This window comes from Mycobacteroides sp. CBMA 271 (assembly GCF_009729205.1).
Lineage (GTDB): Bacteria > Actinomycetota > Actinomycetes > Mycobacteriales > Mycobacteriaceae > Mycobacterium.
The window spans coordinates 57,672-288,357 of sequence record NZ_VTHB01000002.1; the positions used below are offsets into that span (position 1 = coordinate 57,672).

Genomic DNA, 230,686 nt, shown 5'->3' on the forward strand with positions numbered 1-230,686 from the left:
CGTGGCCCCCGTCTTCGGCGGCGTCAGATCGACGTACTGCTCACCGATCGCAGAGACGCTCTTGACGGTGGCCTGCACATTGCCGGGCACCTTCACGCTGTCGTTGAGTCGCATGATTGCGGAGACACCATCGGGGGTCAGCTCGACATCGGTCACGCGGCCGATCTGCACACCGCGGAAGGTGACGTTCGCGTTCTGGTACAGGCCACCAGTGGCGATGAAATTCGCTCTCACATCGTGGTTTCCGATGCCCATCGCCGACGGCAAGCGCAGGTAGAAGATGGCCATCAACCCCACGCTGATCACTGTGACCATGGCGAAGATCGCCAACTGAATCTTGATCAGCTTTTCCATCAGCGACCACCTCCCTGAGCGGGTGCCGGCGCCGGCAGATCGAACGGGTTGGTCTCCTTGCCGTTCAGATTGGCCATCGATCCGATGAGCCACTCCGGCGGGTTCACCACCTCGTTGAAATGCTGCATGTTCGGGTCGAAGAACGATGTCGTGAACAAGGTTTCGCCCAAACGTCGCGCGGTCAGGTCGAAGGTCACGAACACGTTCAGGTAGTCACCACGGACAGCTTGACGCATGTATTTGGTGCTGAACGGGAAGGTGGGCAGGAAGTCCAGGGAGTTGATGAAGTCGTCACGATTCTCGGAGACGGCCCGTATCACCGGGTACAGGTTCTTCAGGATGGCGACGAGATCTTCCTTCGACGCCCGCAGGACCCGATCCGTGATCTTCGCCAGGTTACCCACCGAGCGGAAGGCCTCCACAACGTTGGCACGGTTCTCGTTGAGGACCTTCAACGCGGGCTCGATCGAATCTATTGCGCGACCTAGGCTTTCCTTGTGTTCGGCCAGGACTCGGGCGAATTTGTCGATGCCCTCGACTGCCGAGATGATGTCGGCCCGCTGAGCGTTGAGCGAGGAGATCAACGTGGCAACCTTGGGCAGCACCTGCGTCAGATTCCCGGTGCGTCCCTTGAACAAGTTGTAGGTCTCATCGGTGATGTCTTGTATCGCACCGAGATTGCCCTTGTTGACGACCAGGGACAGTGCCGACAGCACCTCTTCGGTGCTCGGATACTTACCGGTCCGATTCAGCGGGATGGTGGCCCCGGGCACCAATCTTCCCACCGCGGGCTCCTCGGTGGGAGCGGACAGTTCGATGTGCTGCGAACCCAGCAGACTGGTCTGGGCAACCTTCGCGACGGCGTTGGCCGGTAACTGAACTTCGGGACCCAACGTCACCTTGACACCGGCATACCAAGAGCCATCAGGTTTTTGGAAGGCGTCGATGCCGGCGATGCTACCCACCGTCACGTCATCCACCATCACCGGAGAGTTCTGCGGCATCGTGGTGACATCGGGCAGCTCGACTGTGATCGTGTACGAGCCCGCGCCATGCCCCGTGGTTCCGGGAAGGTTCAGCGAGTTGAGCCCGTTGAACTGACAGCCGCTCGCGACCACGGCAACGCCGACCCCGATCGCCATGCCACGCAGTGCGTTCTTGCTCATCGCGGCCCTCCCGGAATCGCAGGTTCCGGCGCCTGATCCGCGGCAACCGGGAAGCCCGCCGGCACCGGACCCGGCTCGGCCGGCCGCAGCTCGGTGCCGGGCGGCGGCGGTGCGTTGACCTCGTCGGGACCCAGCATCAACGAGCTGAGGTCCTGCTGTGAAGGCTTCGGTGGCGGGGGGGCACCGTTGGGCCGGACCCACACCAAATCCTCGCGGGGCGCATTCGCCTTCGCCTCGGTTTCGGGTGTGTCGTAGATGACCTGGCCCTTGTAGGCCGAGATCTGGTTGATGGGGTGCAACAGGATTGGCGCGTAATTGAAGGTCGCTCGGCGCAGCACCGGCGCCATGCGCTCACGGCAGATTTCGGCGCGCTTCAGGTATTCGGTCTTGACGCCCGTCTCGAAGACGCCGCCGCAGATGAATTGCGCCGGGTTGGCGAGGTTCGGGATCGAGAGCATGCCGTTCATCGCTCCGGATGCGGGGTTGTAGATGTTGTAGAAGTTGGCCAGGCCGTTGGGCGCGACGTGCAGGATCTGCTCGACGTCATTGCTCTGGTCGGAGAAGACCTTCACCAGATCGCTCAGCTTGTTCACCTGGTCAATCAGCGCAGAGTTGGTGTCTCCCAAGAAACCCCGGACATCACCCAGCGCCTGGTTAAGCGAACCGAGGGTGGGACCTAGGTTCGCGGTGCTCTCCGCGAGCACCTTCGACACGGAAGCCAAATGGGTGCTGAACTGCACGATCTGCTCGTTGGAGTTCGCTAACGCGTCCACCAGCACCTGCAGATTTTTGACCGTGCCGAACAGGTCTGTTCGCGAATCCCCCAGTCGCCCAGCGGCTTGCGATAGTTCGCGCACGGAGTTGCGGAACGAATCACCGGTTCCGTCAAAGGTGGTGGCTGCCTGGTTGATGAAATCGCTTACCGGCCCTTTGGACTCACCCTGCGGGCCGAGGCTGTCGCTGAGCTTGGCCAGCTCGGTCTTGACCTCGTCCCACTCGATCGGGATGGCGGTCTTGTCCAGTCCCAGCGATGCGCCGTCTGCGAGCGCCGGACCCTCGGTGTAGGCGGGAGTCAGCTGAACGAACCTGGCGGTCACCAGGTTCGGCGCCAGGATTATCGCCTGCGCGTTCTGAGGCACCTTGAATTTGTCGGGAATCTCCATGGTGACCTTGACGTCACCTTCACGGGGTTCGACCGCCGCTATGCGGCCAGCCTTCACCCCGAGGATGCGGACGTCGTCGCCCGGGTAGAGCCCAACGGCAGACGCGAAGTGGCCGACGATCGTGTAGGTCCCGCGGCTGGGCCACACCCAGTACAGCAGGCCGCCCACGAGCGCGACGGCCAGCATCGCGAAGGTGCCCTTCTTGATCCAGGGATTCACTTGGTTCGTTGGTGTCGTCACGGCGATTTCGGCCTCATGAGTTGGCGTTCACCGATCAGACCGTTGAGGTAGTCCGAGAGGCTGGCCGGCAACTTGCCGGGCTGGAAGTAGGTGTCGAACATGACGGCGGTCAGCGTGGCGGGCGGGAAGCCGTAAACGTTGACGTGGAAGCCGGGCCCGGAGGACACGACCTCGCCGAGCGCGGTGGCATATCCGGGCAGACGCTTGAGTGCCTCGCTGATGTGTGCCTTGCGCTGCAGCAGATCGTCCAGCACCGCGCTCAGTTTCTCCATGGTGGGGCGGAACTCCTGGCGGTTGTCAGCGACGAATCCGCTGATCTGTTGGGAGAGTCCCTGAATTCGGTTGATCAGCTCACTGATCGCCAGGCGCCGTTCGTCGAGCGCCGCGAACAGCTGATTGCCGTCGGTGACAAGCTTGTTCACCTGGCCGGCACGGTCGGAGAGAATCCCGCTGACCGACTTTGCGTGTGTCAGCAGCTGTTCGAGCGCTGCGTCCCTGGCGTTCAGCGTGCGCGAGAGCGACGCGACGCCGTCGAGGGCACCCTTCAGCTGCGGGGTGGCATCGCGCATGGCCTCGGTGATCACCTGCAGCGACTGGTCCAGCTGAGCCTTGTCGATGCCACGCGCCGAGGCGCCGAGGTCGCTGAGCGCGCTGTTGAGCGTGTACGGCGTCGTGGTGCGGCCCAGTGGAATCTCGTCGATGCGGCCTGACCCCGCCGGGGTGACCGAGATCGACTTCTCCCCCAGCACGGTGGTGGTTCTGATGGCGGCCAGCGACTGGTCACCGAGGTGAATGGAACGGTCCACGGTGAAGTTCACCCGAACCTTGTTGCCGTCCAAGGAAACATCCTTGATCTGACCCACCCTGATACCCGAGACGAAGACGTTGCCACCCGGCTCGATGCCTCCGGAGTCGGCGAAGTACCCGGTGTATTGCTTGCCCTGCGGCCAGAACGGCAGGCCCGTGTAGCCGAATGCCACGAGCACCACCATGGCGACCGCCGCGATCCCGAAAATGCCGGTACGGACGACTTCCTTCTCGCCCGGCTGTCCAGAGTCACTCATTTTTGAAGGCACACCTGCCCTTCGACGGGTCCGGGGGTCCACCGAACGGAATCAACCAGTCGGTGCCCACGGGCCCGTTGACCTTGATCCGGATGGAGCAGTAGTAGATGTTGAAGAACGATCCGTAGGCGCCAAGAGCGTTGAGCCGCAGGTAGTTCTCCGCCAGGTTCTCCACGACAACGTTGATATCGGCCTTGCGCTCGTCCATCCGAGTGGCCAGCTGGCGCGTCTGCTCAATGGTGCCCTTGATGTACGGCCGAGTGTCCTTGAGCACCGACTCCAGCGACGAGGCCGTCGAGGCCAGCGGCGGTAGCGCACCGGCGACCACGTCGCGCTGTTCCGCCAAACCCGAGACAAGCTGCTGCAGCTGGTCGACGCTCGACGAGAACTGACTGCTCTTGGAATCGACGGTGGACAGCACCTCGTTCAGGTGGTTGATCACATCGCCGATCAGCTGATCGCGCTCGGCCAGCCCCGAGGTGAAAGCGGATGTGTCGCCCAGCAATTGGGAGAGCGTCCCACCTTGGCCCTGAAGGATCTGGATGAAGGCGTTGCTGATCTCGTTGACCTTGGTGGCGTCGAATCCCTTGAGCACCGGCCGAAGTCCGCCGAGCAGCGCGTCCAGATCGAGCGCGGGCTGGGTGTGCTCCTTGTCGAGAGTTCCGCCATCGGACAGCTTGCGCAGCTCGCCCGGCCCCGAAGCGACCTCCAGGTACCGATCGCCGACCAGGTTCTCGTAGCGAATGATCGCCCGGCTCGAGGTGTACAGCTGGTACTTCGCGTCGACGTCAAAGGTGACGTTGACGTTGTTGTCGGGCATGAGAGACACGCTCTTCACGCTGCCCACCGGAACTCCGGCGATGCGTACCTTCTGCCCCGACTTCAAATCGGAAGCGGTGGTGAAGATCCCGTGATAGCGCTTACCGGAGCCGAACCGGAACTCACCGAAGGTGATGATCAGCCCCGCCGCCACCAACAACATGACGACGGTGAAGATAACGACCTTGACCCGCGTACCCGTGTTCATTCTAGAAATCACTTCGCTTCGCGAAGGCGCCGCCGTACAGGTACTGCAGTGTGTCGGGTGCGTTGACCTGCAGTTCGGTCAGAGGCTCGTAGGGGATGTAGGCGTTGTCGGTCACCAGGAAGGGTGCCCGGTACCACGACCCGTTCTGTGTCTTAGTCGGAATGTCCGGTAGGCCACGGCAATTGGGGCCGCCGGAGCCGTTCACGACAGGCAGACTCTCGGGATATGTGTAGACCGGTGCGCCCAGCGGGAAGCTGTTACTCAGGAACAGACCCGGGCGAACGCCACCGATGAGCGGCGCGAAGGTCACCAGGGCCTTGGAGATCGCCTTGAACAGACAGGGGAACTCGGGCGAGTACCTGCCGAGCAGCGTGGCGGGCGCGCGCAACCGCTGCAGCGCCGCGGTGAGGTCTTTCTCGGCAGGGGCGAGGGTTTCGTACCCGCTGTTGCCCACCCCAATAGCGGCCAGCAGCGTCGCCTTGAGCTCCTGCTGCTCGTCGACGATCGTGCGGCTCAACGTGGGCACGTTATCGAGGATCCGCACGATGTCTTGAGCGGAGTCTCCGTAGATCTGCCCCACCTGCCCGGCCTTCCGGAAATCCTGTTGCAGAGTCGGAAGTTTCGGGTTGAGCTGATCCAGGTACTGGTCGAGCTCAACCAGGCCCTGCCCAAAATTGTCGCCGTTACCGCGCAACCCCTCGCCGATGGCGGTCAGGGTGGCGTTGAGGTTGACCGGGTCGATCTTGCCGAGCAACCGGGTCAGGTTCTCGAAGACCGTGTTGACCTCCAGGGCCACCGCCTCCGCGGTCACCGTCGCCCCCGGCCGCAGCGACGAGCCCGAGGGCTGCTGCGGTACAAGGAATTCCACGGATTTGGCACCGAAGATCGTGGTACCAGCAATTCGGACCGTGGCGTTCGACGGGATCTGCCGCAGGTCCTTGGCATTGACCGCGAGCTCCAGCTTGGCCTGCTCGCTGGCGTAGGAGATCGACTTGATCTTCCCGATCTGCAACCCGTGGAACTTGACCTTGCCGCCCTCTTCCGTCACCAGGCCGGCCCGCGGCGCGAGAACGGTGATGGTTTTGGTATCGGCGAAGGCATCGTTGTAAGCCAGGTAGGTCAACAGGGTCGCCGCAGCCAAAACGGCGACCAGCACTAAACCGGCTAACCGGACTGATCGGCGCCTGGACCGGGCGCGCGCCTCATTCGTCATCCGCTTCCTCCTAACCTGAAAGGTTGAAGTGGCCGGACCCACCGTAGACGGCGAGCGAGATGAACAGGGTGACAAGCACAACCACGATGAGGGACGTGCGCACGGCCTGACCGACCGCAACGCCCACGCCCACCGGGCCGCCGGAGGCGTTGAAACCGTAGTTGGTGTGCACGAGCATCACAACCACCGACATGACGATCGCTTGCAAGAAGGACCAGAGCAGATCGGTGGGCACCAGGAACGTGTTGAAGTAGTGGTCGTACACGCCCGGGGACTGACCGTTGATCATCACCGTCGTCGCGCGGGAAGCGAAGAAGGCCGCCAGCACCGACAACGAGTACAGCGGGACGATGGCAATCAGCCCGGCCACCAGGCGGGTGGACACCAGGTACGAGACCGCATGCACCGCCATGGTTTCCAGCGCGTCGATCTCTTCGGCGACCCGCATCGCGCCCAGTTGGGCGGTGGTGCCGGCACCGATCGTCGCCGCCATCGCGATACCCGCCACCACCGGAGCGACAATGCGCACGTTGAGGAATGCGGACAGGAACCCGGTGAGTGCCTCGATACCGATATTGCCCAGCGAGGAATAGCCCTGCACCGCGATGACGCCACCCGAGGCCAGCGTTAGGAACACCGCGACACCCACGGTTCCGCCGATCATGACCAAGGCGCCGGTGCCCATGGTGATCTCGGCGAGCACCCGGATCGTTTCCTTGCGGTACTTCGTCAACGCCGCGGGGATGTAACTCAGCGATTGCGCATAGAAGAGGGCCTGCTCACCGAATTTGTCGAACGAGCGTCCCAGACCACGCATATACCGAACGGTATAGGAGGTCACGGTGTGCGTCGAAAGATACGGTCCGGCCATCTAAATCGTCGCTTCTTCGCGTACGCCGCTCATCAGTGCCATCGCTTCTTCGCGTACGCCGCTCATCAGTGCTTCACCAGGACCCGTACACCGATGGCCGTCATCACCACGTTGATGACAAACAGACAGATGAAGGCGTAGACGACGGTCTCGTTGACCGCGTCACCGACACCCTTGGGCCCGCCTTTGACGGTCAGCCCGCGGTAGCAGCCGACCAGACCGGCGAAGATACCGAACAGGAAGGCCTTGACCTCCGAGATCATCAACTCGCCCAGTCCGGTGAGCACCGTCAGGCCGTTGATGAAGGCTCCGGGGTTGACGCCCTGCAGAAAGACCGAGAACACGTAGCCGCCGACCATGCCGATGGCGCACACCAGGCCGTTCAGCAGCAGGGCGACGAACGTAGAGGCCAGCACCCGGGGCACCACAAGACGCTGGATCGGATCGATGCCCAGCACCTGCATCGCGTCGATCTCCTCGCGAATGGTGCGGGCGCCCAGGTCGGCGCAGATCGCGGTGGCGCCCGCGCCCGCGACGACGAGCACCGTGACCACGGGGCCCAGCTGCGTCACTGTTCCGAAGGCCGTCGCCGCACCGGACAGGTCGGCCGCGCCGATCTCACGCAGCAGGATGTTCAGCGTGAAGGCCACCAGCACGGTGAAGGGGATGGCCACCAAAAGCGTGGGCAACAACGAGACCCGGGCGATGAACCAGGTTTGGTCCAGAAATTCCTGCCCCTGGAACGGGCGGCGGAAGATGTTCCGGAACGTGGCCAACGACATGGAGACGAAGCCGCCGACGGCGCGTGCTGGCGCCGCGAGCTGCTGCTTCAACCTTTACTCCTGTCTCACACATCCCGGTACCGCCGGAGTCCCCGCCTACACAATCCGGTTAACGATCGACGTGTACCTACCACGCTGTGAGGCGCATCATATTAACGAGAAAAAATTCTTAGTGTCAATTCATCCCGTGGTCCGCAAATCGCACGACGTGTCCACTTTATGCTGGGATTTTGGTCCATATCTAGAACTGGTTCTAGATATGGACCGCACCATTGTGCTTATTGTTCCTTACTCTTCGACCATCAGCGCTGTCGCCGAGAATGTACGCTTAGGATCATGTCCAGCAAAGAAATCTTCTAGCGTCGAATTGAGCGTTGACGGATCCCACGCGTCAGATTCGGCGGTGAACTTAGCCTCCACAGTAGGCGCCGCCAACAGCGTGACGGTCGGTCCGTACACGATGAACAGCTGACCGTTCACGGCTTCGGCGGCCGGCGAGGCCAAATACCGCACCAAGGTCACCACATGCTCGGGGGAGAGAGGGTCGACAGAATCTTCGGGCGCGTCACCGAAGACGTCGGCCGTCATCGCCGTGCGGGCGCGCGGGGCGATGGCATTGGCCCGCACGCCGTAGCGACCGAGAGCACGCGCGGCCGACAACGTCAGCGCGGTGATACCCGCCTTCGCGGCGCCGTAGTTGGCCTGGCCCTCGGGCCCAAGCAGGCCCGCTTCGGAGGACGTATTGATAAGTCGTCCGTAGACGGGGCCACCGGCGGCCTTGGAGGCGCCGCGCCAGTACGTGGCCGCGTTGCGGGTTAGCAGGAAGTGTCCGCGCAGGTGTACGTGGATGACGGCGTCGAACTCCTCGTCCGACATGTTGAAGAGCATCCGGTCGCGGGTGATCCCCGCGTTGTTGACGACCACATGCAGCCCGCCGAGTGATTCCGCGGTGGAGATCAGCTCGTCGGCGGTGGTGCGCTCACCGATATCGCCCGCGACGGTGACGCCCTTGGCGCCCACCGCCGCGATCTCATCGAGCACGTCGCTCTTCTCCAGAGCGGGCGCGATGTCATTGACGATCACAGTCGCTCCGGATTTGGCCAGACCGATCGCCTCGGCGCGGCCGAGTCCGGCAGCGGCTCCGGTGACGATGGCAACCCGACCGGTCAGATCGGCGTCAGCTATCGCGCTCATACGCGTGTCCCTTCAGTTCCGTGCGTCTCGACGCACTCCATTGCACCGGCTCCGCACGATCGAGGTCGACGGGCCGGTTGGTTTACGAATGCCTCTAGTCTTTGCGAATCAATGCGGCGCGTGGGCACTCCGCGATCGCCTGCTCGACCAGATCCTCCTGATCGGCCGGCACTTCCTCCTGCAGGATGACGACGTAGTCGTCATCATCGACGTCGAACACCTCCGGAGCGATCCCAAGGCACACCAAATTGCCTTCACAACGGTCAGGAATGACACCGACACGCATTGGAAACCTCCTCATTGGGGTTTTCCGGCTACAAGAGCCGACTTCGTCGTCTAGCTGGGCTGTATCGCCAGACTACGACAAGTGACCATCGACACAACCCTGGCGAGGCCAGGATCTCTGGGCTGAGTTTGTGCGGCGGCGTCGCGTCTGGACTCCCTAGACTAGAACGTGTTACAAATCTTGTGTCAACGTGGGTCACACCTCAGAGCCACGGCAGCGGAGGTCACACATGCATATCGCCTATACCCCCGAGCAGGAAGAGCTGCGCCGCGAGCTACGCGCGTACTTCGACAAACTGCTGACCCCGGAACGCCGCGAGGCCCTCGCGTCGAATCAGGGTGAGTACGGCAGCGGCAATGTCTATCGTGAGACCGTCGAACAGATGGGCGCCGACGGCTGGCTGGCCCTGGGCTGGCCCAAGGAGTTCGGCGGCCAGGGCCGTCCCGTGATGGATCAGCTGATCTTCACCGACGAGGCTGCCATCGCCGGCGCTCCGGTGCCGTTCCTGACGATTAACAGCGTCGCGCCGACGATCATGCACTTCGGCTCCGAGGAACAGAAGAAGTTCTTCCTGCCCAAGATCTCTGCGGGAAAGCTGCACTTCTCCATCGGCTACTCCGAGCCCGGCGCGGGCACCGATCTTGCCTCGCTGCGCACCTCGGCGGTCCGCGACGGTGACGACTACGTCGTCAACGGCCAGAAGATGTGGACCAGCCTCATCGAGTACGCCGACTACATCTGGCTGGCCGTGCGTACCAACACCGAGGTAAAGAAGCACCGCGGCATCTCGATGCTCATCGTGCCCACCACCGCCGAGGGTTTCTCGTTCACCAAGGTGCGCACTATGGCGGGTCCCGGCACCAGCGCCACCTACTACCAGGATGTGCGGGTCCCGGTGACGAGCCGGGTCGGCGAGGAGAACGCGGGCTGGAAGCTGGTCACCAATCAGCTGAATCATGAGCGGGTGGCTCTGGTTTCATCGGCGCCGATCATCACGGCGCTGCGCGAGGTGCGCGAGTGGGCGCAAAACACCAAGGGCCCCGGCGGCCGGATCATCGATTCAGAATGGGTTCAACTGAACTTGGCACGCGTGCATGCCAAGGTCGAGTACCTCAAGCTCATCAACTGGGAGCTGGCCTCCACCACCGCCGCCCCCGCCCCCGCCGACGCCTCCGCCACCAAAGTCTTCGGCACTGAGCTGGCCACCGAGGCCTACCGCCTCCTCATGGAGGTTCTCGGGACGGCCGCGACGCTCCGTCAAGACTCTCCTGGCGCGCAGCTGCGCGGTCGCGTCGAGCGAATGCACCGAGCCTGCCTCATCCTCACATTCGGCGGCGGCACCAACGAGGTGCAGCGGGACATCATCGCGATGACCGCCCTCGGCCAACCTGCGGCAAGCCGCTAGAAGGGATTGCAGAACAATGGATTTCTCCCTTACCGAGGCGCAGACCGATCTCGCCGGGCTGACCCGCACCATCGCGTCGGCGATCAGCACCCCTGAGCGCCAACGGGAACTCGACAAGCAGGACAGCCGGTTCGATTGGCAGCTGTGGACCAAGCTGGTCGAAGCCGACATCCTGTCCACCGCGGCCCCCGAGTCAGTGGGCGGCGGCGGTTTCGGTGTTCTCGAACAGTCCTCGATCCTCGTCGAGCTCGGCCGCGAATTGGGTGCCGTGCCGTACCTGGAGTCGGTAGTGCTGGCGGCCGGTGCGCTCACCGCGTTCGGCTCCAAAGCGCTACAGAATGATTGGGCGACACCGGCAGTCGCCGGAAAGAAGGTCCTCACCATCGCGCTCGAGGGTGAGCCGGGCGAGGGCCCGGTGGCCGCGCGCACCGAAGGTGCAGGCTACGTCCTGACCGGCAATCGGGTCTTGGTGCCGTTCGGCGTGGAAGCCGACGCATACCTGGTACCCGCCGAGACCGAAAGCGGTGTCGCAGTCTTCCTCGTGGCCGCAGACGATGCGGGGGTCACCCAGGAGACGTTGCACACCACCGGCAAGGACAGCTCCGCGGAGCTCATCCTGTCCGAGGTCCCCGTACCGGCGGACCGCAAAGTGGGTGGCGTCGAAGTTATCGAGTGGCTGCGGCTGCGGGAATCCTTGGGACACAGTGCCTACCAGCTCGGCGTGCTGGAGCGCGCCCTGGAGCTGACCGCCGACTATGCCCGCACCCGCGAGCAGTTCGGTAAGCCGATCGGCGGCTTCCAGGCGGTGGCCCAGCGGCTGGCGGACGGCTACATCGACGTCAAGGGCCTGCGCCTGACACTGTGGCAAGCCGCCTGGCGCGTGTCCGAGGATCTTCCCGCCGATGTCGACGTGGCGACGGCAAAATTCTGGGCATCCGATGCCGGGCACCGCGTCGCCCACACCGCGGTGCATGTACACGGCGGTGTCGGTATCGACGAGGACCATCCGATACACCGGTACTTCCTGGCCGCCAAGCGGGGCGAATTCGTCTCGGGCAGCGCGACGGAGCAGCTGCGCCGCATCGGGCGCGAGCTCGCCGACACCCCTGCCTAGTATCGAGTGGTGATGCGATGAGCCGCTTGCGCGAAGAGCATGTGGGAAGCCCGGAAGACGCAACGGTCACTCAGCTGCTGCTGGACCTGGCCGATGTCGACGACCGGGGGCTGCACTTTGAGGGATCGTTCACGTCTTGGCGCGAACACGTGGCCGAAAGCCGCCGGCTGGCTTCGGTCCTGCGCTCACGCCTGGATCCCTCGAAGCCGCCGCATATCGGTGTGCTGCTGGAGAACACCCCGACCTTCTCGTATCTGCTGGGCGCCGCGGCGCTGGGTGGTCTGGTGTTGGTGGGGCTCAACCCCACCCGCCGCGGCAGCGCGTTGCAACGGGACGTGGACCTTGCCGACTGCCAATTGATCCTGACCGACTCGGCGAGCGCTTCACTGCTGGACGGCGTCGAGTACATCGACATCGATTCCCTCGCTAGGGAATACCGGGCATCCGTGTCCGAAATCGATGTGCAGCCCGATGGAGTTGAATGTCGCCGGCCCTGCGGCTCCGATCTCTTCATGCTCATCTTCACCTCGGGCACCAGCGGTGATCCCAAGGCCGTCCAGATTACCCACGGCAAGGTGGCCTCGGCCGGGATCATGCTGTCCTCGCGGTTCGGCCTCGACACGGCGGACGTCTGCTATCTGTCCATGCCGATGTTCCATTCGAATGCCGTGCTAGCAGGCTGGTCGGTGGCCGTCGCGTCAGGTGCATCGATTGCGTTGCGGCGCAAGTTCTCCGCGTCCGGCTTCCTCGACGACGTGCGCAAGTACGGCGCGACCTACGCCAACTACGTCGGTAAGCCGATGTCGTACGTGCTCGCGACACCGGAGCAAGCCGACGATGCCGAGAATACGTTGAAGATCATGTACGGCAATGAGGCAGCTGCCGGCGACACCGATCGCTTCGCGAAGCGCTTCGGAGCCTTCGTCGTCGACGGATTCGGATCTACCGAGGGTGGAGTGGCCCTCGGTTGGGCACCCGGCACCCCGTCCGGCGCGATCGGGCCGCTGACGCCGGACGTCCGGATCCTGGACGTCGAGACCGGCGATCCCTGTCCCCCTGCGACTTTCGATGCTAGCGGCAAGGTACTCAATGCCGCCGACGCAACGGGCGAGCTGGTGAACGTCACCGGGCCCGGCCGGTTCACCGGCTACTACAAGAACCCCGAGGCCGATGCCGAACGCATGGCCGGTGGCATGTACCACAGCGGTGACCTCGCCTATGCCGATGAGAACGGCTATGTGTATTTCGCCGGGCGCCTGGGCGATTGGTTGCGGGTCGACGGCGAGAACCTGGGCACCGCACCCATCGAGCGGGCGCTCCTACGTCATCCCGGGATCACCGAGGTCGCGGTCTACGGGATTCCGGATCCGACCGTCGGGGATCGTGTCATGGCGGCAATCGTCGGTGCAGAGTTCGACCCTGCCAGGCTCGGCGAATTCCTGGCCGCGCAAGAGGATCTCGGGCCTAAGCAGTGGCCGTCATTCGTCAGGATCAGCACGGACCTCCCCCGCACCGCCACCTTCAAGGTGATCAAGCGACAGCTGTCCGCCGAGGCACTGGACACCAGCGACCCGCTGTGGGAGCTCTCGGGCGACACCTACCTACCCCGCTAGCCCAGCCTGCCGCCGAGTGTGCGGTTTACGGTGAGGATTCGCCGAAAGCCACCGAAAACCGCACACTCGATGGGCTGTCGGTGATCGGTGCAAGACTCCCGATATGGGGGACACACCGTGGCCATTCATCGGACGTGAAGTGCTCGCCACACGCCGCGTCACCGATCACGCACTCCGGCGCAGATTCCGTCCGCTGTATCCGGGTGTATACGTTCCACTTGAGGCCAAGGTCACCGCACTCAAGCGGGCCGAGGCGGCCTGGCTGTGGTCAAGACGCCAGGGTGTCTTGGCGGGAATGTCCGCTGCCGCCGTCCACGGGACAAAATGGCTACCGGATGAGGCACCCGCCGAACTGATCCATACCAATCGACGTCCTCCACAGGGAATCGCCCTGCGGAGCGACATACTGCGCCTGGACGAACAGACCGTCGTTCAGGGTCTGCCCGTCACCACCCCCGCACGGACGGCCTTCGATATCGGACGCCAGACCACGGTCGACCTAGCGGTGGAACGTCTCGACGCTCTGATGAATGCGACAGGGGTTTCCACCGCCGATATCGAGTCGCTCGTGCAACGACACCGCGGGGCCAGAGGTCTGACGCGACTCGCCCAGGTATTGCCCTTGATCGACGGCGGTGCCGAGTCGCCGTGGGAGACGCGGACGCGGCTCATCGTGGTGCGCGCGGGGTTCCCCGCGCCACAGACCCAGCTCACCGTCCGCGATAGGTTTGGAGACTTCGTCGCCCGCCTCGACATGGGCTGGAGGGACCGCAAGGTTGGCATGGAATTCGACGGTGCCCAGCACTGGACAGATGCCCGCCAGCGGACCCGAGATATCGACCGCGCCAAGGAACTAGCGGATGAGGGATGGCGCATCATCCGGGTGAGCTCGGATATGGTCCGCCACCGGGCGGGGACCCTTGTTTCACGGGTAGCGGAAGCACTCGGTGCTCCCCTGGCTGCGTAGCTCGAGTGTGCGGATTTCGGTGAAAATTGGCCGCAAACCACCGTAAACCGCACGCTCGGTGCGAGACTCAGTCGCGGATCTCGTTCAACCTGTCTACCGTGCTCTCGAAACCCGCCACCAGATCGGCCACGATCTCCGCGGCCGGCCGAATCTCGTTCATCCGCCCCACAATCTGCCCCGCAGGGAAGCACACCGTCTCCGGATCGCTCGCACGATTCATCCGCTCGTGCGCCTCGCTCACGAGGATGTTCTGCAAGGGCATGGGCAGCGGCGTTGGCGCATCCTCGGCGTCCCAGGCCTGCGTCCACTTAGTCTTCAACAGGCGCGCGGGCTTCCCGGTGTAAATCCGGGTGCGCACAGTGTCGCTGGAGGTCGCCTTGAGTAACGCCTGCTGCACGACGGAATCACCACCGGCAGTGACTGTTCCGAGGTCATACTCGGCCGCGGTTAGCCAGATCGAGCCGGTCCACACCCCGGCGGCACCCAGGGCGAGGGCCGCGGCGGCCTGTCGGCCACTTCCGATACCGCCAGCTGCCAGCACCGGGGCGCTGCCGCCCAGTGCGTCGACGATCTCCGGCCACAGCACCATCGACGCCACGTCACCGGTGTGGCCACCGGCCTCATAGCCTTGGGCCACAACGATGTCCACGCCATTTGCGACGTGCCGCTTGGCATGTTCGGCCTTACCCGCCAGTGCCGCGACCGACACCCCATGCTCATGGGCCTGGTCGATCACGTCCTTCGGTGGCGAGCCCAGGGCATTGGCGATCAGCTTGATCGGATGCTTGAGCGCTACCTCGACGTGTGAGCGCGCCACCGAGTGCAGCCAACCCAGCACACCCGCCGACTCACGCTCACCCGGCAACGGCGGCACACCCAGATCGGCAAGCGTCTTGTCAACGAAGTCCTTGTGCCCCTGTGGAATCAGCTTGTCGATGTCGACAGCTGTCCCCTCGGTGGGCACCTTGGCCGGCATGACGATGTCGACGCCGTACGGCTTACCGTCGGTGTTCTCGTCCATCCAGTCCAGGATCGCGTCAAGCTCATCCGGATCGTTGAACCGGACACAACCAAGCACACCCATACCGCCCGCGCGGGTTATCGCGGCGGCGACCTTCTCCGACGGCGTGAATCCGAATATCGGGTATTGGATTCCGAACCGTTCGCAGAGGTCGGTGTGCATGGCTCAGGCTCCGGTGTTGACGTGCTTGGTGTTCACGAGGTCGACCTTCTCGGTTTCCGAGATCTCTTTGGCCCAGCGGTAGTCGGCCTTGCCTGCGGGGTTGCGCTTGACGGTGTCCACGATCCAGACACTGCGCGGCACCTTGTACCCGGCAATTTCCTTGCGCGCGTGGGCATCCAGATCTTCGAAGGTCAGCGGGGCGCCGTCACGCACGGAGACCACGGCGCCCACATGCTGACCCCACTTGTCGTCGGGAACCCCGACGACAATGGCGTCGAACACTGCGGGGTGACCCTTCAGGACGCTCTCGACCTCCTCGGGGAACACCTTCTCGCCACCGGTGTTAATAGACACTGAACCACGGCCGAGCATGGTGACGGTGCCATCGGCCTCGACGGTGGCCCAGTCGCCCGGAATCGCGTACCGCACACCGTTGAACGTCTTGAACGTCTCGGCGGTCTTCTTCTCGTCCTTGAAGTATCCGACCGGGATGTGCCCGCTCTTGGCGATGAGACCGCGCACCCCCGAACCTGGCTGGATCGGGTTACCTTCCTCATCGAGAACCACTGTGGTGGAACTGATTTTGACGGTCGGACCTCCCGGGTGCATCTGCCCCTTCGCCACACTGCTCAGGCCGCCAGTACCCGTCTCCGAGGAACCGATGGCATCGGTGATCATCCGGTTGGGCAGCAGCTCCAGGTACCGCTCCTTGACTGTCTGGGAGAACAACGCGGCGCTGCTGGCGATCACCCACAGCGAGGAAAGGTCGCGCGCGCGGCCAGTCTCGGTGTCCAGGGCGTCGATGAGCGGCCGGGCGATCGCGTCACCGGCGAAGAACAACATGTTGATCTTGTGCTTCTCGATGGTCTCCCAGACCTCGTCCGGGTTGAACTCCGGTGCCAGGACCGTGGTGCGGCCCTGAAACAGGGCCATGAAGGTGGCGGCCTGGGTGGCACCGTGGATCATCGGCGGGATCGGGAACCCGATGAACGGTGCGTTCTGCGCGCCCTCCTTGGCCAGGTCCCATTCGCCCTCGATGACCTCACCGGTCACGTAATTGACCCCACCGAACAGCGAGCGGTAGATGTCCTCATGCCGCCACATGACGCCCTTGGGGAATCCGGTGGTGCCACCGGTGTAGATGAGGAAAATGTCGTCGGGGCTGCGCTCCTCGAAATCGCGCTCGGGGGATCCCTGCGCGAGGGCGTCCGCGAAGGAAATCCCGCCGTACGACGCGTAATCGAGAGCAGACCCGTCCACCCCGTCCTCGACAACAATCGCCGTCTTGACGTTAGGGGTGCTCGGCAGCACGTTCGCAACCTTGTCGCTGTATCGGCGCTCGTGCACCAGCGCCGCCATGTCGGAGTTCTCGAACAGGTAGTGCAGCTCGGCTTCGACGTACCGGTAGTTGACGTTCACCGAGATCGCGCGGATCTTCACAATCGCGACAAGAGCGACGACGATGTCGATACCGTTCCGGCAGTAGAGGCCCACCTTGTCGCCGGGACCCACACCCTGGCTCTGCAGGTAGTGCCCCAGCCGGTTGGACTGCTCCTCAAGCTCGGCGTATGTCAGCTTTCGGTCGCCAGAAATGATGGCAACACGATCGGGCATAGTGTCGATTGCATGCTCAATGAGGTCGGCAATGTTAAGGGCCATGTCCATAAATTAGAACGTGTTACATTTTTAGACAAGTACCGGCCCCGAAGGAACCTCTCAATGACTGAAGCCGACGCTCTTCGCGCAAGCGGCTCATCGCAGACTGTGACCGAGCAAGAAGCCCCCCACGCCCTCGTTGAGCTGCGCGACCACGTACTGATCGTGACGATGAATCGCCCCCACGCGCGCAATGCCCTCTCCGGCGAGATGCTGGAGATCATGACGCAGGCCTGGGATTGTGTCGACAACGATCCCGAGGTTCGGGTGTGCATCCTGACCGGTGCGGGCGGCTACTTCTGCGCCGGTGCCGACCTGAAAGCCATGAACAAGCGCGCCCCCGGCGACCAGTTCTCCGACGGCAGCTACGACCCTTCGGTCATCCCCGGTCTGCTCAAGGGCCGCCGCCTGACGAAGCCGCTGATCGCCGCGGTCGAGGGTCCCGCGATCGCCGGTGGCACCGAGATCCTGCAGGCCACCGACATCCGTGTGGCCGGCGAGAGCGCGAAGTTCGGTGTCTCCGAGGTCAAGTGGAGCCTGTACCCGATGGGCGGGTCGGCGGTGCGTCTCCCCCGCCAGATCCCCTACACCGTCGCCTGCGACATTCTGCTGACCGGACGACACCTCAAGGCGCCAGAGGCCAAGGAAATTGGTCTCATCGGACACGTCGTCCCCGACGGTCAGGCACTGGACAAGGCTCTCGAGCTCGCCGCCATGATCTCCGCCAACGGACCGCTCGCGGTGCAGGCCGTGCTCAAGACCATCCGCGATTCCGAGGGTCTGCACGAGAACGAGGCGTTCAAGGCGGACACCAAGGTCGGCATTGGCGTCTTCACCAGCAATGACGCCAAGGAAGGCCCGCGCGCCTTCGCCGAGAAGCGCGCCCCCAACTTCACCGCTACCTGATCGCCTCGACGGGATCGCTACGTCGGGAGGAAGTACGCGGGGTCGGCCAGCACTACGCCGCCCGGCACATCCCCGGTCCGCGTGATGGTGATCGGCGCCTCCATCTGCATTCGCTGGGTAACACAGTTCCCCAGAAGCTCCATCGTCGACATGCCCGACAGCACACCAGCCGGTTGCTCGTCGATGGACCAACTTCGCTTCAGCGTGAAGGTGCCACTCGAACCGGGAACAAATTTGGCACACGGCTTTTGTTCGTAGGTGGGCTCACCCACCCACCGGCCGTCGAGCAGATGAAAGACGTTGGCCTGGATCGCTTCTCCGTGATTTGTCTCGTCTACCACGACCATCGTCGCGGCGCATCCCGCAGATGAGCACTTGGAACTCGCCGCCCACCAAATCGGCGGCTCCTTCGCACGGGGTGGTTGCGTGGCACCGTTGACCTTTGCATTCGCCATGTCGAAGTCGACACGGAGGAACCCTTGAATCGTGCCCGGCGTGGTCTGCGGGCTACTCGCCACGACAGGGACACCCGCCGGGTCGGGCACCACTCCGGGTGGCGAATCGCCCAACCGCGTCGCGACCAGCGGGATGATCCACACCGACCCCTGACGACTGCAGTCACCTGTCACCCGCAGTATTTGTCATCGTTCCGCGCAATATGCTGTAGGGCTGCGGGGCCAGCTCCCAGGTCCCGACGATCGTGTCTGCATCGTTGATACCGTTGGGCGCCTGCAAACAGCCCGCGAGCGGCTTGTCACGCTTACGCACGGGTAGCCGCCGCCAGCTGCCGTCGATGTATCGCATCTGCGCTGTGTTTCCGGATGGGCCTGCGATCGCGTGGTTGGTCTCATCGAGCACTGCCCCGGTGGCAACACAGCCAGTTGCGTCGCAGGTGGATCGGAACGCCCAGACCGCAGTCATAGTCGGCTGGTCAGGGGCTTCAGTCAGGGGCTTCAGTCAGCGGCGCACCGTTGAGAGTCTGCTGCGCCATGCCCACGTCCAAGCGGTACGTTCCGTCCAGAACTGCCGCCGGGCTGGCCGCAGCAACCGTGGCGTCGGCGCGAGTACGGTTGTTCTGCACCAGGTACCCGCCGATTCCGGCGGCGGCCAGCATTACCGCCGCGACAACAGCCGCTACGGCAATTCGACGACGCTTCGGGATGCTTCCGACTGCTGCAATCGTCTGCTGGCGATGTTGAGTGGCAGCGACGACCGCAGGAGCACTCCCCGACACCCGCAGCTGGGTTGCCTGCAATCCGCCAGATCCCTCTCCCAGCGCCTGCTTCAGCTCATCCGCGAAGTCACGGCACCGGCCGAAGCGGGCTCCCGGCTCCTTCGCCAACGCCTTCGCGAACACCGGATCAAGGCGGACCAGGTCGGGGCGGCGATCGCTGATCGCCGGAGCGGTGGACTTCAAGTGCTGGCTGATCACTGCTACGGGGTTGGAGTCCTCAAACGGGGGCTTACCGGCAAGGAGGTGAAAAGCCGTGGCCGCGAGGGCATATTGATCGGCACGGCCATCAAGTTCGGCCGCCATCAGCTGCTCGGGGGCAGCATAGGCAACGGTTCCGACCGTGAAATTTGTGCCGGTGAGATTTCCCGGCTCGGCGATCTCTCGGACAATGCCGAAGTCGGCCAACAGAATCCGCTGACTTCCCGTAGCCGAAGTCGATATCAGGATGTTCGCCGGCTTGACATCTCGATGAAGGAGGCCGCGCTCGTGTGCGTAATCCAACGCGTCCGCAATCGCGGAAACAATGGCACAGGCATCCGCCTCCGGCAGCCCGTTCGGGTACTTGTCGCGCAACAGATGCGCGGCGTCGGATCCGTCGACATAGTCCATGGCAATCCACAACCGGCCGTCATGTTCGCCTCGGTCATGTACGCCGACGATGTGTGGATGCCACAGGCCCGCCGCCAGTTCGGCCTCACGGTTGAATCGCGTGCGGTACTCATCGTCCTCCGAGGTCTGCGCACGCAGGATCTTCAACGCGTCCTGGCGGGGTAGTCGCGGATGGTCGGCGAGGTAGACCTCGCCCATCCCTCCCGAACCCAGCATCCGGACGATTGTGAAACCGGCGAAAACCTCCCCAACCGCCAACGACATTTCGAGATCGTATAGCTCTCCTTCGGCATCGGTAAGTGCATTGACTTACCCATCTGGTGCAGTGCCGCTAGATGCGGCGAGGGCGCAGACCTAGTGTGGGCGGGATGACGCCGATGTTCCCGCTGCAGTCGGTACTGCTTCCCGGCGAGCCGCTACCGCTACGCATCTTCGAGCCGCGCTACGTCGCGCTCGTGCACGACGTGATGGCTGCCGATCGCACCTTTGGCGTCGTCCTCATTGCCCGCGGTCAGGAGGTCGGCGGCGGAGACGTCCGCCATGACGTCGGGACCGCTGTCCGCATCCTCGAATGCGAGTCGCTTGGGGCGGACCGCTTCGCAGTACGCGGTGAGGGCGCGCATCGGATCCGTATCCGCGCGTGGCTCGACGATGATCCGTATCCGCGTGCCGAGATCGAGCCATGGCCCGATGAACCCGACGAGCGGGTGCTGACACTCAGCGCCCTCAACGAGGTGCAGGCACGCATCGAGAATCTGCTGCGACGAGTGGCGACGGCACAGCAGGTACAGCTCCCGCGTCGTTGGTCGATCGCCACCGCGCTGCCCAGCGGTGCCGAAAAACGCCTGTACGCGTTGGCGTCTCGGGTACCGATGGGTCAGGCAGACCGCTACGCCGTACTTAAAGCGCCTACGCTGGAAGCCCGCGTCGCGGCGCTGAACGAGGCCGTCGACACCGTCAACGCGATGCTCGATTTCAGCGACAGTCGCTAATCGGGCGCCCGGACCTCAGCGACATCAGGAGCGCCCGAGCAACGCGTCGTATCTCCACCCAACGCGGATCCGACAGACCAATCGACGACCACTGTCCGATGTCTGGGGCGTCAGTCATCTCGCGCAGACGCCGGTCAATTTCGCGGGCGGCCTCCTCTTGGTCGTCTGTCAATGACAGCCGGTGTGGGAGTAACAGGTCGCCGAATTCCAACGCCAGCTCATCGACCCCAACGCGCCAGTGCTGCAAGTACTTACGCTGCACTCGCGCCGACTGCCCCAAACGCTCTACGACACACTGGAACTGGTCGCACCATCGATCAGATAACACGCCCTCCGGTGGCACAGGATTCTCGAAACATGCCTCACCCCCATTTTTGGGCACTTTGATAGGCACGTTTCCGGCCAAGGCCGCGGAGGAGTCGCCATGCAAGAGGAAGGCGGCTCCGTTGTACGGGAAGTACCACGCGTCAGCCGTCTCGGTGACGGCGTCCTCGATGATCAAGACGTCGTCGATACGCAGCGTGGCGATATATGCCTCCGCCCGAGACCGCGCATCGGCGAAGCCGATCATGGTCCCTCCCCACCGACTGTCGACCTTCTGCGTGAACCACTCGTACTTTCGCACGAGAAGTCGACGTTCGGCTAGAGGTTTAGGTCAGCGCCGCCAACTGCTTGACGTGCTCGACGCTGCGGCAACCGACCACCAGCATGGTGACCCCGGCGGCCTCCCAAGCCTTGATCTGCTCGCGCACCTCGGTCTCGTTGCCGACGATCGTGGTGTCGAGGACCAGCTCGTCCGGAATCACTTCGGCCGCTTTGTCCTTGCGGTTGGTGCGGAACAGCTCGGTGACCTCGTCGACTACCTCGCCGTACCCCATGCGGCGGTATACCTCGGCATGGAAGTTCAGCTCTACGGCCCCCATGCCGCCGATGTACAAGGCGGAGAACGGCTTCAATTGATCGATCACCGAGCGGCGATCCTCGGTGACGATCACCTGGGCGGTGGCGGCGATCTCGAAATCCTCACGGGTACGCCGCGCACCGGGGCGCGAGAAGCCCTCGTCAAGCCATTCGTTGTACATGTCGGCCAGCCGCGGCGCGTAGAACATGGGCAGCCAGCCGTCGGCGATCTCGGCCGTCATCGCCACGTTCTTGGGGCCCTCGGCGCCGAGGAAGATAGGGATATCGGACCGCAGTGGGTGCGTGATCGGCTTGAGCGGCTTGCCCAGGCCGGTGGCCGTCGGGCCCGTGAACGGCAGCGGATAGTGCGGGCCGTCGCTGCGCACGGGGGCTTCACGAGCCAGCACCTGCCTGATGATGTCGATGTATTCACGGGTGCGGGCCAGCGGTTTCGGGAACGACTGCCCGTACCAGCCCTCGACCACCTGCGGCCCCGAGACACCCAGCCCCAAGATGTGGCGACCACCGGAGAGGTGGTCCAGCGTCAGCGCCGCCATGGCGCACGCCGTCGGTGTCCGCGCCGAAAGCTGAACCACTGAGGTGCCCAACCGGATTCGGCTGGTGTCCGATCCCCACCAGGCCAGCGGGGTGTACGCGTCCGAGCCCCAGGCCTCGGCAGTGAAGACGGCGTCGAATCCGCCTTCCTCGGCGGCGGCCACCAATTCCGGCGCGTTCTCCGGCGGTGAGGCCGCCCAGTACCCCAGCTGCAATCCGAATTTCATGACTGCACAGTAACCGGGCGCATATGCCACGACCACCACCCTTGCGAAAAAAACTAGAACTTGTTCTACTCGGAGGTGTGACACCCAGCCAAAGCAGCACAACGGGGCAATTACCCCTCCTGACGGCTCCCCTCGAACTGTCTTTTGATTACACCCGTTCGGTCGGTCCCACCCTGTCGAAGTTCTTCACCGCCCTGCGCGACCGGCACATCGTCGGTACCCGCGGCAGCGACGGCCGGATCCACGTACCCGCCGCCGAATACGACCCGGTGACCTACGCGCCGCTGACCGACGTGGTGCCGGTATCGAGTGTGGGCACGGTTCAGTCGTGGTCCTGGCAGCCGGAACCTCTTGAGGGGCAGCCCCTGGCCAAGCCGTTCGCCTGGGCGCTGATCAAGCTCGACGGAGCCGACACCTCGCTGCTGCACGCTGTCGATGCGGGATCCGCTGACGCCATCTCGACCGGCGCACGCGTGCACGCGGTGTGGAGTGACGAGACCGTCGGCGCCATCACCGATATCGCCTACTTCGCGCTCGGGGACCGGGACCGAGCCACGCAGTCGGCGACATCCAGCCAGAGCGACGTGTCCGTATCCGCGAACCAGGAGCCCGTGACCATGCAGGTCACCCCGATCCGCCTTGAGGTGCAGCACATCACCTCCCCCGAGGAGAGCGCCTACCTGCGCGCACTGGCAGAGGGCAAGCTGCTCGGTGGACGTACCGGTGCCGGCGGACGGGTCTACTTCCCGGCCCGCGGTGCCGATCCCCTCACCGGGGAGCCCACCTCCGATCTGGTGGAAGTCTCCGACAAGGGCGTCGTCACCACCTTCGCCATCATCAACATCCCGTTCCCCGGGCAGCGCATCAAACCGCCGTACGTGGCCGCCTATGTGCTGCTGGACGGTGCCGATATTCCGTTCCTGCATCTGGTCTACGACATCGACGCCGCCGAAGTCCGCTCCGGCATGCGGGTCGAGGCCGTGTGGAAACCCAAGGAGGAGTGGGGATACGGGATCGACAACATCCAGTACTTCCGCCCAACCGGTGAACCCGACGCCGACTACGAGACCTACAAGGACCGGATGTAATGAGCGACGTTGCTGTTGTGGGTTTTGCCCACGCCCCCCATGTCCGGACCACCGACGCCACCACCAACGGCGTCGAGATGCTGGTCCCCTGTTTCCACCAAATCTACGATGACCTGGGAATAACCAAGTCGGACATCGGTTTCTGGTGCTCGGGCTCGTCGGATTACCTGGCCGGACGCGCCTTCTCGTTTATCTCGGCCATCGACTCGATCGGCGCGGTGCCACCGATCAACGAATCTCACGTCGAGATGGACGCTGCCTGGGCGCTGTATGAGGCCTACATCAAGATCCTGAGCGGGCAGGTCGAGACCGCTCTCGTCTACGGATTCGGCAAGTCTTCCGCCGGCCTGCTCCGCAGAGCCCTTGCCCTGCAGACCGATCCGTACACCGTCGCGCCGCTGTGGCCCGATTCGGTGTCGATGGCGGCGCTGCAGGCACGGCTCGGCCTGGACTCGGGCAAGTGGACCAAGGAGCAGATGGCGCAGATATCCCTCGACGCCTTCGGTCGCGCGAAACGCGTCGACTCCGAGGCGCCGGCATCGAGCGTCGAGGAGCTGCTGGCGCGCGAGTACTTCGCCGACCCACTACACAGGCATGACATTGCGCCCATCTCCGATGGCGCCTCGATCATGGTGCTCGCCTCGGCTGACCGTGCACGTGAACTGCGCGAAAACCCGGCCTGGATTACCGGATTCGAGCATCGCATCGACTCCCCCGCGATCGGCGGCCGGGATATCACGACGTCTCCGTCGACAGCAGCGTCCGCTGCGGCGGCAACCCGCGGCGACACTGGTTCCATCGACATCGCCGAACTGCACGCCCCATTCAGCCATCAACAGCTGATCCTGTCCGAGGCCATCGGCCTCAAGGAATCCACGACGGTCAACCCGTCTGGTGGCGCACTGGTGGCCAACCCGATGTTCTCGGCCGGGCTGGAAAGAATCGGCTTTGCCGCACAACATATCTGGAACGGTTCGGCACAGCGGGTACTGGCCCACGCGACCAGCGGGCCGGTGCTACAGCAGAACCTCGTCGCGGTGCTGGACGGCGAACGATGAGCGCTTGCGCGAAGAGAAGAGGACACTGACGTGGGTACCGCTAAAAATCTCGCTGCCGTCATAGGTACCGGGCAGACCAAGTACGTCGCCAAGCGTCACGACGTTTCCATGAACGGCCTTGTGCGTGAGGCGATCGACCGCGCGATGACCGATGCGGGCGTCGGCTGGGACGATATTGACGCTGTCGTCGTGGGTAAGGCGCCCGACTTCTTCGAGGGCGTCATGATGCCCGAGCTGTTCATGGCGGACGCGATCGGCGCCACCGGCAAGCCGATGATCCGGGTGCACACCGCCGGTTCGGTCGGCGGCTCCACCGGTGTGGTGGCGGCCAGCTTGGTGCAGTCGGGCAAGTACCGCCGCGTCCTGGCACTGGCCTGGGAGAAGCAGTCCGAGTCAAATGCTATGTGGGCGTTGTCCATTCCGGTGCCATTCTCGGTTCCGGTGGGCGCCGGCGCGGGCGGCTACTTCGCGCCGCACGTGCGCGCATACATCGAGCGCTCGCAGGCACCCCTGGATACCGGCGCCATCGTGGCGGTGAAGGACCGGCTCAACGCCGCCAAGAACCCGCTGGCACACCTGCAGCAGCCCGATATCACCGTCGAGAAGGTGATGGCCTCGCCGATGCTGTGGGATCCGATCCGCTTCGACGAGACGTGCCCGTCTTCCGACGGCGCCTGCGCGATCGTCGTTGCCGACGAGGCAACAGCGGATGCCCGTGTTGCCGAGGGCAATACCGTCGCCTGGGTGCATGCCACCGCGCTGCGCACCGAGCCTCTCGACTACGCCGGACGCGACCGGGTGAACCCGCAGGCCGGACGCGATGCCGCGGCGGCGCTATGGAAGGACGCGGGAATCACCAGCCCGATCGACGAGATCGACGCCGCGGAGATCTACGTGCCGTTCTCATGGTTCGAGCCGATGTGGCTGGAGAACCTAGGATTCGCGGCCGAGGGTGAGGGCTGGAAGCTGACCCAGGCCGGCGAGACGGCGATTGGCGGCAAGATCCCTGTCAACGCCTCCGGCGGCGTGCTCTCCTCGAATCCCATTGGAGCCTCGGGTCTCATCCGGTTCGCGGAGGCGGCCATCCAGGTGATGGGCAAGGCCGGCGACCATCAGGTGCCCGGCGCTAAGAAGGCACTGGGCCACGCGTATGGCGGTGGCTCGCAGTACTACTCAATGTGGGTCGTTGGAGCGGATAAGCCCGCAGGGAAGGGAGAGGAGCAAAAGTGAGCCTTGCCAACGAAGCGGGACGGCGTTCACGAGAGGCGGTGGCCGCCCGCGACAAGCAGGCCTGGGTCGACAACTTCGCCGATGACGGCGTCGTACAGGACCCAGTGGGTAAGTCACCGATGGATCCCGAGGGCAACGGGCACCGCGGCAAGGAGGCCATTGCGGCGTTCTGGGACAACGTCATCGCGCCCACCGAGAAGCTGGACTTCATCTTCGACGCCACCTATGACTGCGGTACTCACCAGGCCAACGTCGGGCGGATCGTGACCACCATGAACGGCTACGCGATGACGGCCGAGGGTGTGTTCACCTACCAGGCCAACGACGAGGGCAAGATCGTCCTGCTGCGCGCCTATTGGGAGTTCGACAAGGTCGCCGGGACGGCGCGAAAGGTCTAGACCGAACCAATACAAAAGCCCCCGCGCATGGCGTCGGGGGCTTTTGCATCTTCACGCTAGGAGGCCTGGCGCCCGGCGCTGATCATCTCCTCGCGCGGTACTAACTTGATGCGTTCGCGGCCCTGTTCCGCACCGAGTGCGACCTCGTGGGCGTCGAGCCGTTCCCACTCCTCCCAGGTGGTGTATTCGATCCCGCTGCCCCGCAGATGCGCGAAAATCGCATCGGGGTCCGAGATTTCGGCGGGTTGGATACCCGGGAGGTCAGCAAGCAGACTGGCGATCGTCTCGGCAGCATCGGATTTGGTATGCCCGATCAATCCAACAGGACCGCGCTTGACCCAGCCGGTCACATAGGTGGATTCGATCGGGATGCTGTCGATGTCGAGCACCCGTCCGGCGTCATGTGGGACGACACCGGCGTGATGGTCGAAAGGCAGATCCGCCAGATGCGAAGACACGTATCCGACCGCGCGGTAGACGGCCTGCACCGGCCAGTCGGTGAATTCCCCTGTTCCGCGGACGGTTCCGTCGCCGGTCAGCTCGGTCCGCTCGGTGCGCAACCCCTCCACCTTGCCGGTTCCCAGCACCGCCGCCGGTGATTGGCACAAATGGATGTGGATGCGATGCGGCGCGCCAGTGGGCTCCTGATCCAGGTACTTCATCATGGTGTCGACGACGAGCTTGGTGGCCTTGCTGGAATTGATGGCCTGCTGGCTGCCCTCGTCGATCTCGAATCCCTCCGGATGCACGATGACGTCCACGCTCGGCGAGTGCGAAAGCTCACGAAATTCCATGGGGCTGAACTTGATCTGTGCTGGTCCTCGACGCGCGAAGACGTGCACGTCGGTTGCCTGGTTGAGCGCCAGGCCCTGGTAGACGTTGGCGGGGATCTCGGTGCCGAGCTGCTCGTCCGCGGGCTTGGCCAGCATGCGCGCGATGTCGAGCGCGACGTTTCCCGCGCCCAGCACGGCAACGCTCTGCGCGGTCAGCGGCCAGTCGCGCGGGACGTCGGGGTGGCCGTCGTACCAGGAGACGAAGTCGGCGGCGCCGTAACTTTCCGGCAGGTCGATACCGGGGAGGTCGAGTCCACGGTCGGCGCGTGCACCGGTGGAGAAGATCACCGCGTCGTAGAACCGACGCAGGTCCGAGAGCTTGATATCGGTGCCGTAGTGGACATTTCCGATAAACCGAATCTCGTCGCGCGAGAGCACGCGACGCAGCGCCTTGATGATCTCCTTGATGCGAGGGTGGTCGGGAGCCACGCCGTAGCGCACCAGACCGTACGGTGCGGGCAGCCGGTCGAAAACGTCAACCTGGGCCTGCTCGTACTCCTTGGTGAGGATGTCGGCGGCGTAGATGCCTGCCGGACCTGCGCCGACGACGGCGACTCGGATCTTCCTCATGCCTATCCCCTTTTGCATTGAATCACTTAGGTAAGGCAAGCCTAAAAAAAATTCCCGGGGAAGTGGGACGTACGTCCCGAGATCCCCGTCACACCACGGCCGGATCTCGGTAACCTCACCACGTGATCGCCGCGTTCATCGCTGTCGGTGTTGTTGTGTTGGTGCCGCTTATCTTGTTCGCGCTACTCGTGGCGGGTATCCGTCTGCAGAACCGCCCGATACTCGACGTGGTCCGCCGGTTCAACCACGCGGTGACCAATCCGAAGATCATGGCCACCGCGGGAACTGCCGCCACCTCGACGGCCGTCATCCGCCACACCGGCCGGCGCAGTGGGGGCTCCTATGAGACCCCGGTGGAGGCCTTCGACGCCGCCGGGGACACCGTCCTGATCCTGTTGCCCTACGGTCCGACGGCCGACTGGGTGCGCAACGTCACCGCCCAAGGCGGCGCCGATCTGCTCCGGGCCGGTGAGCTGATGGCCCTCACCGATCCGCGGATCGTCCCCACCGCCGACGTGCGGTCCCAGCTACCGGCCAAGGAACTGCGGATGCAGCGACTGTTCAACGTTCCCGAATGCCTGCAGCTGACTAAGGGGACGCGGGCTACTTGACGCTTATGTATCCAAACCAGCCCGGTAGCGCTCGCCCAACGCTTGGTACGCGGCGGGGACGCCCTTGGTCAGGAACTCCGCGGGCGTTCCTGCGACCGGCCCCTTGACCTTGGCGGGCGAACCCATGACCAGCACGTCCTCCGGAATCTGAGCGCCGCCTAGGACCAGCGATCCCGCGGCCACCATGCTCCGCGCGCCGATGGAGGCGCCGTCGAGCACCGTCGCGTGATTTCCGATCAAGGCGCCGTCACCCACGGTGCAGCTGTGCACCAGACACATGTGCGCCACGGTGGCTCCCGTGCCGATGTCGACCGGCATTCCCGGGTCGCTGTGCAGCACCGACCCGTCCTGAATGTTGGCGCCAGCGCGGATGATGATCGGCGCGTAGTCGGCGCGGATAACCGTGTTGAACCAGATCGACGCGCCGGCTTCCACCGTGACATCTCCGATGAGACAGGCGGTCGGCGCGACGAACGCCTCGGGGTGAACGCTCGGGCTTTTTCCGTCGAGTGAGTACAAGGGCATGCGCAGACCCTAGCGGGGCAGGCTCACCCGACCATCCGGCATCAGCTCGTACAACTCCGTCCCCTCCGACACTCGGGCTGCATCGGCGGCCAGTGACACCGCAATCTTGTTGCAGCCATTACGCATCACGTCAAATGTCAGCTCAACTGCCTGTTCGGTAGAGAAGTGTTTGCTCACTCCGGAGGCGACCTCGGCGGGGATATCCGCCGGGGTCCAGATCAGCGCATCCACGTATCGCAAGGCAGCCTTATGCGAGTCACCCAATCGCGTGGACTCCTCAAAATCGGCGATGTCTCCGTACAAAGACTCCGATCCCCCGGCCTTCAGTGCCGTCGTTTCGCGTAGCGACTTACACAGTCGGCACTGATGCTGCGCCGCTCCACGCAACCGCGCGATCTCGCTGGTGACAGGATCCAGCGCGGACAAGCTCCCGATGGAGGTAAGAAAATTCCCGAGCAACACGACACTCGGGTCGCTGTCGCGGTCCCAGGACGCGGGCTCTGGCCAGGCGGTGACGCCGAGTGCGGTCAGGCCCGACCGCACTCGAGGCAGGAAGTCTGCGATGAACGTCAGCGCCACAACGTGTCCCGAGCCCTTACCGAACGTTTCGAAGAGCGCCGCGCGCTGTGCATCGGTCACTGCCGAGACGTCGACGGCGAACTGCTCAGCGAAGTCGGTCAGCGCCGCAGAACCATCGGGAATGGCGTCTTCCGCGGGCAGAGGTGGCAGGCCGAGAGCGGCGGCGCACACCGTTCGGAGCGTCCGGTTGATGCCCGCATAGTCGGTCGGCGACAGCGAAATCAGCGCTGAGACCCCGAGTTCGTCAAGCCAGCCGCGGTTCACACACACCTCCTACATGCACATTTGCGCTCGTAGTGGCCACATTTCTTGCGCCAGACGACCTCAAAACTGTAACATGTTCTAGTTGGAGATGGCCGTCCGAGCGGCCAGCATCGAAACACTGGAGGCAGCCCCGCCATGAGCACAGATACCGCAGGAATCGGCGTTCGTGAGATCGACGTCGGCGAGCTACCCACGCGCTATGCCCGCGGCTGGCACTGCCTGGGTATCGCCGAGAGCTTCAGGAACGGCGAGCCCCACTCGATCGACGCGTTCGGCACCAAGCTTGTCGTGTTCGCGGATTCCCAGGGCGACATCAAGGTCCTTGATGGGTACTGCCGCCACATGGGCGGCGATCTGTCCCAGGGCACGGTCAAGGGCGACAATGTCGCCTGCCCGTTCCACGATTGGCGCTGGGGCGGGGACGGCAAGTGCAAGCTGGTCCCCTACGCCAAGCGCACCCCGAAGCTAGCCCGCACCCGCAGCTGGACCACCGACGTCAAGAACGGCCTACTGTTCGTCTGGCATGACGCCGAGGGCAACGGCCCCACCGATGACGTTGCCATTCCCGAGATCCCGGAGTTCGCCGACGACGGCTGGACCACCTGGGACTGGAACACCATCGTCATCGACGGTTCCAACTGCCGCGAAATCGTGGACAACGTCACCGATATGGCGCACTTCTATTACATCCACTTTGGCTTCCCGACGTTCTTCAAGAACGTCTTCGAGGGCCACATCGCCTCGCAGTACCTGCGCACCGTCGGTCGTCCCGATGTGCTGCTCGGAGGTTCCTCGCAGTACACCGGTGAGCAGGTCCTGGATTCGGAGGCCTCCTATTTCGGGCCGTCGTTCATGATCAACTGGCTGCACAACAACTATGGCGGCTACAAGGCCGAGTCCATCCTGATCAACTGCCACTACCCGATCGATCAGAACTCGTTCGTGCTGCAGTACGGCGTGATCGTCCAGAAGCCCGAGGGCATGGACGAGAAGATGACCGGCAAGCTCTCGCGCGCCATGACCAAGGGTGTGGGACAAGGCTTCCTGCAGGACGTCGTGATCTGGAAGAACAAGACCCGCATCGACAACCCCTTGCTGGTCGAAGAAGACGGCGCCGTCTATCAAATGCGCCGCTGGTACTCACAGTTCTACGTCGACAAGGCCGACGTCACTCCCGAGATGACGGACCGGTTCGAGCTTGAGATCGACACCTCCAAGGCCAACGAGTTCTGGCATGGCGAGGTCGACGAGAATCTGAAGCGTCAAGCGGAGGAGAAGGCCGCCGAGGCCGAAGCTCCCGCCGAGGCAACGCAAAGCTAGTGCGATGACTGAAGTTTCAGCATCGACTGAGAAAACTACCAGCCCTCCTTCCGTGGAGGAGCTGGCTCAGTCGATGCTGGCACTACATGGCGCCCATGGGGAAGACGGCGACCATGACTCCGCTGAATCCGGGGCCCACAACGGGCAATGGTCGAAGGCGCCCGCCTTCGAGAACGACCCGCAGCGGGCCACCCGGCTGCACGAGGCAACCGAGGGCGACAAGCAGCGTTATCTGACCTCGGGCCTACAAGAAGTGGACTGCAGGTTCTGCCATGGCTCAGTGATGGTGAAGAAGCTAAGCATCAATCACACTGCCGTCCAATGGAACACGGCGGCTGCCGGACGATGCGCCTACTTCGCCCAGATGCGTGAAGAAGGCGCCAACACCGCGCGGGTTCGCGGCTGCCCACGGCTGTCTGACAGCATCGCGCACGCGGTCGCCGAGGGTTGTCTCGACCCGATCTGTACGGCTTCCCCGCCCGGGGACGGCTGAGCTACAGCTCCAGCAGTACGGTCACCGGACCATCATTGATCAGTTCAACGCGCATGTGCGCACCGAACACTCCGGCCTCCACCTGCGCGCCGAGACCCCGCAGACAGTCGGCGAATGCCGTGACGATGGGTTCGGCGACATCCCCGGGAGCCGCCGCGTTCCACGCCGGACGACGCCCCTTCTTCGTGTTGGCGTACAGAGTGAATTGACTGACGACCAGGATCGGGGCACCGAGATCGGCGGCGGACTTTTCGCCGTCGAGAATGCGCAGCTGCCATAGTTTCTCGGCAAGTTGCGCCGCCTTTTCGAGATCATCATCGTGGGTGACACCCACGAGGGCGAGCAGACCCTGACCTTCGGGGCGGATCTCCCCCACCACTTCGCCGTCGACGGACACGCTTGCGGACACCACCCGCTGCACCAGAACCCGCACGCTACGACACTATCAGCGCCGCCAGCTCCCGCGCCTGCGCCCTGATCTCTGCGAATGCCGTTGTTTCCCAGAGATTTCCGCGTCGCAGCGGTCCCAGTGCCCACATCGGCGCATCACCCGGGGAAAGCCTTCCCTCGGAGTCGGTGTCCAGTCCCAGATTGAGCGGCCCGGGACGCACGAGGTCGCCGGCAAGCATCTCGCGCCACAGCGGATCGGTGCTTGCAGTGATGTCATATTGCGGTCCCGTGCAGTTGATCACCGCACGCACATCGAGAACCTCACCCGAGGACAACGTCACCCGAGCGCCGGGGTCAGCGGCCCCTGCATCTACCAGCTCCGCGCGGTGGGTGCGTAACTCACCAACTGCAATGTGCTCGTCGATCCGGGCAGCCGTCTGCGGTGCCATCCGATGCCGATGAATGTCCCATAATCTGCGGTACTTTCGCAGGAACTTCTCATGTTCCTCGACGGTCATCGCGGTCCAGAGGGCGCCGGCACGGGGCCGCAGCGCATCCACAGCCGCGCACGCGTCGCCGCCCGCGGCGATCACTTCCTGGACGTAGCGCACGGCCCGCTCCAGAACTCGGCCGCGTTCCAGGGTGAACGTAGGGGCCACCGGTGGTGATTGTGGTTTCGGGAGATGTGCTCTCGGCAACAGTCCACTGCGGGAGATGGCGTGCAGGACGCGCCCGGGTCGTCGCAGGGTGCATGCGAGATCGGCCATCGTCAGACCGGTCCCGACCAGCAGCAAATCGCCCTCGTCGGGAACGTCCCCGAGCGCACCGGGGCGCCAGGGATCACCCACGAGTACCGCGTTGTCCCGTAACCAGACTGGCGCCCAGGAGGTTCCGGGATTATTGGGGCCTGCGGCCAAGATCACCGCGTCTGCGTACACGTTTTCGCCATTGCACAGAGTGACCGAAATTCCGTCGCCCCGCCGTCGCGCCCCGACGGCTCGGCGATGGATCCGAGTCACGCGATCGTCGCCGGCTCTCTCGAATACGCCCGATAGGTAACGTCCGAACAGTCCCCTGGGGACGTAATCCTCGGGACCAGCGCTCAACGGGCTGTTATCTGCAAGCCAGGCCACGAAGTCCAGGGGCTCACCGATGTCCGCGCTGAGTTTCCCCGCCGGAACGTTGAGCAGGTGCCGGGGGTCTTCCGTGCGGTACGGAAGACCGGGCCCGGTCCGCGCGTCGGGGTCGATCACGCTCAACCGCAGCGTCTTCGAGTCCGTGTGCCGCAGAACGTGCAGTGCCGCCATGGTTCCGGCGGCACCGGCGCCGATGACAGCAACGTGGGTCACGGATGACCCGCTTGCGGCAAGACCCACATCACGGATGGACCGCTTGCGGGAAGACCGACGTCACAGCCCGGAGAAGCGCTCCATCACCGCTTCCTTGCTCAGCCCATAATCGGCAAGCGAGTAGACGTGCTTCGGTGCGCGCGGGCCCTTCTGGCTTTCGTCATTCATCTTCTGCATCTCCACGAGGGCCGAGGCCGAATGCTCTAGCCCGAAGTGGCGATAGATGGATTCAACGGTGCCAATCGGATCGGAGATAAAATCGAAGTAGTCGACATCGCAGAATTGGGCCTCGTCGTACTTGGTGCGTGCGGACTTGAAGGACTCCAATCCGCGTGCCCAGGTGTCCAGCTGATCGGCGCCGAGCGTGGCACCCACGAAGGTCTCCGACCAGCCCGCCGTCGCGTGCTCGTTGAGCGAGCACACGGAGGCGATGATGGTCTCGGCGGGGCGGTGCGTCTGAATGACCAGCGCGTCCGGGTACACCTCCATAAGCGCATCGAGGGCGAAAAGGTGGCTGGGATTCTTAAGCACCCAACGCTTTTCGATGTCGTTGAGCCCGATTAGCTGCAGGTTGGCCCTGTAACGACGGTAGGCGGGCGTCCAATCCTGTTGGGCCAGCCATTGCGCGTAGGACGGCACGTGCGCCAGGCATTCATAGGAGACCGAGTGCACCGACTGCCGCAGCAGCTGCCAGCATTCCTCTACCTCGCTGGCCGACATGTAGTGCAGGCCCATGAATTCCGGGTTCGCGACATGATGCTGGGAGAACTGCGATTCGAGCTGCTGGTACACCGGATTCGCATCCCAGGTGTCCCGGGCCGGCCGCGGCTGCGGGAAATCGGCCAGCCACATTTCCAGGCCCTGGTGCATCGGGTCGGCGTTGAGGAGGCGATGCAACGCGGTGGTGCCGGTGCGCGGCAGGCCAGTGACGAAGATCGGCCGGTCGATGGCCACCTGCGCATAGTCAGGGTGCGCCTTGAAGGCAGCCTCGCTAAGCAGCCGTGCGCCCAGCGCACCCCGCAGGAAGACCCGAGACATCTTGGAACCCAACGGAGTCAGGCCGGCTTCGCTTTGATACGAGTCCAGCAGGACGCCGAGTGCTTCGCGGTAGTTGTCGACAGTTCCGTCTCCGAAATCATCGAGACCGATCAGACGGGTCGCCGACTCATGCAGATCGTCGACCGTGCCGACGCTGGTGCGCTCTGTACTCATCTGTACTCCTTGTGTCTAGGCATGGAACTCGCCGCAGTTGACATCGAGGGCCTGGCCGGTGATCCCGCTCGCCAGGCCGGAGGCAAGGAACAGCACGGCATTGGCCACTTCCTCGCTAGTCGGGAGGCGCTTGAGATCCGAATTCGCCGCCGTGTACTCGTAAATCTGCTCGACGGTACCGCCGTATTTCTTGGCCTGATGCTCGAAGTACCCCTTGAGATTCTCGCCCCACATATACCCGGGAACAACCGAATTCACCCGCACGCCCTGCGGCCCCAGCTCCGTGGCCAGCGATTGGGACATGGCGAGCAGCGCGGCCTTGGCGATCTTGTAACTGCCATACCGAATCTGCGAGTGCCGGATCACCATCGAGTTGATGTTGACCACCGCCCCCTTCGATTGTGCGAGAGAGGAGGCCAACTTCTGCGTCAAACGGAGTGTGCCGACCACCGAGAGTTCGACGCTATCGCGTATGTGCTGATAGTCCGTCTTCTCCAGAGACTTCATGGACGGGATACTGAAAGCATTGTTGACGAGAACATGGACGCCGCCAAAGGTTTCCGTCGCGCGTTCCACAAGGTTCGCGACGCTGGCCTCGTCGGTGATATCCGTGGCCACCGTAAGCGCCTTGCGGCCAAGGGCGGTGACCTGTTCGGCCACCTCGTCAAGCCGCGATTGAGTACGTGCGGCGAGAACCACATCCGCGCCCGCCTCGGCGAACTTGATGGCCAGCGTGGCACCAAGACCGGGTCCGATACCCGATATGACGGCGACCTTGCCATCGAAGTTGAGAAGATTTGTCACTAGCCCAACATCCTTGCGCCGATGGCAGTCTGACGTTCCGCGATGCGACTGCGCCAGCCCTCCGCGCTGATCTGATTGAGCTCATAGTGCGGCAACTTGGTGGCGACTTCCTCGATGCCGACTACCTCGACGGTCGGGCCGTCGGCGGCGGTCAGCTGCCTGTCCGCCCGCTGCCACCGGAACTGCAGATACGCACGCCGGTGGCCCAACGTCTCAATCCAGTTGGTGACACCGGGATTGACGTTGCTCACCACCATCCGGATGTAGCCGTCGGGATCGACCTGCGCCTGGCTGGAGTTCAGTGACGTCTGATGGTTGATGTAGTCGAGCGAGATGTACCAGAGACTGCCCAGCTGGAAACCCTGATACGGCGCATCGGATTTCGGAACGGTGATGATCATCGCCTGATCTTCAGCGAGGTCGTAATGACCCACCGAGGAGAACTGGGTGGCGAGGCCGCCTGGGGTCAGACGAGGCTCGGTCATGGTGTTGACCGGCAGATTGTCGTAGAACCACTTGGGGAACTGTAGCCACGTCTTGACGCGATTCACCAGCTGCTTACCGGCACTGGCATAACGCCTTTCGATCTGCTCCTTGGTAAGCGAGGCGGGCGCGGTGCCGGCAGTGTCCACCCGCGCAATAGCAAGGCTGCCACGCTGCTCACGCCAATCGCTGTACACCTCACGCATGACCAGTTGCGCCGATCCGGGCCCGAGGGTGAAGTAGTTGGGCCGCGTACCGCTGGCTGGCCCGGGGCCAAATCGGACCTCGAAACTGCCGTCGCTCTCGATATGGATCTCACGGTCATCGAACGCAATCGCGCTACCCGGGACGTTCTTGTCGGTGTAGTCACCCCCACCGAGCACTTGAAAGCTCAGATCGGTAGTGCTGCCACGCTTTCCGGTGACCACATACTCGTACTCGCCATTGACGCGAGCACCGAAGTACAGCGTGTCTGGGTTGTCCAACCCCATCTTCGTAAACGGCCCCGTACCGGACAGCAGGAACGGGTGATCACGGTCGGTGTGAAATGCCATGTGGGTACAGGCAGCAATCCCCTGCGCCAAATACTGCAGCCCCTCCAGCAGATCTGCTTCGGTGTCGATGTGCGGTGCCGCGGCGATCAGCTCCTCCGACTCCGCGATCGCAGCGGTGAATGCCTCGCTGTACATGGCGCTCCTGACTGGTACAAATCTGTACCGCAGTGGTAGAATCCCCCCAGACAGTAGAGCGCGATGACCAGGTACGTCAAGAATGCCAGGAACCGCGCAGCGGCACAGGAGGTTTCGTCGTGGCCCCGGGAATGACTGCGGATCGAGGCAGGACGTCGCCCCCTACCGAACGCGTGATGGCGGTGCTCGACTTCATGGCTGGGCACCGCACCGAACGCTTCGGGCTCTCCGAGCTGGCACGGCGCCTTGGCCTGAGCAAGCCGACCTGCCTGGGCATCGTAACCACTCTCGCCGAGTCGGGGTATCTCATCAGGGACGACCGCGATAAGACGTACACCCTGGGCCCGGCGCTGATCCGTATCGGCAGAGCCGCCCAGGAGTCGCTGCGGGCCAAGCCCGCCAGCCGGGACCAATTGCTCTCACTGACACGCGAATTCGGCCACACCGCGGCACTGTCCGCCGTGGTGAGCGATCGGGTGACCGTGCTCGAGGTGGTCAGCGACCCCGAGCACCCCGTGCGCGTGGAGGTCGGCCAGAGCTATCCGTTCACCCCTCCGGTCGGCCTGATGTTCGTGCTCTGGGATACCGACGAGACCATCGCCTCCTGGCTGGCCAAGGACCCCACCGCACCCGGCCGCACCGCGGATGACCGGCTGCGCAAGGTGATCGAGGAATGCCGCAGCGACGGCTATCTTGTCGAGCTGCTGACCCCCGCCGGCCGCCAGCTGTATTCCCTGATGGCAGGGGTGCCCGGTGACATCCCCAACGAGCTGCGCGCGCTACTCGGCGAGATTGTTTCGGGCATCGGCGAACGGGTCTACCTGCGCAGCGAAAACTACACCGTCGGTTCCGGCGCGAAGGTGCGCCACCGGGTGAACGTGATGTCCGCACCGGTCTACGACCACAACCGCAAGCAGGCCATGGTTGCGAGCCTCTACATCGCCGACGATCTCACCGACGCCGAGATCACGGCTCGCGCCCAGGCGCTCGTCCGTACCGCTGACGGAATCACCGAACACATCGGTGGGATCAAGCCCGCCTAGCTCGCCCCCATTCCCCCTCCGCCGAGTGTGAGCGCCAGTGCTCACACTCGGCGGTTTTCGCGCACTGGGGCCCACACTCGACGTCTCGCCCATTGACACCCCACGAGAACGCGTTCTAGTCTGGGCTGGACCGAATACGAACCGATGCGGTACATATTTGGACCATCAAAGGAGTCGAGGATGACGGCAGATACCAACGTTCTTCGCGCGAGCGGCTCATCACCAGCCGATTCGTATGAGTTGTCGCACTTGAACGCCCTAGAAGCCGAGGCGGTGTACATCTTTCGAGAGGTCGCAGCAACCTTCGAGAGGCCCGTGCTGCTGTTCTCCGGGGGCAAGGATTCCGTCGTCATGCTGCACGTCGCGGCCAAGGCGTTCTGGCCGTCGCCGCTGCCCTTCCCCGTCATGCACATCGACACGGGGCACAACTTCGATGAGGTCATCGCCTTCCGCGACGAGACCGTGAGCCGGTACAACCTGCGTCTCGAGGTCGGCAGCGTGCAGGACGATATCGACTCCGGCGCAGTGGTCGAGGAGACCGGACCGGGCGCCACCCGTAACCGCCTGCAGACCGCGACCTTGCTGCGCAGCATCAACGAGCACCGGTTCGACGCGGTGTTCGGCGGCGCCCGTCGCGACGAGGAGAAGGCCCGGGCCAAGGAGCGCGTGTTCAGTTTCCGCGACGAGTTCGGTCAGTGGGACCCTCGTGCGCAGCGCCCGGAGCTCTGGAACATCTACAACGGACGCCACCGCAAGGGTGAGCACATCCGGGTGTTCCCGCTGTCCAACTGGACCGAGCTGGACATCTGGCAGTACATCGAGTCCGAGAACATCACGCTCCCACCGCTGTACTACGCGCACAACCGCCACGTGGTCGAGCGCGACGGAATGCTGTTGGCAGACACCAAGTTCCTCACGCTGCAACCGGGCGAGGAGCTTGTCGAGAAGTCAGTGCGGTTTAGAACCATCGGCGACGCCACCTGCACCGGAGCCGTCGAGTCCGTCGCATCAACTCCGACCGCCGTGGTGGAAGAGGTTGCCGCCACACGTATCACCGAGCGCGGAGCCACTCGCGCCGACGACCGGATCTCCGAGGCCGGCATGGAAGACCGCAAGAAGGAAGGGTATTTCTGATGAGCCGCTTGCGCGAAGAACAAAGGGCAGAGCTGATGAGCACCGTGACCGAAACCGCCGAGCCCGCACAGGAGCTCATCCGCGTCGCCACCGCGGGCAGCGTCGACGACGGCAAGTCCACCCTCATCGGGCGTCTGCTGTACGACTCGAAGTCGATTTTCGCCGACCAGCTTGCGGCGGTGGAGGCCAGCAGCAAGGCCAAGGGCGAGACGCACACCAACCTGGCACTGCTCACCGATGGGCTGCGCGCGGAGCGTGAACAGGGCATCACCATCGATGTCGCCCACCGCTACTTCTCCACGCCCGCACGTAAATTCATCATCGCCGATACCCCCGGACATGAGCAGTACACCCGCAACATGGTGACCGGCGCCTCCACTGCCGACCTGGCCATCATTCTGGTCGATGCCCGCAATGGTCTGACCCAGCAGACCCGGCGACATGCATTCATCACCTCACTGCTCGGTGTCGAACACGTGGTGCTGTGCATCAACAAGATGGATCTGGTCGATTGGTCGCCTCAGCGATTCGATGAAATCAAGGAGGAGTTCCGACGGTTCGCGACCAAGCTGGAGCTGCATGACCTCACCGCCATCCCGGTGTCGGCGCTGCTCGGCGACAACATCGTCACCAGGTCCACCAACACCCCGTGGTACGAGGGCCCCTCGCTGCTGCATCACATTGAGCAGGTGCATATTTCGTCGGACCGCAACCTGATCGACGCGCGCTTCCCCATCCAGTACGTCATCCGCCCTCAGGGCGGTGCGGCGGCGCCGGGGGCCGAGCAGATCACCGACCTGCATGACTTCCGCGCGGTAGCCGGAACCGTCGCGAGCGGTGTCTTCAAGCCCGGTGACGAGATCGTCGCGCTGCCTTCCGGTTTCACCTCGACGGTGTCGGCCATCTGGGGACCGGGCGGATCGGTCGTAGATGAGGCCTTCGCCGGAAGCGCGGTCAGCGTGCAACTCGCCGATCAGCTGGACCTGGGTCGCGGCGACATGCTCTGCCGTCCGAACAACCGGCCGCTTGTCGGCGCACAGATCGATGCCATGGTGTGCTGGTTCACGGACGCATCCGCGCTGTCCGAGGGCTCACGGTTGGTGATGCAGCACGCGAATTCGACGGTGAAGGTGGCCGTCGCCGGGCTGGACTACCGACTCGATGTCAACAGCCTGCACCGCGATCAGGAGGCAAAGGAGCTCAAGCTCAACGAGATCGGCCGGGTGCAGCTGCGGCTGCAGCGGCCGATCATGTTCGACCCGTACCGGCGCAACCGGACCACGGGCGCCTTCATTCTGATCGACGAGGCCACCAACAACACCGTCGCGGCCGGCATGATTTCCGGGCCCACGCTCCATCAGTCCAAGGTTGTCTGGCATTCTTCCGCGATCTCTCGCGAGGAGCGCTCCACGAAGGGCGGAACGATCTGGATCACCGGGCTCTCGGCCTCCGGAAAGTCCACGGTGGCAGTCGAGCTGGAGCGACGTCTGGTGGCGATGGGCATTCCCGCGTATCGGCTCGACGGCGACAACCTGCGGCATGGCCTCAACGCCGACCTAGGATTCTCGGCGGCCGACCGAGCTGAGAACGTGCGTCGTGTCGGGGCCGTCGCCCAGATCCTTTCCGACTCGGGCGTTGTCGCGGTGGCTGCGCTCATTAGCCCCTATCAAGCCGATCGCGACAAGATCCGGAACCAGCACGAAAAGGCCGGGCTGCCGTTCATCGAGGTGTTCGTCGACACCCCGGTCGAGATCTGCGAGCAGCGCGACCCGAAGGGGATGTACGCGAAGGCTCGCGCCGGAGAGATCAGCGACTTCACCGGGGTCAATGCGCCGTATGAGGCCCCTAAGAAGGCCGAGCTGGTGCTGCACCCCAGCGACGACACCGGAGGCAACCCAGAGCAGCAGGCCGCCGTGATTCTGGACTTCTGGCTGTCGGTTTAGGAGCGAATCTATTTGTCGCGCATGATGTTGTGCGCCAGGAGTTCCGCGCGGTTCATTCCTGTATTCCGTTGGTCCGTCACCGGATTGCAGTGCTGTTAGCCAGGTAATGAGTCAAGTTCGTTGACCACGGAGTCAACGACCGCACCCAGGTCGCCGTCGTGCTCTTCGGCAACTCGCCGCTGACGCTGATAGGAGCCGCCGTGCCGGTAGATCTCCTCCACCGCGGCCAGCTCCTTCTCACATTCCAGCAGGCGCGCGATGGGCTGCAGCCGGGTCAGCAGGTCGTCGAGGTCGTCGGTAACCAGTCTCTCGTTGCTGTCCTCATCGAGGATGATGACGGCATCGAGCCCGTATCGCGCACTGCGCCATTTGTTTTCCTGCACATGCCAGGGCGGCATGGTGGGCAGCGACTCCCCCGCTTCCAGCTTGCGATCCAGGTCGACCACCAGGCAGTGGGTCAACGCCACCAGCGCTTCAAGCTCGGCAACATTGGAGATCCCGTCGAATATCCGGACCTCGACAGTGCCCAGCGCCGGTGAAGGCCTGATATCCCACCGGATTTCGTTGAGCTGGTCGATGATCCCGGTCTTCATTTGATCGCCGACGAAGCCCTCGAACTGATCCCACGTCTGGAAATGGAAGGGCAATCCGGCGGTGGGCAGCTGCTGAAACATCATGGCCCGGTTACTGGCGTACCCGGTGTCCTGCCCCTCCCACATGGGCGAAGAGGCCGACAGCGCCAGCAGGTGCGGATAGTAGTTCAGCATCGAGGTGACGATCGGCATCACCTTGTGCTTCGAGGAGACACCGACGTGCACATGCACGCCCCAGATCAACATCTGGCGTCCCCACCATTGGGTGCGGGCGATCAACTCGTCATAGCGCGGCGCCTCGGTAAGCTTCTGCGCCGACCAACGGGCAAAGGGGTGCGTGCCAGCACAGAACAGCTCCATGCCCATCGAACGTACGAGGGGCCGCACGGTCGAGAGCGTCGCCTGCAGATCCTGCATAGCCTCATCGACCGTCGTGCAGATTCCGGTGACGACCTCGATGGTGTTGCGCAGCAGCTCCTTGTGAACGTGCGGGGTGTCACCTATCGCTGCCAGCACCGCGGAGGCCTCGTTCGTGAGGTCCCGGGTCTGCGCATCGACCAGTGCGAACTCCCACTCCACCCCCAAAGTGGGACGCGGCGACCCGTGGTACTCAATCATGCAAGCTCCGTCGCGGAGCCGCGACGAATCGGCCCAGCAAGCGGCTAGCCGGCGTCAATGACACCGCAGGCCACGCGCTTGCCGGCATCGCCCGTCGACTTCGTGGTGTCGTCGGGGCCCGCGGTACCGTTGGCTTGGGTGTACCGCTCGGGCGGGATGTTGGCGAAGTTATCCGACTTCTCGTGAATGATGATCGCCGTACCGGCGCCCGCAGTCAGATCGTCTTTGGTGAATGAGTCGGCGGTGGTGACCAGCTCGCCGGAACCATCCTTGAGGATGTTCAGCGACACCAGGTCGCCGCTGGACGGGTGCCCGGTGTATCCGGGGACATTGAAATGCCCACCCGCGGAGAGGAAGTCACCCGGGGTACCGCCGGCCGGTGCCGTGGAGTTGGGGTCGCACTTCTTGTAGGAGTGGATGTGCAGCCCGTGGAATCCCGGCGTCAGCTTGCCGTTTTCGGTGGTCTTCACCGTGATGGTGGCGTGCCCGTCCTGGAACACGAATACAGCGGAAGCCACCGGAGTGCCGTCGGCCAGCTTGAGCGTGGCGTTGAGTTTCTCGCCGGACGGGATCGTCTGCTCGCCGTTGCCATGACCACCGTGTTCACCCGCGGTCGACGGCGCGGTGGAACCGGTCCACACCGGAGGCGTGGTCCCCGGCGTGGTGCTGGCGTGCTGATCCGGAGAGCATCCGGTCAGGGACAACGCAACAGCGGCAAGGGTTCCGGTCGCAAAGAGCAGAGGCTTGGCTGAGGCACTTGAAACGGCACAGACGCTGGCGCGGGGCTTAACCATGGCCCTCATCATGCCACCTCACCAACGAGGCCCGGCACCCGCAGGGCTAGTCCGTCAGTCCGGTGTCGCTCGATCAGATGGCGACGGCGACGACCACGCCGGGCGGCTGTTCGACCAGCTCGGGCGCCCGCGGTATGGCCTGAACACCGAGCACCTTGGCGATTTCGTGGGCTGCTTCCTCTTCCCCCGCGGTCTTGCCGAAGAACACCGTCGTCACGTTGACTTCGGGCATGGGCAGATTGCCCACTTCGGTGACCTTCCAGCCCGCGCCCGCGACCTGGTCGGCTGCACCCCGCGCCAGGTCTGGGACCGAGGTGGTGTTATAGACGCGGACCTCGGGCTTTGGGGCCGGAGGCGGTGTCGTCGACTTGGGGGCTGCAGCGGCAACCGATGTAGTGGTGGCCGAATCAGACGACGCGGACTTGTCGGATCCGACTGCATTGAACCCCACCAGCAGGAAGATGATACCGAGAAACAGCAGGACCATCACCATGGCGCGTAGCGGCAGACCATGAGAATCGGTTACGCGTTCGTTCATCGTGAATCCACTGTACGGTCCGCGGGCGCCAGCACCTATTTAGCGTGGCTCATGCCGCGCTGTGGCGACACGATCATGTGACCTCGAACCCCAGGCGGCGAGCCGCGCGGGCCTTCTGACGGCTCGCACGCAGTCTGCGCAACCGCTTAACCAGCATCGGGTCCGCTGCCAGGGCCTCTTGACGATCTACCAGGGTGTTCAGCACCTGGTAGTAGCGGGTCGCCGACATGCCGAAGAGCTCCTTGATGGCGTCTTCCTTGGAACCCGCGTACTTCCACCACTGCCGCTCGAAGGCCAGGATGTCGTGCTCGCGCCGGCTCAAACCGGCAGCGATCTCGACTCCGTCCGCGCCGACGGCAGGCGAATCCTGACCAGCATGCGCAGCCTTCGACTGCTCAGCTCGCGCCTGGGCGCCGTCCATAAAAGCTCCTAGACCCAACCGGGGCGGTTTGTTGCTTGTCTCTTTGATCGATCGCGATAACTACAACATTGTGGTTCGGCGATATTTAACCACGCTCAAACCGCAACTGCGGCTAGCCAACCCCGCGCGTCGGCCGCCAATACCGAGCCGATAGCTTGCCTTCCGTGGCTATTGTTCCTATCCGCATCGTTGGCGACCCGGTGCTGCATGCACCCACCGAGCCGGTTCAGGTGGGTGCAGACGGTTCGCTGCCCGCCGATCTGCCCGAGCTGATCTCCAACATGTACGAGACCATGGACGCCGCTAACGGCGTCGGTCTCGCCGCCAACCAGATCGGCGTGCCGCTGCGCCTCTTCGTCTACGACTGCGCCGATACCCGGGGCGGCGGTACCCGTCAACGCGGTGTGGTGATCAACCCGGTCCTGGAAACCTCTGAGATTCCCGAGACGATGCCCGACCCGGATGACGACGAGGAGGGGTGCCTCTCGGTGCCCGGCGAGTCCTTCCCCACCGGCCGTGCGGCGTGGGCGCGGGTCACCGGCCTGGACGCCGACGGTAAGGAAATCACGCTCGAGGGCAACGATCTGTTCGCGCGCATGCTGCAGCACGAGACCGGGCACCTCGACGGATTCCTCTATATAGACAAACTGGTCGGGCGAAACACCCGCGCCGCCAAGCGCGCCGTCAAGTCCAATGGCTGGGGAGTGCCCGGATTGAGTTGGATGCCAGGAGAAGTCGCCGACCCGTTCGGACATTAAGAGGACGGCACGGTGCCCTTTCCTGACCTCGGGACGCGGGTAGCCATCCGCAGTCGACGTCCCGCCGGCTCGGTACCCCCGTTTACCGATACTGTCGGAGAGTTGGTCGCAACACATCCCGTTGTGCAGGTGTTGCACAAATCCGGTGCAGTGGTGGATATTTCGGCTTCCGACATTGTCTCGGTGCGCGTACTGCCGCCGGTTCCGGTGCTGAATCGAGACATCAGATCAGTGGAGCGAGCCGCGGCCTTCGCCTGGCCGGGCATCGAGCACGACTGGTTGGACGGGTGGTTCGTCAGGGCATCGAACGGGCACACACACCGCGGTAATTCCGCTGTACCACTGGAACATTCGGCGTCACCCCGCTCACTTGGCGACGTGGACTCATGGTATTCCGAACGCGGGCTACCTACCCTTTTGTGCCTGCCCGACCGGTTGATCCATCCGCCCGACGAGCTGGCGACCAGCAACGAAACCGTGGTGATGGTGCGCGATCTGAAAGAGGCGCCGTCCGCGCCTCAGTCGACGGCACCATCTGTGCCGTCTTCGGACTGGCTTGCCCTGCATGGAGATAACCACCCGCTGGCCGTTCCCGTCCTCACCGCAGTGGTAGACGGGTCACTGGGATTCGCCTCCATTATCGAGGCGAGCGCCGCCGTCGCCATCGCGCGTGGCGCCATCACCGAAGGCTGGCTCGGTATCTCGGCGGTGCGGGTGGCGGAGGGCCACCGCAGGCGCGGACTGGCCAGGCAGATATGTGACGCGATGCTGCGCTGGGGAGCCGCGCAGGGCGCACGCCGGGCGTATGTACAGGTGCGCGCCGAGAATGAGGCCGCGCTGGCGCTGTACCCGACCATGGGTTTCACCGAGCAGCATCGATACCGGTACGCGGCCATCCGGCCCGTCGGGCACGAAAAGTAGGCTGGCGTCATGCGATTGGCCACCTGGAATGTGAACTCGATCCGTGCCCGCGTCGACCGGGTGATCTCGTGGCTCGAACGGTCGGGTACCGATGTGCTCGCCATGCAGGAGACCAAGTGCTCCGACAAGCAGTTCCCCATGCAGGCCTTCACCGATGCCGGATACGAGGTCGCCCATGTGGGCTTCAGCCAATGGAACGGTGTGGCCATCGCCTCTCGAGTCGGTCTGGAGGATGTGACCGTCGGCTTCGAGGGCCAGCCGACGTGGGCGTCCGGAGATGCCGAGGCCGCCGTCGAGGCTAGGGCATTGGGCGCCACCTGCAATGGGGTGCGAGTGTGGAGCCTGTACGTGCCGAACGGCCGGACCCTGGAGGATCCGCACTACCAGTACAAGCTGCGCTGGCTATCCGCGCTGCGCGACGAGGCGGCCGGCTGGCTCGCCGCCGACCCCGCCCAGCAGGTGGCGCTCGTCGGCGACTGGAACATCGCCCCCACCGACGACGACATTTGGAGCGTCGAATACTTCCAGGACAGCACCCACGTTTCGGAGCCAGAGCGCGCCGCCTTCACCGCGATGAACGATGCCGGATTCGCCGACGTGGTACGGCCTTTCACTCCCGGGCCCGGGGTATACACCTACTGGGACTACACCCAGCTCAGCTTCCCGAAGAAGCGTGGGATGCGCATCGACTTCGTGCTCGGCTCATCGGAGTTCGCGAAGCGCGTGGGCGATGCCCACATCGACCGCGAGGAGCGCAAGGGCAAGGGCGCCAGCGACCACGCACCTGTCGTCGTCGATCTGGACTAGCCCGGCGAGATGAACTTCACGTACGCCCCTAGTCGGCCGACGTGTTCGTGAATGTCATCTCACCGCGAGTGCGCAACCCTGCGCTTATGCTTTGCGCATGGAGGGGGAGGAACCGGGCAATCCGACTGAACCGGAGGAGCCCGCGCAGGCGAAACGGGGACGCTTCGATCGCTTCTCGCTCAGCAGTCTGTGGCAGGTTCTGCTAGTGACGGTGCTCGGGCTGACCGCCGGCTTCGGTGGGCTGGAGACGGTGGAACCCAGAACACCCCTGGCTGTGGGCGAAACCTACGACAGCGGGCCCTTCGAGGTCACGGTGCGGGGTGCGCGCCTGGTGTGCGCCGCCACCGACCTGCCTCCCGAGCTCAAGTTTTCGGTCGAGAGTCTGCTGAAGGACACCGACATGATCGCGCTGACCGCCGACATCGTCAGCACCGAGGACCTTCCCGTGCCGTTCGATTCTGGGTTCTATCCAAAGCGTCCAGGTCAGGAATCATCCCTCACCACCTTCCAGCTGCAGAATCCGTCGTTCTTGTCATACGAGGGTGGGTATCGATACGACAGTCTTGCCGGCCAAGTCGGCATGCTCGGCCCCGGAAAGAAACTCTCGGCAATCATGCTCTGGACCGTGGCACGTGGTTCGGCAAAAGCGGGCATGCGGGCGGTATTTCGGGTGTATCAAACGGCGCAACGCGAAATGTTCATCCAGGCGACGACCACGTGGGGACGGGACGGCAACACCCCGGCGTTCGGCGAGATAGAACTCGAGCTGGGTGGCTGCGCATGAACAAACTTCAGTTGGCGCGGAGGGGACTAACCGGACTGGCCTGCGCCGCATTGCTGGCGACCGCGGTACACCTCTACGGCGGTATCCCCAGCCGCGCCAACACGTCATATCCGCTCGTTATCGAGGGCGCCGTCGGCAATCGCGTGGTGGGCAGAAGCATCGCCGTGACGGTCACGAACGTCTACAGCACCCAGACCATCGTGAATCGCCAGAGCACCTTCAAGCCTCCGAAACATATTGACACCGAGGGGCATTGGGTTGTCATCGACATGGTTTACGAATCGTTTTACCAACAATCCATGCTGCAAGTCGCGCTCGGCACGGGCTCGATCATCGCTGAGATTACGAGCCTCGGTGACTCGTCGCCCATTGCCGGAGCCGGACTGCCGATTCGTGTTACGCGCGTTTTCGATGTCCCCGCGATCCCGGACGAGATGATTCTGATCGCGGAGCACATGCAGAATCAGGAGGCCATCACGATCGGCGCACAGCTGGACTCCCAACTCCAGATCGCCATTCCGCGATCACGTGTTGTCGAACGCCCGAGCGTCGAACTCAACAACGGAGAACTCCCGTGAGAGGCCTGGGTAAGCGCGTCGTTGCGCCGGTCCTGCTGATTGTCACCGCGATCGCGGTGTATGTGCTCGTGGTCGCGTACCCACAGTGGCAGCGTCTTGAAGGCCGATCACGTCCAGTGATCGTCGTCCCATTCGGGTCGACGGTGAAAATCGACGGGGTGCTCTGGAGGCTCCGGACATACGACGTCCCCATCGACAAGTACGAGAAACCGCCCGCACACTCGTCAACGGTCTCGGTGGTATTCGATCGCAGCGCTGACGGTAAACCGGCCGCCCTCGCCCCACCTCACACAACGTGCAGGGCCGCTTTCATCGGTGATCACGGCCGATCATGGAAGTCGACACGGTCCCCGAACAAGCTGCCGTCCCCGTATCAGACGATATGCAGCACACCGGGTCCGTTTGTTGTGAGCATGTTCGTGCCCAAGGACGCCCACGTCACCGCAACCGACATCGACCTGCTGGGTGGACCCGAGACCGAGGTATCCAGCACCGTTGTGCGGTTCATGATGACGTCGCCATAGCGTCGTTGTGACGGGCGCATTCCACACAGTGCCAATACATTGCGGCCAGTAGTGCTACCCGCAGCGGTTCGATCAGCATTCCAACGGCAACTCTGAGGGCCGGACCGTACACCGCCCACCAGGTCCATTCGTGCGGACCGATCAGCCGCACTAAACCACGCCACAGGTGACCATCGGATACGAAGGTGTCGAAGTACGCCCCGGTCGGATAAAGCCACACCAGACCCATGAATGCACAGATGTAGAAGCACACCGTCAACGGACCGGCATGCAAGACAAGGCGAATGGTGTCGGCGAGCTTGTCGATCATTCCCAATAGGTTCCGAAGGAATTCGCGACCCCGGACCTGGAACACCTTGGGCGAGCGAACCAGTTGCGTTCGCAGCTTGTGGAGCGGATCTGCGCCGACGTTGGTCAGCCTGTCGAGTCCCGACTCACCCAGGAACCGTCGGCCGGCACCGACCCACGTTGCGTTCGCGCGCGTGCCAAGGATCACCCCGGCAATCGCAATCCAGGTGAGCGGCAACAGAATCGTGGGAAGAATCAGCCCACCAAACGAGCTGGCCCACTCCCAAAGTCGCGCCAGCGGACCGAGATGCGACAACATCTCGCTCTTCTGTTGGCCGTACCACGCGACGACCCGGCGACTGGACACCCAATCGGGTGAGCCAATCAGCTTCGCACCGGCAGCTGCCGCCAACAGCAAGACCCAGGTCGCCTCGAAGTAGACAGCCACGAGCTGGGTCCACGCCGGCAATTTGTCGCGGAACCGAGTGATGAGAAACCGAAGCAGGAAGGCGATCCCAATCGCCAGGTACAGCGACCGTCCGCCGAAAACCAGGTCGTTACCGCTGGCCAGTGCCTCATCGCTGAGTCTCAACATGTACTCGCGAAGATCTTCCATGATCAGCCGCCACGCGGCGAACAGCACGAAGACCGGCAAAATAATGGACAGCACCGAATCCACCGCGGCACCAAATCCGCCGCCACCCGTTGCCTGCGACTCAACATCCATGCTGGATCGCACGACCCAGAACATCGCCACATACGTCAAGAGACGCAGCAAGATAGCCAACGGCACTAACAGTTCACCCCACAGTTGGCCGACGTGGATCCCCACGTAGACCGCCAACTCCAGGGCCCCGAATCGCGCCAGCCAGCCGATAAGGTAGATGGCGATCAACCACAGGCAATTACGCCACCACAACACGGCGGTTCGTTTGAGGACATCCAGTACGCCGCTCACCCCCGCGCCACCATGGGCAGATAATAACTATTTAACGACCCATACACAGGCCGTCTCGGCCGTTTATGCTTTGCCCATGGGCGGGGACGGGGCAGCAGCAGAGGCCACCCAACAGCGTTGGCAACTGCTCGATCGGTTCTCCCTGACGCATCTGCGGCGCGCAGCCGTCATCGCAGTCCTGGTGGTGACGGCCGCGTTCGGAGGCCTGAACCAGGCCGACATCGGTACGCATATCTCCTTCGGGGCCCCCTATGAGAACGGGCCGCTCGTCATCACGCCGCGCTCTCTGCGCGCGGTGTGCGATCCATCGCAAGTTCCCCGGACCGCCGCTGCCGTGGTCAAGATCGTGAAGACAGGCCAGGTGATCGCCTTGAACGCGAGCATCGAGAACACCTCCATGCGCACCGTGCCGTTCGATGTGCCCCTTCGCAAACCCAACTATCGAAACACTCCCGACAACATCTTCGAGTTGATGAGTCCGCCGACTTCGTCAAACTACGCGGGCGTCTTCGCCGAGCAGGGGCCGCTAACCAACGCCGATGCCATCTCACCGGGCAAGAGCGCGGAGTACACCATCATCTGGACTGTGCCGAAGTCATCATCCGGCAACGAGTTTCACATCCGGATGCACAATACGGAACTGGCGACCACCAAAACTGGCGCACCTGCCTATCTTTGGCGGGTGGCGCCCGACGGCGGCTACGGCGATCTGCGGGCCAGCGCCGAGGGTTGCGACAAGAAATGACTAGGCAGAATATGATTCGCGCGCTCGGCGCGGCCTCGGCGGTCGTGATGCTGATTCTCGCCGCTGCGCTGTACACCCATATTCCCACGCGGTCCGAATCATATGGGCCGTTCCCGGTCAGCGATGTTTCGGCCAATGAATCGACTGGCCGCAATCTCGACGTCCGAGTTCTCAACGTCTATGCGGCACCGACGGTTGCCTACACATATCTGAGGAACGGAACGACGCCCGAGTCCGTAGTCGAGAACACAAAGGGCAGTTGGGTCGTCATCGATCTTGAGTATCAGGCGGTGGTAGGAACCAGTTTGCTCCGGCCATACCTGCTGATGGACGGAAATGTCCTGTCTCCCAAGGCTGCTGCTGGTTCCGAGCTCAATGCACACCCGGGATTCAGAAATCGTAAACAGGTCATCTTCGAGGCGGCAAAGTTGTCCGACTCTATGGCATTGCGTGTTGAGAACTATCACGCGGTGTCCATCGGAAGCCGCGTCGAGTATCACGCAGTGCTCGACTCTCAACTCAACATCCCAGTCCAGGTGGACGACATACAGCACAAGGACTACCTGGCCGTAACGTCTCCGGCGGTGTCAAGATGACGGCCTGGCTGCGCTCCAACTGGTTGGCACTGATCCTCATCGTCGTCGCAAGCAGCGCGCTACTTCCGATTGCCGCACGTGCCCACCGGACCGGCGCCGGCAGCGATCTGATCCCGAAAATCGTTGTTCCCTATGGAAGCTCGGCCAATCTGAATGATGTGGACTGGAGTGCGCTCCGCATAAGACCGCCGGTCACCGAGGCACTTCCCAAGGGCACACGGGTGGAAGCTATCCAGTTCGACCGTACAGCTCACGCCAAATACCAGACCGACACCACCATGCGCCAGTGTTTTTTCACGTTCTGGGACACCAGGGACCGGATGTGGGCCGAAAGCTCGTTCGATTTACCTACTTCCGTGTCCGCATGGATAAAGCGGATGCCGATGGCCAACATCTGCGTCGGAGCTGGCACCTGGGTTGCTGCCATGGTGGTGCCAGACGACGCTCAGATCAACGCCGTCAACATCACCTTCACCAACATCGAAGGAAGTCACACCGTGCGATTCATGGTGCGCTGACGCTCTGCCGCGCCCGCTCCATACAGTGCTGGTACATCGCCACCATCAAACAAAAACGCAACGGGTCCACGACCGCGCCGATCACCGCGCGGATAATGACGTCGTAGTTGATCCAAAAGAACAGATCACGCGGGCCGATGAGGGAAACCACTGCGCGCCAAACCATCCCGTCCGAGATGTTGGTATCGTAGAAGGTGTCACTTGGGAAGAGTAAGACCAGACCCATGAATGCAAGGATGTAGAAGGCAACCGTGGTGACACCCGAGTGAAGCACCAGACGAGCTGTCCCACCAAGTTTTTCCGCAACACCCAGCATGTTTCGGCCGAACTCCGTACCGCGGGACTGTAGTACACCGGGCACACGAATCCACCGGGCCCGTATCTTGCTCGTCGCCTGGGTCGACCGTTCGACGATGCGATTACTCATCGTCTCTCCCACCGCCGCCCGGCTGGCCGTAATCCAGGTGGGACTGACCGTGTTCGGGAGGACCAGCGCCGTGATGGCCAACCAGGTGAGGGGGAGCAGGATCACTGGAAGGAGCGCCAGTACATTGTCGGCCACCCACTCCTGGATGGCGCCAACAACGCCCAGGTGACTTAACGCCGCAGTCTTCTGCTCGTTGTACCAGAAGACGATCTGTCGCTCCGAAATCCATTGTGGCGTACCGAAAAGTTTCACACCCGAGGCGAAGAACAACAACGCGATCCAGGTCACCTCAAGATATGCGGCTATCAACTGCGTCCACGCCGGCAACCAATCTCGCAGTCGTGTTAGCACAAACCTCGCGATAAACGCGATGGCGATGGCCGTGTACATGCGCCAATCCGTGGTGAAGATGAACTTGTAGAGCTCGTCAGCTGACATCAACGCACCCTGCTGAGAAAACGTAGCTGCGTCGATCTTGGCGGACTGATAGCGGTCCATGTCCGCAACGGGCAGTTTCCACGCCGCGAGCAGCGCCAACACCGGAAGAACCGCAGGAGAGAGCCGATTCAGAAACGCCCGCGGGCCGCTCGCGTCGCCGGAGCCGCGCAGGTCCTCCCCATTGAGCACCCAGATCATCAACACACAGGTGCAGACCCGCACAAAGACCGCCACGGGAACCAACAGGTCGCCCCAGAATCCGCCGACATGCACGCTGACCACGATCGCCAGCTGCAAGGCGCCGTACCCCAACAGCCAGCCGACAAGGTAGATGGCGACTAGCCACGGCCACCGCCGCCACCACAGTGCCGCCGTGCGTTTCAGGATGTCCAGCACGGGCCTAGCCCCTGACCGCCTTGACGGCCTTCACCAACAGCGCCTGCAGCGCACTGACATCGGAGTAGCCCACACCCTGCACCTTCAGCCCATGGTGGTCATCGAGATCGATCTCGTACATGATCTGTTCGAAGGAGACCCCTGGACCGGAAGTAAGCGGTTTGATCACCGATCGCGTGCCATGCACTTTCAGCCCGTCGATATCGGGTGTCTCGATAGTCTCGACAGTGCCCTCCACCTTGTCCGGGATGACCATCGTGGAGTTCTCGCAGCCCTCCTTGTAGAAAGACTCCAAGGACACGGGCGTGGGGGATTCCGTCGCGATCACGTTGATCATCTTCGGCAGCGGCAGGCCCGGTGCCACGGCCTCGGTTGTGACACCATTTATCGTTTCCATGGTGGCGCCTACCATCATAGGGATGCGGCCCATCATCGATTCCGCGCATTCCGGCGGATCGAATGTCGCGGCGTCCATGCCACCGTTCATCTGATCAAGCTTGTCCTTGGTCAGCACCGAGCGCGGCAACCGCTGCACCGTGAAGCCTGGGGGAAATTGGTCCTGCAGCTTGCCGACGGCAGCGATGTCGACGGGTCGCGCCGGGCTGGGTGGCGGCGCATCATCGCCGCCCTTCGAACATGACACCACTAGTGCACCAACCGCGATGGCCACAACTATCCACGCTCTTCCGCGATCCATCTAGCGCCCCCCTCTTTCTGGCAAACCTTTTGCCAGAAAGATTCAAGCACGAGTCATTGGTCTTCGTGCACATATCTGCCGCCGGCGCCGAGTGAGGCCAGCGCACCGACCGCCATCATCACTGCCGCGGCGACGAAGACGACCACCAAACCCGCATGGAACGGCTCGGTGATGAGGGTCGGGAAGAAGGTCTGTCCCGTCAGCTCCGCCGCATTGACCCCCGGACGCTCGAGAACTCCTGACGGAGCAAGCAATTCACCGATCGGGTTGAAGCCGAGGAACGCCGCGAACAAGCTCCCCACCGGGGGCAGGCCGGACACCTCGGCGGCCGTCGACGCCGGGACGCCCTGCCCGGTCAATCCCGATTGCATCGCCGCGGGCATAGTGCCCGAGAGGCCAACGATCATGAGGGAGAAGAAGATCCCGATGGATAGCGAGCTGCCGGCGTTGAAGAAGGTGCCGCGCACACCGGAGGCCGCACCGCGCTGGTGAGCCGGCACGCTCGACATGATGGCCGCGGTATTGGGCGCGGTGAAGATCGCCGATCCCAGCCCGTTCAGGAAGATCAGCGCCGCGAACACCCAGTAGTTGAAATTTACTGGGATCGCGATGAGCGCCAAGAACGTCACCGCCGAGAGCACCATGCCACCCGTGGCGAATGGCCGGGCACCGTACTTGTCCGACAGCACGCCGGCGATCGGTCCGGCCAGCAAGAAGCCAATTGTCATGGGAAGCAGAAAAATTCCCGCCCACAGTGGCGTCGACTCATAGCTGTATCCGCGCAGCGGCAGCCAGATGCCCTGCAGCCAGATGATGAGTATGAACTGCAGCCCGCCCCGGCCCACCGAGGCCAGTAGGTTGGCCAGGTTCCCCAGCCCGAAGGCCCGGTTCTTGAACAGCCGGATATCGAGCATGGGGTCGGCGATTCGCGACTCGATGACGCAGAACAGCACCAGTAGCGCGACACCGACGATCAGCGATCCATAGACCAGCGGGTTGCCCCAGCCGGTGCTCGAATTGCCATACGGCTGAATGCCGTACGTGATTCCCGTGAGCAGCACGGTCAGCCCCAGCGCCACCGTCACGGTGCCCGCCCAGTCCAGCTTGCCGGGCACCGGCTCATCAATCTCGACAAGCGACCGATACGACCAGACGGTGCCCAGCAGCCCCAACGGCACCCCCACCCAGAAGATGGCGTGCCAGTCCCATTCGGACAGCACGCCGCCGATGAGCAGCCCTAGGAACGATCCGGCCACCGCCGCGACCTGGTTGATGCCCAGCGCGAGACCGCGCTGGGTGGAGGGGAAGGCATCGGTGAGGATGGCCGACGAATTGGCCATCAGCATGGCGCCGCCAACCCCCTGCACCACCCGCCACGCGATGATCCACACCGCGCCCCCGCCGTAGTGGAAGGGGTCAAAGGACAGCACCACTGCCGAGACGGTGAAGACGACGAAGCCCAGGTTGTAGATCTTGACGCGCCCGTACATATCGCCGAGCCGGCCGAACAGCACCACAAGCACCGCCGAGGCAAGTAGGTAGCCCATAAGCATCCACAGCAGATAGCTCACATTCCCGGCGGCGAGCGGATTGAGGCCGATACCCCGGAAGATGGCCGGCAGCGAGATCAGCACGATGGACGAATTGACGGTCGCCAGCAGCACGCCCAGCGTGGTGTTCGACAGCGCAACCCATTTGTAGCGCGGATGGTCGCGATCCACCCGCACCCGACGCCGCGCGGTCTCGAGATCCGCGGAGGTCTCGTCGGTCCGTGTAATCAAGTCAGTCATCGTCACCCTTGCTGCGCGCTTCTCCCCGACGCGGGCAGCTCCGACCGGCCGTCTGTGGATACCACCGTGTGTAAGTTTAGCAAGAGAAACTATATTCCGGAGAACTTTCGAGCTCCGAGGCCGGGAGTGGCGCCAGCGCGGGAAATCCGTGGAAATCTCGCGATCACGTCACACTCGGCACGGCGGGCCGGGGTAGCGTGGCCACTGGTCCGCCTCCATGGCGGGCTCAAGCCCAAAAAACACACGCGGGAGCGCACACCAGCGCGCTGAGAGGACGGCTAGGGCCGTCGACCGTACGAACCTGACCGGGTAATGCCGGCGTAGGGAGGAAGAAACAAATGTCGACTCAATCGCTCCGTTCTCAGGCCCCGGAGACCGTCACCACCGGCCCCATCCAGGGCAGCGAGAAGATCTACCACGAGCTACCCAACGGCCTGCGCGTTCCGCAGCGCCGGGTCAACCTCACCAACGGCGAGCACCTCGACCTGTACGACACCTCCGGTCCGTACACCGATACCCATGCCGTCATCGATCTGCAGAAGGGGCTCCCCCACCGCCCGGGAATCATCACCGACCGTGGCACGCAGCTGCAGCGTGCACGCAACGGCGAGATCACCGCGGAGATGGAGTTCATCGCCGTCCGCGAGGGTGTGCCCGCCGAACTGGTGCGTACCGAAGTCGCGCTGGGCCGCGCGGTGATCCCCGCCAATCACAAGCACCCGGAGAGCGAGCCGATGATCATCGGCAAGGCCTTCGGCGTGAAAATCAATGCGAATATTGGCAATTCGGCCGTCACCTCCTCAATCGCCGAGGAAGTCGAAAAGATGGTGTGGGCCATCCGCTGGGGTGCCGACAACATCATGGACCTGTCCACCGGTAAGGATATCCACCAGACCCGCGAGTGGATCCTGCGCAACTCCCCCGTCCCCGTCGGCACCGTACCGATCTACCAGGCGCTGGAGAAGACCAATGGCGACCCGGCCGCACTGACGTGGGAGCTGTACCGGGACACCGTAATTGAGCAGGCCGAGCAGGGTGTCGACTACATGACGGTGCATGCCGGCGTGCTGCTGCGCTACGTGCCGTTAACCGCCAAGCGGGTCACCGGCATTGTGTCGCGCGGTGGCTCGATCATGGCGGCATGGTGCCTGGCGCATCACCGGGAGTCATTCCTGTACACCCACTTCGAGGAGCTGTGCGAGATCCTCGCGCGTTACGACGTCACCTTCTCCCTGGGTGACGGCCTGCGTCCCGGGTCGATTGCCGACGCTAATGACGAGGCGCAGTTCGCGGAGCTGCGCACTCTGGGCGAGCTGACGAAGATCGCGAAATCCCATGGCGTGCAGGTGATGATCGAAGGCCCTGGTCACGTGCCGATGCACAAGATCGTCGAGAACGTGAAGCTCGAGGAAGAGCTCTGCGAGGAGGCTCCGTTCTATACCCTCGGACCACTGGCCACCGATATTGCCCCGGCGTATGACCACATCACCTCGGCTATCGGCGCGGCGATCATCGCGCAGGCCGGCACCGCGATGCTGTGCTACGTCACCCCCAAGGAGCACCTTGGGCTGCCGGACCGCAAGGACGTCAAGGACGGCGTGATCGCCTACAAGATCGCGGCGCATGCGGCCGATCTGGCCAAGGGGCATCCTCGCGCCCAGCTACGCGATAACGCATTGTCAAAGGCGCGCTTCGAGTTCCGATGGGACGACCAGTTCAACCTGTCACTGGACCCGGACACCGCACGTGAGTTCCACGATGAAACCCTGCCCGCCGAGCCTGCCAAGACGGCGCACTTCTGCTCGATGTGCGGCCCGAAGTTCTGCTCCATGCGGATCACCGCCGACATCAGGGAGTTCGCCGCCGCTAACGGGCTGGAGACGCAGGAGGACATCGACGCGATGCTGGCGCGCGGTATGGAGGAGAAGTCCGCCGAGTTCGCCGAGCACGGTAATCGGGTGTACCTGCCGATCTCATGAATGAGCCTTCGCCGAGTGTGAGCGCCAGTGCGGCAATTCCGCCGAGTGTGAGCACTGGTGCGCACACTCGACGCGAGGGCACCTTCCTCCCCATCCCGGAGCCGGGTACCACCCCGGTGCGGGCAATGACCATCGCCGGATCAGACTCTGGCGGCGGGGCGGGTATTCAGGCCGATATGCGCACCATGGCACTGCTCGGCGTGCATGGTTGCGTGGCGGTCACGGCAGTGACCGTGCAGAATTCATTGGGCGTCAAGGGTTTTCACGAAATCCCTCCGCACGTCGTGGCGGCACAGATGGAGGTGGTGATCACCGATATCGGCATCCAGGCCGCCAAGACAGGGATGCTGGCGTCAGCTCCGATCATCGAGGCCATCAGTGAATGTTGGCGGAACGTAGCTCCGAGTGTCCCGTTGGTCGTAGACCCCGTGTGTGCGTCCATGCACGGCGACCCGCTGCTGCACCCGAGTGCGCTAGATGCCCTACGCACCCAACTGTTTCCCTTGGCTACGTTGGTGACACCCAATCTGGACGAGGTGCGACTGCTGGTGGACATCGACGTTGTCGACGAGGAGTCGCAACGCGAAGCGGCGCGCAAGCTGCACGCCCTCGGCCCGCAATGGGCCCTGGTGAAGGGCGGGCACCTGCGTTCCAGTGACACCAGCACCGACCTGCTCTTCGACGGCACCGAGTTTCACTACTTCCCCGTCGAACGCGTGCACACCGGACACGATCACGGCGCCGGAGACACACTCGCGGCATCCATCAGTTGCGCCTTGGCACACGGACTCTCCGTCACCGAGGCGGTCACCTTCGGAAAGCTGTGGATTACTGAATGCCTCAAGGCCGCCTATCCACTGGGCCATGGACATGGTCCGGTATCGGCGTTGTTTAGGTTGTACGAGTGAGCACCGATGAGCCGCGTGCGCGAAGCGGATCAAGCACCGATGAGCCGCGTGCGCGAAGAGGATCAAGCACCGAGGAGCTTCCGGATATCGCCGGGATAGCCCACCACCCCGATGGGCACCCACGCGGTGCCGTCGTGCTCACCCACGGCGCCGGCGGCAGCTGTCACTCCCCCATGCTGCGCCTGCTGTGCACGGCGTGGGCCGAACGTGGTTGGTTGGCGATACGTTTCGATATGCCGTTCCGGCGTAACCGGCCCAGCGGCCCGCCGTCGGCCTCGTCGGCCGACAAGGACCGAGCCGGCATCGCCGAGGTGATCAATCAGGCCCGGACCATGGTGGACGGTCCGCTATTGGCGGGTGGTCATTCGTACGGCGGGCGGCAGACCTCGATGCTCGTCGCGGAAAAGGGGCCGATCGTCGACGTCCTCACGCTGTTTTCCTACCCGCTGCATCCGCCGGGCAAGCCCGACCGGCTGCGCACCGAACATCTACCGGGCATCCAGGTTCCAACGGTCTTTACCCACGGCACCTCGGATGCATTCGGCACCATCACAGAGATCAAAGAGGCGTCGACGCTAATCCCGGGCGGGACGACCATCGTGGAGATCACTGGTGCGCGACATGACCTGGGGTCCAAGACAATCGATGTACCTAGAGCCGCCATTGATGCGGCGTTAGCAGCGTTAAGGAACTAGCCGAATATGTGACGTGCGCCACAATTCGCGATCTGATGTCACAGATGCGGCGTCGGCGGGATCTCAAGGGCATCAAACCCCGAGCGAATGGAGCCCGAAATGACTGACCAGCGTCCGCACGTTGTCGTTCTCGGCGGTGGTTATGCCGGAACCATGGCGGCCAACCGACTACAGCAGAACCCCGACATCGACATCACCCTCGTCAACCCGCGCGAGGAGTTCGTCCATCGCCTGCGGCTGCACCAGCTCGCGGCCGGAACCGGCGTCGCCACCGCTGAGTACAACACGGTGCTCGGAGACAGGCTGCGTCTCGTCGTCGACGCCGCCGCTCGCATCGACGCGCCGGCACGGATAGTCCGGATGGAGTCCGGAGACATCCTGGACTACGACTACCTCGTCTATGCGGTCGGCAGCACAGATTCGGTACCGGCCGACGTATCCGGCGCCGCCGAATTCGCCTACTTTCTTTCGGAATTCGAGTCGGCACAACGCCTACGCCTGGCCCTTGAAAACTCCGATCCTGAGGCGCCGATCACCGTAGTTGGTGCCGGCCTGACCGGGATCGAGATGGCCTCCGAACTGGCCGAACGTGGCCGACGCGTCACGCTGGTGTGTGGGCGACGTTTGGCGCCCACGTTCGGGGCGCCCGCGCGGCGGTCGATCGCGAAATGGTTCGCCCGCCATCATGTCGAGGTGCTGGAGATGGCGGTGGTCGCGGGGGTGCGACCCGACGCTGTGGTGCTGACCGACGGTGCGGTGCTGCCCAGCGCGATCACCATCTGGGCAGGCGGGTTCGGGGTACCGGGACTCGCTGCTCGCAGTGGGCTGCGTACCGATGCCAATGGGCGGCTGCGCACCGATGAAACCCTGACCAGCATTGACGACGACCGAATCTTCGGCGCCGGTGATGCCGTGACCACGTCGAGCGTGCCGACACGCATGAGCTGCTACACCGCGAATACCACAGGGGCCGGAGTCGCCGACACGGTGCTGAGCCGTCTCGTGGGTACCGCGCCCACCGCATTCCGTCTCGCGTATGTCGGACAATGCTTAAGCCTGGGTCGACGTGGCGCGGTCCTGCAGTTCACCCGAAAGGATGACAGTGCGGTCGGCTTCCACACCCGCGGCCGGCTGACAGCCTCGTTCAAGGAATTCGTACTCAAGGGCATACCGTGGGGCCTGCGCCGCGAGGGCAACAAGCCCGGCGCAACCATCTGGCGCAAGGGCGATGCCTGGTCCGCACAGGCCCAGCCGGAGGAGGCCACGACCTCGTGACAATGCCCGACGAGCACGCGGAGCGATTCACCCTGCTGCGACCGCTACTGTTCACGATCGCCTACGAAATCCTGGGCTCGGCAACAGAATCCGATGACGTACTGCAGGACGGCTACCTGCGGTGGGCACAAGTCGATCTGACGACGGTGCGGGACACCAAGTCATATTTGGCGCAGCTGGTGACGCGTCAGGCACTGAAAGCACTGCGCGCCAGTGCCCGTCGGCGTGAGGACTACATTGGCCCCTGGTTACCCGAACCGCTACTCATCGACAATCGCGACGGCTCTACCGACGTCGTCCTCGCCGAGTCCGTGTCAATGGCCATGCTGGTGCTGCTCGAAACGCTGACACCGGACGAGCGTGCGGTGTTTGTACTGCGGGAGGTATTCGGGTTCGACTACGACGAAATCGCCGGGGCGGTAAGCAAATCCACTACCGCAGTGCGTCAAGTGGCGCACCGGGCGCGCGAGCACGTGCAGGCGCGGCGCAAGCGGTTCGAACCCGTCGACGCCAAAGAAAGCACGAGGATCGCTGAGCAGTTCCTCGCGGCCACCGAGACCGGAGATGTCAAAGGGCTCATGGCGCTACTGGCTCCGGATGCCACCTGGATCGCCGACGGCAACGGACGGGTCGGTGCCGCGCGCCGCCCGCTCACCGGGGCCGGGAAACTCGCCCGCATCTTCGCCGGACCATTCCGAAAGGGCATGGCGGACAGGCGGACCGAGGTGATCATCGCCAATGCCGCGCCGGCCATCGCGGTGTATTTCGGCGACACGCTAGAGGTCGTCATCACCATCGAAATCGACGGCGGCAAGATCACCCGCTTCTACGCCGTCGCCAACCCGGACAAGCTTGTCACCGCAGCGACGGCGCGGTCAGTCAGCCGCTGACGAATGGCGCGTCGAGCCCCAATCGCTCGTCAACAGCCGCGATGCCCGGCGCAGGTCGGCCTCAGCCTGCGCCACGGTGAGACCACCGTTGAGGCACACCTGCAGGCAGCCGAACCACTGGTGCACCAATAGCCTGATGACGGCCTCATCCTCGTCGGTCGGATCGGTGAGACCGGCAACCTCCGAGATGAGCTCGTGGAATCGCTTCTCGATCTGCATCAGGTCGGGGACCTCGGCCAGCGAGGCCGAGTTCGAGGACCGAATCATCGCGATCGCCAGCATGCGGCGACGCGTCAGCCCACGTAGTGCGCGCACCAACGCCTCGGCCACCCAATCCGCGGGCGCCCGCTCCCCCTCGGGAAGCGGCGGGATACGGCCGACAAGTCGTTCCGACTCCCGAACGAGGGCGGAGACGAACAGATGACGCTTTGTCGGGAAGTACCGGTACAACGTGCCGATGGCAACGTTGGCGTGCTTGGCGACGTCGTGCATCTGGACATGATCGAGCTCGCGCGTCATCGCGAGTTCTTCGGCCGCATCGAGCATGCGCTTGTACTGCTCGTGCTGGCGCCTGGTCGACGGCATGGCGGCGGGCCGCACCGGTAAGGCTTCAACCATGGCGCTCACGATCTTTTCACCTGCATAAATAACCCCGAAACTGGAACCTGTTCTAAATAACGTAGCACCACTGTGGGCCGGTGTGACGTGAATTGGCAGAGCTGATCAGTTCCCGACGGTGGGCGTACCCGCCAGCATTGCCAACAACAGCTCGGCACGCACGCGTGCGATATCAAGGTCGCAGGCCAACAGCGACTGTGTGGTTTCTATACGTTTCCGCAGCGTATGGCGGTGCACACCCACAGCGGTCGCCGCCGATTCCCAATGACCGTTGGCCTCCAGATAGGCCCGCAGGGACGCCATCAGATCCGTGCCATGACTCGCGTCGTGCTCCGCGACGGGGGCCAACGTCGCGTTGGCGACGGCGACCAACACCTCGCGGCTGGCACCGAAGGACAGCAGTGCGCTGCCCGCGAGTGAGGTGAACTCCAGTGGTGTGCCGCCGCGTTCAGCGACCGACGCGGCGAGCTTCGCGTTCTGCGCCGCGTCGACGAGCCGCCCCACCGGGTGGGCTCCGCTCAACCCGACCCGCAGGGCCTTGCGGGTACGCCCGTCGACCTCGGCGAACAGCTGCCGGGCAGAGTCGGCCGTCTCCGACCCCCGCAGCACCACCGTCAGCTGACACTCGGCGATGTGCGCGAAGACCGCGTACCCAGCAGACTCCATGGCCCCGGTGAGGACGGCCTGCACCCGCCGCAACGTCGCCGCAGATCCCGATGCGAGATCCATGTCCACCGCGAGCACCCGAATCTTCCCGCGCCCGTCGGCGGCCTGGCCGAGCTGTGCCCACACCGAATCCAAGTTCCGTTCGTCGCCGAGTAGCAGCCCCAGCGCCTGCCCATTCAACTGGCGCTGCGCTTCCTGCAGCCGTGACGGCTTGTCGAAGTCCAAGGCCAACAAGGAATTTGCGTGACCCAGGAGGACCTGGTCTACAAAGGTCAACGGGGCCTTACTGACGACAGCCAACACGCCGTACGACGTCCCGCCCACACCGATGGTCTGTAGCGAAACAGCGACTCCCGGCTCCAGCAGTTGTACGCCCGCCGATGCGCCCGGACTCAACGCGCCCCGCACCAGATTTACCGTCGCAACATCCAGATTGCGCGGATGACTCGCGACGACCGTGCCGCCGGAGTCCAGAACCACCACACTCGCGCGCAGTGACCGTCCCAATTCGGCGGTAACCGCCTGCACACCACCGTTGACGATCGCCCGGGTGATTCTGGGCTGGGCCCGGGAGGCACGCAGGACCGCGTCGTACTCCAGTTCGGCGATCCGGCTGCTCACTGCCTTGACCACGGCGGCGAACGGGGCGCGCAGAGGCACCTCCAGCAGCGGCATGCCGAGCTCGTCGGCGACCGCTATCAACTCCGGCGGCACCTCGTCAAAAGTCAGTCCGGTGCCGAACCCCAGTGCGGCAACGCCATTTTCGTCGAGCACACGCAGGTAGTTCTGCCGCCCCCGGACACTCGCGGGTAACCCAATTCCGGTGGTGAGCACCAACTCTCCGCCGGATAACCATTGCGCAGGGTCGGCGAGTTCGGTGGTGAGGGCCAGATTGATCTCACGCCCCAGTCCTGCCGCACCGCCCTTTAAGGTCAGTTTCAGATCCGGCTGGTCCAACACCCAGCGCACCGGAACAGTCATCTCACGGGACTGTACAGAATGGCGAAAAACACCGCGAAGATTCCCGAAATTGTCGGATGATCATGTACGTGTCCTAGCGCACACTGATTTTCTGGGCGCTCAAGTGCCCAGCTCTAGGTGCTCAACGGATTCCCTCGACGGATGGACGGTGCCATATGCCGGACGCAGTACTTCAGAACTACATCGACGGCCAGTTCATCGATTCCTCATCCTCGGAGACTATCGACCTGATCAGCCCGGTCGATGAATCGGTGGTGGGCCGCGCCCCAGTCTCCAACGCCCATGATGTGAACGCCGCGGTCGCCGCCGCCGAACGAGCCTTCGTGGCCTGGGGCAGAACCACGCCCAGCGTTCGCCAGCAGGCGCTGCTCAAACTCGCCGATGCCATCGAGGCGCATTCGGATGAGATCGTGGAGGCTCAGAGCCGCAACACGGGTCAACCCAAGGCCGTCATCGCCGTCGAAGAGGTGGCGGTAAGCGCGGATCAGGTTCGATTCTTCGCAGGTGCCGCGCGCCTCGTCGAAGGTAAATCGGCGGGCGAATACATGGAGGGGTTCACCTCCTATGTCCGCCGTGAGCCCATCGGGGTGGTCGGCCAGGTGACCCCGTGGAACTACCCGTTCATGATGGCGATCTGGAAGATCGGGCCGGCATTGGCGGCCGGCAACACCATCGTCCTCAAACCCAGTGATACCACGCCCGAAAGCACTCTTGTGCTCGCCCGATTGACGAAAGGCATCCTGCCCGACGGCGTCTTCAACGTCGTGCTGGGCACGGCGGCCACCGGTTCAGAGTTGGTGAGTCATCCTGCCATCGGCCTAGTTTCGATCACGGGTTCGGTACGTGCTGGCATCGCCGTCGCCGCCTCAGCGGCCGAACAACTCAAGCGCAGCCATCTCGAACTCGGCGGCAAGGCACCGGCAGTGGTGTTCGGCGACGTCGATATTGAGAAGGCCGCCATCGGTATCGCGCAGGCCGCCTTCTTCAACGCGGGCCAGGACTGCACGGCGGCCACCCGGGTCATCGTGCACGAGTCGATTCACGACGATTTCGTGAACGCCCTCAATTCGGCGGCACAAGCTCTGCGCCCCGGCCTGCCCGACGCCCCCGACACCTTCTACGGGCCGATGAACAACGTGAACCACTTCACCGCGGTCACCAAGAAACTGGATAACTTGCCACCGCACGCCACCGTGATAACCGGCGGAAAACGTTGGGGTGACAAGGGTTACTTCATCGAGCCGACGATTGTCACCGGCGTCCGACAGGATGATCCGATTGTGCAGGAAGAGACCTTTGGGCCGATCCTGACGGTGCAGTCCTTCACCGAGGCCGATGAAGCCGTCCGCTTGGCCAACGGGGTGCGTTATGCGCTGGCTTCCAGCGTGTGGACCAAGGACCATGCCATCGCCGAACAGTTCTCCCGCGAACTGGATTTCGGCTGCGTATGGATCAACTGTCATATCCCTCTGGTCGCCGAGATGCCGCACGGCGGGTTCAAATACTCCGGCTACGGCAAGGACCTCTCCGCCTACGGGGTGGAGGATTACACCCGGATTAAGCACGTGATGAGCGCGCACTCGTGATGAGCGTCTCGCCCGAAGGACATCCGACTCCGACAAGCACATTCCACCCCCTCGACCCCCTGACGGCGGACGAATTCACTACGACTACAAAGGTTCTGGCGCAGGCCCAAGGCGTCGGTACGGGCTGGCGTTACACCTCCATCGAGCTGTCCGAGCCCTCCAAGGCCCAGATCGCCGCATTCGACAACGACGGCGTGCAACCCGACCGTCGGGTGCTTGCCACATGTCTGGACACCACGCAGAATGCGACCTACAAGGCGGTCGTCTCGCTGACCTCCGACCAGGTGCTGTCGTGGGACCACATCCCGGGCGTGCAACCCAACTTCACTGTCGACGAATGGGAAGAAGCCGACACGGCACTGCGCCGGCATCCCGATGTGATCGCCGCCTTGGCCGCACGCGGCATCACCAACATGGACCTGGTGTTCATGGATACCTGGACGTACGGCGATGCGGTCATGCCCGAGAAGTACAAGGGCCGGCGCCTCGGATGGTCGGACACCTGGGTGCGTTCCACCGCGGGCGCCAACCCGTATGCGGGCCCCGTCAATGGGTTTCACTGCATCATCGATATGAACTCGATGGAACTACTCGAGATCGAGGACACGTTCACCGTGGAGCGGCCCGAGATGATGGGCGAATACGTGCCCCGCCACATCCCGGAACGCCTCCGTCGGCAGAGCACCCGCGAGCCGCTGCAACCGCTCAACATCACCCAGCCCGACGGGCCATCCTTCACCATCGAGGGCAACAAACTCCAATGGCAGAACTGGTCACTACGGGTCGGCTTCAACTACCGCGAGGGCATGACGCTGCATGCGGTGACCTACAACGACAACGGCCAGGTGCGGTCGGTCGCCAACCGGATGTCCTTCGCGGAGATGATGGTCCCCTACCGCGATCACTGCGAAGACCACTATCGCCGAACGGCATTCGACATCGGCGAGTGGGGCATCGGCTTCATGACAACCTCACTGGAGCTGGGCTGCGACTGCCTCGGAGAGATCCGATACCTAGACGCCGTGCTGCATAACAGCAAGGGCGAGCCGTACACCATCAAGAACGCGATCTGCATCCACGAAGAGGACAACGCCGTGCTCTGGAAGCACGTCGACCACGACCATGGCGCGGAGGTGCGTCGCATGCGTCGGCTCACCGTCTCCTTCCACGTCACCGTTGCCAACTATGAGTACCTCACCTACTGGCGCTTCTACCAGGACGGAAACATCGAATGTGAGGTCCGTGCAACGGGAATCATGGTGGTGAGCAACTTCCCAGAGGGTGCCGCGCATCCGCATGGAACGCTCGTCGACAATCGGACGTACGCGCCGTATCACCAGCATTTCCTTGTCGCACGACTAGACCTGGACATCGACGGCTCCCAAAACACCGTCTACGCTACCGAAACCGAGATCGAGCCGATTGGCCCCGACAATCCGTACGGGCTGTCGCTCCGGCAGCGGAACACTCCACTGCGCACCGAGTCGGAAGGAAAGCAAGACTTCTGCTGGGAAACCCAACGCGCCTGGAAGGTCGTCAACGACAACACCCGCAACGGAATCGGCACCGCGCCGGCCTACAAGCTGGTGCCCGGGGCGGCTATTCCGTCCATGTTCCATCCGTCCTCACCGGTGCTGGCGCGCTGCCGCGCAATCGAGCACACCCTCTGGGTGACTCCCAACTCGCCCGAGGAGCGCTGGCCTGCCGGAGAATTCGTCACTCAGAGCAAGGATGATCACGGCCTGCCCGCCTGGACGGAAGCCAACCGCGCCATCGAGAACACCGATGTGGTGCTGTGGTACGTGTTCGGTATTCACCACATCACCCGGCCCGAGGACTGGCCGATCATGCCCGTGGACACCGTGAACTTCTGGCTCAAACCGGTCGGGTTCTTCGACCGCAACCCCTCGATAGATGTCGCACCCACGCCGCCAAAGAGCTGTCACACGTCCGGACATCAGGAGGCCTAACCATGAACAGTGCCGCCAAGAAGGCCACCATGCGGATAGCCGTTGCATACCTGGCCACTCCGGGCGGCGATGACGCTCTGGCGGTGGGCGCGCAACTCGCCCGCTCGCTGGGCGCGCAACTCGATCTGTGCATGGTGCTTCCCCAGGACCGACCGATCCTCGCCCCGCTGCCGCAGCAAGAGCGTCAGGACATCCTGTCCGAGAATGCCACTCACTGGCTGACGCATGCCGCTGCCACCATTCCCGATGATCTGACGGTCCAGACACACATCAGTTTCCACGAGTCGATCGCCGAAGGGGTTATCGCGCAGTGCGAGACCCTAGGAGCCGAGGCGCTCGTGGTGGGAGGTTCCGGCGGCGGGCTGGTCGGCAGTCTGTCGCTCGGGTCGGTGGTCAACGAACTCGTGCACTCCTCCCCGATACCGCTGGTCATCTCGCCCCGCGGTGCGCGCTATCAGAAGAATCTGCGCATTCGTGAGGTCACCTGCGCCATGGGAACCCGGCCGGGTGCTCGCGTGCTGCTGGACGCTGCATTGGATACCTGCCAGCGTGCCGGCACGCCGCTGCGCCTGGTGTCACTGGTGTCCTTTGATCCGATTCCCGGCGGCGACGATGATCAGTCGGCCCGGGAACGCGCCACCATACATGCGCAACAGTCCCTTGATATCGCCAAACTTGCACTGCCGAAAGACTTCCCGGTAACCTCGCTCGTCGCCGAGGGGCCCACAGTGGAGGCCGCAGTAAACAAGCTCGACTGGCGCGAGGGCGATATCATCATGGTCGGTTCCAGTCGGCTAGCCCAGCCCCGGCGACTCTTCCTCGGGTCGACGGCCGCAAAAATGCTGCGGGTGCTCCAGGTCCCGATGGTCATGATCCCCAGGGAAACAGGCCACGAAGAGGGCGGCGATGACTGAGGACGTCGCGCGTACCGAGCTGCAACGGGTGGAGCAGTCCGAAGGCCTGGTCTCAAAAGGCTTGGCGGCCGGTCGGATCGGTACCTTCACCGGAGCCATTCTCGGCATCTCCACGGTGGCGCCGGGATACACGCTCACCGCAAGCATCGGTCTCATCGTCGCCGCGGTCGGCCTCAAGATGCCGGCGATTCTGATCGCCGGATTCATCCCGATGTTCCTCACCGCCTACGCCTACCGTGAGCTGAACTCGCGCGCACCAGACTGCGGCGCCTCATTCACCTGGTCCACCAAGGCATTCGGCCCCTACGTCGGCTGGATGTGCGGCTGGGGCATGGTGATCGCCACCATCATCGTGTTGTCCAATCTGGCATCTATCGGAGTGCAGTACGGGTACCAGTTCCTCGGCGCCATCTTCCACAGCCAAACACTCGGCGAGCTGTCCAACAATAAGGCCGTCAACATCATCTCGACCGTCGCATTGTTGGCCATCGCGACTTACATCTCCAGCCGTGGCATCACCACAAGCGAACGGGTGCAATACATTCTCGTCGGATTCCAGATGATCGTGCTGGTGCTCTTCGCGATCGTCGCCATCGTGAAAGCGCCCGGCGCCACCGGGCATCTCGATTTCGACTTCGATTGGTTCAACCCACTGAACGGACTGACCCTGAGCGCCTTCGTCATTGGGCTCATCGGGTCGATCTTCGCGTTCTGGGGTTGGGACACCTGCCTGACGCTGGGCGAGGAATGCAAGGACCCGACAAAGGTGCCCGGCCGGGCCGGCGTGCTGTGTGTGCTGTCGATCCTGCTGACCTACCTGCTGGTGGCAGTCGCGGTCATGATGTTCGCCGGCGTCGGCCACACGGATTTGGGACTGGCCAACGAGGAGAACAAGGACAACATCTTTGGCTCCCTTGCCAACCCGGTACTGGGCAGCTGGTTCGGCCCGCTGCTACTGTTGGCGATCTTCGCCTCGGCGGTAGCGAGCCTGCAGACCACCTCGCTGCCTGCCGCGCGCACCATGCTCGCCATGGGGAGCTACGGCGCCTTTCCGAAGCGGTTCGCCAGTGTCAGCCCACGGTTCCTCACGCCAACATTCAGCACGGTGGTGGCGGGCGTAGTCACCGCAGTCTTCTACACCGTCGTCAGCCTGCTGTCCGACAAGACCTTGCTGGACACCATTGCTGCCCTTGGCATCATGATCTGCTGGTACTACGGCATCACGGCGTTCGCCTGCGTGTGGTTTTTCCGTCGGGAGCTGTTCCAGAACGTCCACAACGCCGTGTACAAGTTCCTCTTTCCGCTGCTGGGCGGGCTCATGCTGGCGGCGGTGTTCGTGATCTCGGTGCGCGAGAGCATGGATCCCGAGAAGACCGGCAGCGGTGCTTCGATCGGCGGCATCGGCCTCGTGTTCTATCTGGGCTTCGGCGTCCTGTTCGTCGGTGCGATTCTCATGGTGATCATGCGCGTGCGGAACCCCGACTTCTTCCTGGGACGCACGCTGACCCGGGACAGCGCCCCGCTACCGGAATGAGACCATCCATGCCCACGGCACGCCCCCGCCCCAAACGCAGAGGACCGACACGCCAAAACGGTGTATCCAAGGGCTGGTGATCGACAAACTGTCCATACCCTCCATGGCCCACCGGTAGCAGACTGAAATCGCCGGATCGACGAGAGGGAGAGCCATGCCCGACATCACCTATCGCCTCGCCCAGAAGCGCAACATCGTGACCCCACTGCCCGGGCCGCGATCCAGTGCCCTCGCCGAGCGCCGCCGCGCCGCGGTGGCCGCGGGCGTCGGTTCCACCGCACCCGTCTATGCCGTCGACGCCGATGGCGGCGTGATCATCGATGCCGACGGCAACTCCTTTATCGACCTGGGCTCCGGTATTGCGGTCACCTCCGTGGGCGCCTCGCACCCGGCAGTCTCAGCCGCAATCGCCGATCAGGCATCGCATTTCACCCATACCTGTTTCATGGTGACGCCATACGAGGGCTATGTGCGGGTGGCCGAGCTCCTCAACGACCTGACTCCGGGCGAGCACGAGAAGCGCACCGCGCTGTTCAACTCGGGCGCCGAGGCCGTGGAGAACGCCATCAAGGTGGCGCGGCTGGTCACCGGTAGGTCGGCGGTCGTCGCCTTCGACCACGCCTATCACGGCCGCACCAACCTGACGATGGCGTTGACGGCCAAGTCCATGCCCTACAAATCGCAGTTCGGGCCCTTCGCACCCGAGGTCTACCGGATGCCGGCGTCGTACCCGCTGCGTGACGAGGCGGGCCTGACGGGCGAGGAAGCCGCGCGGCGCGCCATCTCCCGCATCGAAACCCAGATCGGCGCACAATCGCTGGCCGCCATCATCATCGAACCCGTCCAAGGTGAGGGCGGATTCATCGTGCCTGCGCCCGGATTCCTTTCCACGCTCACCGGCTGGGCACGCGACAACGGCGTCGTCTTCATCGCCGACGAGGTGCAGACCGGTTTCGCGCGCACCGGTGTCTGGTTCGCCTCCGAACACGACGGCATCGTCCCGGACATCGTCACCATGGCCAAGGGCATCGCCGGCGGCATGCCGCTGGCCGCCGTCACCGGGCGCGCCGATCTCATGGACACGGTGTACACCGGTGGACTCGGCGGAACCTACGGCGGCAACCCGGTGGCCTGCGCCGCCGCCATCGCGGCACTGGGTGCCATGCGCGACCTCGACCTCCCGGCGCGTGCACGGGCCATCGAAACCTCGGTGGTGCCGCGACTGCGCGCACTGGCCGAGGATGTGCGCGTCATCGGCGAAGTACGCGGCCGTGGCGCCATGCTGGCCATCGAAATCGTCAAGCCCGGTACCGGCAACCCCGGAGCACCTGACCCCGCATTGACCAAAGCCATTGCCGCCGAGGCGCTGTCCCAGGGTGTCCTGATCCTCACCTGCGGCACCTTCGGCAACGTGATCCGCTTGCTGCCCCCACTGGTGATCGGGGACGATCTACTGGACGAGGGCATTACCGTCCTCGCCGACATCATTCGCGAGAAGGCGAGTCACCAGTGACCGACCACACCACGTTGATCGACTCGGTGCCCACCGAGCTGTGGATCGGGGGCAAGCAAGTGCCGTCGTCGACGGGCGCACGCTTCCCCGTGCATAACCCCGCCACGGGCGCCGTGCTGACCACCGTCGCCGACGCCTCAACGGCCGACGGCGCCACCGCCCTCGACGAGGCCGTGGCCGCGCAACCCGCCTGGGCGGCGACCGCACCACGCGAACGCGCCGAAATCCTGCGCCGGGCCTGGGAATTGGTGATGTCGCGGCGCGACGAATTCGCCCTGGCGATGACCCTGGAAATGGGTAAGCCACTGGCGGAGAGCCAGGGCGAGGTCGCCTATGGCGGCGAGTTCCTGCGGTGGTTCTCCGAAGAGGCGGTGCGCATCAACGGCCGGTACACCTCGTCGCCGACGGGTTCCGGCCGGATTTTGGTAACCAAACAGCCGATCGGGCCGGCGCTGGCCATCACTCCCTGGAACTTCCCGCTGGCGATGGGCACCCGCAAAATCGGCCCCGCGTTCGCCGCCGGATGCACCATGATCGTCAAACCAGCCGCCGAGACACCGCTAACCATGCTGCTACTGGGCCAGGTATTCGCCGATGCCGGGCTGCCTCCCGGCGTGCTATCGATCCTTCCCACCACGAGTGCTTCGGGACTCACCGGTCCGTTGATCGACGATCCGCGGTTGCGCAAGCTGACCTTCACCGGCTCCACGGCCATCGGGAAAGTTCTGTTGTCCCAGTGCGCGACAAGAGTATTGCGCTCCTCGATGGAACTCGGCGGCAACGCACCCTTCGTGGTCTTCGACGATGCCGACGTGGATGCCGCCGTCGACGGCGCGATGGCCGCCAAGATGCGCAACATCGGCGAGGCCTGCACCGCGGCCAACCGCTTTCACGTCGACAACGCGGTGCGCGCCGAATTCACCGAGAAACTCACCGCCCGCATGGGTGCACTCACCATCGGCCCCGGGGACGAAAGCGGTGTCCAAGTGGGCCCGCTCATCACCGCCAAGCAGCGCGCCTCCGTCGACGAATTGGTGCAGGACGCGGTCAGCAAGGGCGCCGTTATCACCACGGGCGGCGCCATCTCCGATGGTGAAGGCTACTTCTATCCCCCGACGGTGCTCACCGATGTGCCCTCGGACGCAAGGATTCTCCGCGAAGAGGTGTTCGGCCCCGTCGCCGCCATCACCGGATTCGATGGCGAAGAGGCCGGAGTTGCCGCCGCCAACGACACCGAATACGGCTTGGCCGCCTACGTGTACACCGCCAATCTGGATCGCGCGCTGCGCGTTTCGGAGGCTGTCGAATCGGGAATGATCGGCGTCAACCGCGGCGTCATCTCCGATGTGGCGGCGCCGTTCGGCGGCATCAAAGAATCAGGTATTGGCCGGGAAGCCGGTAGTGAGGGCATCGAGGAATACCTCGAAACGAAATACATAGCGCTGCCATAGATTTAGGATCGCAAGATGGGCCATTCGCACGGCAATCCGGAGTCTGATGCTCTTCGCGCAAGCGGCTCATCGCCCGAAAGAGAACTCACCCCGGGCATGCACGAGCAGCTCGACATCCCTTACTCCGGCATGGTGTCCTTCGGGCAGCGGCCCTTCCTCACCGACGTCGAGCAGCTGGAGAAGTGGCAGCCGGATGTGGCGATCGTCGGCGCCCCCTTCGATATCGGAACAACCAACCGGCCGGGCGCACGGTTCGGTCCGCGCGCGATCCGCTCCACCGCATACGAACCAGGCACCTATCACCTGGATTTGGGGCTGGAGATCTTCGACTGGCTTGAGGTCGTCGATTTCGGTGATGCGTACTGCCCGCACGGCCAAACCGAGGTATCGCACGCCAACATCCGCGAGCGCGTGCATGCCATCGCCTCGCGCGGCATCGTGCCGGTGGTGTTGGGCGGGGATCACTCGATCACCTGGCCGTCGGCCACCGCGGTGGCCGACGTGCACGGCTACGGCAACGTGGGCATCGTGCACTTCGACGCGCACGCCGACACCGCCGACGAAATCGAGGGAAACCTCGCGAGCCACGGCACTCCCATGCGGCGGCTCATCGAGTCCGGCGCGGTGCCTGGCACCCATTTCATCCAGGTAGGGCTGCGCGGATATTGGCCGCCGCAGGACACCTTCGAGTGGATGAAGGAACAGGGCATGGTCTGGCACACCATGCAGGAGATCTGGGACCGCGGCTTCAAGGAGGTGATGGTCGACGCCGTCGGCCAAGCCCTCAGCAAGGCCGACAAGCTGTATCTCTCCGTGGATATCGACGTGCTCGACCCGGCGCATGCCCCCGGCACCGGCACCCCCGAACCCGGCGGTCTCACCAGCGCCGACCTGCTGCGGATGGTGCGCCAACTCTGTTACGAGCACGATGTCGCCGCGGTGGACGTGGTGGAAGTGGCGCCGGCCTATGACCATGCCGAGCTCACCGTGAACGCCGCACACCGCGTGGTGTTCGAGGCGCTATCCGGGATGGCCGCCCGACGGCGCGATCAGGCCGGCGCCAATCCGGGCCCGCCGTCCCCCCAGTCGCGCTGAATCAGGCCGCGAACAGCTCCAACCGCCGCGGCTCCTCGATCACCGAGTAGTGGGTGGCGTCGCCCTTGAGAACCTGGCTCTGTTGGCCGTGAACATCCACCGGTACGTCACCGGCCAGCGTGACTCGATGCAACTCACGCTGCTGCGCACCGAAATCAGCGATCCCGTAATGCTGGGTGGCCCTATTATCCCAGATGGCGACGTCACCCAACCGCCAATTCCACCGGAAGGTGTTCTCCAGCTTGGTGATACGCGCCTGCAGTAGCTGATACAACGCCGCGAACTCGGCGCCGCTCAGCCCACGGAAGCTCTTGACGAACTGCCCCAGCAGCAGGCTGCGTTCACCGGTTTCCGGGTGCACCCGCACCACCGGATGCAGCGTCTCGTACTCCGCGTGGGTGAACTCGCTGTAATACTCGGCCCGCCGCGCGGCGCTGACCCCACCCGATGCCTCGACCTCGGTACCGCCCACGGCGTAGTCGTAGAGGTTGGTGTGCGTCGCCCACAGGTTCTCCGTCAGAGCCCGCAGCGGCGACGGCAATTGCGCATAGGCGGCGACGGTCGATGCCCATGTCGTCGCGCCGCCGTAGGACGGCAGCGTCACCGCACGCAAGATCGACACCTTGGGGATGCGATCCACAAAGGTGACGTCGCTGTGCCAGCCGTTCGCCGCCCCTTCGAGATTCAACAACTCGGTGCCGCGCGAGGTGACCGTCGGATGCGGAAGCGTGGGATCCCCCAGCAGCTTGGCGAAGGCATACTGCCGGTCATCGTCGAGATGCTGCTGCGCGGGAATCACCACCACCTTGTTGATGGCCAATGCGACGCGCAGGGCCTCCACACGTTCGGCGGGGACGTCGCCGCCGAGCTCAATGCCCTCAATACGGGCACCTATATGTTCACCGAGCTTTTCAACGGTGATGCCCGCATCCCGATAGATGCGTCCGGTGCGGTCGTCGCTCATATCCGCATCAGAACAACCCTGGCGCCGTAAGCCCAGGTATAGAGCCACGTCGATTCCAAGTTCGGCGTCGGCCTATGGTCGAGGAGTGATCGCGTACGACGAAGAGTTGCGGGACCGGATTCACGAACATCTCGCTGGCCATCAGCGTCGGACCGTCGAGGACCCCGAAAAGCGCCGCGCAGCGGTGGCCGTGGTGCTGGTTGACTCCGACCTCGGGGAAGACCGGGTGGACCCCGCGCCGGTGGACGATTGGATCGACGGTCGCGAGGCGCTTCTGCACGGGCTGGACGGCCGGATGGTTGACGTGTCGGGGGGTGCCGCGTTTCTGTTGTGCCGCAGAACATCCCGCCTCAACTCTCATGCCGCGCAATGGGCGCTCCCCGGTGGACGACTGGACCCGGGCGAGAATGCCGTCCAGGCCGCGTTGCGTGAGCTCGACGAAGAGCTGGGTGTGGCGCTTCCCGATTCGGCCGTGCTCGGACTCATGGACGACTACCCGACACGGTCGGGGTATGTGATCACTCCGGTGGTGGTGTGGGGCGGTGGCCGCCTTGAGCTGCGCCCCTCCCCCGACGAGGTGGTGGCCGCCTACCGGGTGGGGCTGCATCAGCTACAACGCGAGAATTCACCGCGGTACATCGAGATCCCGGAGAGCCCGCGCCCGGTGGTGCAAATCCCGCTAGGCAATGACCTCATCCACGCCCCGACGGGCGCCGTCTTGCTGCAGGTGCGGTGGCTGTGTCTGGAGGGCCGCGACGACCGCGTCGACGAGCTCGAACAGCCGGTCTTCGCCTGGAAGTAGCGCCTTACTTCGCTCCCGGCGAGTGGCGTCGAACCTTGCGCTCCGGCACCCCGTTGGGTCCGATGGTGGACAGTGCGTAGGTACCAACCGCGAAGGCAACCGCCGATCCGTTGATCGCCAGCGAATCCTTCCCGACGTTCGCGAGGGTGTCCTTGGGGCCGTGGTAGTTCGGATCGAAAGGCTGACCGGCCCGACCCTGCCAATTCTTGGCCTCGGGTCCGCTCATCTTCTCCAACGCGCCCGAGCTGATACCGCCGACCGGGATACCCGCCGACAGAAACGGCCCGTAATCGGACCTGCCGTTGAACTCCAGAGCGGCCGGACGCTTGCCCGCGAGGTTGAGGTATCCAGCGAAGGTTCGCTCGATCCCCGCCGACCCCTCGGGTATGTCGAGTGGGGGGCGGTTCGGGTCAGGCTTGCTGGCCGACTGGTCGCCGTCCAGCACGAAGTACCCGGCGTTGGGCGACCCGAGCATGTCGAAGTTGAGGTACAGCGCGATGTCGTTGAGCTCCTCGGTGTTCCGACCCTTGGTGTACTCCAGTGACCCCGCGAGCCCATCTTCCTCGGCGGCCCAGAATGCGAACCTGACGGCATTATTGACCGCCGGGTTGGGTCCGAGCTGCAACGCGGTCTCCAAGACCGCCGCCACGCCGGTGCCGTTGTCGTTGATGCCGGGCCCTTTCGACACGCTGTCGAGGTGAGCTCCGGCCAACACCACATTCGCCGAATCGCCCGTAGTCGTCTGGGCAATGATGGTGCGTGAGCGCACCTTCATGACATTCATATCGAGCACCAGCGTTACCGGCGCCGAATTGCGGCGCAGCGTGGTATCGACTCCCGAATCGATGATTCCAACCGGAATCGATAGCTGCTCATAGTAATTGGGGGTGAACAGGCCCTCACCGCCACCGGCCTGCATCGCCACCAGTACCGCGGCGGCGCCCTTCTCCTTGGCGACATTGTGCTTCTCGACCACCGAGCATCCGGTGCCGTCCACCACTGCGATCTGCCCGGTGACGTTGAGGCTGCCGTAATCGGCGGCGGCACAACCGCTGGCCTTGCCCGACGGGCGAATGATGCTTGCCTTGAGCCCATCCTTGGGGGTCTGAGCGAAGTACGAGGCCTGATCCACGGCGTAGGGACGGCCACCTACGGCAACAAGCGGCTTGCCCTCCGTCAGCACCTTGAGCCGGGACAGCTCTGGAGCCTGGACCTCGAAACCACGATCCTTCAAAGCCTTTATGACGTAGTCGGCGCTCGCGTCATAACCCGGCGTGCCTTCGGCACGGTTCCCGCCGTTCGCATCCGCCGCCTGCTGCAGCTGTTTCAGGTGCCCCATCATCGCGTCCACGGTGACCGCGCGAGCCAGGTCCGGCGCGAGGTTCACATTGGGTGGCGGCGGTATGGAAGGGCCCGTCGCCCCCGGGTGCGCACAGCAGCTCGCCACCGCCGCGATCACAAGCAGGGAGCAACCGCGCGCTAGCCCCCGGGCGCGAAACAACGCGATCAATAGAACCTCTTTGGAAGCCAAGTGGAATTGTGCGAATCGAGCAATCGCACACGCTACCGCACCAACGTTGGTTCCCAAGGGCTTTCGCAGCGTTGCAATGAACCTGTTACAGCCGATCAGGCGGGCCGGAGTGAATCCGGTACTAGTCCTTCAGCTTGTGACGCGTGCGGTCCTCGTGAACGGGGACACCATTGCGCCCCTCGATGCTCTGCGCGTACAGGCCCACGGTGTAGGCGACGCCACCCGCGTTGATGTTGAGCGCGTCCTTGTTCACGTTGGCCAGGGTGTCCTCGGCCTTGTGATAATTCGGATCGAAGGGCTGGTCGGCCTTGCCTGTCCAGTCCCGCGCCTCCTCCGCCGACATCTTGTCCTCGGCGCCCGAGAAGATGCCACCGGTCGGAACACCTGCCCTGCTAAACGCGTCGTAGTCCGAGCGACCGTCGTACTCGGTGTCGTGTGCCTTCTTGCCCTGCTCGGCGAGGTACGCGACCTCCGTTCGCTCGATCCCTGCCGAACCCTCGGGAATCCGCACCGGGGCCGCGTTGGGATCGGGCTCTTCGGACTGGTCGCCGTCATAGGTCAGGTAGGCGGAGTTCGGCGAGCCCAGCATGTCGTAATTCAGGTACAGGGCAATATCTTTCAGATCCTTTACGTCAAGCGACTTGACGTAGTCGGTAGAGCCGATCAGCCCTTCCTCCTCCGCGCCCCAGAACGCAAACCGCACAGCATTCTTCACGTCCGGGTTCGGCCCCAGCTGCAATGCGGTCTCGAGGACCGCCGCGGTGCCGGTGCCGTTGTCGTTGATACCCGGACCCTCGGGAACGCTATCGAGGTGAGCGCCCGCCATCACGACATTGTTCGTGGAGCCCGTCTTGGTCTGTGCGATCACATTGCGCGCCTTGACGTCCTTGGTCTCGGCATCGACCTTGAGGACCACATGGTCGGGGTGCGCCCGCAGCTCGGCTCCGACGGACTTGGTGACACCCACGACCGGGAGCTTCGGACTGGCATCCTCACCGAGGGTGCCGCCAACGGTGTTCTCGTCAACATTGTCCGCGATGATCACACCCACCGCGCCGCGCTCGGCGGCGGCCTTCTCCTTATCGGCGAAGGGGCACGATCCGCGATCGACCAGGACCACCGCGCCCTTGACGTCCAACCCGTCGTAGTCCTCGGCGGTGCACCCGGGCGATTCTTCGGCCCGGGCCGGAACCAATCGTCCCTCCACCTGGCCGCCCGGCGAGTACGACAGGACTCCGGCTTCCACCTTTTTGGGGCCCACGGTCAACTCTACGGACTTGGCCTGGAAGTACTTGAAGTCGAACTCGGGCGTCTGGACGTCGAATCCCTTGTCCTTCAGCGACTTCACGACGTAGTCAACGCTCTGATCAAAGCCGGGAGTGCCCGCAGCGCGGGTGTTCTTGTTCTTGTCGGCGATATCTTGGAGCGCCGAGAGATGCTTGACGACGTTGTCGATCGTCACCTTCTCGTGCAGCGAGTGCGCGAAGCCGACGGCCTCCGGCGATCCGGCCTGCTGCGCTGGACGCGGCGCTTCGCCGTCGCTGCCCCTGTCACATGCCGTCACAGCCGCCAGTACGCATGCCGCAGACACTGCGACAGCAGACACAACCCGCTTGGACCCCATTGTTCTCCCTTGTCCCGACCTTAAACGTCGCGTCGCTGCACGACAGCCAGTGCCGCAGCGAGCGCTATGACAACCACGGTAGCAAAGTAGACGAGGGAGCCGGTCGTGTTCCAAACAAACTCGACCCCGTCGGCCGTGTACCACGGCACACCGGTAAACCGGATTCCGTTTGCGAAAGGAAGGAAGGGCTGCAACGCCTTTCCAGCGTCGGTAAACCAACCCAACATCAACTCAAGCACCGTTGGCCACAACAGAAGTACCGCAACAGCGCCCGCGGTGTGCTTCAGCAACACTCCGACTGCCACCGCGAGAACCGCACACAAGAATGCATACACCGTTACCGCTCCGATGGTGTTCCACACGCCCGCGCTGTCCAGGTCCAGGTTGGCGCCGGCCACCGAGCCCGCCATGGCACGCACCAACAGGATGGACGTCAGCGTGGTCACTGCGCTGACCGCCGCCACCCAGCATCCAGCCACCAACGACTTGGCGGCGATGACTGCCATTCTGTTGGGGGACGCCTGAAAGGTCGTTCGCACCATGCCGGTTCGATTCTCGTTGGTCACCGTCATGGTCGCCAACACCATCAGCAACGGCACCCCCACGAGGGTCGCCCCGCCCGCGGCATCGCCGGGAGAGATCGACGTGTACACCGAAGCCGAGCCGCCCTGCAGGCCCGCGAGTCCCAATCCGAGCGCCAGCGCGAGCAGGGTGCACCACACTGCCGAACGCGAGGTGCAGACCTTGATCCGTTCAGCCGCGACGACCCCCATCAGTGCGCACCCTCCACGTCGGCCACCGCACTTGTCGCTCTTCGCGGAGACGGCTCATCGGTACCTGATCCTCTTCGCGCAAGCGGCTCATCGACCTGGCTTCGGTACTGCACCGCGTCGTCAGTCAACGAAAGGTACGCATCTTCCAACGAAACCCGTTGCGGAGACAGCTCGTACAGCGTGACGCCAAGACGCGCGGCAAGTTCACCGACCTGTTCAATGAGGGCTCCGCTAACTTCCAGCACACCTCCGTCGCCGCCCTGCACCGAGAAACCGCTCTCCTCGGCGGCCGCGCGCAGCGTGTCGATCTGCGGGCTACGTACCCGCACCACATCGGCACCAGCGCGACTGACGAACTCATGCATGGACGTGGCCGCGATCAGTCGGCCGCGGCCTATGACCACCAATTGATCTGCCGTATTTGCCATTTCGGAGAGCAGGTGACTTGATACCAGCACGGTGCGCCCCTGCGCCGCCAGGCTCTTCATGAGCGTGCGAATCCAGTGGATGCCCTCGGGATCGAGACCATTTACCGGCTCGTCGAACAACAGCACCTGGGGATCGCCGAGCAGCGCCACCGCGATGCCCAGCCGCTGCGACATGCCCAGAGAGAAGGTGCCCGCGTGCCGATTCGCCACATCGGTGAGCCCCACCATCTCAAGCACTTCGTCAATCCTTTGGGAGGGAATGTCATTGGCGGCGGCGATCCAACGTAGGTGGTTGCGCGCCGACCGATTGGGGTGAAACTGCTTGGGATCCAACAACGCACCGACCTCGCGCAGTGGACGGTCGATCTCGTGGTACTGCTTGCCCCCGATTGTCGCGGTCCCCGAAGTGGGGCGCGCCAACCCGACGATCATGCGCAGTGTGGTCGATTTACCTGCCCCGTTGGGGCCAAGGAACCCGGTCACCACGCCCGGCTCGACGGTGACAGAGAGGTCATCGACCGCCGGGGTCTGCCCATAGACCTTGGTCAGCGACCGCAGTTCGATGCTGGCTCCTCTTCGCGCAAGCGGCTCATCGACCATGCGGCCCACTATGCCAGCTATTGCCGGGCGGGTTCGTCCGGCGCCGGGCTGGACGCCTGCGCCCAAAAGCGCCGGGGGATGCGACCGGCGTGCCGGGCGAGGTGTCCGGCGGTCACTGCCGCCGCCATCGCCGCGGCCATCCGCTCGGGATCTGCGGCGCGGGTCACGGCCGTCGCGAGCAGCACCGCATCGCAGCCGAGTTCCATCGCGAGGGCGGCATCGCTGGCGGTGCCGATTCCCGCGTCGAGGATCACCGGAACACCTGCGGCCGCCACAATCATCTCGATGTTATGTGCGTTGGTGATGCCCAACCCGGTGCCGATGGGAGCCCCGAGCGGCATCACTGCCGCGCATCCCACGTCTTCCAATCTGCGGGCCAGCACCGGATCGTCGGTGGTGTAGGGCAGTACCACGAAACCGTCGTCGACGAGCTGCTCGGCCGCGCGCACCAAGTCGATGGCGTCGGGCAGCAGCGTGCGTTCGTCGGCGATGACTTCCAACTTGATCCAGTTGGTTTCCAGCGCCTCACGGGCAAGCTGCGCGGTGAGCACGGCCTCCGCGGCGCCGCGGCAGCCCGCGGTATTGGGCAATACGGTGAGCTTTAGCCTCTTCAAGAGATCGAGCACCCCGGTGCCACCGGCAGCGTCGACACGACGGATCGCGACGGTGGTGAGCTCGGTGCCGGAAGCCGATAGCGCCCTCTCCAGAACCGCAAGATTCGACGCGCCCCCGGTACCCATGATCAGCCGGGAACCGAAGGTCCGGCCGGCAATACAGAGCGACCCGTCAGCGCTGTTACTCACTGTGCTCAACCCCCCTGCACCGCGGTGACGACCTCGACCGTCGCGCCGTCGGAAACCGTGGTGTCCCAATCAGATTTGGGCACCACGGTGTGGTTGATCGCCACGGCGATCCCCCGCTCGGGAAAGCCCAGCTGGTCGAGGAGCTCCCAGATGCTGGCCCCCTCGGCGACCTCCCGAGCGTCACCGTTGACCTGAACATTCATCGAGCCTCCTGGAATCTCTGTGGGTCGGCGGCACTCGACATCCCATTGCCGTCGAGCGCGGCTCCGATCGCCTTCGCGGTCCACGGCGCCAACAGGAAACCGGAGCGGCCGTGACCCGCGGCCACGAGGGTACGGTCGTCGATCCTGCCCACCAGCGGCAGGTTGTCATCGGTCATCGGGCGCAGGCCCGCCGCACATTCGGCGAACTCGTACTCACCCAGACACGGGAGCACCGCGCAGGCGTCGTCGAGCAGGTCCCGCACTCCAGCGACGGCCGGCGCGGTGTCATGACCGTGCTCGTACTGCGTGGCGCCGACGACAACGCCGTCCTCGCGGGGCACCAGGTAGACGTGGCGTCCGTGCACGCGCGCCCGGATGACGTACTTCGGTGGCGGCATTGCGCCGGGGCGCCGTCGCAGCCGCAGCACCTCGCCCTTGACCGGACGGATCGGGAGGCCTGCGAGTGTCGCCGCCCCCACCCCGTTGGCGATGACGACCTGGTCGGCGGACAGCGCGTCGAGGTGGGCTACAGCGGCCTCCCTACGCACGCCGAGGCTCTCGCAGTCGGCGGCGAGCACGTGCAGCACCTCGCGGTTGTCGACGGCGAGTTCCTCGGGTGCGGTGAATCCGCGACGGATGTTCTGCGCCAGTAGCGGCTCGACTTCCCGCGCGTTCGCGGTCTCGGCGACCGAATGTCGGTGTTCTCCCTGCCCGCCCAACCAATCCACCATCGTCCGTAGCTCGCCGATATCGGCGGTGTCGACAGCCACCGTGAGCGACCCCCGTGCGGTGATCACGGTGTTGTCCACCTCATCGGCGATGAATCCGTCACGCCACAAACGCAGCGACTCGACACCCAGGTGCAGCAGCTCTTCCTCCCCCGGCCAGGCCTCGCTATAGGGAGCCAACATCCCGCCGGCCACCCAGGACGGGCCCCTGCCGCCGTCGTCGTGAATGGTGACTTGCCATCCGTTGCGCGCGGCCTCGCGTGCCACGGACAGCCCGATGACACCGCCGCCGATGACGGACACTGATTGCTTCATAGCCCTGCCAACTCCCTTCGCCGGCATGATCCGGATCAGGTCGGACGGTCAGGGCAGGGATCGTTGGCCCACTCTCAGCCCGCTCATCCAGGGGCTCCCGCGTTACTTACCCCCACAACGCTAGCGTCTTGCACTATGCACCCGCGCTCGGCCCGGCTTCAGGCGGCTTACCTCTATCTCTGTACCGATGCACGCCGCGAACGCGGCGACCTCGCCGAATTTGTGGACGCCGCCCTCGCGGGCGGGGTGGACATTGTGCAGCTGCGCGATAAGGGGTCGGTGGGTGAGCAGCAGTTCGGTCGGCTCGAACCCAGTGCGGAACTCGATTACCTGGCAGTTCTCGGTGAGGCAGCGGCACGGCACGGCGCGCTGTTCGCGGTCAATGACCGCGCCGACATCGCCCGCGCTGCGGGAGCCGACATTCTGCACCTCGGCCAGGATGACCTGCCGCTGGCCGTAGCCAGGGAGATCGTCGGGTCGGACGTACTGATCGGCCGCTCGACGCACGATGCGGAACAGGCACGCGAGGCAGCCGAAGACGCGGACGTCGATTACTTCTGCTGCGGACCGTGCTGGCCGACGCCCACGAAGCCGGGGCGGAGCGCGGCCGGGCTGGAGCTGGTGCGGACCGCTGCGTCCTTGGGCACGTCTAAACCTTGGTTCGCCATCGGCGGCATCGACCAGGACCGGCTGCCCGAGGTAGTCGCGGCCGGCGCCTCCCGAGTGGTGGTGGTGCGGGCGATCACCGCGGCGGCCGATCCGCGCGAGTCAGCGGCGTCTCTTCGTCGCCGAGTGTGAAGTTATTGCGGGATTTCGGCCGATTTACCGCAATAACTTCACACTCGGCGAGGTCCTAGCGCGGCTACGGGAGTTGCCAGGCGAAACGCCCGGGCTCGAGTTCGATTGTGCCCTGGCGATCCATCCCGCCTGGCAACGTCTCGACAACCCTCAGCAGTGGCCAAGCCGACTCGAATCCGGGATGCAGCCGCATCCCGTCGATCTTCTCCTCGGGCACCCATCGCAGCTCGGTGCTCTCGTGATTGGCCGCCGTCGGCAACAATTCCGCGGCATCGGCAATCACCGTCGTGTACGTCCAATGCGCTTGACCATCAATGCGTTTCGTGACCACCGAAGAGCGGATGGTCATCGCTCCCGGAGCGATTCCGGCCTCCTCGGCCGCCTCCCGAAGGGCCGCCTCCTCGGGAGACTCGTGACTATCCCGCGCGCCTCCCGGCAACGCCCAGGTACCACCCTGATGACTCCACCACGCGCGGTGTTGCAGCAGGACAGCGGGCTGACCATCGGGCAGCGGCGCGCGCAACAGCAACCCAGCCGCACCGAATCGCCCCCAGAACCGCGCACCCGTGTCAGCGACCACCCAACCGTCACCGTCGCCACGCACAGAGTCCACAGTAGAGCCACCGAAACCTAAACATGCTCTTAGACTTCTCAATAGGTCCGGGGAGAGACTGGGGAGAGGAAGGTCAGAGGTGATTGTCGGGACGACGCGGCTAGCGCACCCGTCGACCGAGCCCGTCGGCGCGGTGACGACGCTTGTCCCCGCGCACCCATGGTGGTGGTTCCTCAGGTCTACCCCCGGCAAGATCCTGCTGCTCGGCGTCGCGCTCGCCACCGCGGGAGTGCTATCCGCGGTCGCCACCTCGGCGAGCGTGCAGAACCGGCAGCTCGCCCTGAGCACCGTGCTCAACCACACCGAACCTTTGGCATATTCGGCCGGACAGCTCTACAGCACGCTGTCCGTGGCCGATGCCGCGGCAGCCACGGCGTTCATCGCTGGAACTGAACCGCAGGGAGTACGGGAACGCTATGAGCAGGCGATCACCGACGCCTCGACCGCGCTCGTCGCCGCGTCGAGCGGACTCACCGACAGGCCGATGCAGGAGCTGTTGAGCCGGATCAACGCTGAACTGTCGGTCTACACCGGATTGGTGGAGACCGCGCGCACCAACAACAGGGCGAGCAACCCCGTCGGCGCCTCGTATCTGAGCGAGGCGTCCGCGCTGATGCAGCGGACCATCCTCCCGGACGCGCAACTCCTCTACCAAGAGACGTCCAACCGCGTCGATCAGGAAGCGAGCGCATCGACGCGCGTGCCGTTCCCGGTGATTCTCATCGTGTTGGGCACCATGATCGGCGGCGTCTTTGCGCATCGCTGGTTGTCCAAGAAGACTCGACGCATGATCAATCCCGGCATGCTGGCCGGCGGGTTGGCCCTGCTGCTTATGGTGGTTTGGGTGGGTATCGCACTGGCCGTCTCCGCCTCGCTGGGCACCGACGCCCGCAATGGCGGCGCCCACTCGCTCAAAACCATCACCCAGCTGGTCATCTCGGCACAGCAGGCCCGGGCGGACGAGACCCTTGCACTCATCCGACGCGGTGACGAAAGCATCCGCAAGGAGTCGTACTACAAACGCATCGACGACATGGAACGCAATATCGGCGAGTACCTGTCGAACCCCGACGCCATCGCCCGCACAGACCTGGAGAAGGCGCAACAGCTGCTGGTCAGATGGCGGCAGGCCGATGATCGGATCAACGCCTACATTGCCGTCGGCAATTACCAGGCTGCGACCCAGGTGGCGCTGGGCAGCAGTGAAACAGATTCGACACCGGCCTTCGACAGTCTCGACGCGGCGCTGCGCTCCGCCGGACAAGACAGCCGACACCAACTTCGGACGGGAGTGCTCAACGCTGAACGTGCCTTGACGCTGTCGTCGGCCGGCGCGTTGATCCTTTCGGTGGGTGGAGCATTGTGCGTCGGAGTCGGGCTGTGGCCGCGTCTGAGCGAGTACCGATGATGAGAACAACGGCACTCAAACTCGGCGCACTGGCGATCACCGCGGTCATGCTGGCCGGATGCTCCACGCCGGAGAATTCCACCCCGCTGCCGCAACTGACGGTGCCGCGGCCCACTCCGGCGGAAATGACCGAGCAGGAACCCAGCCGCGCGCTCCTGGACAAGGTAGACACCTCATGCGGCCCCACGGCGAGCCTGCGACCCACCAATGACAAGGCCGCCAACGACGACGCCGTCGCGGCGATTCGCAAGCGGGGACGACTCATCGTCGGACTGGACATTGGAAGCAATCTGTTCAGTTTCCGCGATCCGATCACCGGCGAGCTGACCGGCTTCGACGTCGACATCGCCGGGGAGATCTCGCGCGACATCTTCGGCACCCCCGAGCGGGTGGAGTACCGGATCCTGTCCTCGGCCGATCGCGTCGCCGCGTTGAAGAACTCGACCGTCGACATTGTCGTCAAGACCATGACCATCACCTGCGCACGCCGTAAGGACGTCAACTTCTCGACGGTGTATCTGATGACGTACCAACGGATTCTGACCTCACGGGATTCAGGTATCACCAATGCGCAGGACCTCTCCGGCAGGCGGGTATGCGCCGCACGGGGCACCACCTCGTTGAACCGGCTCTCGCAGATCACGCCGCCCCCCGTGATCATCTCGGTGGTCACCTGGGCGGATTGCCTTGTGGCACTCCAGCAACGACAGGTCGACGCGGTGAGCACCGACGACTCGATTCTCGCCGGCTTGATGTCCCAGGACCCGTATCTACACATCATCGGGCCCAATATGAGCGATGAGCCCTACGGGATAGGCATCAAGCTCGACAACACCGACCTCGTCCGGTTCGTCAACCGCACCCTTGAACGCATCCGGCGCGATGGAACGTGGAATGCCTTGTACCGTAAGTGGTTAAGCGTTTTGGGCCCCGCACCCGCACCTCCGAGCGCAAGGTACCGGGACTGATGAGCGAAGATCCGGACGAGCTAGAAGAGCCGGCCGAGGACGAGGGGCCGGGCACCCGACCCGCGTCCCTGGCCGACCTGGATGTCGACTCCGCATCCACCATGCGCCCCATGTCGACCCGCGCCGTATTCCGGAGCGCCGAGGCCACCCAGCCGGCGACGCAACCCACCACCCAGCCGGAGGTCCGCGCCACCACCACTCGGGTCCGGCTCTCCCCCATCCGGCGGCTCGGCGGCGGACTGGTCGAGATCCCGCGCGTTCCGGAAATCGATCCGCTGTCTGCGTTGATGACCAATCCGGTTGTCGAGGAATCCAAACGGTTCTGCTGGAACTGCGGGAAACCGGTCGGACGCTCCGAAGACAAGCATGACGAGCACAGTGATCGCCCCGCGCAGAGTGAAGGCACCTGCCCTGCCTGCGGTTCCAGCTTCTCGTTTCTGCCACAACTGAATCCGGGTGATGTGGTCGCCGGACAGTACGCCATCAAGGGCTGCATCGCGCACGGTGGATTGGGCTGGATCTACCTTGCGGTGGACCGGAACGTCAACGACCGGCCGGTGGTACTCAAGGGCCTGGTGCATTCCGGCGACGCCGAGGCCCAGAACATTGCGATGGCCGAGCGGCGATTCCTCTCTGAGGTGGCCCATCCCTCGATCGTGAAGATCTTCAACTTCGTCGAGCACGCCGACCAGCACGGGAACCCTGTCGGCTACATCGTGATGGAGTACGTCGGCGGAACCTCACTCAAGCAGCCCAAGGGCAGCGCCCTTCCGGTCGCACAGGCCATCGCCTACATGTTGGAAATCCTGCCCGCACTGGGTTTTCTGCATTCCGTCGGGCTCACCTACAACGATCTCAAGCCCGAAAACATCATGGTCACCGAGGAGCAGCTCAAGCTCATCGACCTGGGCGCGGTGGCGTCGCTCAACGCCTACGGAAACCTTTACGGCACACCGGGTTACCAGGCGCCCGAGATCACCAAGACCGGGCCCACCGTCGCCTCGGATATCTACACGGTCGGACGGACTCTAGCGGTGCTCACCGTGCGGATGCCCACCCGCAAGGGCCGATACAAGGACGGGCTGCCGAACGACGACCCGGTGCTCACCAAATACGACTCTTTCCACCGATTCTTGCGCCGCGCCATCGATCCCGATCCGACCGCGCGGTTCGGCAGCGCCGAGGAGATGGCCACCCAGCTGGTGGGGGTGCTTCGCGAGGTAGTCGCATTGGACTCGGGCACGCCAAGGCCGGGCATGTCCACCCTGTTCAGTCCGTCACGGTCGACGTTCGGCGTTGATCTATTGGTGGCGCACACCGACGTATATGTCGACGGACTCGCCCACCCGCCCAGCCTGACAGCTCCAGATATCGTGACAGCGCTTCAGGTTCCACTCCTAGATCCCACCGACGTGGGTGCCGCGATCCTGCAGGCGACCGTGCTGAGCCAGCCCATACAGACCCTGGAATCGCTGAAGGCCGCGCGGCTGGGCCGGATCGACGCTGACGGCGTGGATCTAACCGAATCAATGGAACTTCCGCTGATGGAGGCGCGCGCTCTGCTCGATCTCGGCGATGTAGCGAAGGCCAACAGCAAGCTCGATCAGCTCGAAGACCGGGTAGGGACACCGTGGCGGCTCACCTGGTACCGCGGGATGGCGGCTCTCCTCAACGGCGACTATGACCAAGCCACAAAGCATTTCACCGCCGTGCTGGACTTCTTGCCCGGTGAGATCGCCCCGAAGATGGCACTGGCGGCGACCGCCGAACTGGCCGGCGACGAGAAGTATCTGGACCTGTACCGCACCGTCTGGTCCACCGACAACAGCGTCATCTCGGCCGGATACGGGCTGGCCCGCACCCTGGCCGCGAGAGGGGAACGGGCCGAGGCCGTGCGCATGCTCGACAATGTGCCGCCCACCTCACGGCATTTCACCACCGCGCGCCTCACCAGCGCGGTCACGCTGCTTTCCGGTCGAGAACTCTCGGAGGTTACCGAGGACGATATCCGCGAGGCCGCCCGCAGGGTCGAGGCACTACCCGAGACGGAACCCCGTGTGCTGCAGATCAGGGCACTGGTGCTCGGCACCGCGTTGGACTGGATGAAGACCAATCATTCGACGGGACACCACATCCTGGGCGTTCCGTTCACAAAACGCGGGCTGCGTCAGGGAGTTGAGCGGAGCCTGCGGGCATTAGCGCGCCGGGCTACCGAGCGCGCCCACCGTTACGCATTGATCGACCTGGCCAATGCCACCCGCCCGACTTCCTTGTTGTGAACCCCCTTTTCGCCGAGTGTGAGGGTGGTCAGAGAATCGCACCCACCGCCGCACGGGCGATGGCCAGTTCCTCATTGGTAGGCACAACCAACACCGTCACCCGCGATGAGTCGGTAGAGATACGGCGGGCCTCACCGGAGCGCACCAGGTTCCGATCCGGATCGATTTCAATCCCGAATACCTCCAGCCCTGCCATCGCATCGGCCCGCAGGACCGCGTCGTTCTCCCCAACCCCGGCGGTGAACGAAATGACGTCGGCGCCGCCCAGTGTCGCGATGTAGGCACCGATGTACTTGCGCAGCCGGTGTACGTACACGTTGTAGGCCAGCTGTGCAGCGGCGTCTCCGCCCTCGATCAGGCGGTGCACCTCACGAAAGTCGTTGGCGCCGCATAGTCCCAGCATGCCCGAGCGACGGTTGAAGAGGGTGTCGATCTCGTCGATGCTCATACCGTGGCGGGCCAGATGGAACACGATACCGGCGTCGATGTCGCCGGTACGGGTGCCCATCACCAGACCCTCGAGCGGGGTGAGCCCCATCGACGTCTCCACCGCCCGGCCGTGCAGGATCGCCGACGCCGACGCCCCGTTGCCGAGGTGCAGCACGATCTGGTTGATATCGGCGTACCCACGGCCCAGGAAGGCGGCCGCCTGCTGCGACACATACTGATGCGAGGTACCGTGGAAACCGTAGCGCCGCACACCATATCGTTCTGCGACGTCGCGGTCTAGCGCGTAGATGGCTGCCGCTGGCGGCAGGCTATGGAAGAACGCGGTATCGAACACCGCCACCTGCGGTACGTCAGGAAGCAATCGTCGGGCAACCTCGATGCCCTGCACTCCCGCCGGATTGTGCAATGGCGCCAGTGAGGACAGCTCCGCGATCTGCGCCACCACCGCGTCGTCGAGCACCGTCGGCTCATGGAACTTTTGGCCGCCGTGCACCACGCGATGGCCGACTACTTCGACGTCGTCGGTATCGATGGAGTCGAACACCAGCCTGAGCGCCTCTTCGTGGTTGCGGACGGGCTCCTCACCAATCCGCTCGACGAGCCCATGGGCATCGACTCGGCCCGATTCCGGTTCGATGAGTTGATATTTCACCGAGGACGAGCCGCAGTTGAGAACCAGTACTAGGCCTGATCCTCTTCGCGCGAGCTGCTCATCGGCGCTCATCGGGTCAGGTCCTGTGCCTGGATCGCGGTGATCGCCACGGTATTGACGATGTCCTCGACCAATGCCCCACGCGAGAGATCGTTGATGGGCTTGCGCAGCCCCTGCAGGACGGGCCCGATGGCGATGGCGCCGGCACTGCGTTGCACCGCCTTGTAGGTGTTGTTCCCGGTGTTGAGATCAGGGAAGATCAGCACCGTCGCCCGCCCCGCCACCGCGGAGTCGGGCATCTTCGTGGCAGCCACCGAGGGCTCGACCGCCGCGTCATACTGGATCGGCCCTTCGACCAGCAGCTCCGGCTGCCTGCTACGAACCAGTTCCGTGGCGATGCGCACCTTTTCGACATCTGCGCCGCTACCCGAGGATCCGGTGGAGTAGGACAGCATGGCGATCCGCGGATCGATGCCGAACTGTGCGGCGGTGCGCGCCGAAGAGATCGCGATATCGGCCAGCTGCTCGGAGGTGGGATCGGGCACGATGGCGCAATCTCCGTAGGCCAGTACCCGATCAGCCAAGCACATCAGGAAGATGCTGGACACCGTGTTGACATCCGGGTTGGTTTTGATGATCTCGAATGCCGGGCGCACGGTGTGCGCCGTGGTGTGTGCCGCACCCGAGACCATGCCGTCGACGATGCCGTTGTACACCATCATGGTGCCGAAATACGAGACGTTGCGCATGATCTCGCGGGCGCGGTCCCCCGTCATACCCTTGTGCTTGCGCAATTCGAAGTACTGGCCGGCGAACTGCTCGGCCAGCTCGCTGGTTTTCGGACTGACAACAATCGCGTTCGAGATGTCGACGCCAAGTTCGGCAGCCCGCGAACGAATCTCAGCCTCTTCACCCAGAATCGTCAGGTCGGCAACCTGTCGCTGCAACAGTCGCCCCGCTGCTTTGAGTATCCGATCGTCATCGCCCTCGGGCAACACGATGCGTTTGCGATTATCGCGTGCCCGGTCCAGCAGCTGGTACTCGAACATCTGCGGCGTGGTGACCGACGGAATCGGAATAGCCAGCTGGGCAATGAGTTCAGCACCGTCGACGTGCTTGTCCATCAGCGCCAGGGCCGTATCGATCTTGCGGGCCGAGGCGACCGTCACCCGGCCGCGGGCGTGCGCCGCGGCGCTCGCGGTCTCGAAGGTGCCGGAATCTGTCGCTATGATCGGCAGCCGCAGACCGAGCCCATCCACCAGGTCCGCGATCCGGGGGTGCAGCTTGAGCCCTCCGTTCAGAATGATCGCCGATAGGGACGGAAACCCCTCCGCCACATGGGCACTCGCTACAGCCAGCAGCACATCGGAACGGTCCGCGGGGAAGATGATTGCCTGCCCCTCGGTGAGTCGTTCCAGGACATGTTCGGCGGTCATCCCGGCGACCATAAAGCTGGTCGCCTCACGAGACAGCAGCGCTTCATCGCCGCTGACCAGAGAACCCTTGACGGCCTTCATGAGTTCCTCGACCGACGGAGAGACCAGCAGCGGCACCTCGGGCAGCACCCAGGCCGGCTTGCCGAACCGCAACAGCGCCTGGCACACCTCGTCCAATTGATCGGGGTTGCACCGGTTAGCAATGATGGCTGCCGTATGCGCACGCTGCGCCTTGAGCTCCCCCAGACAGACCTCGGCGAGGGCCGCGACCTCTTCGGGAGTTCGACCGAATCCCTTGATGGTCAACAGCACCGGCGCACCGAGGTTGACCGCGATGCGGGCGTTGGTGCTCAACTCGCTGGGGCTGGCGACATCGGTGTAGTCGCTGCCCACGATCACCACCGCATCGCAGCGTTCGGCGACCGCGTGGTACCGGTCGACGATCTCGGCGATGGCAGCGTCCGGGTCCTGGTGCACATCGTGGTACGAGACGCCGAGGCAGTCTTCGTAGGCGAGGTCGGCCGTGCTCTGTTCAAGCAGCAGCTCCAGGATGTAGTCCGCGCTCTCCCCGGCGCGCGCGATGGGGCGGAAGACGCCCACCCGCGCCACAGATGCTGCGAGGCGATGGAGCACACCCAACGCGACAGTGGACTTTCCAGTGTCGCCTTCGGGGGATGCGATGTAAATGCTCGAAGCCTTGGGCTCGGTCATGCGCGCCTTTCTACGCCGATGAATCGCAGCGTCACGATCTTGAACGGTCGCAGGGTCAGCTGAATGTCGTTGCCGTCGAAACTGACTGCCTCGGACTCTCCAATGGAACGCTCCAGCAGGTCGGTGACGACCACCCGTCGGTGATCGAAGTTCGCCACGAGCTTCGCTCCGGCCCGTCCACCATGGGATTCATAGAGCCGCACGATGACGTCTCCCGAGCCATCGAGCGCCAGCTTCACCGACTCCACTGCGATGGCCGGATTATCCACGCTGACAAGGGGTTCGACGCTATCTACCCCGCCCTCGACGATTCTCGGGTCGAGGTTGCGCCGGTAACCCTCCTCCACCGCGTCGCCGATCATCGCGCCGGGTCGCACCGAGAACCTGAGCCGATGCCGCCCCTGATCGCAATCGGGGTCGGGGAAAAGCGGGGCGCGCAACAGCGACATCCGCACCACCGTGGTGGACCCCCGTCGCCCGATATCGTGCCCATAGGTCGAGTCGTTGGCCACCGCCACGCCGTACCCCGGCTCACCCACATGCACCCATCGGTGCGCGCAGATCTCGAACTTGGCCTCGTCCCACGAGGTGTTGGCATGCGTCGGCCGGAACACGTGCCCGAACTGGATTTCCGAAGCGCTGCGATCGGCCTGCACGTCGAAGGGGAAGGCCAGCTTCAGTAGCTTCTCGGATTCGTGCCAGTCAATATCGATATCGATAGCCAGCGACGGCGATCCCTCGCGCAGGATGATCCGTTGCACAAGACGCGAATTCCCGAATGCCCGCTCGATGACCAGCACGTCGTCCTCGACGGCGATCGACTCCGCGGAGGTCAGATTGGTAACGGTGTTTCGGTAGAACCCGTCGATATCCCAGGCGTCCCATTGGTTCGGGGTATCGCGATGCAATTGCAGCAGATTGCCGGGCGCGGCCATCGCCTCCCGCCCTGTCGCGGCGTCGATGAGCGAGACCAAGAGACCGTCCGTATCGAACTCGGCGGCGAGAAGTCCATTGTCCAACCGGAATCCACCCAACACCTTGGTGGGTGTGACCGACCGCGGTTGCTCGGCGACCGCGGCGCCCAACGCGGATACCCCGTCGCGATCGTGTGGGGACGCATTAAAGACGAGTGTCCGATCACCCGTGCCCGCCAGGGCCTGAGTGGCCGCGTCGATGATCACGTCAAGCCGTTTGGCAATCGCCGCATAGTTACGTTCGGCGTCCCGGTGTACCCAGGCGATGGAGCTTCCCGGCAGGATGTCGTGGAACTGCTGCAGCAGCACCAGTTTCCAGATCTCGTCCAGCTCGGCGTGCGGGTACTCAAAACCGGCGCGCACCGCGGCCGTCGCCGCCCACAGCTCGGCTTCACGCAGCAGATGCTCGCTGCGGCGGTTGCCCTGCTTGGTGTTCGCCTGCGACGTGTAGGTGCCGCGGTGCAGCTCCAGGTAGAGCTCGCCGGACCAGCGGGGCGGGTTGGCATATTCGGCCTGCGCGGCCGCGAAGAAATCGGCCGGGGTGCCCAAAGACACCGTCGGCGATCCTTCCAGCGAGCGCTTTCGTGTTGCATAGGCCAGCATTTCGCGGGTGGGGCCGCCGCCGCCGTCCCCATAACCGAAGGGCACCAGCGACATGGTGCCGGCACCGGAGTCGCGATAGTTTCGCTGGGCATGTGCGAGGTCTCCGCCGCCAAGGTCGGAGTTGTAGGTGTCGACCGGCGGGAAATGTGTGAACACCCCGGTGCCGTCGATCCCTTCCCAGATGAACGTGTGGTGCGGCATCCGGTTAACGGAATTCCACGAAATCTTCTGCGTCAGAAAATACTTCGACCCCGAGGCGGCGACGATTTGCGGCATCGCGGCGGAATACCCAAACGAATCGGGTAGCCACACCTCAGGAGTGTCGATTCCGAACTCGTCGAGGAAGAACTGCTTACCGGCCACGAATTGGCGCGCCATTGCCTCGCCGCCGGGCATGTTCGTGTCGGCCTCGACCCACATGCCGCCCACCGGAATGAACTGGCCCGCAGCAACTTTCTCCTTGATGCGAACGAAGAGGGTGGGGTACTTGTCCTTGATCCAGGCGTACTGCTGCGCCGACGAACAGGCGAACCGGAAGTCGGGATTCCGGTCCATCAGGTCGACCATGTTGGAGAAGGTGCGCGCACACTTGCGGACCGTTTCACGGACCGGCCACAGCCAGGCCGAGTCGATGTGGGCGTGCCCGACGGCAGTAATCCGGTGCGCGCTGGCATACGCGGGACGCGAGAGCACCTCGGCGAGCTCGGCACGCCCGTCGGCCGCGGTACCCGCGAGATCGTCGGGATCCACCGTGTCCAGCATGCGCTCCAGGGCGCGCAGAATCTCGTGCCGGCGCGGCAGATCCTCGGGCAGCGTGTGCATCAGCCCGTCGAGGGTCGCGATGTCCTGCAGCAGCCCCCACAGGTTCAGGTCACGCAGCCCGAGGTCGACACCGCCCAGCCGATACAGCAGTTCTTCACCGCTGGTTGCCTTGTCCCCCAAGGGCATTGGCGACCAGAAGTGCTTACCGATGTCGGGGTTCGCGGCGGCTTCGATGTACAGGTCCACCGGCGCGACCGGGTCGTCGATCGGCACGAACGCGTTGCGCGGCGCGATCCCCTTCACCACGGTGCCGTCGGGCCGGTACACCAAACCCTCGGCGTTGAAGCCCGGGCCTCCGGTGAAACCGAGCTCCACCCGCAGCTCGGGTGCACCGTCAGAGCGGTGGCGCCAATGCTCCGGAACAGTTCCCGTCACATGCAGCCACATGGTCGACCAGGGCGCACCCCACGGCGTCCCCGGGGCGATCTCGCTGAAATCGTGCGTCACCGCCTCGGTGAACGGCACCGGCTCCCCTGGCACCACCCACGCGGTCACCGTCAGTGGCGCCGAATCCACGTAGACGGCACAGTTCAGCCGCTTGTCGACGAAACGCCGAATGCGGTCCTCGATAATTCGCCGGTCGTCATGCATAGCCCGACCCTATCGGCTCGCCAACTTAGCTCTGGGCGCTCTCGCCGAGACGCACCGTCACCGTCACACGTCCGTTGTCTTCGCGTTTCGCGATACCGAATCCGGGCACGTCAACCCCATTGAGCCGGAGCTGCAGGGGCCTGCCCTCGCCGAGGAAGTTGCGCCACCACGTCTTGGAGTCGGGAATTCCGACCCAGATCACGATGTCGTCTCCCGAGCGCCAGTAGTTCACCGGAGTACTGAAGATCTGTCCGGATCGCCGCCCGGTGTAGGTGACGACGGTGAAGTATCGCCCCGCCAGACTGCGTAGTCCCGGCACGTTCAGCGCCATGATCGGCACGGTGTTCACCGCGTCCACGAAACGTCGGAGAAGGCTCATGCCAGCTTACGTAGACGAGGTTCCAGATCGTTCTTGAAGAGCTCCAGGAAGCGCTTCTGGTCGTGGCCGGGCGCGTGGAAGACCAGGTGATTCAGTCCCCATCCGACGTAGTCGGCGACCTTGGCGACGGCCTCATCGGGGTCGGAGGCGACGATCCAGCGCTTGGCGACCTGCTCGATGGGCAGCTCGTCGGCGGCGCGCTCCATCTCGATGGGGTCGTGGATGCTGTGCTTCTGCTCGGGCGTCAGCGACAGAGGCGCCCAGAAACGCGTGTTCTCCAGCGCCTTCTCCGGATCCGGGTCGTAGGAGATCTTGATCTCGATCATCCGGTCGATGTCGTCGAAGGACTTCTCCGCCACCGCTGCGCCTTCCTTGACCGCGGGGATGAGCTTGTCCTTGTACAGCTCCTCGCCCTTACCGGAGGTGCAGATGAATCCGTCGCCCGCGCGGCCCGCGTACTTGGCGACGACGGCGCCGCCCGCGGCGATGTACACGGGAATGCCGCCTTCGGGCACGTCATAGATGGCGGCACCCTTGGTGCGGTAGTACTCGCCCTCGAAGTCGACGCGTTCGCCGGTCCACAGCTCGCGCATCAGGCGCACCGACTCCCGCAGCCGCGCAAAACGTTCCTTGAACTCCGGCCATTCACCGATAAAACCGGTGGCGATCTCGTTGAGCGCCTCACCGGTGCCCACACCCAGGAAGATGCGGCCCGGGTAGAGACAACCCATGGTGGCGAACGCCTGCGCGGTCACCGCGGGGTTGTAGCGGAAGGTCGGGGTGAGCACCGAGGTGCCCAACTGCAGACGCTGCGTGCGCTCACCGACGGCGGTCATCCAGGCCAGCGAGTACGGGGCATGGCCACCGTTGTATCGCCACGGCTGGAAGTGGTCGCTCACCGTGGCGCTGTCGAAACCGTGAGACTCGGTGGCGACCGCCAACTCGACGAGCTCACGTGGCGCGAACTGCTCCGCCGACGCCTTGTATCCCAGCTTCAGTTCCCGTGCCATCCGCGCGCTCCTCGCCTCAACCGTCCATGCCGCTCTTCGCGCAAGCGGCTCATCGTCAGAGTTCTCCAACCACCCTAACCACACCCCGGATACGCTCCATTCCATGGTGGAAATCACCCAGGTCAGCGACGCCGTGCACGTGGTCAACGGGGAAGCGGTCAACTGGGTCATCGCATCCGACGAATCCGGTGTCACGCTGTTCGACTCCGGCTACCCGGGCGATCGCGACGATGTGCTGAAATCCATTGCAGCGCTGGGCCATGGGCCGCAGGATGTGCGGGCGATCGTGTTGACGCACGGGCACATCGACCACATGGGCACCGCAATCTGGTGGGCCGCTGAGCACCGGGTCCCCATCTACGCCCACAGCACTGAGCTGGGCAATGTACGGCGCGACTATGTCGACCAGGCAGATCGTCTCCACGTGCTGCTGAATCTGTGGCGCCCGGGATGGCTGCCGTGGGTCATTCACGCGATGCGCCTCGGCGCCGGGGTGCGCGACGGCATTCCTTCGGTTCAGCCCGTCGGCCCCGAGCTCGCGGTACTGCCGGGCGCGCCGGTGCCCATCCCCACCCCCGGGCATACCGGAGGGCACTGCTCGTTCCTGGTCGCCGGTCACGTACTGGTGGTGGGCGACGCCATCATCACTGGGCACCCGATCGCGGCGCGGTCCGGGCCACAGCTGCTGCCCACCCCGTTCACCAAGGACATGGAGCAGGCGCGCCGCAGTGTCGAGGCGCTGGCCGATGTGGACGCCGATGTGTTGGCTCCCGGTCACGGCCCGGCGTGGACGGGCTCACTGCGCGATGCGGTCGAGATCGCCCTGAGTCAGTGAGCCGATGGGGTCGAGCCCCAGATTCTCGCGCAGCGTCTCGTGCTCGTACTCGGCCCGGAATGCGCCACGCTCCTGCAGCAAGGGCACCACGGTGTCCACGAAATCGTCCAGCCCATGCGGTGTCAGGTGCGGGACGAGAATGAATCCGTCGCAGGCATCGGCCTGTATGTAGCGGTCCACCTCGGCGGCCACCTGTGACGGGGTGCCGATGAACTGCTGGCGCGAGGTGACCTCCTTGATCAGCTCGCGGATAGACAAGTCCTTGGCCGCCGCGATCTCACGGTATTTCGCGGCGATCTCCCGCGGGTCGCCGTGCCGCGCCTTGCCGCGGGTGATCGAGGCGTCCCCGGTGGGCTCGACGTCAGGCAGCGGCCCGTCCGGGTCGTACTCGGAAAGGTCACGGCCCCATACCTGTTCGAGATACGCAAGAGCAGTCTGCGGGCCCACCTGCTGATCCCTGATGTATGCCGCCTTCTCGACCGCCTCGCGTTCGGTGTCCCCGAGCACATAGGCGGCCCCCGGAAAGACCTTGAGCTGATCCGGGTTTCGTCCGTGTGCGGCGGCGCGGGCCTTGACGTCGGCGTAGTACCTCTGCCCCGCCGGAATCGAGGAGTGAATAGTGAACAGCGCATCGGCATGCTTGGCGCCGAAGTCGCGCCCGTCCGCGGAATCACCCGCCTGCAGCAGCACGGGATGGCGTTGGGGAGAAACGGGTGCGGTCGCCACTCCACGCACCGTGAACTGGGATCCCTTGTGGTCGACGGGGTGAATCTCCTCGTCCCAGCTGTCCCAGAACTTGCGCGCCACGGTGATGAACTCCTCGGCGCGGTGGTATCGGTCGGCGTGGTCCAGGAATCCACCGCGCCGGAAGTTCTCGCCGGTGAAGGCATCCGAGGAGGTGACCATGTTCCAGCCGGCCCGGCCGTCCGACAGATGATCCAACGTGGCGAATTGCCGTGCAACGTTGAAGGGTTCATTGAAGGTGGTGTTGATGGTGCCCACCAGCCCGAGTCGGTCGGTGACGGCGCCCAGGGCGGCGAGCACGGTGAAGGTATCCGGCCGACCGACGACGTCCAGGTCGTAAATCCGGTCGCGGTGCTCGCGCAGGCGCAGGCCTTCGGCGAGGAAGAAGAAGTCGAACAGCCCTCTTTCGGCGGTGCGCGCGAGATGCACAAAGGAGGCGAAGTCAATCTGGCTGCCCGAGGCGGGATCCGACCACACCGTGGTGTTGTTGACCCCCGGAAAGTGAGCGGCGAGATGAATGGGCTTGCGGTCCTTTCCTTCCCGGATCTCTGTCATATCAGCCCCCATTCCTTCGCGATCAGCTCATAGGAGCGCAGCCGGTCCTCGTGACGATGGGTGATGGAGGTGATGACGAGCTCGTCGGCGCCGGTGACCCGCGCCAAGGCCTCGAGCCGCTCGGCCACCTGACCCGCATCGCCGACGAATTGAGTATCGACACGATCCTGCACCTGTTGGCGTTCTTCAGCCGTGAGTGGTTGCGCATCATCGGGATTGGGATAGGGGATGGCGCCGTGTCCGGATCGGATGGAGTACACCCACTGCCCGAAGGTACTGGCGAGGTGGCGCGCGGTCCGCTCGTCATCGGCGGCGACCGCATCCGCGGAGACGATCACATAGGGCACCGGGCGTGCTTTCGAAGGCTTGAACGCGTCGCGGTATGCCTCGACAGCTTCCAGGGTGGACCATGGGGTGGTGTGATAGCTCGCCACGAAGGGCAGTCCCCTCCGGGCCGCGACCTGTGCCGATTCTCCCTTGCTGGAGCCGAACAGCCAGAGCGGCAGGTCGGCACCCTCACCCGGACGGATATGCAGCGCAACGCCTTCCGGGCTGACGTAGGTGCCGTCGAGGAAGGCCTGGATGTCGGCCACCTGCTGTTCGAAGTCGGGGACCTGCGCACCGGGCTGCTGCAGAGCGGCGACCGTCGCCCGCAGCTTCGGGTTGTCCTTGATCCCGAATTCCGCGGGCGACCGCGGGATCAGTAGACCGTCCACCTCACGTGCGGGCGCGGGTTCGGGCTTCTTCTCGTTTCCGGCGAGTCGGTCCCTGATCCGGTGGCCGGTGCGCCCCAGTCCCAGATCGATGCGTCCCGGGTGCAAGGCGTCGAGGATGCCGAAGCTCTCGACCACCGCCGCCGCCGTGGTGGAGGCGACCTGGACCGCGCCGGCGCCCACCCGGATGCGGCTGGTGGCGGCGGCCACCTGCGCGATGACCAGGGCGGGCGCGGCGCTGGCCACCGCGACGAAATGGTGTTCGGCGAGCCAGTATCGCCGGTATCCCCACGCCTCGGCGCGCTGGGCCAGATCGACCGAATGACGCAGTGCCGTCGCGGCATCCGATCCTTCGCTGACCGGAGACAGGTCGAGAACAGAGAGTGGGACGTTCATGCCGACTTCCTTGCATAGCGGTTGGTGGCAGTGGGCAGGCCGAGCCGTTCGCGCAGCGTTCCGTTTCCATACTCGGCGCGGAACCCGTGGTGCGCCTGAAGAAGGGGCACAAGTTCGTCAACTACGACCGGAATATCGAGCGCATTGACGGCAGGCCGCAGGCGTACACCGTCGATCCCCCACTCGCGCCACTGGGCGATGAGGTCCGCGAGTTCCGCGGCGGACCCGGTGAATATTGCTGCATCCGAACGAAACTCGTCGTCACGCCGGAAGGAGACCACCAGGTCCGCCAGCACCTTGATGGCGCGATGGCCCGCCGTATTGTGCAGTCGCACGGGGATCTCGGCGGCGGAGGCCCCGTCGTGCGGCGTGACAAAGACGAGGTCGGCATTCTTGGCGGCGAATGCCTGCCCGGGCCGGCTGCGCGCGAGGGCCGCTACCACCGATTGGCCCTGCGGGGACCGCGGGGTGATGGAGGGACCCTTCACCGAAAAGAATCGGCCCTCGAAGTCGATATAGTGCAGCTTGTCGCGATCGACGAAGCGACCTGTCGCCACGTCTCTGATCTCGGCGTCGTCCTCCCAACTGTCCCACAGCCGTCGTGTCACCTCGACGGCGTCGGCGGCCTCGTCGAGCAGATCTGGTAGCGGCAGGACTTTGGTGCGGCCGAACACGGCGGCCTCGTCCTCGGTGTCGGCGATGGTCACCTGCCAGCCGGCGCGTCCCCCGGACACGATATCCAGGGTGGCAATCGATTTGGAGATGTGAAACGGCTCGTTATGGGTGGCCGGCGCGGTCGGGATGAGGCCGATGTGGGTGGTCGCTGGGGCCACTCGCGCGGCGGTCAGTATCGCGTCGAGACGCCCAGCGGGGGTACGGGCGAACGAATCTTCGAAGGTCACGAAATCCAGGAGTCCACGCTCGGCGAGTTGGACCTGTTCGGTCCAGTACCTCCCGGTAAACGGACCGGCTGAGTGTTGCTCGGCTCGCGGATGCCATCCGTATCCGTCCAGTGCCAGCCCGAGGAGTGTCGTCACAGTTGGCTCAACGTCCGCGAACCGGGTGATGACGGCGTTAATCTCACCCTGAAGGAAAAGGGCCCTCTGCTACTGAAGATCTAGCCGCCGAACTCCTCTTCCGCGCGTGGCCGGTAGTAGCTCCACGGCTGAAACCTTTGTGGACGTTGCGAAACCATCTCTGACAGCAGATCGAGTTGGTATCGCGCCCTATCCACACGCGGATCGTCGTCGATGGCGTCCAGTGTTGCTTTGATATCGGCGACGGCCTTGCGCACCTGCCGCGGCAGGTTCATGTCCGGATCCATCACAGCTCCTGATCGACTCGAATGTGCGTCCACGCAGAGAATCCGTGCGAATTCTCTGCCTGAGCGCACACTCGCGAGGGGTCTCCCTAGAGGTCCTTCTCGAAGGGATGGATACCGATCTCCTCGGCAGACAAGCTCAGGTCGTAGAGCGGCTGATACCCCGCGGAGAGGTACAGCCCCGTGGCTTCTGGTTGGCGCGGACCGGTGGTGAGGTAGATGCGTCGGTACCCACGGCCACGGATCTCCAGCTCCAACTCGGCCAGGGTGCGGGCCGCCAGCCCCTGGCGACGGTGGGCGCTGGAGGTCCAGATCCGTTTGAGTTCAGCAGTATCCGCGTCGTATCGCTGGAACGCACCGCCGGTGACGGCGACACCGGCCTTCACACCGATCAGCAGTCCGCCGTCGGGTGCCGAGAACTTCTCCGCCGGATAATTGACGAGCAGGTCGCGGTGCTCGTCAAGGGTTCCGCCGTACCGGGTGCTGTACTCCACTGCCAGCTCGGCCAACAGCGGGGCCGCCAAGGGATCGCGCTGATCGACCGTCACGAACCGCAGCAGTTCCTCGCACGCCGTCATGTCATCCTTGCCTGGGTAGTCCGCGGGGATTGATCTGCGACGCGGTAAGCGCCTCGTTCTCCAAGCCCCAGCGCTGCAGCACCTTACGATACGTGCCGTCGGCGATGGCATGGTTGAAGGCATCGGCGACAGCGCGCACCAGGCCGTTGTCCTTCTTGGTGAGGACCGCGATCTCACCCTGCAAGTCCTCCCCCGCACCCGAGAAGGTGCCAACCAACTTCGTCTTCCCAGTTGCCCCCGAGTGGAACACCGCCGTCGGGTTAGGCCCCACATAGGCGTCAATGCGACCGGATGCCAGCGCCAGGTAGTACCCGGTGGTCTGCTGGAAATACTTGAGATCGGCCGGGGGAAGACCCGCCGCAACGTTCTGTTCGTTCCAACGGATCAGCAGCGACTCCTGGTTGGTACCAGAGCCCACACCGATAATCTTTCCCGCAATATCCTTGGCGCCCTGTACCTTCCAGTCCAACGAGGCACGGGACTCGAAGGTGACGTTGTCGAGCCGATAGGTGGCGAAGTCGAACTTCTCCTTGCGTTCCTCGGTCACCGTCACATTGGAGATGAAGGCGTCGACCTCACCCGAGTCGACCTTGACGAAGTTCTGCGCCCAATCGGCCGAGCGCAGATCGACACGCAGACCCAGAATGTCCGCGACCAGATAAGCGATGTCCGTCTCGATCCCGATCATCGTCTTGTCATCGTCGGCGTAGAAACGCAGCGGCGGCGCTGAATTGGCATCGCCCGTAACGATCAGCGTCCCGCGCGTGCGGATCGCGGCGGGCACCTCGGCGGCGATGCCATCCACACTGGGAACCCGCACCCGGTCCTGGTGCGGGCTCAGGTTGAAGGACGACGAAGCGGCCGGGTCGACAGCGGGAACACACCCGCTCAGGGTGAAGATCGCGACAGAAAGCAGGGCGACAAGGACTTTCACGTCAGCACTTTCGACAGGAAACCCGCGGTCCGCGGATGCGTCGGGTTGTCCAGCACCTGTTCGGGTGGCCCTTCCTCCACGACCGCACCGCGATCCATGAAAACCACGGTGTCGGCGATCTCCCGGGCAAGGCCGATCTCGTGGGTCACGATCACCAAGGTGGCACCGTCTCGGGCGAGCTGGCGGATCACATCGAGCACCTCGGTCACCAGCTCGGGATCCAGTGCCGAGGTGGGCTCGTCGAAGAGGATGACCTTGGGCTGCAAGGCCAATGCGCGCGCAATCGCGACCCGCTGCTGCTGCCCACCGGAGAGTCGTCGCGGATACTCCGCGGCCTTGTCGGCGACGCCTACCCGTTCCAGCAGCCGGGTCGCCTGCGCCACCAGCTCGCCGCGCGGGGCTCGCCGCGCGGCCAACGGAGCCTCGATGACGTTTTCCAGCACCGTCAAATGCGGGAACAGATTGAAATTCTGGAACACAAAGCCGACCTGTGCTCGCTGGCGCAGGATGGCTCGCTCGGACAGCTCGTAGAGCACCGAGCCCCGCTGCCGGTATCCGATGAGCTCGCCGTCGATGCGCACCGTCCCGGAATCGACCTTCTCGAGATGGTTCAGGGTGCGCAGCAGGGTCGACTTTCCCGACCCGGACGGCCCGATGATGACAGTCACTTCCCCCTGCCGCACAGTCAGATTCACATCGCGCAGCGCGATCACTTGTCCGTAGGATTTGTGCACCCCGCGCACCTCGATGGCGCTCACCTGCTCGTGCCCCGGGCGTAGTGCCGCTCGATGTAGTGCTGCACCACAGTCAGCGCCGAGGTAATGACGATGTACCAGACCGTCGCCACCATCAGCAGCGGAACCACGCGCCCGTTGCGCCCGAAGATCACCTGCACCTGGTAGAACAGATCGGCGATCGCCATGGTCGACACGATCGACGTCCCCTTGACGAGGCTGATCACCTCGTTGGCGGCATTGGGCATCACAGACCGCATGGCCTGCGGCAACACGATCCGGAAAAACTGGCGATGTCGCGGAATACCCAAGGCGGCAGCCGCTTCCAATTGACCCTCGTCGACGGACAGGATCCCGCCGCGGATGATCTCGGCGAAGTAGGCCCCTTGGTGCAGCGTCAACCCGATCACCGCAGCCGTCAGCCCGCTGAGCAGCTCGTTGGTGTCGATGGTGATCAGGCTGGGCCCAAACGGAATCCCGAAGCTGATCGTGTCGTAGAGGTAGGCGATGTTGAACCAGAACAGCAATTGCACAATCAACGGAATCGACCGGAATATCCACACATACGTCCACGAAATGACCTGTAGGACCGGATTCTTGGATAGGCGCGCCGCCGCCAGCGCGACACCGAGTACAAACCCCAGCACCGTGCCGTACGCGGTCAGCCGGAGCGTCAGCCACAATGCGGCGAGCACCGACTTGGCGGTGAAGTACCGCGCGAAGGTCGGCCAGTCCCATCCAGGGTTACGAACCAGCCCGTGAACGAACATCGCCACGAACAGCAGCGCCACCGCCGAAAGAATCCAGTTGGCCGGACGCGGACGGCGGCGCACCCGCAGCGCCGGCTCTGCAGCATCCGATGACACCCGCGCGCGCTGGAGCGCGGCAGGTACCGATGTCATGCGGTCGAACCTAGGAACACCGTCCAGTCCACAACAGTCTTTGGCTCCCTGCGAATCGAACGGACGGTGTCCGTCATGTCCGGACGGGGAAGCATCCGCGCTACCCGAATGTTCCAATAAGCCATGACGGAAATCCCCGCAGGCTTCGAAGATCTTCTAGAACAGCGGCTCTACGGCCATCTGGCCACGGTGGGCGCGGACGGCTCGGCGCAGTCCAGCCCCATGTGGTTCGACTGGGACGGCGAACGGCTGCGGTTCACCCACACCAAGAAGCGGGCCAAGTTCCGCAACATCCAGACCGAGCCGCGGGTGGCCTTCTCGATCTTGGATCCCGCCAACCCGTACCGGTATCTGGAGGTGCGCGGCACCATCGATCAGATCGACGATGATCCGACGGGATCCTTCATCCAGGAGCTGGCCCAGCTGTATCAGGCGCCGTGGGCAGGAACGAGCACCGGCGACGAGGCCGACCGGGTGATCCTGTACCTGCGGCCCACCAAGTTCGTGAGCCACGGCTAGCCCAGCGGCCCAAGCAGGCGCATGCACATATCGGTGGCCCTAGCCCCCAGTTCTGCTGCACTGCACCTATTTTCATCGGCAAGCCAGTCCTCCATGAGGAGGGTCACGCCGCCGACTCCGAACACGGCTGCCTCGAGCAGCGCCGGCTCCGGCTGGGATACCTCTGGCGCAATGGTCAGGAGAATCCCGCGCGCGATACGGTGCTGAAGGCTTCGGCGCTTGGCGGCCAGCCCAGGAAATCCGGCGACGTCAGAAGTGAGAATCCGCAGTACCGCCGGGTCTCCGATCGAGTGCTCGAGATAGGCCGTAAGGCCTGCCGTCAGCTGTCCATGCGGCTGGTCGCCAGCCACGCGGCCCGCTTCCGTCATGGCCGCGAACAGTTCGGAGAACACGTCGTCCACGATCTGAAGAACCAGATCTCCGATCACCGAGAACTGCTCGTAGAAGTACCGATCGGTCAGCCTCGTCCGGGCGCAGACACCTCGCACGGTGACCGCAGGCAGTCCATTGTCGCCCCATAGCTCGCGGCCCGCCCGCAGCAGAGCCACGCGCCGCTCGTCTTGGCGCTGCTCTCGTGTCTTTCCACCGTACGTGCGGTGGATCTGACCGTTCGTCACGCTGAAACGCCCTTCGTCTTGACATACGCAACCTACTCGCTAATGTTGAGGACACCCGTCATCAGAAACTGCCCGACAATGCGGTCTTGGAGATTTCATGACACTTGCGCCCGAGCATTCAGCCCCCGACACGGACTTCGACGAGCTCATCTCCCGCCCCTTCGAGTCCCAGCTGCACGAGTACGACTACGAGGTCACCGAAATCGACGGCACGCTCCCCGCCGATCTGACCGGGACGCTGTTCCGGATCGGGCCCGGCAAGTTCGAGGTCGGCACGACGGTGCTGCGCACCATGTTCGACGCCGACGGCATGGTGTCGCGTTTCATCCTGGACGGATCCTCGGTGCGCTTTACCAACCGATACGTCCGCACCCCACAGTTCAGGGATGGGCTGCAGCAGGGCCCGATGCGCCGCCGCGGCATCACCACCAACGCGCCTGGGATCTTCGGCAATCTCCGAGCACCGGCCAACACAGCGAACACAAACATTGTGTCGCTGGCCGGGGAAATGCTGGCACTCTGGGAGGGTGGCCCTCCCCACCGGCTGGACCCTGACACCCTGGAAACACTGGGTACCAACGACTTCGAAGGGAAGCTCGGATACGTCGGCGCCTTCTCGGCACACCCGAAATGGGACCCGGTCACCGGAGAGATGTTCAACTTCGGCCTGGATGTATTTCCGACCCCTCGGCTGCGCTGCTACCGCGTGAGCCCCAGCGGCCAACTCACACAAATCAACTCGGTGACACTCTGGGATATGGGATGGAATCATGACTTCGCGCTGACCGAGAAGTATCTCGTCTTCGTGTTAGATCCCATCCGCCCCAATATCGGACAACTCCTGCGCGGCAAGAGGTTCGACGAAAGCCTCGAGTACCAGCTCACCAACGGGAGCACCAAGTTCATCCTGGTACCCCGGGATGGCTCCAAACCCCTGATTTTCGAACATGATCCACAGCTGCATATCCACGTCACCAATGCGTTCCAGGACGGCCCCGACGCCGTCGTGGAATTCGTCAGGTATGAGAGCCTTGACTTCTTGCGACAGTCTCTGACGGCGGCCTTGGATCCCACACCGCACCAAAACCCCCACCACCACCTGGTCATCAGGGAATGGCCCGATAGTCATCTGGTTCGGTTCCGCATCTCGCCGACCGGAAGGATCACCGAGGAAGTGGTATCGCAATCTGCCAAAATTGAATTCCCCCAATATGACTGGCGGCGATCCACGCGCAACCACGACATCACGTACTGCGCGGGTACCCTGGAACGCATCGGGCACTACAACGGCATTTTCAAGTTCGACCATCGCACCGGCGCCATGACCCACTGTGACTTCGGAACGGCATCGGTATGTGAACCCATCTTCGTCCCGCGCGGTGTGGACTCCGCGCAGGACGACGGCTGGTTACTCACCGTGAATCATGACTTGGTCGAAAACCGTTCACAACTGATCGTCCTCGATGCACGTGATGTCGAGCGGGGACCGCTGGCGGTAGCGCACCTGACCCACCATCTGCCCATCGGGTTCCACGGCACCTTTACGCGAAGGGTCGCCGATCCGTTTGCGCCACTACCGCATCCAGATTTGTTGAGCTAGGCCTTCGACGGCCACCAGCTCAACTTGCCGAAGGCCTGCGCCAACGTCGGCACCATCAGGGTCCTGACGACGAAGGTGTCCAGCAAGATGCCCACCCCGATGATGAATCCCATTTGGACCATCTGAGTCACCGAGCCAACCATCATGCCCAGCAGGCTCGCGGCGAACACCAGCCCGGCCGAGGTAATCACCGAACCGGTCTGGCGCACGGTCCGGATGATGCCGAGCCGCATACTGCGGGCACTCTCCTCCCGCAGACGCGAGATGAACAGCATGTTGTAGTCGGCGCCGACGGCGACGACGAGCACAAAGGTCATGGCCGGGACTGCCCAATCCAGTTCTTGCCCAAGGAGAACCTGGAACACCAAGACACCGATGCCCAGCGACGCAACATAGGTCAGAACCACCGTGCCTAGCAGGTAGAGCGGTGCGACGACGGCTCTCAGCAGTAGACACATCACCACGAAGATGATGAGCAGGGTGACCCCGATGATCTCCCGCAAGTCGCTGTCGTAGGCCTTCTTGAGGTCGGCGTTGATGGCCGGGAACCCGCCCACCGACACCTTGGCACCGGCCAGCGAGGTATTGGGCGTGGCCTCAGTGCCGACGCGTTGCATGTCTCGGCTCAGCTGCATCGCCTCTCGCCCATAGGGATTGAGTGGCGACTGAATCAGGTACATCGCGGTGCGCCCGTCATCTTGGAGGAACGCCGCACTCAGATCCTTGAATCCGGGATTTTGCAGCATCGCACCCGGTACAGAAAACCCGGATGCCGCAGGTGAATTGGAGTCTTTGCTGATCCCCTGCAGGGTGACGGCGGCCTCACTCATGGACCGTACCGTGTCCTCCAGCTGGGTGTTCAGATCACGGATCCGCACGCCCATCGTCTTGACCGAGTTCATGTCCACGCCCAGCCCTTGCAGCTGCTGGAAGTATCCCGAGATCCGCTGGAACTTCTGTTCCATTTCGGGAAGTTTTGCCAGCAGCCCGCGAATCTGCTTGAACTGAGCGTTCATATCGCCGAGCAGCTGAGTGATGGTCTTACCACCGGTGACCGCCCGCACCGACTCGCGCAGACTCTCCACCGACGAGAGTGGGCCCTTGTCCCGCAACTCGACAAGCTGATCACGCAGCTTGACGCAGTCGGGTTGCGCCGGGCAGAACGGGGACTCTGCCAACGTCTGAGTCAACGACGCACCGGTGTCGAGCGCAGTGAACGTCGCCTCGACCGAGGGCCCCATCTTGGCCAGCTGGTCCACCAGGCCCGCCACCGAGCCCATCTGGGAGATCAGCGACTGGTACCGATCAAGCTGTCCCTCAAGCTCTTTGGCCATCGATAGCATCTGCGGCATCATCTGCTGCATCCGCGCCAGGTCCCCGTCGCCCAGCTCGTTGGTCATGGCCGACATGACGTCGGCGAGCTTGGACATCCGTTCGAGTTGGGGGCGTAGGTCCGCATTGACTTGACCGCTGGTCTTGTCGATCTGCGTGCCCATGTAGCCGATCTGCCACGCGAGCGTGGCCTGGGTGAGCTTGTTGCCGTCGGGTCTGGTGATACCCACCACCTTCCCGACGCCCTTCAGTTGCGAGATCCGCTCCGCCATCTGGTCGAGGTCGGCCAGGCCCCGAGGGGTGCGCAGATCCGAGTGCGCCTGCACCAAAAGATATTGCGGCATCGTCGAATTGGCAGGAAAGTGCGCATTGAGGGTGCGCATGCCCTGGGTGGACTGAGCCGATTCCGGCAGCACCTTCGCCATATCGAAACTGGGCCGGATGAAGGGCACGAACGCCGCGGCGCCCAGCAGAATCGCGGTGGCGAGGCCGAACACCGGCCACGGATGCCGCACAACGTTAATGCCCATGCGGTGCCAGTACCTGCCGGCGCGGTCGGGCCCCGGCATACCCAGCCCGCGCTTCGCAGCCAGGCTCAGCGTGGCCGGCAGCATCGTGGTGACCACGAAGAAGGCCACGATCACGCCCATCGACACCGCAGGTCCAGATGCTGCGAGGAACGCGAGTTTGGCGGTGAGCTGCGCGACATTCGCGATCGCGACCGTCGCGGCCGTCGCCAGGATGACTCGGGTCATCGACCCGCAGGCATGCGCCAGCGCATCCTCGGGCGTCTCGCCGGCCCGTATCCGCTCGTGATACCGGCTCACCAGGAACACCGTGTAGTTGACGCTGGCCCCCATCAGGACGGCCATCATCAGGGCTGCCGACACCGACGAGATCGGAACCCACCCACGATCGGCAAGGCCTGCGATGACGCCGCGGGCGATGAACAGACTCACCCCCATCACCAACAGTGGGAGCATCGCGGTGAACCACGACCGGAACACCAGCATCAGGATGAGGGCGATCAGGGCGACCGTCACGGCGCCGATCTTGGGCAAGTCACTCATTGCCGTAGTGCTTAAGTCGTTGACGGTCCCGGCGGCACCGGTGATGGTCGCCGTGGTCGCGCCGCCCGCGAACGTCTGTTTCACCAGATCGCCCACCGAGCGGTACGCCCGCTGCGCCAACGGAGTTCCCAGGTCGCCGGCCAGACCCGCCATCGCAAACCAGGTGGTGCCGTCCGCACTGAGCACCTGCTTGCGCGCCACCGGATTGTTGCGCACCCGCGGGTCGCCCAGCTGATCCTGAACGAAGGTGACGTACTCCTTGTTGGCATTCAGGCGGTCGATGAGCGCGGCATACCGGGCCTGCGCGTCGGCATCGAAGCCCCTATCGTTGTGCATCACGACGATGACCGCGTTGTCGATACCGGGACGGCCGAACGCCTTACCCATCTCCTTCATCGACGCCAGCGCCGGGCTCACCTCACCTGTCGGCAACGGGCTCACCGAGTGCTCGTTGGCCACCCGTTCCAGCTGCGGCCAGGCCGTGTTGACCAGGACCCCGACCGCAATCCAGGCCAGGATTACCAGCTTGGCGTGCTTCGCCATGAATCGGCCCGCCCGCTCGAATGCCGGACTGTACTGGTGCGACATCGTCGACTCCTCAGATCATCGGCGGGAAGGTCATGCTGGGCATACTCGGCACACCGGTCATAGGCATCACGGTGTATCGGAGGGTGAAGGTTCCGCCGAGGTCGTCGCCGACCACCATGACGGTGTACTTGGAGCTGAGGTAGGCGTCCTGGCCCATCACCGATTGATGTTCGAACCCGGCGTCCGTGAGCAGCTTGCCCGCCGCTGCCACGGCCGATGCGTCGACGCCGCTGACGGCCAGAGTTCGAGAATCGCCCGCGCCATCTTGGCGATACGTGCCTCTGACCACTGGGATATCGCGCGGAAAGTCTGCGGGAAGAATGCTGGCGCCGGGCGGAGGCGGCGGGATCGGCGTGACCGGCGGATACGTGGTGCGCTCCACGGCGCCCCCCACGAAATCGGACATGGAGCAGGCAGTTACTGCCGTCGTCATGACCACTGCGGCAAACACCAACACCGCGACATGGACGCGTCGTTGCGTCATGACGGGATACTACAAAGGAACTTCCCAGAGTGCTAGCCCCTGCTAACTAAAGCTAGCCCGAGTTAGCTCAGCGCCCGATCCAGGTCCGCAATGAGGTCCTCGGTGGACTCCAACCCGACCGACAACCGCACCACGCCATCGGAGAGCCCGATCGCGGCCCGCCCCTCGGGTCCCATCGCGCGATGGGTCGTGGTGGCCGGATGGGTGATGAGGGACTTGGAATCGCCCAAATTGTTGGAGATGTCGATGAGCGAGGTCCCGTCGAGCACCTCGAAGGCACGCCGCTTACCCGCGTCACCGTCGGCATCGAGTTCGAAGGTGACGACGGTGCCGCCGCCGCTCATCTGCCGCTTCGCCAGTTCGTGCTGTGGATGCGTCTGAAGGAACGGGTACCGCACCCAGCGGACCGCGGGATGCTGCTCCAAGAACTGCGCAATCTGCGCCGCGGATTCGTTCGAATGATTGACCCGAACCGCCAGGGTCTCAAGGCCTTTCACCAGCGTCCAGGCATTGAACGGGCTCAGCGCCGGCCCGGTATGCCGCATCAGCGTCTTGACCGGCCCCTCGATGTACTCGGTTTCGCCCAGGATCGCGCCGCCGAGCACTCGCCCCTGTCCGTCGATGTGCTTGGTGCCCGAGTAGACCACCACGTCGGCACCGAGCGGGATTCCCTGCTGCAGCAATGGGGTGGCAAAGACGTTGTCCAGCACCACCTTTGCGCCAGCGGCGTGTGCAAGCTGACACACCGCCTCGATGTCCACGAGCGATTGCATTGGGTTGGAAGGGGTTTCGAAGAACACGGCCTGCGTCGGAACGGACAGCGCCTCTTCCCACTGGGCGAGGTCTTCCCCGTCAACGAACACGGTCTCCACGCCCCAGCGCGGCAGGATCTCGTTGCAGACCACAAAACAGGAGCCGAACAGGCTGCGGGCGGCGACCAATCGGTCACCGGCGCCCAGCAGCGCACCCAACGCGGTGAAGACCGCCGACATGCCCGTGGACGTCGCAAATGCCGCCTCGGCGCCCTCGATCAGCCGCAGCCGCTCCTCGAACATCGAAACCGTCGGGTTGCCGTATCGCGAGTACACATAGCGGTCCACCTCGCCGGTGAACGCCCGCTCCGCGGCGGTCGCACTCTCGTATACGTAACCCGAGGTCAGGTACATCGCCTCGGCGGTTTCATCGAACTCGGAGCGCAGCAGGCCACCGCGCACGCCGATCGTCGCCTGGCTCACGCCGTCCGGAAGCGCCTTGGGGATCCGAACGGACGGGATGCCGTCGGGAGTCACGCTCATGACTGCCGCCAGGGCAGACCGATGGCACGCCAGCCGACGCCACCACGATGCCCGTGCTCGTCCAGATTGCCCTCGAATCCGTCAAGCACGTTGTAGGACGGGGCGATTCCAGCCTCGGTGGCCAGTTCCGCCGACCCGATCGAGCGGTTCCCGGAGCGGCACAGAAACACCACCGGACGATCCCCTGCCGTCACTCCGGCCGCGGCGAGCTCGTCGAGGAACTGCTCATTGCGTTCACCGTTGGAGCGCACCCACTCGACGTACACGACATCGCGCCCAAGCTCGGTCAGGTCGGGAATCCCGACCCACTTCCACTCGGCCGACGTGCGCACATCGACCAGCACGGCATCCGGGTTGTCCGTCAGCAGCGCCCACGCCGCCTCGGGGGTGATATCTCCTGCGTATCCCACGGAGAGCCAGTCTATTGGTATTGGGTGCACACCCTCCACGAGCCGTCTTCCTTGACGAAGGAGACATCGGCCGTGGGCTTCTTGTCCTCGGATTTCATGTAGTGATAGGTCACCTTCGCGGTAGCGGCATCCCCGCTCACCTTGATGTCCTTGACGTCATCGATATACCGGTTCCCGCGTGATGCCTCGGATTTGTCCTGCGCGGCAATCAGATTCTGTTCCGGCGTGACGACGGCCCGACAGCTGTTCGCCACATAGTCGGCGTACGCGCGTCGCTGCAATGCATCGTTCTGCGCGACGACCGTCCGCCCCACTCTGCCCTCTTCGGTGAGGCCGTCATCCGACCGGAAGATGACCGAAAGGGAGATACCGATCACCACGATCGCAAAGATCACCGCACCGGCGATAAACGGGCCGAGGCTTCCCCTGTCCTCTGGGTCTTCTGCGTCCGGCGCCTGCTGATCGGACGTCACCGCAGGTGCCTGGCGACCTGCTGCGCACGCCCGAGCGCCAGCGCAGTGTTGGGTGCGGTCGCCAGTCCCACCCCGACGCGCCGGCGCCGGTGGGATTCCGAGTGTCCAAAGACCAGAAGATCGCTCTCCGGTACCTGAAGCGCCTCGTCGAGCTGACGCGGCGAGGGGCCCTGCCCGTCGCCGTACACCACCTCGGCAGCTGCCGGCGACACCAAGATGGTGTCGATGGGCACACCCAGGATCGCGCGGGCATGCATGTCGAATTCAGAGAGCCGCTGGGATCGCACCGTCACCAACCCCGAGTCATACGGACGCGCACTCACATCGCAGAAGTACACCTCGTCGCCGCGGACAAACAGTTCGACACCGTAAACACCATGCCCGCCAAGGGCATTGACTGCGCGCGCGGCAATCGACCGGGCCAGCTCCAGGGCCGCCTGACTCAACGGCTGCGGCTGCCACATCTGCATGGCATCGCTTCCGCTTTGCCGGTGCGCGATGGGCTCGCAGAAGTACAGCCTGGTCGCGCCGCCAACCCCGGCCGTCCGGACCGTGAGCAGGGTGATCTCGTGGTCGATCTCTACCGCGGTTTCCACCAGCACCCGCTGAGTTCCCCCGACGCTTGACGCAATGGCCTGCTCCCAGGCGGGCTCGGCGTCGCTGTCCCGCAGCACCACCGACTGGCCCTGGCCGTATGTGGCAGACACCGGGCGCACCACCGCCGGGAAGCCCGAAGTTTCGAGCACCTTGTGCAGTTCCTCGACCGAATTAGCGAACCAGTACGCGGGGGTCGGCAGACCGAGCTCCTCGGCCGCCATCCGGCGCATCGCCTCGCGGTCGCTGGCCAGCCGGACCGCCTTCGCGGTCGGAATCACCTGAGTGACCTTCTTCTCGGCCACCTTGTCCAGCGCGTCACAGGAAGCCGTCTCAACCAGGGGCACCACGAATCGGGGCCGTTCCTTCTCGATGAGCTCGACCAGACGCTCCGACTCACCGATCGGCACGAGCACCGTACGGTCCGCCGCTGCCTGCGCCGGCCCGCCCTGGTGCGAGTCCACCACGACGACCTCCGCGCCCAGTCGTTGGAAGGAGATGGCCAGTTCCCGCGCCAGCTCACCCGAACCGAGCAGCATTACCGTGGTGCGGTTCGACGCCGGAGGCGCCGACTCATCGGCAGGCTGGTGGGCCGATGCGGGTTCCGGATCGGAGGCTTCCTCGACGGCCGGCTTTGCAGCCTTGGCCGCTTTGGACCCCTTGGCGCCATTGGTGGCGCGCACGGTTTCTTCCGTCACCGGCGCCGACGCCGCGGTACCAGACGGGGCGGGCCCGGGCTTGACGGTGTCGGTCGACCCCGCCGTCCCTTGCTCGCTGGGGGGCGAACCCTCCTGCGTCACCACGATGGCCTTCACGCCTTCCGGTCAGTCCTGCGGCCCTATTAGACCGTGCCTAGCGTGCCAGATTGCCACACATCTTCAACCGAGAGTGCTGTGGACGTAACACCAACGCCAGTTCTCCCCCGGCTCGTGCGAACGCATCACCGGATGTCCGGTCGCATGAAAATGTGCGGTGGCGTGCTGGTGGGGGCTGGAATCGCAACAGCCAACCCGGCCACACTCCAGGCACATGCGCAAATGAGCCCACACCTGCTCGCCCAATGCCGCACAGTCCTCGCAGTCACCCGGCGTTCTGGGCAGCGGGTCATGGCCGGCGTCAGCCGCAAGCTCCGGGCAGAGGCCGCCACCCGCCGTCTCGGGTACCCGGGATCCACGCCGAAATAGTCGTCTCATCTCTGCCCACCTCGCTCCCTGCTGCGCACTCCGCACACAATACGAACGTGAACGTTTCACTGCTGGCGGTACTGACTGCCGCCCTGGTCCTGGCCGCGATTTCCCGGCGGTTCGGCCTTCCCGCGCCGTTGGTGCTGGTGGTCGCGGGTCTGGCAGCCACCGCGATCCCGGGCTTACCGCCCATCGAAATGGATCCAGACCTCGTGCTGTTCGTGATCCTGCCGCCACTGCTCTACACGACGGCGCTGGAAAGTTCGTACGTCAATCTGCGCAAGAACATCAGGGCCGTGAGCGGCCTCGCAGTGCTGCTCCCGCTGCTCACCACCGTCGCGGTGGGCTTCGTCGCGTTCTACACCGTTCCCGAGCTGCCGCTGGCCGGCGCGATGGTGCTGGGCGCCATCGTGGCCCCACCCGACGCCGTGTCGGCCACCGCCATCGGCCGACGCCTGGGCCTGCCGCGCAACATCATGACGCTCCTGGGCGGCGAGAGCCTGCTCAACGATGCGACCGCACTCACCGCGTATCGGGTGGCGATCGCCGCGGCGGTCGGGCTCGGTGCCACCGTGACCGACGGCCTCAGGGTGTTCGCACTCGCAGCCGTCGGTGGTGTATTCGTCGGATTCGTCATCGGCAAGGTGGTCAATATCATTCGATGCAAGCTCGACGACCCCCTCGCGGAGAGCGCGATCGGGCTGGTGGTGCCGTTCTTCGCCTATCTGCTCGCCGAGGAGATTCACGGTTCCGGGGTAATCGCCGTGGTGGTGGCCGGCTTAATGCTCGGGCATCGCTCGTCGCGCGCCGGCTACGCCACCCGGCTACAGGACGATGCGGTGTGGAGAGCGGTACAGCTGCTCTTGGAGTCCTTCGCCTTCCTGCTCATCGGATTGCAACTGCCCGCGGTGATTCAGGGACTGCGCGGGCTCTCGTTCCAGACGATTGTGCTGTCGTCCATAGCGGTGCTGATAACGGTGATCGTGGTGCGGATCCTGTTCGTCTTCGCCTTCGCATATCTGCGGCCACCTGGCCAACGCCCCTCGGCACGTGGGGTTTTCGTGGTGGCGTGGGCCGGCATGCGTGGGGTGGTGTCACTGGCGATGGCCTTCGCGGTACCGCTCACCACCCTCAGCGGCGAGCCGCTGCCCGGGCACCCGCACATCGTGTTCCTGACGTTTGTGGTTGTGGTGGGAACCTTGCTGCTGCATGGACTTACGCTGCCTTGGGTAATTCGCGTGCTCGGCGTGCAGAGCGACGACGAGCGCAAGGACGCGCTCGCCGAGGCCGCGGCCCAGGACAAGGCCGCCCGCGCGGCCGCCGACCGTCTCGAAGCGCTGCTCGACGACAACGACGGCATCGAGGACACCAACGTGCGCAGCCGCGCCGCCGAAATACTGCGGCACTGGAACACCCGCCGACGCAACGCGGCATGGGAGCGGCTGGGGCGCAGCGACGAGGACGCCGGCGAGAGTCCCATGGCGGCGTTCCGGAACCTGCGTCTGGAAATGCTCGACACCGAGCGTGAGGTGTTCATCGCCGAACGCGACGCCGGCAATATCGACGACGAGGTGCTGCGCACGGTGCTACGGGGCCTGGACCTCGAGGAGGCCACCATGAAACAGGCTGACCGCTAAGTGGTTACGGCTGACCGGGCAGCAGCTGCACCATGAGTGCGGTGGCATCTGCCAACACCGTTCCGGCGGCGTCGTGCAACTCCGCCGAGACGAACGCCTTGCGGCGATCTACCTCGTCGATGCGACTGCGGGCCGTCAGTGGTACGCCGACGGGGACCACCTGGCGATAGTTGACATGCAGGAACGCCGTGCGGCTGATGGTGCGCCCCGCGATGATGACGGTCATCCCGAAAAGGTGATCGAACAGCAGCGGCAGGATGCCGCCGTGCACGGCGCCGTTACCGCCCAAATAGAACCGCGGGAAGTCGCCGTGAGCCTCGATGCCGTCCGGGCCGGCCTTGTCAATGAACCACGGCGGGAGCAGCAGATGCCCGTTGGCTGGTTCGTCGGCAACCCGGTTCGCGGGGCCGACACCCTCGGGCGCCTCGTACGGGTCCATCAACTCGACGAGTTTCTCGCTGAGGTTCGCCGCCTCATCCCAGCGCGGATCGTCCATATCGGCCGACACCGCGAGATCCTGAAGCCTTCGCATGGCGGTCAGGAATCGACCGAAGCCCGGCCCCACCGACGACGGCGAGTACTGCGGGAAGCCTCCACCACGGATTTCACGGATCGCCCGATTCATCTCCTCGTGCAGCGCGGCGAGTCGGTCTCCATCAGCGGTCATGACCGCGAGAGTATGTCGCGCCGGACGATCGTCTGATCGCGGCCCGGCCCGACACCGATGCACGACATCGGCGCGCCCGAGAGCTCCTCCAACCGCAGCACGTAGTCACGCGCTTTGGCGGGCAGATCATCGAATTCCCGCGCCCCGGAGATATCCTCCCACCAGCCCGGAAGCTCCTCGTAAACCGGTGTAGCGCGGTAGATTTCGCTCTGGGTCATCGGCATCTCGTTGGTGCGCTTGCCGTCCACCTCGTATCCGACGCAGATCGGCACCGTCTCCAGGCTCGACAGCACATCGAGTTTGGTGAGGAAGTAGTCGGTGATGCCGTTGACTCGGGTGGCGTACCGGGCGATGACGGCGTCAAACCATCCGCAACGCCGGGCGCGGCCGGTGGTGACACCCACCTCGCCACCGGTCTTGGCCAGGTACGCGCCATGCTCGTCGAACAGCTCGGTGGGGAAGGGGCCCGAACCCACTCGGGTGGTGTACGCCTTCAAGATCCCCAGCACCGTGGTGATGCGGGTGGGACCGATACCGGAGCCCACCGACGCGCCACCGGCGGTCGGATTCGAGGACGTCACAAAGGGATAAGTGCCGTGATCGACGTCGAGCAGCGTGCCCTGCGATCCCTCCAGTAGGACCGTCTCACCACGCTCCAACGCCTGATTGAGCCGCAGGCGGGCGTCGGCGATGCGGTGCTTGAAGCCCTCGGCCTGCTCCAGCACGCCGTCCACCACCTGGTCCGGGTCGAGCGCCTTGCGGTTGTAGATCTTGACCAGCACCTGGTTCTTGAATTCCAGTGCGGCGTGCACCTTTTGGCGCAGAGATTCCTCGTCGAGAACGTCGGCGACCCGGATCCCGATACGCGCGACCTTGTCCTGATAGCAGGGGCCGATACCGCGGCCGGTGGTGCCAATCTTCTTGGACCCCAAGTACCTTTCGGTCACCTTGTCGATCGCGACGTGGTACGGCATCAACAGATGCGCGTCCGCGGAAAGGATGAGACCCGAGGTGTCGATACCGCGTTGCTCCAGACCTGCAAGCTCGGTCAGCAATACGCCGGGATCGACGACGACTCCGTTGCCGATGACGTTGGTCACTCCCGGGGTGAGGATGCCCGAGGGGATGAGGTGCAGGGCGAAGTTCTCCCCGTTGGGCAACACGACCGTGTGTCCGGCGTTGTTACCGCCTTGGTAGCGGACTACCCATTGAACGGAGCCACCGAGCAGGTCGGTTGCCTTGCCTTTCCCCTCGTCACCCCATTGAGCGCCGATCAGGACTATTGCCGGCATGCGTTTTCTCTGCGCTTCCCTGTTGGCAGGCCCCACCGCGGGCCATCGCGGCGCAGCGCTGCGCGTGCAAAATGTTGTTCAGCCGGTGAGCCACTGTATCGCAGGCCACAGGCTTTCGGTGTATCCGGACAGGTGAAGGAGGTTCCCGTGCTCGTTTTGCTATTCGGTGCGCGCCCGCTGCCCCGTGCTCTCCGAGGTCTCCCCACGGAGCGGGTAGACGGGCCCGATGCACTACGCGCCGTCGTGGATGGACTCCCGGACGGCACCACGCGGCTCATCGTGGTCGGCGCCGACGACGATCTCGGTGCGGTGTTGACCCGGCTGATGCGCGCCGAAAGGCTGGACGTGGAGCTGGGTTTCGTACCGGATCGGCGCTCGCGCGCGAAGCACCTCTACCGGATCAAATTTGGTGCGGCGCGGCGGGCCCGCTACGGCCGAGCCGTTCGACTGCCGCTCATCCGCGATGACACGGGCACCGCGGTCGCCGGCCGCGCCACCTGGCAGAGCGCTGCCGGAAACCGCATCACCGGCGAGGCAACGGTCGACGACACCCTGCTGTTCGGGCCCTCCAACGGCGCCGCCGCCGTCGACGTGGAGCCCACAGAGTCCCAGCCCGGCCTACGCGCCTCGGTGCGGCGCCTACCGCGGCTCCTGCCCCGCCGCTGGGTGACCGGCCGAGCCGTCCAGCTGGGCACCGAGGGAGCCGTTGTCGTCCGCGACGGCGTCGCGGGTCCGCGCACGGTCACCAGGTCCACGTTCTATCGCCACCAGCACGGGTGGCTATTCGTCCGGTAGTTTCGGCGCCGATGAGCCGCTCGCGCGAAGAGGAGACAACTCGGTGAACACCAAGCAGTCCGTCCGTCCCAGCCCCGTCTTTCTGGGGCTCGTCGCGCTGACCATCGCCGGGGCGGTGGTCGCATGGCTCGGCGGCAACTCCACGGAGCCACTGGCACGAGGCGGGGTGTTCGTCTCCGTGCTCGCCGGCTGGGTGGTGTCGCTGTGTCTGCACGAGTTTGGGCATGCTTACACCGCGTGGCGCTTCGGTGACACCGGCGCGCGCGGGTACCTGACGCTCAACCCGCTCAAGTACACCGATCCCGTGCTGTCCCTGGCACTTCCGCTGGTATTCATCGCGCTCGGCGGCATCGGGCTACCGGGCGGCGCGGTCTATGTACACACCGCCGGGATGAGCAATCGGCAGCGCACCCTGGTGAGCCTGGCCGGTCCAACCGCCAACGCAGTGCTGGCCGTTTTGATTCTCGGGGCAACAACACTTTTCGCGAACTGGGCAGAGCACGCGGTGTTCTGGGCGGCGATGGCTTTCCTTGGCTTTCTCCAGGTGACGGCGGTAGTGCTCAACCTCCTGCCGGTACCCGGACTGGACGGATACGGGGCACTGGAACCGCATTTGAGTCCGCGGACGCAGCACTCGCTCGCCAACTTCAAGACGTTCGGCTTCCTGATCTTGTTCGTGCTGTTGATGTCGCCGCCGATCAACCGGGCGTTCTTCGGTGCCGTGTACTGGATCGTCGAATCATTGGGCGTCGACCCCGGTTTCGCCGAACTGGGCGGCGCACTCTTCCGATTCTGGGCCAAGCTGCTCTAACTTCGTCACCAGTTGGCGTGCTCTTCGCAATGCTCCTGCGCCTCAGGCGGTTCCACCTGAATGGTGGCATGCGGCAGACCGCGATCGGTAAGCACGGACCGTGCCGCTGCCAGCACCTGGGCAGCATCTGCCGTGCTAGTCAGATGCACGGTGGCCATGTCCTTACCGGGCACCAGCGTCCACACGTGCAGATCATGCACGCTGGTCACCCCGTCGACGGCGAGCAGTGCCGCCCGTAACTCGTCGACGTCGATGTGCTTGGGCGAGGTCTCGGTCAGGATGCGCAGCGCGGCCCGCGCCAGCGAGAACGCACGCGGCAGAATCCACACCGAGATGAGAACGCCGACAACGATATCGGCGTACTGCCAGCTGGTGGTGAGGGTGATGATGGCGGCCACCAACACCCCGACGCTGCCGACGGCGTCGGCCAGCACCTCCATGTATGCACCGCGCACCGCAAGGCTGCTCTCGGCGTGCGAACGCAGCAGCCAGATCACCACCACGTTGGCGGCCAGGCCCGCCAAGGCCACCACCATCATCGGCAGACCGGGCACCTCCGGGGGTGCACCGCTGGTGAGACGCTCCACCGCCTCGTACATGACGAAGGCCGCGATGCCCGTCAGTAGCGCGGCGTTCACGATCGCGGTGAGCACCTCGGCCCGGTGCCATCCGTACGTCCTTGCCGGAGAGCTACTTCCGCGACGTGCCAGCACGATGGCACTGAGCCCCATGATGAGGCCGACCAGGTCGGTGAGCATATGACCGGCATCCGCCAACAGGGCGAGCGAATTGATCAGCAGGGCGACGACGAGTTCGAGCACAAAGAACGACCCGACAATGCCCAGCGACACCACCATGCGGCCCACCCGGGCATCAGCCGGATTGGCGACCTGCCCGTGATCATGTCCAGCTCCCACCGCGACTCCTCTCGACCACTCGAACTTATATGCAAAAGTTCGCATAGGGCAATGAGTTCCCCTTGCGGGTCAATCTCGCCGACACGCCGTCTCCTGGCGGGCTCGTATCGCACCTTCTCGCCGCAAGACGGCGTGTCGGGGAAAGCGTTTAGAGGCCGAGTGCGGGACGAGCAGCGGGATCGCAGTCGTCGAGCAGATCGCAGCACCGCGCGAACTCGGGGCTCTCCCCGATCAGCTGCGCGGCGCGCGCCAGGGCCGCCACGGCCCGCAGGAAGCCCCGGTTGGGCTCATGCGAGTACGGCACCGGACCGAAGCCCTTCCACCCGTTTCGTCGCAACTGGTCCAGGCCCCGGTGATATCCGGTGCGTGCGAACGCGTAGGCCGTGACGGTGCTCGCAATCGAGCCATCATCGTCTAGCGCGTTCTCGGCCAGTTCGGCCCAGGCGATCGACGCGGCGGGATACGCCGCCGCCACCGCCGCGGGGTCCTGCCCGTTGAGCAGGGCCGATTCGGCGTCGTGGTCTCCGGGTAGCAGCACCGGCTCGGGACCCAGCAGATCATGCATTGGACTCATGGCAGCCATTGTGACGCGAACCGTCTGCCACGATCGCGATAGGGTGGGCCCGGATCGATGAGGCGCTGCGCGAAAAGCGTTAAGCATGGATAGGAACGAAACGCATGGCGAACCCCACCGGTGGAAACCCCGAGGCCACGCCCGACGCACAGGTCGGCACGCCTGAGGACTCCGCCGAGCAGCCGGAAGGCGCCGCCAACACACCGGAGATCTTTGATACCGCCGACACCGGCCCGGTGCCCCCATTGGACGACGCCCAAACCGTCGTGATGCCCTCGGCTAAACCTGAGGTTCCGCGCTACACGGCGCCGGGATTCGATGCCAACAAGACCGAGATGATCGCTCCCGTGGGCGATGATCCGAAAACCGAGCTCATCGCGCCACTGTCGACGCAGGCGCGCCCCAAGGCGGCGGCCCCGGAAACCATCGCGCCCCGCAAGGAAGAGAAGCGCAGCTGGGGTTGGGTGATCGCGCTCGCGCTCGTCGTCGCGGCGTTGGCCGCAGTGATCGTGCTTGCCGCCGTCGTCATCTCACGCAGCAGCACGCCCAAGGCCTCACAAGAAGAGCTGGTGCGCAACAGCATTCAGAGCTACGACAACGCCATCCAGACCGGGAACCTGGCCGCGCTGCGGACCATCACCTGCGGCGAGACCCGCGACGGTTACGTCCGCTACCCCGATGCCGAGTGGTCGCAGACCTATCAGAAGGTGGCGACCGCCAAGCAGTACCCAGTGGTGGCAAGCATCGATGAAGTCGTCGTCAACGGCGAACACGCCGAGGCCAACGTCACCTCGTTCATGGCGTTTGCGCCGCAGACCCGGTCGTCGCGAAGTTTCGATCTGCAGTTCCGCGACAAGGAATGGAAGATCTGCCAGTCGGACTAGGACTCACGCGGTCAGCTGGCGCGTCGCGACGGACTCCGAAATGTGCCTAGCGAGTTCACCGGCCTCTTTGTCCACATCGTGGCATTCCAGGATCGCCAGCCGCGCGGCCTCGCCCATCGCCGTGATGGCCTCGCTCGACGCACTCAGGCAATTCGCCATGGCCGCCACCAGCGCCTCGACATCACCAGCGGGCACCAACCATCCGTGCTCGCCATCGCGGACCAGCTCGGGGATTCCTGCCACGAACGTGCTGAGCACGGGACGCTGCAAAACCATGGCCTCCATGATCACCACCGGAAGCCCCTCCGCGAAGCTAGGCAGAACCATCGCACGCGACTTCAGAATCTCCTCGCGCACCTGGCCGTTACTCAGCCAGCCGGTGATCCGAACAGAGTCGCCAAGCCGATAAGACGAGACCAAGCGTTCGATTTCGCCACGCATGTCCCCGTCGCCGACCAGAACCAGTTCGAAAGTGATGCCCCGCTCCGATAGCCGGCGAGCGGCCTCTACGAGAAGCAGTTGACCCTTCTGCTCACTTAGTCGGCCAACACACACCAGCCGATTGTCAACAATGGGAGTGTCCGCGGGATCCTGGTGAAAACCCTTATCTATCCCGCACCGCACCACCTTGATTTTCGACCAGTACTCGTGCGAGACCTGCCGATAGAGTTGACTCCGGCCAAATGACGAAACCGCAACCGCGAAATCGGATCTACGGATCTTCTCGGGCAGTGCGATTGCCGCCGCGCTGTCGAATTCATCGGGCCCATGGGCGGTGAAACTCCAACCCGGTCCACCGAGCTCATGGGTCAGCATGGCGACTTCGGCCGAGTTAGTACCGAAATGCGCGTGCAGGTGTTCGGAACCGAAATCGTCAACCCATCGGAGAACGAGGCACGCTTCCACCAAGTAGACGAAGTGGACCCACAACGGTCGGGAAGACCTGTAACCCACCCGCCACGCCAACGCCAACGCCTTCGTCAGCCGTACGGGCCTCGTCAACAAGACCCGGAGGAATGCGGCCAGCAGCGGAGCGAAACCACCCTGAAGAACGTATCGGGTCATCGCCCGCTCACGCTGGTCTTCTTCGCCAGGTAGGGGGTAGTCCCAGCCACGAATGGAAACCCGCAAGACCTCATGCCCCTGGCGTTCTAGCGCGAGAATCTCACGCCGGATGAAGCTATGGCTGGCTGCGGGATAACCGTTGACGACATACGCAAGTCGCATAGGTCGGTCCGTCACCTGTCCGACCTCCTGACACGCGCCATCAGTGCTGCCCTCCCGGTCACCCATCGTCGCCACGACAACGAGGTCGTGAACATCATGCCGCCTCGGCGTCGAGCGGACACCCACCGTCGCAAACAAGTACGCTTCACCACGGTCATGACCCTGACGACAGGAGGACGAGCGTGATTTCGCTGATCCTTCTTCTCATCGCGGCAATACCCAGTATTCCGGTGGGCACCTTGCTCATCGAAGCAACTGGTTCGCTGCGAAAGGTCAGGCATCCAGAAAATGATCTTGATTCCGGGGCTCCGCGCACGCTGGCTGTCGTTATCCCCGCCCGCAATGAAAGTACCGGCATTGTCCCAACCCTCCGGGATATCACGCCTCAATTAGTCCCGGGAAATCGCGTCATCGTGGTGGCGGACAATTGCTCTGACGATACGGCGGCAGTCGCTCGGCGCAATGGAGCGGAAGTCATCGAACGTGCGGATCTGGAGAAGATCGGCAAGGGCTACGCGTTAAGTCACGCAATCGAGTATCTCCGCAGCGATCCCCCAGATGTGGTTATCTTCATAGACGCCGATTGCCGGGTCGAAGCATCTTTGGTGCCCACCCTGGCGCGGGTATCCGGGCAACTGCAACGCCCAGTTCAAGCGTGCTTTCTCATGAGAGCTGCAGAGAACTCGCCGGAGGATCACAAGCTTCTGGAGTTCGCGTTTCTCCTCAAGAACTTTATTCGCCCGCTGGGGCTGAGAAATTTGAACTGTGCCGTCCAACTGATGGGTACCGGCATGGCCTTTCCGTGGGAGGTTATTCAGTCAGCGCCACTCGCGACAGGGAACATCGTCGAGGACATGAAGCTTGGCCTCGATCTCGCATCGGTGGGCAAAGCCGCGTACTTTTGGCCATCAGTCGGCGTCACGAGCGTGTTTCCGACCACGGCAGAAGGCGTTCGTGGCCAAAGTGAGCGCTGGAATCAAGGGCACCTCGGCATAATGCTCAAGACCGCACCCAAGTATCTGCTTCGCGGTATTCGGGACCGAAACGTGGATCTACTGGCAGTGGTCCTCGATACGCTGGTACCGCCATTGTTCATCCTCGGCGCCGCCGTTGCCGGAGTCTGGATTCTGGAATTGGTATTCGCAGCGTTCGGATTCGGCTATGCCGGCTTTATCCTGGCAACGACGAACGTGGGCGTCTTTTTGTCCACGATCATCGCGGCCTGGCTCACATTTGGGCGGAAGGTCATGCCTGCCCGCACACTGCTCAGGCTCAGCACCTTTGCACTCCGGAAGCTGCAACTTTTTGGCGGGATGGCCAAGAAGCGCGGCGCCACCGAATGGGTAAGGGCGGATCGCACTGCGTCCGCCCCGCCTCCCAACGATTCCTGACGGTCAGCCGGCGGAGACCGACCGGCTGGCCGACTTCAGATCGTTGCAGGCCTCGATGACACGCTCGGTCATGCTGGCCTCGGCCTTCTTCAGGTAGCTGCGCGGGTCATAGAACTTCTTGTTTCCCACCTCGCCGTCGATCTTGAGCACACCGTCGTAGTTGGCGAACATGTGCCCGGCGACCGGCCGGGTGAAGGCGTACTGGGTGTCGGTGTCGACATTCATCTTGACCACGCCGTACCGCAGTGAGTCCTCGATCTCCGACTTCAGCGAGCCCGATCCACCGTGAAACACGAAGTCGAACGGCTTGGAACCCTCCGCCAGTCCGAGCTTGGCCGCGGCGACGCGCTGCCCCTCGGCCAGCACCTCCGGCTTGAGCTTGACGTTGCCCGGCTTGTACACGCCGTGCACGTTGCCGAACGTCGCGGCCAGCAGGTACCGGCCCTTCTCGCCGACACCAAGCGCGTCGACGGTCTTCTCGAAGTCCTCCGAGGAGGTGTAGAGCTTCTCGTTGATCTCGGCCTCGACGCCGTCCTCCTCGCCGCCGACGACACCGATCTCCACCTCGAGGATGATGTGAGCCTTGGCGGTCGCAGCCAGCAGTTCAGCCGCGATCTGAAGGTTCTCGCCGATCGGCACCGCCGAGCCGTCCCACATGTGCGACTGGAACAGCGGGTTCTGCCCGGCGGCGACCCGCTCCTGCGAGATGGCGATCAGCGGGCGTACGAAGCCGTCCAGCTTGTCCTTGGGGCAGTGGTCGGTGTGCAGAGCGACAGTGATGTCGTACTTGGCGGCGACCACATGCGCGAATTCCGCGAGCGCGACCGATCCGGTCACCATGTCCTTGATGCCCAGACCGGAGCCGAATTCCGCTCCTCCGGTGGAGAACTGGATGATGCCGTCGCTGCCCGCATCGGCGAAGCCCTTGATGGCTGCGTTGATCGTCTCCGACGAGGTGCAGTTGATCGCCGGAAAGGCGAAGGAGTGCTCCTTGGCCCGGTCCAGCATTTCGGCGTAGACCTCAGGCGTCGCGATGGGCACGGGTGACCTCCATGTCGGTGCTCAGTGGGATTCGCCCCTCACCATAAGCCAGCCAAGTTATGTCCACATACCGCCGGTAGGGTTGGCCGCGTGAACTTGCTGGCTGCACCCGAATCCGTCACCAACCTGGCACTCATGCCGGATTTCCTGGATCCGGTCAAACTGCTCGGCCACTTCGGAACCCTGGCGCTGCTCGGGTTGCTGGTGGTGATCTTTGCGGAGTCAGGTGTGCTGTTCCCGGTGCTACCCGGTGACTCGTTGTTGTTCGTGGCTGGGATGTTGGCCGCCGGCACGGCCGCAGCCGCCGCCGATGGTGCACCACAGGCCAATTTTCAGCTCTGGCAGCTGTTGGTCTTCGTTCCTCTCGCCGCCATCCTGGGCGGGCAGGTCGGCTACTGGATCGGCCGCGGAATTGGCACCTCGATGTTCAAGCCCGACGCGCGCTTCCTCAAGCAGCTCTACCTCGACGAGGCGCACGCCTTCTTCGAGAAGCGCGGTCCGTTCGCCATCGTGATCGCCCGGTTCGTGCCGATCGTGCGGACCCTGGCCCCGATCACCGCGGGCGCGGCCAAGATGAGCTACCCGATTTTCGCGCTCTACAACATCTTGGGCGCCGTGGTGTGGGGTGCGGGCCTGACGCTGCTGGGCTACTGGCTGGGCCAGTTCGAGATCATCCAGAAGCTGCTCGAGCCGATCTTCATCCTGATCGTGCTGGTCTCGGTGGCCCCGATGTTCTTCGAATGGATGCGACGCCGCAAGGCCGCAAAGCAGCCGGAGACGCCCACCGAGGCCTAACGGACAGACGGCCCAGGCCGGGGCTACTCGCGCATTCCCTGCAAAAGCGGATCGCGACGTGCGGTTCAGCGGGCTACGGGGTCAACCTCGGTCTTCTCGAATTCGGTGACATTGTCCCGGAACCCATCTGGGAACGGCGCGGACTTGCCGTCGATCGCATGTACGTAGACGGTCTCACCGGTGATCAGGTGTTCACCGCCACGGTGGATTTCGAAGTGACAGGTCATGCTGGCACGGCCCATCCGGGCGATACGCACCCCGATATCTACGAGGTCGTCGAAACGGGCTGGCGAGTGATAGTCGATGACCGACCTCACCACATACATGTGCTCGAAAACCCCGTCGCCGTTGGCGTTGCGTGCACCGGTCAGGACTGCCCAGTACTCGGTGAGCGCGACGTCGAAGAACGCCAGATAGTGGGCATTGAAGACGACACCTTGCGCATCCACCTCGGCCCAACGCACGCGCAAGGGATGGAAAAAGCTGAAATCCTCCCGCGCCATCTCAGGTTCTCCCCTCAGGCGACGACATGCGCGGCCTCAAGGAGCATCCAGCCGGACAGCTGCACCGACAGATCACGCTCGGGCACCTTAGACGGATTGACCGCACCGGCGATGAACTGCGACGCCGCCGAGTGCGTGGTCGGCAGGTCCGCGATCCGGGTCCAGTCCGCACCGAACAACGGAAGATCCTCCACCGTCAGCCGGTTGACCCACGCGGCCTCAGCCGAAGCCAGCAGAATGTCACGGGCGATCGCGCGGGCACCGGTGTCCTGCGCGGAGTTCTCGGGCAGCGCGGTGGCCACCAACGCCAGGTTGCGGGCGAGAATCCCGTTGAACAGCCCACCATCTCCACCGCCGCTGCCCTGAATGACGCCTTCCGTGGTCAAGTGATCACGAACCGCTTGGACGAGCCGATGCACCCGCTCGGCATGACGCGGTTCGCCGGTCCGCACGGCGAGTTCGGTCTCCAGCCCCAACACGACGCCTTGGCAATAGGTGTAGATGGCGCGCTCGAGGGTGCCGTCCTCCTGGATGCCGTCGATCACCAGATGCGATTCGGGGTCGACGAGGGTCTCGTCGATCCAGTCCGACATTACCTCGGCGCGCCACACTCTTCCGGTGCGCGCCAACACGATTGCGGCCGGCCCGTTTGCGGGGGTGTTGAAGAACTTGTCCTGTTTGCGCCACGGGATGCCACCTCCGTACTGCGGCATCCACGCGTCGAGAAACTGCTGTCGCAGCCGATTTAGTGCACGGGGACGCTCCAGGCCCAGCAGTTCGGAGGCTCGCTGCATCGCCAATGCCAACCAGGCCATATCGTCGTAGTACTGGTTGGTCCACATGAAGACATTGCGGAAGCGGTGCGCGCGTTGCATATCCGCGATGTGCTTGAGCCGTTCCGGTCGCGGGTCACGCAACTGCGCATCGATCAGGCAGTCCTGCAGATGCGCCTGCCACCAGTAATGCCAGTTCTTGAACCAGACGGCACCCGGCGCGGGCGGCCACGTGACGATGCCCAGCCGCATGCCCGGTAGATGCCACAGCGACGAGAAGTGCCTGGCGATGATTGCGGCTTCGGCGCTACTGGCGCGGTTGGCCCACAGCACATCCATGCCCTCGATACTAGGCGTGGCTCACCAAGCCTTGTCCATATCGGCATGCTGACGGATCCAAGCGTGCATGGCGATACCCGCGGCCACCCCGGCGTTGACGCTGCGCGTCGACCCGAATTGCGCTATCGAAACCGTCATCACCGCACCGCCTTTCGATGTGTCGGTGACACCCGGGCCCTCTTGACCGAAGACCATCAAGCAGTCCGCGGGCAGCGTGGCCGTCTCCAGCGGCACCGATCCGGGCACATTGTCGACGGCCACCACCGTCAGACCGGTCAGCTTCGCGTACTCGAGAAGCTCGTCGGTGCTGTCGTGGTGCATCAGATGCTGGTAGCGATCGGTGACCATGGCGCCGCGCCGATTCCAGCGGCGCCGTCCGACGATGTGCACGGTGTGCACCGCGAACGCGTTGGCCGTACGTACCACCGTGCCGATATTCGCATCATTCTCGAAATTCTCGATGGCGATGTGTAGCCGGTGCCGCCGCTTGTCTATATCCGCGATGACGGCCTCTCGCCGCCAATAGCGGTAAGCATCAACGACATTGCGGGAATCGCCGTCGCGCAGCAGCTCCGGGTCATAGCGCGGATCCTCCGGTACCGGCAGACCGCGTTCGGTTGCCCAAGGCCCTACGCCATTGCCGGTGGCGCCCCATAGCGACGGATCCGCAGGGTCAGCCCCAACGTGGTCGTCAGCCACGGTTAGTCCACACCGCGGCGTGCGTGCCCACCACCGACAGCGTCCCTCCCAGCACCGCGGCGTTGATCTCGCCCTGCAGGCACAACGACGGCTGCAACTGCACGGCGTCGAGCGCAGCGTCGGGCAGGACCAGCACCGATGCCCCATAGATGGCACAACTACGCGCGAGACCATCACCGGGCAGCGTCGGCGCCACCGTCACCATGAGTGGACCTCCCCGCTCGGCCGATTCGTCACGGTAGCGCGCCGCGATTCCCGATATATTCAGCCCCAGTAGCGCGAATCCATTGCCGTTGAATGCATTTGGGTCACCAAGGTCAGCTTGACTGAGCTGTTGTCCGGATTGATGCCAGGCCTCCATGCTCTTGGTGGTAATGACCAGACCGGAGTCGTTCTGCGGGGTGGGCAGCAGTCCCATCGGGTATGCCACCGGGTAGGCGACGGTGGTTCCGGCGATGCGATCCTTCGCCGAGTACGCGTAGACGCCGCGTACCGCGCTTTGGTTCTGCATGGGTCCCAGACACACCGTGCCGGTGAGCTGTTCAGGCGTCGGCGAGACCAGCGGATGTACCGAAAGGTCAGCGAGATCGCCGCACGATTTCAACGCCGGCACTTCCAACGGATGCGACAACGACCCGTACAGCCCGAATCTCAGATCAGCGGCCGCGGCAGGCTTCTCCCCTGGTTTGGCGGTCGCACCGGTGACGTCGACCAGGACGTACCCATTCTGGAAACGTAAGTTGGCGACGCCGAGATTCCAGCCCAACAGGTTTTGCGTCTCGCCGATCTTGGCGGCCTGCGCACCGTAAACCAGTTGTTTCTCAGGGTCTTTCGAGCAGCCCGCCAAAATCAAGACACCGGCGAGTAGCGCGGCGAGGACCCGCCGGAACGTCACGATCCGGCCAGGCCGAGATCCGCCAGTCCCAGCACATACCGATAGGGAACGCCCTCGGCCCGAATGGCTTCGGCGGCGCCGGTGTCTCGGTCGACGACGGTGGCCACCCCAATAACGTTGCCGCCGGCCTCACGGACCGCACGCACGGCCGTCAGAGCAGATCCGCCCGTCGTGCTGGTGTCCTCGACCACCAAGACCTGCTGACCGGAGACATCGAATCCCTCGATCAACCGTTGCATCCCATGGGCTTTCACTCCCTTGCGCACCACAAATGCGTCAATCGGCCGCCCAGGCGCGTGCATGACCGCCGTCGCGACGGGGTCGGCGCCCAGGGTCAGTCCACCCACTCCGGCGTAGTCCCAGTCGCTCGTCAGTTCACGTACCAGCCGCCCGATAAGCGCACCGGCACGGTGATGCAGCGTCGCCCGCCGCAGGTCGACGTAGTAGTCGGCCTCCTTGCCCGACGACAACGTCACCTTGCCGTGCACCACCGCAATATCGCGGACCAGGGCCGCCAACTCGTCACGGTCCTGCGCTGTCAGATCAGGTTCTCCCACGGCCACGTCCTACCACACTATTGAATTTCCGCACCAAACCCCTTGGTACTACTCGGCTCACCGACGTCATCGCCTTGTACTGGAGGCCCGGAACGCTGAGCACCTTGCCGGCTGCGATGTCCTGCAGGCAGGCGTTCACCACATCATCGACCTGCAGCCACATGAATTCCGGGATGGACCCCATCTCGATTCCGGCTCGCTCGTGAAACTCCGTGCGGATGAACCCCGGGCACAGCACGTGCATGCCAACACCGGTGCCCTGCAAGCCATTTGCTAAGCCCTCGGTGAACGACACCACCCAGGCCTTGGACGCCGAGTAGGTGGATCCCCGCCCCGACACCAAGCCCGCGACACTCGCCACGTTGATGACGGTGCCGCTGCCCGCTTCGATCATCACGGGAAGCGCTGCGCGGGTGAGCCCCATGACCGCGGTGACATTGACATCGAGCTGCGATTTCAGCAGTTCGGGCGCGGCGGTCCAGAACTCGCCGGCGGTGGCGAATCCCGCATTGTTGACCAACACCGACACTCCCGCAGCGATGCGCTTGGCGACCTTCGCACGATCGGCCGACTCGGCGAGGTCGGCGGGCAGCACCTCGGCATTGACGCCGAACCGGCAGGTGAGTTCGTCGGCCAGTGCGCCCAGCCGTTGCTCGTCGCGGGCCACCAGCACCACGTCATACCCCAGGGAGGCGTACTTGCGGGCGAACCCGCCGCCCAGACCCGAAGTGGGACCGGTGATGAGCGCGACCGGACGCGCAGGTGAGCCAGCCGCGGATGAGCCGCTTGCGCGAAGACCATCATCCCCAGATGAGCCGCTTGCGCGAGGACCTTCAACCATGGTTCGTCAGCGTACCGAGGGCAGCGTGCGCGGGACCGGTCAGGAGTACGGGTGGGCAGCGGGCCGCTGACCGGCAGGCGCCACGGAGGCGGGCTCCGGTTCCTTGGCGGGCCCTGACACGCCTACCGGCCGGCTGGGACGCGCCGCGGCCTGAATGGGCGACGGAGCCGATTCACCGGACGGTGGCAGCACCCGCAACAGATCGTTGAACTGGCGCACAGCCTTGAGACCCTCATCCCACTGCTCGCGACCGCTGTTGACGGGCAGCGCGGCCAGCGTCCAATGCTGTTCGTTCCACAACACCTCTGCCGTTTCGGTAGCGGTGTGGGCGAACGTGACCATGCGCCGGTCGCAGGCCCGTCGGGCGGCATCCAGATTGGTGGAATACACCATGCGTGGCCCAATGGCGCCAAGCAGCCAGATATCGGATTCGCGGGGCTCCTGCATGACCTTGAGCCGCAGGTCCACCATGACATTCGTGCCGACCTTGCGGTGCAGCGCGATGATGGTCGCGACATCCTCCAAGTCGAAGACGTAGACGGCCTCGCCGCGAATCTGTCCGAGGACCACATTGCCGGCCGCTGCTGATCCCGCGCTCGACATCACGCCGCGGTTCCAGCGCTTGACGATCTCTTTGTCCTGCGACATGAAATCAAAGCCGTGCGATCGCGCCCACGCCTTGCGGCGGTGTCCGCGGCCACGCCGGCGGCCTATATCCACGTACAGAAGTACGCCCGCACAGACGAAGCAGAGTGCGGACAGCGTGAACCAGAGCAGAGCCATCCGCGACAGCCTAACCGGTACCAGCCCAAGTGCTGCGCAGAGCACTCAGATCGTGACCGAGAGTTACCGGTCCGTGACAACTCGAGCGTGACGTCAGCGCGGGAAACAAGCACAAATTCCGCACTGACGTCACGCTCGGCGCGAATCAGCCCAGGATGAGCGAGTCGCCGTCGGCGCTCACGTTCACCGGAACGACATCGCCATCGTGCACATCACCAGCCAGCAGCTGTCTGGCCAGCTGGTCACCGATGGACTTCTGGACCAAGCGGCGCAGCGGACGGGCTCCGTAGATCGGGTCGAACCCGCGCTGGGCCAGCCACTTCTTGGCTGGCTCGGATACCTCGAGGGAGAGCCGACGCTGCGCCAGCCGCTTCTGCAGCTGTCCTAGCTGGATGTCAACGATATGCACCAACTCCTCGGGGTTGAGCCCCTCGAAGATAAGCACGTCGTCGAGCCGGTTGATGAACTCCGGCTTGAACTTGGCGCGCACCGCCGCCATCACCTGCTCCTCGGAGCCGCCGGCCCCCAGGTTGGAGGTGAGGATCAAGATGGTGTTCCGGAAGTCCACCGTGCGGCCCTGGCCGTCAGTGAGCCGTCCCTCGTCGAGCACCTGCAGCAGCACGTCGAACACGTCCGGGTGCGCCTTTTCGACCTCGTCGAACAGCACCACGGTGTACGGGCGACGTCGCACCGCTTCGGTCAGCTGGCCGCCTTGGTCGTATCCGACGTATCCCGGAGGAGCGCCGACAAGCCTTGCGACCGAATGTTTTTCGCCGTACTCGGACATGTCGATACGCACCATGGCGTGCTCGTCGTCGAACAAGAATTCCGCAAGCGCCTTGGCCAGCTCGGTCTTGCCGACACCGGTGGGTCCCAGGAACAGGAACGAACCGGTGGGCCGGTTCGGGTCGGCGACACCGGCCCGGGTGCGACGCACCGCATCCGATACAGCCTCGACGGCCTTCGTCTGGCCCACGACCCGCGCGCCCAACACGTCTTCCATCCGCAGCAGCTTGGCTGTCTCGCCCTCCATGAGCCGCCCAGTCGGGATGCCGGTCCAGGCCGACACCACATCCGCCACGTCGTCGGGTCCGACCTCTTCCTTGAGCATGACGCTCTCGCGCGCCTGCGCACCCGGAAGTGAGGCCTCCAATTGCTTCTCCAGATCGGGAATCCGCCCGTAGCGCAGCTCCGCGGCCTTACCCAGATCGCCGTCCCGCTCGGCGCGATCGGATTCACCCTTGAGGGTTTCCAACTGCTCCTTGAGATCCCGGACTACGTCGATGGCGTTCTTCTCGTTCTGCCACCGCGCGGTGAGCTCGCTGAGCCGCTCCTTCTTATCGGCCAGTTCCTCGCGCAGCTTCGCCAGTCGCTGCTTTGACGCCTCATCGTTTTCCTTGGTGAGGGCCATTTCTTCGATCTCGAGACGACGAACGACGCGCTCGACCTCGTCGATTTCCACGGGGCGTGAGTCGATTTCCATGCGCAGGCGCGAGGCGGCCTCGTCGACCAGGTCGATGGCCTTATCCGGCAGGAAACGCGAGGTGATGTACCGATCGGACAGCGTCGCGGCGGCCACCAGGGCGGAGTCGGTGATCCGCACCCCATGGTGGATCTCGTAGCGCTCCTTGATGCCACGCAGGATGCCGACGGTGTCCTCCACCGATGGCTCGCCCACCAGCACCTGCTGGAAGCGACGCTCCAACGCGGCGTCCTTCTCGATGTACTTGCGGTACTCGTCGAGGGTCGTGGCGCCGACCAGACGCAGCTCGCCACGCGCCAGCATCGGCTTGATCATGTTGCCGGCGTCCATCGCCGATTCACCGGTCGCACCCGCACCCACGATGGTGTGCAGCTCGTCGATGAACGTAATCAGCTGTCCCGCAGAGTTTTTGATCTCATCCAGGACAGCCTTAAGCCGCTCCTCGAACTCACCGCGGTACTTGGCACCGGCCACCATCGAGCCGAGGTCCAGCGAGACCACTGTCTTGCCGCGCAGGCTCTCGGGCACGTCACCGGCAATGATGCGCTGCGCAAGGCCCTCGACGATGGCAGTTTTGCCGACACCGGGCTCGCCGATCAGCACCGGATTGTTCTTGGTGCGACGGCTCAGTACCTGCACGACGCGGCGGATTTCGGTATCGCGACCGATGACCGGGTCGAGCTTGCCCTCGCGGGCAAGGGCGGTCAGGTCAGTGGAGTACTTCTCCAGCGCCTGGAACGTCGCCTCGGGCTCGGCGCTGGTCACCCGGCCGCTGCCGCGCACCTGGACGAATGCATCGCGCAGCGCCTCCGCGGTGGCTCCATGGTTGACGAGCAGCTTGGCGATATCCGATTCACCGGTGGCCAGGCCGACAAGCAGGTGCTCGGTGGACACGTAATCGTCATTGAGCTCGTTGGCGAGCTGCTGCGCCGTGGTGATCGCGGCGATAGAGTCGCGCGACAGCTGCGGGTTGGCACTGGCGTTGCTGACCTGCGGTAGCCGGTCGGCGATGGCCTGCGCCTCGCCACGCACGGTCGCGGGATCCACACCCACCGCCTGAAGCAACGGCGCAGCGATGCCGTCGGTTTGGCTCAGCAGCGCCACCAACAGGTGGGCGGGGCGGATTTCGGGGTTGCCTGCTGCGGTCGCCGCCTGAAGAGCAGCGGTCAGCGCGGCCTGGGTTTTCGTGGTCGGATTGAACGAGTCCACAACACCTCCGTGGGTTGAGAGAAAAGTTGGTCACTAGTTCTAACGTCAGGAATCTTGAGTCTGTTCCGCTCAACTTTGACGAATTTGACCGACTCCGTCACGGGACCAATCATTCCCGATCGACCGAGCGCTCGGGGCCGAAGCGGGAGAGCGCGACTCAATTGCGGGGGCCGCGCCCCTCAAGCAACTCACCGATCCGAGAAAACACCGGAACGGCCCCTCCGTGCAGAACCGCACGGAGCTGACGATTGAGCTGCGAACGGGGATCGAATCCGCTGAGGGTGAACCACAGTTGCGTTCCGCCATCTTTGGGGCGGAACCGCCACGTGTTGTGCAACACCGTGCGCCCCTCCATGATTGGGATTTCGAAGGTGCACACTATGAGCTCGGGCTCACGTACCTCCAGGAATTCCATCTCGACCTTGCCGGTGAATCCGACGATCGGTATCGGATAGGTGCTGATGGTCAATCGACGACCGGTTTCCACAGAGTGCAGGTCATGTTCGTTCACCACCTCACCGACGAATTCCTTCGAGGTGACAACGCGCCAAACATGTTCGCGCGGGTGCGGATAGAACTCCCCGAGAGTGAACGATGCCGCGTCCTCTGCAGGAGGTTCTTCGGCGGCGGATGACTCCAATACCTCGGAGATCCGAAACGTCACCATGTTCCAAATGTCCCGAACTAAGTCGCGTAGCCGCTCATGGGAAGGCCTGGCCGCATCGAAACCGTTGTGCACCACCAGTAATCGCGTACCGCCCGATTCAGGATGCAGTGTCCACGTGACAAGGAGGTCCCACGCCTTCTCGGGCGTGGTGAACCGGTACGCCATACGTTCGTTGGGCACCAACTCGATGAACTCGCATTCACCGCTACCCGCGAAGCCCACCTCCGGCAGCGGAAAGGTCGCGAGCGTGAACTTCGTGCCGGCCTTGAAGGACTTCGCGTCCTCCCCCGCAGTCCAGTCCGAGACCAAGGTGGCGGACGTTATTGCCTGCCACACCTGCCCGGCCGAATAAGGGTAGAACTGCCCAACCGTTACCGACGTCACGTCATCTTGCGGCACTGTCATACCCCCGGAGTACCGCAGTTCCACGACGAGCGTCGGCGATCACGCGGATACGTCGGTGGCCAAACGTTGCGGCAAGAGATCGGCATGGGCGGGCCCACTATCAATGCATCGCCCGAGTCTGCCCATCGTGCCCGGCCACCCCCGCTCCGAAATCGTTCGATACACCCGCGAGTCGAGATCACTGGGATCAAACCCGACGTGCCGCAGTGTCACCATGGTGCCGCCAGGAACTTCGTGCAGCGTCCAGGTCACCGTCCACACCGTCTGATTCGACGACTTCATATCCCACCAACGGATCGACAGCACCCTGTTCGGAGTTGCCGCGAGCACCTCGCACGAGAGCGCACCTGAGAAGTTGGCCATCGGCAGGGGAAAGGCCTTGAAGCGGAATCGGGTTCCCACCTGCGGCCGAAATCCGACCGGGTCCATTAGCCATTCCTCCATGGCGTCCGGACACGCCATCACGCTCCACACCCGCTCGGGCGAATGCGGATAGAACTGGTCGAACATGATGGCGGTGATGTCGTTCGCGTCGTCGAGCACGGCATTCTCCAGATTCGTGGGGTTATCTTCATACCGCACAAATCTGGGTTACCGCCGTGTTCGGATCTGTTAACCAAGCAAACTCATCCGAATGAGCGCTCGATGTCGCCCTCATCAGCGGGGACAGTCGCTGCCCGATCAATCAACCGTCCGAGCTGTGCCATCGCAGTCGGCCAGAACCGCGCCGACAGGTCAGCCATCCGCCGCAGTGCAGGATCATCGCTGCTAAAGGCAGGCCGGCTCAGCGTCACCATCGTGCCGTTCGGCACCTCGTGCAGATTCCACATGGTTCGCCAAGCGATGGGGACGGGCGACTTCCTATCCCACCAAGCGATGGCCAGCACCTCATTCCGCGTAGCCGCTAGCACCTCGCAGGCGATATCTCCCGAATAATTGGCAATCGGCACCGGAAAATCGACGAGCCGATATCGCGTACCCACCACCGGACGGAAACCGACCTGTTCGACGAACCAGTCGCCCATGACGTCGGGGTCGACCAGCACACCCCACACGCGTGCGGGAGGATGCGGATAGTAGAAATCGGCGACGACATCCGTCGGATCATGCAGATCGTCCAAGGCACATACCCCTCGTCGGTGGTGCCACCTTTCTACTCCGCGAAGCTGGCGATGGCCGCGCCTAAGACCGTTAGCTAGGCAAACCTAGTTCGGAAGCGTCGGCCGTGAGGTACCGATCGACGGTCGGAGCCAGCGCGGCGACCATTTGTTCCCTAGTGAGCGCGACCAGCGGATCGATCTTGAGTGCGTAGCGCAGCAGCGCGGTCCCGACCATCGACGTGGCAGCAAGGGCGAACCGAGTCTGCACCTCGGGACCTCCACCCAGTTCCTCACTCACCGCCGCCAATACGTAATTCAGCATGAACTCGCGGAACGCGCGGTGTGCATCGTCATTGGTAGTCGCCGATTGCAGGATCGCGAGCATGGTGTCGACGGTGCCCGCCTGTTCCCACATCGACAGGTACGCGTTGACAAACCGCTCACCCACCGTGCCCTCGCCATTGCGTATGGCGAGCACCAGTTCACTGGGGTCGATCATCAACCGGATCGACTGACGGAACAGCTCATCCTTCGATCCGAACAGGTACACCACCATTGACGGATCGATGCCGGCCTCGCGGGCGACACCCCGCATGGTCGTCCTTTCGTACCCACGCTCGGCGAATGAGCGCTTCGCCACGTCGAGCACGTGTTCCCGCGACACCGCCTCCCCGCGACGCCTGCCCCGACGAGCGGTATTCGTGCTGGCTGCCATGCTTCACCGTACCAATTTTCCACAAGTGTTGAAAATATCGCCCACCGGATCTACTCTCATCTCATTAATTCAACGCTTAGTGAAATGGAGGCCGCCGTGACCGGCCAACACGAACACCGACCAGGTACTGCCCATCAGGTACCGGACTGGGCCCGGGCCATTGGAGTGGCAGCGCTTCTCACCGTCGCGCTCGGGGTCATATTCATCGCCTTCGCATGGCCGTCGGCGCATTCAGCCCCACGAGATGTGCCGATCGGCATTACCGGCCCCGCAGCCCAGGTCGCCGTGGTCACCGAACGGCTGGACCGGGCATCCCCCGGCGCATTCGCCCTCACCCACTACCCGAGTCAGGCCAAGCTGGAGGAGGCCGCCAAGGGCCGGGTCATCTACGGCGGCTTTGTCCTTTCGCCACCGGCGCCGAGCGTCGTTATCGCCACCGGTGGCAGTCCGGCCGTCGCACAAACTCTTTCGGGAATCGGACAGCAGCTCGGCAAGCAGACCGGATTGAACGTATCTGTCAAAGACCTCGCACCGCTTCCGTCCACGGATCCGCGCGGCGTGGGCCTGGCCGCGGCGGCACTCCCAATGACACTCGGCGGACTACTACCTGCGGCTGCCCTGACCCTACTGTTTCCGGGCCGAACCTGGCTGAAAGCACTTACCGCTACCGGATTTTCGTTCCTCGGGGCGCTCACCATCACCGCCATCCTGGATTGGCTGGGCGCGACCACCGAGAACTTCTGGGGCGTTACGGCGGGGCTGACGCTCGGGATGATGGCGATATCGTTCAGCATCACCGGCCTCGGGGCGATGCTGGGTTTCCCCGGAATCGGGTTGGGTGCCGCAGTGGCGATACTGGTCGGAAACCCACTCTCGGGGTTGACCTCAGCTCCGGAGTTTTTACCCAAAGGCCTTGGCCTGCTTGGCCAATTCCTGCCGCCCGGCGCCAACGGCACGCTGTTGCGGTCGATGGCCTACTTCGACGGAGCCGGTTCGGCCGGGGTGATCCTGATCCTGTGCTGTTGGGTGGGTTTCGGTGCGGCGATGCTGGCGCTCGACGGGGTCAGGCAGCGCGCGGCCCTGCGGAGTGGGGCGGCGGAACGCGACCCGGTTGGAGCGAACGCGTAGCTGCCAATTCACAGATCCGTCGCTCAGGGCCTCAATAGCCACGGAACGCGTCTTTCCAGCGCCTCGATCGCTTCCACCCGCTGCAAAAAGGTCGCGAGCTGCTCGGCGCTCCGCGACTCGAGGCCACAAACGCCGCGCCGGCCGCCGGGTTCGGACCTTCGATGTCGACACGGATGTCGTGACGCCCTATGCCGCGATATTGATCGACGGCAAACCACAGCGAAATGCATTGCACTAATCCTGTAGTCGCAAAAGGATGTCCCGACGCGGTCACCCAGCACACGGATATCCCGTCGACGGTGTGTCCTCACCCAATGTGACATCACGCAGTCCCAGACGGACCGGAGACTTCCCTTCTAGACTGGCGACTCGGTGGGCAGCACCCCGGAAAGGTAAGGCAACGGACGCTCGTGGGGCTTGAGGACATCGAAGCGCTGCGCGATTTGGCCGGCGGGGTGGAGCTATCGGGAGACAGGCTCGTCAGGAGTTTCTATAGCCGCTGGTTCGTCATCGACACCACGGTCGGCGACCTGTTCCCTCCCGACATGTCCGCACAGCGCGGACATTTCCGGCAGGCACTGCAGTACGTGCTCTGGGAAATGGCGGCCTACCGCACCGACGGTCTGGTGAACTTTCTGGCCCAGTTGGGGCGCGATCACCGAAAGTTCGGCGCGACCGACGGGCAGTACGACAGCATGCGCCAGGCGCTACTCGATACCACGCGGGAGACGCTGCAACCGATCTGGGACGAGCGGATGGAGGCCACCGCGACCGAGGTCTACACGGTGATGGTCGAGGTGATGCGCAGTGCCGCCGCCTCCGACAGCGGCCAGCCCTGGTGGGACGGGAAGGTCATCGAATACCACCGCACATCACGGGATCTCGCATTGATCCGACTCAAACTCAACGCGCCCATGGACTACCACTGCGGTCAGTATGTTCACGTCCAGGTGCCGCAGAGCCCCCGGAATTGGCGCTATCTCAGCCTGGCGATTCCACCGGATCCCGAGGGCTACATCGAGTTTCACGTCAAGGCAGTACCCGGCGGACTCGTCAGCGGCGATATGGTCAACGGAACCAAAGTGGGCGACACCTGGCGGATATCGCCTCCACTCGGCGCACTGTCGGTGAACCGCGATGGCGGAGATATCCTGATGGTCGCGGGCAGCACCGGAATCGCACCGCTGCGATGCCTCATCATGGAGCTGTCCCAATGGGCCGAAAACCCAAGGGTTCACCTATTTTACGGGGCGCGCTATCCGCAGGAGCTCTACGATCTGTGGACGCTCTGGCATATCGCATCGACGAATCCATGGCTGTCGGTTACACCGGTCACCGAATACGCCCGAAATCCGGACTGGGCCGACGAGTATCACGATCCGACACCGCCCCGGGGCCTGCATGTGCGCCAGACGGGGCTGCTGTCCGAAGTAGTGACGGCCTACGGCGGCTGGGGTGATCGTCAGATCCTGCTCGGAGGATCATCGGCAATGATCAAGGCCACCACGGAGGCGTTGATCTCCAAGGGAGCCGATCCGTCCAGTATCCAGCACGATCCGCTTTAGCGCTGCTGGTACAGGCTTACGGCCTTCTCGGTCATCGTCCGCACCTCGGAACATCCACCGTCGACCTTGGGTCCCTCAACCTCAACGGTGGCCACGAACTGTCTTCTACTTGTCTCGTCGACGCCGCTGACGGGCGCTTTGTTGCCTACGAAAGCCAAGTAATTGCAATCTGTTTCGTATTCCTTCGTCTTCACCTGCACGCCTTCGATCTGGATGTACCCCGGCTTGATCAGCTTCGGTTGAGGAGCCTGCAGGATCGATGTGTACCGCACAGAAACTCGACGGACGTTGTTGGGAACGGTATTGCCCGGGTCCTCGAAATAGCAGTCGAATGGGTTGCCCCAGCCTTTGATTTCCACCGGCCTGTCACCGAGGGCATCGATAGGTCCGCATGGATCCAATGATCCAAAGTTGTCGGCAGGTACCCTTTTCGAATCCTTCCGAAGTGCGCGCGATCCATTACGTGAAACAGCCCGGCGCGCAATACCTTCTGCCACGCTGCACAGGGACGGAACATCCCTGGGCGCCGCATAGTCCTGAGATACATTCACTTTGAAGACATCCGGCCTGCCATTGGGGTAGATGAACCCCGTGTTCGCCGTGTACCAGCAGTCGGAGTCACCCGGCTTACTGCCCTCCACGCTGTCGCGGCCGGCGTCGCGAAGGCCCAGCCAGATCTTCGCGACACCTGGCTGCCCCTTGGGCACATCGAACCGGACGTCGCAGGTGGTGGCTTCGGTCGTCTGGGCGCCAATAAAGGTGACCTTACCGAGGCGAGACACCTCGGTTGGATCCAGGAATCCACACGGATCCAGCAGCCGAATTTCGTCGTAATGTGCCAGCGCGGCCTGTATCTCTGGGCGCTGGCGGTCACGGTAGAGGCTTCGGGGCTGAGGTGCTCTAGCCGTGGCGCTGCCGGCGGAGGACGGACCGGCATCGTTGTCGCCGCCGGTATCACATCCGCATAGGACAAGAGTCATGGTCAATACCATTGTCCCCCATAGTGATCGCCCCGTCATGGCGCCTCCTGATACATCCGTATGGCCGCCTCGACCGCCTTCATGATCCTTGGGCAACCAATCTGCTCGTCGTGCCCATCGGTGGCGAACATCTCAACCCATTGCGGCAGCGCACTCGTCTCGTCATGTCCAGTAATCGGATTCTCCAGCCCGACGTACGACTCCACCCTGCAATATCTGCCGGACCCACGGGGGCTTGGGTCATCCTTGAAATGGGTCAGCGCGCCGCGAATTCGGGTGTACTCGGGCCCTTCGGTCGCAGGATGGGGTGCATCCTCCAGTTCCGTCAGCCACCACCTGATACCGAGCCGGGTCTCGTCGAGTCGATCCCCTTTGTCCTTGAAATCGCAGTCGAACGGCGCCGACCTGGTGATGAGCTGGATGTCGCGACCGGGCGCGACCGCGTCAATGACATCGCAGGGATCCAGTCGAACGAGTTTGGACGGTGGCAGCCGCTTGGAGTCCGTGCGTAGCGCAGGGCGGCGCACCAGATCTCGTGACGCATCCACGACCGGCTGCAGCTCACCGCATCCGTTCCGCGTCCCTCCGGTGATCCAGATCGTGTACACAACGAGTTCATCCCCATACCCGGCCGGCAATCCTATGGAACACTCACCGCCTGACGGATTTTGAACGTTGGCCCTTCCCGTTTTGCGGTCACCGACAGCGACTCGAGAGACAAAGCCTGGAACGGGTTCCATGACACCGACATCGTGCATGGGCACGTCGAAATCGATACTGCATATCTGGGGTGCGCGATTCGCCCCCACGTACCTGACCTTGCCGAGCGCGCCGGCCGCATCGACGTTGATCATGGAGCACGGGTCGACCGCGCGGATCTGCGCGGCGCGATCTCGGTCCGCCCGATCGTTCCAGTCCAATTTTTCGCGATAGGACGGTGGACGCGGGCCTGTCGAGGCCGCCGAGGTGCCCGCGGAAAGTGCCTCACCATCCGTGGACTGCGTACATCCGGTGAGCAGCAATAGAACTCCCAGGCAGGCCACAATTCTCACTTGGCCTCCTTGTAGAGACGCACAACCTCCGTTGCCGCAGTAACGATCGATTGACAGCCCGGGTCCGTATCCTCGCCGCCCACCATGACGGCAGGCACCCAGGGCTTCTTACTCATGGGGTCCGAGCCGGTGACCGGGTGATCCGGATCCAAGTAGGCGATGACGCGACAGTCTGAGCCGAGATCTGCCGGCATCCCCAGAACCTCGACATACTTGCTCGTAGAGCTACGGCCACTCTTGGCGTAGGCGAGCGCCCGGCGGACGATATCCGGCTCCTCAAACATGAGGGTGACCGATCGTTTTGTCGCGCTTCCGGTGGTGCCCTCAGTACGAAACACACAGCCGAACGGACTGATGGGCCCCGTGACTTCGAGCTTCTGATCACGGCTAAGCACATCGACGACGGCGCACGGATCGATGGTCATCAACTTGGATTGGGCGATCCTCCGCGACTCGGAACGCGTAGTCGGGTGTGCCGTAAGGGAGCGCGATGCGTTGACTACCGACTCCAAATCTTGACACCGAGGCGGCTGATCCTTGGTGCCGCTTGGACCGCTACTCACGGTGAGCGAGTAGGAAATCGTCTCCTTGCCCTCGGCATCCTCGTATCCGGTGAACAGCCCCATGAAGCACATGCTGCCGATGTTGTGGGGAGTCTCGCCGCTATCTCGGTCCGGATACCGCTGGCCGCCGTTCAGTTGATGGGGCAGTCCCGGAACCTCCGAGTAGCTATCGAACGCATCACCCGAAGGTTGTTTGGGTACTTCGTATTCCACTTCACAATTGATCGGCCTGGTATCGGTACCGACGCTTGCGATCGTGGCAAGTCTGCCCGCAGCTTCCAGGTCGATCAGGGAGCAGGGATCGATCTTCTGAATCTCGCGGGCGTGATCCACCTGCTTGCGCAGCTCGGGGCTCAGCTTGTCGCGGTAGGACGGTGGCTGCGACGCAGTCGATGTCGGGGCGGCACCGGATCCGTCGCCCTTCACCGCCCGACCCTCGACGGTTCCCGAACAACCGCTCACCACCAGCATCGCGATGGCCAGCGTCCCTAGAAATTGCGCCCCCACGGCTCCCCCAATCGTCGCTCACTGGGAGCCTACCGCGCTATGCGGTCACGATCATCGGTTCAGCGTTGCTGGCGGGGCTGCCAGACGACCACGGCGGTGCTCTTGGGGATGATCGCGACCTCGCGCCCTGATGTCGCAGCGCGCAGCTGCGCTACCTCGGCCGCAAGTTCGGACACCTTGGCCTGCAGTGCCTCGACCTGGTTGGATAGTTCGATAACCCGTTTGATGCCAGCAAGATTGACGCCCTCGTCCTGCGACAGCCGCTGCACCTCGCGCAGCAGCTCCACATCGCGCTGCGAGTAACGCCGCCCGCCGCCACTGGTGCGTTCGGGGATGACCAGCCCGAGCCGGTCATAGGTACGCAGAGTCTGCGCATGCATCCCGGCCAGCTCGGCGGCCACAGAGATCAGGAAGGTGCGAGCCCCCCGCTCCGGCTGACGCCGCGTCATCGCGCACCCGCCCAGCCGGCCCGCGGATCGAATCCGCTCGCCTTCTCCGCCACCTGGTAACGCTGCAATGCCTCCAGCGCACTGTCTTCCAGCTTTGACGGCACTGAAACCTTGACGGTGACCAGCAGATCGCCATTGCCGCCCGACCGCTTCGGGATGCCACGCCCGCGCACCCGCAGGATGCGTCCGTCGGAGGTACCCGCGGGCACCTTAACTCCGACCCGGCCCTCCAGAGTGGGCACGGAAACCGTGGCGCCCAAGGCTAATTCGGTGAAGCTAACCGGAACGGTGAGAGTCAGATTATCGCCGTCGCGGGTGAACACGTTGTCGGGCCGCACATGAACGGTGACATACAGATCTCCTGACGGAGCGCCGCGCAGGCCCGCCTCGCCCTGTCCTGCCAACCGAATACGCTGTCCGTCGTCGACTCCCGACGGGATCCGCACGGTGATGGTGCGGGTCCGGGTGGTGACCCCGGAGCCCTGGCAGTCGGTGCAGGGGTTTTCGATGATCGAGCCCGTGCCGCGGCAATCGGCGCACGGTTCGGAGAACCCGAACGCGCCCTGATTGCGGTTGATGACACCGCTGCCGTTGCACGAGCCGCAGACCTTCGGGCTGGTGCCCGGTCGAGCGCCGCTGCCGTGGCAGGTGGTGCACGGTGCCGGGCTGGTAAGGCGCAGCGGAACCGATACGCCCTTACACGCCTCAACGAAGTCGAGCTGCGTTTCGGTCTCCAGATCGTTTCCACGACGCGGTCTGCTGGCACGCGGCTGCGCGCGCTGTCCAAACAGGCCGCCGAAGAGATCGCCGATACCGCCTCCGCCGGAGGTGTCGGCGTTACCGAACAAGTCATTCAGGTTGAACTCGGCGCTGTTACCGCCACTGAATCCCCCACCGCCACCGAATCCGTTGTCGCCGAAGCGACGTCCGAATCCGCCACCGGCGAAGAGTCTGCGAGTCTCGTCATACTCCTTGCGCTTGGCCGGATCCGAGAGCACATCCTTGGCCTCGCTGATGACCTTGTACCGGTCCTCGGCAGCCTGGTTGCCCGGGTTACGGTCCGGATGATTCTCGGCCAGCAGCTTGCGCGCGGCCTTCTTGATTTCATCCTGGGTAGCGGTGGAGGCGATGCCGAGCTCCTTGTAGAAGTCCTTCTCGACCCATTCACGTTGCGTCACCCGACATCACCTCCTTCGCGTCCATCGGTGCTGATATGCAGTTCTTACTCTGATTCTGTCTTGGATTCCGTTTCGGCGCCCGCGCTTTCGGGCACCTGCTGCGCTGTATCGCCGCTTTCTGGCTTCGCATCCCCATCAGTGACGACCACCATCGCGGTCCGGAGTACCCGATCGCCCATCTTGTAACCCTTGCGCAGCACCGCAGCCAGCACGGGATGGCCGTCCTGGCCATCATGCTGGACCGCCTCGTGCAGCGAGGGATCGAAGTCGTCACCCTCCGCGCCGAATGTCGCCAACCCCAGCCCTTCCAGGGCGGTGGCCAGCTTGTCCGAAACACTGCGCAGCGGACCCGATTCCAGGTCGCCGTGCTCCCGAGCGCGATCGAGGTCGTCGAGCACGCCCAACAGCTGGGCCACCACTGATGCCTTGGCCGAATCGATGACAGCCTGTCGGTCCCGTTCCACCCGCTTGCGGTAGTTGGCGAAGTCGGCATGCGCACGCTGCAGGTCGGCCGTCAGTTCGGCCACCTTGGCATCCGCATCCGAATCGCCCGTGGAGGCCGCGGCCGCAGAGTCGGATGTCGCCGACTCTGCGGGCCCGGGTGCCGAAGCACCCGGTTCCGCTGCGGCAGCCTTCTTTTCGGCCGCCCTCGCCTCTTCACGCACCGCGCCAGTGTCGGGGTCGATCCGGCGCTTATCGGTGACTGTCACCGGTTCGCGTTCTTCTTCCCGATCTAGCCCACCTGGCGGGGTCACTTGTGGTCCTTCTCCTCGTCAACGACCTCGGCATCCACGACATCACTATCGGCTCCGGACGCACCGCCGGCGCTACCATCGGCTCCTGCTCCCTCGGCCTGAGCCTTGGCGGCAGCGGCCTCGTAAATGGCCTGACCCAGCGCCTGCGACTGCTCGCCGAGCTTCTCCATGGCTTCCTTGATGGCGCCGATATCGGTGCCTTCCAGGGCCTTCTTTGCCTCGCCGATGGCGTCGTCCACCTTGGAGAGCGTCTCGTCGTCGACAACCTTCTCGGTGCCCTCAGCGGGCTCGCGCTGCTCCTTGACGAACTTCTCCGTCTGGTAGACCAGCGATTCGGCCTGGTTGCGGACGTCCGCCTCGTCGCGACGCTTCTTGTCCTCCTCGGCGTGCGCCTCAGCATCCTTGATCATCCGGTCGATCTCTTCCTTGGACAGGCCTGAGCCTTCCTGGATCTTGATCGTGTTTTCCTTGCCGGTGCCCTTGTCCTTGGCGGTCACGTGCACGATGCCGTTGGCATCGATATCGAAGGTGACCTCGATCTGCGGCACACCGCGCGGGGCCGGCGGAATACCGGTCAGCTCGAAGGAGCCCAGGAGCTTGTTGTGCGAAGCGATTTCGCGCTCACCCTGGTACACCTGGATCTGCACCGACGGCTGATTGTCGTCCGCCGTGGTGAAGGTCTCCGAGCGCTTGGTGGGGATGGTGGTGTTGCGTTCGATGAGCTTGGTCATCACACCGCCCTTGGTCTCGATACCGAGGGACAGCGGGGTGACGTCAAGCAGCAGAACGTCTTTCACCTCACCCTTGAGCACACCGGCCTGCAGAGCAGCACCCACGGCAACAACCTCATCGGGGTTGACGCCCTTGTTGGGCTCCTTGCCGCCGGTCATCTCCTTGACCAGATCGGTCACCGCGGGCATGCGGGTGGAACCACCCACCAGCACCACGTGATCGATATCGGCCACCGATACGCCGGCATCCTTGATCACCGACTGGAACGGCTTGCGGGTACGGTCCAGCAGATCCTGAGTGATCTTCTGGAATTCCGCACGCGTCAGCTGCTCGTCGAGGAACAGCGGGTTCTTATCGGCGTCAACCGTGATGTACGGCAGGTTGATCGAGGTGGACTGGCCCGAGCTCAGTTCAATCTTCGCCTTCTCGGCAGCCTCACGCAGACGCTGCATGGCCATCTTGTCCTTGGTCAGGTCGATACCGGCGCTGGCCTTGAACTTGTCGACGAGCCAGGTCACGATGCGCTCGTCCCAGTCGTCACCACCGAGGTGGTTGTCACCGGAGGTCGCACGGACCTCGACGACGCCGTCGCCAATCTCCAGTAGCGACACATCGAAGGTGCCACCACCGAGGTCGAAGACCAGGATGGTCTGTTCCTTCTCACCCTTGTCCAGGCCGTAGGCCAGTGCGGCCGCGGTCGGCTCATTGACGATGCGCAGCACGTTAAGGCCGGCGATCTGGCCGGCTTCCTTGGTGGCCTGCCGCTGGGCGTCGTTGAAGTACGCCGGCACGGTAATGACGGCATCAACGATGTCCTCGCCCAGGTACGCCTCGGCATCACGCTTCAACTTCTGCAGTGTGCGGGCGCTGATTTCCTGGGGGTTGTAGTTCTTTCCGTCGATCTCGACCGACCAATCGGTGCCCATATGACGCTTGACCGAACGGATGGTCCGGTCGACGTTGGTCACCGCCTGGTTCTTAGCGGGCTGCCCGACCAGCACCTCACCGTTGCGCGCGAACGCAACGACGGACGGGGTGGTGCGAGAGCCTTCCGAGTTCGCGACAACTACCGGGTCGCCGCCTTCAAGGACGGCGACAACGGAGTTTGTGGTCCCGAGGTCGATTCCGACCGCACGAGCCATAGTTCATTCCTCCTGTTGTATTGCTGATCTGCCTATCGAGAGCTTCAGTGAGATCCGCTCAAGTTTGCCTCGGCGGGATCATTCCGTCAAGCCAGAATTGAGTCTGACTCACTCAAGTTTGACACTCTGCACAACGGGCGACCATCGAGCTTTGTTCCCGAGGCCCGGAACCACCCCAGCGAGAAGACATCGTCGCAGGTCAGCGCCCAGCCGCTGGTCCTGCGTCGGGAATCGATCCGTCTACTCGCCGTTCTCGATCACCAGCGGGACGGGGCGGCAGGGGTGGTGTAAACCACAGACGACCGCGATCATGGCCATCGAACGCCAGGCGTCTACTTCGTGCAGTTCTTCCATTCGCCACCCTCGAAAAGGAATCCGACCGGGGAAACCTTGGGAACCGGTTCCTCGTTGTCGTACGTGGTGATCTTCCGCAGGTCACCGGTCGCGGTATCCCCGGTGACCTTGATGTTGTCAATGGACATTGCCTCGATGGAGGTGATCTCGGCCATCACCTTGCGGTTCGCGATATCGAACGCGGCCTGGTCTTGGCGATGCCAAGCGTCTACCACCTGCCGGGCGGTCTCGATCGACAGCTTGGGGTGCCGTTGCACCAGCTCACCCGGCATCTTCGCGACGATTTCGGGGTTCTTGGCTTCCTCGGGAGTGCCGAGATCTGACATCGGGGCCAGCGTCTCGAGCATGTTCTTTCGCGTGGCCTCTTTCTCCTGCACGCAGTTCATCGCGACGAGCGCGTCGATGTCGTAATCCTCGAGCACCTGGCGTCTGCGCTCGACGAGCTTGCGAATCGCCGCTTCATCGGAGGCAACGGTGCGTGCCGACGCGGCTGCCGCCCCAGAAGTCGGCGAACCAACGGGTGAAATGCGGTGCAGCGGCTCGCTCCCCCGATCACACCCGGAAGCGGCAACGGCCACCGTCGCGGCCAACACCGAGATGAGCGCCGTCTTCACGCAGGTCTTCGACGTCATTGAGATCCCCTCCCGGCCGGTCGACCAAACAAGGCTAACACCTCGCGAATTCCCTAGCGCCGCAGCGCGCATGGGCGGAGACTGACACCATGGACACCACCGTCGACGAGATCGCGGATGGCATCTTCCGGTTCTCGACCTGGATCCCGGACATCACCGAACACGGCTTCACCTTCAATCAGTTTCTCCTCACCGGCGAGCAGCCGTTCCTGTTTCATACCGGCCAGAGATTCCTATACGCCAATGTGTCCCAAGCGGTTTCACGTGTCATTCCGCCGGATTCGCTGCGCTGGATTTCCTTCGGCCATGTCGAGGCCGACGAATGCGGCTCGGTGAACCAGTTCCTTGCCAACGCCCCACATGCCGAAGTGATCCACAGCCCGTTGGCATGCATGCTTTCACTCAATGACATGTGCGACCGGGCGCCCGTCGCGGTGGGTGAGAAAGCGCACGACATCGGCGGGCACCGTCTGCGATTCCTAGCCACCCCGCATATCCCCCACAACTGGGAGGCAGGGCTCTGGTTCGACGAGACCACCGCGACACTGTTCTGCGGAGACCTGTTCACCCACACCGGACAATGCCCGGCACTCACCGAATCCGATTGCGTAGCACCGGCCTTAGCCGCCGAGGGGCTCTTCCACGCGACGGGCATGACGACCACACTCGCGCCGACACTCGATCAGCTGGCCGCCCTCGAACCCACCACATTGGCCATCATGCACGGATCGTCATACGTGGGTGACGGAGCCGCACAGCTACAGGCACTCCGGGAGGGATACCTCGAGCTCGCCGCGCAGACGTAGATCATTCAGTCGGTGTCGCGTCGGCCAGAACGCCGGACGGCATACGAACTCGATACCGCGACAATGACAATCAGCGTGATGCCGCCTACCAGCGGCCATACCCCGGTGGCGTCCACCATGTTCACCAACCAGTTCTGCACCTTGCTCGCGGCGTTGATCACCGGATCGTCGGCAGTCCCGTCACCGAAGTTCATCCGTATCTCATAGTAGCCGTAATAGGTGACGTACAGACCGGTCAGCAGCACGATGACCCCGGCGATGCGGCCCACATACGGGAGGACCTTGCGCATGCTCGCCTGCACCGAATTCCCCAGCAGCGCAACGGCCAATGCCGCCACACCCACGGTGACTGCCATACCCGCCCCGTAGGCGATGAACGCAAGCACCCCCGACACGATGGAGCCCTGCTTGAAGGTGGTGCTGATAACCGCCAGGAACGGCCCGACCGTGCAGGACAGCGATGCCACCGCATAGGTGAGCCCGTACCCGTACATCGAGAGCAGTGAGGACGTCGGCGTCCCACCGGAGACCCGCGGCAGCATGACGGTGAGTTCACGCCCGGATAGCAGCCAGATGGACAGCGCCACAAGCGCGATACCAATCACCACCGTGGCGAATGGCATGTACCTTCCGGCCGAGGCGACCACCGGCGAGATGACAAGCCCGAAGATGCCGAACACCGTCAGGAACCCGGCGGCCATCGCTACGGTGGCGGTCGCTGCCCGCGTCACCGCAGTCAACCTTGAGGTCGTGCCATCGCTGCCGGCGATCACCAGCCCGAGATAACCAGGGAGAAAAGCGAAGCCACAGGGGTTGAGCGCGGCGACCAGCCCCGCTCCCAACGCGAAAGTAAGTGCCGCGGTGTCAATCACGTCGTCAGCGCAGCTGCCCGATTTTCTTCTCAATCTCGGGACCCGAGAGCGGACTCTTGATCACCTCGGCCTTGCCCTCCGATCCCAAAAACGCGAAGGCCGGCTGACGGGTGACGTCATACAGTGCCCACACCTTCGCGTCGGTATCTGCCAGCTGCGTGAAGGTGAGGCCGTATTTGGTCACGAAGCCGCGCATGGCGGGCACCTGGTCCTGGGCGGCCACACCAATAAACGTCACGTCCGGATGCGCGGTAGCCGCCTTCTGCAGATCGGGAGCTTCCTTCTGGCAGGTTGGGCACCACGGCGCCCAGAACCACAGCACCGCCTTCTTTCCAGCCAGGCTGCTGCCCGCGAAGTCGGCTCCGTCAATGGTCTTCGCGGTGAAGTTCAGCAGTGTTGACGTGTCGTTCTTGTCCGCCCCGGAACAACCGGCCAAAGCCAGTGTCAATACCGCCATGACCGAAACCGCAACGCGTGATAACACTTTCCCTCGTTTCGCCGCATACCCATCAATTCGCGCACATCCTGTCCACCCACGGTAACCGGGTGCGCAAGTCGCCCGCGTCCGGCCACTACGGCTTGGACAGGTGGCCCGGCTTTTCGATGATCGTGGCCTGCGGTCGCTTCATGGATATTCCGGACGCGGGGTACCACGGCGGTCCGCCCGGCGCGTCATACGCCAAGAGCGGCTGACGGTCCGCGGTATTGACGCCGAAATAGGTGACATCGAGACCGTAGTAGTCGGCTTTCCAATACCAGTCGTCGGCCAACGTGTTCCATCCCGCCGCGCTGGCCGGCGTCTGGTTGTAGTCGCCGTACCAACCGACCTCGCCGATGGAACATTTCAGATTGTGCGCGTTGCACCAGTTACCAAAATTGTCGAGCCTCCAGAGGAATCCCCAGGTGTAGCCGCGATCGGCGAAGATGCTGCCCTTCGGCACCTCATAGTTGGGATCGAGCTTCTCCGGGTTGTACGGCTCGCCGTTCGTGCTGTCGAGCACCGGGTACATGTGTTGGGAGTAGACGATCTTGTTCAGCGGATCGTTGACCCAGCCGCCCGCGGGATCCGTATCGTCGAAGTCGAAAAACCAATAGCAGCACAAAGGTTCGACCCAGATGGTCGTGCTGTCGCCGTTGTCGCGAATGGCCTTGACGACCTGATTGACATGCGTCTTGTAGGTTTCATAGGGCTGATTTCCGGGCACACGCACGTTGGCGCGGGTCGGATGATCAAAGCGCACCGGCTCGTTGAACAGGTCGTAGGCGTAAACCGCCGGCTCATCCTTGAATGCGGTGGACAACTTGCGCCACACATCGTTGGTGATCGCGGTGGTAAGGCCCGCACCGCACACCAACGTCGTGGTAGTGCCGGGTTTCGTCCACTCACAGCCGTTATGCAGGTCGATGACGACCCGCATGCCGGCCGCCTTGATTTTTGCCACCTCGGCCCGGATCACGGTCATGTAGGGCTCAAAGAACTCGAGATTGCCCTCGGCAATGCCCGGCTGCAGATAATCCCAACTGATATTGAGACGAATCAGCTTGTGCCCATAGCTCGCCAGCTTGGTATACGTCGACTGGGGCTCGCCATATCCCGCCAGTTCCGGGTGGTCTTTGATCGTCACCGCTTGTGTCATCAGGGTGACGATGTTGACGCCGCGTTGCCCGTACCCCACAGGGACGGTGGCGCGCGCTTGCCCAGGTGGAGTGACGCACATCAACGACGCCACCAACACGACGGTCGCCACCGCAGACCCCAGCCGTCTGCAGATACTCGACATCATGACTACCTCTGTGATGGGCGGCCAATATGTAGCACCGCGTACCCAAACCTGTTTGATCGAGTGTAGATTCCGACGTCACTCTGGTGAAATCGACCGGAAACGGGCACACGGATAGCCCTACGTACGCTGGCAGTCATGGACTTCCGGGTATTCGTTGAACCGCAGCAAGGCGCCACCTACTCCGACCAGCTCCGGGTGGCACAGGCTGCCGAAGGACTCGGATTCTCTGCCTTCTTCAGGTCCGATCACTACCTGGCGATGGGCGGCGCCGACGGACTGCCCGGACCCACCGACGCGTGGGTGACGCTCGGGGCCCTCGCCCGGGAGACCACCGCCATTCGGCTGGGCACCCTGGTCACCTCGGCCACGTTCCGCCATCCCGGACCGCTCGCGATCACCGTTGCCCAGGTCGACGAGATGAGCAGCGGGCGAGTTGATTTCGGGCTGGGCGCGGGGTGGTTCAACGAGGAGCACGAGGCGTACGCGATTCCATTCCCGTCGCTTGGTGAACGGTTTGACCGGCTCGAAGAGCAGCTCGACATCCTCACCGGCCTATGGACCACCCCCACCGGCGATACCTTCTCGTACACCGGCACGCATTACACGGTGACCGATTCACCCGGGCTGCCCAAACCCGTACAGGAACCGCATCCCCCGATCGTCATCGGCGGTCTCGGGGTCAAACGCACCCCGGCACTCGCGGCGCGGTACGCCGCCGAGTTCAATCTGCCGTTCCAGCCCGTCGACATCATCACCGACCGGTATGCGCGAGTGGCGCAAGCGGTGGAAGCCGCTGGACGGCCTGCAGATTCGATGATCTACTCGGCCGCCTTCGCGGTGTGTGTCGGTGATACGGATGCCGATATCGCACGCCGGGCAGCGAACGCCCGCCGGGACGTGGACGAGATCACCGAGAACAGCCCGCTCGCAGGCACTCCGGATGCCGTGGTGGAGAAGCTGCGCGTCTATCTCGATGCCGGTGTTCAGCGGGTCTATGTCCAGTTACTTGATATGCGCGATCTGGATCAATTGGAGTTCTTCGCCTCGACCGTAATCCCCCAGTTCGTCTGACGGATCTGCGTTAGGCTCCGCGCGATGAGTGAGCACGAAACCCCGAACGCCCCCGATGACGACGAGAGCTATTTCTCGGGGCTGCTCGAAGAGATCGACAAGCCGAAGCCGTGGTACCGGACGGGGCCGGCAATCGTGGGCATCATCGCCGCGATCATCGCCATCGCCGCCGTGCTCATGACCATTGTGTTGGCCACAGACAAACGCGTCGTCAACGACAACACACCGCTGACCTCGACGCCGTCGGCATCGACCGAGCCCACCTCGCCCTCTTCGGAACCGTCGACGACGACCGCCACGACCACCACGAATGAACCGGTGGCACCCGCACAGACCTCCGAGCCCACCTACTACGAGCCCCCGAGAACCACGGAGTCGACGACGTACCAATACCCGGCGATTCCGGCGCCGCCCGCTATTCCGCAGATACCGCAGATCCCTCCAATCCCGCCGATTCCACAGATTCCGCAAATCCCGGGGCTCTAAGGGAGTTGGGTTACGCTCCGGTTCATGTCTTACCCGGAGCCGCCCGAAGACCCGACGATGTTCAACCAGCAGTACCACGACCAGGAGCCCGAAGGGCCCAATCCTTGGTACAAACAACCCGCGGTGCTGATCGCGCTGGCAGGCGCCGGAGTGGCCGTTATCGCCGTAATCGCGGCACTGGTGATCACCCGCAGCGACAAGCCAGCCCCGGCGGGAACCACCAGCTCGCTGACCTCATCGACTACCAGCAGCTCAGCGCCGGCCGGCGGCCATGAGGGACACGGCGGAAGCACCACCGGCGGCAACGCCACGGTCACTGAGACCCAGACCGTATCCGAGTCGCCAACTCAGAGCTCCGAAACGACGACAACCACCACGGCTCCGACGACCACCACGACGACGACTGAGCCGACGACGACCACCACCACCACTCAACCGACGACCACAACAACGCAGCCCACTACGACGACGGGTCGTTCGGTAGTCATCCCGATTCCGGGCGGCGGCAACGTCGAAGTACCCGTCGGGGGTCAGTGAGCCATCCGCATTCCCGGCGGGCCGGAGATTCCGCCTGGCGGGCCCGGCATCCCCTCATGGGTCTTGCCGGGTCGGCTCGGGGACGGCTCGTTCCATAGGTGGCCCGCCGCGCACATCGCGACCACGAAGCACAGCACACCGACCGGAATGGCAATCGCACGCCGCGTATCAAGCTTCGCGGCGCACTGATCGTGATAACTCGTCGAATGCTGACCAGTGATCTGGGCCCTATCGAGCTCCGCGGATCGAGTCAGGCGCGGCCCGACCGGCATTCCACAAGTCACCGCCTGTGTGCCACCGCCTGTTTCGACCTGGATCGACACCGGCGTCAACAAGATCGCCATCGCGGCAATCGTCGCGATACCGCAGACAACAGATAGGCAACCTCGCCCTCGCATACCCCGGACGCTACGCCGTCAAGGGCACGCAATGATGGCGATTCGGCATCTGCGCCAGTACAAATCGGGCACGACTTTTAGCAGGCAGTGCTCTTTGCGGTGCGGCAGATCGGTGCCGCCACCTTTCGCAGAACTTGCTGATCGTCGGTGTCCACCCAGGGTGCACCGACGGCACCGGTGATGGCGTTGGTCACGGTCAGCTCGGCCACCGTTCCGGTGCCCGGGGGCGCCACCACGTATAGCCGGTACTGGGGTTGCTTGCCGCCCTGCGGTGGCAACGTCACCGTGGCGGCGTGCCCGGCCGCCAAGTCGGTCACGCTGACCTGGGCGCCGATGGGGTTGAAGCAGTGGTCCAGCCTCGCCCGCAGCGACCGATACACGGTCGACGCATATTGATCGGTGACCCAGGTGTCGCCCGGCCAATGCGCGATGACCTGCACCGCCGTCCACCCGGACTCGTCCGAACTCTCTGTCGATGACGCCGATTCAGGCGATTGCGGCAGATTCTCCCCGAGCGAGAAACACAGATTCGCCGACCAGAAAGCGGGACGATCAACCGTAACCGCGTTGCGCGACAAGGGAGCCCAGTGCGACACGTGGTCCATCGGAATGTCCCGCGGACTGGTCCACACGGTGTCGGGCAACGGCTTCGGGTCAGCGGCGGCCGGAACCGCCGTCGTCAGGCCAATGATCGCAGCCATCGCCGATACTGCCTGCAGCCACCCGCGCACCGTCACCGACAATCCCTCTTTAGCAGGAGCCCTTGCACAACGGCTGGGCCAGAGCACGCAGGACGGTCGCGTCTTCGACGGGCTTCCACGGCGAGGGCTCGCGGCCTGTGCGCGGCACCGTGACTGCCAACTCGGAGATAGTGCCCGATTCCGGGGGAACCACGTTGTAGATATGGACTTCGCTGGCGGGGTTGTCCCGGTCCGCGCCGACCAGCAACGTCGCCGCAAAGCCGTACCACGAAGGTGCGGGGCGCAGGTCGACGCTGATCACGTCGCCGATTCCCGGGCAGTAGTTGAGCTGGGAACGGATACTGCTTTGGAACGCCGAGGCCGCATCCAGGGAGCCCTCGGGCCACTGCCCCGCCGCCTGCACTACGGACGCCGCGGTGCCCGCTGCGGTCTGCGTCGCGATACCCGAGGCCGGCGGCAGCAGGTCCGCAGATGGGCTTCCGCAGAGCCGCGAGCTGAGGAACGATGCCCGACCGGTGGTGGTCGGGCTGGCCGCTGACCAGTGATATTCGCTGTTCATGGGGATATCGCCGGGCCGGAGCCACGCAGCGGCAGGCACGGGCTTGGGCGCAGGCGCAGCCGGATTGGGGGTGGGTTCGGCTACGGCGGTCCCGGCGCCGAGGCCCAGGCCAAACCCGGCCACGAGGGCGAAAATCGCGACGAGCAGACGCTTCATCATCTGCTCAGTATGCCGGGCGGTCGTGCTGAGACAACTGGGTGGACAGCTGGGTAAGGACACCTTCGGCACTGCGGACAGCCGCCAGGCACAGCCGGCTAGTGAAGGGATCGTTGAGCGGATACTCGGCCCGCGCTCGCCAGCGACCCACGGCGTCCAGCGCCGCTCGCCGCGGATCGGGGCGCGTCTCGTCGAGACCTAGGCGCGCCGCGGGCTCCGTACCGGAGGCCCCGAGTAGCCGACGAACAAGCATCGTCTCGTGCTCGGTGAGCGTGGTGGTCCGCGAGGTCAGTTCAGCCAGCAGCCGCAGCTCATCGAACGCATGGGTATCGGCCAGCAATGGATCGATAGCGTCGATGACCGCGCGACCACCCTGGACCGCATAGGTGGTGAGCACCTGCCGAGCGGACAGCAGCGCGGTATGCGATTTGAGAATGCCCGCGCGCTGCCCGAACTGGTTGGCGATGATGTTGTGCAGTTCCACCAGCCCGCTGCGTTCGAGGAGTTCCACGGCCAACCCGTTGGCATCGACAACACCGACGCGAATGACCGCTACCGAGATCCGAATGCCGAACATCCCGAATCGGTGCAGCAGCGCGGTTCGGGTCTGCACATCGAGCGGCAGCGAGTCGTCTTCGCGCACAAACCTGTCCACCGAAAGCAGGGCCTTGGCCATTACCTGCGGGTCCAATTCGGCCAACTTCTGCAGTGCCACGAATTCCGCCTGACGCAGCGTGCGGGCAGTGAGCGCCAGCAGCCCGGCGACCGGCACGACGGCCTGACAGATCCCCGTGCGCTCCATCTCCCCGGCGAACCGGGCGGCAACCTCACGTGCGGACAACATCGCGTCGAGCCGGCCCACCCCTATCTCGTCAGCGCGCGACACCACGCCGACCACCCCGACCGCGCCCCCGCGCTCCCCGCCGACGAGCTTGCCAATCTGGGTGAGCAGCGCAATATCGGCGGCGTTCAGGCTGCGCAGCAGAAATATCACCGCGTCAACCCTGGGGACACCGTCATCGGGGACGAGTAGTGCCAGGCTGCGCTCGGAGACATCCGTGGACAACGAGGACGTTCCCGGGGTATCGATGAGGGTGATCTCATTCAATTCCGGTGCAGGCCAATGTACGTCGAGGTCGACCACCGAAGCAGGGTCAAGGCGGCCCAGCTCGAATGACAGCCCGCCGTTCCGGCGAATCGGAATGTCCTGACGGGCGCCACCGCCCAGGTTGGCGGTGGCCTGCGGTGCAGCCCCATGCCGGAACCACGCCACGATCCGAGTGGCCTCGGTAGCATCTGTGGGCGCAATATCTTCTCCGACAAGCGCATTGACCAGAGTGGACTTGCCTGCGTTGAGCGTGCCGGCAATCGCCACCCTGATCGGTTCGTCGAGCCGGGCCGCGATGCGCCGCAGTTCGTCATGCGGCTCGGCAGCCTGGGCGTACCGAGGGTCCTGTTGATAGGCACGCATGGCATCGCCGATGATGGCGCGGGCCTGCGTGACGGTGCTCATGCGTTACCCGCTGTTTTTCGCGCGGGGGCCTCATCGGAAGGCTGCAGACCTTCCACATGGGTGTTGACCTGGCGCAGGATGTTCAGCTGACGCTCCACCTCACGGGTGCGTGAATCGCGATCCTCCGCCTCCAGCCGCGCCGATGCGATGGCGGCCTGCAGCGATTCGTTGAGCGATCGGGTGGTCTGGTTGGCGATGTCGCGGAAGTGATCCCGCAGCTGACGCTGGACCAGCCGTAGCCGGTCACGCGACTCCTTGAGCACCACGAAGGACACATCATCGAGGAAACGGCGCACGTTCGTCTTGGCCTCACCACGGATGCGCAGCATCCGATTCTCCATATCCTCGGTGTAGGTCTTCTTTCCCAGCATCGCGCCGGCGCCCAGCGAGATCAGGTTGAACATCCCGAGCCCGGCGACGGTAGTCAGCATTCCGAACATAATGACGCCGCCGTAGGACCCGCGCAGGCCGGTGATCGCCTTGTGCCCCAACTTGATCGGCTTCGCTTCCAGCTTGGACAGCGACTTCATGTCACCCAAATCGGCGCCCATCTCGCTGGCCCGTAGGCGTGGCATCTTCACCGAGTCCATGCCCGCGGTGGCAAATGTTTCGGCCACCTGCGCGGCCAGATGCATTGCCCGCTGATGCGCCCAGACGAAGTTATTGCCCACCGAATTGGCCACTGCCTGTTCAAGTTTGGCACCAACCTCGGCCCAGTTCTTGGTGGGATCGCTGCGGTCGATGACCTCTTCGGTGCGGTGCAGGATGCGCCGGAATCGCGACTGCAAGTCGTGTTCGACATCGGTCGACACGTCGGAAATACCGTCGCCCAACACCTGCTGCCACAGGGCAGTGTGCGCCAGCACTTCCTCGGCTTCACGCTTGCGGCGTTCCAGATCCGAGGTGAGCTCGTCGCGGCTCTGCGGGTCCTCCAGCGCGCTGAGCTCCGCATCCAGGGTCAGCGTCAGATGCTCGGAGGCCGAACCGATCTCGGCGACGGCCTGCTGACGGGTATTGGCCTGCTGGTCGGCGATCGCATTGCTCAGGAAGGTCACCAACGCGGGGAAATTCGATTCCGCGTTGAGCTCCTTGTCGTTGAGCTGCAACGCGTGTGAACGCAGCGCCGACGACACCGTGATGGCGGGGACGGTGATCTTCGCGCGCTGCAGGTGCGCGGAGTTGGCGGCTACCACTGCCCGCCAGTGCGGGTACAGATCGGTCTTGGTGTTGACGATCGCCGCGGCCGGGCACAGGTCGAGCGCCTGCTGGATGAAAACCAGTTCGGGTTCGGTGAATTCGGAGCTGAGGTCGCTAACCATGAGCATGACGTCGGCGTCGGGCAGCAGCCCGAGCGTGCTCGACAGGTGCGGCTGCCCAAAACCGCCGACACCCGGCGTATCCACCAGGCACAGACCGCTTTTGAGCATCGGGCTGGCAACCTTGATTTCCACCCGCAGCACCTCGCGGCCCTGGGCCTGTGGCGCCCGCTTGAGGTCCTTGCCGATATCGGCGACCGGAATTGGGATGATCTCGGGTTCGCCGGCCAGCCCGCCGCCGTCATACTGTTCGGCGGGGGCCACCACCAACGCGGCAGACGGCTGGTCGCCGTAACTGATAACGGTTGTCACCGAGGTGGTTTCGTCATCACCGACCCGAGCCACCGGCATGTTGAGCAGCGAGTTGACCAGCTGGCTCTTGCCCTGTTTGAGCTGCCCGGCCACCACCACACGCAGGGGCCGGTCCACGAGGAGTCGATCAGCACGGTCCAACCGATCGATCAGATCACCCCGGTCGTTCTCTACCGCGATCTTGCGCACATGCCCCAGCAGCTCGTTGATGAGCGCAAGCTGCTCTTCACTCACGGTCACGCACCCTTCACTCGATAGTCGTACTTACTGTGCCATCTTCTTTGGCCAGCACGGATTCATGCATGCACGGATAGGCCAAGGTCCACGCGTATGCCCCGCACCCTTCCGGAGAAGAGGTGCGGGGCATACGTCCGCCGCTAGTGGTGCTCGGTTCCCGGCAGAGTGGTGTGCTCGGTGGCCGATGCGTGACCCTGGGCCTGCGCCTGAGCCTCGAATCCGGTGCCGGCGGCTGCGTGCGAACCCATTGAGGAATCGAACGATTGGTTCATCGAGCCCGACGCGCTGTGCGAGGCGTTGAGCGGGCTGCTCAACGAATCGTTGATGGCGCTGCTGTGCGAGTTGCTCACCGCGGCGCTGCTGGATGCGGAGTGCGAGGTGTTCAGCGAGTCGTTGATCGCGTTGGTGTGCGAGTTGCTCACCGAGGTGCCGGTGTGCGCCTGGTTATTGGACGCAATGTCGGTGTTCACCTTGTTGTTCGACGCGATATCGGTGTTGGTGTTGGTGCTCGTCTGGTTGTGCGAGCCGATATCGGTCTGTGTCTTCACCTGGTTGTGCGAGGCGATATCGGTGTGGGTGGTGTTACCCGAGCCGATGTTCGTTGAGCGATCCGTGTTGAACGAGTCGTTGATGTTGGTGGTGTTGCGCTGCGAGTGGTCATCGACAACGGTGACGCTCTTGTCGATGCCCGCCGAGCCGTGCCCGCTGACGTTGGTGTAATCGCCACCGACCCGAGTGTCGCTCTGGTCCACGCCGACCTTGCTGCCGTGGTCGGCGTTGATGATGTTGCTATCGCGCACATCGCCGTTGACCGCGGTGGAACCCTTGCCGGAGGCGATGGGGCCGGAGTTGCTTCCGCCCACAGCCACTGCACCGTCACCGATGGCGTTGGTGTCGCGGTTACCGAACTGCAGGTCGCCGAAGTTCAGGTCCAGCAGCGGACCGCGGTTGAAGCTGTCGACGTTCCCGCTCGGGCTCATGACCTGGTTGCCGCTCGCGATCGGGTTGTGGCTCGCGAAATCGGTGTCGTTATGGCTCATGAAGTCGTTGTTACGGGGGCTGAAGTTGTCGCGGGGGCTCAGCAGCGACGGCGACAGGATGCTCGGAGCATCGGGCTGCGCTGCGTAGTAGTTCTGCAGGTTGCCCGAGAGGTCGTTCATGTGGTTGCCGGTGTTGACCCACTGCGATTGGTAGCCGTAGTTGGAGGCCACCGACTCGGCGACGACGGGCATGACCGCGCCCACCTGTGCGGCGGTGACGGCGGACAGTCCGGCGTTGGCCAGGGAGGCCTGCGGATCGGAGACATAGCTTGCGGCCGCTACCGGGTCGCGGAACAGGTTGAGGATGAAGTCGATGATGGACATTTGATTACTCCTAGAGGTCTCTCAGTTGTCGGAGTCAACCGGTTCTGTCCGGTCGAACTGAATACAAACCTACGAACCTGCAAGCCCCCTGAAAACGGGAAAACTTCCCCTTCTCCGTCCATCCCCCATGGGGGTTCATCGCCATCCCCATTAGGGGATTAGGGAGTCGCTAGGGGTGTCGACGGCCAGCGTTCATCGCGCGCTTTACTATGTTTGCCAATGGATGGCGTAGCCGCCATCGAAGTTTCCGAGAAATCGACGTCTCCGCACCTCAATGCCTACAAAAGGGTTCTCATTGCGGGTCGTATCGACGTACATCGCAGTAACGCGCCACCGAGGAGGAACGGGCTCATGCAGGTCCAGAAAGTCGGCCAGACCTTGCGATGGGTGATTCCCACGGGAGCCCGCCTGGTATTTGGGGTCATCTTCCTGCTAGAGGGGACCCAGAAAATCTTTGGTTGGTGGAGCGGATCGCCCACGGGTTCCGGACATCCCGAGCCGTTCCTCACCTGGCCGTACTGGTGGGCGGGCGTGTTCGAGCTGATACTCGGCATCCTGCTGACGGTTGGACTGTGGACACGACTATCCGCAATCCTCGCGGCGGGAATGATGGCCTACGCGTATTTCTTCGAACACCTGCCGGTGCATTGGGAACCCATGCAAAACGGCGGCGCCTTCGCCGCGACGTTCTGCTGGGGGTTCCTGCTCCTCGCGCTCACAGCAGACGACACCCGGCTATCCCTTGATCGCATGCTGGCACGTCGTACTCAGCGGTGAACCGGCGAATTCGTCGCTAGAACTGGTCGATTCCGGGATCGATCGCGTGATGATGCTCGGCGTTGATCGTCGGGTCCAGGAACGGGTCGTGCAGCACGGGGCTGGCCGCGGCACCCAGAGCCGAGCCCACCTGCAGCGGGTCCAGGTCCAACCCCGCAACGACAGCCTGTGCCGGCGCCTGGAACTGGTCGACCGCCGCGACGGCGCTGTCTGCCGACGGCACGAACTGGTCAGGAACCGTGATGGCGTCCGGCCGGTTGATGACGTCCGAGACCGCGCCGGTGGCCGTGTGCAGGCCCGCATCCAGGCTCGGATCGTGCGTCGGAGCGGTGAATGGTGAGTCGAATGCCTCGAAGGCCCGAGTCGCCGCACCACTTGTCCAGATGTTGTCGACAGGAAGCGCCGGATGCGCGGCGTGCGTCAGGTCGGCCGCCGCCGGGTTGGCGGCGAGCTGCGCGACCTGACTTCCCAGGCCGGCCGGTATTGACTCACTGACCACCGGAATCAGCGCGGAAACGTCCGCGGGCTGGACACCGTCCAGCTGTGCGTCGGCAATGACCTGCTCGGGATTGGCCGCATACTGCGCGGCCATATCCTGGTCACGGACTAGCGCCATGACGAAATCCAGCAGGTTGTTGCCCATATCAGCGATGGTAGGAGCCCGCCGGAGCCACGGCTACGGGGAGCGTCCCGTTGCCTACCCAAACCCATTGGGGGACGCGCGTTAGGGGATGTGCGGTGATTAGGGGGTGTGACGGCCGTCATCCCCTACTGTTGGGCTGCGGGGTGAAACATCACAGCACCGCAGAACGAACGGATAGGTATGGCTAACGCACTGGGACTCTCGATCGGCGCCACTCAACTGGTCGCGACACCCGATGACTCTCAGAGCCAACCCGTCGTCCGCAGCTCGATCCTCACCCTCCACGAGGACGGCCCACCCGAGGTGGGCGTCCCCAGCCACCCCGGATTGACGCTCACCGGATTTGTCGGCAGGGTCGGCGATCCCGTCGGCATCGTCGCGGCGGACGGATCGGTTCACCGGGCCGAGTGGGCCCTCACCGAGGCGATGCGCGTGTTGATCGCCGACGCGGCCTCGGGTGCCGATTTCACCGCGCCTCCCGTGCTGTCCGCCTCGGTACCGGCCCATTGGAGCCCGCAGACTGTTAGCACGCTGCGCGATGCGATCGACCGCGTGCCGGCACTCGCTCCCGGCGGCAGGCAGCTGAAGCTGATCCCGGATGCACGCGCCGCCCTGGAGTCCTTGGCTGCCGGCCCGGGAGCACCCGATCGCGGCGTCGTGGTGGTCTGCGATCTCGGCGGTTCGGGAAGCAGCATCTCCCTTGCCGACGCCGCGCGCGGATTCCAGCCGATCGGGCAGACCGTTCGATTCGTCGAGCTCTCCGGTCACCAGATCGACCAAATGCTGCTGACTCAGGTGCTCACCGACCTCAACCAGGACCCCGAGGGCACCACCTCGATGGGTGCGTTGACTCGGCTGCGCGATCAGTGCCGTTTAGCCAAGGAGCGTCTCTCCGGTGAGACCACGACTTCAGTGCCGGTGGAACTGCCCGGAATCGCCACGGAGGTGCGGCTCACTCGCGCCGAGCTGGAAGAGCATCTGCGCGGACCGCTCTCGAATCTGATCGACGCGATACAGGACACCGTGGAGCGCAACGGAATTCATCCGGCGAACATATCCGCCGTGGCCTCCGTCGGCGGCGGTGCCAGCATTCCGATTGTCACCCAACAGCTTTCCGAGCGGATGCGAGTGCCCGTCATCACCGGTCCGCAGCCTCAGCTCGCGGCCGCGCGTGGCGTGGCCCTGCTCGCCACCCGACCCGACCTGCCGCCGCAGGACGCCACCGCGATGCGGCCGGTGGAGCAGCAGCCGGACGCCACCATGATGCGTCCAGCGCCGACCGGCACCGGAACCTTCGCCGCTCCGGTGGCCGCTGCCGCAGCCAGCAACGAGCCGGAATTGGCATGGTCCCAAGATGATTCGGCCCCTGATCTGTCGCCGCTGCAAGATTCGGGATACGAAGGGTACAGCACCGGCTACGCCGTCGACCTCGACGATGAGTACGGCGGCCCCGCCCAGCCCACCACCGCACGCCCCGAGCTCCAGTTCAGCCACGAACCGTACGCGGACGAGGACGACTACGACGATTACGCACCGGTGCCGTGGTATCGCCGGCCGGTGCTGTGGTTCGTCGCGGCGGCCGCCGTTGCGGGGATCGCCTTCACCGGAATGATGGTGTCGTTGACCAGCAGTGAATCACCCGCCCCGGCCACGACGACACCGAGCATCAGCGTGGTGCCGAGCACCGGCGATGCCCCATCCGAACCGCCGCCGCCTCCTCCGTCACCGGAACCCCCACCGCCGGTGGTACCCACGGCATCTCAGTCGGTGCAGCCGCCACCACCGCCGCCCCCTCCCCCGCCGACAACAACCACCACCACACCCCCGACGACAACAACCACCACGACTACCACCACCACGACAACGACAACCACCACGCCGACTACCACCACCACCACGACAACCACGCCGCCGACAACAACAACGACCCCACCGACGACCACGACGACGGAGCCAGTGACGACATCCAAGTCGACGCCCAAGATCACGATCCCGGGGTTGCCGCCGATCCCGATCGGTCCGGGCCGCTGAGCGCCCCTCGCGACAACGGAATCCCCGGGACATTCGACGGAATCGCCTCGGCGGTAACGACTATCACGCCTTCGCTTGCTAGGGGCGGCGGCAAGGTACTGATCATCGGGACGGCCGGCAGCGGCAAGACATCCGTGTTGGCCCGGGTTCGGGAGGCGTTGGCCGCGGCCGGCACATCGCCGATCAACCATGTCCCGGAGAACACTCCGAACGAGAAGTCCGGCCCCTTCGTCATCGACGACGCCGAGACCTTGACCGATCGGCAGCTCGACATTCTGCGCGCAGTAGTGGAGAACGATCCCGCCGCGATCGTCGTGGTGGCGTCGGCACCTCGACGCAATCCGGCCCTGCGTGCACTCTTCCGGGCCTTGGAACGCGAATCACCGTCGATCGCACTCGATCCCGCCACCACGGGCGATATTGTCCGGCTTTCCCCTAAATCATCTGCTCACGCGGAGGAGATCGCCTTCGCGGCGGGCGGTATGCCGGCCCTGGTGGCGGCTGCCATTAATCATCTCGATGACGCCGATCCACGTGATTCGGCCCTGCGCGCCATCGATTCCCGCATTGACGAACAGTTGCGCCGGCTATCCCCGCCCGCCCAGTCCTCCGTGTTGCTGATGTCCTTGGATCCCGGCATCGGCGCCTCGGATATTGCTGCGGCACTTTCCCTTTCCGACGCCGATGACGTGGTAGACGAGGCGCTGGCAAGCGGGCTGGTTCCCGGTCCCAGCCAGGGCGCCTTCGCGGCGCGAGTACACGGCTGCGCGACCCGACTACTCGGCGCGGCCCGGCATCTCGATGTCGAGCGGTCACTGCTGCGCACGCAGCTCGACATCGGTTCGGTGTCTACCGACTTGGCCCTGGCCTTGGTCGCCCACGGCCTGCGCGACCGGGAGATCGCCGGGCTGCTCTCCGATTGGGCGGCAACAGAATCTGATCCGCTCGTCGCCGCCGACTTGTACCAGGCCGCACTGACCGCAGGCGCCGAACCGGGTCCGCTGCGGGTGCCGCTAGCAGAGACCCTGGCGCGCGCGGGGAACCTGACCGCTGCCGCCGCCCAGGTCGATGACGCACTCACCGACACCGAACCGCAACACCGCGCTGCTGCCGTGGGCATCGCGGCAGCGATCGCCTGCCACAGCGGCGACTCCGGCCAGGCGGTCGCGTTGTACGACTGGCTGGGATCTCAGATCGACGCCCTCACAGCGTTTTCAGCGGCACCGGTGTTCGTCGGCATCGGCCAACTAGACAAGGCGCGAAAGGTCCTGGAGGACACCACAGGAGCACCGCCGACGACGTCGGCAACGGCAACACGAAATGCCGCGCTGGGTGTTATCGCATCTGTGGAAGGCCGCAGCCAGGAGGCGCTGTCGCTACTGGGGCAGGCGGTCACGCAACAGCCATCCACGTCTTCGTTTACCCCGGACAGCACCGTTGCCCTCGCGGCGTTGACCATGCTGCACGGCGGCGACACGGCGCGCGCCCGCGGCATTCTTACCGGCGCGATCCGAGCCGACCGGCCGCATGACACCTTCGCAGTGCGCCACCGGCTGCTCCTCGCCTGGATCGCCATGCTGTCCGGCGACCTGGCCGGCGCCACCCGGTGGCTGCCCGAGGCGGAAGCAGAGTTCTCGCGCCGCGACCGGCTGTTCGCCGAGTCGCTGCGGACCGGCATCGCGCGGCGCCATGGGGATACCGGTCCGCTGCGACAGCACTGGCAGGCCTCAATGGATGCCTTGTCGGCGTACTCGATCGATCTCTACACGCTGCTTCCCGTCGGTGAGCTGTGGGTCGCGGCGGCCCGGTTGCGCACCCTGGACGCTATGTCGCACCACGTGGATCGAGCGTTCGCGGTGTTAGCGCAGCTCGGCGATCCGATCGCCTGGTCCGCGCCGCTGCGGTGGGCAGGTGTACACGCCGCGATCCTGACCAATTCGCCCGAGAGCCTCGCCCCGCACGGGCAGGCGCTCGCCGCGGCGGCCGGATCTAGCCCCTACGCGCGCACCCTGGCGACGGCCGGACGCACCTGGCTGCGCGTGCTTGCCAATCAGGTAGACGGCGCCGAGGTGGATGCCGCCGCGCGACTGCTCGCCGATACGGGCTTGGGGTGGGATGCCACCCGATTGGCCAGCCAAGCCGCCCTGCACGCGAACGATCCGAAGGTGGCGGCTGCGATGCTCGCATTGGCCCGCGACCTACGGGCGCCATCCGCCGCCATCGACGGCACCCCTCAGCCCTCCTCTGCTCCCCAATCTCCGGCGTCGACACGCCTTTCGGATCGTGAGCGCGAAGTCGCCGAGCTGCTGCTCCGCGGGCTGCCGTATCGCGATATCGGTGCGCAACTATTCATTTCAGCGAAGACGGTCGAGCATCACGTCGCGCGCATTCGCCGACGACTGGGAGCCGAGTCACGCTCCGACATGTTCTCGATGCTGCGGGCGATCTTGGCCTCGTAAATGCGAGAAAGTTCACCCATTCGGCGGGTTAGGTAAGCCTGACTAGGACTTTCGACCCCGTCAATGCGACGATGACCTCGCATCTGACACAAGTTACCGGCCAGTAACATTACACTTGTTACCGACGAGTAACTTATCGGACCGGGAGGTCAGCACCACCGTGACTAACGCGACGCTCATTCTCGGATTGATCGGCGTCATCTACAGCGCCATCGCATGGGGCTCGTTCTTTGGCGGCGTCGTGAAAATGCTCCGCGTCATCCTCTCCGGGCAGCCCGACGGCACCCGGTGGCGCCCGATCGTCCCCCGCGTCAAGACCGTCATCATCGAGGTCGTCGCGCACACCCGGATGAACAAGTTCCGCACCGTCGGCTGGGCGCACTGGCTGGTGATGGTCGGCTTCCTCGGCGGCTTCCTGCACTACTTCGAGTCTTACGGGCAGACGTTCAACCCCGAATTCCACTGGCCATTCTTCGGCGCCTCCTTCGCCTGGGAAATCTGGATCGAATTCCTCGGCGTCGGCACCATCGTCGGCATCGTCACGATGATCGTGATCCGGCAGCTCAACCACCCGCGCAAGCCCGAGAGGCTGTCGCGGTTCGGGGGCTCCAACTTCATCGCCGCGTACACCATCGAGATGGTGGTGCTCAGCGAGGGCATGGGCATGCTGCTGGTGAAGTCCGCCAAGATCGCGACGTACCACCACACGAACCCGTATTCGGATCCGGTCAGCTCGCAGGTGGCGAAGCTGCTGCCAGAGAGCCCCCTGCTGGTGTCGGCCCTCTCGCTGTCGGTGATGTTCTTCGGTGGGCTGTTCCTGCTGCTGGTCGGCCGCAACCTGGTCTGGGGCGTGGCATGGCACCGCTTCGCGGCCTTCTTCAACATCTATTTCAAGCGCGAGGCGGACGGGGGCGTCGCGCTGGGCGCGGCCAAGCCGATGATGTCCGGCGGCAAGGTGCTGGAGATGGAGAGCGCCGATCCGGACGTCGACGCGTTCGGCGCGGGCAAGGTCGAGGACTTCAGCTGGAAGGACCTGCTGGACATCACGACGTGTACCGAGTGTGGTCGCTGCCAAAGCCAGTGCCCCGCCTGGAACACCGGCAAGCCGCTGTCCCCCAAGCTGCTCATCACCTCGCTACGTGACCACACCTATGCCAAGGCCCCGTACCTGCTGGCCGGGGGCGATGACGCCAAACTTGCGAAGCTGTCAGCGGCCGAGATCGCCGAGGGCCAACGTGCCCTGGTCGCCCACGGCGGGGTTATCGATCCCGAAGTCCTGTGGAGCTGCACCACCTGCGGTGCCTGCGTGGAGCAGTGCCCCGTCGATATCGAGCACGTCGACCACATCATCGATATGCGGCGCTACCAGGTACTCATCGAATCGGAGTTCCCCGGCGAACTCGCGGGCCTGTTCAAAAACCTTGAAAACAAGGGCAATCCGTGGGGCCAGAACTCCAAAGACCGCCTCAACTGGATCGATGAAGTCGACTTTGACGTCCCGGTGTTTGGCCAGGACGTCGACAGCTTCGCGGACTTCGAGTACCTGTTCTGGGTCGGTTGCGCCGGCGCCTACGAGGACCGCGCGAAGAAGACCACCAAGGCCGTCGCCGAATTGCTGGCCCTGGCCGGAACCAAGTTCCTGGTGCTCGGCGCCGACGAGACCTGCACGGGTGACTCCGCCCGCCGCGCCGGAAACGAGTTCCTATTCCAGCAGTTGGCCATGCAGAACATCGAGCTGCTCAATTCGGTGTTCGACGGTGTCGAGCAGAAGCAGCGCAAGATCGTGGTCACCTGCGCGCACTGCTTCAACGCGCTCGGTAACGAGTACCCACAGGTCGGCGGCGACTATCAGGTGGTGCACCACACCCAGCTGCTGAACCGCCTAGTGCGCGACAAGAAGCTGGTCCCCGTTGCGCCGGTTTCGCAGGATGTCACCTACCACGACCCGTGCTATCTGGGCCGCCACAACAAGGTGTACACCGCACCCCGCGAACTGATCGGCGCCTCGGGTGCCGCCCTCACCGAAATGCCAAGGCACGCAGAGCGTTCCATGTGCTGCGGCGCCGGTGGCGCGCGCATGTGGATGGAAGAACAACTGGGCAAGCGCATCAACATCGATCGCGTTGACGAGGCCCTGGCCACCCCGGCAGCCAAGATCGCAACGGGCTGCCCGTTCTGCCGCGTGATGCTCACCGACGGTGTCACCGCGCGCGACGATTCCGGCGCCGTGGAGGTCGTGGACGTCGCGCAGCTGCTGCTCGAATCCGTGGGCCGCACCGAGGAAATTCGGAAGGCACTGCCCGCCAAGGGAACCGCCGCGGCAGCGGCAGCCGAGCGGGCGGCCACCACGGTCGCCGCGCCCGAACCCGCTCCGGCCGAGGTGGAAACACCGGCAGCCGAGACGGTTTCGGCACCTGCTGCCGATGCGAAGCCCGTGTCGGGTTTGGGCATGGCCACCGGAGCCAAGCGCCCCGGCGCCAAGAAAGCTGCGACTCCTGCCGCCGAGGCACCTGCCGCTCCTGCCGCCGACGCGAAGCCCGTGTCAGGTTTAGGCATGGCCACCGGAGCCAAGCGGCCCGGCGCCAAGAAAGCGGTCGCTCCCGAGACCGGCACAGCCGAGACTCCCGCTGCTGCGGCACCCGCCGCGCCGGTTAAGGGCCTCGGGATGGCAACCGGAGCCAAGCGACCGGGTGCCAAGAAGGCCGCCCCCGCTGCCGAAGCGACCACCGAGGCACCCGCACCAGAGGCAGCACCCGCCGTATCTGCTGCGCCCGTGCCTCCGGTCAAGGGCCTCGGCATGGCGACCGGAGCCAAACGACCCGGCGCCAAGAACGCCACCCCGGCAGCAGTCGCTGAGCCGGCTCCAGTCTCGACGCCAGAGCCCGAGGCCGCGGCACCGTCCGCACCCGCCGCTCCGGAGCCACCGGTGACGGGCCTTGGCATTGCCGCGGGCGCCAGACGTCCTGGCGCTAAGAAGGTGGCTCCCGCCGCCGCAGCCACTCCCGCCCCGGCCGCTGAAGCTGCCCCTGAACCCGAGCAGCCTGCTGCCGCGGAACCGGCGATGGAAGAGACGCCCGAGGCCAACACTGCGCCCGAACCACCAGTCAAGGGCCTCGGCATGGCTCCGGGAGCACGCCGTCCAGGTCGCCGAAATTAGATATTGGCTGGACAGCAATGCCACCATTGAGACCGTGAGTACCGATAACTTGCCGACTGACGTGCCCCCGCGCGTGCCTGGCCTCTCGCCACGGCAACATCAGCGGGTCTTTGCGCAGTCCACCAAGCTGCAAGACGTCCTTTACGAGATCCGTGGACCGGTACACGCACACGCCGCCCGGCTGGAGGCCGAGGGGCATCGCATCCTCAAGCTGAACATCGGCAACCCGGCGCCATTCGGTTTCGAGGCGCCCGACGTGATCATGCGCGACATCATCCAGGCTCTCCCGTACGCGCAGGGGTACTCCGACTCCAAGGGCATCCTGCCGGCGCGGCGCGCGGTGGTTACGCGCTACGAGCTCGTCGAGGGATTCCCCTACCTGGACGTCGACGACGTCTACCTCGGTAACGGCGTCTCCGAGCTCATCACGATGACCACACAGGCACTGCTCGACAACGGCGACCAGGTGCTCATCCCGGCGCCCGACTATCCGCTCTGGACGGCGGCGACCTCGCTGGCCGGCGGCACCGCGGTGCACTACCTGTGCGATGAGACCAACGGCTGGATGCCCGATCTCGAGGATCTGGAATCCAAGATCACCGAGCGCACCAAGGCGCTCGTCATCATCAACCCAAACAACCCGACGGGTGCGGTGTACAGCCGCGAGATCCTCACCAAGATGGTGGAACTGGCGCGCAAGCATCAGCTGCTGCTGCTGGCCGACGAGATCTACGACAAGATCCTCTACGACGATGCCGAGCACATCAGCGTCGCATCACTGGCCCCGGATCTGTTGTGCTTCACCTTCAATGGTCTGTCCAAGGCGTACCGCGTGGCGGGCTATCGGTCCGCATGGCTGGCGATCACCGGACCCAAGGACCACGCGGCCAGCCTGCTTGAGGGCGTGAACCTGTTGGCCAACATGCGCCTATGTCCGAATGTGCCTGCCCAGCACGCAATTCAGGTCGCGCTTGGCGGACACCAGAGCATCGATGACCTGGTGTTGCCTGGCGGACGGCTGCTGGAGCAGCGCGACGTGGCATGGACCAAGCTCAACGAGATCCCCGGCGTCTCCTGCGTGAAGCCCCGGGGCGCGCTGTACGCGTTCCCGCGCCTCGACCCCGAGGTGCATGAGATCCACGATGACGACCAGCTGGTGCTTGATCTACTGCTGAACGAGAAGATCTTGTTGACCCAAGGCACGGGCTTCAATTGGCCTGAGCCCGATCATCTTCGGATCGTCACGCTGCCGTGGGCCCGCGACCTGGCGGTCGCCATCGAGAGGCTCGGGAACTTCTTAACGAGCTACCGCCAGTAGCTCGTCCCTGCATCGACACACCCGTTAGTGGCGAACATATGCGAGACGGAACCGCCACAACACGGCGTGTCGGCGGTGTACCCAGGTCAGGCGGGGGTTAGTTCCTCCACACGCTTACCCAGGCAGAACACCCGCCACCCGGCGTTGACCCACTTGGCGACATCCAGGCAATTGCGTCCATCCACAATCACTTTGGTGCGCACCACCGTGGCCAGCTCATTGGGATCGATATCCACGAACTCCTGCCATTCGGTCAGGAGCAGGACGGCATCGGCGCGGTCGGCGGCTTCGAGCGCAGAGGTGGCGTAGTTCAGCGTCGGGAAGAGCCGTCGGGAGTTCTCCAGCGCCTTCGGGTCGTAGACGTTGACGGCCGCGCCGTTGAGCTGCAGCAGGCCAGCAACATTAAGTGCCGGCGAGTCGCGCACGTCATCGGATTCGGGTTTGAACGCCGCGCCCAACACCGCAATGTTGGCACCGAGCAGCGATCCGCCGCACGCCTTGGTAGCAAGCTCCACCATGCGGGTGCGCCGCCGCATGTTGATGCTGTCGACCTCGCGCAGGAAGGTCAGGGCGTGGCTGGCGCCCAGCTCGCCTGCGCGCGCCATGAAGGCGCGGATGTCCTTGGGCAGGCATCCGCCGCCGAAACCCAGGCCCGCATTGAGGAATCGTCGTCCGATTCGGGGGTCGTATCCGAGGGCATCGGCCAACGTGGTCACGTCGGCGCCCACCGCCTCGCACACCTCGGAGATGGCGTTGATGAACGAAATCTTGGTGGCCAGGAAGGCATTGGCCGAGACCTTCACCAACTCAGCGGTTTCTAAATCGGTGACCAGGAAGGGAACTTCCTCGTCGAGGATGGGCCCGTACAGTTCGCGGACGAGCTTCTCAGCGCGATCCGAGTTCTGCTGCACGCCCAACACGATCCGGTCCGGGTGCAAGGTGTCCTTGACGGCATAGCCCTCACGCAGGAACTCCGGGTTCCAGGCCACCTCAACATCGACGCCCTCGGCCGCGAATCCCGCTGCCCGCTGGCTCAGTTCACGTGCAGTACCCACGGGGACCGTTGACTTGCCGATGATCACAGCCGTCCGGGTCAGCAGCGGAACCAGAGTGTCGATCACCGAGTGGACGTGCCGCAGATCCGCCCCATACTCGCCCTTCTTCTGCGGCGTACCGACGCCGAGGAAGTGCACATCGGCGAACTCGGCAGCCTCGGCGTAACTCGTGGTGAAACGCAGCCGTCCGGATGCGATGTTGCTCTGCAATATCTTTCGCAGACCCGGCTCGTAGAACGGAATGTCGCCGGACGACAGTTTGGCGACCTTACCTGGGTCGATATCGATGCCGAGCACCTCGTGGCCGAGTTCGGCCATGCAGGCGGCGTGAGTGGCGCCGAGGTACCCGGTCCCAAAAACGGTGCAACGCATACTGTCTATATAGGCCCGCAGGGTTAGCAACCTGGATACGCCACACCATCGGTGTCCTAACGCCGGATGTACGGCGAACTGCGGACGAATCCTCTTCGCGCAGCGGATTTATCGGCATATGAATGCGGGATTAATGCCCGCCAAACAGCCAGGGGAATCCAGAATTTGATCCACCGCTGTCGCGACCGCCGGATCCACCGCCGTGCGATCCGCCGCTGTCTCCCCACCTACCGCGGGACGACCCGCTGTCGGAGTCGCCACCACGCGAGCCCCCGCGGGAACCGCTATCCCCCCAGCCACCCTCAGAACCGCTGCGGGAGCCACCACGCGAGCCGCTATCCGAATCGCCCCAGCCGCCGCGGCCACCGCGGGAGTCGCTGTCGGATCCACCGCGCGAGCCGCCGCGGGAACCGCTATCGGAATCGCCGCCCCCAATCGGCGGCAAGCCGGGGATCGAGATGATGGGCGGCTGCTGCGTCTGCACCGGCGGCGTGTACGTGGGCGGCGCGTAACTAGGCGGCGTGTACGTCGGCCGGGTCCGCTGTGGCGGCCACCACGGGTTCTCCTGGCGTCTCGGCGGCTCCCAGATCGGCGGGAACAACGGAAGCGGAACCGGAACGATGGCGGGCGGCGGTGCGGCCGGTGCGGGCTCCTCTGGGGCGGGAGCCGCGGGTGGCGGAGGCACCTCGGGCGCGGGGGCTGGAGCTTGTGGCGCGGCGGCCGCGGGCTTGGGCGCGGCCGGCGCGGGGTTGTGCTGCGGCGCCGGAGCCACCACCTGCTGTACCGGGGCGGGAGCTGGAGCGGCCGGCGGGGGCGCCACCTCGGCCATTGGCACCGGCGGGAGCTGCTTGGGAGCCTCGGGCGGCAGCTGCTTTTCGACTGGGTTCTGCACCGGGTTCTGGACGACGGCACGGTCCGGCGAGGACGGCCCCTGGTCCACCGTGGAACGCACCGTCACGGTCAACGAGACAGCCAGCGCTATCGAGCAGATTCCGAAGACCAGCAGCAGCGGCGCACCGACCAATAGGAACGGCTTGCGTTCGGCAGGTTGGTCGTCGAAGTCCTCGAACTCACTCGCAGTCTCGGTGACCTCTGTGCTTGCTTCGGGGTGCACAAAGCCCGACCCGGTCGGGCCCTCTAGCGAGTAGGCCTGGCCGAGCAGTGCAGTACTGGCCTCGAAATCCGGTTCCTGCGCCGATGCCAGCGCCGCACCGCGGGCCAAGGCCAGCTCGGGCTGATCCGGCGAGTTCACTGGAAGGCAGATCGCCTCGCCCAGCGGATCGGTGAGATCCGAGACGTCGGTGCCCAAACCCAGCAAGAACACGCCGTCGGGCGCGTGCTCCTGGCCCTTGAGTGGGTTGACCAAATTGGCCAGCACACCGGGAGTTACTCCAGTGACCAGCGGTTCGCTCGCCAGGCCGACGATCGATCCGTCGGCGGAATCGACCACCGCGAGTGTCGCGGTCTCCGGTTCGATGACCAGCAGTGCCGACTTCTCGTATCCAGTGACGTTGCTGGCGGCCTTGGCCAGCGCGCCTCCTGCGTGCAGCGCGGAGAAGAACTCGACGCCGTCTATTCCGCGGCTGGCAAGGGAATCGCGCAGTTGGGCGGCCTCGGCGTGATCGCTCCACACCACGCCGGTGGAGACCAAATTATGGCCGCCATCGGTCATGCCGTCCCGGGTGCCCACAATCGCGGACAGCACCTGATCGCTGGCGCTGCCTTCGCCCTCGGACACAAAGATGGTGTCGGTATCGACGATCCTGCCGTCGGCACCCGCGCCCTCGACCAGTACCAGCCGGGCAGTCGTCGGTGTCATGGAGACACCAAGTACGACGTCCACGTCAGATCCTCCGCTACCAAATCGACCGTCACGCCATCAAACACGTCAGGGCCGCTGAAAAGTCCGAATTGCTGGCCAAAGTTGTGCCCGGCTTGTGTATCGGCCCCGTCCGCTGACGCGTTACCCCAGCTAGGGGTTGATGAAGTTCTGATAGGAGCGCGACGGGGTCGGACCGCGCTGCCCCTGGTACTTCGACCCTACCCCGGCACTACCGTATGGATGCTCGGCCGGCGACGTCAGGCGCAGCAGGCATAGCTGCCCGATCTTCATGCCCGGCCACAGCGTGATCGGCAGGTTGGCGACGTTCGAAAGCTCCAGGGTGATGTGCCCGGAGAAGCCGGGGTCGATGAATCCGGCGGTGGAGTGCGTCAGCAGGCCCAGGCGCCCCAACGAGGACTTTCCTTCCAGCCGCCCGGCGAGGTCATCGGGCAGTGAGCAGATCTCCAGCGTGGATCCGAGCACGAACTCGCCCGGATGCAACACGAATGACTCTCCCTCGCCCGGCTCGACCAGACTGGTCAGCTCGTCCTGACGCTCCTTAGGGTCGATGTGCGTGTAGCGGGTGTTGTTGAACACCCGGAACAGGCTGTCGAGCCGGACGTCGATGCTGGACGGCTGGATGAGGGCAGGGTCGAGGGGCTCGATGCCAAGGCGCCCGGAGTCAAGCTCGGCGCGGATATCGCGATCGGACAGCAGCACGCGACGAGCGTAACCGCCTAGGCCTTGATGGCGATGACCGCTCCGGGCCGCAACCAGCCAATGAGTCGCACCAGTGCGGCGTCATCGACCGTGACGCACCCGCCCGAGGGATCGCCGTCGGATGCGTGCACAAAGAACGCCGACCCGCCGCCGGGTTTGTGTGATTCGTTGACGCCCATGACGATCGCGCGCGGATAGCCATCGAGCTCTTCGCTCAATGATGTGTCGAATGTGCATGCGGATTCGACACATCGCTGGTGGGTGTTGTAGCCGGCGCTGGCCGGATCGCCGTCCCACCAATCGTCGGCGTCGACCCGCAGGTAGTTCAGACCGTGAGCCACCGACGGTTCGGTGCCGAAGGCGTAGTCGAGGCTGTAGACACCCGTCGGGGTCGCCGGGTTCTCGTCGTTGGCGGCATCCGTGAATCCGGCGGAGCCGATATCGGAGGGAACGTTTTGTTGGACGGGCTCCCACGCGCCACCGGTGCGCTGCCAGGTGCTGACGACCGCCTTGGTGCCCCCCGTACCTTGGACCGATACGACCTGTTCCGCCGAACCGACGGCGCGTGCAAACCATGGCGGCGGTGCGGCGGGAAGTACCGCGGCGGCTGGTTCGACAGGTACAGACCCGCACGCCCCGGCGAGAAGCACGACGCTCAGCGGCAACAACCGGATCGACAGCATGCATCCATGGTGCTGGCTGAACCTGGCATTCGCCTGTTGGTAACTAACCTTTTACGGCGATAACGGCTCCGGGCCGTAGCCAGCCGATCAACTGGACCAGGGTGGCGTCGTCGAGGGATACGCAGCCCGCGGTCGCGCCGCCGTCGGTGGTGTGGACGAAGAAGGCCGAGCCGCCGCCGGGAACCCTGTCCTTGTTCACGCCCATGACGATGGCGTGCTTGTACTGCGGAATGTTGAGGTTCTCACTGGGGCCGGTATCGAACGGGCACGACGCCTTGGCGCACTGTTGGTGGGTGTTGTAGGTGGCGCTGTTGACGTCGCTGTCCCACCAGTCGTTCGACCCGATCTGGACGTAGCGCAGGCCGCTCGGGGGTGGCGGCGCGGTTCCGAAGGCGTAGTCCAGGGAGTAGACGCCGTTGGGGGTAGCCGACGCCCCCTCCCGCGCCTTCTCGATGAATCCGGCGGAGCCGACATGTGCGGGAATCCCGGTGGACACGGCCTTCCAGTCGTTGCCGCTGCGTTGGAACACGTCGATCTTGGCGTTCGAGCCGCCGGTGCCGTTGACCGCAATCACCTGAGTCGCGTTCCCGACGGATTGGGCGAACCAGGGCACGAAGGGTTCCGCGACAGCAGGTGCGGAGGTCGCCAGGGCCAGGATCGCCACACAGAGCAGCGTCAGAAGACGGAACACCACCCCATCCTGGCCGATGTTGTTCTCAGATCCTTCAAGGTTGGGACACGGTTACGCCACGGACCGATCGGTATATTTCGGTCATGGACGCTGAGCTCGAAGAATGGAAAGCCGCCGGGCACTACTTCGACTATCTGGGTTTCGACATCTTCTATCGCATGGAGGGCAGCGGGCCGCCGCTGCTGCTGGTCCACGGCTATCCGTTCAATTCGTGGGATTGGGCACTGATCTGGCCGACGTTGACGGAGCGATTCACGGTGATCGCACCGGATATGATCGGGATGGGATTCTCCGAGAAGCCCGTTCAATACGGATACTCGGTGCTCGATCACGCCGATATGCACGAGGAGCTGCTCTCGCAGCTGAACATCGACAGAGTGCATCTACTGACCCACGATCTGGGGAACTCGGTGGGCCAGGAGTTGTTGGCGCGTCATGAATTTGGCGAGCAGTCCCGGGGCCGGGTAGCGATCGATTCGGTGACGTGGCTCAATGGCGGATTGTTCATCGAGGCCTATAGACCTCGGATCGCCCAGACCTTGTTGTCGCGAACACCGTTGGGCGACTTGGTAAGCCGGCTCCAGGGCACACCGGTATCGCGCCGGATCATGGATGCCGCCGTCAGCGAGATGTTCGGACCGGACACCAAACCGTCGGCCCGGCTGCTGTCACTTTTTCAGCAGGTACTGGAGTACAACGACGGTGCGCGCGTCACCCATCAGGTGGGCCGCTTCATCAACGACCGCTACGACAACCGGAGCCGATGGGTGCGCGCCATGCGCGAAACCGCCGTGCCGATGCGCATGATCGACGGACCGATCGACCCCAACTCCGGATTGCACATGGCCGAGCGCTATCTCGAGGTGATTCCCGATCCGGACGTGGTGCTGCTGAACGACAACATCGGCCATTGGCCGCAGATCGAGGCGCCCGAGGCGGTGCTGACGCACTTCCTCGAACACATCGACAGGGTTACTGCTTAGCCGCCGGCGGCGGGGCCGTGTCCAGGTAGGACGAGAAGGTCGCATAGTTGCAGTCGGCCTCACCGGTGCCGGTTGTGTTCTGGCACACCACCTTGTCGTTCAGGTAGATGCGCACCGTGACAGCGGCGTCCGGTGTGGGCGTGGAACGCCAGTCGGCCTTGAGCTCTGCGTGATTGGGCGTCTTGGCGCCACGGGACAGATCACCGACGGTCGCGTCGACCTTCCAGGGCAGGGTCACGCCGTCGGCGGGCTGCATCTCGGTGCCGTCCCAGTACTGGACGTTGGCCGTGGTGGCGGTGGACGAGGTGACCTCGTATGTCACCGTCTTGTCGTCCGCGTGCGCCGCTGCCGGGAAGCTGAGGGCACAGGTTGCGGCCACGGCTGCCGCGGCAAATAGGTGGCGGATGGTCATGAGCACCTCGGTATGTCAGTTCGGTTTACAGATCGTTGGCAGGTTACCGAGATTTTCTGAGTGGCCGCTGAGGCCGAGACAGAGACAACTTTCACCAAATACTTGAGCAAACCCCCATCGGTCCGGACTATGGGGTAATGAGCAACTTGGGGGATGACAGCGAAGGTTCCGTTCAGCGCGGGTGGGGCAGCGCGACGCGGGTCGCATTCCGATTCGGTACCTGTTACTTCGGCACGTTCGGCCTTGTAGTGGTCATTGGGCTGGTCCCGATCATCCTGGCGGGCATCGGAATCGACGGTCCGTGGTCGGTTATCCGCGGGCTGTTTCATGCGGTCCGCCCACCCATCGGGTGGATCGGAGAACATCTGCTCGGCCTGAGCGTCGAGAGCACCCAGGTGGGCAGCGACAGTGCGTTCCAATGGACCGCCTTGGTCTGCATCGCGGCCCTGGCAGCCGTCGCGACCGTGATCTGGACGGTGCTCGACCGGGCGCGGCAACGCTATGACCGACTGCAGGCCTGGGTGTGGACGATCCTGCGCCTGGTGCTCGCTACGGCAATGTTCTATTTCGGGATGGCGAAGGTGATCCCGACGCAAATGCCGTTCGTGCTCAACCGGCTCGTCGAACCGTTCGGGAACTTCAGCCCCGCGGGTGTGCTGTGGGCGCAGGTCGGCGTATCGCAGCCGTACCAGATCCTGCTGGGGCTGGCCGAGGTGCTGGGCGGTCTGCTCCTGCTGTTGCCGCGCACCACTGCGGCCGGGCTGCTGGTGTGCGTGGTCGACCTGACGCAGGTCTTCCTCCTCAATATGACCTACGACATCCGTCTCAAGACGGTGTCCTCGCAACTGTTGCTGTTGAGCCTGTTCCTGTTGGCGCCCTACGCGCGACGACTGTTGACGGCGTTCTTCACCGATCGTGCGGTTCCGGCGGCTACGACGACCCAGTTGTTCACGGGCCGTCGCGACAATCGGATCGCGCTCGCGGCGCAGCTGTGTGTGGGTCTGGCGCTGCTCACCGCGTTCAGCGCGCAGGGGTGGCAGCAATTCACCCGGCCCACACCCAACCTGTACGGCATCTGGCAGGTGGAGACGTTCTCGGCCGAGGGGTATCCTCGCGATCCGCTGCTCACCGACAAAATTCGTTGGCGCAGAGTAATATTCGACAGACCATTTCACGTCTCCGCCCCGGTGATGGTCACTGTGCAACGGATGGATGATTCGTTCGAAGTGTTCGGCGGCACCATCGACCCGAAGAAACACTTCATCGACCTGAGTCATCAGATCGAGCTAGGCACGTACAAGGAGACCCCGGCGCGAATCAGGTTGACATATTGGTGGCCGGGACAACCAGACCAGATGATCGTCGACGGCGACGACTATGCCGGACACAAGGTCCACGTGCGGGTCACCAGGATGGACCCGAGTTCTTTCCCGCTAGTGGAACGCGGGTTCAACTGGGTGCAGGAGGCGCCGTACAACCGGTGATCTGATAGAACGAGTAGATGACGGCGGCTGTACTGACCGAACTGGTGGAGTTGCCCGGCGGGTCATTTCCTATGGGCTGCAATGTCTTTTACCCAGAAGAGATGCCCGAACGCACCCTCTCCGCGAGCGCCTTCGCCATCGAACGTCATCCCGTCACCAACGCACAGTTCGCGGAGTTTATCGCGCAGACCGGTCATGTGACCGTCGCCGAACGGACCCCGGATCCGGCCCTGTACCCGGGCGCGTCCCCTGCCGATCTGGTGCCCGGCGCCATGGTGTTCCGGGAGACCAGCGGACCCGTCAATCTGCACAACTGGCAGCAATGGTGGGACTGGGTTCCGGGCGCCTACTGGCGGCACCCCTTCGGACCCGACAGCGATATCGACAGTGCCGCAGATCATCCCGTCGTCCAGGTGGCCTATACCGATGCCGTGGCCTACGCCCGCTGGGCGGGCAGACGGCTACCGAGCGAGGCCGAGTGGGAGTACGCCGCACGCGGCGGGGGCGAGACGATTTACACCTGGGGTGATGAGGTGGCCCCCGGCGGGCAGCTGATGGCTAACACCTGGCAGGGACGTTTCCCGTACCGCAATGATGGGGCGCTGGGATGGCGCGGCACCTCTCGCGTCGGCGCCTTTCCACCCAATGGTTTTGGCCTCGTCGACATGATCGGCAATGTGTGGGAGTGGACGTCCACACGATTCGAGCGCGGCGCTCAGGCACCGAAGGCCTGCTGCGGCCCGTCCGATAACCCGGACCCGTCCGTGATCCAGGCGCTCAAGGGCGGTTCGCATCTCTGTGCCCCCGAGTACTGCCATCGCTACCGGCCGGCCGCACGCTCACCGCAGTCGCAAGACACTGCGACGACGCACATCGGATTCCGCTGCGCGGTCGACCGACCGTAGTACGGCTCTGCACAGCAAGCGGGCCAATGGTTCCAATGTCAGACTTATCCCTCCGGCTGTGTGCGGCGGGGCGAAGATAGCTAGCGGCAATACCTCAAGCGGCAACGCACAGCATCGTATTGACTTGCGGGAGTATCGGTATGAAACGTGATGTGCAAGCCAGACTCGACGTGGACGTGCTGGCGGCAACGACACTGGAGTTCCAGATCGCCGTGGCGCCATCGCCCGGCGCCCAGGTGACGGAGAGTCTGTCGTTGGTGCTGAACGGACAGCATGTCGAGGCCCAGGAGGTGGCGGGCGAGCACGGCAACCGCATCCACCGGATCGCCGTCGGGGAGGGCAACCTCAAGGTCTCTTATGCGGCGACCATTCTCGGGCAATCCGATGAAGTGCCCGTCGAGGCCGCAGACCTGTCGACGTACCTACGCCCGAGCCGCTACGCCGAGGCCGACAAGTTGTTCGGTTTCGCAGCTACCGAGTTCGGCGAGCACACCGAACCGCAGGTTCTCTTGGACAAGGTCTCGTCCTGGGTCGGCGCACATTTGACCTATACGCCGGGCTCGAGCGACCCGATCGATGGCGCTGTCGACACCCTGCTGGCGGGAGCAGGAGTCTGCCGCGACTACGCACATCTGGTGGTGGCACTTTTACGAGCCGTCAAAGTGCCTGCCCGACTTGTCGCGGTGTATGCGCCGGGCTGCGATCCGATGGACTTTCACGCCGTCGCCGAGGCCGTTCTAGACGGCCGGTGGCGCGTGGTGGATGCGACTTGCCTGGCGCCGCGGCAGACGATGGTTCGCATCACCACCGGCCGAGATGCGGCCGACACGGCATTCCTCGACAACCACGGCGGGCAGGTCGTGTTGAACGAAACGTTCGTCACCGCAGTGGTCGACGGTGCCCTACCCGAGGATCACATCGATCGGCTGGTCTCCCTGCGATGACACCCGAGGGAGACCAGCCGAGACAGAGGGCTAGGAGCTCCCAGTCAGCTTCTGCTTGACCGAGGCGATCCCCTGATCGACCTGACCTTCGGCCTTCAGATCCTCATCGCCAGTCAACGCCGCTTCCGACAGTGCGCACGAAATCCCCCCGGTGCGACAAGTCGAGTGCCCGGGATTGCCCTAAGAATCACCCGAAAAGGGTGATGCCCGTCCCCGCCCTGCTCACTAGCGTTGATGTGAACATGTTCATTCACATCTTCACGCCTTTCTTCGCGATCACCTTCCGCTTCCGGATCTTGGCGAGACACAATGAATCACGCGGATGAATAGCGCCACGGTGACGCCACTGCAGACCCAGACTCTTCGCTCCGAGAGGACTACCCATGGAACCCACCAACGGGGACACCGCCAAACCCACCGATAACCGCAAAAGCGGACGTGTCTCGCGGCGTTCGATTCTGGGCGGTATCGCTGCCGCCGGTGTCGGCGCCGCCGCGGCGACCGCCGCGATCAAGGGATTCGAGAGCACCGATCACACGACAGGTGCCGGTACGCCGGGAACGGGGCCAACCAACGAGGACTTCCACGGGAAGATCGCCCTCGACGTACGCGATTCCACGCCCGACTGGACTCCTTACGAACTGAAGCGTGCGCCGGAGGGGTCGCCGAACATCCTGGTGGTGCTCTACGACGACACCGGACTGGCAGCGTGGTCGCCCTTTGGCGGGCGCATCAACATGCCGGTCATGCAGCGCCTCGCCGACAACGGGCTGCGGTACTCGCAATGGCACACGACGGCGCTGTGCTCGCCGACGCGGTCCTGCCTGTTGACCGGCCGCAATCACCACGTGAACCGCTCGGCATCGATTACCGAGGGCTCCAACGGATTTCCCGGTGCCGCGGGCCGACTGCCCGCGGAGTGCGCCACCATCGGGCAGGTGCTGCAGGACAACGGATACAGCACGTTCTGGGTGGGCAAGAACCACAATGTCCCCCAGGAAGACATCGCCGGCGGCGGCAGCCGGTCCGAGTGGCCACTGCAAAAGGGCTTCGACCGCTACTACGGGTTCCTGGGCGGGGAAACCAATAACTGGTACCCCGACCTTGTCGAGGACAACCGGTTCATCGAGCAGCCATCCACCCCCGAGGACGGCTATCACCTGTCGAAAGACCTTGCCGATCAAGCACTTCGGATGCTACGCGACCAGCGGGCCACTAACCCGTCCAAGCCCTGGTACCTGTGGTTCTGCCCCGGCGCCAACCACGCACCGCACCACAGCCCCGCCGAATACACCGAGAAGTACAAAGGCAAGTTCGATGACGGCTACGAGGCGTATCGCGAATGGGTGCTGGCCCGCATGGTGGAAAAGGGCGTCATCCCGAAGGACACCAAACTCACCCCGCTTAACCCCATGCCCGCCGATGTCGCCGACGAGGCGGACTCGGTAAGGCCCTGGAACACATTGAATCCTGATGAGAAGCGCTTGTTCTCCCGGATGGCCGAGGTGTATGCCGGGTTCTCCGAATACACCGACGCACAGGTCGGAAGGGTTATCGATTACCTCGAGCAGACCGGCCAGTTGGACAACACCATCGTGTTCTACTGCGCGGACAACGGCGCCTCGGGCGAGGGTTCCCCCAACGGCTCGGTCAATGAGAACAAGTTCTTCAACGGCTTCCCCGACGAGCTGTCGGAGAACATGCAGTATCTGGACAAGCTGGGCAGCCCCGATACCTATAACCACTACCCCACCGGGTGGGCGGTAGCCTTCTCCACCCCGTTCCAGATGTTCAAGCGCTACTCACAGTTCTCGGGTGGCACGTGCGACCCGCTGGTGATCCACTGGCCCAAGGGCATCAAGGACAAAGGCCAAGTGCGGCACCAGTATCACCACGTCACCGACATCGTGCCGACCATCCTCGACGTGGTTGGCCTGCAGATGCCCGACACGTACCGCGGCGTCAAGCAGTACCCGGTGAACGGGGTCTCTATGCGGTACAGCTTCGAGAAGGCGGACGCGCCCACCACCAAGAAGCGGCAGTACTACGCGATGTTGGGCACCCGCGGAATTTGGGAAGACGGCTGGAAGGCGGCGGCGCTGCACGCACCGACCGGCGGCAAGGGACATTTCGACCAGGACAAGTGGGAGCTGTACCACGTGGACGAAGACCGTTCCGAGTCAACGAATCTCGCCGACAAGTACCCCGACAAACTCAAGGCGCTGATCGCCGCGTGGTCCGACGAGGCCGACAAGAACTTCGTGCTGCCCCTCGATGACCGTTCGGCCGCCGAGCTACTGACGGCCGAACGGCCGTCAGCAGAACCGAAACGCAACCGCTATATCTACTATCCCGATACGGCACCAGTGCCCGAGGCAGTAGCGGTCAGCATCCGCGGTCGGTCCTACAAGATCATCGCCGATGTCGAGACCACCGGGGATTCCCAGGGCGTGATCTTCGCCCACGGTTCACGCTTCGGCGGACACAGCCTGTTCATCAAGGACGGGAAGCTCCATTACGTCTACAACTTCCTGGGGCTGAAGCCGGAGCAGGTGTTCGTCTCACCACCGCTGTCCCCCGGTAAGCGCACTCTAGGTATGGAGTTTGTCCGTAAAGACAAGGGAAAGTTCAGCGAATCCCTGGGCACCACGACACTGTTCATCGACGGTAAGCCAGTGGCCACTGGCCCGATGCGGGCCCAGATCGGCAAGTTCACGCTCTCCGGCGATGGCCTGTGCATCGGCTACGACAGCGGGGACAACGTCTCTCAGCTGTACAAGCATCCAGGAACGTTTACCGGCGGGATCATCAAAGGTGTGGCCGTCGATGTCAGCGACGAGAGCTTCATCGACCTCGAGCAGGAAGCGCAGGCCGCCTTCGCACGGGACTAGTCGCCCGCCCAAGTGAGCGTGAGCTCATCGCGGGCACCGAACCGCTCCAGGTGCCGTTTGACCACGTCGCCGAATTCCGGGGAGCTGGCCTCTACGTGCAGCTCCCCGGACTTCGGACGCAGCACGGTGACCGCATCGGGGCTCATCTCGATCCGCAGCGCGTCGCCGTCGAGCTCGGTGACCGTGCTCTTGGCGGCCCAATGCTGAGCGAATTGTTTCGCGTATCTCTCGGGACGGTCGGTGACGATGACGCCGTGGACGGTGGCCATTTCACGATTCTTCCAGGTTCTGCACAACGGTGTCAGTGCGGCGCAATACCGATGGCCTCGCGGCGGTTCGATACCTGGAGTTTCCGGTAGATGGAACGCTGATGCGTCTTCAGAGTGTTGACCGACACCGACAGCTTCGCGGCGATCTCCGCCGTCGTCAGGGGAGTCCGCAGGTACGCCAACACTTCTCGCTCCCGCGAGGTCAGTGCCGCGGCAGGTTTCTCTGATGCGCCCGTCTCGCAGGCCAGCAGGCACTCGGCGAGAAAATCCGGATATGCCGTCCGAGAGCTGTGCGCCCCCAGCAGCTCGCGGCACGACTGGTCGGCGTTGTCCAGGAACGGATAGCACACGGATTCGGGCGCGGCCAGAGCCAGCGATTCCTCCAGCAGCCGGTGGGCCTGTGCGTTGTCGGCGCGCTCCCACGCCAGCAGCGCGCCGATCAGCAGGGCGTAGGCGCGCTGGTAAGGGGCCACCGTTCCGCCACTTGCACTGTCGGCCAGCGCTTGTGCCAGCTCGGTATTGCCGATCCTGCGGCATATGCCCGCCACTATTGCTGAGGCCATGGGCAGCGGTGTGACGCCGACCAGGGCCGCCGCTAGTTCCACCGCATCGTTCGTGCGCCCGCGCATCTCGGCGATCCTGGCGAGCGCGGCCGCGCGGAAGCTGCCCAATGGGACGGCCCGGTTGTCACTCTCCCCAATACGACTGGCCACCGCCTCCACGTGCGCGAGGGACACATCGCTGCCGTGGTTGCGCAGCGCCGCGGCGCCGAACACCAGCATCATGCGCCCGATGTCGGGGTATCCATCGCCTGCTGCGGCGTCCACCGCAGTGAAATCATCCACCGCGCCCGCCAGTTCACCGCGCCAGAACTTGATGAATCCCGTTGCAAAAAACGCGATTCCACCACCCTCGTGAGAGAGCCACGGCGTGGCCGACGTGCCGAGTGACCGCTCGGCCCGCCTGAACTGCCCGGCGTGCACGTAGGCGAAGGCCAAACTCTCGGAGGCCTTGTCGGCAAGCGCCCCCAAGCCCAGCACGCGGCATTCGTGCTCTGCCGACTCCAACAGCCGCATCGAGCGGCCGACGTCGCGCCGCAGCCGCGCTTCTGCCCAGCCCACCAGGAACAGCGCGCACGCATACACTCTGGCCGGCACCAGCGCCTGGTCGGTGAGGGCCTCAGATACCGCGTCGACGGCGCCCGTCATGATGCTGTGGTCATCGGAGATGAGGATGCGGCTGAGATCGGCGACAAAACGCACGCGCCGAGACTCGGCGTTGTCATGTGCCAGGGCCTGGGCACGTTCGAAATGCAGTTGCGCACCAAGACGATCGCCCGCGACCTCCCGGCAGCAGGAACGCACCATCGCAATATCGGCACTCTCCCCGAATGCCTCGGCCACCTGGATGCACGCGCTCTCCAGCGCCACGGATCTGGCCTCCAGCAGCAGCTCGAGCCAGTGATCAGTGATGGTCTCCGCGGCCAGTTGGGCGTCCGTCCCGCGCACGGCATGCTCGATGGCGTCCAACGGGTAGCGGTCGCGCAGTTCGCGCGCGGCCACCAGATGCAGCGCCCTCCACCGTGCGGGGTCCGCCTGCCTCAGTATCTTGCCGCAGCCGCGCAGGAACATCGAATGCCATTGGTAGACAATCTCTTCACCAGATTCGAAGCGCTCGATGAACAGACTGGACACGGCGCATTCGGCAAGTAGCCGTGCCGCGTCGGTGCGCCCCGAGAGGACAGCGGCCAAGCGTGCGTCTACCCGCGCACACACAGTCGCCGCGAGCACGAAGTCGGCCAGTTCCGGGCGCAGCCGTGCCAAAACGGCCACGCGGATGTACTCGGTCAGATCCAGATCGTCTACTGCACTGGGTGTTTCACCCCCCAGCAAGGTCAGCCGTACGGCCGCCGGCCAGCCGCCGGTGTCCTCCAGGATCTGCTCGGCCTCACTGTCCGAGAGGCTCTGCCCCGCTTGACCCGCTGCCGAACGCACATCGTCCGCGGTGAAGGCCAGCTCTCCCGCCGACACCACCGCCACCTGCCCGTGCACCCGCAGCCTCGTAAGCAGCGCCTCCGGCGCCTCCGTGGAGAGCAGGACCAACCGCAACCAGGACGGTCCGTGCTCGACGAACTCGGTGAATTCCGCGGCGCGCGTGACATCCATCGCCTTCTGGAAGTCGTCAATCACCACCACTACTGGCCCAGGCATCTCGATCCGGGATAGAGCCGTAAACACCAGGGCGAGAGAGGGCAGCTCACATGCGGTAGCCAATGCTTGCCGGGTGCGGGCCCCGGCGCCGTCATTTACCGCGTGCCGCAGTGCTGCCATGATGCCGCGGACCAGCTCGGCGAAGTCCCCGGCGTGCTCTGTCACCGTCAGCCACCCGACAGAACCCAGTTGCTGCCGCTGCCGCGCCGTCGCCCATTGCCCCACGGCGACCGTCTTGCCGAAACCCGACGGCGCGAGCACCACGACGGCCCGCGACTGCTGAACATGCACGTCAAGGGAGCCATGGATGTCCGAGCGGGCGATCATCTCGGGGCTAGCCGATGGTGGTGTGGCCAGGAACCATGGCGCCGGGCTCCATGCCGTCGAGCCGGTGGGCTTGCCGCCTGCGGTCAAATCGTCGCGGTCAGCCATTCACTCATTCTCGCCGGAACCGGCGCAGGAGAGTTAGCCGGGCAGGTGCGGCGCTGTCACGTCTGCGACTGTCCCAGGGTGACCTGGACCGTGCGCGACGCTCCGGACGGATCGTTGTAGGTCAGCGTCACGTTGTCCCCTGGAGCCTTGGATCGAACCGCGGCCACCAGCCCCTCGGGGCCGTCGATGGGCTGGTTGTCGACCTTCGTAATCACAGCCCCCTTGGGCAGGCCGGCCGTCGCCGCCGCGCTGCCGCCGACAACCCCCGCCACGAGCGCACCGTTGGTGTCCTCGCTGGAGCCAAGTTGAACACCCAGCGAGGCTTGTCGCACCGTCCCAGTGGAGACCAGTTCATCCGCGATCCGCTTGGCCTGGTCCACCGGGATGGCGAAGCCGAGGCCAATCGAGCCGGCCTGTCCGCCGCCCTGCGAGTCCTGGCCCCCGGATAGCGAAGCGATCGCCGAGTTCACACCGATGAGGTCACCGTTCATATCGACGAGCGCACCGCCGGAGTTGCCGGGATTGATTGCCGCATCCGTTTGGATGGCACTCATCACCGAATGCTGGCCACTCTGCTGATCGCCGGTGGCAACCGGGCGACCGAGCGCGCTGACGATGCCGGTTGTCACCGTCCCCTGCAGGCCCAGAGGTGAGCCGATGGCGACAACGCTCTGACCGATCTTCAGGTCCTTCGACGAGCCAATGGTGATCGGGGTGAGCCCGGAAACTCCCTGGGCACGGACCACCGCAATGTCATCGGCGGGGTCGGCACCCACGACAGTGAAGGGCACCGTGCGGCCATCGGACAGGGTCACTGTGGCCTTGGCGCCATCGCCGGAGTAAGCAGAGGACCGGGCGCCGCGTCCGTCGGATCCGTCCCGGTCCTGGCCGTCACGCCCGTCTCGGTAACCGCCGGGCAGCTGCTCCCCGGGGAGGACGCCGGGAGGAAGGTTGGTGAGCGGTCCGCGGGGTGCCTTAGTGCCGCGCGATGGACTCTGGTCGCCGGCGCTACTCAATCCGGCCACGACGTGATTGTTGGTCAGGATCAACCCGTCGGTACTGAGGACGATGCCGGATCCCTCTTCTTGCTGCTGTCCGCTCTGGATCTTGAGTTGCACCACACTGGGCAACACCTTGGCCGACACCTGTTCGACAGAGTTGACCGAAGGCGTGCTCCCGAGTGCTGAATCCGTTGCGAGTGAAAGCTTTCCGGTGTTCGCGGGGCTAGACACCTGCGCCACGGAGGCGGGGTGTGCGGAACGGTTGACCACCACAACCGCCGTGGTGGCACTGGCGACAATGGCCACTGCAACGGCGCCACACGTCACACCAAGGGCGCGAAGGCGCTTCCGGCGCAGCGGATTTGGGGCCTTCGCGGCACGGTCGGGATAAGCCTCGTCATACGGATAGCGCGTCCGTGTAGTACTGGATGGACCGTGCACCAACCGGTAGCCGTGTGGGCTCGTCGGGAAATCGTCTCCGTACGGCAGGTGCCCGGATCCATAGTTCATTGCTGTTTCCTTCTTCCTCAAATGCAGTCAGGCACACGCGGCAGCTGGTGCTCTGTCACAGTGCCCGCGTCCGCTGAGGCCGTGCTGAGAATTTGTTCGGTGCTGGCCAAGACTTTTCAGAGGTGAGGCGCATCACTGTCGACCTGCAACGCCATGGACCACGCACGAATAGTGATCGCGTTGTCCTGGACTCGCCATAGCGCTGGCGGTCGCTGCCGTTCGGCGCCCCTGCCACCTGCTGCCACCCAATGGCTCGCATCCACTCCGCGTTTCTGAAACCCGGAGGCTAGTCACACGTCCGCGATCCGCTAGGCTCACACTCCAGCGTCAATGGCATCCTGGCACCTGCATCAGCCCGGATACCGGACCGCCGATGTAGTTCAATGGCAGAACATCAGCTTCCCAAGCTGAATACGCGGGTTCGATTCCCGTCATCGGCTCCACCCTGACCAGCGTGAATACAGTTCGATCCGTTCGATCACCGCCATGACTGGCTGAATGACGGTGGCGTGGAGTAATTAGGCTATCGCGTGTCCTACAAGGGTGCCTATCAAATATGTGACAGCCATGGCCGCAAGCCCGCCAGTTGTCACGCGCACGATGGCCCGGGTACGACTAGCCTGGCCGACGGTTGCGCTGATCCAGCCTGTCAACATCAGCGCCAGACATACCGCGACCACAGTGACCGGGATTCTCCAGGCTGCAGGCGGCATCAGGATCGCGATGAACGGAAGCAGCGCTCCGATCAGGAATGATACGGCCGAGGCGAACGCTGCGTGCCAGGGATTGGTCAGCTCATCGGGGTCGATTCCCAGCTCTACATCCACGTGCGCCGCGAAGGCGTCGTGCTCGGTGAGTTCGACCGCAACCTGCTGCGCGGTCTCCCGGGAAAGTCCTTTGGACTCATAGATCGCGGTGAGTTCATCGAGTTCCTGCTCGGGCAGTTCACGTAGCTCTTGGCGTTCTTTGTCTAGCAGCGCACGCTCGGTGTCGCGTTGAGTGCTCACCGATACGTATTCACCCAACGCCATGGACACTGCCCCCGCAGCCAAACCTGCCACACCCGCAGTGAGAATTGGGCCACGTTCGATGGTGGCTGCCGCGACACCCACCACGATGCCTGCCACGGACACGATGCCATCGTTAGCGCCAAGCACACCGGCACGCAGCCAATTCAACTTGCTCCCGGAATCAGCCTTATGCGGTTCAGCCAAATGCGCCACCGATGCTTTAGTCACCACCACACTTAAACAAGCCTCAATAGCTTTGTCTAGCAAGCCAGTACACACTTACCACGCGAATCAAGTTCCAAGGAGAGCCTGACCTCACCCAAGTTACCCTCACCATTCCGGCAGCCCGCGCAACGGGTCAATACGGAGATCCATCGCGGTTAGGGAATGTTTGGTACCCATTGTTACTCGCACGCCACTCGGGGCTAAAGCAGTATCGGGTCCATTACGAGCAGAACAATGCCCGCCGATCCTCGTTCTCGTGACGGATCAGCCATCGCCACTCGTCTCCTCCATCTGGCCAACCGGGTGTCGATTTGGACAGGGAACAACCACAAGCCGACATAATTCGCCTCAGTTCATTGCGTATCCGCAAATGGGCGCTTCTATTCTCTCAAATCGCGCACCGCAAGGTACTCATCTATGGATAAATACGGCATCAATCACATGACAAATATCCAACCTAATACTGCAAAGGTTCCAACCTAATCGAGAATGCTGCGCCAAGTATATTTACCGACGTTCGCAATCTGAGTGCCAGTATCTTTAATTCCACTCCACACGGAGTGTACAACTCCGTCCGCTATACCAGCAACGACGCCATTATCGCATATTTCTTCGGACCAGTGCTTATGAAATGCATCGTATGCAATATCTCAGAACGGTGTCATTCGTATTCCCAAGCTGAATACGCGTGTTCGATTCCCGTCATCGGCTCCACCACTAATCAGCGGAAGCGCTCGAATCTGTTCGATCGGGCCCCCTACGCCACCCGCCTCAACTGGTGGACCAAATCTGTTCAACCACCTGGCAGATTGCTGTACATGCAGGTTCGCGAATGCGAGGATGCGCGTGTGATTGAGGATGCGTCCGTCGCACAGGCCCGGACATTGCTGACATCGCTCTACGAGCATGTCAGCGAGGTCTCACAGACGATGGCCAAGACCGAGCACCTCATCCGACATACGCCGACCACTAGCACTACGCATCGACATCACCGCATCCGCGCAGCGACGATGCGCAAGGACCTATACGAGGCTCACCGCCTCATCGACGGCCTGCACCACCGATACCCGGCTACGCGAGACGCCCGAAAGCCACCTCAACGGCCCGAGAGCCCGACGCGCTGAACGCAGTGAGTTCGGCACGGGCCCGCCGCTCCACCAGCAAGGGCACGAACTCACGAACCCTGCTACCAGTGAACTGCGCATGAGCGCTCTGCACAACGTCTGCGATCTGTTCAGGGGTCAGCCACGAGTACTTGGCTACTAGCCGCTGCAAGACTGCCGTAATCTGCGCAGGTTCGCTCATCCCGGACATGCCTAAGCCTGAATCATGACAGCCGTGTCGTCAACCGCTAGTTCATGTTTGATTCATGCGCCGGACAGAGCCGCCAACCCCGCCCAATTTGCTTTGCCCCCCGCCGCGAGTGTGCGCTCAGGGCGAGATTCAGGCGGAAAAGTCTGCGTGGACGCACACTCGCGCTAGGGCTTGCCCGCCTTGGCGGGTTTCACCGGGGCACTCGGCTTCTTGTCACCGATATCGCCGAATGCCTTCTTGATAGCTCCACCGACGTCACGCATCACGTTCGGTGGCTTCGCCTTCGTCGTCGGCACCGCATCCCGATTTGGCGTCGTCGTCGGTGGCTTCAACAGCGCCGTCTGCTGCTTAGACTTCTGCTGCGCGGCAGGAGTTTTCGCCTGGGTGGCGGCGGCCGGCGTGATCGGGATTGGCTTGGTGAGCGCATCGCGGATCGGCGCCACCGACTCGGCGACCGTGGTCGTCACCGCCTGCCCGACCGCCTGCACCGCCTTGCCGAGGTTGCCGGTGTTTCCCAAGGTCGTCAGGAAAGCATTGGGCACCCGGGTCACCACGAGCGTGAGCTGTTCTGTCGAATGAAATGCCACCGCCCAGAACACTTCGGTTCCCCGCACCGCAGCGGCCTCCAACGGCGTGTGGACCACCGGCACCGATTCGGGGCCTGGTGAGTTGTTCAGCGCGTCGAAGAGATCGGAGCGTGCCTGCCCAAGCACCCCGGGCAAGCTGCCGGGTTGGGTTATCACCGCCTCGCCGATCCGCACGAGCCCCACCGCGATCACCTCGGTACCGAATTGCGTACGCGGCACCACCTGATCCAAATCGGTGCGGATGAGTCCGGTCCACACGTTGTTGGCGGCCCCACTCACGGTCGCGCCCGCCAGCCCGAGCGCCTGCACCAGCGGCTGCCCGGACTGCAACTGCATCACGAACGTCCCCGGCGCGCTCAGCGCCGCCGCCGGCACCTCGATGACGCCCTGCACCACGAACGGACAGATCAACGAGCAGTTCTGCACCTGGTTGGCCAAGAATTGGGTAATCAGCGCACCCGGAGCAGGCTGCGTCGACGCGGCGGTGAGGTGGACGTCGACGCGAGCCGCCCTGGTGGGCGACGTGGGCGGCGGTCCCGCCCCCGCGGCAGTCACGAGTACCGCTGACGCACATGCCACCGCGAGAAGCCTCACGCTTGTAACCACGAACCAACCCGCTGCCGGGTTCGATCTGGGTGAAACCGGTTAGGCCCCGGCTTCCTCCGGCACGTCGTGGCGCACCACCCGGACCTTGCCGCGCGGCAGGCTGGCCACGTACCCGTGGTACTTGCCGTAGATCTCCCATGCCGTATCGAAGTCGTGATGCGGCACGTCGATCACGTGGTCATCGGAGAACTCCAAGTGCAGATCGCCTGTGTCGTTCCATCCGGCCTCGGTGCAGGTAGCACCCGAGATGCTGAAAAGCGGACGCTCCGCATCCAGGACAGCCTTCGGATCGACACAGACGATTTCCCGTGGCCATCTCCCCGCGGGGGGAAGCGTGAGCCACATCGGCACGGCGATAACCACCTCGTTGTAGTCACCCAGGCTGATGACCAATCCGTCACGGAACATGATCCGTTGGACTGGCGAGCCTTCAATCCATGCTTCGGACATACCTTCACTCTGGACCCGCCATAGGGCAGGCACAAGGGGTTGACTTCACAAGTTTTGTTGTCGAAAATATACGAAACGTAAACGAAATTTCTGCTGCCCGCGGACCGTCGGCAGCACTCAGTTTTGCTTGGATTTCGCTCCGCTTCCGGCTTCCGCTGACACCTTCTCCGGCTTACCCGTTTTTTGCGGGACAGACTGCACCACTACAGCTTTAGGGATAACCGTGACGGGCATCAGCATCTCGATGGCCTTGTCCGTGTACACGCGGTAGCCGAAGTCCGGTTGGTATCCATGGATTTCCGGGGTGTCAAGGGTCCGGATGAAGCCCAGAATCTCCCTGCTGAACACCTGTCCTGGCACCAGCACAGGGAATCCCGGCGGGTAGGGCGTGACGAAGGTCGCGGACACCACATCGGTACCTGCGTTGAGCTTCTCGATGATCTCCTCGTCGCTGAGGTATTCGCAGTTGGTGTCGGTGTATGACAGGTAGAACGCCTTGCGCACGTCGCCCTCGGGGGTCTGCCCATCCAGGAACGCCGGGTGGAAGCCGCTGAAGTTCGGCATGGCGGCGCTTTGGGCGGTCAGACGGTGCACCCGCCGCTCGAACCGGGCCCGCTCTTCGATTCCCATCTCACCGATGCGCTCATCGAGCTCGCGGGCGATCTTGACCAATACCTCTACCAGGAAGGCCACCGAGCTGCGCGTGGTGCCGATATTCGTCATGAACAGCACGGTGTTTCGCGATGTCTTGTTGATCTGCACACCGTGGCGGTCCATCAACTGGTCGCGTTTGAACTCGTCGCCGTCGTAGCCGGTGTGTCCGATGGACAGGGTGATGCGCGACGGATCCAGCACGAATTCATCGGTAGCCCAGGCCGATTCCATGTTTTTCAATCCGGAACGCAAAGGTTGCGCGATATGCGACGGCCGGAAGTCGTCGGGGATCAGGTCCGAGGTCCGCAGGCAGGACATGTACTTGCTCAGCAGGGGGTGATTGTCGATCGCATCACGCAGTTGCATCGCGTTCTCAATCTGCCTCTGCACCAACTCGACTCCTTCAAGGGCCACCTGGCGCCGGCCCAGATCCAGCGACGCCAGGATCTGGTAGTTGGGCGAGGTCGAGGTGTGCGCCATGTATGCCTCGTGGAACGCCTCGGATACTTTCTGATCGAAGTCCTGGTCATACACATGGATCATCGACCCCTGCCGCAGCGAGGTCAGCGTCTTGTGGGTGGACTGCGTCGCGTACACCCGCACCCTGGCCTTGGCCGGGTCCGGCATCAGCCGCCGGTTCAGCAAGTCCTCATTGGTTGGCGACGTCGCAACCTCGGTCTTCAGGTATTCCTCGTACCGCTTGCCGTATTCCTTGTCCTGCAGACGTTTCCGAAGCTTCTGCGCCGACGCCATTGCGGTGCGGTTGCGGTACACCGGATGGAACCGCGCGAAGGCGAACCACGCCTCGTCCCACAGGAACACCAGATCCGGCTTAATGGCCAGGCATTCCTCCATGACCCGCTGCACGTCGTAGACGATGCCATCGAAGGTGCAGTTGGTCAGCGAGATCATCTTGACCCGGTCGAGCTTGCCGGCCTGCTTGAGGGCCAACAGCTTTGACTTGATCTCCCGAAGCGGCACCGCCCCGTACATCGAGTAGTCGACGAGTGGGTACGCCTCAAGGTAGATGACGTTGGCGCCGGCCATCATCATCCCGTAGTGATGCGACTGGTGACAGTTGCGGTCCAGCAGCACGATATCCCCTGGCGCCACCAAGGATTGAGTGACGATCTTGTTGGCGGTCGAGGTGCCGTTGGTGACGAAGAAGCTGTGCCGCGAGCCGTAGGCCTCGGCCGCGAGCTGCTGCGCCTCGCGCAATGGGCCCGTCGGTTCCAGCAGCGAATCCAGCCCGCCGCAGGTCGCCGAGGTCTCGGCCATGAACACGTCCAGCCCGTAGAAGCTGACCATGTCTTTAATCCAGTGCGAGTTGACAATTGACTTGCCCTGGGAGATCGGCAGCGCATGAAAAACACCCGTGGGCCGGTGGCTGTACTGCCTAAGTGCGCTGAAGAACGGCGTCCGATATCGCGCGGCGACGCCGTGCAGGATCGACAGGTGCAGCTCCAGCACGCCCTCGCGCGCATGGAACACCCTACGGAAGTGCAGGCCCAGCCGTCCCGCGATGTCCTCGACCTCGATCTCGGTCATCAGGTACAGGTCCATCTCGGGCCGCAGATCCGCCAGCGAGGTCGCCAGAATCTGAGCACGCTCATCCGGTGATTGGTGGTCGGCCAGCTCATCGGAGATGTGGGTGTCGACGAATTCCGAGAGCGTCGACAGATCACGGGCCGAGCGATGCGAAAACCGGCGACGAATCACGGCTGCCTGCAGGTTGACATTGAGCCGGGCGGCGATCAGCGCCTCGTCCCCGCTGGACACCACCACCAGCTCGTAAACGAACTCATCGTCGGGGCGACGCCAGCTGCGCACCTCGTTGCGCAGCGCGCGCTCCTGCGCGTCGGTGAGGGAGGCGACCACGAGCACCTCGAAATACAGCTGGTCCCGCTTGCCGGTCGGCTGCTGCTCCAGCGTGCGCGGATCCATGGGGAACATGTCGGTATCGTCCAGCCCGGCATGATCGACGTCCCCGGTCCGATAGGACTCGGTAGTGAGGGCCCGATTGATCCTCGAGACCGCCTGCGCAAACTTGTCGTACGCGCCGTTGCCGAAGAGACGCTGCACCTTGGCGAACTGCAACGATCCGGGGTAGGCCCAGTAGGGTTCCAGGGGCGTCAGCTTGTCCAGCAGGTCTTTGCAGATCGCCGCGTACTGCTCCTTGAGCGCGCCGGTGGTGGTGCTTCGGGTCAACCGGTCGGCGGCCTCTTCCAGGCGGCACCAGGAGTCTCCGCGGAGCTGCCACACGCTGTTGTATGCACGCGAATTCTCATTCATCGCTGCCCCTTTCGTAGGGGTCAAGCCTCGCAGCGCATAACGGACTTTCAGGTGATCAGTGGACGAATGCTGTCCGTCTATCTGGTGACAGCAATCTTGTTGGCCTAGCATTCGCTGTGAGCTAGCAGCGTGGCTAGCACCGTCGAAGGGGCATTCATGACAGCGGAGCTATCGGAATCTGTGGGACCACCACGGATCACCCCTCGGCCGGCGCCCACGGCAAGCCCACAGTTGCCCCGCCGCGGCGACTGGACGCTACGGGAGCGCGCGTTGATCGAGGCCTCCGCGCTCACCGATATCGCACTGCGCACCGCGGGCGCATTGGCAGTCATGGGAGTGGTGGCTCCTAACGTCGTCCTAGACCGTGAGTTCGTGGCGCGCGAGCGCGACAACCTGGCGTTCTACGGCGAGTTGGCGGCCATGGGCGATGCCGATCTGTCCTTCCCGGCACCGGAGTCCACACCCGTGGTGTTCTCGCGTCCCGCCGGCCCCGTGGCGCGCGCGTTTGCGAAGGGCACCGTCGAGAACCTCGACTTCGAGAGCCCGTATGAGGCTCGGAATCCCGCGCTGCGCGACTACTGGAAACGTTTTCCGCACAACAGCATTGCCCGCGCGCAGCACTGGCGACACGACGACGGTCCACGCCCCACCCTGTGTGTCATCCACGGGTTCTTCGGGTCGCCGTATCTGCTCAATGGTGCGTTCTTCGCGCTGCCCTGGTTCTTCCGCAACGGATACGACATTTTGTTGTACACCCTGCCTTTCCATGGCAGACGCGCCGAGAAGTACTCGCCCTTCAGTGGAGCCGGATACTTCAGTCACGGGTTTACCGGCTTCTCCGAATCGATGAGTCAAGCCGTGCACGACTTCCGGATATTCGTGAACTACCTGCGCGGCACGGGAGTTGAGAAGATCGGGCTGACGGGCTTGTCACTCGGCGGATACACCACCGGTTTGATCTCGACCGTGGAGCGACGGATCGATGTGGCCATTCCCAATGTTCCCGTGGTCGATGTGAAATCGCTACTGCACAGCTGGATTCCGGCCGAACCCACGCTCAAGCTCGCTGCCAGGCTCGGCCATCTCGACCAGGACCAGCTCGACGGGGCACTCGCCTACTCGTCGCCGCTCACCTATCAGCCCGTGGTGCCCAAGGAACGGCGTCTCATCATCACCGGGCTCGGGGACCGCCTAGCGCCCCCGGAACAGGCCGAAATGCTTTGGGAGCACTGGGACCGCTGCGCACTGCATTGGTTCCCCGGCAACCACCTCTTGCATGTGAACCAGGGCGACTACCTACACCAGATGACCGATTTCCTGGACCGGTACCTGCGCGACTAACCCTTGACGGCCGAAACAAGGCTGATCGAGTTGAACATATACCAGGCCGGTTGGCTCGGTTGCGGTATCCCGCGCCCCGAAACGTTCAGGTAGTCGAGCAGCTCGGTTCTCCCCGAATCCCAACCATGACAACGGAACCAGGTGGCTGCCTCACTGCGCTGCTCGTTGTAGATCAGCGAGAAGAAATCGGAATTTGCCTCGTCTCCGCTTTCACGGGCGCCCGCCACCAGCATGTCGAAGACCACGTCGGCGTACGTTGTCATCTGCTCGATACCCACGAAGCTGCCGGGAGCAGCGAGCTCGTCGATGGCCTCGAAGAGTCGCTCCTGGGCGTCCGCCGGCAGATAGATCAGCAGTCCCTCGACTATCCACGCAGATGGCCTATTCGGATTGAACCCCTTGTCCTGCAATGCCCTAGCCCAGTCCTCGCGGAGGTCTACGGAGATCTCCTGACGGGTCGCCTTGGACTCGACTCCGCGCTCAGCGAGCACCTCTCGTTTGAACTGATGCACCAGAGGCTGGTCCAGTTCGAAGATCGTCGTTCCCGGCGCCCAGTCCAGCCGGTAGGCCCGCGAGTCCAGCCCGGATGCCAGAATCACCACCTGCGTGACGCCTGCCTCGATCGCGCTGCCGAAGTATGTGTCGAAGTAACGCGTGCGAGCACCCTGGAAGCTCACGAAGTACTGGCCGAATTCCTCAGAACGCAACGGGTGTTCGGGTACGCCGCCCGCAACCAGGTCGGACCATTCCCCGCCGGCGGCGCGGCAGAACACCTCGGCGTACTGGTCGACCGCCAGTGGTGCGGGTTTCGTGGCCTCAAGTGCCCTGCTGGCCGCCACGAATAGGGCGGTCGAGCCGACACTTGTGTTGATATCCCAGGTATCCCGGTCGGTACGCATGAGCGCGACGATACTCCGCCAATATGACAACTAGGTTGACATATGCGGGAGTCTGGATGGCCGCTAGTAGGCCCCGTCGCTACGTGCCACCGCGCGGAAGGTGCGCCACAGGATCGAGACGTCCGACACCATGGACCAGTTCTCGACGTATGACAGGTCGAGACGCACCGCCTCATCCCACGGCAGGTCCGACCGTCCACTCACCTGCCACAGGCCTGTCATACCGGGCTTGACCAGGAGCCGGCGCTTGATGACGTCGGTGTACTCCTCCACCTCGCGGCGCAGGGGCGGGCGTGGGCCGACCAGACTCATCTCGCCGCGCAGCACGTTGAACAGCTGGGGCAGTTCATCGAGGCTCGTGCGCCGCAGGAGTTGGCCCACCATGGTGACCCGCGGATCCTCGCGCATCTTGAAAAGCGGTCCGGCGCCATCATTTTCGGCCATCAATGCCGCGACCATCTGATCGGCACCGACCACCATGGAACGGAACTTGATCATGCGGAAGGGCCTGGACCGCACGCCGATGCGCTCGGCCGAGTAGAACACCGGGCCGCGCGACTCCAGCTTCACTGCAAGGGCGCAGATCAGCAGGATGGGACTGAATCCGATGATGAGCAGCAGAGCGCCGATCCGGTCGAAAAGCACCTTGTGCATCCGAGATGCACCCTCGTACTGGGGCTCCGCGAGATGAATCAAGGGCATCGAGCCTGCGGGGCGCACCCGCACGCGCGGCTGGTCGACGTCGAACACACCGGGCGAGACCAGCAGGTTGACCCCGATCTCGCTGAGGCGCCAGGCCAATTCGCGCATCTTCTCCGGACCGAGCTGTTCGGTGGCGGTGACTGCCACGGTATCCGCGTCCGCCTCGATCACCGCGGCGACGATGCGGTCCTCCGCACCAAGGATGGGGATCACGCGGTCGGCGACCTCGATGTTCTGGCCCGGCGCACCGAGGTACCCGGGGACGCACACGCCGACGACGCGGTACCCGAGAGCTGTGTCGCGCCCGAAATTCTCGGCCAGGTTCAGCGCTGCGGCGTCGCCACCGAGCACCACGACCTTGAAGATCTGCCTCCCGCGCGCACGCTGCCGATTGAGCCAGACACGAAAGAGCTTTCGGTTGAGCAGCAGTCCCGACAATCCCGCCACCAACAGCACGCCCAGAGCGAAACGCGAGATCGGATACTTGACCAGAACGCTGGCGATGGTGAATAGCCCGAACATGTTGAAGGTCGCCCGGAAGACCCGTCGATACTCCTCGCTGCCGCTTCCCATGAAATGCGGCTCACGACTGCGGTAGACGCCGAGCATCACGGCCCAGTAGGCGCAGAAACTGCCCCAGAGAATGACCTCGTTACGGCTCATCGGGTCGTCGATGTCGCGCATCGCCATGGCCAGCCATGCCGCGCCCGCGATGATCAAAGTGTCGAAGACAAGGAGCCAGCGGGCGTAGGCGTCGCCCCAATGCGCCGCACGATGCCCCGCTGAAGACGGTGTGACCATCGTCTGCGGGCGGCGCGGTCGCCGGACGCTGCCGATCCGGCCTCTCAGCCGAGGCGGCGCAGGCGATCCTTCGTTCACCGCGACCACGAGCGCGTCCTCTCAGAACATCCCCGACAGCAACATGCATACAGCTCGTGTCACTGGGCAGAACCTGCGGAAGATTCCGCACAGCACTGCGATGACAACCATCGTGTGAACGTCCCCAGATCATTGGCCGCACCAAATGTTGTAACGGCCGTTACCAGTTTCGCCCGGAAGGGAATGTATCCAGAGAATCGCCGTCTGGCAACACCGGCGTTTTGATCGCCTGCAATTGTGATAGAGGTCACCGACCTTCATCGCAAATGTACAGATTGTCCTTTGATTAGAACTGCGGGACTGTTGATTTTTGGATAGTTGAGCTGGTCAAATACAAGAATTGGGCAAGTCGAAAAAAGTTCATCGAGTACATAGTTAGCTTGCCCTCGATACCACCAACCAACGAGCCAGCAATGAAAACACTAGCGATTTCTTGCCACAGCGCAACGCATTGGACAACGCGCGATCATCCGCCAAAGACGCCGATGCATGCCGGGCGCGACACCTCCACGGCGTGACAGATTTTGCCCACAACCGAACAGAGCATCCAACAAATCTGGTAATAGCGGTGAACCACATGGTCAGTGCCGCGGTGCGGCGTGCGCCATGCCGCTAACTGGATACGATTGTTAGCTCAAATTGTTCAGACGAGGTCGCGGTCGGTGCGAATTCTCCAGTCGAGATCGATCATCAGGGCATTGAACGGGAAGCGCCGCAGCACGTTGGGCTGTAGCCGATTCGCCACCGCAAGGACGCGAACAAGAGCTCCGAAGGTTCGCTCGCGTGACGCACTCCAGGGCAGCCGCATCTCGTCGCGGAACTTCTGTGGAAGGAATCCGGTCGTGAGGAGACGCGAGAAGGCTCCCACCGGCCGACGCAAGAACCGCGGCACCGCGACGGACGCCGATGCGATCCGGTACAAGTACGGACGCACGTGGTCGTCAATGTGGACAAGGTCCAGCGACTGCTCCCAGTACGCGTCGAATTCCGCGCACGACGTCGGCCACATCGTCAGGGGCATCTGCAGGGTGGTGCCCATGACGGCCCCTTCTTGCAAACACCGCTCTGCCATATCGGCGGTCATCGGCCCCACAAACGCCTCGTACACGTCGACAAACCCCTTGTAGAGACAAATCGCCACCCACTTCTGCAGTTCGGGGTTGAAGGCGTTGTATTGCACCGCGTCACCGGGGGCCGAACGCACCTGCGCATGGGACCGATTGGTGGCCTTTCGGAACGCCGCCTTCTGTTCAGGGCTGCCCATTGAGGCGACCGCCAGGTAGGTGAAGGTGGTCCGGGCTCGCTTGATCGGATGCAGATCGGCGCGCCCGCTCTCCACCGTGCTGTCGACCACGCCATACCCCACACCGGGGCGAGCCAACTGCATGATGACGTTGGCCGGCCCCGCCAACAGGGCCAACCCCATCATGTTGTCCGCCATATTGGGCTGGCGCCGCCAGGACCACCACGGCGACAGCCGCGCAGGCGATGGCACCGGCTCGTTGCGGCGGCTCCGCGAGCCGGGTCCGCCGTCCTCGACGATCCGACCTTCGACCTCTGATACCCGCTCGATAGTCACCATTGACCCCTTATATCTGCGAACACTTGTTCTCAAATATGTTCCAACGGGCCGCCACCTGTCAAGATGTGGTGGTGACGTCATCGCGGGTCTACGGGGGCATCCAGGCCCCGGATCGCCAGGCCGAGCGCCGAAGTCGGCTGCTGGACGCCGGGCTGGACCTTCTCACCTCCGGCCCCGCGCCCAATCTCACAGTCCGCGGCGTCTGCAAGCACGCCGGCGTGGTGGCCAGGTACTTCTACGAGAACTTCACCGACCTCGATCAGCTGAGCGCCGAGGTGTACGACGGAATCGTCGGCCAGGTCGCCGCAACCACCCAGCAGGCCGTGGACGCGGCGCCGATGCGCGAGAAGACCGCGGCCGGCATCGCCAACATCGTGCACACCATCGCCGAGGATCGGCGAATCGGCACACTCTTGTTCAGCATCAATCCCGCCAATTCGGTGATTGCCCACCGACGTAACACGACATGGGACCTGTTCGCAGCCCTGTCCGGCCAGCATCTGAACAAGACATATCAGCTCGCGGACAACGAATCAATGAGGGCTGCAGCCTATTTCGCTGTCGGCGGCGTTGGGCAGACTCTCGCCGCATGGGTATCCGGCCAGCTGAAACTCAGCACGGATGAGCTTATCGACGCACTCACCCGACTCCTCGAGCCGACTAGGCGGTAGCGACCTCTCGCGGGGTACGTTCCGCGGCGGTCTTGGGCGCGACCTTCAGATCATCGGCGGTGAATTCCTTGGTCCAACAGGCGAATTCGAGAGTAATGCCGTCAGGATCCAAGAAGTAGAACGACCGCACGTACACGCCCGGGTGCAGTTCCTTCGATACCTGAAACTCACTCTCGTCGTGGTTGAGGATCGGCCCCACCCGTACGCCCTTGGACTTGAGCTTCACGCGGTACTCGTCGAACTTCTCGGCGGGAACGTGCAGCGAGATGTGGTTCATGGAGCTCACGGCGCTCACGATATCGCCGATGCCCGGGATGGCGGCGGGTGCCGATATCCCGGGCACCCCATCCGGTGCATCTTTGAACCAGAAGAATGCCAGGCTGTCGCCACCGCCGGCATCGAGAAAGAAGTGCTGCCCCTGCCCCATGGGAAGGTCGAGCGACTTGATGAGCGGCATACCCAGCACGTTGGTGTAGAAGTCAACGGTGCGCTTCATGTCCGAACACACAAGCGCAACATGGTTAAACCCACCGAACTCGAACTCCGAGTTGGGGTTGTTCGGTTTGATCATCGTCACGGGGAGCCTCCTTGATCCGACCGCATGACAGCCTTGCGTTTTACGCTAATCTGAATCTAACATCAGATTCAGAAACAGGTCAATACCGATTCGGCAAGTAGACGAGGGGTGATGGTGGTTCAACCCACTGTGCGCGGCCGTCAAACCCAGGCCGCCATCGACGAGGCCGCACGAACTGTCATTGCCCACAAAGGAATTCTCGCCACCACCGTCGCCGACATCGCAGCAGAGGCCGGCCGGTCCACGGCGTCGTTCTACAACTACTACGACTCCAAAGAGGCGATGGTCGCGCAGTGGGCCATGCGATTTCGTACCGAGGCGCAGGAGCGCGTCTCGGCCGCTACCCAGCATGGGCGCTCCAACAAGCAGCGCGCACGGGACGTCGCCACCGCACACTGGCTGACCTGGCGCCATCAGCTCGCCGAGATGATCAGCGTGTCGCAGCTGGCCATGATCAATCCGGAGTTCGCGGCATTCTGGAATCAAATATGCTCCGAGCCAATCGATTTCCTCACCACCACCATCAAACGCGCACAGCGTGACGGCTACAGCCCCGGCGATGACCCGCACCTCATGGCCACTGCGATCGTCTCGATGATGAATCAGTTCGCCTACAACCAGCTCAGCCAGGGCAATGCGGCCAGCGTCGACGACGATGCCTGCATCGACACCCTGGCCGGAATCTGTTACCGCGCCATCTATTCCAAGGAGATCTGCTAAATGCCCACCGAAGTGACCGTCGAACGAGAATTCATCGGTCTGCCCTCATCGACCGCCGGACGCAACGGAGCCGGCGGTCATCCCTGCCAGGGTCTGTACCACCGGGCCGCCGGCACCAGACCCAAGATCGCCTTCATCGCAACCCATTATCAAATCGACTTCTCCGAGCACTACATCGCCGAGTACCTGGCCCGCCACGGATACGGATTCCTGGGCTGGAACACCCGATTCCGCGGATTCGAAAGCCACTTCCTGCTCGATCACGCCCTAGTCGACATCGGGGTGGGTGTGCGCTGGCTGCAGGAACAGGCCGGCGTGGAAACTGTCTTGCTGCTGGGCAATTCGGGCGGAGGATCGCTGATGTCGGCATACCAGTCGCAGTCGGTCGCACCCAAAGTGACGCCGCTGGACGGTATGCGTCCGGCCGAAGGGCTAGACAGCCTGCCCGCCGCCGCGGGTTATGTCGCCAGCGCCGCACATCTGGGCCGCCCCGATGTGCTGACCGACTGGATGGATGCCTCGGTGATCGACGAGAGCGATCCGGCCTCCACCGATCCCTCGCTCGATCTGTTCAATGAGGAGAACGGTCCGGCCTACTCCCCCGTCTTCGTCGCCAAGTATCGCGAGGGACAAGTGGCGCGCAACCACCGGATCACTGCCTGGGCCATCGAAGAGCTCGCCCGGGTACGCGCCGCCGGGTTCAGCGACAGCGCTTTCACCGTGCATCGCACCTGGGCGGATCCGCGCATGGTCGATCCCACCCTGGAACCGACGAAGCGGCCGGCGAACCTCTGCTACGCGGGCGTGCCGGTGAAGGCCAATCGTTCGACATTCGGAATCGGTTGTGCCACCACACTGAAGAACTGGCTGGGTATGTGGAGCCTGTCTCACGCCCAGACCCGCGCCGAACCTCACCTGGCCGATGTCAACGTCCCCGCGCTGGTCATCAACGCCGACGGCGATACCGGGGTCTTCCCGTCCGATGCCCAGCGCATTTACGACGCCCTGGGCTCGACCGACAAGTCGCGGGCCTCTATCGACGCCGATCACTACTTCCAGAACCCCGGAGCTCGCCAGGAGCAGGCCGATACCATCGCGGAGTGGGCAAGCAAGCGGTGGTGAGATGAGCCTCTCGGGCGAAGATCGTCGACTCAGAGTTCTCGCCCACTTTCCGTGCGGTCCACGGGTCCGTGAACAGCTTGCGCCGCATGTCGATTGGCTCGACGTGCATTTCTGCGCCGAGGATGATGACGACGCGTTTTACGCCGAGTTACCGCATGCCGAGGTGCTCTGGCATGTACTGCGTCCACTCTCCGATGACGACATTTCGAAGGGCGAACGGCTGCGGTTGATCCACAAGTTCGGCGCCGGGGTGAACACCATCGCGCTGGACGCCGCCACCGACCAGGGGGTGGCCGTCGCGAATATGCCCGGGGCCAACGCGCCATCAGTCGCGGAGGGCGCTCTGCTGCTGATGCTCGCGGCGCTGCGACAGCTGCCGCGGCTGGATCGGGAGACCCGCGCCGGGCAGGGCTGGCCAACCGATCAGTCGCTCGGCGACACCGTACGCGATATCGGCTCCTGCACAGTCGGATTGGTGGGGTACGGCAACATCGCCAAGACGCTGGAGAAGATCCTGCTGGCGATGGGTGCAACGGTGCTGCATACGAGTACCCGCGATGACGACACAGCTACGTGGCACGGCCTGGACGACCTGCTGACCAGCAGCGACATAGTGTCGCTGCATCTGCCGCTCACCGACAAGACCACCAGCATGCTCGACGCCGCGGCGCTGGGCCGGATGAAGCCCGGATCGGTCTTGGTGAACACCTCCCGCGGCGCAGTCGTCGAGGAGGCAGCCCTGGTCAACGCCCTGCGGTATGGCCCGCTGGGCGCTGCCGGATTGGATGTCTTTGCACAAGAACCGGTTTCATCGGATAACCCGCTGTTGACGCTGCCGAATGTGGTGGTCACGCCGCATGTCACCTGGTTCACGGCCGACACCATGACGCGCTACCTTGACCACGCGATCGCCAACTGCCGGCGCCTGCACGACGGGCTGCCGCTAGCTGACCGCGTGCGCTAAGCTAGCACCCGAGATTTACACTAGAGAGTATTCGTAAACGAACCACAATGGCGTGGGAGGACGAATGGGAACAGCTGTACAGCTCGCAGGCAAGGTCGTGGCAATTACCGGCGGAGCACGTGGAATCGGACGGGCCATCGCCACGGCGTTCGCCGCCGAGGGAGCGAAGGTCGCAATCGGCGACATCGACAAGAAAATGTGCGAGAACACTGCCGCCGAGATCGGAAGCGGCACCATCGGCCTGCCTCTCGATGTCACCGATCACGGCAGCTTCGAAGCCTTCTTCGACACCATCGCGGCCACCGTCGGACCCGTCGACGTGATCGTCAACAACGCAGGCATCATGCCCATCACCCCGTTCGGGGAAGAGTCGCTGGAATCCATTCAGCGCCAGCTCGATATCAACGTGCGCGGCGTCATGTGGGGCAGCCAGCTTGCGATCACACGGATGAAACCGCGTCGCGGCGGCGTGATCGTCAACATCGCGTCCGCGGCAGGCAAGATGGGCGTGCCGGGCCTCGCCACATACTGCGCGACGAAGTGGGCGGTGATCGGCCTCTGCGAATCACTGACCCTCGAGCTCAAGGACGACAACATCTCTGTGGTCTGCGTGATGCCCGGTGTGGTCAACACCGAGCTGGTGGCGGGCCTCGAAAAGCACTGGCTGCTGGGAATCGTTCAGCCCGAAGACATTGCTGCCGGCGTACTCAAGGCCGTCCGCAAAGGCAAGTTCCCCGTCATGGTGCCCAAGAAACTCGGACCCATGTTTCGGACTACTGCCATGTTGCCCCGCGCGATGTACGGGGCAACAGCGCGATCGCTGGGGATGGATCACTTTATGCTCGACGCCCACGGCACCTCGGCGCGTGCCGCATACGAAGATCGCGCCAACCACAGCGAGCCCAGTGCCGAATAGTTAGGAAGCATTCACATGCCGATCGCCATCAACAGTGAGCACGTCGCGCTAGCGGATTCGGCACACGCGTTCGTCGAGCGCGTTGTGCCCTCCGAGCTGCTCCACGAGACGCTCGAAACACCGCTGCCGTGGCCTCCCCCATTCTGGAAGGCCGCCGCCGATCAGGGCCTCACCTCCGTACACCTCGCTGAATCTGTTGGCGGCCAAGGCTTTGGAGTATTGGAGCTGGCGATTGTCGTCGCTGAGTTCGGGCGCGGCGCCGTCCCCGGGCCGTTCGTTCCCTCAGCCATCGCGAGCGCACTCATCAGCGCCCACGATCCCAACCACCCGCTGCTGGCCGATCTCGCGTCCGGTGCATCTATCGCTACCTTCTCCTCCGCATCGTCCTTCACCGCAACGGCATCCGGCGACGGCCTCACCGTGGACGGACAGGCACGTTCGGTGCCATCAGCGGCATCGGCCGCATACGTGGTGGCCCCGGTCTCGGTCGGCAACGATCGCGTGTGGGTCGTGCTCAGTGCCGACGACGTCGCCCTTGCCCCGCAGCAGAGCGTGGATCCGCTGCGACCCGTCGCACATGTGACGGGGGCCGGCGCACAGGTTCCCGGCGATCGCGTGCTGCGCGGTCTCACCGATGCGCAGGCCACCAGCATCATCTCCACGATCATCTCCGCCGAAGCGGTGGGCGTCGCTCGCTGGGCCACCGACACTGCATCCGAATACGCCAAGGTGCGTGAGCAATTCGGCCGGCCCATTGGGCAATTCCAGGGCATCAAACACAAGTGCGCCACCATGGCGGCCGTCACCGAACGCGCCACCGCCGCCGTGTGGGACGCCGCCCGCGCCCTCGACGACGCCGACGAGGCACCCGGCGTGGTGGAGTTCGCGGCCTCGGTGGCCGCCACCCTGGCACCCGCGGCGGCCCAGCAGTGCGCTCAGGATTGCATTCAGGTGCACGGTGGTATCGGCTATACCTGGGAGCACGACGCCCATATCTACTACCGCAGGGCGCTGGGTCTCATTGCCTCCCTGGGCCGTTCCGGCAGCACGGCGGCGAGCGTCATTCGTACCGCGCTCGAGCACGGACTGCGCAAGGTAGACATCGACTTGGCGCCGGAAACCGAGGCGCTGCGCGAGGAGGTTCGTTCCGAAGTCGCCGCCCTGAAGGAGATCCCGTCCGGACAGCGCAATACCGCTATCGCCGAGGGCGGATGGGTCCTGCCTTACCTACCCACACCGTGGGGACGGGCAGCATCCCCCATCGAGCAGGTGATCATTTCCCAGGAGTTCCTCACCGGCAGGGTGCGCCGGCCACAGCTGGGTATCGCCACCTGGCTGGTGCCGTCCATCGTTGCGTACGGCACTAATGAGCAGAAGCAACGTTTCCTGCCGCCCACGTTCCGCGGTGAAATGATCTGGTGCCAACTATTTTCTGAGCCGGGCGCCGGTTCTGATCTCGCGGGGCTGTCCACCAAGGCTGTCAAGGTGGACGGGGGCTGGCGCCTCACCGGCCAGAAGATTTGGACCTCGGTGGCCCAGTTCGCCCACTGGGGCACCTGCCTGGCCAGGACGGACCCAAACGCCCCCAAACACAACGGCATCACCTACTTCCTGATCGATATGAAGAACGAGGGCGTCACCGTGCGTCCGCTGCGCGAAATGACCGGTGGCGCGTTGTTCAACGAAGTGTTCATCGACGACGTGTTCGTGCCCGATGAGCTGGTTGTCGGCGAGGTCGACCGCGGCTGGGAGGTTAGCCGTAACACCTTGACGGCCGAACGGGTTTCGATCGGGAGCTCCGATCTGCCGTTCCTGGCGAGCCTGGACGATTTGGTGAAGTTCGCCGGGGAGCACGAGCTCGGTGAGGTCGCGCGCGACAAGGCCGGGCAGCTCATCGCCGAGGGGCATGCCGTCAGACTGCTGAACCTGCGTTCCACCCTGTTGACCCTCGCCGGGGGCGACCCGATGCCATCGGCGGCGGTCTCCAAGCTGCTGGGCATGCGTACGGGACAGGGATACGCCGAGTTCGTCGTGAACTACTTCGGCCAAGACGGCGCCATCGGCGATTCCTCCCAGGAGCCGGGCGTGTGGGCGGACTATCTTCTAGCTAGCCGTGCCACCACCATCTACGGCGGCACCTCCGAGGTGCAGCTAAACATCATTGCCGAGCGACTGTTAGGACTGCCGCGTGACCCGTAATACCGCTACCGAGACCGCCTGGCGCCAGCGCGAGGGATTATTCGTGACGGCCGATGGAACTCGGATTGGGTTCTCCGACACCGGGAATCGTGCCGCACCTGTCACGGTGGTGTTTCTGCATGGATGGACACAGAATCGCGAGGCGTGGGACGATGTCGCCGGTCCACTGCACGAACGCAACCCGGAGCTGCGCGTCGTAGGGATCGACCACCGTGGGCACGGTAAGTCGGACCCCGCGCCCGAGGGCACCGTCACTCCGACGCAGCTCGCCTCGGATGTCGCCGAGTTCATCGAGGCCGAGATCCCGTCGGGTCAGATAATCCTCCTTGGCCACTCGATGGGCGGCATGACGATGATGCGCCTGGGCCAGATCCGGCCCGACCTTGTCGCACAACGGGTATCGGGCGCGATCTTCGTGGCGACCTCCGCAGGAAAACTCCTCAAGCCGCTACGGATCGTCGAGCCCGTTTTCGGCGTTCTCAAGTCGGTGATCCTCGGTGTCATGGGCCAGGGCTGGGTGATTCAGCAGGGTTACCTCATGCGGCCGATCATCTCGACGCTGGTGTTCGGGCGTGACCCGCGGCCGTACGACGTGAGCCGCGTGTGGGATCAGATTCGTTCCGGCGATCCGCGCGCCTACAAGGAAGCCGCCAACGGCCTGCTCAACAACGACCTGTTCGACGGGTTGGAGCCCTACCGCGGCAAGCCGGTCGCAGTTCTAGCAGGTTCCCGCGATTTCCTCACTCCGGCAAGCGATTCCCGTGAAATGGCGGCCAGGCTCGGCACGAAGGAACTCCGCACCTACCCGGGCTCGGGGCACATGCTGCCCAACGAGCGGGCTACCGAGGTGGTCAACGAAATCGTCACCGTGCTCGATACTCTGGGACAGGAGCCCGCCACCCGAGTTGCCACGGAATCCGCGGGGTAGACCGCGTTGTGGCCGGGCCGGTCAAGCTAGCTGAACCGACCCTGGAGCCGCTGCAGCGTGGACTCAATCCCACTTGTGTTCGCCTTGACGAAGCCGGTTAGCTTGTAGTTCAACAGGGTTCGTATCGATCCGGCGTTGCGGAAGTCGAACGTCTCGGTGACACGGGTGCTGGTGGGCGACAATGCGTCAAACTCCCAGCGCCACCGGTGGCCGAGAGGATGACGCCATTCAATGACTGTGCCTGGATCGAGTTGCGTCACGACGCTAGTGATGCGGTAGGGAAATCCGTACATCCGCATCTTGGTAGAAAAACGCGAGCCAACCTCGAGATGGTCTGGCGCGCGCACATTCTGACCGACAGTACCCGATCCGTCTAGTTCGTGATGACGCCTTGGGTCCGCGGCGATATCGAACAATTCCGCTGCCGAGGCGGGCACTACGACTGAGCGACCGACCTGCTGTGGCCCCGCCTCTACCACCGATACCGACATGCATTCACTCCAATCATTTCATTCCGGCGCAGAAACCTGTAACCGCTCGACCTCGACGGTCACACCCCCGGCCACCCGCAGCCGCTTCAGCAGTGGGTCGCCCATTGCGGCGGCAGGCGTCAAAACTCCTAGCCGGTCTGGTAATTCGGCGCGGTCAAGCGCCAGGGTCAGTCCGCTCTCACCGAGCAGCACCGCGGTGGCCTTGTAGCCCGGATCACCCTCTTGCGCGATGACCGCCCGGTAGCGCGCGCCCTCGGTGGTTGTGGTGTACGTCTCGACGCGGTAATGGCCCTTGTCCCGGGTGCGCTCGCTGGGTCCGGAACCCGGCTTGGGGAGTAGGCGCTGGGCAATGAATTTCGGCATCGGCACCCGCGTTCCCAGTCCGAACCCCATCGTCAGAAATCCGGTTACGGCAGCGGCGGCAACCGGGGCGACTATCGAGCTACCCAGACTCATTGCTTCCCGGTAGCGCATGCGAGTGCCGTACCCCCAATCCAGCAGCGCATTGCTACGCCGGACGATTCGCGTGTTAACGGGTCCCATGAAGAATGCACCCAGCCATTTACCTGCCAGCTCCGGCGCAACGGATTCACCACGCAGTGTTTGGAATTCACGCTGGCGACCCACCTCCGGCTCGGCCGGACGGTCGGGGCTCAGCGAATAGGGATCCTGCGCATTGCGGCGCACCTCTGGATCTTCGGCGCTGGCCTCCATCACTTCGACCATCGATGCCGCGGTGCCACCGCTGACACCGCCGCGGAACTTGCTCAGCACATATGTGGTTTCGAGTAGCTCACCTGTGCCGTCCTCCTGCGCCTTCTTGTACAGCGCATACACGCTCAGATCCGATGGGATGGAATCGAATCCGCAGCAGTGCACGATCCGGGCACCGGTGTCGGCTGCCTGCTTGCCGTAGACATCGATGCTCTCCCGGATGAAGTTCACCTCACCGGTCAGATCCGCATAGTCGGTTCCTGCCTCGGCGCACGCGGCCACCAGCGGCAGTCCGTACTTGGTGTACGGCCCGACAGTGGTGACGACCACCTGGGTGGAGGCGGCCATGGCTGCCAGCGTTGACGGCCGCGTGGTGTCGGCTTCGATCAGAGGCCAGTCTCTCGCCGCGGGCCCACACGCATCGCGGACCGCGGCAAGCTTTTCGGTGCTTCGCCCCGCCAGTGCGATGCGCGCCCCGGTGGCCTCCACCCGTCCAGCCAGATAGAGCGCCGTGAGCTTCCCGACGTATCCCGTTGCGCCGTACAAAACGATGTCGTGGTCCCGGGACATGCGCTACACCTCCAGTTCGCGCAGTTGGCGCTTGAGGATCTTTCCGGAAGGGTTGCGCGGCAAGATATCCAGGAAGACAACATCACGCGGCACCTTGTAGCGGGCCAGGTTGTCTCGGACATAGGAACGGATGCCGTCGGCGTCGAGCGTCGACTCTGGGTGGCGCACCACGAACGCGCGCAACCGCGCTCCCCAGTCGGGATCGTCGACGCCGAGCGCAGTCGCCTCGACAACCTCCGGGTGTCCGCTGATCAGGTCCTCGATCTCGGCGGGGAAGACGTTCTCACCGCCGGAGACGATCATTTCGTCGTCGCGACCGGAGACGTACAGCAGTCCGTGCTCGTCGAAGTAGCCAACGTCGCCACTGGACATGAGCCCGTCAATGATCTGCTTGTGTCCGCCACCCGTGTATCCCTCGAACGGGATGGCGTTGCCCACGAAGATTCGACCGATGGTCCCCTGCGGAACCGGGTTGCCTTCGTCGTCAAGGATTTTGACGGTGGCGCCCTTGACCACGGGGCCCACCGTGGCCGGATTGATGGCGAGGTCTTGTGGCCGGGCGATGGTCGCGAAGGCCACCTCGGTCGAGCCGTACAGGTTGTAGATCACCGGGCCCAGGGTGTCCAACGCGCGGCTGGCCAGCTCGCCGCCGAGCTGCGAGCCCGACACGAAAGCAATACGCAACGAGGACAAGTCGGGCTTGCTCTCGGCCTCATCGAGGGCGTTCAGCAGCCGATTGAGCATCACCGGCACCACCACGATCGCGGTGACTCGATGCTTCTCGATATCGGCAAGTACGTTCTCGGGCTTGAACTTCCGATGCAGGATGAGCGTGCATCCCAGGGACAACGCAAGGCTCTGATGTAGGTAGCCGAGGGCGTGGAACATGGGTGCGGGCACCGAGGTGATCTCGCCCGAGCGAAACGGAACGTGCGAGAACATGCCGCCGACGGGCGCCAAGGTCAGCGCCAACTTGCGCGGCGCACCCTTCGGTGTACCGGTGGTGCCACTGGTGAGGATCACCAAAGACGAGTACTTCGCCGGGCGAGGTGCAGGTGTGGTGCTATTGCGCTTGATGACGGACTCAAGCGTCTCATCCTCGGGGGCCGGCTGGTCCGGGTTCTCCGGGTTGGTGGGCAGTGCCGCCAACCGGCCCAACTCGGGGCTGTAGCCGTCCAGGAACTCGGTGTACTCCGTGTCATAGATGAGCAGACGGGCGCCCTCGCGGTCGGCAACCTCTTTGGTCTGCGGGCCGGAGAAGTCGGTGTTGAGCAAGATGACGCGGGCCCCGGCGCGGTGTGCGGCGTAGTTGGCGATGATGAACCAGCGGTGGTTGCGGGCCAGGATCGCGACACCGTCACCACCCTTGATCCCCAGGCGAATCAGGCCGTGCGCGAGCGCGTTGATGCTGTCATTCAGCTCGGCGTAGGTGAGGGAGCCCTCGTCGTCGATGATCGCGGTCTGGGTGGGGCTACGGTGCGCGGCAAATGACGGCACCGCACCGATCTCGCCGAATCGGTACAGGTCGCGGCCGATCGCGGCGAGCACGTTCGGCGGATCAAGCTTGAGCATGCCGGCCTCGATGACCTTGCGGAGATAGTGCAGCTCAGCGCCACCGCGCTTCGCCAAGGTCTGAAGCTTCGAGAAGAGCGGCCGTTCGGCGGTGATCGACATGTTCGACAGCCTATGTGACCTCGCTCTCAGTGGTGCACCCAACCGGTCGGTCGGGGCGAGTCTCGAACTACCCAGGAAAGTCGGCCTGCAGCCCTACGATGACGCCATGGCAGACGAGGTGCTGCAGATTGCGGGACGCGATGTCACCATCACGCACCCCGACAAAGTGATCTATCCCGAGCCATGTATCACCAAGCTCGACCTGGTCCAGTACTACCTCGATATCGCGGAGGGCGCGCTGCGTGGGGTCCGAGATCGGCCGATGATCCTGAAGCGATTCGTCAAGGGGATCGCACAGGAGGCGGTCTTTCAGAAACGCGTGCCCGAGAAGCGGCCGGACTGGATCGCGTCGGCCGAGCTGCACTACGCACGCGGAACCTCCGCACGGGAAGCCGTGGTGACCGACGCGGCGTCGCTGGCCTGGGTGGTCAACCTGGGTTGCGTTGACCTCAATCCGCACCCGGTGCGCGCCGACGATCTGGACCATCCCGATGAGCTGCGCATCGACCTCGACCCGATGCCAGGAGTGCGCTGGAACCAGATCCTCGATGTCGCATTCGTCGTGCGCGCGGTCCTGGAGGATCACGGGCTGACTGCCTGGCCGAAGACCTCTGGCTCACGCGGTTTCCATATCTATGCGCCGGTCGCGCCGCGCTGGACGTTCCGGGAGCTGCGGCTGGCCGCTGAGACGGTGGCCCGCGAGGTGGAGCGGCGCGCCCCGGAGCTCGCGACCAGCCGGTGGTGGAAGGAGGAACGCCACGGGGTGTTCGTCGACTTCAACCAGAACGCGAAGGACCGCACGGTGGCCTCCGCCTACTCGGTGCGCGCGACCCCGGACGCCCGAGTCTCGACGCCACTGCGCTGGGATGAGGTTGCGGGCTGTCGCCCTGAGGCGTTTACCGTGCGCACGGTGCGCGAGCGCTTCGCCGAGATCGGTGATCCATGGCGCGGCATGGATGACGCCACCGGGGCGCTGGATCAGCTACTTGAGTTGGCCGCCGAACTGGGTCCGGCGGAGAAGGCGCCGAAGGGTGCCTCCCGCGACGGACGGCGGCAATCGGCGATGCCCTTGATCGAGATCGCGCGAACGAAGACCAAGCCGGAAGCCGAAGCGGCGCTGGGCGTATGGCGGGACAGGTATCCCGCCACGGCTGAATTGCTTGAACCACAAGACATCTTGCTTGACGGCATGCGTGGTCCGAGCTCGGTCTGGTACCGGGTGCGGATCAACCTGATTCACGTCCCCGAGGCGCAGCGACCGCCGCAAGAAGAATTGATCGCCGACTACTCGCCGTGGGGATCGCACCCCCGTTAGAGTCTGCCCATGGAGCGGGGGAAACATCGCGGCCGCACGGTCGCCATCGTGATCGTTGCCGTGGTGATCGCGCTCGTCGTGGCCTATGCCGTGATGACCGAGTTCGTGGCGCAGACGTATCTGGTGCCGAGCGAAGGGATGCGGCCATCCATCCATCCCGGCGAGCGGGTCGTGGTGGACAAGCTCGCGTACCGATTCCATGCGCCGCAACCGGGCGAGGTGATCATTTTCGACGCGCCGAAAGGCTGGATTCCCAATCGTCCCAAGGGCGCCTTCGACCTTGTGAAGCGTGTCATCGCGGTGGGCGGGCAGACCGTGCAGTGCCGGGAAAGTACCGGACTCACGGTCAATGGCAAGGCCCTCCTTGAACCGTATGCGGCGAAGGACGATACCGGGGTTTGTCGCGGATTTGAGTTCGGACCCGTGACAGTTCCCGACGGGCGGCTGTGGGTCATGGGCGACGATCGCACTCACTCGGCAGACTCGCGCGCCCACTGCGTCCGGCCCGCGCAATCGGTGTGGTGCACCGGCGACCAACCGGACGCGAGTGTTCCCGTGGCCAATGTCGTTGGGCGCGTGGCGTATATCTACACGCCGCCCGTAGGGTTCCGCGACATCCCATCGGGCAACCCCCAGCGCTGAAGGGCGCGCGAATCGCAATCCACAGCACGGCCCGCGTGCGCGCCGATCGCAGATACATCCCGACGCAGGACGCCTCCCCGCGTGATGAGCTGATTGCCAACTACTCGCTATGGGGATGATCAGCGGGCAGCTGCGCTCGCTCTCGATACAGCTCCATTTCGGCGCGCAGTGCGTCGTCGAGCGCACGGTTCATGGCGGAGCGTGTCGAATGCGTCGCGGCCCGCCGCATCGTCCCGATAAGGTCTGTGGCCCAAGCGAGTTCGTCATCGGTGCCCGGGATCCAACCGGGTCCGCGCTGGCGGATCACCTCGTCGTGCGCGGCTCCGACGAGCACGCGTGCGGCGTGATCGAGCTTCTCGTTCATCGCAACGTGGATATCAACGAGCTTGGCCAGCTCCATTCCGCGCGAGATCAACGCCGCGAAGGTGTCGATCGTGTCCAGATCATTGACGAGGTAAGAGTCCGAGCCATCAACAGGCTGAATCAGCCCGGCATCGACCAAGCGCGCCAGCGTCGCAGGATCGATCGGGCCCAGCAGTTCCTCAAGTTCCCGCTTCGACAGATTCCCTTGGGCGGCATTGGACCATCGCTGCTCCAACAGACCCTCGAGATCCGACAGGTCAAGCACATCGGCAAGCTGGGCGCCCCGCTGCAGCCCCGTAAGGAATTTGGTGATGTGTTTGACGGTGAAACCCTCATTGAGCAAGCGGTTGATCGCCCGTAATTGCCGAAGGTGCCAGTCGTTATAGATAGCAGTCCTGCCCCGGCGCAGCGGCCGGGGCAGGAGCCCACGTTCTTGGTACCCGCGGATATTCCGCGTCGTCGTCCCCGAGGCTTGTGCGAGGTCGTCGATCCGGTACTCGGTCATGGTGTCGAGGCTTGCCCTGTCAGTATCAGTTCATCGCTGGTGTGCGAGACAGTGATTTTATAGTCCTGCAGGTCGAATCTCTTGAGTTGGTTGACGTACTGCGTGGCGAATCCCGGGAACATCGTCGCGTTGAACCCATCGTCCGTGAGGTACCAACTCTGGCATCCCGAGTTCCACGTAGTGGACTGCAGGCGGCGCTGGATGTCCTGGTTGTAGCGTTCCTGGATTTCGGGCCGGGGGTCCACCGATTTCCAGTCGTTGGTGAGCAGCGCGGAGATCGCATCGGTGATGTAGTTGATCTGCGCTTCCATGTAGACCAGCGCGGAACTGTGCCCGGGGCCGGAATTCGGGCCGAAGGTGAAGAACAGATTCGGGTAACCCGACACCGCAACGCTACGGAAGGCATAGGCGCCGCCGCCCCATTCGGTGGCCAGGTCCCGGCCGTCAAGTCCGGTAACCGGGTAGGGCGTACCCGCCTTGCACACGTCGAAACCGGTGGCAAAGACGATGCAATCGAATTGGTGCTCGATACCCTCGACCGTGCGGATACCCTTCGGGGCCATGCGAGCGATGGGCCAGGTGACCAGCTTGCAGTTCTCCGCCTGCAGCGCGGGGTAATAGTCACTGGTCATCAGCAGGCGTTTGCACCCCGCGGAGAAGTCAGGCTTCAGCTGCCGGCGCAGCCACGGATCCTTCACCTGCAGCCGCCGGTGCGCGGAGCTGACCGCCTCGACGATGCGGGTGAAGGGCGTATCCCAGACGACGCCCAACGCCACCGACTCGTGTCCCCAGAACCAGGCGGCGCGTGCCAGCCGCTGGCTCAGCGGCCAGTTGCGATACAGCTCCTTGAGCTGCCCACCGGTCGCGCGGTTCACCCGTGGCAGTACCCAGCCCGGCGTGCGCTGGAATACCTTCACCATGTCGGCGGTCTTCACCAGTTCCGGGACGATCTGAACGGCACTGGCCCCAGTGCCAACCACGGCAACACGCTTACCCGTGAAGTCGTAATCGTGATCCCAACGCGCACTGTGGATCTTGTGGCCCTCATAGGCGTCAAGACCCGGGATGGCAGGGAAGCTCACGTTCGCCAGCGGGCCGGAGGCCATGATCACGGTGCGGGCACGCACCGGATCTTGATTGCCAAACTCGATAGTCCACTCCCCCGCAGCCTCGTCATAGGCAACCCCGATGACGTTGTGGCCGAAGCGGATATGCGATGCCAGTGCGGCGGATTCGACCATCTGGTCGATGTAGCCGAGGATCTCGCCGCTACCGGAGTATGTGTGCGACCACTCGGGATTCGGGGCGAAGCTGTACGAATACAGCCGCGAGGGGATATCACACGCCGCTCCGGGATAGGTGTTGTCACGCCAGGTGCCGCCTACCCGGTCTCCGCGCTCGAAGATCGCGAAGTCGTTGACACCCTTGTCTTTCAGACGGATGGCTGCACCGATACCGGCGAACCCGGCACCGATGATGGCTACAGAGATCGTCATGCTGGCTGCTTTCACGCGACGGGCTCGTAGGTGAGTTCCTGCGACCAGGTTGGCTTGTTCTCCACCAACCGCATGGGAATCATGCCGGTCAATTTGACGAGCAAGTCAGCCGTGATGTGGTACTTGGACTTGCGGTTGATCACCTTCATCGCATGCCAGGAGATCAACCGATACATGGGCAGTCGCCGGACGTTCGGATTACGCTCGCCGACGCTCTTGTACCGTTTCATCGCCCCGTAGAGGCGCTCCTCGTCGACACCCATGGCCACGATGTTGTCGCGCATCTTGTTGAGCAGCGGCACATAGCTCAGCAGGCCGATCAGCAGGCTGGGCTTGAGCCAGCCGCCGACGAGCTCGGTGAGCATCTTGCGCATCTTGGAGTGACCCAGGATATCCATGACCTCGAAATCAACTGCCAAATGGCGTGATTCGTCCGAGTTGATCCGCTTGAACGCTTCCTGTGCGATCGGGTCCTTAACCTCATCGGTGATGAACTTGATGAGGGCGCCGTCCAGGGCGACCTCCAACATCGGGATAACCGTGCCCAGGAAGGATAGCGACATCCCGTCGGAGTACTTGTCGAGAAAGTTGATCACCAGCTGGACATTGACACTCGGGGAAGGGATCTCGTCATTCTCGAGCATCCCCCACCGGCGCATCAGCGCGAGCTCGGCATTGGCATGCTTCTGCTCCTCGGCGTGGAAATGCTCGTAGATGCTCTTCAGCGTCGGGGTCGGCGCCTTCTTGGCCAGTGCTGCGAACCCCCGTGCCCCGACATTCTCGATCCACATCAGGTCCGCGATGAACGGCTTGAGCTTGGCGTGCAGCTCGGGCTCGATCAGCTCGGCGCCGGGTGCGTCCCAGTCGATATCGGCAAGCGCCCACTGCTTGTCCTTGATCATCTGCAACATGTTGTCAAGATCCATTGCCATGGAATGTTTTTCCTTTCGGTGAGGTAGTGCGAAGTTCAGTCGGCGGGCAGGAACCGGCCCAACAGGCCGGCGCCGCGGGTATAGAGCGTGGGAAAATGCCGTTTGAGGTGCCATACGACATTGGCGTCCAACTGCGGCAGCACGTATAGCCGACCGCGGTCATGCGCGTCGAGGGTTCGGGTAGCGACCCGCTCCGGGGAGAAACCGGTCAGTTCCATGAGCCGGTCGGCCAAGCCCGATGCGCCTTGAGTGATGCGACCGTCCTTGGCGACGTTGGTCTTGACGAACGTCGGGCACAACACGGTGACGTTGATTCCCGTGCCACTCAGTTCGGCAGCCAAGGTCTCCGATAGCGACATGACGCCGGCCTTAGACACGTTGTACGGGCCCATCGCCGGGGCCGCGGCGAACCCCGCCGCCGAGGCCACATTGATAATTCCGCCGCGCCCCGCGGATCGCACCAGCGGGGTGAACAGCTCACATCCGTGGACAACACCCCACAGGTTGATACCCAGCGCCCAGTTCCAGTCATCAAGGCCAAATTCGCCGACCGGCTTTCCGCCGATTCCCACCCCGGCGTTATTGATAACCAGCGTGGGCGGACCACCAAATATCTCTTGTGTCCGCGCGACAAGCTTCTCGACCTCCTCGCGGGACGAAACATCACAGGTCACGGCGTCTCCGCAGCCAGCGGAAAGCCGATCTATCAAGGCCACCGTCTCCTCGGCCCGCTCGGCATTGATATCCGCGCAGATCACGTGACCCCCGCGGCGCGCGAGCTCGAGGGCGAAGGCACGCCCGATTCCACTACCAGCGCCGGTGACCACCGCTTTTGCATTCACCGAGATCGGCTGGCGTCTGAAGACGTCAAGGAGCCCCATGAGGAACTATGGCAACAGCAACTGTGCCATTTGTCAATGGCACAGTATGTGATGACAATGAGGTGTTCACCACTGCGGAAGGAATTGCATGCCGACGCTCACGGCTACCGCCCCCAGCGCCTACGCGCTGGAGGTGCTCGAAGTCATCGCCGAAACCCCCGACGCGGTCTCGATCGTGCTCGCCGCACCTCCGAATGCCCGAACGGACTTTGCCTACAGGCCTGGGCAGTTCCTGACGTTGCGCGTGCCGGCCGGCGCAGATACCGATGCGGTGTCCCGGTGCTATTCGCTATCGAGCGCACCGAGCATCGACGAGCATCTGAAGGTCACCGTCAAACGAACTGTCGGTGGCCACGCCTCGAACTGGCTATGCGACAACGCCAAGGCCGGAATGGTGTTCGAATCACTACGCCCTGCAGGGACATTCACTATGCGCGACGCCGCGGCGGTTCCGGTGTTCGTGGCCGCCGGCAGCGGCATCACGCCCATCATGTCCATGATCCGCACGGTGCTGTCCGAATCCACCCAGGACGTCACACTCGTCTACGCCAATCGCGACCGCGATTCGGTGATCTTCGATGCCGAGCTCGCGGCACTGCAGATCCAGCACGGCGACAGACTGACCGTCTCGCATTGGATCGAGGCCGAATCCGGCTTGCCGACCGCCGAGGGGCTGCGCGCACTCCTGCCAGCCCGCCCCGGCGCCACCGCATACCTGTGCGGCCCTGGGGCTTTCATGGACACTGCGTCGGCTGCACTAAGCGGTATCGGACTAGCCCACGAGAACATCCACCGCGAGATCTTCGTGTCGCTGAGCACCGATGCCTTCGCCGCGGCACCACAGCCCGCGGCGGCGTCGACCGATCCGGCGGCGGTGAGCGCGACCGTGGAGATCGACGGTGATACCCACCAGGTCTGCTGGCCGAAGGAGCAGGTACTGCTGGACGTACTCCTGAGCCTCGGGATCGACGCGCCTTACGTATGCCGCGAGGGCAACTGCGGCGGCTGCTCCTACACCCTCCGCGAGGGCGAAGTGACCATGCGGGTCAACGACATCCTCGACGATCACGAGATCGGTCACGGCGTGCGGCTGGCGTGCCAGTCGCTGCCACAGTCGGACACGCTCACCATCGCCTTCGACCGCTAGATCAGATTCTGCGCCATACGGCGGCCACTACCAGCGGCGGGCAAGTCCCCGCTCGCGGTACCAATCGATGAGGTCCGGATTGTCGATCGACCGCGGATCTAATGACACGTCGGCGCGTCCGGCAAGCACTCCGCAGATGGGGATCTCGAGCTTCTTTCCGGTTCGGGTGTGCGGTATTCCGGGGGCTTCGATGACCTCGTCGGGGACATGCCGAGGTGACAATCGGGCGCGAATCTCCCGGGCGATCCGCGCCCCCAGGTCGGCATGGAAGGTGTACCCCGGTGCCATGGTGACGAATAGCGGCATCCAGTAGGCGCCGTCGGGGCCGTCCACACCGAGGACGAATCCCTCGGCGATCTCGTCCATCGATTCCACGACCTCGTAGATATCAGCCGAACCCATCCGGATTCCGTTGCGGTTCAACGTGGCATCGCTACGCCCATGGATCACCAACGATCCTCGATCGGTGACGGTGACCCAATCGCCGTGCCGCCAGACCCCCGGGGCGCAACCATCGGCCCATTCATGCTCGAAATAGGCAGCCCGATAACGCGATCCGTAGGGATCGTCCCAGAATCTGATCGGCATGCACGGCATGGGTTGCAGGATCACCATCTCGCCCACCTCCCCGACCAGTGTCCGGCGATCGTGCGACCAGCTGTGCAGGTCCACCCCCAGATAGCGAGCGGTCAACTCGCCGGGGCGTGCTGGCACTCCCGGTGTGCCGCCGGCGAAGGCGGTGCAGACATCGGTGCCGCCCGACAGCGAGGACACCGCGGCCCCGACAAACGAACCCGCCCAGCCGAACAGATCGGCAGATAGTGGAGATCCACTGCTTCCCAACGTCTTCAGCGCGCCCAGGTCATGCTCGTCCCGGGGCTTCAACCCAGCCTTCTTGGTGGCCTGAAGGTGCCCGGGGCTTGTGCCGAAGTAGCTCACCCGTTCGGACTCCAGTAGCTCCCACAGCCGGTCCGCGTTGGGGTACAACGGATGTCCGCTGTAGCAGACGACCGTGGCTCCGACTAGCAGACCGCCCAGCCGATAGTTCCACATCATCCACGACAGCGCGGTCTGCCAGAAGAACACATCGCCTGGCCCCAGGTCACAGTGCAGCCCCACACTCTTGAGATGCTCCAGGAGCATGCCCCCGTGGCCATGCACGATCCCCTTGGGCTTACCGGTGGTGCCGGAGCTGAACAGCACCCAAATCGGATGATCGAACGGCACCATCTCGACCACGGGGTCTTCATTGCCCGAAGGTAATTCGGTTATCAGCGCAGGACCGCCGGGCAATAGATCGTGCAGTTCCGTGGTGTCGGCTCTCTTATCCACCCAGCGGCCGTTGTATCGGTATCCGGGGCCGGATATGAGTACCTTCGGTTTGAGCTGTCCCAGCCGTGCGGCTGCACCCTCGGGTGCATAGTCCTGGCCGCATCCCGACCAGACCGCACCTACCGCCGCGGTGGCAAGGAATGCCACCATCGCATCGGGCACATCCGGCAGATACGCGGCCACACAGTCGCCACGGCCGACACCGAGACGACGCAGCTCCGCGGCCACCGCACCGATCCGTTGCGGCAATTCACGCCAGCTGATCTCGGTGCGCTCCCCCGCCTCGTCAACTCCCACGATAGCGGCGCCGTCCTGATGCGCGTGGCGTAGTACCGGATCCACATAGTTGAGCTCGGTACCCGGAAACCATTGCGCCCCAGGCATCACCGGATCGGCCAGCACACCCTCGTCACCGTCACGCAATCCACGTCCCGGCACATCAAAGAACTCCCACACCGCGCGCCAGAACTGGGGAACGAAGTCGACGGACCAGCGCCATACATCCGCATAGTCCCTGGAGAACAACGCATACCGATGCGAAGCGTGGTCAACGAATCTTTCGTAGGTGTTACTTCCCATGTGTCCGGCCCGGCTCCTGTAATCCGAGAAGTTCCACGGCCTGCGCCCGCATGTCGACCTTGCGCACCTTCCCCGTCACCGTCATCGGGAAGCTGTCAACGATGTGCACATAGCGCGGAATCTTGTAGTGAGCGAGCCTCCCGGCGGCGAAGGCGCGGACGGCACCGGCATCTAACGCCAGGCATCCTGTCCTCATCCTGAGCCACGCACACAGCTCCTCGCCATACTTCTCATCGGGCACCCCGACAACCTGTACGTCCTCGATGTCGGGGTGGGTCAGCAGGAACTCCTCAATCTCGCGCGGGGAGATGTTCTCGCCGCCGCGTATCACCATGTCCTTGATTCGCCCAATGATGGTGCAGTAGCCATCTTCTCGCATTACTGCCAGGTCTCCGGTATGCATCCAGCCGTCGGCGTCAATCACCTCGCGGGTGTGTTCCTCGTCGTTCCAGTATCCGAGCATCACCGAGTAACCACGTGTACACAGCTCACCGGATTGCCCGCGCTCCACCACTGCTCCGGTGTCGGGGTCGACCACCTGGACCTCTACGTGCGGATGCGCGCGTCCGACGGTCGCGGTGCGGCGTTCCAGGTCGTCATCGAAGAGCGTCTGGCAGGAGACCGGTGAGGTCTCCGTCATGCCATAGGCGATGGCGACCTCATCCATGCGCAATTCGTCGATGCACCGCTTCATCACCTCGACCGGGCACACCGAACCAGCCATGATTCCGGTCCGCAACGAGGACAGGTCGCGCTGCGCGAAATCCGGGTCCGCGAGCATCGCGATGAACATGGTGGGCACCCCGTACACCCCGACACAGCGCTCACGTTCGATTGCGTCGAGAGTGCACGCAGGATCGAACCCCGGCGCAGGCACCACGATGGTGGCACCGTGCGTCGTGCATCCGAGGTTGCCCAGAACCATTCCGAAGCAATGATAGAAGGGCACCGGGACGCACAGTCTGTCGCCGGCTTCGAGATGAATCGACTCGGTCACAAAGTACCCGTTGTTGAGCACATTGCGGTGCGACAACGTCGCGCCCTTCGGATAACCCGTTGTCCCCGACGTATATTGGATATTTATGGGATCGGTGTTGGACAGCTGCGACATCCGGTCCCGCAGCGCCGCCTCGGAGACTTGTTCAGCTCCCCCCACCAGATCCGCCCAATCGGAGGTGCCGATGAACACCACGTCCAGCAGCGTGGAGCTGTCCGGACGCACCTGATTGGTCATCGCCACATAGTCCGAGGACTTGAACGCCGTGGCACAGATCAGCGTGCGAACACCCGACTGATTGAGGGCATACGTCAGCTCATGGGTCCGGTACGCCGGATTGATGTTGACCAGAATCGCGCCAATCTTCGCGGTGGCGTATTGCACCAGCACCCATTCGGCACAGTTCGGCGCCCAGATGCCGACCCGGTCGCCCGCGGCGATCCCCAGCGACATGAGGCCGCGCGCAACGTGATTGATCTCGGTGTCGAGTTCGCGGTAGGTCCATCTGCGGCCACCCGGAACATCGACGAGGGCATCGATGTCGGGGTAGGCGCGGGCTACGCGCTCGAAGTTCTCCCCGATCGTCTCCTCGATGATCGGGGACGCCACTGACCCTGCGTCATAGGACTTCATCGTCTCGTTTCACCACCTGCACCGCTGCCCTCCGACCACAGATCAACGGGACGGATCGAGCATGACTTTAACGACTCGCTCGAGCCGTCATCCTGGATTCCAGTACTCAGTTCGACAATCCGTTCGGCACGCCTGAGCACGGGCGCATCGACCATCGTGCCTTCAAACTGGAAGACACCACGTTCCCGACCCGCCAGTTCGAGCGCCCCGCGCGCCCACCGAACCCGCTCCTCGGTCGGCCTGTATGCCTCCCGAATGACGCTCACCTGGGTGGGATGGATGGCCACCTTGGCATCGAACCCGACGGCCACAGCATCATCTGCCTCCGCACGCAGCCTGTCGAGTCCCTTGATGTCGAGATACACCGAGTCCAGCGCCATCCGGCCGAATGCCTTTGCCGCCAAAAGAGTCTGGGAACGAACGTGCTGTGCCACATCGCGGTAACGGCCGTCGGGCCATCGGTTGTCGGTGCCCCAGGTGGCAGCGAATAGGTCCTCCGCGCCCCACATCGCCGCGACGGCGTTCTCGGGCCTCACCAACTCAACGACGTTGAGGGCCCCGAGCGGGGTTTCGACGAGCACCACCACATCCAGCGGCGCCAGGGCGATGACCTGATCCGCGTGCTCACTCTTGGCCAGCATCACCGTGGTGTACGCGGTCCGCGCGATCGCTTCCACATCCAGCAGGTGATCGGCTGTGCCGGCCGGATTGAGGCGAACCACCGTCCGTGTGGGATCCAGTGGGGTATTGATCAACGCGTCGCGGGCGGCGGGGCGGTCGGTGTCCGCCACCCCATCCTCAAGATCGAGAATCACCACATCTGCAGCAACGGAAGCCTTTTCGAAGCGCTCGGGACGGTCAGCGGGACAGAAGAGCCAGCCCGGTCCTATATTGGCGAGTGTCATTAGCCCTGTCTTTCAGCTCGTTTGCGCACCATGGTCTTTCGCAACGCCGTTGCCACCACGTCACCGTGCTGATTCCTGCCGATGTGCGCAAAGGTGACGATGCCCTCTCCCGGGCGGCTCTTGGACTCGCGCTTGTCGATCACCTCGGACTCCGCATAGAGCGTGTCTCCGTGGAACAGCGGTTTAGGAAAGGCGATGTCGGAAAATCCCAGATTCCCGACGATGGTGCCTTGGGTCAGTTGCGCTACCGACAACCCAACCAACGTCGACAGCGTGAACATCGAGTTCACCAAGCGCTGATTGAACGGTGGTAACGACTCCGAGAACGCCGCGTCGAGGTGCAGTGCCTGGGTGTTCATGGTCAACGTCGTGAACAGAACGTTGTCGGCCTCAGTAATCGTCCGACCGGGTCGGTGCAGATACAACACATCGGTCTTGAATTCCTCGAACCATAGACCGCGCTGCTCGATGATCCGTTTGTCGCTCATAACCACCTCCATGCACGGCCAGGGCGTCCACTTATCGGACGCGTATCGTAGGCAGGGTGACCGAGGCACCCAAGCGTGGTACGCCGGACCACGGCGCTCCTTCGAACGGTCTCGAACGAAACCGGAACCGGTGTCAGCACCACCGAACTCGCGCGCCGTGCCGATATTCCACAGGCCACCGCACACTTGCTGGAATCGCTTGCCACTGAAGGCTATACCCGCTGTCCACACCGCAGATCAGTGCACGATCACTCCGCGAATGTTCTTGCCATCGCGCAGGTCCTGGTAGCCCTGGTTGATGTCCTCCAGGCGGTATTTGGTGGTCACCAGCTCATCGAGCTGTAGCTGCCCGGCGTCGTAAAGCCGAAGCAGTCGCACGATGTCGTACTGCGGGTTGGCGGAGCCGAACAGGGTCCCTTTGATGGTCTTTTGGTTGAGAGTCAGCTCCATCCCTGACACATGCACCGTCAGCTTCTCCGGATCTGCCAGGCCGGTCACCACCACTGTGCCGCCCTTGCCGATAGCATTGAACGCGGCGGTGACCACTTCCTCATCCACCACCCCGACAGTGATGATCGCTTGGTCCGCCCCCTGCCCCCAAGACAGCTCATTGAGCTTCTCGGCGGCCTCCTCCGCGGTCGCGACCGCGTGCGTGGCACCGAATTTGGATGCCATGTCCCGCTTGAACGGGACGGGGTCAACGGCCACGATGTACTTGGCGCCCGCCTGTGCGGCACCCTGCACGGCATTGATGCCGATCCCGCCGATCCCGTACACCACGGTGACGTCTCCTGGCCGCACGTCACCGGCGTAGGTGGCACTGCCCCATCCGGTAGGTACTCCACATCCGACGAGCACCGCCGTCTCAAGCGGAATCCAGTCGTCGATCTTGACCACCGAATACTGCGAGATGGTCGCTTTCTGAGCGAAGGTGCCCAGCATGCACATCTGTCCGAAATCGGTTTCCTTGTCACGGAATCGGAAGGTACCGTCGGGCATGCACCCCTCCAGGATGGTTGCGCCCATGTCGCACAGGCTCTGCCGCCCCGTCGAGCAGTAGCGGCAATACCCGCAGCTCGGGATAAAACTGCACACCACGTGGTCTCCGGGTTTGACCTTGGTCACCCCGGGCCCGACTTCTTCGATGATGCCCGCGCCCTCGTGCCCACCGATAATGGGGTAACGCGGAGGCAGATCCCCGTCGGTCAAATGCAGATCCGAATGGCACAGTCCGGCAACGGTATAGTTGATGAGCACCTCGCCCTCACCTGGCCCGTCGAGTTCGAGCTCCATGAGTTCGAAAGGCTTGCCCGCCTCCAAAAGTACTGCGGCCGTGGTTTTCATCGCTGTCTCCTTCTTCAGGTTTAGTTATCGATGATGTTTGAGATGACGAGCAGAGTCCGCCGGCGACAACACCGGTCCAGTAACACAGCGGCGCTAGACCGCATCCGGCCCCGAGATGCGTCGGATTGTCCGTTAGACAAAGCGGTCAAGCAGGAGCTGACAACACCAACGAAAATGCATGCTTGGCCTTGTCGTTCGTCAGGTCGACATGTATGAACTTCGGCTCGAGATACTCACGAAGGGCGTCGGGGCCTAGTTCCCGTCCAAGGCCCGACTGTTTGAAGCCTCCGAACGGATGCTGGCAGCTCACCATGTGCCAGTCGTTAATCCAGACGGATCCTGCTTCAAGTCGGCGCGCCAAGGCCAGTGCCCGTTGGTTGTCAGTGCTCCACACGCCCGCCGACAATCCGTACTCGCTGTCGTTCGCGATTCGTACCGCGTCGTCGTCGTCCTCGTACCGGATTACTGCGAGAACGGGACCGAATATCTCCTCACGAGCGATCCTCATGTCATTGGTGACGTCGGTGAAAATCACTGGGGCCACCCAGTGCCCGTTTGCCAGGGCCGGGTCTTGCGGTGGTGTCCCCTGGTAGGCGACGGTCGCACCCTCCTCTTGGCCAAGCGCTATGTACTTCTCCACCCGCTGCTTCTGTGTCAGCGATACAACAGGGCCGATGTCGGTCGTGATATCCATCGGATCACCCATAGCGATCGTCGCAATGCGGGTGACCAATTTCTCTACGAAAGCGTCGTGGATGGAAGCGGGAAGCAGCAATCGCGTCCCAGACGTACAGACCTGACCGCTGAGCAGAAGGAACCCGAACAGCGTGCCATCGACTGCGAGGTCGATATCGGCGTCATCCAGAACAATATTTGCGCCCTTACCTCCGAGTTCGAGGGTGACCTTCTTGATGTTTTCGGCGGCCCCGCGCATCACCAGTCTGCCTACTTCGGTTGAGCCGGTGAACGCGATCTTGCGGACATCGGGATGCTCAACCAGCCGGGCCCCTGCCGTGTGACCCGGACCGGTCACCACATTCAGCACGCCCGCCGGAAGCCCCGCCTCCTCTGCAGCGCGAACAAGTTCAAGTAACGTCAGTGGCGTCTGCTCATCGGGTTTGACAACTATCGTGTTGCCCGCGGCCAGCGCAGGTGCGAGCTTCCACACCGCTATCAACAAGGGAAAATTCCACGGCACTATTGCACCGCACACACCGACCGGTTCATTGCGGATTATTCCTGTTGCCAGGGTGGGAGATTCGATCAGATCGCCGAGTTGTTCGAACGGGAATTTCCTTGCGAGATTAGCGAAATAGCGAAGATGGGCAATCGAATACCCCACCAAGAACGAGGATGCCGCGCGTATCGTCGCCCCATTCTCACGGACCTGCAACGCGACGAGTTCATCAATCCTCGCTTCGAGGATATCCGCGATGTCATCGAGGACTGCGGCGCGCGAAGCCGGGGTCCGGTCACGCCAGATCCCCGAATAGTGCGCCGCCTTTGCCGCTGCGACCGCGCGGTCTACTGTGTCCGCATCACCTTCAGCGACTGTAGCTACCAGCGATCCGTCTGTAGGCGAATGGATTTCGACCACAGACGGCGAGTCCACCCAGTCTCCGTTGATATACATCCGGTAATGAGTTACATGGGGCATGTGCGCACCGCCTGTTCCGCTGTCTAGGTAGGTTCGGTTGTAGGTGTGGGAATTTTCAGCTTGAACTGAAGCTAACCGTTTGCGCGGCCAGTTGCGGCGCTTGGTTCGAATTATTTTGATGCACAACACCTTTCAATCTGTTTGAGCGCGAACATCAGACAGTTAAGCCTTGCCGCAGAATCGAGTTGAGAGCAGTCAACGGGACGTGGGCTTCGACGGCTCCGCCGTCCATCGACCACACCAGCCGGTCCTGCGGCGGAGGGTCCTCGTGGGCTATGGGCCGATCGGGCATGAAAAGGATCAGCTCGTCGGGGGTCAACGCGAACGCTCGATAGTCGCCGGAGTAGTTGAAAGCACCTGCCTGCGGCTCGAAGCGGTCGGTGGTGAACGGATAGGTGCCGGTTTCGTGCGGCGGCTGCGCCCTGTCGAGCGATTCGGCGAGGAACGGTCTGGCCAGCGGTGGCAGCGCCGTCCGCGGATCGACACCAGGTTTGAATAGATCGGCCAGCGTGAGTTGTTTCCCGGTAGCCATGTCGAAGATGAAGCTCCGAAAGGAGTTATTGGCCCTGTTACCCACAGTCTGCTGAAACTCGTGTATTACCAACGATTTAACGGTCTTGTGTAAATACGTTCGGTGATCGATCGTGACGTCGCTCGCGCGTGCCATTTTGTAACCCTCGACGCGCCAGCTCTGGGCACGATCTCGCAGGTAGCTAAGAAGTGGTGGGCCGAGCGTCGGATGGCCGATCACGTCTTGAGGCAGGTCCACACTCAGGGTTAGTACTGCTTGTCGCTGTGAAACGAGCATCGTTGTGCACGTGTCATTTTGACGATCCCACTGGCCGCCCAATGCCGTATCGCATGCGCTGTCGGCTTGTGCTGGCGGTGCGGCCATCAGTGTGGTGACGCCGACCCACCCCGCACAAAGCAATGCCCTAAGAATGGTGCTGCTCATAATCCCTACTTGATGTCCACTTTGCTTGCTAGCCAACGATTCGCGACGTGCTCCATGGTGATCACCAATCGGCAACGATCGATCCGTGGTGTGGGGTTGGCTACGTTAGATATCGATCGGTCGACAAAGAGCATGACCTCGACCCTGTTCGGGGTGGCCGACTTGATGGCGGAATCGACCACGATGCTGCGGCTGACGGCCTTGTTGTCGACCAGTAGTTTGCGAAGTTGGGCAGCGGATTGGCTGTACTTGTCCCGGAATTCGCCGGTGGCGCCGTCGAGCACCTTGGCGTAATTGTCATCGACCTTGGCGCTGTCGATACTGGTCAGGACCACCGCATAGTCATTGGCAACTTCCAATGCCGCCTGCCGGGTGTCCAGCACCTCGTGTTGGCGTTTGAGCTGCCACCCAAGAAATGCAGCCACACCTATCGCAGTGGCCAGGATTAACAGCGGGCCGCCGAGTAAGAGTCCTCGGATCAGCTTGCCCCGTCGGTCCGGACGGGGTTCGTCTGCTCCTTCCTCGACGTTCTCATCGAACACATCCCTGGGTGGCATTCGCTTAGGCACGGATCCTCCTAGCTCTATTTGGGTGGCGGTGCCAGGTCCGGCGGCGGACCGCCGTATGGCGTGGGAATGGTGTTGGGGCCAACAGGAGTTGGATCTGTTACCGCCACGCGGTCGTATTCCGGGGGTGGCCCCGCGGTGTCATCCCCGGGAGGTCGCGGTGCGTTGCGCGCACCCCGGACGAGTACCGAAGGGTCCGGATTGGCGCAGTAGGTGTATCGATACGGCTCCGGAAAATCCGCTTGAGACGGAGGATGCCGAGGCAGGCCGTAGTCGCACGAATAGCGTGGGTACGGATCGACGATCTCCCAGACATATCCGTCGTGAAAGATCGATCCCACGGCGTCGAGCACCGAACCGCGTTGTTCGATAGGAGGAAACAGTGCTTTCAGAGCGGGCACTCGCACGTAGGACAGCTGCGCGACGGTGGTCAGATTGCCGAGTAACTGGACCATGGTGTCTGAGTTGTCGGCAATCACGGAATCCAATGCCGATAGCGGCCGACTTCCAGTGCCCACGAGTGTGCGGTAGCCACCCTGCATCCGGTTGGCGCCCGCCATTACATCTCGCAAATTCGCCCCGGTTTCACGCAACTTTGGACCCGCATCGGAGATCATGGTCAATACGGTGCGACTGCTGCGGATCAGCCGAATCGTTTCTGGCAGTGCCGAATCCAGTGTTGATATGAGAAACACCCCGCCGTCGAGGATATCGGCTAGCTTTTTAGGACCCGCTCTTCCAACGCCGATTTCCTTCGTCATCGCGGCGAGCTCTTTCGGATCAAGCTGTGCAAGAAGCCCTTCGGCATCTGTGACCAGTTTGTAGAACTGCACCGGAATGGCGGTCTGATTCATGCCGACGGTTTCACCGTCATGCAGAAATGGGCCGTTCCTATGGGCGGGCCGGATGTCGAGATATTGTTCGCCGGCTGGCGAGAGTCCCGATACCCGGAACGCCGCATCCCTTGGAATACGGACGCTGGGATCTATCGCGATGTCTGCGAGCAGTCCATCGTCTGCCACCTGGATGGCCTGAACGGTGCCGATGTGAACGCCGCGCAAGGTCACGTCCTGACCGGCGAGCAGTCCCCCGGATTCGGGGAGCTGTACGCGAAGCGCGATGGTGGGGCGGATCGGGTTGTAGCCGAGTGCGCCTGCCGACACGTAGCCCAATGCTAGGAGAAACGCACAGAACAACCCTGCGATTGCAACGGTGGCGCGTCGTGCTTGAAGAGCCCGGATCGCGTCGACGACCGGGGCGATACATCGTGAGATGAGTCGGGAAACGTTCATCGGTTGGGTCCGTAAATTCTGTTCAGTAGGAGGTTCCACTGGTATCGCAGGCTGCCGATCATCCCGTGCCAGTCGGTGCCGTCGGGGCCGTGTGCCATGGGATCGCCCGGGTAGTTCATATCGGGCAGTGCGCCGAGGACGAGTTGCTCAACATCGCCCGATGCGTGCAGATTGGCCCCGGAGGTCAGCTTGAGAACTCGTGGAATTACCCGGTTGAACGAAGTTAGAGAGGTGGCCGGATCGACGCTGGCATCGTTGAACGCCTTACTCAGAGTGTTGATGTCGGCGATCAGTCCGCGGGTATCGGTGCCCTGTAGTGAAGGAAATCGCGAGAGCTGCCGCGTCACGCGGGCGACGGAGTCGATCAGTGTGAGTATCTGGTCTCGGTTGTCCGCGATAGCAGCGATTGCCGGCTCAGCCGCCGAGAGCGCGTTGTTGATCGTGTCTTGACGTGCAGAGAGGGCCGACGCGAGCTTGGAGGTGTGATCAAGCGCATCCTTAATCTGCCCAGAACGGGCATTGAGCCGTGAGACCAGTTCATTCGATTGACGAAGTAGATCGGCAATTTTTCCCCCGCTATCGCCAACGGCTGAGCCTGCGCCGTTGAGGATGTGGGTCAGGCTTCGAACCACCCCGCCATTGACAAGCACGGCAGCTGAGCTAAGAAGCTCCTCAACGGTGGCCCCTGCAGAGGTTGCGCTCAACGCAATCGTGCTGCCGTCTGCCATGGGCTGGGCGTTTGCAAACGTGCCTTGATCAGACCGGATGGCGACGAAGAGGTCACCAAGTGGAGTGGCAGATCTGAGTTCTGCGGTCGCCCCCACGTACACCGGAATGTCGCGGCGGATGCGCATAGTGACGTGCGCGGTGAACTCTATGGCGTGGATGGTGTCGACCTCGCCGACATCGGCACCGTTGATTTTCACCTTGGCGTGCATGGGAAGGTTTAGGGCGTTCGCAAAAACCGCTGTCAGACGGAATGTTTCGCCCTCCACCGAGGGCGAAATCGACGGAAGGCTCTCCAAACCGGCTGAGCAGCCAGACAGGACCGCTATGGCACCTATCGTCATGAGGGCACGCATGTGGCCGATGGAAGGCTTCATTTGGCGTCTCCCGCCATGAGTTCGAGCATGCCGGTGAGCCCGAAATCAGGACCATAGTCACGCAGAGTGCCAGTAGCGCAACCCAATTGACGAAGGCCCATGAGATTGCACATCTCCTTGGCGAGCTGGCTGTCCAGGACGATCTTGTCCGCCAGCGCGTGAAGTCGCACGGCGCCGTTATTGATGTCGATGACGTTCCAAATGT

General features: G+C 63.9%; 214 protein-coding genes, 1 tRNA gene, 2 pseudogenes and 2 riboswitches (2 of these 219 only partly in view). Of the genes and pseudogenes, 80 read left to right on the top strand and 137 right to left on the bottom strand.

Annotation, left to right across the window (positions count from 1 at the left end; translation table 11 throughout):
* The 10 genes from FZI91_RS05695 to FZI91_RS05740 all read right to left on the bottom strand — a co-directional run.
* Nucleotides 1-354 carry the 5' portion of an MCE family protein gene (locus FZI91_RS05695; RefSeq protein ID WP_155937919.1) on the bottom strand. It extends 1,182 nt beyond the left edge of the window, so the window shows 354 of its 1,536 coding nt (coding positions 1-354); the start codon lies at nucleotides 352-354; the stop codon falls past the left edge of the window.
* Nucleotides 354-1,520, bottom strand: coding sequence for an MCE family protein (locus FZI91_RS05700; protein ID WP_155937920.1), 1,167 nt, complete (start codon nucleotides 1,518-1,520; stop codon nucleotides 354-356). The genes FZI91_RS05695 and FZI91_RS05700 overlap by 1 nt, the downstream gene beginning before the upstream one ends.
* Nucleotides 1,517-2,869: an MCE family protein gene (locus tag FZI91_RS05705; protein ID WP_155938505.1), complete on the bottom strand. Its 1,353-nt coding sequence runs from the start codon at nucleotides 2,867-2,869 to the stop codon at nucleotides 1,517-1,519. Before FZI91_RS05705 ends, FZI91_RS05700 begins: the two co-directional genes overlap by 4 nt.
* A gap of 50 nt (nucleotides 2,870-2,919) precedes the next feature.
* Complete coding sequence (locus FZI91_RS05710; RefSeq protein WP_155937921.1) at nucleotides 2,920-3,987, bottom strand: MCE family protein; 1,068 nt, start codon at nucleotides 3,985-3,987, stop codon at nucleotides 2,920-2,922.
* Complete coding sequence (locus FZI91_RS05715) at nucleotides 3,980-5,014, bottom strand: MCE family protein (RefSeq protein WP_155937922.1); 1,035 nt, start codon at nucleotides 5,012-5,014, stop codon at nucleotides 3,980-3,982. Before FZI91_RS05715 ends, FZI91_RS05710 begins: the two co-directional genes overlap by 8 nt.
* A gap of 1 nt (nucleotide 5,015) precedes the next feature.
* Nucleotides 5,016-6,227, bottom strand: a complete 1,212-nt coding sequence (locus FZI91_RS05720; protein ID WP_155937923.1) for an MCE family protein — start codon at nucleotides 6,225-6,227, stop codon at nucleotides 5,016-5,018.
* A 10-nt stretch (nucleotides 6,228-6,237) separates the two neighbouring features.
* Complete coding sequence (locus FZI91_RS05725; protein ID WP_239001916.1) at nucleotides 6,238-7,044, bottom strand: ABC transporter permease; 807 nt, start codon at nucleotides 7,042-7,044, stop codon at nucleotides 6,238-6,240.
* Between the two features lie 119 nt (nucleotides 7,045-7,163).
* On the bottom strand, nucleotides 7,164-7,931 hold the full coding sequence (locus FZI91_RS05730) for an ABC transporter permease (RefSeq protein WP_005071300.1): 768 nt from the start codon (nucleotides 7,929-7,931) through the stop codon (nucleotides 7,164-7,166).
* 237 nt (nucleotides 7,932-8,168) lie between these two features.
* Nucleotides 8,169-9,074, bottom strand: a complete 906-nt coding sequence (locus FZI91_RS05735; protein ID WP_155937925.1) for a 3-oxoacyl-ACP reductase — start codon at nucleotides 9,072-9,074, stop codon at nucleotides 8,169-8,171.
* A 94-nt stretch (nucleotides 9,075-9,168) separates the two neighbouring features.
* On the bottom strand, nucleotides 9,169-9,360 hold the full coding sequence (locus FZI91_RS05740) for a ferredoxin (RefSeq protein ID WP_030096329.1): 192 nt from the start codon (nucleotides 9,358-9,360) through the stop codon (nucleotides 9,169-9,171).
* 229 nt (nucleotides 9,361-9,589) lie between these two features.
* On the opposite strand from FZI91_RS05740, the gene FZI91_RS05745 reads away from it, so the two are divergent.
* The 4 genes from FZI91_RS05745 (at nucleotide 9,590) to FZI91_RS05760 (ending at nucleotide 14,459) form a co-directional block, all read left to right on the top strand.
* The gene (locus FZI91_RS05745; RefSeq protein WP_155937926.1) at nucleotides 9,590-10,765 is read left to right on the top strand and encodes an acyl-CoA dehydrogenase family protein; all 1,176 of its coding nucleotides are present in this window, start codon (nucleotides 9,590-9,592) and stop codon (nucleotides 10,763-10,765) included.
* 16 nt (nucleotides 10,766-10,781) lie between these two features.
* A complete protein-coding gene (locus FZI91_RS05750) occupies nucleotides 10,782-11,879 on the top strand; it encodes an acyl-CoA dehydrogenase family protein (RefSeq protein WP_155937927.1) in 1,098 nt (365 codons plus the stop codon).
* A gap of 41 nt (nucleotides 11,880-11,920) precedes the next feature.
* Nucleotides 11,921-13,492, top strand: a complete 1,572-nt coding sequence (locus tag FZI91_RS05755) for a long-chain-fatty-acid--CoA ligase (protein WP_162526584.1) — start codon at nucleotides 11,921-11,923, stop codon at nucleotides 13,490-13,492.
* Between the two features lie 103 nt (nucleotides 13,493-13,595).
* Nucleotides 13,596-14,459, top strand: coding sequence for a DUF559 domain-containing protein (locus FZI91_RS05760; RefSeq protein ID WP_155937929.1), 864 nt, complete (start codon nucleotides 13,596-13,598; stop codon nucleotides 14,457-14,459).
* A gap of 67 nt (nucleotides 14,460-14,526) precedes the next feature.
* Here the strand turns inward: FZI91_RS05760 and FZI91_RS05765 are convergent, their stop codons facing one another.
* The gene (locus tag FZI91_RS05765) at nucleotides 14,527-15,642 is read right to left on the bottom strand and encodes a nitronate monooxygenase family protein (protein WP_155937930.1); all 1,116 of its coding nucleotides are present in this window, start codon (nucleotides 15,640-15,642) and stop codon (nucleotides 14,527-14,529) included.
* A 3-nt stretch (nucleotides 15,643-15,645) separates the two neighbouring features.
* Nucleotides 15,646-17,307, bottom strand: a complete 1,662-nt coding sequence (locus FZI91_RS05770) for an acyl-CoA synthetase (RefSeq protein ID WP_162525370.1) — start codon at nucleotides 17,305-17,307, stop codon at nucleotides 15,646-15,648.
* Nucleotides 17,308-17,361: 54 nt separating this feature from the next.
* On the opposite strand from FZI91_RS05770, the gene FZI91_RS05775 reads away from it, so the two are divergent.
* A complete protein-coding gene (locus tag FZI91_RS05775) occupies nucleotides 17,362-18,204 on the top strand; it encodes a crotonase/enoyl-CoA hydratase family protein (RefSeq protein ID WP_155937932.1) in 843 nt (280 codons plus the stop codon).
* Nucleotides 18,205-18,221: 17 nt separating this feature from the next.
* Here FZI91_RS05775 and FZI91_RS05780 read toward each other — a convergent pair whose 3' ends face one another.
* Genes FZI91_RS05780 through FZI91_RS05790 form a run of 3 tightly spaced genes read right to left on the bottom strand, consistent with a single transcriptional unit; the run spans nucleotide 18,222 to nucleotide 20,311 of the window.
* Nucleotides 18,222-18,833, bottom strand: coding sequence for a hypothetical protein (locus tag FZI91_RS05780; protein WP_155937933.1), 612 nt, complete (start codon nucleotides 18,831-18,833; stop codon nucleotides 18,222-18,224).
* Nucleotides 18,823-19,125, bottom strand: coding sequence for a hypothetical protein (locus tag FZI91_RS05785; protein ID WP_155937934.1), 303 nt, complete (start codon nucleotides 19,123-19,125; stop codon nucleotides 18,823-18,825). Before FZI91_RS05785 ends, FZI91_RS05780 begins: the two co-directional genes overlap by 11 nt.
* 19 nt (nucleotides 19,126-19,144) lie before the next feature.
* Entirely contained in the window at nucleotides 19,145-20,311 is a 1,167-nt protein-coding gene (locus FZI91_RS05790; RefSeq protein ID WP_155937935.1) for a serine/threonine-protein kinase, read from the bottom strand.
* A gap of 104 nt (nucleotides 20,312-20,415) precedes the next feature.
* Here FZI91_RS05790 and FZI91_RS05795 point away from each other — a divergent pair, with 104 nt between their 5' ends.
* Complete coding sequence (locus FZI91_RS05795) at nucleotides 20,416-21,039, top strand: LON peptidase substrate-binding domain-containing protein (RefSeq protein WP_155937936.1); 624 nt, start codon at nucleotides 20,416-20,418, stop codon at nucleotides 21,037-21,039.
* Here the strand turns inward: FZI91_RS05795 and FZI91_RS05800 are convergent.
* Both FZI91_RS05800 and FZI91_RS05805 read right to left on the bottom strand, forming a co-directional pair.
* On the bottom strand, nucleotides 21,023-21,664 hold the full coding sequence (locus FZI91_RS05800; protein WP_155937937.1) for a YrhB domain-containing protein: 642 nt from the start codon (nucleotides 21,662-21,664) through the stop codon (nucleotides 21,023-21,025). The two genes, FZI91_RS05795 and FZI91_RS05800, sit on opposite strands and share 17 nt — an antisense overlap.
* Before the next feature lie 25 nt (nucleotides 21,665-21,689).
* Nucleotides 21,690-22,721, bottom strand: coding sequence for an LLM class F420-dependent oxidoreductase (locus tag FZI91_RS05805; protein ID WP_155937938.1), 1,032 nt, complete (start codon nucleotides 22,719-22,721; stop codon nucleotides 21,690-21,692).
* Between the two features lie 77 nt (nucleotides 22,722-22,798).
* Here FZI91_RS05805 and FZI91_RS05810 point away from each other — a divergent pair, with 77 nt between their 5' ends.
* From FZI91_RS05810 to FZI91_RS05825, 4 genes are read left to right on the top strand one after another with little or no spacing between them, the layout of a single operon-like run.
* Nucleotides 22,799-23,809 carry an OB-fold domain-containing protein gene (locus tag FZI91_RS05810; protein WP_309224027.1) on the top strand — a complete coding sequence of 337 codons (1,011 nt, stop codon included), beginning with the start codon at nucleotides 22,799-22,801 and terminating at the stop codon, nucleotides 23,807-23,809.
* A complete protein-coding gene (locus tag FZI91_RS05815) occupies nucleotides 23,809-24,867 on the top strand; it encodes a thiolase domain-containing protein (protein ID WP_155937940.1) in 1,059 nt (352 codons plus the stop codon). The genes FZI91_RS05810 and FZI91_RS05815 overlap by 1 nt, the downstream gene beginning before the upstream one ends.
* Nucleotides 24,868-24,897: 30 nt before the next feature.
* Entirely contained in the window at nucleotides 24,898-26,097 is a 1,200-nt protein-coding gene (locus FZI91_RS05820) for a thiolase domain-containing protein (protein WP_162525371.1), read from the top strand.
* Nucleotides 26,094-26,495: a nuclear transport factor 2 family protein gene (locus FZI91_RS05825; protein WP_162525372.1), complete on the top strand. Its 402-nt coding sequence runs from the start codon at nucleotides 26,094-26,096 to the stop codon at nucleotides 26,493-26,495. The genes FZI91_RS05820 and FZI91_RS05825 overlap by 4 nt, the downstream gene beginning before the upstream one ends.
* A 56-nt stretch (nucleotides 26,496-26,551) precedes the next feature.
* On the opposite strand, the gene FZI91_RS05830 is transcribed toward FZI91_RS05825, so the two are convergent.
* Nucleotides 26,552-27,898: an FAD-dependent oxidoreductase gene (locus tag FZI91_RS05830; RefSeq protein ID WP_155937941.1), complete on the bottom strand. Its 1,347-nt coding sequence runs from the start codon at nucleotides 27,896-27,898 to the stop codon at nucleotides 26,552-26,554.
* Between the two features lie 122 nt (nucleotides 27,899-28,020).
* Between FZI91_RS05830 and FZI91_RS05835 the strand changes: the two genes are divergently transcribed.
* Entirely contained in the window at nucleotides 28,021-28,509 is a 489-nt protein-coding gene (locus FZI91_RS05835; protein ID WP_162525373.1) for a nitroreductase family deazaflavin-dependent oxidoreductase, read from the top strand.
* 3 nt (nucleotides 28,510-28,512) lie between these two features.
* On the opposite strand, the gene FZI91_RS05840 is transcribed toward FZI91_RS05835, so the two are convergent.
* Both FZI91_RS05840 and FZI91_RS05845 read right to left on the bottom strand, forming a co-directional pair.
* Nucleotides 28,513-29,034 (bottom strand): gamma carbonic anhydrase family protein, encoded by a 522-nt coding sequence (locus FZI91_RS05840; protein WP_155937942.1) that lies wholly within the window; start codon nucleotides 29,032-29,034, stop codon nucleotides 28,513-28,515.
* A gap of 9 nt (nucleotides 29,035-29,043) precedes the next feature.
* Entirely contained in the window at nucleotides 29,044-29,877 is an 834-nt protein-coding gene (locus FZI91_RS05845; protein WP_309224028.1) for a carboxymuconolactone decarboxylase family protein, read from the bottom strand.
* 135 nt (nucleotides 29,878-30,012) lie between these two features.
* On the opposite strand from FZI91_RS05845, the gene FZI91_RS05850 reads away from it, so the two are divergent.
* Nucleotides 30,013-31,197 carry a Rieske 2Fe-2S domain-containing protein gene (locus FZI91_RS05850; protein WP_155937943.1) on the top strand — a complete coding sequence of 395 codons (1,185 nt, stop codon included), beginning with the start codon at nucleotides 30,013-30,015 and terminating at the stop codon, nucleotides 31,195-31,197.
* Nucleotides 31,198-31,249: 52 nt separating this feature from the next.
* Complete coding sequence (locus FZI91_RS05855; protein WP_162525407.1) at nucleotides 31,250-31,690, top strand: hypothetical protein; 441 nt, start codon at nucleotides 31,250-31,252, stop codon at nucleotides 31,688-31,690.
* Between the two features lies 1 nt (nucleotide 31,691).
* On the opposite strand, the gene dtd is transcribed toward FZI91_RS05855, so the two are convergent.
* The 5 genes from dtd to FZI91_RS05880 are packed head-to-tail and all read right to left on the bottom strand — an operon-like array spanning nucleotide 31,692 to nucleotide 36,617.
* Nucleotides 31,692-32,123: a D-aminoacyl-tRNA deacylase gene (dtd, locus tag FZI91_RS05860; protein ID WP_162525374.1), complete on the bottom strand. Its 432-nt coding sequence runs from the start codon at nucleotides 32,121-32,123 to the stop codon at nucleotides 31,692-31,694.
* A 1-nt stretch (nucleotide 32,124) separates the two neighbouring features.
* On the bottom strand, nucleotides 32,125-33,429 hold the full coding sequence (locus FZI91_RS05865; protein WP_162525375.1) for an FAD/NAD(P)-binding protein: 1,305 nt from the start codon (nucleotides 33,427-33,429) through the stop codon (nucleotides 32,125-32,127).
* 60 nt (nucleotides 33,430-33,489) lie between these two features.
* On the bottom strand, nucleotides 33,490-34,641 hold the full coding sequence (locus FZI91_RS05870; RefSeq protein WP_155937945.1) for a sulfotransferase: 1,152 nt from the start codon (nucleotides 34,639-34,641) through the stop codon (nucleotides 33,490-33,492).
* Nucleotides 34,642-34,656: 15 nt separating this feature from the next.
* The gene (locus FZI91_RS05875) at nucleotides 34,657-35,445 is read right to left on the bottom strand and encodes an SDR family oxidoreductase (protein WP_162525376.1); all 789 of its coding nucleotides are present in this window, start codon (nucleotides 35,443-35,445) and stop codon (nucleotides 34,657-34,659) included.
* Nucleotides 35,445-36,617: a hypothetical protein gene (locus tag FZI91_RS05880; RefSeq protein ID WP_155937947.1), complete on the bottom strand. Its 1,173-nt coding sequence runs from the start codon at nucleotides 36,615-36,617 to the stop codon at nucleotides 35,445-35,447. Before FZI91_RS05880 ends, FZI91_RS05875 begins: the two co-directional genes overlap by 1 nt.
* A gap of 131 nt (nucleotides 36,618-36,748) precedes the next feature.
* Here FZI91_RS05880 and FZI91_RS05885 point away from each other — a divergent pair, with 131 nt between their 5' ends.
* The 3 genes from FZI91_RS05885 to cysC all read left to right on the top strand — a co-directional run bounded on the left by FZI91_RS05885 (nucleotide 36,749) and on the right by cysC (nucleotide 40,737).
* Nucleotides 36,749-37,660, top strand: a complete 912-nt coding sequence (locus FZI91_RS05885; RefSeq protein WP_155937948.1) for an IclR family transcriptional regulator — start codon at nucleotides 36,749-36,751, stop codon at nucleotides 37,658-37,660.
* A 180-nt stretch (nucleotides 37,661-37,840) separates the two neighbouring features.
* Nucleotides 37,841-38,794: a sulfate adenylyltransferase subunit CysD gene (gene cysD, locus FZI91_RS05890; protein ID WP_155937949.1), complete on the top strand. Its 954-nt coding sequence runs from the start codon at nucleotides 37,841-37,843 to the stop codon at nucleotides 38,792-38,794.
* Nucleotides 38,795-38,829: 35 nt separating this feature from the next.
* Entirely contained in the window at nucleotides 38,830-40,737 is a 1,908-nt protein-coding gene (gene cysC / locus FZI91_RS05895) for an adenylyl-sulfate kinase (protein ID WP_155938514.1), read from the top strand.
* 95 nt (nucleotides 40,738-40,832) lie between these two features.
* Here the strand turns inward: cysC and FZI91_RS05900 are convergent, their stop codons facing one another.
* The 4 genes from FZI91_RS05900 to FZI91_RS05915 all read right to left on the bottom strand — a co-directional run bounded on the left by FZI91_RS05900 (nucleotide 40,833) and on the right by FZI91_RS05915 (nucleotide 43,701).
* The gene (locus FZI91_RS05900) at nucleotides 40,833-41,948 is read right to left on the bottom strand and encodes a glutamate--cysteine ligase (RefSeq protein ID WP_155937950.1); all 1,116 of its coding nucleotides are present in this window, start codon (nucleotides 41,946-41,948) and stop codon (nucleotides 40,833-40,835) included.
* A 44-nt stretch (nucleotides 41,949-41,992) separates the two neighbouring features.
* The gene (gene sodC / locus FZI91_RS05905) at nucleotides 41,993-42,742 is read right to left on the bottom strand and encodes a superoxide dismutase[Cu-Zn] (RefSeq protein ID WP_155937951.1); all 750 of its coding nucleotides are present in this window, start codon (nucleotides 42,740-42,742) and stop codon (nucleotides 41,993-41,995) included.
* Nucleotides 42,743-42,815: 73 nt separating this feature from the next.
* Complete coding sequence (locus tag FZI91_RS05910; protein WP_155937952.1) at nucleotides 42,816-43,280, bottom strand: LytR C-terminal domain-containing protein; 465 nt, start codon at nucleotides 43,278-43,280, stop codon at nucleotides 42,816-42,818.
* 73 nt (nucleotides 43,281-43,353) lie between these two features.
* A complete protein-coding gene (locus FZI91_RS05915; RefSeq protein ID WP_155937953.1) occupies nucleotides 43,354-43,701 on the bottom strand; it encodes a DUF3263 domain-containing protein in 348 nt (115 codons plus the stop codon).
* Nucleotides 43,702-43,865: 164 nt separating this feature from the next.
* Here FZI91_RS05915 and FZI91_RS05920 point away from each other — a divergent pair, with 164 nt between their 5' ends.
* From FZI91_RS05920 to FZI91_RS05945, 6 genes are all read left to right on the top strand, one after another.
* Nucleotides 43,866-44,459, top strand: a complete 594-nt coding sequence (locus FZI91_RS05920; protein WP_162525377.1) for a peptide deformylase — start codon at nucleotides 43,866-43,868, stop codon at nucleotides 44,457-44,459.
* Between the two features lie 12 nt (nucleotides 44,460-44,471).
* The gene (locus tag FZI91_RS05925) at nucleotides 44,472-45,380 is read left to right on the top strand and encodes a GNAT family N-acetyltransferase (protein WP_162525378.1); all 909 of its coding nucleotides are present in this window, start codon (nucleotides 44,472-44,474) and stop codon (nucleotides 45,378-45,380) included.
* 9 nt (nucleotides 45,381-45,389) lie between these two features.
* Nucleotides 45,390-46,187, top strand: coding sequence for an exodeoxyribonuclease III (locus FZI91_RS05930; RefSeq protein ID WP_155937955.1), 798 nt, complete (start codon nucleotides 45,390-45,392; stop codon nucleotides 46,185-46,187).
* Between the two features lie 97 nt (nucleotides 46,188-46,284).
* The gene (locus tag FZI91_RS05935) at nucleotides 46,285-46,971 is read left to right on the top strand and encodes a hypothetical protein (RefSeq protein ID WP_155937956.1); all 687 of its coding nucleotides are present in this window, start codon (nucleotides 46,285-46,287) and stop codon (nucleotides 46,969-46,971) included.
* A complete protein-coding gene (locus FZI91_RS05940) occupies nucleotides 46,968-47,549 on the top strand; it encodes a hypothetical protein (RefSeq protein ID WP_155937957.1) in 582 nt (193 codons plus the stop codon). Before FZI91_RS05935 ends, FZI91_RS05940 begins: the two co-directional genes overlap by 4 nt.
* On the top strand, nucleotides 47,546-48,073 hold the full coding sequence (locus FZI91_RS05945; protein ID WP_155937958.1) for a hypothetical protein: 528 nt from the start codon (nucleotides 47,546-47,548) through the stop codon (nucleotides 48,071-48,073). The genes FZI91_RS05940 and FZI91_RS05945 overlap by 4 nt, the downstream gene beginning before the upstream one ends.
* On the opposite strand, the gene FZI91_RS05950 is transcribed toward FZI91_RS05945, so the two are convergent.
* Nucleotides 48,054-49,319, bottom strand: a complete 1,266-nt coding sequence (locus FZI91_RS05950) for a hypothetical protein (RefSeq protein WP_162525379.1) — start codon at nucleotides 49,317-49,319, stop codon at nucleotides 48,054-48,056. The genes FZI91_RS05945 and FZI91_RS05950 overlap by 20 nt on opposite strands.
* A gap of 76 nt (nucleotides 49,320-49,395) precedes the next feature.
* Here FZI91_RS05950 and FZI91_RS05955 point away from each other — a divergent pair, with 76 nt between their 5' ends.
* Genes FZI91_RS05955 through FZI91_RS05965 form a run of 3 tightly spaced genes read left to right on the top strand, consistent with a single transcriptional unit; the run spans nucleotide 49,396 to nucleotide 51,178 of the window.
* Nucleotides 49,396-50,064 (top strand): hypothetical protein, encoded by a 669-nt coding sequence (locus FZI91_RS05955; RefSeq protein ID WP_155937959.1) that lies wholly within the window; start codon nucleotides 49,396-49,398, stop codon nucleotides 50,062-50,064.
* A gap of 11 nt (nucleotides 50,065-50,075) precedes the next feature.
* A complete protein-coding gene (locus FZI91_RS05960) occupies nucleotides 50,076-50,660 on the top strand; it encodes a hypothetical protein (RefSeq protein WP_155937960.1) in 585 nt (194 codons plus the stop codon).
* Entirely contained in the window at nucleotides 50,657-51,178 is a 522-nt protein-coding gene (locus FZI91_RS05965; RefSeq protein WP_155937961.1) for a hypothetical protein, read from the top strand. The genes FZI91_RS05960 and FZI91_RS05965 overlap by 4 nt, the downstream gene beginning before the upstream one ends.
* Here FZI91_RS05965 and FZI91_RS05970 read toward each other — a convergent pair.
* The 3 genes from FZI91_RS05970 to FZI91_RS05980 are packed head-to-tail and all read right to left on the bottom strand — an operon-like array spanning nucleotide 51,165 to nucleotide 54,926.
* Nucleotides 51,165-52,439: a hypothetical protein gene (locus FZI91_RS05970; protein ID WP_155937962.1), complete on the bottom strand. Its 1,275-nt coding sequence runs from the start codon at nucleotides 52,437-52,439 to the stop codon at nucleotides 51,165-51,167. The two genes, FZI91_RS05965 and FZI91_RS05970, sit on opposite strands and share 14 nt — an antisense overlap.
* A gap of 4 nt (nucleotides 52,440-52,443) precedes the next feature.
* Nucleotides 52,444-53,136, bottom strand: a complete 693-nt coding sequence (locus tag FZI91_RS05975) for a DUF5642 family protein (protein ID WP_155937963.1) — start codon at nucleotides 53,134-53,136, stop codon at nucleotides 52,444-52,446.
* 53 nt (nucleotides 53,137-53,189) lie between these two features.
* Nucleotides 53,190-54,926: an MFS transporter gene (locus FZI91_RS05980; RefSeq protein ID WP_155937964.1), complete on the bottom strand. Its 1,737-nt coding sequence runs from the start codon at nucleotides 54,924-54,926 to the stop codon at nucleotides 53,190-53,192.
* A gap of 235 nt (nucleotides 54,927-55,161) precedes the next feature.
* Nucleotides 55,162-55,270: riboswitch (TPP riboswitch) on the top strand.
* Between FZI91_RS05980 and thiC the strand changes: the two genes are divergently transcribed.
* The 5 genes from thiC (at nucleotide 55,265) to FZI91_RS06005 (ending at nucleotide 60,673) form a co-directional block, all read left to right on the top strand.
* A complete protein-coding gene (gene thiC / locus FZI91_RS05985) occupies nucleotides 55,265-56,905 on the top strand; it encodes a phosphomethylpyrimidine synthase ThiC (protein ID WP_155937965.1) in 1,641 nt (546 codons plus the stop codon). (Overlaps the previous riboswitch by 6 nt.)
* A gap of 125 nt (nucleotides 56,906-57,030) precedes the next feature.
* Complete coding sequence (gene thiD, locus FZI91_RS05990) at nucleotides 57,031-57,813, top strand: bifunctional hydroxymethylpyrimidine kinase/phosphomethylpyrimidine kinase (RefSeq protein WP_155938520.1); 783 nt, start codon at nucleotides 57,031-57,033, stop codon at nucleotides 57,811-57,813.
* Between the two features lie 86 nt (nucleotides 57,814-57,899).
* Nucleotides 57,900-58,508, top strand: coding sequence for an alpha/beta family hydrolase (locus FZI91_RS05995; protein WP_162525409.1), 609 nt, complete (start codon nucleotides 57,900-57,902; stop codon nucleotides 58,506-58,508).
* Between the two features lie 99 nt (nucleotides 58,509-58,607).
* Nucleotides 58,608-59,783 (top strand): NAD(P)/FAD-dependent oxidoreductase, encoded by a 1,176-nt coding sequence (locus tag FZI91_RS06000; RefSeq protein WP_155937966.1) that lies wholly within the window; start codon nucleotides 58,608-58,610, stop codon nucleotides 59,781-59,783.
* Entirely contained in the window at nucleotides 59,780-60,673 is an 894-nt protein-coding gene (locus FZI91_RS06005; protein ID WP_162525380.1) for an RNA polymerase sigma-70 factor, read from the top strand. The genes FZI91_RS06000 and FZI91_RS06005 overlap by 4 nt, the downstream gene beginning before the upstream one ends.
* On the opposite strand, the gene FZI91_RS06010 is transcribed toward FZI91_RS06005, so the two are convergent.
* Entirely contained in the window at nucleotides 60,659-61,291 is a 633-nt protein-coding gene (locus tag FZI91_RS06010; RefSeq protein WP_155938523.1) for a TetR family transcriptional regulator, read from the bottom strand. The two genes, FZI91_RS06005 and FZI91_RS06010, sit on opposite strands and share 15 nt — an antisense overlap.
* A gap of 105 nt (nucleotides 61,292-61,396) precedes the next feature.
* On the bottom strand, nucleotides 61,397-62,926 hold the full coding sequence (locus FZI91_RS06015) for a PucR family transcriptional regulator (RefSeq protein WP_162525410.1): 1,530 nt from the start codon (nucleotides 62,924-62,926) through the stop codon (nucleotides 61,397-61,399).
* Nucleotides 62,927-63,093: 167 nt separating this feature from the next.
* Here FZI91_RS06015 and FZI91_RS06020 point away from each other — a divergent pair, with 167 nt between their 5' ends.
* The 7 genes from FZI91_RS06020 to speB all read left to right on the top strand — a co-directional run bounded on the left by FZI91_RS06020 (nucleotide 63,094) and on the right by speB (nucleotide 73,001).
* Nucleotides 63,094-64,524: an aminobutyraldehyde dehydrogenase gene (locus FZI91_RS06020; protein ID WP_155937968.1), complete on the top strand. Its 1,431-nt coding sequence runs from the start codon at nucleotides 63,094-63,096 to the stop codon at nucleotides 64,522-64,524.
* A complete protein-coding gene (locus FZI91_RS06025; RefSeq protein ID WP_155937969.1) occupies nucleotides 64,524-66,494 on the top strand; it encodes a primary-amine oxidase in 1,971 nt (656 codons plus the stop codon). Before FZI91_RS06020 ends, FZI91_RS06025 begins: the two co-directional genes overlap by 1 nt.
* Nucleotides 66,495-66,496: 2 nt before the next feature.
* Nucleotides 66,497-67,408, top strand: a complete 912-nt coding sequence (locus FZI91_RS06030) for a universal stress protein (RefSeq protein WP_155937970.1) — start codon at nucleotides 66,497-66,499, stop codon at nucleotides 67,406-67,408.
* Complete coding sequence (locus FZI91_RS06035; RefSeq protein WP_155937971.1) at nucleotides 67,401-68,942, top strand: APC family permease; 1,542 nt, start codon at nucleotides 67,401-67,403, stop codon at nucleotides 68,940-68,942. The genes FZI91_RS06030 and FZI91_RS06035 overlap by 8 nt, the downstream gene beginning before the upstream one ends.
* Before the next feature lie 154 nt (nucleotides 68,943-69,096).
* Nucleotides 69,097-70,455, top strand: coding sequence for a 4-aminobutyrate--2-oxoglutarate transaminase (gene gabT / locus FZI91_RS06040; RefSeq protein ID WP_155937972.1), 1,359 nt, complete (start codon nucleotides 69,097-69,099; stop codon nucleotides 70,453-70,455).
* Nucleotides 70,452-71,906 (top strand): NAD-dependent succinate-semialdehyde dehydrogenase, encoded by a 1,455-nt coding sequence (locus tag FZI91_RS06045; RefSeq protein WP_162525381.1) that lies wholly within the window; start codon nucleotides 70,452-70,454, stop codon nucleotides 71,904-71,906. The genes gabT and FZI91_RS06045 overlap by 4 nt, the downstream gene beginning before the upstream one ends.
* Nucleotides 71,907-72,002: 96 nt before the next feature.
* Nucleotides 72,003-73,001 carry an agmatinase gene (speB, locus tag FZI91_RS06050; RefSeq protein ID WP_155938525.1) on the top strand — a complete coding sequence of 333 codons (999 nt, stop codon included), beginning with the start codon at nucleotides 72,003-72,005 and terminating at the stop codon, nucleotides 72,999-73,001.
* Between the two features lies 1 nt (nucleotide 73,002).
* Here the strand turns inward: speB and FZI91_RS06055 are convergent, their stop codons facing one another.
* Entirely contained in the window at nucleotides 73,003-73,965 is a 963-nt protein-coding gene (locus FZI91_RS06055; protein ID WP_155937973.1) for a TauD/TfdA family dioxygenase, read from the bottom strand.
* 85 nt (nucleotides 73,966-74,050) lie between these two features.
* Here FZI91_RS06055 and FZI91_RS06060 point away from each other — a divergent pair, with 85 nt between their 5' ends.
* The gene (locus FZI91_RS06060; protein ID WP_309224029.1) at nucleotides 74,051-74,767 is read left to right on the top strand and encodes a CoA pyrophosphatase; all 717 of its coding nucleotides are present in this window, start codon (nucleotides 74,051-74,053) and stop codon (nucleotides 74,765-74,767) included.
* Nucleotides 74,768-74,771: 4 nt separating this feature from the next.
* On the opposite strand, the gene FZI91_RS06065 is transcribed toward FZI91_RS06060, so the two are convergent.
* The 7 genes from FZI91_RS06065 to thiO form a co-directional block, all read right to left on the bottom strand.
* Nucleotides 74,772-76,274, bottom strand: a complete 1,503-nt coding sequence (locus FZI91_RS06065) for a M28 family metallopeptidase (protein ID WP_162525411.1) — start codon at nucleotides 76,272-76,274, stop codon at nucleotides 74,772-74,774.
* A 145-nt stretch (nucleotides 76,275-76,419) separates the two neighbouring features.
* Nucleotides 76,420-77,922 (bottom strand): M28 family metallopeptidase, encoded by a 1,503-nt coding sequence (locus tag FZI91_RS06070; protein ID WP_155937976.1) that lies wholly within the window; start codon nucleotides 77,920-77,922, stop codon nucleotides 76,420-76,422.
* Nucleotides 77,923-77,942: 20 nt separating this feature from the next.
* Nucleotides 77,943-78,695, bottom strand: coding sequence for an ABC transporter permease (locus tag FZI91_RS06075; protein WP_155937977.1), 753 nt, complete (start codon nucleotides 78,693-78,695; stop codon nucleotides 77,943-77,945).
* On the bottom strand, nucleotides 78,695-79,723 hold the full coding sequence (locus FZI91_RS06080; RefSeq protein WP_155937978.1) for an ABC transporter ATP-binding protein: 1,029 nt from the start codon (nucleotides 79,721-79,723) through the stop codon (nucleotides 78,695-78,697). The genes FZI91_RS06075 and FZI91_RS06080 overlap by 1 nt, the downstream gene beginning before the upstream one ends.
* Nucleotides 79,724-79,740: 17 nt before the next feature.
* Complete coding sequence (locus FZI91_RS06085; RefSeq protein WP_239001582.1) at nucleotides 79,741-80,463, bottom strand: thiazole synthase; 723 nt, start codon at nucleotides 80,461-80,463, stop codon at nucleotides 79,741-79,743.
* Between the two features lie 68 nt (nucleotides 80,464-80,531).
* Entirely contained in the window at nucleotides 80,532-80,729 is a 198-nt protein-coding gene (gene thiS, locus FZI91_RS06090) for a sulfur carrier protein ThiS (protein WP_155937980.1), read from the bottom strand.
* Nucleotides 80,726-81,799 carry a glycine oxidase ThiO gene (gene thiO / locus FZI91_RS06095; protein WP_203448754.1) on the bottom strand — a complete coding sequence of 358 codons (1,074 nt, stop codon included), beginning with the start codon at nucleotides 81,797-81,799 and terminating at the stop codon, nucleotides 80,726-80,728. Before thiO ends, thiS begins: the two co-directional genes overlap by 4 nt.
* A riboswitch (TPP riboswitch) is annotated at nucleotides 81,768-81,883 on the bottom strand. It overlaps the preceding gene by 32 nt.
* Nucleotides 81,884-81,907: 24 nt before the next feature.
* On the opposite strand from thiO, the gene thiE reads away from it, so the two are divergent.
* Entirely contained in the window at nucleotides 81,908-82,570 is a 663-nt protein-coding gene (gene thiE, locus FZI91_RS06100) for a thiamine phosphate synthase (RefSeq protein WP_155937982.1), read from the top strand.
* Between the two features lie 64 nt (nucleotides 82,571-82,634).
* Here thiE and FZI91_RS06105 read toward each other — a convergent pair whose 3' ends face one another.
* Entirely contained in the window at nucleotides 82,635-83,174 is a 540-nt protein-coding gene (locus FZI91_RS06105) for an NUDIX domain-containing protein (protein ID WP_162525382.1), read from the bottom strand.
* 88 nt (nucleotides 83,175-83,262) lie between these two features.
* Between FZI91_RS06105 and FZI91_RS06110 the strand changes: the two genes are divergently transcribed.
* Genes FZI91_RS06110 through FZI91_RS06120 form a run of 3 tightly spaced genes read left to right on the top strand, consistent with a single transcriptional unit; the run spans nucleotide 83,263 to nucleotide 87,838 of the window.
* The gene (locus FZI91_RS06110) at nucleotides 83,263-84,591 is read left to right on the top strand and encodes a hypothetical protein (RefSeq protein ID WP_162525383.1); all 1,329 of its coding nucleotides are present in this window, start codon (nucleotides 83,263-83,265) and stop codon (nucleotides 84,589-84,591) included.
* Complete coding sequence (locus tag FZI91_RS06115; protein WP_155938526.1) at nucleotides 84,591-85,559, top strand: glutamate ABC transporter substrate-binding protein; 969 nt, start codon at nucleotides 84,591-84,593, stop codon at nucleotides 85,557-85,559. Before FZI91_RS06110 ends, FZI91_RS06115 begins: the two co-directional genes overlap by 1 nt.
* Nucleotides 85,559-87,838: a serine/threonine-protein kinase PknG gene (locus FZI91_RS06120; RefSeq protein WP_155937984.1), complete on the top strand. Its 2,280-nt coding sequence runs from the start codon at nucleotides 85,559-85,561 to the stop codon at nucleotides 87,836-87,838. The genes FZI91_RS06115 and FZI91_RS06120 overlap by 1 nt, the downstream gene beginning before the upstream one ends.
* Before the next feature lie 28 nt (nucleotides 87,839-87,866).
* Here the strand turns inward: FZI91_RS06120 and FZI91_RS06125 are convergent, their stop codons facing one another.
* Genes FZI91_RS06125 through fgd form a run of 5 tightly spaced genes read right to left on the bottom strand, consistent with a single transcriptional unit; the run spans nucleotide 87,867 to nucleotide 95,466 of the window.
* Entirely contained in the window at nucleotides 87,867-89,012 is a 1,146-nt protein-coding gene (locus FZI91_RS06125) for an acetate kinase (protein WP_155937985.1), read from the bottom strand.
* Nucleotides 89,009-91,087 carry a phosphate acetyltransferase gene (gene pta, locus FZI91_RS06130; protein ID WP_155937986.1) on the bottom strand — a complete coding sequence of 693 codons (2,079 nt, stop codon included), beginning with the start codon at nucleotides 91,085-91,087 and terminating at the stop codon, nucleotides 89,009-89,011. Before pta ends, FZI91_RS06125 begins: the two co-directional genes overlap by 4 nt.
* Nucleotides 91,084-94,077: a glycoside hydrolase family 38 C-terminal domain-containing protein gene (locus FZI91_RS06135; RefSeq protein WP_155937987.1), complete on the bottom strand. Its 2,994-nt coding sequence runs from the start codon at nucleotides 94,075-94,077 to the stop codon at nucleotides 91,084-91,086. Before FZI91_RS06135 ends, pta begins: the two co-directional genes overlap by 4 nt.
* 25 nt (nucleotides 94,078-94,102) lie before the next feature.
* Nucleotides 94,103-94,456 carry a hypothetical protein gene (locus FZI91_RS06140; RefSeq protein WP_155937988.1) on the bottom strand — a complete coding sequence of 118 codons (354 nt, stop codon included), beginning with the start codon at nucleotides 94,454-94,456 and terminating at the stop codon, nucleotides 94,103-94,105.
* Nucleotides 94,453-95,466 carry a glucose-6-phosphate dehydrogenase (coenzyme-F420) gene (gene fgd / locus FZI91_RS06145; protein ID WP_155937989.1) on the bottom strand — a complete coding sequence of 338 codons (1,014 nt, stop codon included), beginning with the start codon at nucleotides 95,464-95,466 and terminating at the stop codon, nucleotides 94,453-94,455. Before fgd ends, FZI91_RS06140 begins: the two co-directional genes overlap by 4 nt.
* Before the next feature lie 103 nt (nucleotides 95,467-95,569).
* Here fgd and FZI91_RS06150 point away from each other — a divergent pair, with 103 nt between their 5' ends.
* The gene (locus FZI91_RS06150; protein WP_155937990.1) at nucleotides 95,570-96,301 is read left to right on the top strand and encodes an MBL fold metallo-hydrolase; all 732 of its coding nucleotides are present in this window, start codon (nucleotides 95,570-95,572) and stop codon (nucleotides 96,299-96,301) included.
* Here FZI91_RS06150 and FZI91_RS06155 read toward each other — a convergent pair.
* From FZI91_RS06155 to FZI91_RS06190, 8 genes are all read right to left on the bottom strand, one after another.
* On the bottom strand, nucleotides 96,263-97,612 hold the full coding sequence (locus tag FZI91_RS06155) for an NtaA/DmoA family FMN-dependent monooxygenase (protein WP_375234326.1): 1,350 nt from the start codon (nucleotides 97,610-97,612) through the stop codon (nucleotides 96,263-96,265). The two genes, FZI91_RS06150 and FZI91_RS06155, sit on opposite strands and share 39 nt — an antisense overlap.
* Nucleotides 97,597-98,709, bottom strand: a complete 1,113-nt coding sequence (locus FZI91_RS06160) for an LLM class flavin-dependent oxidoreductase (RefSeq protein ID WP_155937992.1) — start codon at nucleotides 98,707-98,709, stop codon at nucleotides 97,597-97,599. The genes FZI91_RS06155 and FZI91_RS06160 overlap by 16 nt, the downstream gene beginning before the upstream one ends.
* The gene (locus FZI91_RS06165) at nucleotides 98,706-99,746 is read right to left on the bottom strand and encodes an LLM class flavin-dependent oxidoreductase (RefSeq protein ID WP_162525384.1); all 1,041 of its coding nucleotides are present in this window, start codon (nucleotides 99,744-99,746) and stop codon (nucleotides 98,706-98,708) included. The genes FZI91_RS06160 and FZI91_RS06165 overlap by 4 nt, the downstream gene beginning before the upstream one ends.
* A gap of 80 nt (nucleotides 99,747-99,826) precedes the next feature.
* On the bottom strand, nucleotides 99,827-100,033 hold the full coding sequence (locus FZI91_RS06170; RefSeq protein WP_203448755.1) for a hypothetical protein: 207 nt from the start codon (nucleotides 100,031-100,033) through the stop codon (nucleotides 99,827-99,829).
* An 86-nt stretch (nucleotides 100,034-100,119) separates the two neighbouring features.
* Complete coding sequence (locus FZI91_RS06175; RefSeq protein ID WP_155937993.1) at nucleotides 100,120-100,608, bottom strand: GNAT family N-acetyltransferase; 489 nt, start codon at nucleotides 100,606-100,608, stop codon at nucleotides 100,120-100,122.
* A 1-nt stretch (nucleotide 100,609) separates the two neighbouring features.
* Nucleotides 100,610-101,524, bottom strand: a complete 915-nt coding sequence (locus tag FZI91_RS06180) for an ABC transporter substrate-binding protein (RefSeq protein WP_155938531.1) — start codon at nucleotides 101,522-101,524, stop codon at nucleotides 100,610-100,612.
* A 14-nt stretch (nucleotides 101,525-101,538) separates the two neighbouring features.
* Nucleotides 101,539-102,300 carry an amino acid ABC transporter ATP-binding protein gene (locus tag FZI91_RS06185; protein WP_162525386.1) on the bottom strand — a complete coding sequence of 254 codons (762 nt, stop codon included), beginning with the start codon at nucleotides 102,298-102,300 and terminating at the stop codon, nucleotides 101,539-101,541.
* On the bottom strand, nucleotides 102,297-103,178 hold the full coding sequence (locus FZI91_RS06190; protein ID WP_155937994.1) for an amino acid ABC transporter permease: 882 nt from the start codon (nucleotides 103,176-103,178) through the stop codon (nucleotides 102,297-102,299). Before FZI91_RS06190 ends, FZI91_RS06185 begins: the two co-directional genes overlap by 4 nt.
* A gap of 123 nt (nucleotides 103,179-103,301) precedes the next feature.
* Between FZI91_RS06190 and FZI91_RS06195 the strand changes: the two genes are divergently transcribed.
* A complete protein-coding gene (locus FZI91_RS06195; RefSeq protein WP_155937995.1) occupies nucleotides 103,302-103,697 on the top strand; it encodes a PPOX class F420-dependent oxidoreductase in 396 nt (131 codons plus the stop codon).
* Here FZI91_RS06195 and FZI91_RS06200 read toward each other — a convergent pair.
* Nucleotides 103,694-104,314: a TetR/AcrR family transcriptional regulator gene (locus FZI91_RS06200; protein ID WP_155937996.1), complete on the bottom strand. Its 621-nt coding sequence runs from the start codon at nucleotides 104,312-104,314 to the stop codon at nucleotides 103,694-103,696. The genes FZI91_RS06195 and FZI91_RS06200 overlap by 4 nt on opposite strands.
* A 97-nt stretch (nucleotides 104,315-104,411) precedes the next feature.
* Between FZI91_RS06200 and FZI91_RS06205 the strand changes: the two genes are divergently transcribed.
* Nucleotides 104,412-105,914 (top strand): carotenoid oxygenase family protein, encoded by a 1,503-nt coding sequence (locus FZI91_RS06205; RefSeq protein ID WP_155937997.1) that lies wholly within the window; start codon nucleotides 104,412-104,414, stop codon nucleotides 105,912-105,914.
* Here the strand turns inward: FZI91_RS06205 and FZI91_RS06210 are convergent.
* From FZI91_RS06210 to FZI91_RS06240, 7 genes are all read right to left on the bottom strand, one after another.
* Nucleotides 105,911-108,904, bottom strand: coding sequence for an RND family transporter (locus FZI91_RS06210; protein WP_162525387.1), 2,994 nt, complete (start codon nucleotides 108,902-108,904; stop codon nucleotides 105,911-105,913). The two genes, FZI91_RS06205 and FZI91_RS06210, sit on opposite strands and share 4 nt — an antisense overlap.
* Nucleotides 108,905-108,914: 10 nt before the next feature.
* Nucleotides 108,915-109,388: a hypothetical protein gene (locus FZI91_RS06215; protein WP_155937998.1), complete on the bottom strand. Its 474-nt coding sequence runs from the start codon at nucleotides 109,386-109,388 to the stop codon at nucleotides 108,915-108,917.
* Nucleotides 109,389-109,450: 62 nt separating this feature from the next.
* Nucleotides 109,451-110,683, bottom strand: coding sequence for an O-succinylhomoserine sulfhydrylase (locus FZI91_RS06220; protein ID WP_155937999.1), 1,233 nt, complete (start codon nucleotides 110,681-110,683; stop codon nucleotides 109,451-109,453).
* Nucleotides 110,680-111,093, bottom strand: coding sequence for a rhodanese-like domain-containing protein (locus tag FZI91_RS06225; protein WP_162525388.1), 414 nt, complete (start codon nucleotides 111,091-111,093; stop codon nucleotides 110,680-110,682). Before FZI91_RS06225 ends, FZI91_RS06220 begins: the two co-directional genes overlap by 4 nt.
* An 11-nt stretch (nucleotides 111,094-111,104) precedes the next feature.
* Entirely contained in the window at nucleotides 111,105-111,566 is a 462-nt protein-coding gene (locus tag FZI91_RS06230) for a nuclear transport factor 2 family protein (protein ID WP_162525389.1), read from the bottom strand.
* Nucleotides 111,563-112,975 carry a formate-dependent phosphoribosylglycinamide formyltransferase gene (gene purT, locus FZI91_RS06235; RefSeq protein WP_162525390.1) on the bottom strand — a complete coding sequence of 471 codons (1,413 nt, stop codon included), beginning with the start codon at nucleotides 112,973-112,975 and terminating at the stop codon, nucleotides 111,563-111,565. The genes FZI91_RS06230 and purT overlap by 4 nt, the downstream gene beginning before the upstream one ends.
* A 63-nt stretch (nucleotides 112,976-113,038) precedes the next feature.
* A complete protein-coding gene (locus FZI91_RS06240) occupies nucleotides 113,039-113,353 on the bottom strand; it encodes a UBP-type zinc finger domain-containing protein (RefSeq protein ID WP_155938000.1) in 315 nt (104 codons plus the stop codon).
* A gap of 47 nt (nucleotides 113,354-113,400) precedes the next feature.
* Here FZI91_RS06240 and FZI91_RS06245 point away from each other — a divergent pair, with 47 nt between their 5' ends.
* On the top strand, nucleotides 113,401-114,981 hold the full coding sequence (locus FZI91_RS06245) for a Na+/H+ antiporter (protein WP_162525391.1): 1,581 nt from the start codon (nucleotides 113,401-113,403) through the stop codon (nucleotides 114,979-114,981).
* Nucleotides 114,982-114,985: 4 nt separating this feature from the next.
* On the opposite strand, the gene FZI91_RS06250 is transcribed toward FZI91_RS06245, so the two are convergent.
* A complete protein-coding gene (locus FZI91_RS06250; RefSeq protein ID WP_155938001.1) occupies nucleotides 114,986-115,648 on the bottom strand; it encodes a PaaI family thioesterase in 663 nt (220 codons plus the stop codon).
* The gene (locus FZI91_RS06255) at nucleotides 115,645-116,940 is read right to left on the bottom strand and encodes an adenylosuccinate synthase (RefSeq protein WP_155938002.1); all 1,296 of its coding nucleotides are present in this window, start codon (nucleotides 116,938-116,940) and stop codon (nucleotides 115,645-115,647) included. The genes FZI91_RS06250 and FZI91_RS06255 overlap by 4 nt, the downstream gene beginning before the upstream one ends.
* 132 nt (nucleotides 116,941-117,072) lie before the next feature.
* On the opposite strand from FZI91_RS06255, the gene FZI91_RS06260 reads away from it, so the two are divergent.
* Both FZI91_RS06260 and FZI91_RS06265 read left to right on the top strand, forming a co-directional pair.
* A complete protein-coding gene (locus tag FZI91_RS06260; protein ID WP_162525392.1) occupies nucleotides 117,073-117,735 on the top strand; it encodes a peptidase M50 in 663 nt (220 codons plus the stop codon).
* Between the two features lie 43 nt (nucleotides 117,736-117,778).
* Nucleotides 117,779-118,546, top strand: coding sequence for a site-2 protease family protein (locus FZI91_RS06265; protein ID WP_162525393.1), 768 nt, complete (start codon nucleotides 117,779-117,781; stop codon nucleotides 118,544-118,546).
* Between the two features lie 5 nt (nucleotides 118,547-118,551).
* On the opposite strand, the gene FZI91_RS06270 is transcribed toward FZI91_RS06265, so the two are convergent.
* On the bottom strand, nucleotides 118,552-119,463 hold the full coding sequence (locus tag FZI91_RS06270; RefSeq protein ID WP_162525394.1) for a cation diffusion facilitator family transporter: 912 nt from the start codon (nucleotides 119,461-119,463) through the stop codon (nucleotides 118,552-118,554).
* Between the two features lie 148 nt (nucleotides 119,464-119,611).
* Entirely contained in the window at nucleotides 119,612-120,037 is a 426-nt protein-coding gene (locus FZI91_RS06275; protein WP_203448756.1) for a DUF3151 domain-containing protein, read from the bottom strand.
* Between the two features lie 104 nt (nucleotides 120,038-120,141).
* On the opposite strand from FZI91_RS06275, the gene FZI91_RS06280 reads away from it, so the two are divergent.
* Nucleotides 120,142-120,921 (top strand): DUF4878 domain-containing protein, encoded by a 780-nt coding sequence (locus tag FZI91_RS06280; protein WP_155938004.1) that lies wholly within the window; start codon nucleotides 120,142-120,144, stop codon nucleotides 120,919-120,921.
* Nucleotides 120,922-120,924: 3 nt separating this feature from the next.
* Here the strand turns inward: FZI91_RS06280 and FZI91_RS06285 are convergent, their stop codons facing one another.
* Nucleotides 120,925-122,163, bottom strand: coding sequence for a glycosyltransferase (locus tag FZI91_RS06285; protein ID WP_203448757.1), 1,239 nt, complete (start codon nucleotides 122,161-122,163; stop codon nucleotides 120,925-120,927).
* A gap of 167 nt (nucleotides 122,164-122,330) precedes the next feature.
* Here FZI91_RS06285 and FZI91_RS06290 point away from each other — a divergent pair, with 167 nt between their 5' ends.
* On the top strand, nucleotides 122,331-123,539 hold the full coding sequence (locus FZI91_RS06290) for a glycosyltransferase family 2 protein (RefSeq protein ID WP_155938005.1): 1,209 nt from the start codon (nucleotides 122,331-122,333) through the stop codon (nucleotides 123,537-123,539).
* Between the two features lie 3 nt (nucleotides 123,540-123,542).
* Here the strand turns inward: FZI91_RS06290 and fbaA are convergent, their stop codons facing one another.
* Nucleotides 123,543-124,580 carry a class II fructose-bisphosphate aldolase gene (fbaA, locus tag FZI91_RS06295; protein WP_162525395.1) on the bottom strand — a complete coding sequence of 346 codons (1,038 nt, stop codon included), beginning with the start codon at nucleotides 124,578-124,580 and terminating at the stop codon, nucleotides 123,543-123,545.
* Between the two features lie 135 nt (nucleotides 124,581-124,715).
* Here fbaA and FZI91_RS06300 point away from each other — a divergent pair, with 135 nt between their 5' ends.
* Nucleotides 124,716-125,375: a DedA family protein gene (locus tag FZI91_RS06300; protein ID WP_155938540.1), complete on the top strand. Its 660-nt coding sequence runs from the start codon at nucleotides 124,716-124,718 to the stop codon at nucleotides 125,373-125,375.
* A gap of 65 nt (nucleotides 125,376-125,440) precedes the next feature.
* Here FZI91_RS06300 and FZI91_RS06305 read toward each other — a convergent pair whose 3' ends face one another.
* The 12 genes from FZI91_RS06305 to FZI91_RS06360 form a co-directional block, all read right to left on the bottom strand.
* On the bottom strand, nucleotides 125,441-125,878 hold the full coding sequence (locus tag FZI91_RS06305; protein ID WP_155938006.1) for a thioesterase family protein: 438 nt from the start codon (nucleotides 125,876-125,878) through the stop codon (nucleotides 125,441-125,443).
* Between the two features lie 14 nt (nucleotides 125,879-125,892).
* On the bottom strand, nucleotides 125,893-126,990 hold the full coding sequence (locus FZI91_RS06310) for a glycoside hydrolase family 76 protein (protein WP_155938007.1): 1,098 nt from the start codon (nucleotides 126,988-126,990) through the stop codon (nucleotides 125,893-125,895).
* Between the two features lie 21 nt (nucleotides 126,991-127,011).
* Nucleotides 127,012-127,689 (bottom strand): RNA methyltransferase, encoded by a 678-nt coding sequence (locus FZI91_RS06315; RefSeq protein WP_162525396.1) that lies wholly within the window; start codon nucleotides 127,687-127,689, stop codon nucleotides 127,012-127,014.
* A complete protein-coding gene (locus FZI91_RS06320; protein ID WP_162525397.1) occupies nucleotides 127,682-128,584 on the bottom strand; it encodes a hypothetical protein in 903 nt (300 codons plus the stop codon). The genes FZI91_RS06315 and FZI91_RS06320 overlap by 8 nt, the downstream gene beginning before the upstream one ends.
* Nucleotides 128,581-129,147 (bottom strand): orotate phosphoribosyltransferase, encoded by a 567-nt coding sequence (gene pyrE, locus FZI91_RS06325; RefSeq protein WP_162525398.1) that lies wholly within the window; start codon nucleotides 129,145-129,147, stop codon nucleotides 128,581-128,583. Before pyrE ends, FZI91_RS06320 begins: the two co-directional genes overlap by 4 nt.
* Nucleotides 129,128-129,982: an SDR family oxidoreductase gene (locus FZI91_RS06330; protein ID WP_155938008.1), complete on the bottom strand. Its 855-nt coding sequence runs from the start codon at nucleotides 129,980-129,982 to the stop codon at nucleotides 129,128-129,130. Before FZI91_RS06330 ends, pyrE begins: the two co-directional genes overlap by 20 nt.
* Before the next feature lie 39 nt (nucleotides 129,983-130,021).
* Nucleotides 130,022-130,765, bottom strand: coding sequence for a trehalose monomycolate transport factor TtfA (gene ttfA / locus FZI91_RS06335; protein WP_239001576.1), 744 nt, complete (start codon nucleotides 130,763-130,765; stop codon nucleotides 130,022-130,024).
* Between the two features lie 145 nt (nucleotides 130,766-130,910).
* On the bottom strand, nucleotides 130,911-133,457 hold the full coding sequence (gene clpB / locus FZI91_RS06340; protein ID WP_162525399.1) for an ATP-dependent chaperone ClpB: 2,547 nt from the start codon (nucleotides 133,455-133,457) through the stop codon (nucleotides 130,911-130,913).
* Nucleotides 133,458-133,614: 157 nt separating this feature from the next.
* A complete protein-coding gene (locus FZI91_RS06345; protein WP_155938009.1) occupies nucleotides 133,615-134,529 on the bottom strand; it encodes an SRPBCC family protein in 915 nt (304 codons plus the stop codon).
* A gap of 39 nt (nucleotides 134,530-134,568) precedes the next feature.
* Nucleotides 134,569-135,039, bottom strand: coding sequence for an SRPBCC domain-containing protein (locus FZI91_RS06350; RefSeq protein WP_155938545.1), 471 nt, complete (start codon nucleotides 135,037-135,039; stop codon nucleotides 134,569-134,571).
* 116 nt (nucleotides 135,040-135,155) lie between these two features.
* Entirely contained in the window at nucleotides 135,156-135,650 is a 495-nt protein-coding gene (locus FZI91_RS06355; protein WP_166548236.1) for an SRPBCC domain-containing protein, read from the bottom strand.
* A gap of 70 nt (nucleotides 135,651-135,720) precedes the next feature.
* Complete coding sequence (locus FZI91_RS06360; RefSeq protein ID WP_155938010.1) at nucleotides 135,721-136,344, bottom strand: TetR family transcriptional regulator; 624 nt, start codon at nucleotides 136,342-136,344, stop codon at nucleotides 135,721-135,723.
* A gap of 96 nt (nucleotides 136,345-136,440) precedes the next feature.
* Here FZI91_RS06360 and FZI91_RS06365 point away from each other — a divergent pair, with 96 nt between their 5' ends.
* Complete coding sequence (locus tag FZI91_RS06365) at nucleotides 136,441-137,472, top strand: ABC transporter permease (RefSeq protein WP_239001577.1); 1,032 nt, start codon at nucleotides 136,441-136,443, stop codon at nucleotides 137,470-137,472.
* A gap of 410 nt (nucleotides 137,473-137,882) precedes the next feature.
* Nucleotides 137,883-139,037 (top strand): FAD-binding oxidoreductase, encoded by a 1,155-nt coding sequence (locus tag FZI91_RS06370; protein WP_162525400.1) that lies wholly within the window; start codon nucleotides 137,883-137,885, stop codon nucleotides 139,035-139,037.
* On the opposite strand, the gene FZI91_RS06375 is transcribed toward FZI91_RS06370, so the two are convergent.
* The 8 genes from FZI91_RS06375 to FZI91_RS06410 all read right to left on the bottom strand — a co-directional run bounded on the left by FZI91_RS06375 (nucleotide 139,034) and on the right by FZI91_RS06410 (nucleotide 147,381).
* Complete coding sequence (locus FZI91_RS06375; protein WP_155938012.1) at nucleotides 139,034-140,017, bottom strand: hypothetical protein; 984 nt, start codon at nucleotides 140,015-140,017, stop codon at nucleotides 139,034-139,036. The genes FZI91_RS06370 and FZI91_RS06375 overlap by 4 nt on opposite strands.
* Nucleotides 140,018-140,052: 35 nt before the next feature.
* Complete coding sequence (locus tag FZI91_RS06380) at nucleotides 140,053-141,069, bottom strand: hypothetical protein (protein ID WP_155938013.1); 1,017 nt, start codon at nucleotides 141,067-141,069, stop codon at nucleotides 140,053-140,055.
* Nucleotides 141,066-142,139: a hypothetical protein gene (locus FZI91_RS06385; protein WP_155938014.1), complete on the bottom strand. Its 1,074-nt coding sequence runs from the start codon at nucleotides 142,137-142,139 to the stop codon at nucleotides 141,066-141,068. Before FZI91_RS06385 ends, FZI91_RS06380 begins: the two co-directional genes overlap by 4 nt.
* A 59-nt stretch (nucleotides 142,140-142,198) precedes the next feature.
* Entirely contained in the window at nucleotides 142,199-142,588 is a 390-nt protein-coding gene (locus FZI91_RS06390; protein ID WP_155938015.1) for a heat shock protein transcriptional repressor HspR, read from the bottom strand.
* Entirely contained in the window at nucleotides 142,585-143,766 is a 1,182-nt protein-coding gene (dnaJ, locus tag FZI91_RS06395) for a molecular chaperone DnaJ (RefSeq protein WP_162525401.1), read from the bottom strand. The genes FZI91_RS06390 and dnaJ overlap by 4 nt, the downstream gene beginning before the upstream one ends.
* A gap of 44 nt (nucleotides 143,767-143,810) precedes the next feature.
* Nucleotides 143,811-144,521 carry a nucleotide exchange factor GrpE gene (gene grpE, locus FZI91_RS06400; protein ID WP_162525402.1) on the bottom strand — a complete coding sequence of 237 codons (711 nt, stop codon included), beginning with the start codon at nucleotides 144,519-144,521 and terminating at the stop codon, nucleotides 143,811-143,813.
* Nucleotides 144,518-146,395 (bottom strand): molecular chaperone DnaK, encoded by a 1,878-nt coding sequence (dnaK, locus tag FZI91_RS06405; protein ID WP_155938016.1) that lies wholly within the window; start codon nucleotides 146,393-146,395, stop codon nucleotides 144,518-144,520. Before dnaK ends, grpE begins: the two co-directional genes overlap by 4 nt.
* A gap of 332 nt (nucleotides 146,396-146,727) precedes the next feature.
* The gene (locus FZI91_RS06410; protein WP_155938017.1) at nucleotides 146,728-147,381 is read right to left on the bottom strand and encodes a hypothetical protein; all 654 of its coding nucleotides are present in this window, start codon (nucleotides 147,379-147,381) and stop codon (nucleotides 146,728-146,730) included.
* Between the two features lie 89 nt (nucleotides 147,382-147,470).
* Here FZI91_RS06410 and FZI91_RS06415 point away from each other — a divergent pair, with 89 nt between their 5' ends.
* A complete protein-coding gene (locus tag FZI91_RS06415; protein ID WP_155938018.1) occupies nucleotides 147,471-148,187 on the top strand; it encodes an MBL fold metallo-hydrolase in 717 nt (238 codons plus the stop codon).
* A 5-nt stretch (nucleotides 148,188-148,192) separates the two neighbouring features.
* Here FZI91_RS06415 and FZI91_RS06420 read toward each other — a convergent pair whose 3' ends face one another.
* The 3 genes from FZI91_RS06420 to FZI91_RS06430 form a co-directional block, all read right to left on the bottom strand.
* The gene (locus FZI91_RS06420) at nucleotides 148,193-149,059 is read right to left on the bottom strand and encodes a cytochrome c biogenesis CcdA family protein (RefSeq protein WP_162525403.1); all 867 of its coding nucleotides are present in this window, start codon (nucleotides 149,057-149,059) and stop codon (nucleotides 148,193-148,195) included.
* Between the two features lie 4 nt (nucleotides 149,060-149,063).
* Nucleotides 149,064-149,516: a redoxin domain-containing protein gene (locus tag FZI91_RS06425; RefSeq protein ID WP_155938020.1), complete on the bottom strand. Its 453-nt coding sequence runs from the start codon at nucleotides 149,514-149,516 to the stop codon at nucleotides 149,064-149,066.
* A 115-nt stretch (nucleotides 149,517-149,631) separates the two neighbouring features.
* Entirely contained in the window at nucleotides 149,632-150,843 is a 1,212-nt protein-coding gene (locus FZI91_RS06430) for a glycoside hydrolase family 5 protein (protein WP_243733954.1), read from the bottom strand.
* 135 nt (nucleotides 150,844-150,978) lie between these two features.
* On the opposite strand from FZI91_RS06430, the gene FZI91_RS06435 reads away from it, so the two are divergent.
* The 3 genes from FZI91_RS06435 to FZI91_RS06445 are packed head-to-tail and all read left to right on the top strand — an operon-like array spanning nucleotide 150,979 to nucleotide 152,937.
* Nucleotides 150,979-151,914: an LLM class F420-dependent oxidoreductase gene (locus tag FZI91_RS06435; RefSeq protein WP_155938021.1), complete on the top strand. Its 936-nt coding sequence runs from the start codon at nucleotides 150,979-150,981 to the stop codon at nucleotides 151,912-151,914.
* 24 nt (nucleotides 151,915-151,938) lie between these two features.
* On the top strand, nucleotides 151,939-152,400 hold the full coding sequence (locus FZI91_RS06440; protein ID WP_155938022.1) for a hypothetical protein: 462 nt from the start codon (nucleotides 151,939-151,941) through the stop codon (nucleotides 152,398-152,400).
* A gap of 57 nt (nucleotides 152,401-152,457) precedes the next feature.
* Nucleotides 152,458-152,937 (top strand): hypothetical protein, encoded by a 480-nt coding sequence (locus tag FZI91_RS06445; protein ID WP_162525414.1) that lies wholly within the window; start codon nucleotides 152,458-152,460, stop codon nucleotides 152,935-152,937.
* Here FZI91_RS06445 and FZI91_RS06450 read toward each other — a convergent pair.
* The 6 genes from FZI91_RS06450 to FZI91_RS06475 all read right to left on the bottom strand — a co-directional run bounded on the left by FZI91_RS06450 (nucleotide 152,931) and on the right by FZI91_RS06475 (nucleotide 159,493).
* Entirely contained in the window at nucleotides 152,931-153,335 is a 405-nt protein-coding gene (locus tag FZI91_RS06450; RefSeq protein ID WP_155938024.1) for a hypothetical protein, read from the bottom strand. The two genes, FZI91_RS06445 and FZI91_RS06450, sit on opposite strands and share 7 nt — an antisense overlap.
* A 77-nt stretch (nucleotides 153,336-153,412) precedes the next feature.
* Nucleotides 153,413-154,072: a hypothetical protein gene (locus FZI91_RS06455; RefSeq protein ID WP_309224033.1), complete on the bottom strand. Its 660-nt coding sequence runs from the start codon at nucleotides 154,070-154,072 to the stop codon at nucleotides 153,413-153,415.
* Between the two features lie 13 nt (nucleotides 154,073-154,085).
* The gene (locus FZI91_RS06460; protein WP_155938025.1) at nucleotides 154,086-154,754 is read right to left on the bottom strand and encodes a hypothetical protein; all 669 of its coding nucleotides are present in this window, start codon (nucleotides 154,752-154,754) and stop codon (nucleotides 154,086-154,088) included.
* A gap of 4 nt (nucleotides 154,755-154,758) precedes the next feature.
* Complete coding sequence (locus tag FZI91_RS06465; RefSeq protein ID WP_155938026.1) at nucleotides 154,759-156,264, bottom strand: dynamin family protein; 1,506 nt, start codon at nucleotides 156,262-156,264, stop codon at nucleotides 154,759-154,761.
* On the bottom strand, nucleotides 156,261-158,126 hold the full coding sequence (locus FZI91_RS06470) for a dynamin-like GTPase family protein (protein WP_309224034.1): 1,866 nt from the start codon (nucleotides 158,124-158,126) through the stop codon (nucleotides 156,261-156,263). The genes FZI91_RS06465 and FZI91_RS06470 overlap by 4 nt, the downstream gene beginning before the upstream one ends.
* A gap of 143 nt (nucleotides 158,127-158,269) precedes the next feature.
* Nucleotides 158,270-159,493, bottom strand: a complete 1,224-nt coding sequence (locus tag FZI91_RS06475) for an IniB N-terminal domain-containing protein (RefSeq protein WP_155938027.1) — start codon at nucleotides 159,491-159,493, stop codon at nucleotides 158,270-158,272.
* A gap of 387 nt (nucleotides 159,494-159,880) precedes the next feature.
* On the opposite strand from FZI91_RS06475, the gene FZI91_RS06480 reads away from it, so the two are divergent.
* Nucleotides 159,881-160,270 (top strand): DoxX family protein, encoded by a 390-nt coding sequence (locus tag FZI91_RS06480; protein WP_162525416.1) that lies wholly within the window; start codon nucleotides 159,881-159,883, stop codon nucleotides 160,268-160,270.
* 16 nt (nucleotides 160,271-160,286) lie between these two features.
* Here FZI91_RS06480 and FZI91_RS06485 read toward each other — a convergent pair whose 3' ends face one another.
* Entirely contained in the window at nucleotides 160,287-160,913 is a 627-nt protein-coding gene (locus FZI91_RS06485; protein WP_155938029.1) for an Rv0340 family IniB-related protein, read from the bottom strand.
* Between the two features lie 180 nt (nucleotides 160,914-161,093).
* On the opposite strand from FZI91_RS06485, the gene FZI91_RS06490 reads away from it, so the two are divergent.
* The 4 genes from FZI91_RS06490 (at nucleotide 161,094) to FZI91_RS06505 (ending at nucleotide 169,878) form a co-directional block, all read left to right on the top strand.
* Nucleotides 161,094-162,944, top strand: coding sequence for an Hsp70 family protein (locus tag FZI91_RS06490; RefSeq protein ID WP_155938030.1), 1,851 nt, complete (start codon nucleotides 161,094-161,096; stop codon nucleotides 162,942-162,944).
* Nucleotides 162,945-163,006: 62 nt separating this feature from the next.
* A complete protein-coding gene (gene iniR / locus FZI91_RS06495; RefSeq protein WP_309224036.1) occupies nucleotides 163,007-165,403 on the top strand; it encodes an isoniazid response ATPase/transcriptional regulator IniR in 2,397 nt (798 codons plus the stop codon).
* A gap of 160 nt (nucleotides 165,404-165,563) precedes the next feature.
* On the top strand, nucleotides 165,564-168,560 hold the full coding sequence (locus tag FZI91_RS06500) for a (Fe-S)-binding protein (RefSeq protein ID WP_162525405.1): 2,997 nt from the start codon (nucleotides 165,564-165,566) through the stop codon (nucleotides 168,558-168,560).
* Between the two features lie 7 nt (nucleotides 168,561-168,567).
* Nucleotides 168,568-169,878 (top strand): pyridoxal phosphate-dependent aminotransferase, encoded by a 1,311-nt coding sequence (locus FZI91_RS06505; protein WP_155938550.1) that lies wholly within the window; start codon nucleotides 168,568-168,570, stop codon nucleotides 169,876-169,878.
* Between the two features lie 86 nt (nucleotides 169,879-169,964).
* Here the strand turns inward: FZI91_RS06505 and FZI91_RS06510 are convergent, their stop codons facing one another.
* The 5 genes from FZI91_RS06510 to FZI91_RS06530 form a co-directional block, all read right to left on the bottom strand.
* Nucleotides 169,965-171,305 carry a UDP-glucose/GDP-mannose dehydrogenase family protein gene (locus FZI91_RS06510; protein WP_155938033.1) on the bottom strand — a complete coding sequence of 447 codons (1,341 nt, stop codon included), beginning with the start codon at nucleotides 171,303-171,305 and terminating at the stop codon, nucleotides 169,965-169,967.
* 130 nt (nucleotides 171,306-171,435) lie between these two features.
* Nucleotides 171,436-173,148, bottom strand: a complete 1,713-nt coding sequence (locus FZI91_RS06515; protein WP_162526573.1) for a hypothetical protein — start codon at nucleotides 173,146-173,148, stop codon at nucleotides 171,436-171,438.
* 129 nt (nucleotides 173,149-173,277) lie between these two features.
* Nucleotides 173,278-173,847, bottom strand: coding sequence for a dCTP deaminase (gene dcd / locus FZI91_RS06520; RefSeq protein WP_162526574.1), 570 nt, complete (start codon nucleotides 173,845-173,847; stop codon nucleotides 173,278-173,280).
* Nucleotides 173,848-173,864: 17 nt separating this feature from the next.
* The gene (locus FZI91_RS06525; RefSeq protein ID WP_155938035.1) at nucleotides 173,865-174,530 is read right to left on the bottom strand and encodes a L,D-transpeptidase family protein; all 666 of its coding nucleotides are present in this window, start codon (nucleotides 174,528-174,530) and stop codon (nucleotides 173,865-173,867) included.
* Nucleotides 174,531-174,573: 43 nt separating this feature from the next.
* Entirely contained in the window at nucleotides 174,574-175,221 is a 648-nt protein-coding gene (locus tag FZI91_RS06530; RefSeq protein WP_162526575.1) for a L,D-transpeptidase family protein, read from the bottom strand.
* 83 nt (nucleotides 175,222-175,304) lie between these two features.
* Between FZI91_RS06530 and FZI91_RS06535 the strand changes: the two genes are divergently transcribed.
* Nucleotides 175,305-176,204 (top strand): alpha/beta fold hydrolase, encoded by a 900-nt coding sequence (locus FZI91_RS06535; RefSeq protein WP_155938036.1) that lies wholly within the window; start codon nucleotides 175,305-175,307, stop codon nucleotides 176,202-176,204.
* Here the strand turns inward: FZI91_RS06535 and FZI91_RS06540 are convergent.
* The gene (locus tag FZI91_RS06540; RefSeq protein WP_155938037.1) at nucleotides 176,194-176,616 is read right to left on the bottom strand and encodes an MmpS family transport accessory protein; all 423 of its coding nucleotides are present in this window, start codon (nucleotides 176,614-176,616) and stop codon (nucleotides 176,194-176,196) included. The genes FZI91_RS06535 and FZI91_RS06540 overlap by 11 nt on opposite strands.
* 137 nt (nucleotides 176,617-176,753) lie before the next feature.
* Here FZI91_RS06540 and FZI91_RS06545 point away from each other — a divergent pair, with 137 nt between their 5' ends.
* The 4 genes from FZI91_RS06545 to FZI91_RS06560 all read left to right on the top strand — a co-directional run bounded on the left by FZI91_RS06545 (nucleotide 176,754) and on the right by FZI91_RS06560 (nucleotide 182,840).
* On the top strand, nucleotides 176,754-178,100 hold the full coding sequence (locus tag FZI91_RS06545; protein WP_155938038.1) for a DoxX family protein: 1,347 nt from the start codon (nucleotides 176,754-176,756) through the stop codon (nucleotides 178,098-178,100).
* Between the two features lie 17 nt (nucleotides 178,101-178,117).
* Nucleotides 178,118-179,005 (top strand): formylglycine-generating enzyme family protein, encoded by an 888-nt coding sequence (locus FZI91_RS06550; RefSeq protein WP_155938039.1) that lies wholly within the window; start codon nucleotides 178,118-178,120, stop codon nucleotides 179,003-179,005.
* A gap of 140 nt (nucleotides 179,006-179,145) precedes the next feature.
* Complete coding sequence (locus tag FZI91_RS06555; RefSeq protein ID WP_155938040.1) at nucleotides 179,146-179,949, top strand: transglutaminase family protein; 804 nt, start codon at nucleotides 179,146-179,148, stop codon at nucleotides 179,947-179,949.
* A 383-nt stretch (nucleotides 179,950-180,332) separates the two neighbouring features.
* Complete coding sequence (locus tag FZI91_RS06560; RefSeq protein ID WP_155938041.1) at nucleotides 180,333-182,840, top strand: arylsulfatase; 2,508 nt, start codon at nucleotides 180,333-180,335, stop codon at nucleotides 182,838-182,840.
* Here the strand turns inward: FZI91_RS06560 and FZI91_RS06565 are convergent.
* Genes FZI91_RS06565 through FZI91_RS06575 form a run of 3 tightly spaced genes read right to left on the bottom strand, consistent with a single transcriptional unit; the run spans nucleotide 182,837 to nucleotide 187,109 of the window.
* Nucleotides 182,837-183,109: a DUF2218 domain-containing protein gene (locus FZI91_RS06565; RefSeq protein WP_155938042.1), complete on the bottom strand. Its 273-nt coding sequence runs from the start codon at nucleotides 183,107-183,109 to the stop codon at nucleotides 182,837-182,839. The two genes, FZI91_RS06560 and FZI91_RS06565, sit on opposite strands and share 4 nt — an antisense overlap.
* A gap of 32 nt (nucleotides 183,110-183,141) precedes the next feature.
* On the bottom strand, nucleotides 183,142-185,751 hold the full coding sequence (locus FZI91_RS06570) for a LuxR C-terminal-related transcriptional regulator (RefSeq protein WP_155938043.1): 2,610 nt from the start codon (nucleotides 185,749-185,751) through the stop codon (nucleotides 183,142-183,144).
* A 56-nt stretch (nucleotides 185,752-185,807) separates the two neighbouring features.
* Nucleotides 185,808-187,109 carry a S1C family serine protease gene (locus FZI91_RS06575; RefSeq protein WP_375234390.1) on the bottom strand — a complete coding sequence of 434 codons (1,302 nt, stop codon included), beginning with the start codon at nucleotides 187,107-187,109 and terminating at the stop codon, nucleotides 185,808-185,810.
* Nucleotides 187,110-187,631: 522 nt separating this feature from the next.
* Between FZI91_RS06575 and FZI91_RS06580 the strand changes: the two genes are divergently transcribed.
* Nucleotides 187,632-187,705: transfer RNA gene (locus tag FZI91_RS06580), tRNA-Gly, on the top strand.
* A 75-nt stretch (nucleotides 187,706-187,780) separates the two neighbouring features.
* Here FZI91_RS06580 and FZI91_RS06585 read toward each other — a convergent pair.
* The 5 genes from FZI91_RS06585 to FZI91_RS06605 all read right to left on the bottom strand — a co-directional run bounded on the left by FZI91_RS06585 (nucleotide 187,781) and on the right by FZI91_RS06605 (nucleotide 194,400).
* Nucleotides 187,781-188,440, bottom strand: coding sequence for a VIT family protein (locus tag FZI91_RS06585; RefSeq protein WP_155938553.1), 660 nt, complete (start codon nucleotides 188,438-188,440; stop codon nucleotides 187,781-187,783).
* Nucleotides 188,441-189,568: 1,128 nt separating this feature from the next.
* Nucleotides 189,569-189,802, bottom strand: coding sequence for a three-helix bundle dimerization domain-containing protein (locus FZI91_RS06590; RefSeq protein WP_239001917.1), 234 nt, complete (start codon nucleotides 189,800-189,802; stop codon nucleotides 189,569-189,571).
* Between the two features lie 173 nt (nucleotides 189,803-189,975).
* Nucleotides 189,976-190,851, bottom strand: a complete 876-nt coding sequence (locus FZI91_RS06595; RefSeq protein ID WP_155938554.1) for a hypothetical protein — start codon at nucleotides 190,849-190,851, stop codon at nucleotides 189,976-189,978.
* Between the two features lie 192 nt (nucleotides 190,852-191,043).
* Nucleotides 191,044-191,454: a DUF6188 family protein gene (locus FZI91_RS06600; protein ID WP_155938046.1), complete on the bottom strand. Its 411-nt coding sequence runs from the start codon at nucleotides 191,452-191,454 to the stop codon at nucleotides 191,044-191,046.
* 117 nt (nucleotides 191,455-191,571) lie between these two features.
* Nucleotides 191,572-194,400 (bottom strand): aminotransferase class I/II-fold pyridoxal phosphate-dependent enzyme, encoded by a 2,829-nt coding sequence (locus FZI91_RS06605; protein ID WP_155938047.1) that lies wholly within the window; start codon nucleotides 194,398-194,400, stop codon nucleotides 191,572-191,574.
* 156 nt (nucleotides 194,401-194,556) lie between these two features.
* Between FZI91_RS06605 and FZI91_RS06610 the strand changes: the two genes are divergently transcribed.
* Complete coding sequence (locus FZI91_RS06610) at nucleotides 194,557-195,741, top strand: S9 family peptidase (RefSeq protein ID WP_155938048.1); 1,185 nt, start codon at nucleotides 194,557-194,559, stop codon at nucleotides 195,739-195,741.
* On the opposite strand, the gene FZI91_RS06615 is transcribed toward FZI91_RS06610, so the two are convergent.
* From FZI91_RS06615 to FZI91_RS06625, 3 genes are all read right to left on the bottom strand, one after another.
* Nucleotides 195,738-196,640: a class I SAM-dependent methyltransferase gene (locus FZI91_RS06615; protein WP_155938049.1), complete on the bottom strand. Its 903-nt coding sequence runs from the start codon at nucleotides 196,638-196,640 to the stop codon at nucleotides 195,738-195,740. The genes FZI91_RS06610 and FZI91_RS06615 overlap by 4 nt on opposite strands.
* A gap of 63 nt (nucleotides 196,641-196,703) precedes the next feature.
* On the bottom strand, nucleotides 196,704-198,230 hold the full coding sequence (locus FZI91_RS06620; protein ID WP_309224183.1) for a sugar transferase: 1,527 nt from the start codon (nucleotides 198,228-198,230) through the stop codon (nucleotides 196,704-196,706).
* Between the two features lie 634 nt (nucleotides 198,231-198,864).
* A complete protein-coding gene (locus FZI91_RS06625) occupies nucleotides 198,865-199,803 on the bottom strand; it encodes an oxygenase MpaB family protein (RefSeq protein WP_155938050.1) in 939 nt (312 codons plus the stop codon).
* Between the two features lie 68 nt (nucleotides 199,804-199,871).
* Here FZI91_RS06625 and FZI91_RS06630 point away from each other — a divergent pair, with 68 nt between their 5' ends.
* Nucleotides 199,872-200,474, top strand: coding sequence for a TetR/AcrR family transcriptional regulator (locus tag FZI91_RS06630; protein WP_162526576.1), 603 nt, complete (start codon nucleotides 199,872-199,874; stop codon nucleotides 200,472-200,474).
* Here FZI91_RS06630 and FZI91_RS06635 read toward each other — a convergent pair.
* Nucleotides 200,464-201,045, bottom strand: a complete 582-nt coding sequence (locus FZI91_RS06635; protein ID WP_155938556.1) for a VOC family protein — start codon at nucleotides 201,043-201,045, stop codon at nucleotides 200,464-200,466. The two genes, FZI91_RS06630 and FZI91_RS06635, sit on opposite strands and share 11 nt — an antisense overlap.
* A gap of 120 nt (nucleotides 201,046-201,165) precedes the next feature.
* Between FZI91_RS06635 and FZI91_RS06640 the strand changes: the two genes are divergently transcribed.
* The 6 genes from FZI91_RS06640 to FZI91_RS06665 all read left to right on the top strand — a co-directional run bounded on the left by FZI91_RS06640 (nucleotide 201,166) and on the right by FZI91_RS06665 (nucleotide 207,900).
* Nucleotides 201,166-201,771 carry a TetR/AcrR family transcriptional regulator gene (locus tag FZI91_RS06640; protein ID WP_162526588.1) on the top strand — a complete coding sequence of 202 codons (606 nt, stop codon included), beginning with the start codon at nucleotides 201,166-201,168 and terminating at the stop codon, nucleotides 201,769-201,771.
* Nucleotides 201,772-202,893 (top strand): alpha/beta hydrolase, encoded by a 1,122-nt coding sequence (locus FZI91_RS06645; protein WP_155938053.1) that lies wholly within the window; start codon nucleotides 201,772-201,774, stop codon nucleotides 202,891-202,893.
* Between the two features lies 1 nt (nucleotide 202,894).
* Entirely contained in the window at nucleotides 202,895-203,857 is a 963-nt protein-coding gene (locus FZI91_RS06650; RefSeq protein WP_155938054.1) for a 2-hydroxyacid dehydrogenase, read from the top strand.
* Nucleotides 203,858-203,921: 64 nt separating this feature from the next.
* Nucleotides 203,922-204,773 (top strand): SDR family oxidoreductase, encoded by an 852-nt coding sequence (locus tag FZI91_RS06655; protein ID WP_155938055.1) that lies wholly within the window; start codon nucleotides 203,922-203,924, stop codon nucleotides 204,771-204,773.
* A gap of 15 nt (nucleotides 204,774-204,788) precedes the next feature.
* Entirely contained in the window at nucleotides 204,789-206,972 is a 2,184-nt protein-coding gene (locus FZI91_RS06660; protein ID WP_155938056.1) for an acyl-CoA dehydrogenase, read from the top strand.
* Complete coding sequence (locus FZI91_RS06665) at nucleotides 206,962-207,900, top strand: alpha/beta fold hydrolase (RefSeq protein ID WP_162526577.1); 939 nt, start codon at nucleotides 206,962-206,964, stop codon at nucleotides 207,898-207,900. Before FZI91_RS06660 ends, FZI91_RS06665 begins: the two co-directional genes overlap by 11 nt.
* 26 nt (nucleotides 207,901-207,926) lie before the next feature.
* Here the strand turns inward: FZI91_RS06665 and FZI91_RS06670 are convergent, their stop codons facing one another.
* Genes FZI91_RS06670 through fadD2 form a run of 3 tightly spaced genes read right to left on the bottom strand, consistent with a single transcriptional unit; the run spans nucleotide 207,927 to nucleotide 211,349 of the window.
* Nucleotides 207,927-208,391, bottom strand: a complete 465-nt coding sequence (locus FZI91_RS06670; protein WP_155938057.1) for an SRPBCC family protein — start codon at nucleotides 208,389-208,391, stop codon at nucleotides 207,927-207,929.
* An 18-nt stretch (nucleotides 208,392-208,409) separates the two neighbouring features.
* Complete coding sequence (locus tag FZI91_RS06675) at nucleotides 208,410-209,675, bottom strand: trans-acting enoyl reductase family protein (RefSeq protein ID WP_155938058.1); 1,266 nt, start codon at nucleotides 209,673-209,675, stop codon at nucleotides 208,410-208,412.
* 3 nt (nucleotides 209,676-209,678) lie between these two features.
* Entirely contained in the window at nucleotides 209,679-211,349 is a 1,671-nt protein-coding gene (gene fadD2, locus FZI91_RS06680) for a long-chain-fatty-acid--CoA ligase FadD2 (RefSeq protein ID WP_155938059.1), read from the bottom strand.
* 118 nt (nucleotides 211,350-211,467) lie between these two features.
* On the opposite strand from fadD2, the gene ligD reads away from it, so the two are divergent.
* Nucleotides 211,468-212,664 (top strand): non-homologous end-joining DNA ligase, encoded by a 1,197-nt coding sequence (ligD, locus tag FZI91_RS06685; protein WP_162526589.1) that lies wholly within the window; start codon nucleotides 211,468-211,470, stop codon nucleotides 212,662-212,664.
* 48 nt (nucleotides 212,665-212,712) lie between these two features.
* Nucleotides 212,713-213,306, top strand: coding sequence for a signal peptidase I (lepB, locus tag FZI91_RS06690; RefSeq protein ID WP_313884532.1), 594 nt, complete (start codon nucleotides 212,713-212,715; stop codon nucleotides 213,304-213,306).
* 100 nt (nucleotides 213,307-213,406) lie between these two features.
* Here lepB and FZI91_RS06695 read toward each other — a convergent pair whose 3' ends face one another.
* The 4 genes from FZI91_RS06695 to FZI91_RS06710 are packed head-to-tail and all read right to left on the bottom strand — an operon-like array spanning nucleotide 213,407 to nucleotide 217,483.
* On the bottom strand, nucleotides 213,407-214,174 hold the full coding sequence (locus tag FZI91_RS06695; RefSeq protein ID WP_155938062.1) for a MerR family transcriptional regulator: 768 nt from the start codon (nucleotides 214,172-214,174) through the stop codon (nucleotides 213,407-213,409).
* Entirely contained in the window at nucleotides 214,171-215,670 is a 1,500-nt protein-coding gene (locus FZI91_RS06700) for an NAD(P)/FAD-dependent oxidoreductase (protein ID WP_155938063.1), read from the bottom strand. The genes FZI91_RS06695 and FZI91_RS06700 overlap by 4 nt, the downstream gene beginning before the upstream one ends.
* Before the next feature lie 11 nt (nucleotides 215,671-215,681).
* Nucleotides 215,682-216,602, bottom strand: coding sequence for a ferritin-like domain-containing protein (locus FZI91_RS06705; RefSeq protein WP_155938064.1), 921 nt, complete (start codon nucleotides 216,600-216,602; stop codon nucleotides 215,682-215,684).
* Between the two features lie 35 nt (nucleotides 216,603-216,637).
* On the bottom strand, nucleotides 216,638-217,483 hold the full coding sequence (locus FZI91_RS06710; RefSeq protein WP_155938065.1) for an SDR family NAD(P)-dependent oxidoreductase: 846 nt from the start codon (nucleotides 217,481-217,483) through the stop codon (nucleotides 216,638-216,640).
* Between the two features lie 88 nt (nucleotides 217,484-217,571).
* Here FZI91_RS06710 and FZI91_RS06715 point away from each other — a divergent pair, with 88 nt between their 5' ends.
* The gene (locus FZI91_RS06715; RefSeq protein ID WP_155938066.1) at nucleotides 217,572-218,630 is read left to right on the top strand and encodes a ferredoxin--NADP reductase; all 1,059 of its coding nucleotides are present in this window, start codon (nucleotides 217,572-217,574) and stop codon (nucleotides 218,628-218,630) included.
* 27 nt (nucleotides 218,631-218,657) lie between these two features.
* Here the strand turns inward: FZI91_RS06715 and FZI91_RS06720 are convergent, their stop codons facing one another.
* The 4 genes and pseudogenes from FZI91_RS06720 to FZI91_RS06735 all read right to left on the bottom strand — a co-directional run bounded on the left by FZI91_RS06720 (nucleotide 218,658) and on the right by FZI91_RS06735 (nucleotide 223,564).
* Nucleotides 218,658-220,541, bottom strand: a complete 1,884-nt coding sequence (locus FZI91_RS06720) for an AMP-binding protein (RefSeq protein WP_155938067.1) — start codon at nucleotides 220,539-220,541, stop codon at nucleotides 218,658-218,660.
* Nucleotides 220,531-222,171: an AMP-binding protein gene (locus FZI91_RS06725; RefSeq protein ID WP_155938068.1), complete on the bottom strand. Its 1,641-nt coding sequence runs from the start codon at nucleotides 222,169-222,171 to the stop codon at nucleotides 220,531-220,533. The genes FZI91_RS06720 and FZI91_RS06725 overlap by 11 nt, the downstream gene beginning before the upstream one ends.
* Before the next feature lie 104 nt (nucleotides 222,172-222,275).
* Nucleotides 222,276-223,076 (bottom strand): annotated as a pseudogene (locus FZI91_RS06730) (HpcH/HpaI aldolase/citrate lyase family protein); the annotation flags it as partial.
* The gene (locus FZI91_RS06735; protein ID WP_162526578.1) at nucleotides 223,076-223,564 is read right to left on the bottom strand and encodes a MaoC family dehydratase; all 489 of its coding nucleotides are present in this window, start codon (nucleotides 223,562-223,564) and stop codon (nucleotides 223,076-223,078) included. The pseudogene FZI91_RS06730 and the gene FZI91_RS06735, both read right to left, overlap by 1 nt.
* A gap of 75 nt (nucleotides 223,565-223,639) precedes the next feature.
* Between FZI91_RS06735 and FZI91_RS06740 the strand changes: the two are divergent.
* Nucleotides 223,640-223,777: pseudogene (locus FZI91_RS06740) on the top strand (helix-turn-helix domain-containing protein); the annotation flags it as partial.
* 24 nt (nucleotides 223,778-223,801) lie between these two features.
* Here FZI91_RS06740 and FZI91_RS06745 read toward each other — a convergent pair.
* The 7 genes from FZI91_RS06745 to FZI91_RS06775 all read right to left on the bottom strand — a co-directional run.
* Complete coding sequence (locus FZI91_RS06745) at nucleotides 223,802-224,908, bottom strand: NDMA-dependent alcohol dehydrogenase (protein ID WP_155938071.1); 1,107 nt, start codon at nucleotides 224,906-224,908, stop codon at nucleotides 223,802-223,804.
* Between the two features lie 145 nt (nucleotides 224,909-225,053).
* Nucleotides 225,054-226,565, bottom strand: coding sequence for an aldehyde dehydrogenase (locus tag FZI91_RS06750; RefSeq protein WP_155938557.1), 1,512 nt, complete (start codon nucleotides 226,563-226,565; stop codon nucleotides 225,054-225,056).
* A 154-nt stretch (nucleotides 226,566-226,719) separates the two neighbouring features.
* Nucleotides 226,720-227,520 (bottom strand): RsiV family protein, encoded by an 801-nt coding sequence (locus tag FZI91_RS06755; RefSeq protein WP_155938072.1) that lies wholly within the window; start codon nucleotides 227,518-227,520, stop codon nucleotides 226,720-226,722.
* Nucleotides 227,521-227,525: 5 nt separating this feature from the next.
* Nucleotides 227,526-228,089: a hypothetical protein gene (locus FZI91_RS06760; RefSeq protein WP_309224184.1), complete on the bottom strand. Its 564-nt coding sequence runs from the start codon at nucleotides 228,087-228,089 to the stop codon at nucleotides 227,526-227,528.
* A 14-nt stretch (nucleotides 228,090-228,103) separates the two neighbouring features.
* Nucleotides 228,104-229,378, bottom strand: coding sequence for an MlaD family protein (locus FZI91_RS06765; RefSeq protein ID WP_155938073.1), 1,275 nt, complete (start codon nucleotides 229,376-229,378; stop codon nucleotides 228,104-228,106).
* Nucleotides 229,375-230,481: an MCE family protein gene (locus FZI91_RS06770; protein WP_239001919.1), complete on the bottom strand. Its 1,107-nt coding sequence runs from the start codon at nucleotides 230,479-230,481 to the stop codon at nucleotides 229,375-229,377. The genes FZI91_RS06765 and FZI91_RS06770 overlap by 4 nt, the downstream gene beginning before the upstream one ends.
* A protein-coding gene (locus FZI91_RS06775; protein ID WP_166548237.1) for an MCE family protein crosses the window boundary here: on the bottom strand, nucleotides 230,478-230,686 show its final stretch. The gene runs 892 nt beyond the window's last position; the window shows 209 of its 1,101 coding nt (coding positions 893-1,101); the start codon falls outside the window, past its right edge; the stop codon is at nucleotides 230,478-230,480. The genes FZI91_RS06770 and FZI91_RS06775 overlap by 4 nt, the downstream gene beginning before the upstream one ends.

Bases quoted from the DNA above. Each gene is read 5' to 3' on its own strand.
- FZI91_RS05955 (WP_155937959.1), top strand. From the start codon at position 49,396: ATGGGCGGGGACGGGGCAGCAGCAGAGGCCACCCAACAGCGTTGGCAA.
- FZI91_RS06410 (WP_155938017.1), bottom strand. From the start codon at position 147,381: ATGACGTCGAAGACCTGCGTGAAGACGGCGCTCATCTCGGTGTTGGCC.
- FZI91_RS06655 (WP_155938055.1), top strand. From the start codon at position 203,922: ATGGGAACAGCTGTACAGCTCGCAGGCAAGGTCGTGGCAATTACCGGC.
- FZI91_RS06590 (WP_239001917.1), bottom strand. From the start codon at position 189,802: ATGAGCGAACCTGCGCAGATTACGGCAGTCTTGCAGCGGCTAGTAGCC.
- FZI91_RS06390 (WP_155938015.1), bottom strand. From the start codon at position 142,588: ATGACGCGGCGTCAGCCGGAGCGGGGGGCTCGCACCTTCCTGATCTCT.
- FZI91_RS06565 (WP_155938042.1), bottom strand. From the start codon at position 183,109: ATGGCCACCGTCCACGGCGTCATCGTCACCGACCGTCCCGAGAGATAC.
- FZI91_RS06615 (WP_155938049.1), bottom strand. From the start codon at position 196,640: ATGCGTACCGACCGGGATACCTGGGATATCAACACAAGTGTCGGCTCG.
- FZI91_RS06650 (WP_155938054.1), top strand. From the start codon at position 202,895: ATGAGCCTCTCGGGCGAAGATCGTCGACTCAGAGTTCTCGCCCACTTT.
- FZI91_RS06525 (WP_155938035.1), bottom strand. From the start codon at position 174,530: ATGCTGTCGATCCGGTTGTTGCCGCTGAGCGTCGTGCTTCTCGCCGGG.
- FZI91_RS05885 (WP_155937948.1), top strand. From the start codon at position 36,749: ATGACTGCGGATCGAGGCAGGACGTCGCCCCCTACCGAACGCGTGATG.
- pta (WP_155937986.1), bottom strand. From the start codon at position 91,087: ATGACCGAGCCCAAGGCTTCGAGCATTTACATCGCATCCCCCGAAGGC.
- FZI91_RS05900 (WP_155937950.1), bottom strand. From the start codon at position 41,948: ATGATTGAGTACCACGGGTCGCCGCGTCCCACTTTGGGGGTGGAGTGG.
- FZI91_RS05975 (WP_155937963.1), bottom strand. From the start codon at position 53,136: ATGGATCGCGGAAGAGCGTGGATAGTTGTGGCCATCGCGGTTGGTGCA.
- FZI91_RS06150 (WP_155937990.1), top strand. From the start codon at position 95,570: ATGGTGGAAATCACCCAGGTCAGCGACGCCGTGCACGTGGTCAACGGG.
- FZI91_RS06610 (WP_155938048.1), top strand. From the start codon at position 194,557: ATGACAGCGGAGCTATCGGAATCTGTGGGACCACCACGGATCACCCCT.
- thiO (WP_203448754.1), bottom strand. From the start codon at position 81,799: ATGCCGGCGAAGGGAGTTGGCAGGGCTATGAAGCAATCAGTGTCCGTC.
- FZI91_RS06700 (WP_155938063.1), bottom strand. From the start codon at position 215,670: ATGACGATCTCTGTAGCCATCATCGGTGCCGGGTTCGCCGGTATCGGT.
- fadD2 (WP_155938059.1), bottom strand. From the start codon at position 211,349: ATGTCGATCACCGCCGAACGGCCGCTCTTCTCGAAGCTTCAGACCTTG.
- FZI91_RS06435 (WP_155938021.1), top strand. From the start codon at position 150,979: ATGGACTTCCGGGTATTCGTTGAACCGCAGCAAGGCGCCACCTACTCC.
- FZI91_RS06010 (WP_155938523.1), bottom strand. From the start codon at position 61,291: ATGGTTGAAGCCTTACCGGTGCGGCCCGCCGCCATGCCGTCGACCAGG.
- FZI91_RS05745 (WP_155937926.1), top strand. From the start codon at position 9,590: ATGCATATCGCCTATACCCCCGAGCAGGAAGAGCTGCGCCGCGAGCTA.
- FZI91_RS06055 (WP_155937973.1), bottom strand. From the start codon at position 73,965: ATGAGCGACGACCGCACCGGACGCATCTATCGGGATGCGGGCATCACC.
- FZI91_RS06255 (WP_155938002.1), bottom strand. From the start codon at position 116,940: ATGCCGGCAATAGTCCTGATCGGCGCTCAATGGGGTGACGAGGGGAAA.
- FZI91_RS05930 (WP_155937955.1), top strand. From the start codon at position 45,390: ATGCGATTGGCCACCTGGAATGTGAACTCGATCCGTGCCCGCGTCGAC.
- FZI91_RS06475 (WP_155938027.1), bottom strand. From the start codon at position 159,493: ATGTCCATCATCGACTTCATCCTCAACCTGTTCCGCGACCCGGTAGCG.
- FZI91_RS06705 (WP_155938064.1), bottom strand. From the start codon at position 216,602: ATGGCAATGGATCTTGACAACATGTTGCAGATGATCAAGGACAAGCAG.
- FZI91_RS05725 (WP_239001916.1), bottom strand. From the start codon at position 7,044: ATGCGTGGTCTGGGACGCTCGTTCGACAAATTCGGTGAGCAGGCCCTC.
- FZI91_RS06735 (WP_162526578.1), bottom strand. From the start codon at position 223,564: ATGAGCGACAAACGGATCATCGAGCAGCGCGGTCTATGGTTCGAGGAA.
- FZI91_RS06085 (WP_239001582.1), bottom strand. From the start codon at position 80,463: ATGGGTACCGGGGGCGCGTCGAATCTTGCGGTTCTGGAGAGGGCGCTA.
- FZI91_RS06660 (WP_155938056.1), top strand. From the start codon at position 204,789: ATGCCGATCGCCATCAACAGTGAGCACGTCGCGCTAGCGGATTCGGCA.
- FZI91_RS05760 (WP_155937929.1), top strand. From the start codon at position 13,596: ATGGGGGACACACCGTGGCCATTCATCGGACGTGAAGTGCTCGCCACA.
- FZI91_RS06125 (WP_155937985.1), bottom strand. From the start codon at position 89,012: ATGAGCGCCGATGAGCAGCTCGCGCGAAGAGGATCAGGCCTAGTACTG.
- FZI91_RS06440 (WP_155938022.1), top strand. From the start codon at position 151,939: ATGAGTGAGCACGAAACCCCGAACGCCCCCGATGACGACGAGAGCTAT.
- FZI91_RS06720 (WP_155938067.1), bottom strand. From the start codon at position 220,541: ATGGGAAGTAACACCTACGAAAGATTCGTTGACCACGCTTCGCATCGG.
- FZI91_RS06770 (WP_239001919.1), bottom strand. From the start codon at position 230,481: ATGAAGCCTTCCATCGGCCACATGCGTGCCCTCATGACGATAGGTGCC.
- FZI91_RS05710 (WP_155937921.1), bottom strand. From the start codon at position 3,987: ATGAGTGACTCTGGACAGCCGGGCGAGAAGGAAGTCGTCCGTACCGGC.
- FZI91_RS05915 (WP_155937953.1), bottom strand. From the start codon at position 43,701: ATGGACGGCGCCCAGGCGCGAGCTGAGCAGTCGAAGGCTGCGCATGCT.
- FZI91_RS06490 (WP_155938030.1), top strand. From the start codon at position 161,094: ATGGCTAACGCACTGGGACTCTCGATCGGCGCCACTCAACTGGTCGCG.
- FZI91_RS05740 (WP_030096329.1), bottom strand. From the start codon at position 9,360: ATGCGTGTCGGTGTCATTCCTGACCGTTGTGAAGGCAATTTGGTGTGC.
- FZI91_RS05880 (WP_155937947.1), bottom strand. From the start codon at position 36,617: ATGTACAGCGAGGCATTCACCGCTGCGATCGCGGAGTCGGAGGAGCTG.
- FZI91_RS05750 (WP_155937927.1), top strand. From the start codon at position 10,782: ATGGATTTCTCCCTTACCGAGGCGCAGACCGATCTCGCCGGGCTGACC.
- cysC (WP_155938514.1), top strand. From the start codon at position 38,830: ATGAGCACCGTGACCGAAACCGCCGAGCCCGCACAGGAGCTCATCCGC.
- FZI91_RS06070 (WP_155937976.1), bottom strand. From the start codon at position 77,922: ATGGGGTCCAAGCGGGTTGTGTCTGCTGTCGCAGTGTCTGCGGCATGC.
- FZI91_RS06555 (WP_155938040.1), top strand. From the start codon at position 179,146: ATGAAACGTGATGTGCAAGCCAGACTCGACGTGGACGTGCTGGCGGCA.
- FZI91_RS05775 (WP_155937932.1), top strand. From the start codon at position 17,362: ATGACTGAAGCCGACGCTCTTCGCGCAAGCGGCTCATCGCAGACTGTG.
- thiD (WP_155938520.1), top strand. From the start codon at position 57,031: ATGACCATCGCCGGATCAGACTCTGGCGGCGGGGCGGGTATTCAGGCC.
- FZI91_RS05960 (WP_155937960.1), top strand. From the start codon at position 50,076: ATGATTCGCGCGCTCGGCGCGGCCTCGGCGGTCGTGATGCTGATTCTC.
- FZI91_RS05980 (WP_155937964.1), bottom strand. From the start codon at position 54,926: ATGACTGACTTGATTACACGGACCGACGAGACCTCCGCGGATCTCGAG.
- FZI91_RS06540 (WP_155938037.1), bottom strand. From the start codon at position 176,616: ATGACCATCCGCCACCTATTTGCCGCGGCAGCCGTGGCCGCAACCTGT.
- FZI91_RS06695 (WP_155938062.1), bottom strand. From the start codon at position 214,174: ATGACCGAGTACCGGATCGACGACCTCGCACAAGCCTCGGGGACGACG.
- FZI91_RS06765 (WP_155938073.1), bottom strand. From the start codon at position 229,378: ATGAACGTTTCCCGACTCATCTCACGATGTATCGCCCCGGTCGTCGAC.
- FZI91_RS06545 (WP_155938038.1), top strand. From the start codon at position 176,754: ATGAGCAACTTGGGGGATGACAGCGAAGGTTCCGTTCAGCGCGGGTGG.
- thiS (WP_155937980.1), bottom strand. From the start codon at position 80,729: ATGAATGTTCAGGTCAACGGTGACGCTCGGGAGGTCGCCGAGGGGGCC.
- FZI91_RS06215 (WP_155937998.1), bottom strand. From the start codon at position 109,388: ATGACGCAACGACGCGTCCATGTCGCGGTGTTGGTGTTTGCCGCAGTG.
- FZI91_RS05935 (WP_155937956.1), top strand. From the start codon at position 46,285: ATGGAGGGGGAGGAACCGGGCAATCCGACTGAACCGGAGGAGCCCGCG.
- FZI91_RS06115 (WP_155938526.1), top strand. From the start codon at position 84,591: ATGAGAACAACGGCACTCAAACTCGGCGCACTGGCGATCACCGCGGTC.
- ttfA (WP_239001576.1), bottom strand. From the start codon at position 130,765: ATGGCTCTGCTCTGGTTCACGCTGTCCGCACTCTGCTTCGTCTGTGCG.
- FZI91_RS05720 (WP_155937923.1), bottom strand. From the start codon at position 6,227: ATGACGAATGAGGCGCGCGCCCGGTCCAGGCGCCGATCAGTCCGGTTA.
- FZI91_RS06120 (WP_155937984.1), top strand. From the start codon at position 85,559: ATGAGCGAAGATCCGGACGAGCTAGAAGAGCCGGCCGAGGACGAGGGG.
- FZI91_RS06600 (WP_155938046.1), bottom strand. From the start codon at position 191,454: ATGTCCGAAGCATGGATTGAAGGCTCGCCAGTCCAACGGATCATGTTC.
- FZI91_RS06425 (WP_155938020.1), bottom strand. From the start codon at position 149,516: ATGGCGGTATTGACACTGGCTTTGGCCGGTTGTTCCGGGGCGGACAAG.
- FZI91_RS06155 (WP_375234326.1), bottom strand. From the start codon at position 97,612: ATGGGGGCTGATATGACAGAGATCCGGGAAGGAAAGGACCGCAAGCCC.
- FZI91_RS06745 (WP_155938071.1), bottom strand. From the start codon at position 224,908: ATGAAAACCACGGCCGCAGTACTTTTGGAGGCGGGCAAGCCTTTCGAA.
- FZI91_RS06460 (WP_155938025.1), bottom strand. From the start codon at position 154,754: ATGATGAAGCGTCTGCTCGTCGCGATTTTCGCCCTCGTGGCCGGGTTT.
- FZI91_RS06710 (WP_155938065.1), bottom strand. From the start codon at position 217,483: ATGGGGCTCCTTGACGTCTTCAGACGCCAGCCGATCTCGGTGAATGCA.
- FZI91_RS06675 (WP_155938058.1), bottom strand. From the start codon at position 209,675: ATGTCCCGGGACCACGACATCGTTTTGTACGGCGCAACGGGATACGTC.
- FZI91_RS06465 (WP_155938026.1), bottom strand. From the start codon at position 156,264: ATGAGCACCGTCACGCAGGCCCGCGCCATCATCGGCGATGCCATGCGT.
- FZI91_RS05735 (WP_155937925.1), bottom strand. From the start codon at position 9,074: ATGAGCGCGATAGCTGACGCCGATCTGACCGGTCGGGTTGCCATCGTC.
- FZI91_RS05790 (WP_155937935.1), bottom strand. From the start codon at position 20,311: ATGTCGTTGGCGGTTGGGGAGGTTTTCGCCGGTTTCACAATCGTCCGG.
- gabT (WP_155937972.1), top strand. From the start codon at position 69,097: ATGCCCGACATCACCTATCGCCTCGCCCAGAAGCGCAACATCGTGACC.
- FZI91_RS05795 (WP_155937936.1), top strand. From the start codon at position 20,416: ATGACGCCGATGTTCCCGCTGCAGTCGGTACTGCTTCCCGGCGAGCCG.
- FZI91_RS06550 (WP_155938039.1), top strand. From the start codon at position 178,118: ATGACGGCGGCTGTACTGACCGAACTGGTGGAGTTGCCCGGCGGGTCA.
- FZI91_RS06030 (WP_155937970.1), top strand. From the start codon at position 66,497: ATGAACAGTGCCGCCAAGAAGGCCACCATGCGGATAGCCGTTGCATAC.
- FZI91_RS05705 (WP_155938505.1), bottom strand. From the start codon at position 2,869: ATGCTGGCCGTCGCGCTCGTGGGCGGCCTGCTGTACTGGGTGTGGCCC.
- FZI91_RS06330 (WP_155938008.1), bottom strand. From the start codon at position 129,982: ATGGTTGAAGGTCCTCGCGCAAGCGGCTCATCTGGGGATGATGGTCTT.
- FZI91_RS06635 (WP_155938556.1), bottom strand. From the start codon at position 201,045: ATGATCAAACCGAACAACCCCAACTCGGAGTTCGAGTTCGGTGGGTTT.
- FZI91_RS06160 (WP_155937992.1), bottom strand. From the start codon at position 98,709: ATGAACGTCCCACTCTCTGTTCTCGACCTGTCTCCGGTCAGCGAAGGA.
- FZI91_RS06175 (WP_155937993.1), bottom strand. From the start codon at position 100,608: ATGACGGCGTGCGAGGAACTGCTGCGGTTCGTGACGGTCGATCAGCGC.
- FZI91_RS06570 (WP_155938043.1), bottom strand. From the start codon at position 185,751: ATGGCTGACCGCGACGATTTGACCGCAGGCGGCAAGCCCACCGGCTCG.
- FZI91_RS05715 (WP_155937922.1), bottom strand. From the start codon at position 5,014: ATGAACACGGGTACGCGGGTCAAGGTCGTTATCTTCACCGTCGTCATG.
- FZI91_RS05805 (WP_155937938.1), bottom strand. From the start codon at position 22,721: ATGAAATTCGGATTGCAGCTGGGGTACTGGGCGGCCTCACCGCCGGAG.
- FZI91_RS06250 (WP_155938001.1), bottom strand. From the start codon at position 115,648: ATGACCGCTGATGGAGACCGACTCGCCGCGCTGCACGAGGAGATGAAT.
- FZI91_RS06750 (WP_155938557.1), bottom strand. From the start codon at position 226,565: ATGCCCCATGTAACTCATTACCGGATGTATATCAACGGAGACTGGGTG.
- FZI91_RS06240 (WP_155938000.1), bottom strand. From the start codon at position 113,353: ATGAGACGACTATTTCGGCGTGGATCCCGGGTACCCGAGACGGCGGGT.
- FZI91_RS06345 (WP_155938009.1), bottom strand. From the start codon at position 134,529: ATGACAGTGCCGCAAGATGACGTGACGTCGGTAACGGTTGGGCAGTTC.
- fgd (WP_155937989.1), bottom strand. From the start codon at position 95,466: ATGGCACGGGAACTGAAGCTGGGATACAAGGCGTCGGCGGAGCAGTTC.
- FZI91_RS06375 (WP_155938012.1), bottom strand. From the start codon at position 140,017: ATGACTCTTGTCCTATGCGGATGTGATACCGGCGGCGACAACGATGCC.
- FZI91_RS06415 (WP_155938018.1), top strand. From the start codon at position 147,471: ATGGACACCACCGTCGACGAGATCGCGGATGGCATCTTCCGGTTCTCG.
- FZI91_RS06170 (WP_203448755.1), bottom strand. From the start codon at position 100,033: ATGGATCCGGACATGAACCTGCCGCGGCAGGTGCGCAAGGCCGTCGCC.
- FZI91_RS06670 (WP_155938057.1), bottom strand. From the start codon at position 208,391: ATGTCGGTATCGGTGGTAGAGGCGGGGCCACAGCAGGTCGGTCGCTCA.
- FZI91_RS06275 (WP_203448756.1), bottom strand. From the start codon at position 120,037: ATGAGTCCAATGCATGATCTGCTGGGTCCCGAGCCGGTGCTGCTACCC.
- FZI91_RS06210 (WP_162525387.1), bottom strand. From the start codon at position 108,904: ATGTCGCACCAGTACAGTCCGGCATTCGAGCGGGCGGGCCGATTCATG.
- FZI91_RS05910 (WP_155937952.1), bottom strand. From the start codon at position 43,280: ATGAACGAACGCGTAACCGATTCTCATGGTCTGCCGCTACGCGCCATG.
- FZI91_RS06605 (WP_155938047.1), bottom strand. From the start codon at position 194,400: ATGAATGAGAATTCGCGTGCATACAACAGCGTGTGGCAGCTCCGCGGA.
- FZI91_RS05830 (WP_155937941.1), bottom strand. From the start codon at position 27,898: ATGAGGAAGATCCGAGTCGCCGTCGTCGGCGCAGGTCCGGCAGGCATC.
- FZI91_RS06560 (WP_155938041.1), top strand. From the start codon at position 180,333: ATGGAACCCACCAACGGGGACACCGCCAAACCCACCGATAACCGCAAA.
- FZI91_RS06205 (WP_155937997.1), top strand. From the start codon at position 104,412: ATGACACTTGCGCCCGAGCATTCAGCCCCCGACACGGACTTCGACGAG.
- FZI91_RS05770 (WP_162525370.1), bottom strand. From the start codon at position 17,307: ATGGACATGGCCCTTAACATTGCCGACCTCATTGAGCATGCAATCGAC.
- FZI91_RS05850 (WP_155937943.1), top strand. From the start codon at position 30,013: ATGAGCACAGATACCGCAGGAATCGGCGTTCGTGAGATCGACGTCGGC.
- FZI91_RS06075 (WP_155937977.1), bottom strand. From the start codon at position 78,695: ATGGGGGTCGTCGCGGCTGAACGGATCAAGGTCTGCACCTCGCGTTCG.
- FZI91_RS06190 (WP_155937994.1), bottom strand. From the start codon at position 103,178: ATGACATCGGTACCTGCCGCGCTCCAGCGCGCGCGGGTGTCATCGGAT.
- FZI91_RS06535 (WP_155938036.1), top strand. From the start codon at position 175,305: ATGGACGCTGAGCTCGAAGAATGGAAAGCCGCCGGGCACTACTTCGAC.
- FZI91_RS05870 (WP_155937945.1), bottom strand. From the start codon at position 34,641: ATGAGTACAGAGCGCACCAGCGTCGGCACGGTCGACGATCTGCATGAG.
- cysD (WP_155937949.1), top strand. From the start codon at position 37,841: ATGACGGCAGATACCAACGTTCTTCGCGCGAGCGGCTCATCACCAGCC.
- FZI91_RS06485 (WP_155938029.1), bottom strand. From the start codon at position 160,913: ATGGGCAACAACCTGCTGGATTTCGTCATGGCGCTAGTCCGTGACCAG.
- FZI91_RS06360 (WP_155938010.1), bottom strand. From the start codon at position 136,344: ATGGCAGCCAGCACGAATACCGCTCGTCGGGGCAGGCGTCGCGGGGAG.
- FZI91_RS06000 (WP_155937966.1), top strand. From the start codon at position 58,608: ATGACTGACCAGCGTCCGCACGTTGTCGTTCTCGGCGGTGGTTATGCC.
- thiC (WP_155937965.1), top strand. From the start codon at position 55,265: ATGTCGACTCAATCGCTCCGTTCTCAGGCCCCGGAGACCGTCACCACC.
- FZI91_RS06020 (WP_155937968.1), top strand. From the start codon at position 63,094: ATGCCGGACGCAGTACTTCAGAACTACATCGACGGCCAGTTCATCGAT.
- FZI91_RS05785 (WP_155937934.1), bottom strand. From the start codon at position 19,125: ATGACTGCGGTCTGGGCGTTCCGATCCACCTGCGACGCAACTGGCTGT.
- FZI91_RS06195 (WP_155937995.1), top strand. From the start codon at position 103,302: ATGACGGAAATCCCCGCAGGCTTCGAAGATCTTCTAGAACAGCGGCTC.
- FZI91_RS06725 (WP_155938068.1), bottom strand. From the start codon at position 222,171: ATGAAGTCCTATGACGCAGGGTCAGTGGCGTCCCCGATCATCGAGGAG.
- FZI91_RS06510 (WP_155938033.1), bottom strand. From the start codon at position 171,305: ATGCGTTGCACCGTTTTTGGGACCGGGTACCTCGGCGCCACTCACGCC.
- FZI91_RS05700 (WP_155937920.1), bottom strand. From the start codon at position 1,520: ATGAGCAAGAACGCACTGCGTGGCATGGCGATCGGGGTCGGCGTTGCC.
- FZI91_RS06755 (WP_155938072.1), bottom strand. From the start codon at position 227,520: ATGAGCAGCACCATTCTTAGGGCATTGCTTTGTGCGGGGTGGGTCGGC.
- FZI91_RS05940 (WP_155937957.1), top strand. From the start codon at position 46,968: ATGAACAAACTTCAGTTGGCGCGGAGGGGACTAACCGGACTGGCCTGC.
- FZI91_RS06280 (WP_155938004.1), top strand. From the start codon at position 120,142: ATGGCGAACCCCACCGGTGGAAACCCCGAGGCCACGCCCGACGCACAG.
- thiE (WP_155937982.1), top strand. From the start codon at position 81,908: ATGCACCCGCGCTCGGCCCGGCTTCAGGCGGCTTACCTCTATCTCTGT.
- FZI91_RS06715 (WP_155938066.1), top strand. From the start codon at position 217,572: ATGCCGACGCTCACGGCTACCGCCCCCAGCGCCTACGCGCTGGAGGTG.
- FZI91_RS06035 (WP_155937971.1), top strand. From the start codon at position 67,401: ATGACTGAGGACGTCGCGCGTACCGAGCTGCAACGGGTGGAGCAGTCC.
- FZI91_RS06140 (WP_155937988.1), bottom strand. From the start codon at position 94,456: ATGAGCCTTCTCCGACGTTTCGTGGACGCGGTGAACACCGTGCCGATC.
- FZI91_RS06080 (WP_155937978.1), bottom strand. From the start codon at position 79,723: ATGGTCGATGAGCCGCTTGCGCGAAGAGGAGCCAGCATCGAACTGCGG.
- FZI91_RS06135 (WP_155937987.1), bottom strand. From the start codon at position 94,077: ATGCATGACGACCGGCGAATTATCGAGGACCGCATTCGGCGTTTCGTC.
- sodC (WP_155937951.1), bottom strand. From the start codon at position 42,742: ATGGTTAAGCCCCGCGCCAGCGTCTGTGCCGTTTCAAGTGCCTCAGCC.
- FZI91_RS06305 (WP_155938006.1), bottom strand. From the start codon at position 125,878: ATGGCGCGGGAGGATTTCAGCTTTTTCCATCCCTTGCGCGTGCGTTGG.
- FZI91_RS06350 (WP_155938545.1), bottom strand. From the start codon at position 135,039: ATGTTCGACCAGTTCTATCCGCATTCGCCCGAGCGGGTGTGGAGCGTG.
- FZI91_RS06310 (WP_155938007.1), bottom strand. From the start codon at position 126,990: ATGGATGTGCTGTGGGCCAACCGCGCCAGTAGCGCCGAAGCCGCAATC.
- dnaK (WP_155938016.1), bottom strand. From the start codon at position 146,395: ATGGCTCGTGCGGTCGGAATCGACCTCGGGACCACAAACTCCGTTGTC.
- FZI91_RS06445 (WP_162525414.1), top strand. From the start codon at position 152,458: ATGTTCAACCAGCAGTACCACGACCAGGAGCCCGAAGGGCCCAATCCT.
- FZI91_RS05815 (WP_155937940.1), top strand. From the start codon at position 23,809: ATGAGCGACGTTGCTGTTGTGGGTTTTGCCCACGCCCCCCATGTCCGG.
- FZI91_RS05765 (WP_155937930.1), bottom strand. From the start codon at position 15,642: ATGCACACCGACCTCTGCGAACGGTTCGGAATCCAATACCCGATATTC.
- FZI91_RS06450 (WP_155938024.1), bottom strand. From the start codon at position 153,335: ATGCGAGGGCGAGGTTGCCTATCTGTTGTCTGCGGTATCGCGACGATT.
- FZI91_RS06625 (WP_155938050.1), bottom strand. From the start codon at position 199,803: ATGGTGACTATCGAGCGGGTATCAGAGGTCGAAGGTCGGATCGTCGAG.
- FZI91_RS06025 (WP_155937969.1), top strand. From the start codon at position 64,524: ATGAGCGTCTCGCCCGAAGGACATCCGACTCCGACAAGCACATTCCAC.
- speB (WP_155938525.1), top strand. From the start codon at position 72,003: ATGCACGAGCAGCTCGACATCCCTTACTCCGGCATGGTGTCCTTCGGG.
- FZI91_RS06220 (WP_155937999.1), bottom strand. From the start codon at position 110,683: ATGAGCGTGACTCCCGACGGCATCCCGTCCGTTCGGATCCCCAAGGCG.
- FZI91_RS06645 (WP_155938053.1), top strand. From the start codon at position 201,772: ATGCCCACCGAAGTGACCGTCGAACGAGAATTCATCGGTCTGCCCTCA.
- FZI91_RS05965 (WP_155937961.1), top strand. From the start codon at position 50,657: ATGACGGCCTGGCTGCGCTCCAACTGGTTGGCACTGATCCTCATCGTC.
- FZI91_RS05840 (WP_155937942.1), bottom strand. From the start codon at position 29,034: ATGCCCTTGTACTCACTCGACGGAAAAAGCCCGAGCGTTCACCCCGAG.
- FZI91_RS06430 (WP_243733954.1), bottom strand. From the start codon at position 150,843: ATGATGTCGAGTATCTGCAGACGGCTGGGGTCTGCGGTGGCGACCGTC.
- FZI91_RS06300 (WP_155938540.1), top strand. From the start codon at position 124,716: ATGCCGGATTTCCTGGATCCGGTCAAACTGCTCGGCCACTTCGGAACC.